209 protein-coding genes and 3 rRNA genes (2 of these 212 cut by a window edge) are annotated in these 227009 nt (G+C 71.8%); 117 read left to right on the top strand and 95 right to left on the bottom strand.

Features of this window, described 5'->3' with window-relative positions; all coding sequences use genetic code 11:
• The 5 genes in view from HD593_RS47045 to HD593_RS47025 are tightly spaced (at most 24 nt apart) and all read left to right on the top strand, a layout consistent with a single transcriptional unit that may run on beyond the window.
• Positions 1-1132, top strand: the 3' portion of a protein-coding gene (locus tag HD593_RS47045; protein WP_221525330.1) for a sensor histidine kinase. Its footprint begins 266 nt before the window's first position; the window shows 1132 of its 1398 coding nt (coding positions 267-1398); the start codon falls outside the window, past its left edge; it ends in the stop codon at positions 1130-1132.
• Between the two features lie 24 nt (positions 1133-1156).
• Positions 1157-1678 carry a hypothetical protein gene (locus tag HD593_RS47040; RefSeq protein WP_185109395.1) on the top strand — a complete coding sequence of 174 codons (522 nt, stop codon included), beginning with the start codon at positions 1157-1159 and terminating at the stop codon, positions 1676-1678.
• A complete protein-coding gene (locus HD593_RS64810) occupies positions 1675-2778 on the top strand; it encodes a peptidoglycan-binding protein (RefSeq protein ID WP_221525329.1) in 1104 nt (367 codons plus the stop codon). The genes HD593_RS47040 and HD593_RS64810 overlap by 4 nt, the downstream gene beginning before the upstream one ends.
• Positions 2778-3440 carry an ABC transporter ATP-binding protein gene (locus HD593_RS47030; RefSeq protein WP_185112555.1) on the top strand — a complete coding sequence of 221 codons (663 nt, stop codon included), beginning with the start codon at positions 2778-2780 and terminating at the stop codon, positions 3438-3440. The genes HD593_RS64810 and HD593_RS47030 overlap by 1 nt, the downstream gene beginning before the upstream one ends.
• Positions 3437-4633 (top strand): ABC transporter permease, encoded by a 1197-nt coding sequence (locus HD593_RS47025; protein ID WP_185109394.1) that lies wholly within the window; start codon positions 3437-3439, stop codon positions 4631-4633. Before HD593_RS47030 ends, HD593_RS47025 begins: the two co-directional genes overlap by 4 nt.
• Here HD593_RS47025 and HD593_RS47020 read toward each other — a convergent pair.
• Positions 4630-4770 (bottom strand): hypothetical protein, encoded by a 141-nt coding sequence (locus HD593_RS47020; RefSeq protein WP_185109393.1) that lies wholly within the window; start codon positions 4768-4770, stop codon positions 4630-4632. The genes HD593_RS47025 and HD593_RS47020 overlap by 4 nt on opposite strands.
• A 169-nt stretch (positions 4771-4939) precedes the next feature.
• Between HD593_RS47020 and HD593_RS47015 the strand changes: the two genes are divergently transcribed.
• Positions 4940-5794: a prenyltransferase/squalene oxidase repeat-containing protein gene (locus HD593_RS47015; RefSeq protein WP_185109392.1), complete on the top strand. Its 855-nt coding sequence runs from the start codon at positions 4940-4942 to the stop codon at positions 5792-5794.
• Between the two features lie 84 nt (positions 5795-5878).
• Positions 5879-6625 (top strand): DUF6597 domain-containing transcriptional factor, encoded by a 747-nt coding sequence (locus HD593_RS47010; protein ID WP_185109391.1) that lies wholly within the window; start codon positions 5879-5881, stop codon positions 6623-6625.
• A gap of 9 nt (positions 6626-6634) precedes the next feature.
• Here HD593_RS47010 and HD593_RS47005 read toward each other — a convergent pair whose 3' ends face one another.
• Positions 6635-7672: an AI-2E family transporter gene (locus HD593_RS47005; protein WP_312904238.1), complete on the bottom strand. Its 1038-nt coding sequence runs from the start codon at positions 7670-7672 to the stop codon at positions 6635-6637.
• Between the two features lie 451 nt (positions 7673-8123).
• Between HD593_RS47005 and HD593_RS47000 the strand changes: the two genes are divergently transcribed.
• The 4 genes from HD593_RS47000 to fxsT all read left to right on the top strand — a co-directional run bounded on the left by HD593_RS47000 (position 8124) and on the right by fxsT (position 17318).
• Positions 8124-9643: ribosomal RNA gene (locus HD593_RS47000) — 16S ribosomal RNA — on the top strand.
• A 289-nt stretch (positions 9644-9932) separates the two neighbouring features.
• Positions 9933-13037: ribosomal RNA gene (locus HD593_RS46995) — 23S ribosomal RNA — on the top strand.
• A gap of 132 nt (positions 13038-13169) precedes the next feature.
• Positions 13170-13286, top strand: a 5S ribosomal RNA gene (gene rrf / locus HD593_RS46990).
• Together the 16S, 23S and 5S rRNA genes form the textbook arrangement of a ribosomal RNA operon.
• Positions 13287-14354: 1068 nt before the next feature.
• Positions 14355-17318, top strand: coding sequence for an FxSxx-COOH system tetratricopeptide repeat protein (gene fxsT, locus HD593_RS46985; protein ID WP_185109390.1), 2964 nt, complete (start codon positions 14355-14357; stop codon positions 17316-17318).
• A gap of 19 nt (positions 17319-17337) precedes the next feature.
• Here fxsT and HD593_RS46980 read toward each other — a convergent pair whose 3' ends face one another.
• On the bottom strand, positions 17338-17967 hold the full coding sequence (locus HD593_RS46980) for a LysE family translocator (RefSeq protein WP_185109389.1): 630 nt from the start codon (positions 17965-17967) through the stop codon (positions 17338-17340).
• 98 nt (positions 17968-18065) lie between these two features.
• Between HD593_RS46980 and HD593_RS46975 the strand changes: the two genes are divergently transcribed.
• Positions 18066-18524, top strand: a complete 459-nt coding sequence (locus HD593_RS46975) for an Lrp/AsnC family transcriptional regulator (RefSeq protein WP_185109388.1) — start codon at positions 18066-18068, stop codon at positions 18522-18524.
• An 81-nt stretch (positions 18525-18605) separates the two neighbouring features.
• Here the strand turns inward: HD593_RS46975 and HD593_RS46970 are convergent, their stop codons facing one another.
• Complete coding sequence (locus HD593_RS46970; protein ID WP_185109387.1) at positions 18606-20075, bottom strand: phosphodiester glycosidase family protein; 1470 nt, start codon at positions 20073-20075, stop codon at positions 18606-18608.
• A gap of 261 nt (positions 20076-20336) precedes the next feature.
• Here HD593_RS46970 and trpS point away from each other — a divergent pair, with 261 nt between their 5' ends.
• Positions 20337-21299, top strand: a complete 963-nt coding sequence (gene trpS / locus HD593_RS46965; protein ID WP_185109386.1) for a tryptophan--tRNA ligase — start codon at positions 20337-20339, stop codon at positions 21297-21299.
• Between the two features lie 60 nt (positions 21300-21359).
• Here trpS and HD593_RS46960 read toward each other — a convergent pair whose 3' ends face one another.
• The 5 genes from HD593_RS46960 to HD593_RS46940 all read right to left on the bottom strand — a co-directional run bounded on the left by HD593_RS46960 (position 21360) and on the right by HD593_RS46940 (position 26840).
• The gene (locus HD593_RS46960; RefSeq protein WP_185109385.1) at positions 21360-22391 is read right to left on the bottom strand and encodes a methyltransferase; all 1032 of its coding nucleotides are present in this window, start codon (positions 22389-22391) and stop codon (positions 21360-21362) included.
• Positions 22392-22420: 29 nt separating this feature from the next.
• Positions 22421-22795, bottom strand: a complete 375-nt coding sequence (locus tag HD593_RS46955; RefSeq protein WP_185109384.1) for a cupin domain-containing protein — start codon at positions 22793-22795, stop codon at positions 22421-22423.
• Positions 22796-22813: 18 nt separating this feature from the next.
• Positions 22814-24430 carry a PucR family transcriptional regulator gene (locus HD593_RS46950; protein WP_185109383.1) on the bottom strand — a complete coding sequence of 539 codons (1617 nt, stop codon included), beginning with the start codon at positions 24428-24430 and terminating at the stop codon, positions 22814-22816.
• A gap of 66 nt (positions 24431-24496) precedes the next feature.
• Positions 24497-26125, bottom strand: coding sequence for an AMP-binding protein (locus HD593_RS46945; RefSeq protein WP_185109382.1), 1629 nt, complete (start codon positions 26123-26125; stop codon positions 24497-24499).
• A 13-nt stretch (positions 26126-26138) separates the two neighbouring features.
• Positions 26139-26840 (bottom strand): TetR/AcrR family transcriptional regulator, encoded by a 702-nt coding sequence (locus HD593_RS46940; protein ID WP_185109381.1) that lies wholly within the window; start codon positions 26838-26840, stop codon positions 26139-26141.
• 55 nt (positions 26841-26895) lie between these two features.
• Here HD593_RS46940 and HD593_RS46935 point away from each other — a divergent pair, with 55 nt between their 5' ends.
• The 4 genes from HD593_RS46935 to HD593_RS46920 all read left to right on the top strand — a co-directional run bounded on the left by HD593_RS46935 (position 26896) and on the right by HD593_RS46920 (position 32433).
• On the top strand, positions 26896-28344 hold the full coding sequence (locus tag HD593_RS46935) for an MFS transporter (RefSeq protein ID WP_185109380.1): 1449 nt from the start codon (positions 26896-26898) through the stop codon (positions 28342-28344).
• An 86-nt stretch (positions 28345-28430) separates the two neighbouring features.
• Positions 28431-29711 (top strand): aspartate aminotransferase family protein, encoded by a 1281-nt coding sequence (locus HD593_RS46930; protein ID WP_185109379.1) that lies wholly within the window; start codon positions 28431-28433, stop codon positions 29709-29711.
• The gene (locus HD593_RS46925) at positions 29708-31216 is read left to right on the top strand and encodes a CoA-acylating methylmalonate-semialdehyde dehydrogenase (RefSeq protein WP_185109378.1); all 1509 of its coding nucleotides are present in this window, start codon (positions 29708-29710) and stop codon (positions 31214-31216) included. The genes HD593_RS46930 and HD593_RS46925 overlap by 4 nt, the downstream gene beginning before the upstream one ends.
• Before the next feature lie 62 nt (positions 31217-31278).
• Positions 31279-32433 carry an extracellular solute-binding protein gene (locus HD593_RS46920; protein WP_185109377.1) on the top strand — a complete coding sequence of 385 codons (1155 nt, stop codon included), beginning with the start codon at positions 31279-31281 and terminating at the stop codon, positions 32431-32433.
• 141 nt (positions 32434-32574) lie between these two features.
• Here HD593_RS46920 and HD593_RS46915 read toward each other — a convergent pair whose 3' ends face one another.
• Complete coding sequence (locus HD593_RS46915) at positions 32575-32775, bottom strand: hypothetical protein (RefSeq protein WP_185109376.1); 201 nt, start codon at positions 32773-32775, stop codon at positions 32575-32577.
• 207 nt (positions 32776-32982) lie between these two features.
• Positions 32983-34311 carry a 4-aminobutyrate--2-oxoglutarate transaminase gene (gene gabT, locus HD593_RS46910; protein ID WP_185109375.1) on the bottom strand — a complete coding sequence of 443 codons (1329 nt, stop codon included), beginning with the start codon at positions 34309-34311 and terminating at the stop codon, positions 32983-32985.
• Positions 34312-34403: 92 nt separating this feature from the next.
• Between gabT and HD593_RS46905 the strand changes: the two genes are divergently transcribed.
• Entirely contained in the window at positions 34404-36044 is a 1641-nt protein-coding gene (locus HD593_RS46905; RefSeq protein ID WP_185109374.1) for a PucR family transcriptional regulator, read from the top strand.
• Here the strand turns inward: HD593_RS46905 and HD593_RS46900 are convergent.
• Positions 36010-36636 (bottom strand): TetR/AcrR family transcriptional regulator, encoded by a 627-nt coding sequence (locus tag HD593_RS46900; protein WP_185109373.1) that lies wholly within the window; start codon positions 36634-36636, stop codon positions 36010-36012. The two genes, HD593_RS46905 and HD593_RS46900, sit on opposite strands and share 35 nt — an antisense overlap.
• A 292-nt stretch (positions 36637-36928) precedes the next feature.
• Between HD593_RS46900 and HD593_RS46895 the strand changes: the two genes are divergently transcribed.
• Complete coding sequence (locus HD593_RS46895) at positions 36929-38356, top strand: aldehyde dehydrogenase family protein (protein WP_185109372.1); 1428 nt, start codon at positions 36929-36931, stop codon at positions 38354-38356.
• Positions 38357-38399: 43 nt separating this feature from the next.
• Here the strand turns inward: HD593_RS46895 and HD593_RS46890 are convergent, their stop codons facing one another.
• Together HD593_RS46890 and HD593_RS46885 are read right to left on the bottom strand one after the other, a co-directional pair.
• Positions 38400-39491 carry a trypsin-like serine peptidase gene (locus HD593_RS46890; protein ID WP_185109371.1) on the bottom strand — a complete coding sequence of 364 codons (1092 nt, stop codon included), beginning with the start codon at positions 39489-39491 and terminating at the stop codon, positions 38400-38402.
• A 55-nt stretch (positions 39492-39546) separates the two neighbouring features.
• Positions 39547-40467 (bottom strand): trypsin-like serine peptidase, encoded by a 921-nt coding sequence (locus tag HD593_RS46885; RefSeq protein ID WP_246547102.1) that lies wholly within the window; start codon positions 40465-40467, stop codon positions 39547-39549.
• Between the two features lie 225 nt (positions 40468-40692).
• On the opposite strand from HD593_RS46885, the gene dxr reads away from it, so the two are divergent.
• The gene (gene dxr / locus HD593_RS46880; RefSeq protein ID WP_185109369.1) at positions 40693-41892 is read left to right on the top strand and encodes a 1-deoxy-D-xylulose-5-phosphate reductoisomerase; all 1200 of its coding nucleotides are present in this window, start codon (positions 40693-40695) and stop codon (positions 41890-41892) included.
• A gap of 39 nt (positions 41893-41931) precedes the next feature.
• Positions 41932-43101 carry a flavodoxin-dependent (E)-4-hydroxy-3-methylbut-2-enyl-diphosphate synthase gene (gene ispG / locus HD593_RS46875; RefSeq protein WP_185109368.1) on the top strand — a complete coding sequence of 390 codons (1170 nt, stop codon included), beginning with the start codon at positions 41932-41934 and terminating at the stop codon, positions 43099-43101.
• A gap of 85 nt (positions 43102-43186) precedes the next feature.
• On the opposite strand, the gene HD593_RS62720 is transcribed toward ispG, so the two are convergent.
• Entirely contained in the window at positions 43187-45055 is a 1869-nt protein-coding gene (locus HD593_RS62720; protein WP_312904236.1) for a glucuronyl esterase domain-containing protein, read from the bottom strand.
• A 275-nt stretch (positions 45056-45330) separates the two neighbouring features.
• Between HD593_RS62720 and HD593_RS46865 the strand changes: the two genes are divergently transcribed.
• The 3 genes from HD593_RS46865 to HD593_RS46855 all read left to right on the top strand — a co-directional run bounded on the left by HD593_RS46865 (position 45331) and on the right by HD593_RS46855 (position 48661).
• Positions 45331-46914, top strand: coding sequence for an alpha/beta hydrolase (locus HD593_RS46865; protein ID WP_312904234.1), 1584 nt, complete (start codon positions 45331-45333; stop codon positions 46912-46914).
• A 72-nt stretch (positions 46915-46986) separates the two neighbouring features.
• Positions 46987-47829 (top strand): GNAT family N-acetyltransferase, encoded by an 843-nt coding sequence (locus tag HD593_RS46860; RefSeq protein ID WP_185112551.1) that lies wholly within the window; start codon positions 46987-46989, stop codon positions 47827-47829.
• A gap of 10 nt (positions 47830-47839) precedes the next feature.
• Positions 47840-48661 (top strand): NAD(P)H-binding protein, encoded by an 822-nt coding sequence (locus HD593_RS46855; RefSeq protein WP_185109367.1) that lies wholly within the window; start codon positions 47840-47842, stop codon positions 48659-48661.
• Positions 48662-48688: 27 nt separating this feature from the next.
• Here the strand turns inward: HD593_RS46855 and HD593_RS46850 are convergent, their stop codons facing one another.
• The 3 genes from HD593_RS46850 to HD593_RS46840 form a co-directional block, all read right to left on the bottom strand.
• A complete protein-coding gene (locus HD593_RS46850) occupies positions 48689-50371 on the bottom strand; it encodes a SpoIIE family protein phosphatase (protein WP_185109366.1) in 1683 nt (560 codons plus the stop codon).
• An 87-nt stretch (positions 50372-50458) separates the two neighbouring features.
• Positions 50459-50836, bottom strand: coding sequence for a DUF3037 domain-containing protein (locus tag HD593_RS46845; protein ID WP_185109365.1), 378 nt, complete (start codon positions 50834-50836; stop codon positions 50459-50461).
• Positions 50833-51636, bottom strand: a complete 804-nt coding sequence (locus HD593_RS46840) for a HipA family kinase (protein ID WP_221526535.1) — start codon at positions 51634-51636, stop codon at positions 50833-50835. Before HD593_RS46840 ends, HD593_RS46845 begins: the two co-directional genes overlap by 4 nt.
• 122 nt (positions 51637-51758) lie before the next feature.
• On the opposite strand from HD593_RS46840, the gene HD593_RS46835 reads away from it, so the two are divergent.
• The gene (locus HD593_RS46835; RefSeq protein ID WP_185109363.1) at positions 51759-52724 is read left to right on the top strand and encodes an ArsR/SmtB family transcription factor; all 966 of its coding nucleotides are present in this window, start codon (positions 51759-51761) and stop codon (positions 52722-52724) included.
• 190 nt (positions 52725-52914) lie between these two features.
• Here the strand turns inward: HD593_RS46835 and HD593_RS46830 are convergent, their stop codons facing one another.
• Together HD593_RS46830 and HD593_RS46825 are read right to left on the bottom strand one after the other, a co-directional pair.
• Positions 52915-53787, bottom strand: a complete 873-nt coding sequence (locus tag HD593_RS46830; protein WP_185109362.1) for a TIGR03619 family F420-dependent LLM class oxidoreductase — start codon at positions 53785-53787, stop codon at positions 52915-52917.
• Positions 53784-55031 carry an LLM class flavin-dependent oxidoreductase gene (locus tag HD593_RS46825; protein WP_185109361.1) on the bottom strand — a complete coding sequence of 416 codons (1248 nt, stop codon included), beginning with the start codon at positions 55029-55031 and terminating at the stop codon, positions 53784-53786. Before HD593_RS46825 ends, HD593_RS46830 begins: the two co-directional genes overlap by 4 nt.
• A gap of 89 nt (positions 55032-55120) precedes the next feature.
• Between HD593_RS46825 and HD593_RS46820 the strand changes: the two genes are divergently transcribed.
• The 7 genes from HD593_RS46820 (at position 55121) to HD593_RS46790 (ending at position 63409) form a co-directional block, all read left to right on the top strand.
• Positions 55121-55930 carry an LLM class F420-dependent oxidoreductase gene (locus HD593_RS46820; protein ID WP_185109360.1) on the top strand — a complete coding sequence of 270 codons (810 nt, stop codon included), beginning with the start codon at positions 55121-55123 and terminating at the stop codon, positions 55928-55930.
• A gap of 78 nt (positions 55931-56008) precedes the next feature.
• Positions 56009-57589: a serine/threonine-protein kinase gene (locus HD593_RS46815; protein ID WP_185109359.1), complete on the top strand. Its 1581-nt coding sequence runs from the start codon at positions 56009-56011 to the stop codon at positions 57587-57589.
• A 106-nt stretch (positions 57590-57695) separates the two neighbouring features.
• On the top strand, positions 57696-59789 hold the full coding sequence (locus HD593_RS46810; protein WP_185109358.1) for a protein kinase domain-containing protein: 2094 nt from the start codon (positions 57696-57698) through the stop codon (positions 59787-59789).
• Positions 59790-59840: 51 nt separating this feature from the next.
• The gene (locus tag HD593_RS46805) at positions 59841-60053 is read left to right on the top strand and encodes a DUF6203 family protein (RefSeq protein WP_185109357.1); all 213 of its coding nucleotides are present in this window, start codon (positions 59841-59843) and stop codon (positions 60051-60053) included.
• 38 nt (positions 60054-60091) lie between these two features.
• On the top strand, positions 60092-61036 hold the full coding sequence (locus HD593_RS46800) for an RNA polymerase sigma-70 factor (protein ID WP_185109356.1): 945 nt from the start codon (positions 60092-60094) through the stop codon (positions 61034-61036).
• Between the two features lie 105 nt (positions 61037-61141).
• The gene (locus tag HD593_RS46795) at positions 61142-62347 is read left to right on the top strand and encodes an NAD(P)/FAD-dependent oxidoreductase (protein WP_185109355.1); all 1206 of its coding nucleotides are present in this window, start codon (positions 61142-61144) and stop codon (positions 62345-62347) included.
• A gap of 57 nt (positions 62348-62404) precedes the next feature.
• Complete coding sequence (locus tag HD593_RS46790; RefSeq protein WP_185109354.1) at positions 62405-63409, top strand: zinc-dependent alcohol dehydrogenase family protein; 1005 nt, start codon at positions 62405-62407, stop codon at positions 63407-63409.
• A 4-nt stretch (positions 63410-63413) separates the two neighbouring features.
• Here the strand turns inward: HD593_RS46790 and HD593_RS46785 are convergent, their stop codons facing one another.
• A complete protein-coding gene (locus tag HD593_RS46785; RefSeq protein ID WP_185109353.1) occupies positions 63414-64448 on the bottom strand; it encodes a PucR family transcriptional regulator in 1035 nt (344 codons plus the stop codon).
• 96 nt (positions 64449-64544) lie between these two features.
• Between HD593_RS46785 and HD593_RS46780 the strand changes: the two genes are divergently transcribed.
• The 3 genes from HD593_RS46780 to HD593_RS46770 are packed head-to-tail and all read left to right on the top strand — an operon-like array spanning position 64545 to position 66875.
• The gene (locus HD593_RS46780) at positions 64545-65441 is read left to right on the top strand and encodes an alpha/beta hydrolase (protein WP_185109352.1); all 897 of its coding nucleotides are present in this window, start codon (positions 64545-64547) and stop codon (positions 65439-65441) included.
• 34 nt (positions 65442-65475) lie between these two features.
• Positions 65476-65910: a MerR family transcriptional regulator gene (locus tag HD593_RS46775; RefSeq protein WP_185109351.1), complete on the top strand. Its 435-nt coding sequence runs from the start codon at positions 65476-65478 to the stop codon at positions 65908-65910.
• Positions 65907-66875: an NAD-dependent epimerase/dehydratase family protein gene (locus HD593_RS46770; RefSeq protein ID WP_185109350.1), complete on the top strand. Its 969-nt coding sequence runs from the start codon at positions 65907-65909 to the stop codon at positions 66873-66875. The genes HD593_RS46775 and HD593_RS46770 overlap by 4 nt, the downstream gene beginning before the upstream one ends.
• Here the strand turns inward: HD593_RS46770 and HD593_RS46765 are convergent.
• From HD593_RS46765 to HD593_RS46755, 3 genes are all read right to left on the bottom strand, one after another.
• Complete coding sequence (locus tag HD593_RS46765; protein WP_185109349.1) at positions 66872-68857, bottom strand: hypothetical protein; 1986 nt, start codon at positions 68855-68857, stop codon at positions 66872-66874. The two genes, HD593_RS46770 and HD593_RS46765, sit on opposite strands and share 4 nt — an antisense overlap.
• A 75-nt stretch (positions 68858-68932) precedes the next feature.
• Entirely contained in the window at positions 68933-70159 is a 1227-nt protein-coding gene (locus HD593_RS46760) for a Gfo/Idh/MocA family protein (RefSeq protein ID WP_185109348.1), read from the bottom strand.
• Between the two features lie 31 nt (positions 70160-70190).
• The gene (locus HD593_RS46755; RefSeq protein ID WP_185109347.1) at positions 70191-70718 is read right to left on the bottom strand and encodes a TetR/AcrR family transcriptional regulator; all 528 of its coding nucleotides are present in this window, start codon (positions 70716-70718) and stop codon (positions 70191-70193) included.
• A gap of 99 nt (positions 70719-70817) precedes the next feature.
• Between HD593_RS46755 and HD593_RS46750 the strand changes: the two genes are divergently transcribed.
• A complete protein-coding gene (locus HD593_RS46750; protein ID WP_185109346.1) occupies positions 70818-73043 on the top strand; it encodes an MMPL family transporter in 2226 nt (741 codons plus the stop codon).
• On the opposite strand, the gene HD593_RS46745 is transcribed toward HD593_RS46750, so the two are convergent.
• The 4 genes from HD593_RS46745 to HD593_RS46730 all read right to left on the bottom strand — a co-directional run bounded on the left by HD593_RS46745 (position 73027) and on the right by HD593_RS46730 (position 75054).
• Positions 73027-73362, bottom strand: a complete 336-nt coding sequence (locus HD593_RS46745; protein ID WP_185109345.1) for a hypothetical protein — start codon at positions 73360-73362, stop codon at positions 73027-73029. The genes HD593_RS46750 and HD593_RS46745 overlap by 17 nt on opposite strands.
• Positions 73363-73413: 51 nt before the next feature.
• Positions 73414-73737 (bottom strand): hypothetical protein, encoded by a 324-nt coding sequence (locus tag HD593_RS46740; RefSeq protein ID WP_185109344.1) that lies wholly within the window; start codon positions 73735-73737, stop codon positions 73414-73416.
• 193 nt (positions 73738-73930) lie between these two features.
• The gene (locus HD593_RS46735) at positions 73931-74563 is read right to left on the bottom strand and encodes an ArsR/SmtB family transcription factor (protein ID WP_185109343.1); all 633 of its coding nucleotides are present in this window, start codon (positions 74561-74563) and stop codon (positions 73931-73933) included.
• Positions 74563-75054, bottom strand: coding sequence for a cupin domain-containing protein (locus HD593_RS46730; RefSeq protein WP_185109342.1), 492 nt, complete (start codon positions 75052-75054; stop codon positions 74563-74565). Before HD593_RS46730 ends, HD593_RS46735 begins: the two co-directional genes overlap by 1 nt.
• Before the next feature lie 53 nt (positions 75055-75107).
• Between HD593_RS46730 and HD593_RS46725 the strand changes: the two genes are divergently transcribed.
• Complete coding sequence (locus HD593_RS46725; RefSeq protein ID WP_185109341.1) at positions 75108-75428, top strand: hypothetical protein; 321 nt, start codon at positions 75108-75110, stop codon at positions 75426-75428.
• A gap of 107 nt (positions 75429-75535) precedes the next feature.
• On the opposite strand, the gene HD593_RS46720 is transcribed toward HD593_RS46725, so the two are convergent.
• Positions 75536-76108 carry a hypothetical protein gene (locus HD593_RS46720; protein ID WP_221525327.1) on the bottom strand — a complete coding sequence of 191 codons (573 nt, stop codon included), beginning with the start codon at positions 76106-76108 and terminating at the stop codon, positions 75536-75538.
• An 18-nt stretch (positions 76109-76126) separates the two neighbouring features.
• On the opposite strand from HD593_RS46720, the gene HD593_RS46715 reads away from it, so the two are divergent.
• Positions 76127-76567, top strand: coding sequence for a MarR family winged helix-turn-helix transcriptional regulator (locus HD593_RS46715; protein ID WP_185109340.1), 441 nt, complete (start codon positions 76127-76129; stop codon positions 76565-76567).
• Between the two features lie 129 nt (positions 76568-76696).
• Here the strand turns inward: HD593_RS46715 and HD593_RS46710 are convergent, their stop codons facing one another.
• Both HD593_RS46710 and HD593_RS46705 read right to left on the bottom strand, forming a co-directional pair.
• Entirely contained in the window at positions 76697-77608 is a 912-nt protein-coding gene (locus HD593_RS46710) for an LLM class flavin-dependent oxidoreductase (RefSeq protein ID WP_185109339.1), read from the bottom strand.
• A 93-nt stretch (positions 77609-77701) separates the two neighbouring features.
• Entirely contained in the window at positions 77702-78616 is a 915-nt protein-coding gene (locus HD593_RS46705; RefSeq protein WP_185109338.1) for a hypothetical protein, read from the bottom strand.
• A 451-nt stretch (positions 78617-79067) separates the two neighbouring features.
• On the opposite strand from HD593_RS46705, the gene HD593_RS46700 reads away from it, so the two are divergent.
• Entirely contained in the window at positions 79068-79403 is a 336-nt protein-coding gene (locus HD593_RS46700) for a helix-turn-helix domain-containing protein (RefSeq protein ID WP_185109337.1), read from the top strand.
• A gap of 292 nt (positions 79404-79695) precedes the next feature.
• Here the strand turns inward: HD593_RS46700 and HD593_RS46695 are convergent, their stop codons facing one another.
• Positions 79696-80784 (bottom strand): alcohol dehydrogenase catalytic domain-containing protein, encoded by a 1089-nt coding sequence (locus HD593_RS46695; RefSeq protein ID WP_185109336.1) that lies wholly within the window; start codon positions 80782-80784, stop codon positions 79696-79698.
• A 139-nt stretch (positions 80785-80923) separates the two neighbouring features.
• Between HD593_RS46695 and HD593_RS46690 the strand changes: the two genes are divergently transcribed.
• Genes HD593_RS46690 through HD593_RS46680 form a run of 3 tightly spaced genes read left to right on the top strand, consistent with a single transcriptional unit; the run spans position 80924 to position 85502 of the window.
• Entirely contained in the window at positions 80924-82171 is a 1248-nt protein-coding gene (locus HD593_RS46690; protein ID WP_185109335.1) for an ABC transporter substrate-binding protein, read from the top strand.
• Entirely contained in the window at positions 82168-84759 is a 2592-nt protein-coding gene (locus HD593_RS46685) for an ABC transporter permease subunit (protein ID WP_185109334.1), read from the top strand. The genes HD593_RS46690 and HD593_RS46685 overlap by 4 nt, the downstream gene beginning before the upstream one ends.
• A 2-nt stretch (positions 84760-84761) precedes the next feature.
• A complete protein-coding gene (locus tag HD593_RS46680; RefSeq protein WP_185112549.1) occupies positions 84762-85502 on the top strand; it encodes an ABC transporter ATP-binding protein in 741 nt (246 codons plus the stop codon).
• Here HD593_RS46680 and HD593_RS46675 read toward each other — a convergent pair.
• Entirely contained in the window at positions 85490-86218 is a 729-nt protein-coding gene (locus HD593_RS46675; RefSeq protein ID WP_185109333.1) for a dienelactone hydrolase family protein, read from the bottom strand. The two genes, HD593_RS46680 and HD593_RS46675, sit on opposite strands and share 13 nt — an antisense overlap.
• Positions 86219-86272: 54 nt before the next feature.
• Positions 86273-87130 carry a LysR family transcriptional regulator gene (locus tag HD593_RS46670; RefSeq protein WP_185109332.1) on the bottom strand — a complete coding sequence of 286 codons (858 nt, stop codon included), beginning with the start codon at positions 87128-87130 and terminating at the stop codon, positions 86273-86275.
• 72 nt (positions 87131-87202) lie between these two features.
• Here HD593_RS46670 and HD593_RS46665 point away from each other — a divergent pair, with 72 nt between their 5' ends.
• The gene (locus HD593_RS46665; protein ID WP_185109331.1) at positions 87203-87871 is read left to right on the top strand and encodes a type 1 glutamine amidotransferase domain-containing protein; all 669 of its coding nucleotides are present in this window, start codon (positions 87203-87205) and stop codon (positions 87869-87871) included.
• A 96-nt stretch (positions 87872-87967) separates the two neighbouring features.
• On the top strand, positions 87968-88927 hold the full coding sequence (locus HD593_RS46660; protein ID WP_185109330.1) for an alpha/beta hydrolase: 960 nt from the start codon (positions 87968-87970) through the stop codon (positions 88925-88927).
• Here HD593_RS46660 and HD593_RS46655 read toward each other — a convergent pair.
• Positions 88924-89991 (bottom strand): PucR family transcriptional regulator, encoded by a 1068-nt coding sequence (locus tag HD593_RS46655; RefSeq protein WP_185109329.1) that lies wholly within the window; start codon positions 89989-89991, stop codon positions 88924-88926. The genes HD593_RS46660 and HD593_RS46655 overlap by 4 nt on opposite strands.
• Before the next feature lie 55 nt (positions 89992-90046).
• Between HD593_RS46655 and HD593_RS46650 the strand changes: the two genes are divergently transcribed.
• Genes HD593_RS46650 through HD593_RS46640 form a run of 3 tightly spaced genes read left to right on the top strand, consistent with a single transcriptional unit; the run spans position 90047 to position 92900 of the window.
• Positions 90047-91141 carry an acyl-CoA dehydrogenase family protein gene (locus HD593_RS46650; RefSeq protein WP_185109328.1) on the top strand — a complete coding sequence of 365 codons (1095 nt, stop codon included), beginning with the start codon at positions 90047-90049 and terminating at the stop codon, positions 91139-91141.
• Positions 91138-92082: an acyl-CoA dehydrogenase family protein gene (locus HD593_RS46645; protein ID WP_185109327.1), complete on the top strand. Its 945-nt coding sequence runs from the start codon at positions 91138-91140 to the stop codon at positions 92080-92082. Before HD593_RS46650 ends, HD593_RS46645 begins: the two co-directional genes overlap by 4 nt.
• Complete coding sequence (locus HD593_RS46640; protein ID WP_185109326.1) at positions 92079-92900, top strand: TIGR03619 family F420-dependent LLM class oxidoreductase; 822 nt, start codon at positions 92079-92081, stop codon at positions 92898-92900. The genes HD593_RS46645 and HD593_RS46640 overlap by 4 nt, the downstream gene beginning before the upstream one ends.
• A 297-nt stretch (positions 92901-93197) precedes the next feature.
• Here HD593_RS46640 and HD593_RS62710 read toward each other — a convergent pair whose 3' ends face one another.
• From HD593_RS62710 to HD593_RS46605, 7 genes are all read right to left on the bottom strand, one after another.
• A complete protein-coding gene (locus HD593_RS62710; protein WP_246547095.1) occupies positions 93198-95129 on the bottom strand; it encodes a CHAP domain-containing protein in 1932 nt (643 codons plus the stop codon).
• A gap of 262 nt (positions 95130-95391) precedes the next feature.
• Positions 95392-96141: a glucose 1-dehydrogenase gene (locus HD593_RS46630; RefSeq protein ID WP_185109325.1), complete on the bottom strand. Its 750-nt coding sequence runs from the start codon at positions 96139-96141 to the stop codon at positions 95392-95394.
• Positions 96128-98326 (bottom strand): acetate--CoA ligase family protein, encoded by a 2199-nt coding sequence (locus HD593_RS46625; protein ID WP_312904231.1) that lies wholly within the window; start codon positions 98324-98326, stop codon positions 96128-96130. Before HD593_RS46625 ends, HD593_RS46630 begins: the two co-directional genes overlap by 14 nt.
• A gap of 8 nt (positions 98327-98334) precedes the next feature.
• Entirely contained in the window at positions 98335-99843 is a 1509-nt protein-coding gene (locus HD593_RS46620; protein ID WP_185109324.1) for a class I adenylate-forming enzyme family protein, read from the bottom strand.
• Positions 99844-99864: 21 nt separating this feature from the next.
• Positions 99865-100188 (bottom strand): VOC family protein, encoded by a 324-nt coding sequence (locus HD593_RS46615; RefSeq protein WP_312904229.1) that lies wholly within the window; start codon positions 100186-100188, stop codon positions 99865-99867.
• Positions 100185-100547 (bottom strand): Zn-ribbon domain-containing OB-fold protein, encoded by a 363-nt coding sequence (locus tag HD593_RS46610; protein ID WP_185109322.1) that lies wholly within the window; start codon positions 100545-100547, stop codon positions 100185-100187. Before HD593_RS46610 ends, HD593_RS46615 begins: the two co-directional genes overlap by 4 nt.
• Positions 100548-100612: 65 nt before the next feature.
• On the bottom strand, positions 100613-102520 hold the full coding sequence (locus HD593_RS46605; protein WP_185109321.1) for a serine/threonine-protein kinase: 1908 nt from the start codon (positions 102518-102520) through the stop codon (positions 100613-100615).
• Positions 102521-102682: 162 nt separating this feature from the next.
• Here HD593_RS46605 and HD593_RS46600 point away from each other — a divergent pair, with 162 nt between their 5' ends.
• Complete coding sequence (locus HD593_RS46600; protein WP_312904228.1) at positions 102683-103276, top strand: cysteine hydrolase family protein; 594 nt, start codon at positions 102683-102685, stop codon at positions 103274-103276.
• On the top strand, positions 103276-104007 hold the full coding sequence (locus tag HD593_RS46595; RefSeq protein WP_185112546.1) for an SDR family NAD(P)-dependent oxidoreductase: 732 nt from the start codon (positions 103276-103278) through the stop codon (positions 104005-104007). The genes HD593_RS46600 and HD593_RS46595 overlap by 1 nt, the downstream gene beginning before the upstream one ends.
• A gap of 12 nt (positions 104008-104019) precedes the next feature.
• On the opposite strand, the gene HD593_RS46590 is transcribed toward HD593_RS46595, so the two are convergent.
• The gene (locus HD593_RS46590; RefSeq protein ID WP_185109320.1) at positions 104020-105333 is read right to left on the bottom strand and encodes a serine hydrolase domain-containing protein; all 1314 of its coding nucleotides are present in this window, start codon (positions 105331-105333) and stop codon (positions 104020-104022) included.
• A gap of 30 nt (positions 105334-105363) precedes the next feature.
• Between HD593_RS46590 and HD593_RS46585 the strand changes: the two genes are divergently transcribed.
• On the top strand, positions 105364-106272 hold the full coding sequence (locus HD593_RS46585) for a cyclase family protein (protein ID WP_185109319.1): 909 nt from the start codon (positions 105364-105366) through the stop codon (positions 106270-106272).
• A gap of 85 nt (positions 106273-106357) precedes the next feature.
• Here HD593_RS46585 and HD593_RS46580 read toward each other — a convergent pair whose 3' ends face one another.
• Positions 106358-107497, bottom strand: a complete 1140-nt coding sequence (locus HD593_RS46580) for a cytochrome P450 (RefSeq protein WP_185109318.1) — start codon at positions 107495-107497, stop codon at positions 106358-106360.
• Positions 107498-107595: 98 nt separating this feature from the next.
• Here HD593_RS46580 and HD593_RS46575 point away from each other — a divergent pair, with 98 nt between their 5' ends.
• On the top strand, positions 107596-108189 hold the full coding sequence (locus tag HD593_RS46575) for a TetR/AcrR family transcriptional regulator (protein ID WP_185109317.1): 594 nt from the start codon (positions 107596-107598) through the stop codon (positions 108187-108189).
• 120 nt (positions 108190-108309) lie between these two features.
• On the opposite strand, the gene HD593_RS46570 is transcribed toward HD593_RS46575, so the two are convergent.
• Positions 108310-109794, bottom strand: coding sequence for an AMP-binding protein (locus HD593_RS46570; RefSeq protein ID WP_185109316.1), 1485 nt, complete (start codon positions 109792-109794; stop codon positions 108310-108312).
• 1 nt (position 109795) lies between these two features.
• Entirely contained in the window at positions 109796-110854 is a 1059-nt protein-coding gene (locus tag HD593_RS46565; protein ID WP_185109315.1) for an LLM class flavin-dependent oxidoreductase, read from the bottom strand.
• A gap of 97 nt (positions 110855-110951) precedes the next feature.
• On the opposite strand from HD593_RS46565, the gene cpt reads away from it, so the two are divergent.
• Entirely contained in the window at positions 110952-111482 is a 531-nt protein-coding gene (gene cpt, locus HD593_RS46560; RefSeq protein ID WP_312904226.1) for a chloramphenicol phosphotransferase CPT, read from the top strand.
• 3 nt (positions 111483-111485) lie between these two features.
• On the opposite strand, the gene HD593_RS46555 is transcribed toward cpt, so the two are convergent.
• A complete protein-coding gene (locus tag HD593_RS46555; protein WP_185109314.1) occupies positions 111486-112673 on the bottom strand; it encodes an MFS transporter in 1188 nt (395 codons plus the stop codon).
• A 74-nt stretch (positions 112674-112747) separates the two neighbouring features.
• Here HD593_RS46555 and HD593_RS46550 point away from each other — a divergent pair, with 74 nt between their 5' ends.
• On the top strand, positions 112748-113764 hold the full coding sequence (locus HD593_RS46550; protein WP_221525325.1) for an ROK family transcriptional regulator: 1017 nt from the start codon (positions 112748-112750) through the stop codon (positions 113762-113764).
• Between the two features lie 47 nt (positions 113765-113811).
• On the opposite strand, the gene HD593_RS46545 is transcribed toward HD593_RS46550, so the two are convergent.
• From HD593_RS46545 to HD593_RS46535, 3 genes are all read right to left on the bottom strand, one after another.
• A complete protein-coding gene (locus tag HD593_RS46545; protein WP_312904224.1) occupies positions 113812-114945 on the bottom strand; it encodes a M20 family metallopeptidase in 1134 nt (377 codons plus the stop codon).
• A gap of 132 nt (positions 114946-115077) precedes the next feature.
• Positions 115078-116499, bottom strand: a complete 1422-nt coding sequence (locus HD593_RS46540) for an ATP-binding protein (protein ID WP_185109312.1) — start codon at positions 116497-116499, stop codon at positions 115078-115080.
• Positions 116496-118145 (bottom strand): NAD(P)/FAD-dependent oxidoreductase, encoded by a 1650-nt coding sequence (locus tag HD593_RS46535; RefSeq protein WP_185109311.1) that lies wholly within the window; start codon positions 118143-118145, stop codon positions 116496-116498. Before HD593_RS46535 ends, HD593_RS46540 begins: the two co-directional genes overlap by 4 nt.
• An 85-nt stretch (positions 118146-118230) precedes the next feature.
• Here HD593_RS46535 and HD593_RS46530 point away from each other — a divergent pair, with 85 nt between their 5' ends.
• The gene (locus HD593_RS46530) at positions 118231-118803 is read left to right on the top strand and encodes a TetR/AcrR family transcriptional regulator (protein WP_185109310.1); all 573 of its coding nucleotides are present in this window, start codon (positions 118231-118233) and stop codon (positions 118801-118803) included.
• Here the strand turns inward: HD593_RS46530 and HD593_RS46525 are convergent.
• Together HD593_RS46525 and HD593_RS46520 are read right to left on the bottom strand one after the other, a co-directional pair.
• On the bottom strand, positions 118793-119554 hold the full coding sequence (locus HD593_RS46525) for an SDR family oxidoreductase (protein ID WP_185109309.1): 762 nt from the start codon (positions 119552-119554) through the stop codon (positions 118793-118795). The genes HD593_RS46530 and HD593_RS46525 overlap by 11 nt on opposite strands.
• Positions 119555-119577: 23 nt before the next feature.
• Positions 119578-120435, bottom strand: a complete 858-nt coding sequence (locus HD593_RS46520) for an RNA polymerase sigma-70 factor (protein WP_185112543.1) — start codon at positions 120433-120435, stop codon at positions 119578-119580.
• A 94-nt stretch (positions 120436-120529) separates the two neighbouring features.
• On the opposite strand from HD593_RS46520, the gene HD593_RS46515 reads away from it, so the two are divergent.
• A complete protein-coding gene (locus HD593_RS46515) occupies positions 120530-121204 on the top strand; it encodes a ThuA domain-containing protein (protein ID WP_185109308.1) in 675 nt (224 codons plus the stop codon).
• On the opposite strand, the gene HD593_RS46510 is transcribed toward HD593_RS46515, so the two are convergent.
• Entirely contained in the window at positions 121194-121604 is a 411-nt protein-coding gene (locus HD593_RS46510) for a TIGR03668 family PPOX class F420-dependent oxidoreductase (protein WP_185109307.1), read from the bottom strand. The two genes, HD593_RS46515 and HD593_RS46510, sit on opposite strands and share 11 nt — an antisense overlap.
• A 49-nt stretch (positions 121605-121653) precedes the next feature.
• Here HD593_RS46510 and HD593_RS46505 point away from each other — a divergent pair, with 49 nt between their 5' ends.
• Entirely contained in the window at positions 121654-122535 is an 882-nt protein-coding gene (locus HD593_RS46505) for a hypothetical protein (protein ID WP_185109306.1), read from the top strand.
• A gap of 15 nt (positions 122536-122550) precedes the next feature.
• Here HD593_RS46505 and HD593_RS46500 read toward each other — a convergent pair whose 3' ends face one another.
• Entirely contained in the window at positions 122551-123171 is a 621-nt protein-coding gene (locus HD593_RS46500) for a MerR family transcriptional regulator (protein WP_185109305.1), read from the bottom strand.
• 15 nt (positions 123172-123186) lie between these two features.
• Positions 123187-124035, bottom strand: coding sequence for a LysR family transcriptional regulator (locus HD593_RS46495; RefSeq protein WP_185109304.1), 849 nt, complete (start codon positions 124033-124035; stop codon positions 123187-123189).
• A 404-nt stretch (positions 124036-124439) separates the two neighbouring features.
• Here HD593_RS46495 and HD593_RS46490 point away from each other — a divergent pair, with 404 nt between their 5' ends.
• Positions 124440-125510 (top strand): thiolase C-terminal domain-containing protein, encoded by a 1071-nt coding sequence (locus HD593_RS46490; RefSeq protein WP_185109303.1) that lies wholly within the window; start codon positions 124440-124442, stop codon positions 125508-125510.
• 27 nt (positions 125511-125537) lie between these two features.
• Here HD593_RS46490 and HD593_RS46485 read toward each other — a convergent pair whose 3' ends face one another.
• Positions 125538-126584 carry an N-acetylglucosamine kinase gene (locus HD593_RS46485; RefSeq protein ID WP_185109302.1) on the bottom strand — a complete coding sequence of 349 codons (1047 nt, stop codon included), beginning with the start codon at positions 126582-126584 and terminating at the stop codon, positions 125538-125540.
• A 60-nt stretch (positions 126585-126644) separates the two neighbouring features.
• Between HD593_RS46485 and HD593_RS46480 the strand changes: the two genes are divergently transcribed.
• From HD593_RS46480 to HD593_RS46455, 6 genes are all read left to right on the top strand, one after another.
• Positions 126645-127514 (top strand): MurR/RpiR family transcriptional regulator, encoded by an 870-nt coding sequence (locus HD593_RS46480; RefSeq protein ID WP_312904222.1) that lies wholly within the window; start codon positions 126645-126647, stop codon positions 127512-127514.
• Positions 127511-128257, top strand: coding sequence for a sugar isomerase domain-containing protein (locus HD593_RS46475; protein WP_185109301.1), 747 nt, complete (start codon positions 127511-127513; stop codon positions 128255-128257). Before HD593_RS46480 ends, HD593_RS46475 begins: the two co-directional genes overlap by 4 nt.
• Before the next feature lie 135 nt (positions 128258-128392).
• Entirely contained in the window at positions 128393-129757 is a 1365-nt protein-coding gene (locus tag HD593_RS46470; protein WP_185109300.1) for a cellulose binding domain-containing protein, read from the top strand.
• Positions 129758-129816: 59 nt separating this feature from the next.
• A complete protein-coding gene (locus HD593_RS46465) occupies positions 129817-131073 on the top strand; it encodes an extracellular solute-binding protein (protein ID WP_185109299.1) in 1257 nt (418 codons plus the stop codon).
• Entirely contained in the window at positions 131073-131951 is an 879-nt protein-coding gene (locus tag HD593_RS46460; protein WP_185109298.1) for a carbohydrate ABC transporter permease, read from the top strand. Before HD593_RS46465 ends, HD593_RS46460 begins: the two co-directional genes overlap by 1 nt.
• Positions 131948-132766 carry a carbohydrate ABC transporter permease gene (locus tag HD593_RS46455; RefSeq protein ID WP_185109297.1) on the top strand — a complete coding sequence of 273 codons (819 nt, stop codon included), beginning with the start codon at positions 131948-131950 and terminating at the stop codon, positions 132764-132766. Before HD593_RS46460 ends, HD593_RS46455 begins: the two co-directional genes overlap by 4 nt.
• Positions 132767-132800: 34 nt before the next feature.
• Here the strand turns inward: HD593_RS46455 and HD593_RS46450 are convergent, their stop codons facing one another.
• Positions 132801-133277: a GntR family transcriptional regulator gene (locus HD593_RS46450; RefSeq protein WP_312904220.1), complete on the bottom strand. Its 477-nt coding sequence runs from the start codon at positions 133275-133277 to the stop codon at positions 132801-132803.
• Between the two features lie 124 nt (positions 133278-133401).
• Between HD593_RS46450 and HD593_RS46445 the strand changes: the two genes are divergently transcribed.
• Complete coding sequence (locus HD593_RS46445; protein ID WP_185109295.1) at positions 133402-134079, top strand: hypothetical protein; 678 nt, start codon at positions 133402-133404, stop codon at positions 134077-134079.
• On the opposite strand, the gene HD593_RS46440 is transcribed toward HD593_RS46445, so the two are convergent.
• Positions 134032-135015 (bottom strand): N-acetylglucosamine kinase, encoded by a 984-nt coding sequence (locus HD593_RS46440; protein WP_185109294.1) that lies wholly within the window; start codon positions 135013-135015, stop codon positions 134032-134034. The genes HD593_RS46445 and HD593_RS46440 overlap by 48 nt on opposite strands.
• Before the next feature lie 79 nt (positions 135016-135094).
• Between HD593_RS46440 and HD593_RS46435 the strand changes: the two genes are divergently transcribed.
• From HD593_RS46435 to HD593_RS46405, 7 genes are all read left to right on the top strand, one after another.
• Positions 135095-135967, top strand: a complete 873-nt coding sequence (locus HD593_RS46435) for a MurR/RpiR family transcriptional regulator (protein ID WP_185109293.1) — start codon at positions 135095-135097, stop codon at positions 135965-135967.
• A complete protein-coding gene (locus HD593_RS46430) occupies positions 135964-136698 on the top strand; it encodes a sugar isomerase domain-containing protein (protein WP_185109292.1) in 735 nt (244 codons plus the stop codon). The genes HD593_RS46435 and HD593_RS46430 overlap by 4 nt, the downstream gene beginning before the upstream one ends.
• Before the next feature lie 19 nt (positions 136699-136717).
• Complete coding sequence (ngcE, locus tag HD593_RS46425; protein ID WP_185109291.1) at positions 136718-138130, top strand: N-acetylglucosamine/diacetylchitobiose ABC transporter substrate-binding protein; 1413 nt, start codon at positions 136718-136720, stop codon at positions 138128-138130.
• Positions 138130-139041, top strand: coding sequence for a carbohydrate ABC transporter permease (locus HD593_RS46420; protein ID WP_185109290.1), 912 nt, complete (start codon positions 138130-138132; stop codon positions 139039-139041). The genes ngcE and HD593_RS46420 overlap by 1 nt, the downstream gene beginning before the upstream one ends.
• 12 nt (positions 139042-139053) lie before the next feature.
• Positions 139054-139968: a carbohydrate ABC transporter permease gene (locus HD593_RS46415; protein ID WP_185109289.1), complete on the top strand. Its 915-nt coding sequence runs from the start codon at positions 139054-139056 to the stop codon at positions 139966-139968.
• Positions 139969-140005: 37 nt separating this feature from the next.
• Positions 140006-140860, top strand: coding sequence for a phosphotransferase family protein (locus HD593_RS46410; protein WP_185109288.1), 855 nt, complete (start codon positions 140006-140008; stop codon positions 140858-140860).
• Between the two features lie 400 nt (positions 140861-141260).
• The gene (locus tag HD593_RS46405) at positions 141261-141497 is read left to right on the top strand and encodes a hypothetical protein (RefSeq protein WP_185109287.1); all 237 of its coding nucleotides are present in this window, start codon (positions 141261-141263) and stop codon (positions 141495-141497) included.
• A 31-nt stretch (positions 141498-141528) separates the two neighbouring features.
• On the opposite strand, the gene HD593_RS46400 is transcribed toward HD593_RS46405, so the two are convergent.
• Positions 141529-142278 (bottom strand): hemerythrin domain-containing protein, encoded by a 750-nt coding sequence (locus HD593_RS46400; RefSeq protein ID WP_185109286.1) that lies wholly within the window; start codon positions 142276-142278, stop codon positions 141529-141531.
• Positions 142279-142625: 347 nt separating this feature from the next.
• Between HD593_RS46400 and HD593_RS46395 the strand changes: the two genes are divergently transcribed.
• Entirely contained in the window at positions 142626-143180 is a 555-nt protein-coding gene (locus tag HD593_RS46395) for a GNAT family N-acetyltransferase (protein ID WP_185109285.1), read from the top strand.
• Here the strand turns inward: HD593_RS46395 and HD593_RS46390 are convergent.
• A complete protein-coding gene (locus HD593_RS46390) occupies positions 143171-143620 on the bottom strand; it encodes a nuclear transport factor 2 family protein (RefSeq protein WP_185109284.1) in 450 nt (149 codons plus the stop codon). The genes HD593_RS46395 and HD593_RS46390 overlap by 10 nt on opposite strands.
• 98 nt (positions 143621-143718) lie before the next feature.
• Here HD593_RS46390 and HD593_RS46385 point away from each other — a divergent pair, with 98 nt between their 5' ends.
• A complete protein-coding gene (locus HD593_RS46385; protein WP_312904217.1) occupies positions 143719-144174 on the top strand; it encodes a MarR family winged helix-turn-helix transcriptional regulator in 456 nt (151 codons plus the stop codon).
• Here the strand turns inward: HD593_RS46385 and metE are convergent.
• Positions 144168-146372 (bottom strand): 5-methyltetrahydropteroyltriglutamate--homocysteine S-methyltransferase, encoded by a 2205-nt coding sequence (gene metE, locus HD593_RS46380; RefSeq protein ID WP_185109283.1) that lies wholly within the window; start codon positions 146370-146372, stop codon positions 144168-144170. The two genes, HD593_RS46385 and metE, sit on opposite strands and share 7 nt — an antisense overlap.
• Before the next feature lie 84 nt (positions 146373-146456).
• Here metE and HD593_RS46375 point away from each other — a divergent pair, with 84 nt between their 5' ends.
• Positions 146457-147296 carry a LysR family transcriptional regulator gene (locus HD593_RS46375; protein WP_246549524.1) on the top strand — a complete coding sequence of 280 codons (840 nt, stop codon included), beginning with the start codon at positions 146457-146459 and terminating at the stop codon, positions 147294-147296.
• On the opposite strand, the gene HD593_RS46370 is transcribed toward HD593_RS46375, so the two are convergent.
• Together HD593_RS46370 and HD593_RS46365 are read right to left on the bottom strand one after the other, a co-directional pair.
• Positions 147289-147969, bottom strand: coding sequence for a DNA alkylation repair protein (locus HD593_RS46370; RefSeq protein ID WP_185109281.1), 681 nt, complete (start codon positions 147967-147969; stop codon positions 147289-147291). The genes HD593_RS46375 and HD593_RS46370 overlap by 8 nt on opposite strands.
• Positions 147966-148634, bottom strand: coding sequence for a TetR/AcrR family transcriptional regulator (locus tag HD593_RS46365; RefSeq protein ID WP_185109280.1), 669 nt, complete (start codon positions 148632-148634; stop codon positions 147966-147968). The genes HD593_RS46370 and HD593_RS46365 overlap by 4 nt, the downstream gene beginning before the upstream one ends.
• Before the next feature lie 97 nt (positions 148635-148731).
• On the opposite strand from HD593_RS46365, the gene HD593_RS46360 reads away from it, so the two are divergent.
• Genes HD593_RS46360 through HD593_RS46345 form a run of 4 tightly spaced genes read left to right on the top strand, consistent with a single transcriptional unit; the run spans position 148732 to position 153444 of the window.
• Positions 148732-149895: an acetyl-CoA C-acetyltransferase gene (locus tag HD593_RS46360; protein ID WP_185109279.1), complete on the top strand. Its 1164-nt coding sequence runs from the start codon at positions 148732-148734 to the stop codon at positions 149893-149895.
• A gap of 4 nt (positions 149896-149899) precedes the next feature.
• Complete coding sequence (locus tag HD593_RS46355) at positions 149900-151264, top strand: alkaline phosphatase D family protein (protein WP_185109278.1); 1365 nt, start codon at positions 149900-149902, stop codon at positions 151262-151264.
• Between the two features lie 26 nt (positions 151265-151290).
• Positions 151291-152769, top strand: a complete 1479-nt coding sequence (locus HD593_RS46350; protein ID WP_185109277.1) for a glycoside hydrolase family 3 protein — start codon at positions 151291-151293, stop codon at positions 152767-152769.
• A 3-nt stretch (positions 152770-152772) separates the two neighbouring features.
• A complete protein-coding gene (locus HD593_RS46345; RefSeq protein WP_185109276.1) occupies positions 152773-153444 on the top strand; it encodes a pentapeptide repeat-containing protein in 672 nt (223 codons plus the stop codon).
• On the opposite strand, the gene HD593_RS46340 is transcribed toward HD593_RS46345, so the two are convergent.
• The 4 genes from HD593_RS46340 to HD593_RS46325 are packed head-to-tail and all read right to left on the bottom strand — an operon-like array spanning position 153431 to position 156687.
• Positions 153431-154465, bottom strand: a complete 1035-nt coding sequence (locus HD593_RS46340; RefSeq protein ID WP_185109275.1) for an NAD(P)H-dependent flavin oxidoreductase — start codon at positions 154463-154465, stop codon at positions 153431-153433. The two genes, HD593_RS46345 and HD593_RS46340, sit on opposite strands and share 14 nt — an antisense overlap.
• Positions 154462-155184, bottom strand: coding sequence for a CoA-transferase subunit beta (locus tag HD593_RS46335; protein ID WP_185109274.1), 723 nt, complete (start codon positions 155182-155184; stop codon positions 154462-154464). The genes HD593_RS46340 and HD593_RS46335 overlap by 4 nt, the downstream gene beginning before the upstream one ends.
• Positions 155171-155932: a CoA transferase subunit A gene (locus tag HD593_RS46330; RefSeq protein WP_185109273.1), complete on the bottom strand. Its 762-nt coding sequence runs from the start codon at positions 155930-155932 to the stop codon at positions 155171-155173. The genes HD593_RS46335 and HD593_RS46330 overlap by 14 nt, the downstream gene beginning before the upstream one ends.
• A 26-nt stretch (positions 155933-155958) precedes the next feature.
• Positions 155959-156687: an enoyl-CoA hydratase family protein gene (locus HD593_RS46325; protein ID WP_185109272.1), complete on the bottom strand. Its 729-nt coding sequence runs from the start codon at positions 156685-156687 to the stop codon at positions 155959-155961.
• A 37-nt stretch (positions 156688-156724) separates the two neighbouring features.
• Between HD593_RS46325 and HD593_RS46320 the strand changes: the two genes are divergently transcribed.
• On the top strand, positions 156725-157606 hold the full coding sequence (locus HD593_RS46320) for an SDR family oxidoreductase (RefSeq protein ID WP_185109271.1): 882 nt from the start codon (positions 156725-156727) through the stop codon (positions 157604-157606).
• A gap of 46 nt (positions 157607-157652) precedes the next feature.
• On the opposite strand, the gene HD593_RS46315 is transcribed toward HD593_RS46320, so the two are convergent.
• Complete coding sequence (locus HD593_RS46315; RefSeq protein WP_185109270.1) at positions 157653-158306, bottom strand: NIPSNAP family protein; 654 nt, start codon at positions 158304-158306, stop codon at positions 157653-157655.
• Positions 158307-158523: 217 nt separating this feature from the next.
• Here HD593_RS46315 and HD593_RS46310 point away from each other — a divergent pair, with 217 nt between their 5' ends.
• The 3 genes from HD593_RS46310 to HD593_RS46300 all read left to right on the top strand — a co-directional run bounded on the left by HD593_RS46310 (position 158524) and on the right by HD593_RS46300 (position 160056).
• Complete coding sequence (locus tag HD593_RS46310) at positions 158524-158811, top strand: hypothetical protein (RefSeq protein WP_185109269.1); 288 nt, start codon at positions 158524-158526, stop codon at positions 158809-158811.
• Between the two features lie 41 nt (positions 158812-158852).
• Positions 158853-159110 carry a hypothetical protein gene (locus HD593_RS46305; protein WP_185109268.1) on the top strand — a complete coding sequence of 86 codons (258 nt, stop codon included), beginning with the start codon at positions 158853-158855 and terminating at the stop codon, positions 159108-159110.
• Between the two features lie 151 nt (positions 159111-159261).
• A complete protein-coding gene (locus HD593_RS46300; protein WP_221525321.1) occupies positions 159262-160056 on the top strand; it encodes an ATP-grasp domain-containing protein in 795 nt (264 codons plus the stop codon).
• A gap of 53 nt (positions 160057-160109) precedes the next feature.
• On the opposite strand, the gene HD593_RS46295 is transcribed toward HD593_RS46300, so the two are convergent.
• The 7 genes from HD593_RS46295 to HD593_RS46265 all read right to left on the bottom strand — a co-directional run bounded on the left by HD593_RS46295 (position 160110) and on the right by HD593_RS46265 (position 166411).
• On the bottom strand, positions 160110-160856 hold the full coding sequence (locus HD593_RS46295) for an SDR family oxidoreductase (protein ID WP_185109266.1): 747 nt from the start codon (positions 160854-160856) through the stop codon (positions 160110-160112).
• Positions 160857-160931: 75 nt separating this feature from the next.
• Positions 160932-162227: a DUF2252 domain-containing protein gene (locus HD593_RS46290; protein WP_185109265.1), complete on the bottom strand. Its 1296-nt coding sequence runs from the start codon at positions 162225-162227 to the stop codon at positions 160932-160934.
• Between the two features lie 63 nt (positions 162228-162290).
• The gene (locus HD593_RS46285; RefSeq protein WP_185109264.1) at positions 162291-163391 is read right to left on the bottom strand and encodes a L,D-transpeptidase; all 1101 of its coding nucleotides are present in this window, start codon (positions 163389-163391) and stop codon (positions 162291-162293) included.
• Between the two features lie 62 nt (positions 163392-163453).
• Positions 163454-163783, bottom strand: a complete 330-nt coding sequence (locus tag HD593_RS46280) for a PadR family transcriptional regulator (RefSeq protein WP_246547086.1) — start codon at positions 163781-163783, stop codon at positions 163454-163456.
• 32 nt (positions 163784-163815) lie between these two features.
• Entirely contained in the window at positions 163816-164589 is a 774-nt protein-coding gene (locus HD593_RS46275; protein ID WP_185109263.1) for an SDR family oxidoreductase, read from the bottom strand.
• A 93-nt stretch (positions 164590-164682) separates the two neighbouring features.
• Positions 164683-165810, bottom strand: coding sequence for an acyl-CoA dehydrogenase family protein (locus HD593_RS46270; protein ID WP_185109262.1), 1128 nt, complete (start codon positions 165808-165810; stop codon positions 164683-164685).
• Entirely contained in the window at positions 165797-166411 is a 615-nt protein-coding gene (locus HD593_RS46265; RefSeq protein ID WP_185109261.1) for a flavin reductase family protein, read from the bottom strand. Before HD593_RS46265 ends, HD593_RS46270 begins: the two co-directional genes overlap by 14 nt.
• Positions 166412-166551: 140 nt before the next feature.
• Here HD593_RS46265 and HD593_RS46260 point away from each other — a divergent pair, with 140 nt between their 5' ends.
• From HD593_RS46260 to HD593_RS46245, 4 genes are all read left to right on the top strand, one after another.
• A complete protein-coding gene (locus HD593_RS46260; protein WP_185109260.1) occupies positions 166552-167715 on the top strand; it encodes a thiolase C-terminal domain-containing protein in 1164 nt (387 codons plus the stop codon).
• Entirely contained in the window at positions 167715-168149 is a 435-nt protein-coding gene (locus HD593_RS46255; RefSeq protein ID WP_185109259.1) for a Zn-ribbon domain-containing OB-fold protein, read from the top strand. The genes HD593_RS46260 and HD593_RS46255 overlap by 1 nt, the downstream gene beginning before the upstream one ends.
• 821 nt (positions 168150-168970) lie before the next feature.
• Complete coding sequence (locus HD593_RS46250; protein WP_080042121.1) at positions 168971-169708, top strand: GntR family transcriptional regulator; 738 nt, start codon at positions 168971-168973, stop codon at positions 169706-169708.
• Between the two features lie 203 nt (positions 169709-169911).
• Positions 169912-170514, top strand: coding sequence for a GNAT family N-acetyltransferase (locus HD593_RS46245; RefSeq protein ID WP_185109257.1), 603 nt, complete (start codon positions 169912-169914; stop codon positions 170512-170514).
• 96 nt (positions 170515-170610) lie between these two features.
• Here HD593_RS46245 and HD593_RS60735 read toward each other — a convergent pair whose 3' ends face one another.
• Complete coding sequence (locus HD593_RS60735; protein WP_312904215.1) at positions 170611-171288, bottom strand: aldo/keto reductase; 678 nt, start codon at positions 171286-171288, stop codon at positions 170611-170613.
• A 13-nt stretch (positions 171289-171301) separates the two neighbouring features.
• On the opposite strand from HD593_RS60735, the gene HD593_RS60730 reads away from it, so the two are divergent.
• Both HD593_RS60730 and HD593_RS46235 read left to right on the top strand, forming a co-directional pair.
• Positions 171302-171859, top strand: a complete 558-nt coding sequence (locus HD593_RS60730) for a LysR substrate-binding domain-containing protein (RefSeq protein ID WP_221525320.1) — start codon at positions 171302-171304, stop codon at positions 171857-171859.
• A 149-nt stretch (positions 171860-172008) separates the two neighbouring features.
• On the top strand, positions 172009-174924 hold the full coding sequence (locus HD593_RS46235; RefSeq protein WP_221525319.1) for a peroxidase family protein: 2916 nt from the start codon (positions 172009-172011) through the stop codon (positions 174922-174924).
• 12 nt (positions 174925-174936) lie between these two features.
• On the opposite strand, the gene HD593_RS46230 is transcribed toward HD593_RS46235, so the two are convergent.
• The gene (locus tag HD593_RS46230) at positions 174937-176916 is read right to left on the bottom strand and encodes a trypsin-like serine peptidase (protein ID WP_185109255.1); all 1980 of its coding nucleotides are present in this window, start codon (positions 176914-176916) and stop codon (positions 174937-174939) included.
• Between the two features lie 252 nt (positions 176917-177168).
• On the opposite strand from HD593_RS46230, the gene HD593_RS63995 reads away from it, so the two are divergent.
• The 5 genes from HD593_RS63995 to HD593_RS46210 all read left to right on the top strand — a co-directional run bounded on the left by HD593_RS63995 (position 177169) and on the right by HD593_RS46210 (position 182951).
• Positions 177169-177291 (top strand): hypothetical protein, encoded by a 123-nt coding sequence (locus HD593_RS63995; RefSeq protein WP_281402509.1) that lies wholly within the window; start codon positions 177169-177171, stop codon positions 177289-177291.
• Positions 177278-178552 (top strand): YcaO-like family protein, encoded by a 1275-nt coding sequence (locus tag HD593_RS46225; RefSeq protein WP_185109254.1) that lies wholly within the window; start codon positions 177278-177280, stop codon positions 178550-178552. Before HD593_RS63995 ends, HD593_RS46225 begins: the two co-directional genes overlap by 14 nt.
• Positions 178553-178668: 116 nt before the next feature.
• On the top strand, positions 178669-180810 hold the full coding sequence (locus HD593_RS46220) for an NACHT domain-containing protein (RefSeq protein WP_185109253.1): 2142 nt from the start codon (positions 178669-178671) through the stop codon (positions 180808-180810).
• A 119-nt stretch (positions 180811-180929) separates the two neighbouring features.
• Entirely contained in the window at positions 180930-182147 is a 1218-nt protein-coding gene (locus tag HD593_RS46215) for a S8 family peptidase (RefSeq protein ID WP_185109252.1), read from the top strand.
• A gap of 123 nt (positions 182148-182270) precedes the next feature.
• Positions 182271-182951, top strand: a complete 681-nt coding sequence (locus HD593_RS46210; protein WP_185109251.1) for a copper homeostasis protein CutC — start codon at positions 182271-182273, stop codon at positions 182949-182951.
• Positions 182952-183006: 55 nt separating this feature from the next.
• Here the strand turns inward: HD593_RS46210 and HD593_RS46205 are convergent, their stop codons facing one another.
• Genes HD593_RS46205 through HD593_RS46180 form a run of 6 tightly spaced genes read right to left on the bottom strand, consistent with a single transcriptional unit; the run spans position 183007 to position 190321 of the window.
• The gene (locus HD593_RS46205) at positions 183007-184149 is read right to left on the bottom strand and encodes a DUF6986 family protein (RefSeq protein WP_185109250.1); all 1143 of its coding nucleotides are present in this window, start codon (positions 184147-184149) and stop codon (positions 183007-183009) included.
• Positions 184133-185434 (bottom strand): FAD-dependent oxidoreductase, encoded by a 1302-nt coding sequence (locus tag HD593_RS46200; protein ID WP_312904213.1) that lies wholly within the window; start codon positions 185432-185434, stop codon positions 184133-184135. The genes HD593_RS46205 and HD593_RS46200 overlap by 17 nt, the downstream gene beginning before the upstream one ends.
• A gap of 9 nt (positions 185435-185443) precedes the next feature.
• On the bottom strand, positions 185444-186625 hold the full coding sequence (locus tag HD593_RS46195; protein ID WP_185109249.1) for a class I adenylate-forming enzyme family protein: 1182 nt from the start codon (positions 186623-186625) through the stop codon (positions 185444-185446).
• Positions 186626-186667: 42 nt separating this feature from the next.
• On the bottom strand, positions 186668-188176 hold the full coding sequence (locus HD593_RS46190) for an AMP-binding protein (protein WP_246547082.1): 1509 nt from the start codon (positions 188174-188176) through the stop codon (positions 186668-186670).
• A gap of 13 nt (positions 188177-188189) precedes the next feature.
• Positions 188190-189251 carry a phenylacetate--CoA ligase family protein gene (locus HD593_RS46185; protein WP_185109248.1) on the bottom strand — a complete coding sequence of 354 codons (1062 nt, stop codon included), beginning with the start codon at positions 189249-189251 and terminating at the stop codon, positions 188190-188192.
• Positions 189251-190321: an LLM class flavin-dependent oxidoreductase gene (locus tag HD593_RS46180; RefSeq protein ID WP_185109247.1), complete on the bottom strand. Its 1071-nt coding sequence runs from the start codon at positions 190319-190321 to the stop codon at positions 189251-189253. Before HD593_RS46180 ends, HD593_RS46185 begins: the two co-directional genes overlap by 1 nt.
• Positions 190322-190414: 93 nt before the next feature.
• On the opposite strand from HD593_RS46180, the gene HD593_RS46175 reads away from it, so the two are divergent.
• Positions 190415-190897: a hypothetical protein gene (locus tag HD593_RS46175; protein ID WP_185109246.1), complete on the top strand. Its 483-nt coding sequence runs from the start codon at positions 190415-190417 to the stop codon at positions 190895-190897.
• Positions 190898-190985: 88 nt separating this feature from the next.
• Here HD593_RS46175 and HD593_RS46170 read toward each other — a convergent pair whose 3' ends face one another.
• Positions 190986-191936, bottom strand: coding sequence for an acyl-CoA dehydrogenase family protein (locus HD593_RS46170; RefSeq protein ID WP_312904211.1), 951 nt, complete (start codon positions 191934-191936; stop codon positions 190986-190988).
• Between the two features lie 135 nt (positions 191937-192071).
• On the opposite strand from HD593_RS46170, the gene HD593_RS46165 reads away from it, so the two are divergent.
• On the top strand, positions 192072-192743 hold the full coding sequence (locus tag HD593_RS46165; protein ID WP_185109244.1) for a hypothetical protein: 672 nt from the start codon (positions 192072-192074) through the stop codon (positions 192741-192743).
• Between the two features lie 139 nt (positions 192744-192882).
• The gene (locus HD593_RS46160; RefSeq protein WP_185109243.1) at positions 192883-194628 is read left to right on the top strand and encodes a proline--tRNA ligase; all 1746 of its coding nucleotides are present in this window, start codon (positions 192883-192885) and stop codon (positions 194626-194628) included.
• Positions 194629-194797: 169 nt separating this feature from the next.
• On the opposite strand, the gene HD593_RS46155 is transcribed toward HD593_RS46160, so the two are convergent.
• Positions 194798-195274 (bottom strand): ferritin-like domain-containing protein, encoded by a 477-nt coding sequence (locus tag HD593_RS46155; RefSeq protein ID WP_312904209.1) that lies wholly within the window; start codon positions 195272-195274, stop codon positions 194798-194800.
• A gap of 55 nt (positions 195275-195329) precedes the next feature.
• Positions 195330-195863, bottom strand: a complete 534-nt coding sequence (locus tag HD593_RS46150) for a hypothetical protein (RefSeq protein WP_185109242.1) — start codon at positions 195861-195863, stop codon at positions 195330-195332.
• Positions 195864-196096: 233 nt separating this feature from the next.
• Between HD593_RS46150 and rimP the strand changes: the two genes are divergently transcribed.
• The 8 genes from rimP (at position 196097) to truB (ending at position 204008) form a co-directional block, all read left to right on the top strand.
• Positions 196097-196582: a ribosome maturation factor RimP gene (rimP, locus tag HD593_RS46145; RefSeq protein WP_185109241.1), complete on the top strand. Its 486-nt coding sequence runs from the start codon at positions 196097-196099 to the stop codon at positions 196580-196582.
• 12 nt (positions 196583-196594) lie between these two features.
• Positions 196595-197599 (top strand): transcription termination factor NusA, encoded by a 1005-nt coding sequence (nusA, locus tag HD593_RS46140; protein ID WP_312904207.1) that lies wholly within the window; start codon positions 196595-196597, stop codon positions 197597-197599.
• A complete protein-coding gene (locus HD593_RS46135) occupies positions 197583-197894 on the top strand; it encodes a YlxR family protein (RefSeq protein ID WP_185109240.1) in 312 nt (103 codons plus the stop codon). The genes nusA and HD593_RS46135 overlap by 17 nt, the downstream gene beginning before the upstream one ends.
• Positions 197895-198006: 112 nt before the next feature.
• Complete coding sequence (gene infB, locus HD593_RS46130) at positions 198007-201183, top strand: translation initiation factor IF-2 (protein ID WP_185109239.1); 3177 nt, start codon at positions 198007-198009, stop codon at positions 201181-201183.
• 117 nt (positions 201184-201300) lie between these two features.
• The gene (locus HD593_RS46125; RefSeq protein ID WP_185109238.1) at positions 201301-201597 is read left to right on the top strand and encodes a DUF503 domain-containing protein; all 297 of its coding nucleotides are present in this window, start codon (positions 201301-201303) and stop codon (positions 201595-201597) included.
• Between the two features lie 42 nt (positions 201598-201639).
• Complete coding sequence (rbfA, locus tag HD593_RS46120) at positions 201640-202098, top strand: 30S ribosome-binding factor RbfA (protein ID WP_185109237.1); 459 nt, start codon at positions 201640-201642, stop codon at positions 202096-202098.
• The gene (locus HD593_RS46115; RefSeq protein WP_185109236.1) at positions 202095-203135 is read left to right on the top strand and encodes a DHH family phosphoesterase; all 1041 of its coding nucleotides are present in this window, start codon (positions 202095-202097) and stop codon (positions 203133-203135) included. Before rbfA ends, HD593_RS46115 begins: the two co-directional genes overlap by 4 nt.
• The gene (gene truB, locus HD593_RS46110) at positions 203136-204008 is read left to right on the top strand and encodes a tRNA pseudouridine(55) synthase TruB (RefSeq protein ID WP_185109235.1); all 873 of its coding nucleotides are present in this window, start codon (positions 203136-203138) and stop codon (positions 204006-204008) included. It abuts the gene before it with no gap.
• On the opposite strand, the gene HD593_RS46105 is transcribed toward truB, so the two are convergent.
• On the bottom strand, positions 204005-205024 hold the full coding sequence (locus HD593_RS46105; RefSeq protein WP_185109234.1) for a TRM11 family SAM-dependent methyltransferase: 1020 nt from the start codon (positions 205022-205024) through the stop codon (positions 204005-204007). The two genes, truB and HD593_RS46105, sit on opposite strands and share 4 nt — an antisense overlap.
• Positions 205025-205127: 103 nt before the next feature.
• Between HD593_RS46105 and HD593_RS46100 the strand changes: the two genes are divergently transcribed.
• Positions 205128-206054 (top strand): bifunctional riboflavin kinase/FAD synthetase, encoded by a 927-nt coding sequence (locus HD593_RS46100; RefSeq protein WP_185109233.1) that lies wholly within the window; start codon positions 205128-205130, stop codon positions 206052-206054.
• Between the two features lie 3 nt (positions 206055-206057).
• On the opposite strand, the gene HD593_RS46095 is transcribed toward HD593_RS46100, so the two are convergent.
• Complete coding sequence (locus HD593_RS46095) at positions 206058-206651, bottom strand: TetR/AcrR family transcriptional regulator (RefSeq protein ID WP_185109232.1); 594 nt, start codon at positions 206649-206651, stop codon at positions 206058-206060.
• Positions 206652-206731: 80 nt separating this feature from the next.
• Between HD593_RS46095 and HD593_RS46090 the strand changes: the two genes are divergently transcribed.
• The 11 genes from HD593_RS46090 to HD593_RS46035 all read left to right on the top strand — a co-directional run bounded on the left by HD593_RS46090 (position 206732) and on the right by HD593_RS46035 (position 220000).
• Positions 206732-207139: a VOC family protein gene (locus HD593_RS46090; protein WP_185109231.1), complete on the top strand. Its 408-nt coding sequence runs from the start codon at positions 206732-206734 to the stop codon at positions 207137-207139.
• Positions 207140-207297: 158 nt separating this feature from the next.
• Positions 207298-207567: a 30S ribosomal protein S15 gene (gene rpsO / locus HD593_RS46085; protein ID WP_090945762.1), complete on the top strand. Its 270-nt coding sequence runs from the start codon at positions 207298-207300 to the stop codon at positions 207565-207567.
• Between the two features lie 296 nt (positions 207568-207863).
• Entirely contained in the window at positions 207864-210197 is a 2334-nt protein-coding gene (locus HD593_RS46080) for a polyribonucleotide nucleotidyltransferase (protein WP_185109230.1), read from the top strand.
• Complete coding sequence (locus HD593_RS46075) at positions 210194-211504, top strand: M16 family metallopeptidase (RefSeq protein WP_185109229.1); 1311 nt, start codon at positions 210194-210196, stop codon at positions 211502-211504. The genes HD593_RS46080 and HD593_RS46075 overlap by 4 nt, the downstream gene beginning before the upstream one ends.
• A gap of 51 nt (positions 211505-211555) precedes the next feature.
• Positions 211556-212293 (top strand): 4-hydroxy-tetrahydrodipicolinate reductase, encoded by a 738-nt coding sequence (gene dapB / locus HD593_RS46070; RefSeq protein WP_185109228.1) that lies wholly within the window; start codon positions 211556-211558, stop codon positions 212291-212293.
• Between the two features lie 140 nt (positions 212294-212433).
• The gene (locus HD593_RS46065) at positions 212434-212913 is read left to right on the top strand and encodes a GNAT family N-acetyltransferase (RefSeq protein WP_185109227.1); all 480 of its coding nucleotides are present in this window, start codon (positions 212434-212436) and stop codon (positions 212911-212913) included.
• Positions 212914-213048: 135 nt separating this feature from the next.
• On the top strand, positions 213049-214662 hold the full coding sequence (locus tag HD593_RS46060; protein ID WP_185109226.1) for an ABC transporter substrate-binding protein: 1614 nt from the start codon (positions 213049-213051) through the stop codon (positions 214660-214662).
• Positions 214659-216554 carry an alpha/beta hydrolase family protein gene (locus HD593_RS46050; protein ID WP_246547080.1) on the top strand — a complete coding sequence of 632 codons (1896 nt, stop codon included), beginning with the start codon at positions 214659-214661 and terminating at the stop codon, positions 216552-216554. The genes HD593_RS46060 and HD593_RS46050 overlap by 4 nt, the downstream gene beginning before the upstream one ends.
• Positions 216551-217465 (top strand): ABC transporter permease, encoded by a 915-nt coding sequence (locus HD593_RS46045; protein WP_312904205.1) that lies wholly within the window; start codon positions 216551-216553, stop codon positions 217463-217465. The genes HD593_RS46050 and HD593_RS46045 overlap by 4 nt, the downstream gene beginning before the upstream one ends.
• On the top strand, positions 217462-218265 hold the full coding sequence (locus HD593_RS46040; protein ID WP_185109223.1) for an ABC transporter permease: 804 nt from the start codon (positions 217462-217464) through the stop codon (positions 218263-218265). The genes HD593_RS46045 and HD593_RS46040 overlap by 4 nt, the downstream gene beginning before the upstream one ends.
• Position 218266: 1 nt before the next feature.
• Positions 218267-220000 carry an ABC transporter ATP-binding protein gene (locus HD593_RS46035; protein WP_185109222.1) on the top strand — a complete coding sequence of 578 codons (1734 nt, stop codon included), beginning with the start codon at positions 218267-218269 and terminating at the stop codon, positions 219998-220000.
• A 6-nt stretch (positions 220001-220006) separates the two neighbouring features.
• Here the strand turns inward: HD593_RS46035 and HD593_RS46030 are convergent, their stop codons facing one another.
• The 7 genes from HD593_RS46030 to HD593_RS46000 all read right to left on the bottom strand — a co-directional run bounded on the left by HD593_RS46030 (position 220007) and on the right by HD593_RS46000 (position 226013).
• A complete protein-coding gene (locus HD593_RS46030; RefSeq protein WP_185109221.1) occupies positions 220007-220600 on the bottom strand; it encodes an XRE family transcriptional regulator in 594 nt (197 codons plus the stop codon).
• Positions 220601-220732: 132 nt separating this feature from the next.
• Complete coding sequence (locus tag HD593_RS46025; RefSeq protein WP_185109220.1) at positions 220733-221437, bottom strand: GAF and ANTAR domain-containing protein; 705 nt, start codon at positions 221435-221437, stop codon at positions 220733-220735.
• Positions 221438-221509: 72 nt separating this feature from the next.
• Positions 221510-222508, bottom strand: coding sequence for an adenosine deaminase (locus HD593_RS46020; protein WP_185109219.1), 999 nt, complete (start codon positions 222506-222508; stop codon positions 221510-221512).
• Between the two features lie 28 nt (positions 222509-222536).
• Entirely contained in the window at positions 222537-223412 is an 876-nt protein-coding gene (locus HD593_RS46015; protein WP_185109218.1) for a 1,4-dihydroxy-2-naphthoate polyprenyltransferase, read from the bottom strand.
• A gap of 15 nt (positions 223413-223427) precedes the next feature.
• Positions 223428-223916 carry a GNAT family N-acetyltransferase gene (locus HD593_RS46010; RefSeq protein WP_080042081.1) on the bottom strand — a complete coding sequence of 163 codons (489 nt, stop codon included), beginning with the start codon at positions 223914-223916 and terminating at the stop codon, positions 223428-223430.
• 164 nt (positions 223917-224080) lie between these two features.
• On the bottom strand, positions 224081-224602 hold the full coding sequence (locus HD593_RS46005; RefSeq protein WP_185109217.1) for a CGNR zinc finger domain-containing protein: 522 nt from the start codon (positions 224600-224602) through the stop codon (positions 224081-224083).
• Between the two features lie 10 nt (positions 224603-224612).
• Complete coding sequence (locus HD593_RS46000) at positions 224613-226013, bottom strand: aminotransferase-like domain-containing protein (RefSeq protein WP_185109216.1); 1401 nt, start codon at positions 226011-226013, stop codon at positions 224613-224615.
• Between the two features lie 346 nt (positions 226014-226359).
• Here HD593_RS46000 and HD593_RS45995 point away from each other — a divergent pair, with 346 nt between their 5' ends.
• A protein-coding gene (locus HD593_RS45995; protein WP_185109215.1) for a DMT family transporter crosses the window boundary here: on the top strand, positions 226360-227009 show its 5' portion. Its footprint extends 217 nt past the window's final position; only the first 650 of its 867 coding nucleotides appear in the window; its start codon is at positions 226360-226362; its stop codon lies off the right edge, out of view.

Genomic DNA, 227009 nt, shown 5'->3' with positions numbered 1-227009 from the left:
GCTGCAATCCAGCAGCTCCGCCGACGACGGCCAGCCGCGCCCCGTCATCGGCGAGATCGAGGTCGGCGTCAACTACACCGTGCCCGGCTCCAGCGGCCCCTCCTGGCGGATCCGCGCCGCCGCGCTGCCCGACGGCGACCTCCTGGTGTTCGCCCAGTCGCTCGCCGGGCTGGAGCAGACCCAGACCGCGGCCATCGCCATCGCCTTCGCCGTCAGCGCCGTGGTGCTGCTCCTGATCGGGCTGAGCGCCAACGCCGTCGTACGCCTCGGCCTGCGTCCCCTGACCAGGATGGAGGCCACGGCCGGGCACATCGCCCGCGGCGACTTCGCCCGCCGCGTGCTCGCCGCGGACCCGCGCACCGAGCCCGGCCGCCTGGCCGCCGCCATGAACGTCATGCTCGACCGCCTCCAGTCCGAGATCGCCGCCAGGACCGGCTCCGAGGCCCGCATGCGCAGCTTCCTCGCCGACGCCTCCCACGAGCTGCGCACCCCCCTGACCTCCGTACGCGGCTTCGCGGAGCTGCACCGCAGGGGTGGCGGCGACGCCGACGAGGCCATGCGCAGGATCGAGGACGAGGCCGCCAGGATGAGCGTCCTGGTCGACGACCTGCTCACGCTCGCCCAGCTCGACGAGGAACGCCCGCTGGACCGCCGGCCCGTGGACCTGCTGGAGGTCGCCGCCGACACCATCCGCGACGCCCGCGTCCGCGTGCCGGAACGCCAGGTCAGGCTGGCCGGGCTGGACGGCAGGCTCACCCCCGTCTCGGTCGTGGGCGACGAGGCCCGCCTGCGCCAGGTCGCCGCCAACCTCATCGGCAACGCGCTCTGCCACACCCCCGCCGAGGCGTCCATCACCGTCAAGGTCGGCAGCATCGGGCACCTGGGCGTGCTGGAGGTGGCCGACACCGGGCCCGGCGTGCCGCCCGAGCACGTGCCACGCCTGTTCGACCGTCTCTACCGGGTCGGCCAGGGCAGATCCAGGGCCGACGGCGGCGCCGGGCTCGGCCTGGCCATCGTCTCCGCGATCGTGCGCGCCCACGGCGGCCGCGTCGAGCTCGACACCGCGCCCGGCAGGGGCGCCGCGTTCCGCGTACTCCTACCTGGCTCCGAGGTGACTCCGAGCCCGCTCTGAACGGCGCTCGGCACATTCGGAGGCATGACACGGACACTCCTCGCCGCAGCCCTCCTCGCCGCCCTGGCGGCGGCCGGCTGCGGCAGCCAGCAGAGCGGCACCGGCGTCGCCTCGGTGACCGCCACGAGCGCGACGCCCACCTCCTCGCCCACCGCCACCGCCTCGGCCGACCCGCAGGAGCAGGGCAGGAAGTTCGCCCAGTGCATGCGCGAGCACGGCGTGCCCATGGAGGACCCGGGCCCGGACGGCAGCGGCGGCCTCGCCGTGATCGCCGAGAAGGGCGCCGACGGCAAGACGAAGAAGGCCATCGAGGCCTGCCGCCACCTGTCCCCGTTCAAGGACCGCAAGCAGAGCACGCCGGAGGACATCGAGCTGCTCCGCGAGTTCGCCAAGTGCATGCGGGAGAACGGCGTGAACATGCCCGACCCCAACCCCGACGGGACCTTCGGCGGCGGCGCGGGGTCGATCAAGCGCGACGACCCCGCGTTCCAGAAGGCCTTCGAGGCCTGCCGGGGCTCCTTCCCCAAGAGGGGAGCGGGCCAGTGACGAAGGTCGAGGAGGCCCCGCGCGCGCCAGGGCCCGCCCTGCGCGCCCTGCCGCCGCGACGGCGCGGCCCGATCCGGGCCCTGGCCTGGACGGGCGGCGCCGCGCTGCTCGCCGCCGCCGTCGCGGCCGCCGCCGTGGGCTTCGGCGGCGACAGCGCGGGCACCGCCGTCGCGGGCCGCACCCCTCCGGCCACCGCCCAGGTGACCCGCACGACGCTCACCGAGACCAAGACCGTGGACGGCACCCTCGGCTACGGCGACCCCCTCACGGTCAGCGCCAAGTCCCAGGGCACGATCACCTGGCTGCCCGCCGAGGGTTCCGTCATCACCAGGGGCCACGCCGTCTACAGCGTGGACGCCGACCGCCGCCCCCTCCTGTACGGCACCATGCCCCTGTACCGTGAGCTGCGCGACGGCGTCGAGGGCAAGGACGTCGAGCTGCTCGAACGCAACCTGGACAAGCTCGGCTACGACGGCTTCGACGTGGACGACGAGTTCACCTGGGCCACCAGGGAGGCGGTCGAGGACTGGCAGGAGGACCTCGGTCTCGACGTCACCGGCACCGTCCAGCCGGGCGACGTCGTCGTGGCCGACGGCCGCATCCGCGTCGCCGAGCTGCGCAAGGCACTCGGCGACACCGCCAGCGGGCCCGTGCTCGACACCACCGGCACCACCCGCGAGGTGCGCGTCGCCCTGGACGTCGCCGACGAGCACCTCGTCAGGAAGGGCATGCGGGCCACCGTCGAGCTGCCCGACGGCGCCACCGTGAAGGGCGAGGTCAAGAGCGTGGGCAAGGTCGCCACCGAGACGACCAGCGGCAACGACACCGTCACCACCGTCGAGGTGAAGGTGTCGGTGAGCGGGCTGAAGAAGCCGTACGACGCCGCCCCCGTGGACGTCACCATCGTCTCGGAACGGCGCGAGAACGTGCTGGCCGTACCCGTCGGAGCGCTGCTCGCCCTGGCCGAGGGCGGCTACGGCGTCCAGGTCGTGGAGGGCGCGTCCACCGGCTACGTCGCGGTCGAGGTGGGCATGTTCGCCGACGGCAAGGTCGAGGTCGAGGGCGTGCCGGAAGGCGCCACCGTGGCGGTGCCCAAGTGATCGCCGAACTGCTCGACGTCAGCAGGCACTACGGCGACGTGGCCGCGCTCCGCGGGGTCTCGCTGGGCATCGACCACAGCGAGCTCGTCGGCATCGTCGGCCCGTCCGGCTCCGGCAAGTCGACCATGCTCAACATGCTCGGCACCCTCGACCGGCCCTCCGGCGGCACCGTCCGCATCGCCGGGCACGACGTGCTCACGCTCACCGACCGGCAGCTCTCCGCCCTGCGCGCGAACGTCATCGGCTTCGTCTTCCAGCAGTTCCACCTGGCCGCCGGGGTGCCGGCGCTGGACAACGTGGCCGACGGCCTGCTGTACGCGGGCCCGTCGCTCCGCGAGCGGCGGTCACGCGCGTACGAGGCGCTGGAACGCGTCGGGCTCGGGCACCGGGCCGGCCACCGGCCGCACGAGCTGTCCGGCGGCGAGCGGCAGCGCGTCGCCATCGCCCGCGCCGTCGTCGGGAACCCGCGGCTGCTGCTGGCCGACGAGCCGACCGGCAACCTCGACTCCCGATCCGGGGCCGGGGTGATGGCGCTGCTGCGCGAGCTGAACGCGGCCGGCACCACCGTGGTCGTCATCACCCACGACCGCGACATCGCCGCCTCCCTGCCCCGCCAGGTCGAGATGCTCGACGGCCGCGTCCTGGACGGAGTACGCGCATGACCGTCCTCGTCCCCGCCCGGCTGCGCCCCCGCGACGTCATCAGGGTCGGCGGGGCGGGCCTGCGCGCCCGGCCGCTGCGCGTGTTCCTGTCGGCGCTCGGCATCGCCATCGGCATCGCCGCCATGCTCGGCGTCGTCGGCATCTCCGCCTCCAGCCAGGAGGACCTCAACCGCCAGCTCGCCGCGCTCGGCACCAACCTGCTCACCGTGTCACCCGGCAACACCCTGTTCGGCGAGGCGTCGCACCTGCCGGCCGAGGCCGAAGGCATGATCGGCCAGATCGCCCCCGTCACCGCCGTCACCGCGACCGGCACCACCAAGGCCAAGGTCTACCGCAACGACCACGTCCCCGAGGCCGAGACCGGCAGCATCTCCGTCACCGCCGCCCGCCTCGACCTGATCGAGGACGTCGGCGCCGGCCTCGCCTCCGGCACCTGGCTGAACGAGGCCACCCACGGCTACCCGGCCACCGTGCTCGGCACCAAGGCCGCCGACCGGCTCGGCGTCGTCCACGCGGGCCCCGACCAGCGGGTCTGGCTCGGCGGCCAGTGGTTCACCGTCGTCGGCGTGCTCGCCCCCGCCCCGCTCGCGCCCGAGCTCGACTCGGCCGCCCTGGTCGGCTGGCCCGCCGCGGAGGAACGGCTGGGCTTCGACGGGTACGCGACCACCATCTACGCCAGGGCCCAGGAGGCGCACGTCGTCGAGGTACGCGGCGTGCTCGCCGCCACCGCCAACCCCGAGCAGCCCAACGAGGTCGAGGTCTCCCGCCCCTCCGACGTGCTGGCCGCCAAGCAGGCCACCGACGCCACCCTGAACGCCCTCCTGCTCGGCCTCGGCGGCGTCGCGCTGCTGGTCGGCGGCGTGGGCGTGGCCAACACGATGGTGATCTCCGTACTGGAGCGCCGCGCGGAGATCGGCCTGCGCCGCTCCCTGGGAGCCACCCGCGGGCAGGTCCGCGTCCAGTTCCTCGCCGAGTCGCTGCTGCTGTCGGCCATCGGGGGCGTCGGCGGGGTGCTGCTCGGCATCGGCGTCACGGCCGCGTACGCGGGCATCCAGGGCTGGCCGGCGATCGTACCGGTCTGGGCCATGGTGGGCGGGGTGCTGGCCACGCTCGTCATCGGCGGCGTCGCCGGCTTCTACCCGGCGGTCCGCGCGGCCCGGATGTCCCCCACGGAGGCGCTGGCCGCGCCCTAGCCGGTGACCACGATGACGCGGACGAGGTGCCCGTGCGACTTGTAGATCCCCGGAGGGTCGCCGGGCATCACGCCCGTCACGCACTCGTACGTGTCGCCGCCCGCCTGCCGTACCAGGAAGGTCGGCTCCGCGATCACTCGCCCAGCACCCGCCAGCCGGGCACGGCGCGCAGGTGCGGCAGGAGACGCGCCTCGGGCTCGTCACCGACGCCGGCGCCGTTGCTCCACGCGTCCGATTGTTACAAGAGAACGGCGCGGGCAGGTGGATAGCTTCGAGGGCGACACCCCTAGCGGAAGGACCGCCGTCATGGACCTGCTCGACCGGGCCGAGCTGTACCTGCACCACCACGCGAGACTGATCGACAGGCTCCGCTTCGAGGCGCTGTTCAGGGGCGGCTCGCGCGCTCGCGTGCTGGAGGTGCTGAGCTGCTACCAGAACGAGGACGGCGGCTTCGGCAACGCGCTCGAACCCGACCTGCGCGGCCCCGGCAGCCAGCCCGAGCCGGTCGAGGTGGCGTTCTGGATCCTGGACGAGCTCGGCGCGTTCGACTCGCCGATCGTGCCGGCCGCCTGCAAGTACCTGTCCTCCATCACCACGGGGGACGGCGGCGTGCCGTTCGTGCTGCCGTCGGTGCGGGACACCCTGCGCGCGCCCTGGTGGGAGACCGAGGACGACCCGCCCGGCAGCCTCGTCCCCACCGCCTCCATCGCCGGCCTGCTGCACAAGCACGCCGTCACCCACCCCTGGCTGGACGCCGCCACCGACTTCTGCTGGTCGAAGCTGTCCGTGCCGGGGGAGCTGGAGCCGTACGCGGCTCGCGCGGCGGTGACGTTCCTGAACTGGGTGCCCGACAGGGAGCGCGCGGAGTCGGAGTTCGCGCGGCTGCGCGACGCCATCCTCGCCACCGTCACCTTCGACCTGAACGCCCCCGGACACGTGCACTTCCCGCTGGACTTCGCGCCGTACCCGCTGCGGCTGCCGCTGTTCACGCAGGACGTCCTGGACGCCGGACTCGACGGGCTCCTGGCCGCCCAGTCGCCCGACGGCGGCTGGAGCGGGAACTGGCTGATGTGGACGCCGCTGGTGGCGCACGAATGGGGCGGCTACGTCACCCTGCAGCACCTCAACACCCTGCGCGCCTACGGCCGCCTGCCCGCGTGAGGCGCTTCTCCTGCCGGAGGGCCTCCTGCCGGAGGGCCTTCTGCCGGAGGGCCTTCTGTCGGAGGGTTCGCGTACGTTGGAGACATGTACGTGGAACGGCCCCCGAGCGCCGGCCTGGCCGGCCGCCTGGCCTGCGGGTGGCATCGCGTCAGCGAGACCGCCTTCACCCAGCTCGTGGTGCCCGACGCGTGCGTCGACCTCATCTGGGGGCACGAGGGCCTGTACGTCGCCGGCCCTGACACGGGGCCGATGCCGGCGGCGATCGAGGCCGGGGAGACGCTGGCCGGGGTGCGGTTCAAGCCTGGCGGGGTGGGCGACTTCTTCGGCGTCCCGCTCCAGGAGCTGCGCGACCGGCGCGTGCCGCTGGCCGACCTGCCCGGCGGGCCCGCCCTCCTGACCGAGCTCACCGAGGCTGCCGGGGCCTGGCACGCCGCACCACCGGAAGGGGCGCCGTTCCACCGGCTGCGCGCCCACGTCGAGGCACGGCTGGAGGTCCTCCAGGCGACGGTCGGGAGCCGCCTGATGACCTCGGCGGCCGTCGACCCTGCCGCCGGAGCCGTCGCCACCGCGCTGAGCAGGGGCCGTTCGGTGGCGGAGGTGGCCTGGGACCTCGGCTACAGCGAGCGCCAGCTCCATCGCCGCAGCCTGCTCGCCTTCGGCTACGCGCCCAAGACCCTCCAGCGCATCGTCCGCTTCCAGCGGGCGATCCGGCTGGCCCGCGCGGGCACCCCGCTGGCGGAGGTGGCGGTCAGGGCCGGCTACGCCGACCAGGCCCACCTGGCCAACGACGTCAAGCGCCTCAGCGGCGTACGGATGAGCCGCCTGCTCTGACCCGCCTCATCAGCGGGGCAGCCGCCCCGACACCAGGGCCTGCACCCATTTCGCGCTCGGATCACTGTCGATCAGCAAGGCCCGCGTCAACAGGCTCAGCGGAATGGCCAGAATCGCGCCCAGCGGGCCCAGCACAAATGTCCAGACGATGAGCGAGATGAACGTCATGGTCGTCGAGAGCCCCACGGCGTCCCCGAGGAACTTCGGCAGAATGAACGACTGCGTCACGACATTGATGACGATATAGGCGACGATCACCAGCAGCATCGTCTGCACACCCCCGTCGAGCAGGGCGAGCATGGCCGGCGGCAACAGCGAGATGACGAACCCGACGTTCGGGATGTAGTTGGCGATGAGCGCGAGCACACCCCAGAGCAGCGGCAGCGGAACGTCCAGCAACGACAGCGCGACCATGTCGAGGATCGCGTTGATGAGCCCGAACACGGTCGAGACGATCAAATACCGCCGGGTTTTGTGGCCGAACGTGGCGAGTGCGGTCACCAATTGGGGCCGGCTGCCTTCCCCCGTGGTGAGAATGCGTGCCGTCATCGGCGCGTCCAGCGACATCGCCAGCAACAACACCACGATGAGAAACAGCGCGGACAGAATGCCGATCAAACTCCCGAGCAGGCTCTGCGCCAGCCCCAGCACCCGCCCCGGGTCGAACGCCTGCAGCCCCTTGTTGAGCACCTCGTTGCTGATCCCGTGCGCGGCCGCCCACCGCTCGGAGTCGGCGAGCAACTGCTCGAACTGGTCGTCGTACGTGGGCAGCAGGGTGACGAGCTGCGTGACCGAGATGGTCAGGATGCCGACCATGCCGAGCAGCACCAGAACGACGATGAGGAACGGCACGGCGACCTGCAGCCAGATCGGGACGCTCCTGGCCGCGAGCCAGTTGCGTACCGGGGAGACGGCGATGACGAGCACCAGCGCGAGCACCACGGGGCCGGCGATGGAGGCGACCTCGCGGACGCCGAAGAGCACCACCACTCCGGCGGCTATGCCCACCAGGATGATGAGCGCCCTGGGCACGGATTGATCTCGCACGCACCCGTTCTTACCCGGGTGCGCAGGGCGAACCGCCGATTTGACGGTTCCCGTAGGCGTACATAGAGTTCAGCAGTCCCACGGGGGCGGCTTGATCGCCGGCTCCACTCGGGGGCCACCTCCAGACTCCACCACCGCGGTGTGGCGTGCGCGTCCACTCGGATCGGCTGGTAAGTTAGAGGGGTTGTCTCCGAAAGGGGGCAGGGATTAATTCCCGCAGGTCGAGCAAGTCCGGTCAATTTGACAGGAACTTGAACGGCTGAAAGAATTAAGACCACAACGACGAAATGAACGCCTCCGAGCGGGGGCCGCGAGAGCGGGCCTGGTGAGGAAGTACGCGTCCGTTTCTTGAGAACTCAACAGTGTGTTAAAAGCCAGTGCATGATTTTCATGCAACACCTCGTCAAGAGATTTTCTTGATGGATTTTGCTCGGATGAATAATCCAGACATTGTTTGGAGAGTTTGATCCTGGCTCAGGACGAACGCTGGCGGCGTGCTTAACACATGCAAGTCGAGCGGAAAGGCCCTTCGGGGTACTCGAGCGGCGAACGGGTGAGTAACACGTGAGCAACCTGCCCCTGACTCTGGGATAAGCCCGGGAAACTGGGTCTAATACCGGATACGACCGCCTCCGGCATCGGGTGGTGGTGGAAAGTTTTTTCGGTTGGGGATGGGCTCGCGGCCTATCAGCTTGTTGGTGGGGTAGTGGCCTACCAAGGCGACGACGGGTAGCCGGCCTGAGAGGGCGACCGGCCACACTGGGACTGAGACACGGCCCAGACTCCTACGGGAGGCAGCAGTGGGGAATATTGCGCAATGGGCGGAAGCCTGACGCAGCGACGCCGCGTGGGGGATGACGGCCTTCGGGTTGTAAACCTCTTTCAGCAGGGACGAAGTTGACGTGTACCTGCAGAAGAAGCGCCGGCTAACTACGTGCCAGCAGCCGCGGTAATACGTAGGGCGCAAGCGTTGTCCGGAATTATTGGGCGTAAAGAGCTCGTAGGTGGCTGGTCGCGTCTGCCGTGAAAGCCCGCAGCTTAACTGCGGGTCTGCGGTGGATACGGGCCGGCTAGAGGTAGGTAGGGGCAAGTGGAATTCCTGGTGTAGCGGTGAAATGCGCAGATATCAGGAGGAACACCGGTGGCGAAGGCGGCTTGCTGGGCCTTACCTGACGCTGAGGAGCGAAAGCGTGGGGAGCGAACAGGATTAGATACCCTGGTAGTCCACGCTGTAAACGTTGGGCGCTAGGTGTGGGGATCTTCCACGATCTCCGTGCCGGAGCTAACGCATTAAGCGCCCCGCCTGGGGAGTACGGCCGCAAGGCTAAAACTCAAAGGAATTGACGGGGGCCCGCACAAGCGGCGGAGCATGTTGCTTAATTCGACGCAACGCGAAGAACCTTACCAAGGTTTGACATCACCCGGAAACCTGCAGAGATGTGGGCCTCTTCGGACTGGGTGACAGGTGGTGCATGGCTGTCGTCAGCTCGTGTCGTGAGATGTTGGGTTAAGTCCCGCAACGAGCGCAACCCTTGCTCCATGTTGCCAGCAGGCGCTTCGGCGTGCTGGGGACTCATGGGGGACTGCCGGGGTCAACTCGGAGGAAGGTGGGGATGACGTCAAGTCATCATGCCCCTTATGTCTTGGGCTGCAAACATGCTACAATGGCCGGTACAGAGGGTTGCGATACCGTGAGGTGGAGCGAATCCCTAAAAGCCGGTCTCAGTTCGGATTGGGGTCTGCAACTCGACCCCATGAAGTCGGAGTCGCTAGTAATCGCAGATCAGCAATGCTGCGGTGAATACGTTCCCGGGCCTTGTACACACCGCCCGTCACGTCACGAAAGTCGGCAACACCCGAAGCCCGTGGCCCAACCCGCAAGGGGGGGAGCGGTCGAAGGTGGGGCTGGCGATTGGGACGAAGTCGTAACAAGGTAGCCGTACCGGAAGGTGCGGCTGGATCACCTCCTTTCTAAGGAGCACTCTCACCCGTCACCGGCGCACGATCGGTGGGGTGACAGCTCACTAGTGGAGCACTGGCTATTCGGTGCAGCGTGGTTGCTGCCTGGTTAGTACCGCCCTTCGGGGAGTGGGAACGACAGGCCAGGAGCCGTGAAGCATCGGACACACTGTTGGGTCCTGAGGAAACGGGCAGCGCTCGTTTGACTCAGTACAGGGCCACTGAAGGGTCGCATCACGCGGTCTGGAGGTGGTTGCTGTTTGTTGTTTGAGATTTGCATAGTGGACGCGAGCATCTTTGTGGCCAAGTTTTTTAGGGCACACGGTGGATGCCTTGGCATCAGGAGCCGATGAAGGACGTGGGAGGCTGCGTTAAGCCTCGGGGAGTCGCCAACCAGACGTTGATCCGGGGATGTCCGAATGGGGAAACCTAGCACCAGTCATGTGGTGTTGCCTCCGCCTGAATGTATAGGGCGGTTGGTGGTAACGCGGGGAAGTGAAACATCTCAGTACCCGTAGGAAGAGAAAACAAGAGTGATTCCGTGAGTAGTGGTGAGCGAAAGCGGATGAGGCTAAACCGGGCGTGTGTGATAGCCGGCAGGCGTTGCATGTCCGGGGTCGTGGGACCTTCTGGGTCGATCTGCCGGTCGGCCAAGCAGTGATAAATCTGTCTGATAGTTGAAGCCTCTGGGAAGGGGCGCCGTAGACCGTGAGAGCCGGGTAGGCGAAATCGGATGGACTGCTGGAGGGGATCCCAAGTAGCACGGGGCCCGAGAAATCCTGTGTGAATCTGCCAGGACCACCTGGTAAGCCTAAATACTCCCTGATGACCGATAGTGCACGAGTACCGTGAGGGAAAGGTGAAAAGTGCCCCGGTGAGGGGTCGTGAAATAGTACCTGAAACCGTGTGCCTACAAGCCGTAGGAGCTTACATCAGCTTGCTGGTGTGTGATGTGACTGCGTGCCTTTTGAAGAATGAGCCTGCGAGTTATGGTGTGTGGCGAGGTTAACCCGTGTGGGGGAGCCGTAGCGAAAGCGAGTCTGAAGAGGGCGTTTGAGTCGCATGCTGTAGACCCGAAGCGGAGTGATCTACGCATGGGCAGGTTGAAGCTCAGGTAAGACTGGGTGGAGGACCGAACCCACCAGGGTTGAAAACCTGGGGGATGATCTGTGTGTAGGGGTGAAAGGCCAATCAAACTCCGTGATAGCTGGTTCTCCCCGAAATGCATTTAGGTGCAGCGTTGCGTGTTTCTTGCCGGAGGTAGAGCACTGGATGGCCGATGGGCCCGACAAGGTTACTGACGTCAGCCAAACTCCGAATGCCGGTAAGTGAGAGCGTGGCAGTGAGACTGCGGGCGATAAGGTTCGTAGTCGAGAGGGAAACAGCCCAGATCACCGACTAAGGCCCCTAAGCGTGTGCTAAGTGGGAAAGGATGTGGAGTCGCAGAGACAACCAGGAGGTTGGCTTAGAAGCAGCCACCCTTGAAAGAGTGCGTAATAGCTCACTGGTCAAGTGATTCTGCGCCGACAATGTAGCGGGGCTCAAGTACACCGCCGAAGTCGTGGCATTGATTCCTATGTGGAGTTGATGGGTAGGGGAGCGTCGTGCAGCCGGCGAAGCAGCAGAGTGATCTAGTTGTGGAGGCTGTGCGAGTGAGAATGCAGGCATGAGTAGCGAATCGAGGGTGAGAAACCCTCGCGCCGGATGACCAAGGGTTCCTGGGCCAGGCTAATCCGCCCAGGGTAAGTCGGGACCTAAGGCGAGGCCGACAGGCGTAGTCGATGGACAACGGGTTGATATTCCCGTACCCGCTTCAATGCGCCCATACTGAACCTCGTGATGCTAAGAGTCCTTAGCTCGCCTAAAGCCTTCGGGCTTGGGGTCAGAGTGAACGCTCGATCCGATCGGGTAGTAGGTAAGCGATGGGGTGACGCAGGAAGGTAGTCCAGCCCAGGCGATGGTTGTCCTGGGGTAAGCATGTAGGGAGTGCGGTAGGCAAATCCGCCGCGCGTTAATCCTGAGATGTGATGCCGAGCCGATTGTGGTGAAGTGGATGATCCTATGCTGCCGAGAAAAGCCTCTAGTGAGTGTTGTGGCGGCCCGTACCCTAAACCGACTCAGGTGGTCAGGTAGAGAATACTAAGGCGATCGGGTGAACTGTGGTTAAGGAACTCGGCAAATTGCCCCCGTAACTTCGGGAGAAGGGGGACCTCTGCTGGTGATGAGTCTTGCACTCGGAGCTGGTGGGGGTCGCAGTGGCCAGGGGGAAGCGACTGTTTACTAAAAACACAGGTCCGTGCGAAGTCGTAAGACGATGTATACGGACTGACGCCTGCCCGGTGCCGGAACGTTAAGGGGACCGCTTAGTCCAGTTTTCTGGGCGAAGGTGAGAACTTAAGCGCCGGTAAACGGCGGTGGTAACTATAACCATCCTAAGGTAGCGAAATTCCTTGTCGGGTAAGTTCCGACCTGCACGAATGGCGTAACGACTTCCCCGCTGTCTCAACCGCAGACCCGGCGAAATTGCACTACGAGTAAAGATGCTCGTTACGCGCAGCAGGACGGAAAGACCCCGGGACCTTCACTACAGCTTGACATTGGCGTTTGGAGCGTCTTGTGTAGGATAGGTGGGAGACTGGGAAGCTCGGACGCTAGTTCGGGTGGAGTCATTGGTGAAATACCACTCTGGTCGTTTTGAACGTCTAACTCTGGTCCGTGATCCGGATCGGGGACAGTGTCTGGTGGGTAGTTTAACTGGGGCGGTTGCCTCCCAAAGAGTAACGGAGGCGCCCAAAGGTTCCCTCAGCCTGGTTGGCAATCAGGTGTTGAGTGTAAGTGCACAAGGGAGCTTGACTGTGAGACTGACGGGTCGAGCAGGAGCGAAAGCTGGGACTAGTGATCCGGCATCGGCGTGTGGAAGCGGTGTCGCTCAACGGCTAAAAGGTACCCCGGGGATAACAGGCTGATCTTCCCCAAGAGTCCATATCGACGGGATGGTTTGGCACCTCGATGTCGGCTCGTCGCATCCTGGGGCTGGAGTAGGTCCCAAGGGTTGGGCTGTTCGCCCATTAAAGCGGTACGCGAGCTGGGTTTAGAACGTCGCGAGACAGTTCGGTCCCTATCCGCTGCGCGCGTAGGAGACTTGAAAGGGGCTGTCCCTAGTACGAGAGGACCGGGACGGACGAACCTCTGGTGTGCCAGTTGTACCGCCAGGTGCACGGCTGGTTGGCTACGTTCGGAAGGGATAACCGCTGAAAGCATCTAAGCGGGAAGCTCGCCTTGAGATGAGGTCTCCCACCCTGTGAGGGGGTAAGGCTCCCGGTAGACGACCGGGTTGATAGGCCGGAGGTGGAAGCGCGGTAACGTGTGGAGCTGACCGGTACTAATAGGCCGAGGACTTGACCACAAAGCATATTGCTTTGGTGTGTGCTGCGCTCTGTTACTCTTCGCCGGGTCCAGAGCTGCGCCACATCAAAGAAATTTCTTGCTCGCGTCCACTATGCAGTTCTGAGACAGCAAGCTGGCTGTTTCGCAGGGTTACGGCGGTTATGGCGGGAAGGAAACACCCGGTTACATTCCGAACCCGGAAGTTAAGCTTCTCTGCGCCGATGGTACTGCACTCGGGAGGGTGTGGGAGAGTAGGTCACCGCCGGACAATCTTTATATGAAAAGGGCCCCGACCAGCACTGGTCGGGGCCCTTTTCATTTCCCTGTGCATAGGGTGCTTTCCGGGCATGACGGAGTTCCGGTGGCGACCCTCAGAGGGCCGGGTCACTCTGGAAGAGTGACGGATTCTTCCTCTTCAGGACACGGATCCGGGCCGCCTCGGCGTAATCGCCGGCGCCCGAGTCTGCTCGTCTGGACGCTTACCCCGATTTCGCTCACTTTGGTGGCGGCGGGCGTGACCGACTATGTCGCTGACATGTATGGGATGCCTGGCTCGTTGTTAATGGTGCTGGGTGAGCAGGACAGCCTGATCAGTGTGTCCTTGGGGATGTTCGGTCTGTTCGTGGCGGCGGTGCTCGTCATGGTGCGGCACCGGATCGAAGCGAGGTCGTCGCCGCCGCGCGAGGGTTCGTTCGCCGGATGCGGCATGGGCCCTCCGATCGGCCCTGCGCCGGTGACCGGCGAGGAGGGGTCATCCGGAGCGACAGGTGACGCTCCGGCCGGCACCTCCGCCGTGACAGGCGACGCAGCACCGTCAGATTCGCCCGCCGCCCAGGCAGGTTCCCCCACTGCCCAGGCCGGCTCGTCTCCTGAGCGGACAGGGCCGCCTTCGGGACAGGCTGCTCCGTTCCTCGCGCAGGCCGATTCGCCTCCCGGGCCGGCTGGGAAGCCACCCGGACAGGCCGATTCGGCTCCCGGGCGGGCCGGGCCGCTTCCTGGGCAGCGCGATGCGCCTCCCCGGCAGGCTGGGCTGCCCCCCGGACAGCCCGACTCGCGCACTGCGCAGGCTGGCGCGCTTCCGGCGCAGGCGGGTCCGCTCCCTGGGCAGGCTGATTCGGCTGCGGGGCAGGCTGGCTCGCAGCCTGGGGTGGCTGGAGCACCGCCCGCGCAGGCTGGAGCGCCGGTTGGGCGGAGGCGTGGGTGGCGCAGGGCGCGGGGCGAGCCGATGGGGCGGGTCGAGGGCGCCGGACCGGTGGAGCGTTCCATTGAGGTGGGGGGTGACAACCGTGGGGTGGCGATGACCGGAGACAGGGCCACGGCGGTGAATGTCGGTCATGTGGATGTCGTCGGTGACGTGCGGTTGCCGCCCCGCCCTCAGGTCCCCACCCGCCCGGTGCAGCTCCCGCCCCGCCCTCCGCGCCTGCTCGGCAGGGACGAGATGGTGGCGGAACTGCGGGCACGCCTGGCCGGGGGCAGGAGCCAGCCGTGCGTGGTGGCGGTGCACGGGCTGGGCGGGGTCGGGAAGACCAGCCTGGCTCTGGAGTACGCGCATCGCCACCTGCATGACTACCAGCTCGTCTGGCAACTCCCAGCCGCCGACCCGGCCGTGCTGTCCGCCGCCTTCGCCCGGTTGGCGGCGCTGCTGGGGTTACGGGACACCGTGGACGCCGCCGACCCCGTCGATCAGGTGCATGCCGCGCTGGCGGCCCGTACCGAGCCCTGGTTGCTGATCTTCGACAACGCGCCGGAGGCTGATGCCCTGCGCCCTTTTCTACCTCCGGCGGGGCCGGGGCACGTGCTGATCACCAGCAGGTCCGGGAGCTGGCCGCGCGAGCAGGGGCTGGAGCTGCCGGTGCTGGAGCCGGAGCCGGCGGTGGCGCTGGTGTTGGCGCGGTCGGGGCAGGACGACGCCGCGGCGGCCTCTGCCGTGGTGGCCGAGCTGGGCGCGCTGCCGCTGGCGCTGGAGCAGGCGGCGGCGTTCATGTCCGAGACCGGGCTGGCCCTGGGCGAGTACCTCGACCTCCTCCACGACCAGCGGGCAGGGCTGCTCGCGCAGGGGCAGGCCTGGGGGTACGAGGAGCGGATCACCACGACGTGGCAGCTCGCGTTCAGGAACCTGGCGGGCACGAGCCGGCAGGCGATCGCGTTGCTGCGGGTGCTGGCCTGCTACTCGCACGAGGCCATCCCGTACCACCTGCTGCTGTCGCCGCTCGAAGGGCGTACGGCGCGGGAGCTGTTCGCCGAGGACGTGCAGCGGCAGCGGGCGTACGGGCGGCTGCCGGGCTCGCGGGTGCGGCTGGTACGGGAGTTCCGGCCCTGGATGAGCGCGGTGGCGGTGTTGCAGGAGCTGCCGCGCGACCCGCTCGCGATCAACACGGCCGTCGGCGCGCTGCGCGGCCACAGCCTGATCGGGCAGCCCGTGGAGGGTACGGTGCCGGTCCACCGCCTGGTCCAGGCCGTAACCCTCGACCAGCTCGCGCCGCACGAGCAGCAGCGCTGGCGGGACGCGGCGGCGGTGCTGCTGGAGTCGGTGCTGCCGGACGACCCCACCCGCGTCGCGGCCTGGCCCCGGTACGCGCTGCTCCTGCCGCACATCCTGGCCGCGCTGACCCCGATCTCGCCGGGCATGGACAAGACGGCGCAGTACCTGGGGGCGAGCGGCGACTACCGTACGGCCAGGTCGTTGTTCAGGGAGATCTGCGAGGCGCTGACCGCGAAGCTGGGGGCCGAGCACCCGTCCACGCTGACCGCCCGGCACGAGCTGGCGCGGTGGACGGGTGAGCTGGGGGACGCGGTGGCGGCGCGCAGGCAGTACACGGAGCTGCTGCCCATCCGGATGGGCCAGCTGGGCGCGGAGCACCCGATCACCCTGACCATCCGGCACGAGCTGGCGCGGTGGACGGGTGAGCTGGGCGATGCGGTGGCGGCGCGCAGGCAGTACGCGGAGCTGCTGCCGGTGAGCGAGCGGGTGCAGGGGCCCGAGCACCCGAACACGCTGACCATCCGGCACGAGCTGGCCCGATGGACGGGTGAGCTGGGGGACGCGGCGGCGGCCAGGGACATGTACGCCGACCTGGTGCCGATCAGGGAGCGGGTCCAGGGCCCCGACCACCCGGACACGCTGGCCGCCAGGGCGAACCTGGCGCAGTGGACGGGTCAGGCGGGGGATCCGGCGGCGGCCCGTGACCAGTACGCGGCGCTGCTGCCGATCCGCGAGCGGGTCCAGGGCCCGGAGCATCCGTCCGCGCTGATCAACCGGCACGAGCTGGCCCGCTGGACGGGCGAGCTGGGCGAGGCGGAGGCGGCCAGGGACCAGTACGCGGCCCTGCTCGTCGTGCGCGAGCGCGTGTCCGGGCCCGAGCATCCCGACACGCTGACGATCAGGCACGAGCTGGCTCGGTGGACGGGCGAGCTGGGGGACGCGGCGGCGGCCCGCGACCAGTACGCGGCGCTGCTGCCGCTCAGGGAACGCGTCCAGGGCCGCGATCACCCGGACACCCTGATGGCCAGGGCGAACCTGGCGCAGTGGACGGGGCAGGCGGGCGATCCGGCGGCGGCCCGCGACCACTACGCGGCTCTCCTGCCGATCAGGGAACGGGTTCTCGGGCCCCAGCACCCCGCCACCCTGATCACCCGCCACGAGCTGGCCCGCTGGACCGGCGAGCTCGGCGACGCCGTCTCGGCCCGCGACCAGTACGCCGAGCTGCTCATCCGCCGCGAGCACGCCTCCGGCGCCGATCACCCGGACACCCTGACCACCCGCCACAACCTGGCCTACTGGACGGGCCAGGCGGGTGACGCGGCGGCGGCCCGCGACCAGTGCGCGGCCCTGCTGCGCGTCAGGGAACGGGTCCTCGGCCCCGAGCATCCGGACACCCTGATCACCTGGCACAACCTGGCCTACTGGACGGGGGCGGCGGGTGACGGGGTGGCGGCCAGGGAGCAGTACGCGGGCCTGCTCGCCGTTCGGGAGCGGGTGCTCGGCCCGGAGCATCCCGACACGCTGACGATCAGGCACGAGCTGGCGCGGTGGATCGGCGAGCTGGGGGACCCGGTGGCGGCCAGGGACGCGTACGCGGCGCTGCTGCCACTCCGCGAGCGGGTCTCCGGGCCCGAGCACCCCGACACGCTGACCGCCCGCGCGAACCTGGCGTACTGGACGGGGCAGGCGGGGGATCCCGTGGCGGCGCGCGACCAGTACGCGGCCCTGCTGCCCATCAGGGAGCGGGTGCTCGGCCCCGGTCATCCGGCGACGCGCACGACCCGGGGCCAGCTCGCCTACTGGCGGGAGCGTGCCTAAGGGGGTGGCTGGGGCGGCCTTAGTGGGCGCCGAGGGTGGCGGCGGCGACCACGAGCAGCAGCGTGCCCGAGATCGCCGAGATCCGGCGGGCCGCCTTCGGGGTGCCGGTCAGCGCGGTGCTCGCCCGGGCCGTGGCGACCGCGACGAGGCCGTAGAGCAGGGCGCAGTTCACGACGTGCAGCAGGCCGAGCGCGGTGAGCTGGAACCCGAGCGGCACGCCCGTCCCGGTCGAGATGAACTGCGGCATCAGCGACAGGTAGAGCAGCAGGCCCTTCGGGTTGAGCAGGGCCGTGAGCGTGCTCTGCCGCAGCACCCTGCCGCGCGGCTCGGCGGACGGCGCGCCGAGCGGCCGGGTCTCGCGGGACCGCAGCGACAGCAACGTCCTGACGGCCAGGAAGACCAGGTACGCCGCTCCGGCGTAGCGCATCGCGGGCAGCGCGGCGGGTACGGCGCGGAGCGCGGCGGCCAGCCCCGCGGCTGCCAGGACGGTGTGCGCGGCGTACCCGCAGCAGATGCCCGCCACCGCCGTCAGCCCGGTCCTGCGGCCCTGGCCGAGGGAGCGGGCCAGCACGTACAGCATGTCCGGCCCCGGCGTGCAGATCAGCAGCAGATCCATGCCGAGGAACAGGATCAGCAGCTCGGTGTCCATGATGTATCTCCTCCTGCCCGCGACGGTAGCCGAGCAGGGGTGGCACACGATGGTGGATTCGTGCTGGCCGGATGGTGTGCGTGGCAGGATGTTGCGTCATGGATGCGATTGACCGCAGGATCCTCCAAGAGCTCCAGCGGGACGGGCGGCTGAGCAACACCGAGCTGGCCGACCGGGTGGGGCTGACGCCGTCGCCGTGCCTGCGGCGGGTGCGGCAGCTGGAGGAGAGCGGGGTGATCCGCGGGTATCGGGCGTTGCTCGACGGGGGCGCCGTGGGGCGGGGGTTCCAGGCGTTCGTGACCGTGGTGATGAGGTACGAGGATCACGACACGGTGGCCGAGTTCGAGCGGCGGGTGTCGGGGATGCCGGAGGTGGTGGAGGCGTACCGGCTGTTCGGGGATCCGGACTTCCTGCTCCGGGTGGCGGTGGCGGATCTGGCCGCGTACGAGAGGTTCTACTCCGAGACGCTGTCCGGATTGCCGGGGGTGGCGCAGGTGACGTCGCACCTGGCGATGAAGTCGGTGAAACCGGATGCCGGGCTGCCGGTCACGGGCTGAGCGGCGGGGACTCGCTGGAGTCCCCGCCGAAGCCGGGTTACCGGGGAAGCGGAGCCGGGTTACCGGGGATGCAGGGCCGGGTTACTGGGGAAGGACGAGCAGGGCGTCGCCGACCGCGCGCTCGGCGCCGTCCGACGGGCGGTTGACGACCTTGTTGCCGACGACCATGGCCGTGGAGCCGCCGCCGTCCAGGTTGATCGCCTGCGTGGCGCCCAGCCAGCGCATGAACTGGGCGGCCTCCACGAAGTTGGCCCCCACCGTCACCCCGGGCTGGCGCCCGTCGATGGTGGCCAGGATCAGGCTGCCGTTGCGCGTGGTGCCGAGGAGCGTGCGCGGGTGGCGGCGCAGGATCATGTTGATCGAGTCGTGCCCGTCCAGCTTGGCGGTGATCTTCACCTTGCCGTTGCGGACGAGGCCGACGCCGCCCGCGACCACGTTCAGCTCAGGGGTGAGCTGGAGCGCCCGCTTCGTCCGCAGGTCCACGAGCTTGGTGTCGATCTGAACCTTCCAGTCCTGCCAGGCGTGCTCGTTGAGCCAGTCGGCGGCCACGCCGTTGCCGTGCAGCACCCGCATGCCGGCGGTCACCGCGCCACCCGACGCGCGGAGCCCGACGACCTTGTTGGTCGCGTCGATGACGGCGTCGACGCCGCCGGTGGGCGTCTTGGCGCCGTACTCCTCCGTGTAGAGCACCAGCTCGTCCGTCGTGGTGGCCCGGTTGATGCCGTTGACCTCGACCCTCTCGCCGTCCTGGGAGATCGCGGTCACGGTCGACTTCAGCTCGGTGATCTTCGCGGTACGGCCCTTCAGCACGACCGCGGAGCGGCCGGGCACGGCCTCGCTGAGCAGCTTGCCGCCCACGACGGACGCGCCGAGGGGCTCGCCGCGCAGCGCCGGGGAGGTGTGGATGTTGAAGAAGCCGCCGTTGATCCCGAGCAGGGCCTTGCGGGCCTTGACCATCGAGGAGACGGTCTCCCGCTTGGCCACGCTGGCGCCGAGCGAGGCGGCGTACGTGCCGCGGAACGTCCTGACGTCGATCAGGGCGACCTTGACGTTCCACGGGCCGGTGGTCTTGGCCCCGTCGTCACCGAGGTAGTCGACCTTGACCTTCAGGCCCGCTTCCTTGAGCTTCTTGGCCATCGCGTCGGCCTTCTTCTTGTCCTTTAAGGACCACAGGCCGACGCGGACCATGTAGACGGTCTGGGAGGGGGCGTCGGCGACGGCCGGCCGGACGACCTCCTGCACGCTGGGCGTCTCACCGGCCGCCTCCACCTCCGCGGCCACCGCCTCGGCCGTCGAGAGCGACCCGGCGTCGCGGCCGTTGGGCATCAGGATGCTCACCGTGTAGCCGTCGGTGGAGGTGCCGGCCTTCACGTCGTACAGGTCGATGCCCTGCGCCACGGCGGTCATCGTCTTGGCCGGCACGGATCGCGCGCCCAGCGGGAACTTCGCCGACGGGAACCGCACCGACTGCTGCTCCGCTGTCGCGGGTAGCGCGGTGAGGGTGAGCGCCGCGGCTATGGCCAGGCCGCCGGCGAGGGTGCGTCGAGACATGAACTCTCCAGAGGGCGGAAAAGGGACCGCACCATAGTGGCGAGATCAAGGTCTCCGGGGCAGCCGAACGCGCCAAAGGAGTAAAGAGGTTACGGAATCGACACAAGAACCGGGTACCCTTTGAGCATGACTCGCTTCCGCATGTGGTGGCGGCCGGCAGACGGCCGCTGAATTCCCATGCGCGGGCCGTCCTCGAGACGGCCCCCGGAAGCGGAGGGTTCCTCTCCAGGACGGCGACGATCCTGAGAGGAGAGAGACCTGATGAACGACGTGGTGCTGACCGGTGACCGGCCGACGGGGCCGCTGCATCTGGGCCACTATTTCGGCTCGCTGGCCAACCGGGTCCTGCTGCAGGACCTCCATCCCATGTACGTGCTGATCGCCGACTACCAGGTGATCACCGACCGCGACGTGCCGGGCGAGATCCGGCGGCACACGACCGAGCTGCTGCTCGACTACCTGGCGGTCGGCGTCGACCCGGCCAAGGTGACGATCTTCCAGCACAGCGCGATCCCCGAGCTGAACCAGCTGCTGCTGCCGTTCCTGAGCCTGGTGTCGGTGTCCGAGCTGCGGCGCAACCCCACGGTGAAGGACGAGATCGCGCACAGCTCCCAGTCGGCCGTGAGCGGCCTGATGTTCACCTATCCGGTGCACCAGGCGGCCGACATCCTGTTCTGCAAGGGCACGCTGGTGCCCGTCGGCAGGGACCAGCTCCCGCACCTGGAGGTGGCGCGGCTGGTGGCGCGCCGCTTCAACGAGCGGTACGGCGAGGTGTTCCCGCTGCCCGAGGCCATGATGGGCGCCCAGCCGCTGCTGAGGGGGCTCGACGGCGGCAAGATGAGCAAGAGCCGCGGCAACGCGATCGCGCTCTCGGCGACCGAGGACGAGACCGCCGCCCTCATCCGCAAGGCCCGCACCGACGCGGAGCGGCTGATCACGTTCGACGAGGAGCGCAGGCCCGAGGTGGCCAACCTGCTCACGCTGGCCGGGCTGTGCCTGGATCGCCGGCCGGCCGAGCTGGCCGAGGAGATCGGCGACGGCGGCGCCGTCACGCTCAAGCGGGTGGTCACGGAGGCGGTCAACGAGTTCCTGCGGCCGATCAGGAAGCGCCGGGCCGAGCTGGATGAGGGCGACGTCAGGCGGATCCTGGCCGAGGGGAACGAGCGGGCCCGCGAGCGCGCGGTCCGCACGCTGGGGGAGGTGCAGGCCGCGATGGGGTTCTAGCGGCGTACACAGGCGTCGTGGCGTACACAGGCGTCGTGGCGTGCGCGGGCGTGGTGGGTGCTAAGGGTGCGCTGGTTTCCAGGCCACGGCCAGCTCCGTGGTGGGGGAGCCGAGCGGGCGGCGGTGGCGGATCCGGTGGAGGCCGGCCGCCCGCAGCAGGCCCGCCACCTCCTCCAGCCCGCGCACCCTGCCGCCCACCGCGACCAGGTAGTTCAGGTCCAGCAGGCGCAGCAGGGTGCGGCTGGCCCGGCCGGGCATGCGGCTGTCGCCGAACTGGTCGCCGACCACGAGCACGCCGCCCGGGTTGAGCGCCGCCGCCAGCCGCCGGAGCAGCAGGGCGGCCTCCTCGTCGCTCAGCCCGTGCACGATGTTGAACAGCAGCACGACGTCGTACCCGGTGCCCAGGTCGTCCTCCAGGAACGAGCCGGCCCGCGGCGTCAGCCGGGGGTGGGACGCGGCGGTTTCGAGCGCGTCCGGCAGGTCGATCACGGTGGCCCGCAGACGGGGGTGGCGGCGCAGCAGGGCCAGGCTGAACAGCCCGTGCCCGCCGCCCACGTCCAGCACGTGCCGGGCGCCGCGCGGCACGGGGACGGCGCGGGCCGTGGCAGGCGCCTGCCGGGCGGCCATCGCCGCCGTCCACGCGTGGAACGAGCGCGACAGCTCGGGATCGGCGGCCAGCGACGCGTAGAACGGCGTGGCGGGCGTGCCGTCGCGCACCGCCTTCTCCAGGCCGGGCCAGATCACGCAGGCCGTGCGCTCCCAGAAGGCCAGGCCGGGCAGCAGCGACGTGGGCGAGCCGGTGGTGAGCCAGCGCCGCGCGGTGCGCGTCAGGCGGTAGCGGCCGCGGCTGACCCGCAGGTAGCCGAGGCCGGCCAGGGCGCGTAACAACACGCCGGTCGCGTGGGGTTCGAGGTTGAGCGCGGCGGCCAGCTCGCCGCCGGTGGACGGGCGCTCCCGCAGGGCGTCGAAGATCCCCGTCCTGGCCGCCGCGACGAGCGCGTGCAGGCCCATGGCGCCGAAGTAGTCGAACATCGGAGGCACGATCGACAGCCGGTGGGCCGCGGCTTCGAGAGCGTTGTAGAAGAGGGGCACACTTGCGACGGTAGGTCGCGCGGGGCCGGCTAACGCGCCTGGTACACCTTGCGCAGCGTCTCGTGCACGATCCAGGTGGTCTTCGCGCCCTCGGCCAGCAGGCACACGTCGCCGGGCCCCACCTCGACGGTGGTGCCGCCCTCGACGGCGATCGTGGCGCGCCCCGACAGCACGACGAAGAGCTCGTCGCGTTCCACGTCCGTCACGACGCCCGGCGTGATCTCCCAGATGCCCCGGCCGCCGCCCAGCTCCAGGGAGGAGGTGACGGGATCGCCGGCGACGATCTGCGCGGGGTCGAGGTCGTCGGGGGTCAGCCGTACGTCGTGGACGGGCACGGAGAAGGCTCCCGCCGTGGCGAGCATCCGGCTGAGGTCGGCCACGTCGGGCACCAGCACATCAGACATATCGCCCATTCCAGCACATCAGCGGCTCTCCCGGCGGAAGGACTCCAGTGCCAGCAGCGCCACGTGCAGCGAGAGGCACGACTCGACGTCGTCCAGATCGGTGTCGAGGATGCGTTCGAGGCGGCGCAGGCGGTCGTAGAACGCGGGCCTGGACAGGTGGGCCTTCTGTGCCGCGACGGCCTTGTTGCGGCCCGAGTCCAGGTAGACGCGCAGGATCCGGGTCAGGTCGCCGCCGCGCTGCGCGTCGTGGGCCAGCAGCGGGCCCAGCTCCCGCTCGGCGAACGTCTGCAGCCGCGCGTCGTCGCGCAGCAGGTGGAGCAGGCCGCGCAGGCGCAGGTCGGGCAGCCGGTAGAAGGGCCGGCCGTCCGGCTGGCGGACCGCCACGTCCGCCACCTGCTCGGCTTCGAGGAAGCTGCGGCGTACGTCCCTGATCGACTCCACCACCGAGCCCGCCGCCAGCACGAACGCCGTGCCCGGCCCCCACAGCACGCGCAGCCGCTCGGCCAGCGAGGTGAGCGCGGGCTCCGCCTGGGTACGCGGCGGGAGCGGCAGCAGCACCCCCACCCGCTCCTGGTCGAGCGCGCCCACCAGGGCGGGCAGGCGGGCGTCGCGGCAGGCGGCGGCGGTCGCCTCGGCCAGCTCGCCGAGCTGCGCCTGCCCGTCGAGGGCCTGGTCGATGTGCTCGGTCGGCCTGATGACCACGCTGATCAGCTTGCGTCCGGTGAGCGGCACGCCCACCGCGCGGGCGCGGGCGGCGGCCTCGTCGGGGTCGGCGTAGGCGTGGGTCAGGATGCCGGTGATGATCGTGCCGTGCGCCTGGCGTTCGAGGGACTCCTGGTGGCGCTCCAGCAGGCGGCCCAGCGCCAGCGTGGTGGCGGCGCGCTCGGCCAGCACCAGGTCGCGCGGCGACGGCGCCGCGTCGCAGAGCAGGATGAGCCGCCCCCAGTCCTGCCCGCGCGCCCCGACCGTGGTCACCAGCCAGCCGGAGGCCGGGTCGTACGCGGTGCGCTCGGCCGGCGCCACCGTCCGCGACCTGGTCTCCCACCCCGCCAGCAGCGCCCCGGCGTCGCGCCCGGCGGACTCGGCGGCGAGCACCTGGTGCGCCAGGTTCTCCAGCAGTACGGGACGCCCCGACAGGCGTGCCACCTGGGCCAGCACCTCTGCCGGCGAGGCGCCCTCGACCGACAGCTCGGTGAAGACCTCATGCAACTGCTCCGAGGCCCGCAGCTCTTCGAGCTGGATGTCGATGATCCGCTCGTGCACCGACTCGGTGATCTGCACGAACGGCGTCTCGCGGGTCAGCACGATGACCGGGAACCCGTGCTCCTCGGCCGACTTGACCACGGCCCGCGGCAGCTCGCGGACGAACCTGCGGCCCAGCTCCACGATCAGCCCGGACGCCCCGACGGAGGACAGCTCGCCGATGTAGTCGGCGAGCTTCTCCGGGTCCTCGGGCAGGGCCACTCCCGTGGTGAGCACCAGCTCCCCGCCGCGCAGCAGGTGGGCGATGTCGGCGATCTCGCCCACGTGCACCCACCGCACCTTGGTGTCGAGCCGGTCGGCGCCCGCGACCACGCGCGGGCTGCCCCGGCGTACGGTCTCCAGGGCGAGGACGTCGGCGATGGTGGGCAACACGGGGCAGAGCCTAGCCGATCAGGCTGTAAGAACGGCCATGGGTCGATTTACACTTTGCACCCATTGTCATGGATTGAGGTCCTCCTCGCGGTACTCCTTGCGCGGCTCGCGTACGCGCAGCTCAACCCGGCGGATCTTGCCCGAGATGGTCTTGGGCAGCTCGTCAAACTCCAGCCGCCGCACCCGCTTGTACGGTGCCAGCTCCCTGCGGCAGTGCTCGAAGATCGACCGGGCCGTCTCCTCGCCCGGCTCGAACCCGGGGGCGAGCGTCACGTACGCCTTCGGCACGGCCAGGCGCACCGGGTCGGGCGCGGGCACCACGGCGGCCTCGGCGACGGCGGCGTGCTCCAGCAGCACGCTCTCCAGCTCGAACGGCGAGATGCGGTAGTCGGAGGCCTTGAAGACGTCGTCGGTCCTGCCCACGTAGGTGATGTACCCGTCGTCGTCGCGGGTGGCGACGTCGCCCGTGTGGTAGAAGCCGTCGCGCATGGCCTCCGTCGATCCACCGACATATCCGGACATGAGGCCGAGGGGGCGGCGGGCGTCCAGCGGCAGGCAGATCTCGCCGTCGTTCCCCTGCTCGCCCGTGATCGGGTCGATCAGCACCACGTCGTACCCGGGCAGCGGCAGCCCCATCGAGCCCGCCTTGACCGCCTCGCCCGGGGCGTTGCCGATCTGCGCCGTCGTCTCCGTCTGGCCGTAGCCGTCCCTGATCGTGATGCCCCACGCCTTGGCCACCTGGTCGATGATCTCGGGGTTCAGCGGCTCGCCGGCGGCCACGGCCGTACGCAGGGGCAGCTTCCACGCCGCCAGGTCCTCCTGGATGAGCATCCGCCACACGGTCGGCGGCGCGCAGAACGTGCTCACCCGCTCGTCGCGCAGCACCTCCAGCAGCGCGGGCGCGGAGAAGCGCCGGTAGTCGTGGACGAGCACGGTGGCCCCGGCGTTCCACGGGGCGAACACGTTGCTCCACGCGTGCTTGGCCCATCCGGGCGAGGACACGTTCAGGTGCACGTCGCCGGGCCGCACCCCGATCCAGAACATCGTCGACAGGTGCCCGGCCGGGTAGGAGGCGTGCGTGTGCTCGACCAGCTTCGGCTGCGAGGTGGTGCCGGAGGTGAAGTAGAGCAGCAGCGTGTCGCCCGCGCGGGTCTGCTCGTCGGGGGTGAACCGGTCGTGCGCGTGGTAGGCGTCGTGGTACGGCAACCAGTTGTAGGCGTCGCCCACGGCGATCTTCGTGTACTCGCCGGCCGGGAACTTGCCCGCGTCGGAGGCATTGGCGATGACGTGGGAGACGTGCCCGCGCTCGATCCGCTCCACGATGTCCTTGCCGGTCAGCAGCGTGGTCGCCGGGATGACGACCGCGCCCAGCTTCATCACGGCCAGCAGCGACTCCCACAGCTCGGCCTGGTTGCCCAGCATCAGCAGGACCCGGTCGCCCCGGCGCACCCCCTGCTCGTGCAGCCAGTTGGCGACCTGGCTCGAACGTTCGGACAACTCGGCGAAGGTGTAGGTGGCGCTGCTCTCGCCCACGATCTTGAGAGCGACGGCGTCGGGCGTCTCGGTGGCCAGCACGCCGTCGAACCAGTCGAGCGCCCAGTTGAACGCGCCCAGCTCGGGCCAGCGGAAGTCGCGGCGGGCGGTGGCGGCGTCGGCCCCGAGCAGGAAGTCACGGGCGGCACGGAAATCGCTCATGCCGTGGATCCTGCTACGTCGGCAGCCGCCGCTCAAGACCGTCGAGCACCGACACGAGCCCGAAGTCGAAGGCGACCTCCCGCACCACGCGCGGATCCTCCGTCTCGGTCATCTGATGGCTCTCCCGCATGTGCGGGTACCTCGCGGCGAGCCGGGCGACCGCCGACTTCATCTCCTCGGCGTCGTACTGCTCGGCGCCCGACTTGGCGTTCCAGGCGATCTCGGGGATCGTCATGCCGAAGATGTAGGCCGTCAGCGTGGCGATGGCGTAGTCGGTGTCCAGCCCGGTGAAGCCGGCCTGCTTGAACATCCTGCGCATCTCGTTGGCGACGTGCAGCGCGTTGGGGCCGAGGGCGGGCAGGCGGCCGATGAGGTCGGCCGACCACGGGTGGCTCAGGATCACCTGCCGCATGCTGTGGGCCAGGACGGAGGCGGCCTCCCGCCAGCCCACCTCGTCGGGGTCGGGGACCGTCATCTCGCCCCACACCTCGTCGTAGACCAGCTCCAGCAGCTCGTCCTTGGTGGCGACGTACCAGTACAGGCTGGTGGCGCCCGCGCTCAGCTTCGCGCCGAGCCTGCGCATGCTCAGCCCGGACAGCCCCTCCTCGTTGAGCAGCTCGACCGCGGCTCTGACGATCTCCTCCCGGGTGCGGCCGGGACTGGCGGCCTTGCGGGGTTCGCGCAGCCACACCGAGGAGAACGTCTTGCCTGTCATACCCCCAGGATAAATCCACTCGCACAGTGTTCGAGGGTTGTCGTACACTGTGCGAGTGACCTCGAACACTGTACGAGACCCCCGTCGATGGTGGATCCTCGCCGTCCTTTGCCTGGCGCTGCTGGTCCTCGGCATCGACAACACCGTGCTCAACCTGGCCATCCCCTCGCTGAACCAGGAGATGGGCGCGACGCCGTCCGACATCCAGTGGATCATCGACGCCTACGTGCTGGCCTTCGCCGGCCTGCTGCTCACCTCGGGCAGCCTGTCCGACAAGTACGGCCGCCGCCGCTTCCTGATCATCGGCCTGGTCTTCTTCGGCGGCGCGTCCCTGCTGGCCGTGCTCGTCACCGAGCCCTGGCAGCTCATCGCCGCCCGCGGCCTCATGGGCGTCGGCGGCGCGCTCGTCATGCCGTCCACGCTGTCGATCCTGATGACCGTGTTCGACGAGGAGGAGCGGCGCAAGGCGATGGCCGCGTGGAGCGCCGTGGCCCTGATCAGCCTGGTCTCGGGGCCGACCGTGGGCGGATTCCTGCTGGAGCACTACTGGTGGGGCTCGGTCTTCCTGCTGAACATCCCCATCGCCGCGGTCGCCGTCGTGGCCGCCGTCGTGCTCATGCCCGAGACACGCAGCGAGGGCAGGAAGATCGACCCGGTGGGCGTGGTGCTGTCGATCGTCGGCCTGACCGCGGCCGTCTACGTGATCATCGAGCGCGAGTGGAACATTCCCGTCATCGTGCTGGCCGTCGCCGCCCTCGTCGCCTTCGTGATCTGGGAGCGGCGCCAGGACGAGCCGATGCTGCCGCTCTTCCTGTTCGCCAACCGCAACTTCAGCGGCGCCTCCTTCTCGATCCTGCTCATGTCGTTCGGCGCCGGCGCCGTGATGCTGATCCTCACCCAGTACCTGCAGTTCGTGCTGGGGTACGGGGAGATGCAGGCCGGGCTGGCCATGCTGCCGTACGCCGTGGCCGCCGCGATCTTCAACGGCGTGGGCGCCGGCCTCGGCAAGAAGCTCAGCAACCGGGTGCTGGTGTTCGCGGGGCTGCTGCTGATGGCAGGCGGCTTCGTCGTCATGGCGCTGACCACCGGCTTCCTGCCCCTGGCCACCGGGCTGGTGATCATGGGGATGGGTGGCGGCCTGGCCGGTCCCGCCGCCTACACCTCCCTCATGGGGGCCATCCCCGTGGAGCGCGCCGGTGTCGGGTCCGCGCTCAACGACACCGTGCAGCAGGTCGGCATGGCGCTCAGCATCGCCGTGCTGGGCAGCGTGCTGGCCACCCGGTACACCTCCGAGATGCCCGGCTCCCTGCCCGCTCTGGCCAGGGAGTCGATCGGCGGCGCCCACACCCTGGGCTTCGCCGAGGCGGGCAACCAGGCGTTCACGTCGGCGATGCATCTGGGGTCGTGGGTGGGCGCCGCGTTCTGCGTGGCCGCCGCGCTGCTCGCCGTCACGGTGCTGCGCCCGGCCGCGCCCGTCGCCTCTCCCGAGCTCGCGAAGGTCTGACGCCTTCCACTGTGTAAACCAAGTCGCCTCCCCTCCGACATGTTGCGGGTAGGAGCCCTCCGTCTGGAAAAGGGATACTCGGTAACATGTCGGAGCTTCTCGCGCGCCACCGGGCAGTGATGCCGAACTGGCTGGCCCTCAACTACAACGACCCCATCGAGATCGTCAGCGGCAAGGGCAACCGCGTCATCGACGCTGACGGCAAGAGTTACCTCGACTTCTTCGCCGGGATCCTGACCAACATGATCGGGTACGACATCCCCGAGGTACGTGAGGCCGTCGAGCGCCAGCTCGCCACCGGTGTGGTCCACACCAGCACCGTCTACCTGCTGCGCGGCCAGATCGAGCTGGCCGAGAAGATCGCGCGCCTGTCCGGCATCCCCGACGCCAAGGTCTTCTTCACCAACTCCGGCACCGAGGCCAACGAGACCGCGCTGCTGCTGGCCACGTACGCGCGCAGGAGCGACCAGGTGCTGGCCATGCGCCAGAGCTACCACGGCCGCAGCTTCGGCGCGATCAGCGTCACCTCCAACCGGTCGTGGAAGAACAACTCGCTCTCCCCGCTCAACGTGCACTTCCTGCACGGCGCCGACCGGCACCTGACCCAGTTCAAGGGCCTGTCGGACGCCGACTACATCCGGGCCTGCGTGGACGACCTGCGCCACGTGCTGGCCACGTCCGTCTCCAACGACGTCGCGGCGCTGATCGCCGAGCCGATCCAGGGCGTGGGCGGCTTCACGATGGCCCCCGACGGGCTGTTCGCGGCGTACAAGGAGGTGCTGGACGAGCAGGGCATCCTGTTCATCTCGGACGAGGTGCAGACCGGCTGGGGCCGGACCGGCAGCGCGTTCTTCGGCATCGAGAACCACGGCGTCACCCCCGACATGATCACGTTCGCCAAGGGGCTCGGGAACGGCTTCGCGGTCGGCGGCATCGTCGCGCGCGGCGACCTCATGGACGCCCCGCACGCCGTCGGCCTGTCCACCTTCGGCGGCAACCCGATCTCCATGGCCGCCGCCAACGCCACCCTCGACTACGTGCTCGACCACAATCTCCAGGCCAACGCCGCGCGTACCGGCGAGATCATCATCGGCGGGCTCAAGGCCGCCGCCGAGCGGCTGCCCGTCGTCCAGGACGTGCGCGGCAAGGGCCTGATGTTCGCCGTCGAGCTGCAGAGCCCGGCCCAGGCCGCCCGCTTCATGGAGCTGACCAAGCAGGCGGGCCTGCTGGCGGGCAAGGGCGGCCTGTACGGCACCGCCATCCGCATGGCCCCGCCCCTCACGCTCACGGTGGACGAGGCCACCGAGGGCCTGGGCATCATCGTCACCGCCCTCGAAACGATCGACGCAGAGGCAGCAGCGCAGTGAAGTCCGTGAAGCACTGGATCAACGGAGCCCTCGCGGACGGCGACGCCGCCCGTACCGCGGAGCTCTTCAACCCCGCCACCGGCGCGGTGAGCGGCAGCGTCGCGCTGGCCTCCGCCGCCGACGTGGACGCCGCCGTGGCGGCGGCCGCCGCGGCCTACCCGGCCTGGCGGGACGCGTCGCTGACCAAGCGGGCCGGCGTGCTGTTCCGCTTCCGCGAGCTCATGTACGCCCACCGCGACGAGCTGGCCGCGCTGATCTCCGCCGAGCACGGCAAGGTGCACTCCGACGCGCTCGGCGAGGTGGCCCGCGGGCTGGAGGTCGTGGAGTTCGCCTGCGGCATCCCGCACCTGCTCAAGGGCGGTTACTCCGAAGGCGTCTCGACCCGCGTCGACTCCTACTCGATCAGGCAGCCGCTGGGCGTGGTCGCCGGGATCACGCCGTTCAACTTCCCGGCGATGGTGCCGATGTGGATGTACCCGGTGGCGATCGCGTGCGGGAACACGTTCGTGCTCAAGCCGTCGGAGCGGGACCCGTCGGCCTCGCTGCTCATGGCGCGGCTCTGGCAGGAGGCCGGGCTGCCCGACGGCGTGTTCAACGTCGTGCAGGGCGACAAGGTGAGCGTGGACCGGCTGCTGGAGCACCCCGACGTGCGCGCCGTGTCGTTCGTCGGCTCCACCCCCATCGCGAAGTACGTCTACGAGACCGGCACCGCGCACGGCAAGCGGGTCCAGGCGCTCGGCGGCGCCAAGAACCACATGCTGGTGCTGCCCGACGCCGATCTGGACCTGGTGGCCGACTCGGCCGTGTCGGCCGGGTTCGGCTCGGCGGGCGAGCGGTGCATGGCGATCTCCGTCGTGCTGGCCGTGGACCCGATCGGCGACGAGCTCGTCGAGAAGATCGTCGAGCGGGTCGGCCGGCTGACCGTCGGCCCCGGCGACGACCCCGGCTCCGAGATGGGGCCGCTGGTCACCGGTCCGCACCGCGACAAGGTGGCCTCCTACCTGGACCTGGGAGTCGAGGAGGGCGCCAAGCTGGTCGTGGACGGCCGCGAGACGCCCGTCCTGGGCGGCGGCAGGGCCGCGGACACGCCCGGCTTCTGGCTCGGCCCGACGGTGCTCGACCACGTGCCCGCCGGCTCCCGTACGCACACCGAGGAGATCTTCGGCCCCGTGCTGTCGATCGTCCGGGTCGGCTCGTACGAGGAGGGCCTGGGGGTGATCAACGGCGGCATGTACGGCAACGGCACCGCCATCTTCACCAACGACGGCGGCGCGGCCCGGCGCTTCCAGAACGAGGTCGAGGTCGGCATGGTGGGCATCAACGTGCCGATCCCGGTGCCGATGGCCTTCTACAGCTTCGGCGGCTGGAAGTCCTCCCTGTTCGGCGACACGCACGTGCACGGCACCGAGGGCGTGCACTTCTACACCCGCGGCAAGGTCGTCACCTCCCGCTGGCTGGACCCCTCGCACGGCGGCGTGAACCTGGGCTTCCCGACGAACGGGTAACCGCCGCCTCCCCTTGTCCTGTCACCGGTAAGCTCCGATCAGACAGGACAAGGGGGGACAACGTGAATCGTCGGCGCACGTACGCACTGGCGCTCGCCGCGGCGGTGCTGGCCACCGGCACGGCCGCGGCGGCGGACCCGGCGCCGTCGACGACCGCGACGACCAGGCCCTCCGCCAAGGCCACCCCCAATCCCACGCCCACCCCCACGCCGACGGCGACGCAGAGCGACGGCACGCTGCAGATCCTCACCTACCGGGGCTACGCCGAGTACGGCGGCGTCAGCCCCAAGGTCAACTGGGTGGGCAACTTCGAGAAGGAGACGGGCTGCCGCATCGCCCGGCTCGACACCGTGCAGACCGCCGAGGAGATGGCCGACAGGGTCACCCAGCGGCCGTACGACGTGATCACCGCCGGGCCCGTGCTGGCCGCCGACCTGATCGCGGCCAAGCAGGTGCAGCCCATCGACCCGGCCAAGGTCAGCGACTACGAGGACCTCGCCGAGGACTTCCGCGAGATGACCACGGTGTCGGGCAAGGCGTACGGGGTGCCGTACCTGTGGGCCTACCACGAGTTCGTCTACGACTCGGCCAGGGTCAGGGGCGGGGGGCTGGAGCAGCTGTTCTCCTCCGACCGGGCGGCGCTCAAGGACACCCCGCTGACGATCGCCGAGGCGGCGCTGGCCGAGGGGTCGGCCAAGGAGCCGTACGAGCTGAGCGAGGCCGAGCTCGGCGAGGCGATGGCGCTGCTGGAGCGCAACAAGGACCGCACCTACTGGCGGAACCCGGTCGACCTGGTCAGGGGCTTCGCCACCGGGTCGCTCGACTACGCGCAGGTCACCCCGTACTACCGGCTGCTCCTGCAGCAGGCCGGCCTGGCGGTCAAGCCCGTCTCGACGCCGAGAACGACCGGCTGGGTCGACTCGTGGATGCTGGGCGCGAACGTGCCCGACACCGCCTGCGCCTACCGGTGGCTCAACTGGGTGACGGCGGCCGGCGCGCAGCGCGACGCGGCGGCGTGGGCGGGCATGGCGCCGGCCAACTCCAAGGCGTGCAAGGGGCGGGCCAAGGCGATGTGCGAGGCGTACGGGGTGGGTGACGCCAAGCGGCTCGGCCGGGTGGTGTTCGCGACGCGGCCGCCCGGGGATTGCCGGGCAGAGGACGGGGAATGCACTGACTATCGTGTCTGGGCCGATCGGTGGAGCGAGCTCCTGAAGTGATCAGGCCCACGTGCCCGCCCATCCCCCCGCTGGGCGTGGCCCGCCAGAGGCGCCCCGGGCCTTCCCCCCGTCCCGGGGCGTCTCGCCGCCGCTCCGGTCGCGCGGCGGACGGCTGAACGGAGAACGGCCGGGCGGAGACGGCTAACGCGACGGGAAGGCCACCACGGTGGCCATGGGCGCGGGCAGGAGCGCCTCGGCGCAGTCGGCGCAGGCCAGCACGGCCGAGTCGTCGGGCAGGCGGCCCACGCGCACGCGCGGCCGCGGCCACCTCTTGTGGCAGACGACGCAGGCGTCGCCGTCGCGCTGGGCCCAGGTCAGGCCCTCAGGGTCGAACGTCAACATACTCCGCGCCGTTCTGGTCGGACCCCAGTTCATCACGCTCCCAGCTGCCATCGCCCCACCGTATGTCGGAACCGTTATAACCCTGACCGAGGCCGTGAGCGTCTAGCTGAGCGTCAAGTCAGGGTGAATTCTCTACCCGGATGAGGCCGTTTACACCACAAAAACGGGCATCCAGCCCAAGCTGGATGCCCGTTTCGTTGGTCTTCGTCAGAGCTCGGCGATCGCCTTCTCCAGGATGCCCAGCCCCTCCTCCAGCAGGTGCTCGGGGATCACCAGCGGGGGCAGGAAGCGCAGCACGTTGCCGTACGTGCCGGCCGTCAGGACCAGCAGGCCCTCCGCGTGGCAGCGCTTGACGACCTCCTGGACGGCGGTCGGGTTCGGCTCCTTGGTGCCGGGCTCGACCAGCTCGATCGCGATCATCGCGCCGCGTCCGCGCACGTCGCCGATCACGTCGAAGCGCTCCTTGAGCGCCTCCAGCCTGGGGAGCATGATCTCGCCGATGCGGCGGGCCCTGGCGACCAGGTCGTCCGCCTCGATCGTCTCCAGCACGCCCAGCGCGGCCTCGCAGGCGAGCGGGTTGCCGCCGTACGTGCCGCCGAGGCCGCCGACGTGCACCTTGTCCATGAGGTCCGCACGCCCCGTCACAGCCGCCAGCGGCAGGCCGCCCGCGATGCCCTTGGCGGTGGTGATGATGTCCGGCACGACGCCCTCGTCCTCGCAGGCGAACAGGGTGCCCGTCCGCGCGAAGCCCGTCTGCACCTCGTCGGCCACGAACACGATCCCGTTCGCCCGGCAGAACTCGGCGATCCGCGGCAGGAACCCCCTCGCGGGCACGATGAACCCGCCCTCGCCCGCGATCGGCTCGATCACCACGGCCGCCACGTTCTGCGCGCCGATCTGCTTGGTGATCAGGTCGATGGCCTGCTCGGCGGCCTCCTCCGCGCAGTTCTCCGGGCCGGTCGGCCAGCGGAACGGGTACGCCAGCGGAACCCGGTACACCTCCGGCGCGAACGGGCCGAACCCCTGCTTGTACGGCATGTTCTTGGCCGTCAGCGTCATCGTGAGCAGCGTGCGGCCGTGGTAACCGTGGTCGAACACCACCACGCCCTGGCGGCCGGTCGCGTGCCGGGCGATCTTGACGGCGTTCTCCACGGCCTCGGCGCCCGAGTTCACCAGGAACGTGCGCTTGTCGTGGTCGCCGGGCGTCAGCTCGTTGAGCTTCTCGCAGACCTCCACGTACGACTCGTACGGGGTGACCATGAAACAGGTGTGCGTGAAGTCCGCCACCTGCTTCTGGACGCGCTCGACGACCCTGGGGGCGGCGTTGCCCACGTTCGTCACGGCGATGCCCGAGCCGAAGTCGATCAGCGAGTTCCCGTCGGCGTCCTCCACCACGCCGCCGCCGGCGCGGGTGACGAAGACCGGCAGCGTGGTGCCGATGCCGGGCGGGACGGCCGCCTGCTTGCGGGCCAGCAACTCCTGGGACTTGGGGCCTGGGATCGCGGTCACGACGCGCCGCTCCTGGGGAATGCTCATGGCTCCGACGGTACGGCGGGCTCCCATCAGCTCCGATACGTCGATATGTCACACTGGGAGTGCTCGTCTTTGCCGGAATGGACAAATCGCTCATGCCGCCTTCGCTGCAGACCGTCGTGCGCCGCATGAACCTCCGGCCGGTCGCCGGGACCGGGCGGCCAGGGGTGCTGGACGCCGCCGTGCGCTGGGTCGCGGTCAGCGAGCTCGCCGATCCGACACCGTACCTCGAAGGCGGGGAGCTGCTGCTCACCACCGGCATGCGGATGGAAGGCGACCTGACAGGGTACGTGGCGCGCCTGGTGCGCCGGGGTGTCGCCGGGCTCGGATTCGGCGTCGGTGTCTCGCACGAGGAGGTGCCGCCCGCCCTCGCCTCGGCCGCGGAGTCCGCCGGGCTGCCGCTGCTGGAGGTGCCGCGCGAGACCCCGTTCATCGCGGTCGGCAAGGCGGTCAGCGAGCTGCTGGCGGCCGAGCAGTACGAGGAGATCAGCCGCGCCTTCGCCGCCCAGGGCCGGCTGACGCGGGCGGCGCTGCGGCCGGAGGGCATGCACGCCGTCATCGACCGGCTGGCCAGGGAAGTCGGCGGCTGGGCCGCCCTGCTGGACGAGTCCGGCGAGGTCCGCCACGCCACCCGCGGCGCCGGCCTCGGCGTGGTCACGGCCGAGCTCGCCCGGCGCCGCGGCCAGCCCGTGGAGACCGCGGGCGGCGGGGCGCAGGTGGGTGCGGCGCGGGCCGGTGGTGGTGAGCGGATGCCTGCCAGTCTGGCGTTGTCCGGGCCTGGCGAGCACGTCGTCGTGCAGCCGCTCGGTGGCGGGGCGCGGCCGCGCGGGTTCTTCGCCGTCGGCGCGCCGCACGCCTTCACCCCCGTCACCCACACGGTGATCAACGCGGCCGGGTCGCTGCTCACGCTGGCCATGGAGCAGGGCAGAACCCAGCTCGCCGCCGAACGCCGCCTCCGCACGGCGGTGCTGGAGCTGCTGCTGGCCGGGGAGGGGGAGCGGGCCCGCGCCGTGCTGGGAGCGCTGGGCGGCCGGCTGCCCGAGCCGCCGCTGGTCGTGCTGGCCGCGGGCGCCGAGGCGCTGGAGGCCCTGGAGGCGCGCGCTTTCGCCGCGCTGCTCAGCACCGGCCCCGGCGTCGCTGACGCCGGCTCCGGCGGCCTCGCCAACCCCGCCGGCTCCGGCGGCCTCGCCGGCCATACGGGCGCCACCGATCCCCGCACCGTCATCGCGATCGTGGCCGAGAGCGTGGCGGAGGAGGTGGCGCTGGGCGCGGAGGCGCCCGTGGGGTGCAGCCAGCCGTGTGACGCCGCCGGTCTCCGCAACGCTCTCGACCAGGCCGGCCGTGCCCTGGAGGCGGCCCGCGGCCGGGACGGGGCGGGGGACGCCGGCCGTGTCGTCAGGTTCGCCGAGCTGGCCGGGCAGGGCCTGCTCGGGCTGCTCGACCCCGCCGCCGCCCAGGCGTTCTCCGCCGCCGTCCTGGCCCCGCTGACCGCGTACGGCTCCCGGGCCGACCTCGTCGAGTCGCTGCGCGCGTACCTGGACAGCAACGGCCACTGGGACGCGGCGGCACAGCGGCTGGGCGTGCACCGCCACACGCTGCGCTACCGGATGAGACGCGTCGCCGAGCTGCTGGGCCGCGACCTCGACGAGCCGGGCACCCGCGCCGAGCTGTGGCTGGCCCTGGAGGCGGCCAGAAGAGGCGCTACTCCGGCTTCTCCACGAGGTAGCAGCAGATGATCGCCGTGGTCACCGCCTCGAACGTGCGCCCGTCGCGCAGGTGCCCGGCCCGCTCCAGGGAGATCGCCCCCTGCGCGGCCGCCCACAGCGCGTCGGCGATCTTGCGAGGCTGGGTGGGGATCAGGTAGCCGGCCGAGATGCAGTCGGCGATGACGCGGTCGAGGATGTTCAGCGCCGCGCGGGCCAGGGTCCTGGCGCGCTCGCTGGGCTCGAAGCCGGGGATCGCCCGCTCGAACATCAGGCTGTAGTAGCCGGGCTCCGACAGGCACGCCTGCCGGTACGCGGGGCCGAGCGCGTTGAGCTGCTCCAGCGGGTCGCGGCGCTGCGGCACCGCCTCCAGGAAACGCCTGAAGCGCTCGAATCCCTCCAGGTAGAGCGCCTCCGCCAGGCCCTCCCGGTTGCCGAACATCGTGTAGATCACGGTCGTCGTGCAGCCTGCCTCGGCGGCGATGCGGCGCATGGTGAGGCTGTCGGGCCCGTCGGTCCGCAGCAGGTTCACCGCGACGTCGAGGAGGTGGGAGCGCAGCTCGTCATGGCCGGCGCGCTCACCCATGAGGTAGGCGCCCTGTAGCCCCAGAGGCGCCGAGGTCATGCGACCTCCTTCGTGGCCAAGGAACTCTGCGTCCTTGTGACCTCACGCTGTTCGGTCACGGGGCCCACGCCTTTCTGAGTCGGGGGCCCACCGCGCTGGAGACCCGCACCCGATGACTTAGCCATAGCGGAGATCGCTCAAACCACTCCGCATGGTAAACATCCCGAATTGGGTCTACTTCTGTTACATCATGGGTATACAACGGGGCTTGTACTTAACGGTGAGCCCTCGTGGGGGTGTTGTGCATCGTGGTGTAAATCCCCGGTCCATGCCTTGGCATAACGTCGGAGACATGGACGTGCGTACCTTCTGGCTGGCCGGCCGCGCCGCGACCGGGGACACCGAGCTCACTGTCACCAACCCCCACGACGGCCGCGAGGTCGGCAGGCACTCCGTGCCGACCGACGCCCAGGTCGAGGAGGCCGTCGCGGCCGCCTCCGCGGTGGCCGCGCAGGCCGCCGCGCTGCCCGTCCACGTACGGGCCGAGGCCCTGGCCCACGTGTCGCGCCGGATCGCCGAGCGGGCCGACGAGATCGCCCACCTGATCACCGCCGAGAACGGCAAGCCCGTCATGTGGGCCCGCGGCGAGGTCGGGCGCGCGGTGGCCACGTTCCGCTTCGCCGCCGAGGAGGCCCGCCGCTGGTCCGGCGGCGTGCAGCGGCTCGACACCGAGCCCGCCGCGGCCGGGCGCCTGGCGTACGTCTCCCGCGTGCCCAAGGGCCCCGTCCTGGCGATCACCCCGTTCAACTTCCCGCTGAACCTGGTCGCTCACAAGGTCGCCCCCGCCATCGCCGTCGGCGCACCCGTCATCGTCAAGCCCGCGCCCGCCACGCCGCTGTCCTCGCTGCTGCTCGGCGAGATCCTGGCCGAGACGGACCTGCCCGAAGGCATGTTCTCGGTGCTGCCGATCGAGAACGACCGGGCCTCCGCGCTGGTCCAGGACCCGAGACTGCCCGTGGTGTCGTTCACCGGCTCCGCGCCCGTCGGCTACGCCATCGCCGACCAGGTGCCGCGCAAGCACGTGACGCTGGAGCTGGGCGGCAACGCGGCCGCCGTCGTGCTGGCCGACGCCGACCTCGACTGGGCGGCCCGGCGCATCGCCCTCTTCTCCAACTACCAGGCCGGGCAGAGCTGCATCGCCGTCCAGCGGGTGATCGTCGAGCGGCCCGTCTACGACGCGTTCGCGGAGCGCCTGCTGCCCGCCGTGGCCGCCCTCGTCACCGGCGACCCCGCCGACGAGAAGACCCAGGTGGGCCCCCTGGTCTCGGAGGCCGCCGCCGAGCGGGTCGAGCAGTGGGTCGGCGAAGCCGTCGCCGCCGGGGCGAAGGTGCTGGCGGGCGGCACCAGGCAGGGCGCCACCATCGCCCCGACGGTGCTGGCCGACGTCCCGCACGACGCCAAGGTGGCGCGCGAGGAGGTCTTCGGGCCCGTCATGATCCTCCAGGCCGCGGAGTCGATCGACGAGGCGTACGCCATGGTCAACGACTCGAAGTACGGACTGCAGGCCGGGGTGTTCACCCGCTCGCTGGACGCCGCCTTCCGGGCGAACCGGGAGCTGGAGGTGGGCGGTGTGATCATCGGCGACGTGCCCTCGTACCGGGCCGACCAGATGCCGTACGGCGGGGTCAAGGACTCGGGGATCGGCCGCGAGGGGCTGCACTCGGCGATGGAGGACTACACCTACGAGAAGGTCATGGTGCTGACCGGGCTGACGCTCTGAGAACCGCCGGGGCGCCCCGGTCCCGGACGGGGCGCCCGCCAGGTCAGGCGTGCTGGGCGGTGTCGAAGAGCGCCTTGACGGCGTCGCCGAAGTAGGGGCCGTACATCGTGCGCTGGTCGTCGCTGTACTTGAAGCTGCTCAGCGACGTGATCGTGCCCTTGCCGCTGGCCGTGTCGAACCCGGTCATCCACGGCCCGCCGCTCGCGCCCGCCGTCATGTCGCAGCCAAGGCCCTGGTCGCGGGTCTGGCCGTACGGGTCGTTCTTCAACCGGCCCGCGCAGTAGACCAGATGGTCCCCGTCGTACGGCGGGTCGGCCGGGTAGCCGAAGCCGAACGCCTGCCCGCCCCGCCCTCCGTTGAACGCGATCTTCTGCGTGCCCACCACGTCGGCCACGTGCCTGCCGTGCGAGGTGGCCAGGGCCACCATGCCGACGTCGTAGTTGTCGTCGCCGCTGCGCGACCAGGGGCCGGCGACGAACATGCGGCGGGCGGTGTACTGGCCGTACGGGCGCAGGCCGTTCGTGCCGTACCCGGGGACGAACGTCCAGTTCGCCGCCCACTCGCCGGCGCCGTCCTTGACGCAGTGGCCGGCGGTGACCACGACGTCCTTGTTGGCGCTGTTCACGGTGCTCGCCGAGCAGACGAAGTCGGCCCCCGCCACGGTCAGGAACACCCGGCCCGTGGTCCTGGCCACCTGGCCGCCGGTGATCCAGCGGGAGCCGATCGTGCTGGTGTCGGGCCTGGCCGCGGCCAGGTGGTGCGAGCCCATGAGCTTGCGCGGCAGCGCCAGGTCGGCCTTCCTGCCCGTTACCTCCGGGGTGGTGCGCACGCCCGCGCCGCCCGTGACGCCGCTCAGCAGGTCGCCGCCGCCGGTCACGTCCGTCACGATGTCGAGCAGGCCGATGGGCAGGGCCTTGGCCATGCGCTCGGGTGTCCAGTAGTCGAGCACGCGCCGGTGGTCCGCGGCGCTGCGGGCGGCGACGTGCTCGACGATGTCGCTCCGCTTGACCGTGTGCGCGGGCACGACGGCCGATGGGTCGGCCTGCTGGCGGGCGGGTGCCGCGCCGAGGAGCGCGGGGCCGATCAGCCCCGCGAGGAGCGGGGCCGCCGCAAGCAGGGGGGTGCTCAAGGTCATGGCCCCCGAGTGTGCACCACGAGATGTGTTCTTGTGACTACTTTCGGTAAATTGCTCAGAGTGCGCTGGCCGTTTGGGCTGATTGGTAGACGGCCTGCGCCTCGTTCCCGAAATAGGGGCCGAGCATCCAGTTGGGGGCGAAGCTGTATTTGAAGCTGTTCACCGAATTCAGGGTGCCGAGCCCGGTCTGCTCGGCGAAATTCAGCAGCCACGGGCCGCCGCTCGATCCGCCCGTCATGTTGCAGGTCAGGCCGAGGTCGTCGGTCCCGACGAAGTCGTCGAACGCCCTGCCGCTGCAGTAGATCAGCTTCGAGCCGTCGTAGGGGGCGAGCGCGGGGTAGCCGAAGGCGTACATCTGCCGGCGTCTGGGCTGGTTGAACGCCACGCCCTGGCCGCCGACGGCGTCCACCAGGGTCCTGCCGTCGAGCGGCGCGACCACGGCGGCGGCGACGTCGAAGTTGATGTCCTCCCTGGCGTTCCACTGGGGCGTGGTCAGCAACCGGGTCGCGGCCCAGGTGCCGAACGGGCGGCTGCCCCTGTCGTAGCCGGGCACGAACACCCAGTTCGTGTGGAAGGCGCCGCTCATCTTCACGCAGTGGCCGGCGGTCAGCACCACGCTCTTGTTGGCGCTGGTCACGGCGGTGCCGGAGCAGGAGGAGTTGCGGCCGGCCTGGGTGGTGAAGAAGATCCGGCCGGTCGTGCGCGCCACCGCGCCGCCGCCGGTCCACGCCTCACCCGGCGTCCTGGCCGCCTGCGGCTCACGGGCGAACGGGGCGCCCCGCTCCGGCTCACCCGCCGTCTCCGCCTTCGGGGCCGGGGCGTTCAGGGGCTGGGCGGACTCCATGCGGCTCTCGGTCCAGTACGTCAGCACCTGCCGCCGCTCGGCGGCCGTGTCGGCGGCGGCACGCTGGGCGGGCTTGGGGCGAAGCGCCTGGGCGTCGGCCGTGCCGATGGGGGCCAAGGTGACGGTGAGCATGGTGGTAGCGGAAATCAGGGCGAAGCGGCGGTGCATTACGAACCTCCCTAAACCGGACGGTGGGCTTGGAAGGTAGCCGTAGCAATATCCAGATTTCTCAAGATTTGCGCATTCCGATATGACGATATTCCGTCACAAATTCACTGCACTCTCGCCCGTCACATAAGGAGGGGAATTTCTGGACGACCGGTCCCGCGTGCCCGAGTGCGCCGCACAGCGGGGAGAATGGGACCCGTGCATGCAGAGACCCTCCGCTCCGTCGTCGTACTCGGCTCCACCGGCTCGATCGGCACCCAGGCCCTCGACGTCATCGCCGCCAACCCCGGCGGCTTCAAGGTCGCCGCGCTGGCGGCGGGCGGCGGCAGGGTCGAGTTGCTGGCCAGGCAGGCGGCGGAGTTCGCGGCCGAGGCGGTGGCGGTGGCCGACGCGTCGGCCGTACCGGCGCTGAAGGAGGCGCTGGCCGCGCACGGCGCCTCGCCCACCGTGCTGGGCGGCCCGGAAGGGGTCGCCGAGGTGGCCGGGTGGCAGTGCGACGTGGTGCTCAACGGCATCACCGGCGCGCTCGGCCTGACCTCCACGCTCGTCGCGCTGGAGGCGGGCAGGGCGCTCGCGCTGGCCAACAAGGAGTCCCTGATCATCGGCGGGCCGCTGGTCAAGCGGCTGGCCAGGCCGGGGCAGATCCTCCCGGTCGACTCCGAGCACTCGGCGGTGCTGCAGTGCCTGTGGGCCGCGGGGCCCGACGGCTACGACCCCTCGTGCGTCAAACAGCTCGTGATCACCGCCAGCGGCGGGCCGTTCAGGGGCATGAGGCGCGAGGAGATGGCCGGCGTCACGCCCGAGATGGCCCTGGCCCACCCCACCTGGTCCATGGGCCCGTACATCACGATCAACTCCGCGAACCTGGTCAACAAGGGTCTGGAGGTGATCGAGGCACATCTGCTCTACGACCTCGGCTTCGACCGCATCGAAGTCGTGGTGCACCCCCAGTCGATCATCCACAGCATGGTCGAGTACGTCGACGGCTCCACCATCGCCCAGGCCAGCCCGCCCGACATGCGGCTGCCGATCGCCCTGGCGCTCGGCCACCCCGGGCGCATTCCCGGCGCCGCCCGGCCCATCGACTGGACCAAGGCGCACACCTGGACGTTCGAGCCGCTCGACGACCTGGCGTTCCCCGCGGTCGCGCTGGCCAGGCACGTCGGCGGGCAGGGCGGCACCGCGCCCGCCGTCTACAACGCCGCCAACGAGGTGTGCCTCGACGCGTTCCTCGAGCGCGGGCTGCCGTTCCTGTCCATCGTCGACACCGTGGCCAAGGTCGTCGAGGAGCACCAGGTCACGCCCGCCGACACCGTTGAAGAGGTGCTGGCGGCCGACGCCTGGGCCCGGGCCCGTGCGGCCGAACTCACAGCCGGGCAGTCCCGCTAGCTACCTAAACTGGAAAGCGTCGTCACAGTAAGGGTTGAAATGTCTCCTGTAGCTCTCGGCATCCCGACGGTGCGTCCCAAGCCGCTCGCCGAACGCCGCCACTCCCGCCAGATCATGGTCGGCAGCGTGCCCGTGGGCGGCGACGCCCCCGTGTCGGTGCAGTCGATGACGACGACGGTGACCGCCGACGTCAACGCCACCTTGCAGCAGATCGCCGAGCTCACCGCGTCCGGCTGCCAGATCGTCCGGGTCGCCGTGCCGTCCCAGGACGACGCCGACGCGCTGCCCATCATCGCCAGGAAGTCGCAGATCCCGGTGATCGCCGACATCCACTTCCAGCCGAAGTACGTCTTCGCCGCCATCGACGCGGGCTGCGCGGCTGTCCGGGTCAACCCCGGAAATATCAAGAAATTTGACGATAAGGTCGGCGAAATCGCCCGCGCGGCCGCCGACGCCGGCACCCCGATCCGCATCGGCGTCAACGCCGGCTCCCTCGACAAGCGCCTGCTCGAGAAGTACGGCAAGGCCACCCCCGAGGCGCTGGTGGAGTCGGCGCTGTGGGAATGCTCCCTGTTCGAGGAGCACGGCTTCCGCGACATCAAGATCTCGGTCAAGCACAACGACCCGGTCGTGATGATCAACGCCTACCGCCAGCTCGCCGCCCAGTGCGACTACCCGCTCCACCTCGGCGTCACGGAGGCCGGCCCGGCCTTCCAGGGCACGATCAAGTCCGCCGTCGCCTTCGGCGCCCTGCTCGCCGAGGGCATCGGCGACACCATCCGCGTCTCCCTGTCGGCACCTCCGGTGGAGGAGGTCAAGGTCGGCGCCCAGATCCTGGAGTCGCTCGGCCTGCGCGAGCGCGGCCTGGAGATCGTCTCCTGCCCGTCGTGCGGCCGCGCCCAGGTGGACGTCTACACCCTGGCCGAGCAGGTCCAGGCGGGCCTGGAGGGCATGAAGGTGCCGCTGCGGGTGGCCGTCATGGGCTGCGTCGTCAACGGCCCCGGCGAGGCCCGCGAGGCCGACCTGGGGGTGGCGTCCGGGAACGGCAAGGGGCAGATCTTCGTCAAGGGCGAGGTCATCAAGACCGTCCCCGAGTCCCAGATCGTCGAGACGCTGATCGAAGAGGCGCTGCGGCTGGCCGAGGAGATGGGCGTCGAGGTCGACCTCGACGACGACACCTCCACCGGCCCGACGGTCACGGTCGGCTGAGGGTTGATTTGTACGGGTGTGGGCCTGTAGGCGGGCCCACACCCGATGATTCAGCGCGCCGGTGCGGCCTTGCGACCGGACAAGCTCAGGCGCAGGTGTAGCCGGACGGGACCGCCGTGTCGCCGTTCGGGCGGGTCACCTGGAAGCCGGCGCTGCTGTTGCCGGCGCCCGCCGCGATCGTGCCGTTGTGGGCGACGTTCCTGATGGTGACGGTCTGGCCGCTGCTGGTGACGGTGCCGTTCCAGGAGCCGGAGAGGGTGTGGCCGGCGGGGAGGGTGAAGGTGACCGTCCAGCCGCTGATGGCCGAGGTGCCGGTGTTGGTGATCGTGAGGGGCTGGATGACGTAGCCGGTCGACCACTGCGTCTGTACGGTGCCGGTGGCCGTGCAGGTGCCTGTGGAGGTGCCGGGCTGGGTGGTGATCTGGGCGGTGCCGGAGACCGGGGAGGGGTTGCCCGCGGCGTCGCGGGCTCTGACCTGGTAGCGGTACGTGGTGCTCGGGGCCAGGCCCGTGTCGGTGTACGAGGTGGTGGTCGAGGTGGCGACCTGGGTGAACGTGCCGCCCGTCGTGCCGGGGGCGCGGAGGATGTCGTAGCCCGTTACGCCGGTGTCGTCCGTCGAGGGTGTCCAGGTCAGGGTCGTGCCCGTGGAGGTGGTGGCCGAGGCGGTCAGGCCGGTGGGGGCCGTGGGGGGCGAGGTGTCGCCGCCGCCGTCGGTGAGGGCAGGCGTCGTCCAGTCGCGCCACTCGGCCAGGTTGCCGCTCTTGTTGGAGGCGATCCGCATCGAGCCGGTGTAGCTGCCGGTGTTCAGGAGGAACCGCTGGATGTTCTGCTGGAGCGGGGTGCGCCACTCCGACCTGGTGGCGCAGTGGGTGCCGTCCTGGACGGCCGACCAGTACGTGATGTTGCCGCCGGCGCCGAGTGCCCTGTAGACCTCCGCGCCGCCGAGGGCTCCGACGCTCGCGGATCTGGCGGCGAGCCAGTCGATGTGCGGGTTGTCCATGATGAACAGGCCGCGCGGCGCGATCATGCCCACGACCGAGTGCGTGTCCACCGGCAGCCTGCCCGGGCTGCCCGTGAAGGAGCCGAACGCGTCGCCGAGCCACGGCTGCTCGGAGTAGGCGCTGCTCAGCGGCTGGGCGCCGCTCTCGCCCGGGATCGAGCGGAACGCGGCCACCCCGCCGCTGCCGGACTCGATGGGCATGGTCAGCGCGATGCGCTGGTCGAAGGCGCCGACCACGAAGGCGCCCTTGCCGTACCGGGAGCAGCCGGTGACGCCGGTCGCGTCGGCCCGCAGGATGCTCCCGCCCGACTGCTCGATGACGTCGATGATGCGGCTCACGCCCCACGCCCAGGCGGCCAGGACGCCGGTGCCGCTGGAGGCGCCGTAGATGTTGTAGAAGGCGCCCTGCTTGCTGGTGCGCGGGGTGCCCTCCCTGCCGACCGCGAGGGGGTCGTAGCTGATGACGGCGGCGCCGGCCGCCTTGATCGTGGCGGTGTCGGCGCCGAGCCCGCCCAGGACGACGACGGCGGGGAAGGGGCCGGTGCCGCTCGGCAGGTCCACGCCGGCCGAGAAGCTGGCGGTCCTGCCGTTGTGCGAGACGTTCACGGTGATGCCGGTCCTGGAGACCGTCCCCGTCACGCTGGACGGCTTGGGCGGCTTCTCGCCGTAGACGAACTTCTCCGCCAGCCTCTTGATCTCCTGCCGCCTGCATCGCCAGTCGGCCCTGGTGGCGATGCGGGTGCCGTTCAGCTTGGTGAAGGGGTCGGGGAGCCTGGAGACGGTGGGTAACGAGCCCGCGTCGGGCAGGCCGGGCACGGCGCAGTCGGCGCCCTCGTCCTCGACTCCGGCCGCCGCGGCGGCCTCGTTGGGTGCGACCGTCATCGCTCCGGTGATCGAGAGTGTCGCCGCCACCGCCAGCGCGACGAACCTGGAGCGGGCCAAGCCGATGATCACAGGGCTCTCCCTTCCGAGTGGGGGTGCTGGCGATCAGTCTGGGAAGCTGGTCGAAATATGTCAATGAAGTCTCGAAATGTTTCGGCATGGCCGCTGCTCCCGGGGCTATGGCCTGGGATTATGCCGATCGCAGTTTCGGAGCTATCGGAAACTAGGTGAAACGTCACTCCGGGCCACGGTGAGATCACAGAACGGCAAGCATTTCCCCATACCCAGAGTCATCGGCCGGTCGCACGCGGGAGCATCGCAGGGCCTATGACAAGGAAGGGGGCCGGGTGAAGCGGGTAATGGGGGTTGTCGCCGGGCTGGTGGTGCTCGTCGCCGGGGTCGCGAACGCGGACGGGGCGGCGGTGGCCGGCAGGAAGGCGCCTGTGGTGTGGGGAGCCTGTCCCAAGGTGGCGGGGAAGACGGCCTCGGCCGCGCTCGAATGCGCCACCGTACGCGTGCCGCTCGACTACCGCCATCCCATGGGGCAGTCGATCAAGATCGCGCTCAACCGGATCAAGGCCAAGGTCTCCAGGGACGCGGGCCATCTGGGGACGCTGCTGGTCAACCCCGGAGGGCCGGGGGCGTCAGGGCGGAACCTGACCGAGTACGTCGCCACGTCACTGCCCGCCGACGTGGCCGAGCGGTACGACGTCGTCGGGTTCGACCCGCGCGGCGTCGGCGCCAGCGAGCCGTCCGTGCACTGCGTGGACCCCGACACGTACTACAAGGCCCCGCGGCCGGACGCGGTGCCGCACAACAGGGCCGAGGAGAAGGTGCTGCTCGCCAGGGCCGCCGAGTACGCCTCCAGCTGCGGCCAGCTCTGGTCCTGGCTGCTGCCGCACCTCACCACCGAGAACTCCGCCAGGGACATGGACACCGTCCGCGCCGCCCTCGGCGAGGAGAAGATCAGCTACCTCGGCTACTCGTACGGCACCTACCTCGGCGCCGTCTACGCCACCCTCTTCCCGAGCCGCGTCAAGCGCCTGGTCATGGACAGCAGCGTCGACCCCACGGGCGTCTGGTACGACTCGAACCTCAAGCAGGACCACGCCTTCGAACGCCGGCACCGCCAGTTCCTGGCCTGGACCGCCAAGCACCACGACGCCTACAAGCTGGGCGCCACGCTCAAGCAGACCTCGTTCGCCTACTACGCGATGCGCGACCGGCTGCGCGCGAAGCCGGCCGGGGGCGTCGTGGGGCCGAGCGAGCTCGACGACACCTTCACCGTGGCGGGTTACAGCGACAAGGTCTGGCCGCAGTTCGCCCAGGCCTGGTCCGCCTACGTCCGGCAGGGCGACGTGAAGGGGCTCACCGAGATCTACGCCAAGCACGGCAAGAACGACGCGGAGGACGAGAACGGCTACGCCATCTACCTCAGCGTCCAGTGCCGCGACGCCCGCTGGCCGCGCGAGTGGGACAGGTGGCGGGCCGACATGAAGGCGATGCACCGCGAGGCGCCGTTCCTGACCTGGCCGAACGCCTGGTTCAACGCCCCGTGCGCGTTCTGGCCGGTGCGGGGCGGCAAGCCGGTGGACGTGCGCTCCTCGCCGAAGCTGCCACCGTTCCTCATGCTGCAGTCCCGCCACGACGCGGCGACGCCGTACCAGGGCGCCCTGCAGATGGCCCGGCTCTTCCCCCGCTCCCGCATGGTGCTGGAGCGCGGCGGCAACCACGGGGTGTCGCTGGCGGGCAACAAGTGCCTGGACGGGCACCTGGCCGCGTACCTGCGGGACGGCACCCTGCCGCGCCGCGACACGACGTGCGCCGCGCCGCCCGAGCCGCGCCCGGCCGAGCGCATGACCTCGGCCAGCCCGCGACCCCCGGGTCTGCTGGGGATCCTGGGCGTGCTGGAGGGGCTGCCCGTGGGCTGACGTCAAGAAAGGGTTACCGGGGGCAGTGCCGGATGCCGTATTCGGTAACCCTTCGCGTAGTCTGACCATGTGATGCTGCGTACATCGGCGTCGCGCGTGCTCGATGACAACGACCGGGACGAGGTCCTCGCCCTCCTGGACTCCGATCCGGTCGCCAACGTCTTCGTGTCCTCTCGAGTGCGGGCCGTCGGACTCAATCCGGCGAGGCTCGGCGGGCAGATGTGGGGGTTCGGGCCGCGCGGTGGCCTCGTGTCACTCTGTTACGCCGGGGCCAACATGGTGCCGGTCAGCGCCGGCCCGGAGGCCGTGCACGCGTTCGCCGATCGCGCGCGCAAGCAGGGGCGGCGCTGCTCGTCCATCGTGGGGCCGGTCGACGCCGTCTCGCTGCTGTGGGAGCGGCTGGAGCCGTACTGGGGGCGGGCGCGGGCGATCCGCTGGGCCCAGCCCGTCATGGCGACCTCCAACAAGCCGCCCGTGTCAGCCGACCCCCTGGTACGGCGGGTGCGGCCCGACGAGTTCGACGTCCTGCTGCCGGCGTGCGTGGCGATGTTCACCGAGGAGGTCGGCGTCTCGCCGAACCTCGGTGACGGCGGCGCGCTCTACCGGACGCGGGTGGCCGAGCTGATCAGGATCGGGCGCTCGTACGCGCGGATCGACGACGGCCGGGTCGTGTTCAAGGCCGAGGTGGGGGCCGTCACGCCGCACGCCTGCCAGATCCAGGGCGTCTGGGTGGCCCCGGAGCTGCGCGGCAGGGGCTACGCGGTGGCGGGGATGGCCGCCGTGGTGGAGGCGGCGATGAGCTGCTTCGCGCCTGTCGTCTCGCTGTACGTCAACGACTACAACCACCCCGCCAGGGCGGTCTACCGGAAGGTGGGCTTCCGGGAGATCGACACCTTCATGTCCGTCTTGTTCTAGCATCCCGGGCATGATCCTTGTCACGGGTGCAACGGGGAACGCGGGCGGCGCGCTGGTGCGTACGCTGGCCGAGGCGGGCGAGCCGGTGCGGGCGCTGGTGCGGCGCGAGGTCGAGCTGCCCGCCGAGCTTGCTCTGGGCGATCTGAACGATCCCGCGTCAGTGGCGGGCGCCCTGGCCGGCGTGCGCGGGGTGTTCCTGATGGCCGGGTACGACCGGATGGACGAGACGCTGGCCGCCGTGGCGCGCGCCGGGGTCGAGCACGTGGTGCTGCTGTCGGCGAGCGCGGCGGAGGCCGCGGACCTGGACAATCCGATCTCCAGGTACCACGTGGAGTCCGAGGCGCTGGTACGGGAGTCCGGGGTGCCGTGGACGGTGCTGCGGCCGCGGACGTTCATGTCGAACACGTTCCGCTGGGCCGGGCAGCTCAGGTCGGGCGACGTCGTACGCGACTCCTGGCCCGGCGTCGCCGTCGCGACCGTCGATCCGCTCGACATCGCCGCCGTGGCCGCCGCGTCCCTGCTGGAGAAGGGGCACGACGGGCAGGTGTACGGGCTGACGGGCACGCGGGCGCTGCGGCCCGCCGACCGGGTGCGGATCCTGGGCGAGGCGCTGGGCAGGGAGCTGCGGTTCGAGGGGCTGACGGACGCCGAGGCCAGGGCCGAGATGCTGGACGGCGGGATGCCGGAGGCGTACGCGGAGGCGTTCCACGGCTTCTTCGCCCGCGGCGAGCTGGACGAGTCGGCCGTGCTGCCCACGGTCGAGCAGGTCACGGGCCGTCCGCCCCGCACGTTCGAGCAGTGGGCCCTGGCCAACGCCGGCGCCTTCCGCTAGCCGGGACACGCAGGACGAGCAGTTCCGCTAGCCGGGGACGCGCAGGGTCAGCAGGGCGACGTCGTCGTCGTTGTCGGCGGGGCGGACGCGGGTGAGCAGCCGGTCGCAGTAGGCGCTCAGCGGATGGCGGGTCAGCGCCGCCGCCTGCCGCCGCAGCCGGTCGAGGCCCTCGTCCAGGGGGCGGCTGGGCGACTCGATCAGCCCGTCGGTGTAGAGGAGCACGGTGGAGCGGGGCGGCAGCTCGGCGACGGCGTCCTCGCGGGGCGGTGCGAAGCCGGTGCCCAGCAGCAGGCCGCTCGCGTCCTCCAGGAAGCGGGTGCGCCCGTCGCTCTCGACCAGCAGCGGCGGCGGGTGCCCCGCGTTGGTCCAGCGGAACCGCCAGCCCCCGCCGGCGCGCTCGGCCCTGCCGAAGACGACGGTGGCCATCGTGGGCTCGGCCATGCGGGCCACCGCCTGGTCGAGCCGGTCCACGATCGCGCTGGGCGGCTCCTCCAGCTCGCCGGCGTAGGCCCGCAACATGTTGCAGACCTGCGCCATGCCGGACGCGGCGTCGAGGTCGTGACCCACCACGTCGCCGATGACCAGCCCGGCGGAGCCGTCGGACAGCACGAACGCGTCGTACCAGTCGCCGCCGACCTGCGAGGCGCGCGGCGCGGGCACGTAACAGGCGCCCATCTCCAGGCCGGGCACCGACGGCAGCCGGGGCAGCAGGTGGCGCTGCATGGTCTCGGCGACGCGGCGCTGCCGCTCGTACAGGCGGGCGTTGTCCAGCGCCAGCCCCGCCCGGCGGGCGATGTCCTCGACGAGCAGCAGGTCGTCGGGGGTGTACGGCTGACGCTGCGCCGAACGTCCCAGGGTCAGCGCGCCGACCACCTCGCGGACACCGCGGATCGGCGCGGTGCACGCCGACCGGATGCCGGTCGCCTTGAACAGCTCCCGCTGGACGGCGGCCAGCCGCGAATCGAGCGGCCCCTCGTAGTCCTTCGGGCCCACCAGCGCCGCGGCGACGCCGCGCAGCGCCCGCGCCAGCGGCATCGCGGACTCGCGCGGCAGCGGCGGCATCGGCCGCTCCAGGTCGTCGCGGTGCGCCAGGACCCCGTTCTCGTAGTGGACGACCGCGGCGCGGGACACCTCGCCCTCCTCGGTCAGCAGGTCCACCACCGCCCAGTCGGCCAGCAGCGGCACCACCAGGCGGACGAGCTGGCGCAGCGTCTCGCCCGCGTCCAGGCTCGCGGTGAGCGTCGTGGTCGTCTCCGCGAGCAGCGCCAGCCGGTCGAGCTGCGACATCGACGGGGCGGGACGCGCCCGCTGCCGCTCGCCGAGCCCGGCCGAGCCGATCTCGTGGAAGAGCACGAGAGCGCCCGTCCCGGCCTCGCCGACCTGGCACGGGGTGACCATCCAGGCGATCCGGACGAGCGAGCCGTCGCCCCGCTCCAGCCACACGTCCTCGCCGCGGGCGGTGTCGCTGGTGAGCAGCGGCTGCCTCATCACGCACCGGCTGCGCGGCAGCGGCTCCCCGCGCTCGCCCCGGTGCAGCAGGTCGTGGGCGTCGCGGCCGAGCAGCTCGTCCGCGCTGCGCCGCAGCAGCCGCTCGGCCTGCGGGTTGACCTCGACGATGCGCCCGCGGTCGTCCACCACGTACGTGCCCGCGCGGGCGAGATCCCCGAGCTGGAAGGCACGCGGCGCGGCAGACTCCGCGGTGTCCTCCATGGTCGGCCCTCCTTCCCCTCTCCGCTCCTTCTACCCAGCGTCGCCGCTGGTCAAGGGCCTCAAAGGGGACGAGCTTGGGCCGAGGGGCTAAACGCGGACGAGCTTGTCGAAAAGCCTGGCCAGCTCGGTGCCGGGGTCGGCGGTCAGCCCGGCGTGCACCGGCCCCGCCTGCACGATCGTGCTGCGCGGCGCCGTCAGCCAGCGGAACCGGCCGCCGAGCGACTCTCCCGCCAGCGGCCCGCAGTCCTGCCCGCAGGCCAGCTCGTACGCGGCCAGCGCCCTGCGGACCCCGTCGACGTCGGCCTCCGGATCCAGCGCGCGCAGCCGGCCCGCGTCGAGCTCGACCCGGGCGCACAGGAAGTCGCGCGGCTGGCAGTAGAGCAGCACGCCGGCGTTGATCAGCTCGCCCCGTTCGACCTTCGGCATCACGCGGATCACCGCGTACTCGTAGACGTCCCTGCTCACCGGCCGCCGCCTCCCCGCCAGAACTCGCCGACCGACCCCGGGCCCGACTTGCGGTCCTTGGCCTGCTGGAACTTCAGCCACTCGCGCGGCCCGTGCGCGCGCTGGAGCAGGTGCTCGACGTAGGCCGCGCGGACCTCGCCGGGGGAGCCGAAGCCCGGCTCGCCGTCCAGCCACGCGTCCGGCACCAGCGCCGTCACGGTCTCCAGCAGCTCCCGCGTGAGCCTCCCCGCCAGCTCCGCGCCCGCCGCCTCGACGTCGCCCGCGTACGGCGCGAGCACGTGATCGCCAGCGTCGAACGGCCGCTGCGGGTCGGCGGTGCGCCAGTTGTGGTGGAACCAGAGCGCGGCCCCGTGATCGATCAGCCACGTGTCGCGGTGCCAGATCAGCAGGTTCGGGTTGCGCCAGCTCCTGTCGATGTTGTGGATCAGCCCGTCGAACCACACCACCCGCGCCGCGAACAGCGGGTCCGCCACCCACGCCAGCGGCTCGAACCCGAGCGCCCCCGGCAGGAAGTCGACCGCCAGGTTGAGCCCGGTGCTGGCCTTGAGCAGGTCCTGGACCTCCTCGTCGGGCTCGCGGATGCCGAGCTGCGGGTCGAGGTCGATGAGCTTCAGCTCCGGAGTGTTGAACCCGAGGCGGCGGCCCAGCTCGGCGCAGATGATCTCGGCGACCAGCACCCGCCTGCCCTGGCCGGCCTCGCGGAACTTCACGACGTACGTGCCCAGGTCGTCGGCCTCGACGACGCCGGGCAGCGACCCGCCCTCCCGCAGCGGGGTGACGTAACGGGTCGCTGCGATCATTTCCAGCACGAGACGAGGCTATCGCCCCCGGCCACCTGCCCTGATCGGGACGAAGCGGGCACGGCTGTCGGATGGTGGCGCGCCACCGTAGAGTGGGCCCCGATGAGGGGATCGAGGGATCGATGCTCAGGATTCACTTCACCGGTGACGACTTACGGCGCACCCGGCTGGCGGAGACCGCCGACCCCTTCTGGGAGATGGTGTTCAGCAGGCACCGGCTCGCCGACCCCGCTCCGCCGGCGGCCCTGCGTCCCTGGCTGGAGGGGATCCGGCGCGAGGGGCATCTGCTGCACCGCTACGAGCGGGTGGTGGCGGCGCTGACGCCGTTCGGCCCCTACTTCCCCGACTTCATCACGCCCGTCGAAGGGCTGCAGGGGCTCGACGCCGGCCTGCAGGCGATCCTCGGCACCCCGCGCACGCGGCTGCGCCGCGAGATGGAGACGATGGCCCGCACGTCGCCGCTGCCCGGCTGGGGCCGGCGGCTGGCCGAGGGGGAGACGGCGACGCTGATGAACCTGGCGGCCACGCTCCGGTCGTACCACGCCATCGCGATCGAGCCCTACCGCGACACGATCGACTGCGCCGTCGCGGCGGAGGTGTCACGCAGGCGGCGCGACCTGGCGGAGGGCGGCGCCGACGGTCTGCTGCGCGGGCTGGCGCCGCTCATGCGCTGGCGGCCGCCGCTGCTGGAGGTCGACTACGACATCGACCGTGACCTGCACCTCGGCGGCCGCGGGCTGCTGCTGATCCCGTCGTACTTCTGCAGGCGCGTCCCCGTCGCCCTGGCGGACCCCGGCCTGCCGCCGACGCTGGTCTACCCGATCGACTGCCACTCCCACTGGCAGGCGAGCCGCACGGAGTCGCTGGTCGCCCTGCTCGGCGCGACCCGCGCCACCGTGCTGGCCGCCATCGACGGCGGCGCCACCACCACGCAGCTGGCCGAGCGGGTCGCGACCTCGCCCGCCTCCGTCAGCCGCCACACCCGCGTGCTGCGGGACGCCGGCCTGATCGAGACGCACCGCCACGGCACGGCCGTGCTGCACATGATGACCCCGCTGGGTCGGAACCTGCTGACGGCCGGCCGGTAGGGTGTCCACCCTTTGCGCCCACGTGCAAAGGCTGGCCGCGTCCCGGGGCCGGCCACGATACTGAACCCCTCGCTGCGGAGCCTTCCATACGTTCACGTATGGAAGGCTGAGCGGCGGTACGGGCGCATGCGGGCCCTACTGGGGCGGGCCCTCGGTGATCGGCACGACACGGCCATGACGGAGCCGGGGCTCACATCTTCCCGATGACCTCCTCGGCGAAGCGCTCCATGGCGGCGAGCTTGAGGTCGAGGGTGCCCTCGCCGTACCTCGACTTCTCCTCGGGGGTCGCCAGCCACCACGGGGCGGCCATCGTGCCCGTCACGCCCTTGGCCTCGAAGCGGCGGTACGTGTCCGCGTCGGGGAGCACCGCGAGCGGGGCGATGACCTCGAAGCCGTCCAGGGACCTGCCGTTGGCGTCGAGATGGCGGCGCAGGGCGTCCAGGACGTCGTCGAACTGCTCCTCGGTGTAGATGCGGTTGCCGATCCAGCCGTCGCCCAGCCTGGCCGCGCGGCGCAGGGCCGCCTCGCTGTCGCCGCCCACGAACACCGGGACCGGCCGGGCGGGGACGGGGCAGATCGACAGCGGCGGCAGGCCGTCGAGCGTGACGGTCTCGCCCGCCCACAACGAGCGCAGCACGGGCAACATCCCGTCCAGGCGGCGGCCGCGCGTGTGGAAGTCCTGCCCGGTGGCGACGAACTCCTCCTTGCACCAGCCCACCCCGACCCCGAACGTCACCCGGTCGCGTGACAGCACCGCCGCCGTGGAGACCTGCTTGGCCACGGTGAACAGGTCGCGGGCCGGGGCGATGTACACGTTCGGGGAGAAGCGCAGGGTGGTGGTGACGGCCGCCATCGCGCCGATCGTCACCCAGACGTCCGGCCAGTGCGTGCTCGCGTTCCAGCGGGGCCTGCCCGACTTCGAGTACGGGTACGGCGAGGCGAAGTCGGCGTAGAAGAGGTGGTCGGAGAGCGTGAGCGTGTCGAACCCGCACCGCTCGGCCGCCCGCGCGAGCTCCACGAACTGATCGGTGTCGGAGAACGAGGCCCCCAGCCAGAATTTCATCGGAACTCCGGGGCGACCTTGGTGGCGAACAGCTCCAGGTTGCGCTTGACCGTGTCGAGCGGCAGCACGCCCTGCTGGCCCTGCATGTACAGGCCGAACCACTCCAGGTCCGGCATGCGGTCGAGCATGCGCTGGATGCCGCGCTTGACGTCGTCGGGAGTGCCGAACAGGGCCATCTCGACGTCGTTCATGCGCTTGGCGTCGCCCTTCTCCGGGGAGATCGGCTTGTGCTTCTCGTCCTCCTTCTTGCGCAGCACCTCCAGGTAGCCGAACGGGCCGAAGAAGGCGGCGAAGTCCTTGGGGATGCTGCGGCCGAAGGTGTTGATGGCCTCCTCGGTGGTGTCGGCGATGCCGACGATCTTCAGGATGCCGGTGTGCTCGCCCAGCTTGTAGTGGCGGCCCTGCTTGGCGGACTCCTCCTGGTACAGCTTCGCCTTCTGGGCGTGGTCGTCCGGGTTGGGGGTGAACATCCACGGCATGATGTCCTCCTGGGCGGCCCTGATGACCGACCGGTCGGAGATCGTGAACGGTTGCCACAGCTCGGGGTGCGGGTTCTGGTACGGCCTGGGGCAGACGGAGACGGCCTTGATCGTGCCGTTCTCGTCCATCTCGTCCGGGGAGCCGAACGTGCGCGTCCACTCCTGGGCCGGCCAGCCCTCGATGCCCTCGTACGGGTAGGGCACCTGGTAGTCGAGCACGTCCGACTTGTAGCGGAGCGTCTCCTGCGTCCACGCCAGCTTCATGATCTTCAGCACCTCGCCGAAGACGTCGAAGTTGCGCGTGTCGGAGGCCGAGCCGTCGGAGCGGGCGGCGGCGGCGTGCCAGCGCTGGCCCAGGACGTTCATCCAGCGGTTCTGGTATCCCCGCGCCACGCCCAGGCGCAGCCGTCCCTTGCAGAACTGGTCGAGCAGCGCCACGTCCTCGGCGGCCCTGATCGGGTCCCAGGCGGGCAGCACGAGGCCGAGCGGCGCGAGCAGGATGCGCTCGGTCCTGGCGGCCAGGTCGGTGAGGAACATCAGCGGGTTGACCGAGAACTCCATGCCTTCGGAGTGGAAGTGGTGCTCGGTCATCATCAGCGCGTCGAACCCGATCTGGTCGGCGTGGACGGCTATCTCCCGTACCTCGTGCAGCAGCCTCTGGTACGACTCCGTGTCCCGCCCGATCGGGCGCTTGGCCCTGGCGTTCTCCTCGGCCGCGTAACCAGAGCCTGGAATTTGCGGATTCAGGAAGATAGAAAACTTCACCGTGGACCTCTTTCCGCGGGATGGTCTTCTGCAAGGTACTCTGGAAATCTTAACCGAGCAATCGCTTGGTTCGCTGTGGGGAGTGTCATATGAGGCTCGGCGTCACGATGTTCGCGACAGATCTGGCCATGCCGGTCCACGAGCTGGCCAGGGCAGCCGAGGAGCGCGGCTTCGACTCGCTGTACGTGCCCGAGCACACCCACATCCCCGTCTCGCGGCGCACCCCCTACCCCGGCGGGGGCGAGCTGCCCGAGGAGTACAGGCGCACGCTCGACCCCCTGGTCGCGCTCTCCTACGCGGCGGCGGTGACCGGCAACCTCCGGGTCGGGACCGGCATCCTGCTCGCCGCCCAGCGCGACCCCATCGTCACCGCCAAGGCGCTGGCGTCCCTGGACCACCTCTCCGGCGGGCGGCTGGTCGTCGGGGTCGGGTTCGGGTGGAACGTGGAGGAGATCGAGAACCACGGTGTCCCGTACGGGCGGCGCCGCGAGGTCGCCAGGCGGAACGTGCTGGCCATGCAGGCGCTGTGGCGGGACGAGGTGGCCGTCGTCGAAGGGGTGGAGCCGTCCTGGTCGTGGCCCAAGCCCCACCGGATGCCGCCCGTCTACCTGGGCGGGGCTCCGGGGCCGAAGCTGTTCGCGCAGGTGGCCGAGTACGCCGACGGGTGGATGCCGATCGGCGGGCACGGCATCAAGGCGGCGCTGCCGGCGTTGCGGGAGGCGTGCGAGAAGGCCGGCCGGCCGCAGGCCTGCGAGGTCATCCCCTTCGGCACCCGGCCCACCCGGGACAAGCTGGACTACTACGCCTCGCTCGGGATCACCCAGGTGGTGGCGACCCTGCCGAGCGGGCCCGCGGACGTGGTGCTGCCTCTGCTGGACGAGTACGCGGCACTGCTGTGACCGCCGGCCGTCATCGGGGAATGCCTACTGAGCGGGAGCGCCGCCCGCATCCCCGGCCGGGCGGCATAATGGGAGGATATGTCCGAGCTACGTGCCGATGATCCCCAGCAGTTGGGGGCGTACCGGCTGACACGCAGGCTCGGTCAAGGCGGCCAAGGCGTCGTCTACCTGGGCGAATCCCCGCAAGGACCGCAGGTCGCGGTCAAGCTGCTGCATGCCAGCCTGTCCGGGGATCCGGATGCCAGGCGGCGGTTCCTGGGGGAGGTCGAGGCGGTCAGGAAGGTCGCGGCGTTCTGCACCGCGCAGCTCCTGGACGCCGACCTCGACGGGGACCGGCCGTACCTGGTCAGCGAGTACGTCGACGGGCCCTCGCTGCGCGAGCTCGTGATCGAGGAGGGGCCCAGGCGGGGCGGCTCCCTCGAACGGCTGGCCATCGGCACCGCCACCGCCCTGGGGGCGATCCACCGGGCCGGGGTGGTGCATCGGGACTTCAAGCCGGGCAACGTGCTGCTCGGCATCGACGGGCCCCGGGTGATCGACTTCGGGGTGTCGCGGCTGATGGACACCGCCACCACCACGACCCACCTGCCCATGGGGACGCCCGCGTACATGGCTCCCGAGCGGATGAAGGGGGAGCCCGCCGGGCCGCCCGCCGACCTGTGGGCCTGGGGGCTGACCGTCGCCTACACGGCCACGGGGCGGCCCGCGTACACGGCCGACACCCATCAGGAGGTGCTGGCCCGCGTCCTGTACGGGAAGCCCGATCTCGGGTCGCTGAGCGGGCGGCTGCGGGAGATCGTGGAGGCCTGCCTGGCTCGCGAGCCGGGGGAGCGGCCGGACGCCGAGGAGGTGCTGCGGCTGCTGCTCGGGCAGGACGCCGTCGAGGGCGACGTGCTGTCCACCGGGGCGATGGCCGCCATCGGCGAGGCGACCCGCGGGACGGGCGGTCGCGCGCGCAGGCCGGGTGGCACGGGGTCGCTGAGTGCTGTCGTGGGGCTGGGCGCGGCCGAGGCCGAGCCCGGCGTGATCACCGATCCCGATCCGACGACGAGCTTCCCCGCGATCACCGCGCCGCTGATGGCGGCGCGCGCCGAGGCGAAGGCCCGCGAGCAAGCCGCCGCCTCCGAGCCGCCGGCCACCGCCACCGGCAGCTCCGACGCAGGCGCCCCTGCCGGTGCCGGCGGCGACTCTGGGGCGGGCGGTCCTGACGGCGGGGACGGGGATCGGACCAGGGCGCTCACCCCGGACGTGCGGCGGCGGGTTCGGCCCTGGCAGGTGGGCGTGGTGGCGGCGGGGGTGGCGATGGCCGTGGCCGGGTTCCTGCTCTGGATGCGCGGGACGGCCGCGCAGGGCCTGGAGGGCACGTGGACGGGCTCGGCCGAGCACTTCACCGCCGGCCGGGTCTTCGCCGTCGAGCTGCACCTGACCGGCGACACGGGCGGCGCGATGCGCTGGGGCGCCGACCTGCACTGCTCGGGCAGACTCGGCCGGACGGGCGGCGGCATGGTGTTCACCCTCGACCAGGTCCAGGGCGAGGAGTGCTATCCGGGGACGCTCCGGATGTTCCCCACCTCGGACACCAACCAGATGGCCATCAAGGTCACACGCCAGGGTGAGGACGAAGTGACGTATTCGGGCAAGGTCGCGCGTACGTCCTGACCGGCTGTGTCACGTTCAGGCGGCGATTGGCCTGAGCACCGTTGACTGTTCGCGGCCCGTTGCCTTCAGTAGAGAGCAGAACGGGTGGCGGCGAGGGGAGGCGCCCGTGCCGACGGCGCAGCCGCTCAGAACGGGGGACCCGCAGCGACTCGGGGAGTACGCGCTTTCCGGGCGCCTGGGTGAAGGCGGGCAGGGCGCCGTGTTCCTCGGTTCGAGGGGCGGGGAGACGTACGCGGTCAAGCTCCTGCACGGGCCCGTGGGGGACGAGCGGGCGGCGTTCCTGCGGGAGGTGGAGCTGGCCAAGCATGTGGCGAGGTTCTGCACGGCCCAGGTGATCGACGCCGGGTTCGACGAGGGACGGCCGTACATCGTGAGCGAGTACGTGGACGGCCCCTCGCTGGCCCGCGAGGTCGCGCTCACCGGCCCCCGGCAGGGCGGGGCGCTGGAGCGGCTGGCGGTGAGCACGGCGACGGCGCTCGCGGCCATCCACCGGGCGGGCATCGTGCACCGGGACTTCAAGCCGCAGAACGTGCTGCTCGGCTCCGACGGCCCCCGGGTGATCGACTTCGGCCTGGCCAAGGCGCTGGACGCGGCGGCCACGGTGAGCGGGCGCGGGGTGGGCACGCCCGCGTACATGGCGCCCGAGCAGATCACCGCCTCGGCGGTCACGGGGGCGGCCGACGTGTTCTCGTGGGGCGCGACGATGTGCTTCGCCGCGAACGCCACGGCGCCGTTCGGCCAGGACTCGGTGGCGCCGGTGCTGCACCGCATCCTCACCGCCCCGCCCGAGCTGGGACGGCTGGACGGGCGGCTGCGCACGCTGGTGGCGGCCTGCCTGGACAAGGACGCCCGCAACCGGCCGAGCAGCAGGGAGCTGCTGTTCGAGCTGCTGGGGGAGTCGGCCGAGGGGGTGCCGCCCGAGGTGCTCCGCTCGCCGCCGCCGCACATCCTGCGGGCGCCGCCGCCGCTGATCCCCGAGCAGCGCTCGCACCGGTCCGGCGACGAGCCGCCGGGCATGTGGTCCCCGATGGCCGAGCCGGAGGCGACCGGAGCGGCGGGCGACGCCTACCGCCTGCCGCCGCCGGTGTCCCGGCCCCCCGACGAGCACTTACCGGCCACTCCGGGCACCACCCCCCGGACGGGCGCCACTTCCCGGACAGGCACCGGTCCGGTGGCCGCGGAGGAAGGCCCGGTTCAGGGCCGAGACCGGCCGGGAGCGGCGGATGAGGGCCGGGGCCATGGGTGGCCGGGAGCGGCGGACGAGGGCCGGAGCCGGGGGTGGCCGAGAGCGGCCATCGCGGTCTGCGCGGCGCTGCTGGCGACCGCCGCCGTGCTGCTCATCGTGATCGTCCCCGCGGTGACCGGGAACGACTCCGAGATCCGCGTCCCCCAAGCAGGCGGCAACCCGCTGACCTCCCCACCCCCGTCCCCCTCCTCCCCGCCGACCCAGGACCCCCCGACGCGGAGCACCGAGCCCGAACAACGATCCCGTGGCCCCCAGGAGCAGCCGACCACGAACCCGCCGACGGCGGCCCGCCCGGCCACGGTGGCCGTCCCCGCCCTGGTCGGCCTGGACAAGGCCGCCGCCACCAGGGCACTCAAGCGAGCCGGACTCGCCGCGGGCGCCGTCACCGAGCGCGACGCCCCCCAGCGGATCGGCCAGGTCCTGACCGCCAGACCGGCCCCCGGCACGGTCGTGAACCAGGGCAGCAAGGTGTCACTCCAGGTGTCGGCGGGCCTGCCCGTGCCGGAGCTGGCCGGCATGCAACGCAAGGCCGCCCAGGCGGCTCTCACCGGCGCCGGGCTCAAGCCGGGCGCCGTCACCCGCTCCTGCTCCCAGCAGCCGAACGGCCAGGTGCTGGCCACCTCGCCGAAGGCGGGCAGCCGCGTCCAGGGCGGCACGCCGGTGGCGCTCACCGTGGCACGCAACGGCACCCCCGTCCCCTCGGTCGTCGGCCGGCCGCGCGAGGACGCCCGTTCCGCGCTCGCCGCCGCCGGCCTGTCCGTACAGGTGCGGGAGCAGGCGGTGGAGGACGAGTCCCGCGTCGGCACCGTCCTGGCGCAGAGCCTCGCGCCGGGGACCTGCGCCGGAGCCGCCGCGCAGATCACGATCACGGCGGGCGTGGCCGCGCAGTCCGGCCCCGACCCCGGCGAGTCGCCGCCCACCCAGACCCCCACCGGCCCCGTCGCGGGCGACTGACAGTCGTGCGGCGCAGGCGTGCGCCGCTCTTCCCCGGGCAGGGGCGAGCCCATGAAGAACCTGCTCAAGCTCCTGCTGGCCAAGCGCATGGCCGGAACACCGCTCGGTCTGGCCGCCCTGGTCCTCGGCTGGTTCCTGGCCCGCCGCAGGCGGCGCCGGCACGCGTACGAGACCGAGCAAGAGACCGAACGCGTCGGCCGTCGCTCCGGCGTCGCCCCGCCCGCCCGTGCCGGCAGCCGGTCGAGGGCCGCTTCGCGGAGGTAGGCGGAGCCGATCACCCGGGCGCCGCCTATGATCGGGCCATGCCCTTGACCGCGAACGACGTCGACCGGTTCGTCGCCTCCAGGCCGCGGCTGGAGGCCATCGCCTACCGCCTGCTCGGCTCCGCCGCGGAGGCCGAGGACGCCGTGCAGGAGACGTTCCTGCGCTGGCAGGCCGCCGACGCCGAGCGCATCGAGGTGCCCGAGGCGTGGCTGACGAAGGTGCTCACCAACCTGTGCCTCAACCAGCTCGACTCGGCGCGGGCGCGCCGCGAGACCTACGTGGGCCGGTGGCTGCCCGAGCCGCTGCTCGCCGGCGACCCGATGCTCGGGCCCGCCGACACCGCCGAGCAGCGCGAGTCGGTCTCGTACGCGGTCCTCACCCTGATGGAGCGCCTGTCGCCGAACGAGCGGGCGGTGTACGTGCTGCGGGAGGCGTTCGACTACCCGCACCGGGAGATCGCCGAGATCCTCGACATCACCGAGGCCGCCAGCCAGCAGATCTTCCACCGGGCCAGGAAGCACGTCGCCGACGGCAGGAGCCGCACCGAGATCGACGAGGCCGCCGCCCGGCGGATCGTCGAGGAGTTCCTGGCGGCCGCCACCAGCGGCCGTACCGAGCCGCTGGTGCGGCTGCTGACCGAGGACGCCATCGCGGTCGGCGACGGCGGCGGGAAGATCCCGGCCAGGGTCAAGGCGTTCGAGGGCGCCGTCGCGGTCGCCACGTTCCTGCGCGGCCTGTTCAAGCCCGCCGAGGCCAAGCGGGCCATGGTCGGCGGGCGGCCCGAGATCCACATCACGACCGCGAACGGCGACCCCGCCGTGGTGGCCGTGCTGGACGGCCGGGTCGTCGCCGTCATGTGCCTGGAGATCACCCCCGAGGGCGTCGCCGCGTGCCGCAACCAGGTCAACCCCGACAAGCTCGTCCGCGCGACGGCGCAGTGGGCGGCGGCCGAGCACGGGGAGCCCCTGTTCACCGCGTTGTGAGCGGGGTGCGACGCGCGGTGTGACGCGCTTCACGCCGAGATCCTGTCAGGAAACCGCGGGCCGCCCGGTTCAAGGGGCGAAACCGCGCAAGACAGGAGCGAGGAAATGCAGCACCGCATCGTCGTCCTCGGAGCCGGGTACACCGGAGCCTTCGCCGCCGGCCGCCTCGCCAGGCGGCTGCACCGCCAGGATGTCGCCATCACGCTGGTCAACGCCGAGCCCGACTTCGTGGAACGGGTCCGCATGCACCAGCTCGCGACCGGCCAGCGGCTCAAGCCGCGGCCGTTCAGCGAGATGTTCGCCGGCACGGGCGTCGAGCTTAAGCAGGCGAGGGTCACCGGCGTCGACGCCGACCGCAAGCTCGTCAGCGTCGTGGACGTGCACGGCGCGGACACGACCGAAGAGCTCCCCTACGACACGCTCGTCTACGCCCTCGGCAGCGCCTGGAACCCCCGGGGCGTCCCCGGGACCACCGAGCACGCCTACGAGATCGCGAGCCGCCCCGGAGCGACCCGCCTGCGCGAGCGCCTGGAGCACCTCGGCGCCGGGCAGACCGTGGTCGTCGTCGGCGGCGGCCTGACCGGGCTGGAGGCGGCGACCGAGATCGCCGAGACCCGCCCCGACCTCGACGTGGCCCTCGTCGCCCGCGACGCGCTCGGCGACTGGCTCGCCCCCAGGGGCCGCGCGCACCTGTGGAAGGTCGCCCGCAACCTCGGGATCACCGTGCACGAGCACACTGACGTCACGGCCGTCGGCGCCGACCACCTCACCACCGCCGACGGCCGGACCATCCCGGCGGCGGTCACCGTGTGGACGGCCGGCTTCGCGGTCCACCCGATCGCGGGCGGGACCACGCTGGAGCTCGGCGGCACCGGCCAGATCGTGGTGGACGACACGATGCGCTCGGTCTCGCACCCGGACGTGTACGCCATCGGCGACGCGGCCCAGGTCATGGGCCCGGGGAACAAGCCGCTGCGGATGTCGTGCGCCTCGGGCCTGCCCACCGCCTGGCAGGCCGCCGACTCGATCGCGGCCCGCCTGACCGGCGGGAAGCTCCCGCACGCGCCGCTGCGCTACTTCAACCAGTGCATCTCGCTGGGCCGCAAGGAAGGCCTGATCCAGTACGTGACCGCCGACGACCGCGCCGTGCCCGCGGCACTGACCGGCCGGCTGGCCGCCGTCTACAAGGAGGTGATCTGCAAGAGCGCCGCCTGGGGTGTCGCGAACCCGATGTTCGGGCTGCCGGCCCGCCGCCGCCGCGTCGTGCGGGAACCCGCCGCGGCCGGCTCCTCCGCCAGGGCGGTGGCGTAGAGCACGATTCCCTGCCGGGAATTGCCGGGTCTTCGCCCGCGTCCGGAGGATTGCGGCATGCGTACCTATCGATTGCGACGGCCGGAGATCGTGGCCGAGGAGGCGCCGGTGCCCGAGCCGGGCCCCGGCGAGGTGCTGGTCCGGGTGCACGCGGCCTCGCTCAACAAGCGCGACCTGCTCATCCTGGACGGCACCTACTCCCTGCCCGCCCGGCCCGGGGTGATCCCGGTGAGTGACGGGGCGGGGGAGGTGGTCGCCGCCGGGCCGGGGGTGACGAGGTTCCGGGTGGGGGATCGGGTGGTGGGGTCGTACTGGCCGCGCTGGCACGACGGCCGCCTGCGGCCCGAGCTGGTGGACCAGCCCGGGTGCACCTCGGACGGGATGCTGACCGAGTACGCGCTGCTCGGCGAGCAGGCGGCGGTCGCCGTGCCGGAGCACCTGAGCTGGGCCGAGGCGGCGACGCTGCCGTGCGCGGCGCTGACCGCGTGGACCTCGCTGACCGGCGGCGGGAAGCCGCTGCCCGGCCGGACGGTGGTGACGCTGGGCACGGGGAGCGTGTCGCTGTTCGCCGTGCAGCTCGCCCGGCTGCTGGGCTGCCAGGTGATCGTCACCACGTCCCGCGCGGGCAACGCCGACCGGCTCAAGGAGCTGGGCGCCGACCACGTGATCGACTACACCGCCACGCCGGACTGGAGCCGGCGGGTACGCGAGCTGACCGGCGGCCAGGGCGCCGACCTGGTGGTGGACACCGCCGGCCCGGCCACCATCGACCAGTCCGTACGGGCCGCCGCGCTCTACGGCGAGGTGGTCGTGCTCATCACCCGCGACGCCACCAGCGACCGCCTGGAGATCTTCCACGAGGCGTACGCCTCCAGCCTGGCCACGCTCCGCCGCGTCTTCGTGGGCCACCGGACGGACCTGGAGGACCTGTGCGCGGCAGTCTCCGCCCACGGGCTGCGGCCGGTGATCGACCGGGCCTTCACGGACGTCCAGGCCGCCTACCGCCACTTCCGGGAGGGCTCACCGTTCGGCAAGGTCGTCATCGAGCTCGGCCCCGCCTGAGCCGTCACGACTGCAGCAGCCGCCACGCGGTGAGGGCGAGCCTGGTCCTGGTCAGCCCGGAGGGCTCGGTCAGCTCGATGCCCAGGGTCCTGCCGATCTGTTCGAGCCGGCGGGCGACGCTGCTGTGGTGCAGGTGCAGCAGGTCGGCGGCGCGGCGCAGGGAGCCGGTGGCGCAGTAGACGTCGAGGGTCTCCAGGTCCTCAGGGCTGGCCGCCATGCGGGCGATCGCGGCCACGTCGGCGTTGTCCTGCGCGGCGTCCTGCGGGATCTCGGCCAGCAGCGCCAGCGCGCCCAGGTCGCCGTAGCGGATGACGGGCTCGCGCGGGGTGGTGAAGCGGAGGGCGGTGCGGGCCTGCCGCCAGGACCGGTCCGGACTCCCGGCGGTGCCGATGCCGGCGTGCACGCCTCCGGGGAAGCCGGCCCTGTCCACGGTGGTGGCCAGGATCACGCCGGTGTCGCCGAGCGGCGCGGCCTTCACCGGGCGGGCCGGGCAGATCAGGGCGCCGACCTGGTCGAGGGGCAGCGGCGAGCGTACGGCGACGACGCGGACGGGCAGGCCGGCGGCGAAGCCCAGCAGCCGCAGCGCCCGCGCCCTGGCGGCCTCGTCGGTGTCGGCGCTGATCACCAGCTCGACGAGGGCGGGGTCGGCCATGGTGGTGCGGGCCGGGCCGTACCTCTCGACGACGCCCGCGGCGGCGATCGCGAGCCGGTCCAGCAGCAGCTCGTCGAGGGGGCCCGCGGTGCCGGGGCGTTCCAGCCACACCGTGCCGATCTCCTCCTCGTCGAGCGTGATCGGCACCGTGGTGGACGCGGGCAGCGCCGGGCCGGACTCCCGCGTGCCGCTGGGCGTCATGCGGATCACCTGCGCCGTACCGTGGAGCCGGATGCCGGCCACGCACTCGGCCAGCACCGCGGAGGCGCGCGCCAGCGCCGGGAGATCCACCCGACGGCGCATCAGCGTGTCGTAGAACATGACGACCCGGATCGCGCCTTCGGACAGCCGATCCAGTTGCGACAGCCGTAAGGCCAGTGCCTCCATGACAACGAGCATATGCGCCGATCGGCGCACGATCCGGGGCGAAGGCCCGACAGATGTCGGGTGATCGGGAGGAGGCCCTCCGGCAGGATGGCCGGCATGGACTCCGAACTCGAAGCGTTCATCCCGCTGTTCCCGCCGGCCGACCTGACCGACCCCGTCGCCGCCCGCGCGGAGCTCGCCGCGCTGGCCGGCGCGGTGCCGGCGACCGGCGTCGAGGACCTGGTCGTCGAGGACCGCACGGTGCCGGGCGACCCCGGCGTGCCGGTACGGATCTACCGCCCGCGCCAGGCCCAGGGCGCCGTCATCTGGCTGCACGGCGGCGGGTACGTCATGGGCGACCTGGACACCGAGCACCCGTGGGCCACCAGGGCCGCGAACCTCTCCGGAGCGGTGGTGATCTCGGTCGCGTACCGCCTGGCGCCCGAACACCCCTTCCCCGCCGCCCTGGACGACGCCTACGCCGTTCTGACCTGGGCGAGCGAGCACGCGGCCGAGCTGGGCCTGGACCCGGACCGCATCGCCGTCGGCGGCCACAGCGCCGGCGCGGGGCTCGCGGCCGGGGTCGCGCTGCGGGCCCGCGACGAGCAGGGGCCGCAGATCCGCTTCCAGCTCCTGCACCAGCCCGGGCTCGACGACCGGCAGCAGACCTGGTCCCAGCGGAACTTCACCGCCACGCCCTGGATGACCCGCGACAAGTTCGCCACGTCGTGGCGGCACTACATGGGCTCGCGGACCGCCACCCCGTACGCCGCCCCGGCGCGGGCCGAGGACCTGTCCGGCCTGCCACCGGCCTACGTCGCCACCGCCGAGTTCGACCCGCTGCGCGACGAGGGCATCGAGTACGCGCTGCGGCTGCTGCAGGCCGGGGTGTCCGTCGAGCTGCACCAGTGGCCGGGCACGTTCCACGGCTCGCAGGCGATCGTGTCGGCCGAGGTGTCGCAGCGGCAGATCGAAGAACTCGCCGGAGCACTGCGCCGGGCACTCGCCGTTTGACTTCAAGCGCTTGAAGTATGTTCTCCTGACCAGCGTGACGACTTTCACCATTCAGGACGTCTCCCGGCGCAGCGGGCTGAGCGAGCCGACCCTGCGCTACTACGAGGACGTGGGGCTGATCGGCCCCATCGCCCGCGACGAACGCAGCGGTCACCGGCGGTACCGCACCGAGGACGTCAGCGAGATCGAGATCCTGGCCTGCCTGCGCGCCGTGGGCGTGGGCATCGAGGACATGCGCACGTACCAGGCCAATCGCAGCCGCGGGCGGGAGGCGGCGGCCGAGCAGCGCGACCTGCTGCTGCGGCACGCCGAGCGCGTCGAGGCCGAGATCGCCGCGCAGCAGGCGCGGCTGGTCTACCTGCGCGAGAAGGCGGCGCTGTGGGACGCCCGCGACCGCGGCGACGCCGCCGCGGAGGAGGCGGCGTGGCAGCGGATCATGGAGGCGGTCGTGGGATTGGAGCTGCTGTGACGAGCCCGGTACTGGTCACCGGCGGGTCAGGATACGTGGGCTCGCACCTGGTCGCCGCGCTGCTGCGGGAGGGCAGGCGGGTACGCGCCACCGTACGCTCGAAGGAGCGCGAGCCCGGCCTGCGAGAGGCGGTCCGCCGGGGCGGCGCCGACGACGCCGGGCTGGAGGTCGTCGCCGCGGACCTCATGTCCGGCGATGGCTGGCCGGCCGCCGTGGACGGCTGCGAGGAGGTGCACCACGTCGCCTCGCCGATCCCGATCGCCCAGCCCGAGGACCCCGACGAGCTGATCGTCCCCGCCCGCGAGGGCACGCGGCGGGTGCTGCGGGCCGCGCGTGACGCGGGCGCCCGGCGCGTCGTGCTCACCTCGTCGTTCGCCGCCGTCGGATACACCCCCAAGCCGGGCGCCGAATACACCGAGGACGACTGGACCGATCCCGGCACGCCGGGGCTGGCGCCCTACCCGCGCTCCAAGGCGATCGCCGAGCGGGCCGCGTGGGACCTGATGCGCGGCGGCGGTACCGAGCTGGCCGTGGTCAATCCGACGTTCATCCTCGGGCCGACGCTCACGACCGCGCTGGGCAGCTCCATGCAGTTCGTCAAGATGGGGATCGAGGGGGTGATGAGCGTCGTGCCCCGGCAGCGGTTCGGCATCGTCGACGTCCGCGACGTGGCCGACCTGCACCTGCGCGTCATGGCCGCGCCCGAGGCCGCGGGCAGGCGGTTCCTGGCCGTCTCCGACGGTCCCGCGTGGAGCTTCCTGGAGGTGGCCGAGGTGCTGCGCCGGCGGCTCGGCCCGCTCGCCGCGCGCGTACCGGAGCGGGAGGCGCCGGGAGAGGACCCGCCGCGGCCCGTCATCCACAACGACCGGGCCCGCGAGCTCGGCTGGCGGCCGCGTGCCGTCGAGACGACGATCGTGGAATCGGCCGGGAGCCTGCGGGAGCTCGGCCTGCTGAACGGCCTCTAGAGCCGGCGTTTCCTGCGCGCGGGCCGGGTGCCCGTGCCCGTGCCGGGGATGAGGCGCAAGGGGCGGTCGCGCAGGGGCTCCGCCACCAGCTCGCGCAGCTCCGCCAGGCCGGCCACGTCGTGGTGGCCCGAGTCCAGGATCGCCGCCGCCAGCTCGTACGCGCCGTGCCCCGCCATCGACCTGAGCTGCTCGACGAGGACCTGAGGGCCGCCGAGCTCCAGCAGGGTCAGGAAGTTCTCCGCGCCCAGCAGCAGGTGCTCCCGCTGGTCCAGCGTGCCCGGGTCCACCTCGCCCGCGTCCACCAGGAAGGTCAGGGCGGTGGGGGCGAGGACGGGGTCGTGGCGCAGGGTCCGGATCAGGGCCCAGCCCTGGGGGAGGGCCTCGGCGAGCACGGCGAGCATGGCGGCGGCCCGGGTGCGGAAGGGGCAGCCGCGGATCGCCCGCAGCAGCGTCTCCACGTCCTGGCCGGGGCGGGAGAGCCAGGCGTTCAGCTCGACGGCGGCCTCCCGGGGCGGGTAGTGCTGGGAGAGGACGCCGAGCAGCTCCGCCGCGGGAGCGGTGGCCAGCTCGCCGATCAGCGGGGCGTCGCGGCCCTGGGCCAGCAGGTGCTCGCGCACGGAGCGCAGGGCCAGCGGCGTGAGGCGGGCCAGCAGCAGGCCGGGCTCGGCCAGGCGGCGGCGCAGGCGTTCCACCGCGTCCGGCGGCAACGCCTGGTCGTCGTGGTCGAGGTCGCTGGAGTACAGCTCGTCCGCGGGGCCGCGGGTGAGCTCCACGGCGCCCAGGTCGGCCAGCACCTCCAGGGCCCGCTCCAGGTCGAGGGCGCTCTGGCGGCGCCAGAGGTCCTTGAGCGGCTCTGGCGTGCCGTCCATGACCAGGTACTCCTGGCAGGCCAGCCAGACCGTCTCCGCCAGGCGGGGCACGGGCAGGTCGTCCATGCCGTACAGGGTGTTGAGCACGTCGGGGAGCACCTCGTCGAAGCAGCGGCCGAGCACGGCGGCCTGGCCGCCCAACGCGATCGACCCGCCGAGGCCGGGAAGGGCCTCGAAGGCGCGCGCCCACAGCGCCGCCGGGTCGCGCAGCAGCGGGGCGGCCCTGGGCGCCTGGAGGAGGCGGCCCCTGACGGTGCGGACCAGGCCCAGCCGCTTCGCCCAGGCCAGCAGCAGGGCCAGCTGCGGCAGGTCGGCGGAGGTGCGGACCTGGAGTGACTTCTCGCCGGTGCCCAGGAGGACCGACAGCTCGCGGGCGTCGGCGAGCGTGAGGTTGCCCTGCCTGGTGAGGGGGCGGCCCACCTCGCCCGCCCAGCCGGCCAGCGCGCCGAGGCGCTGCACCGTCGTGCTGCCGGCGGCGGCCGCCGCCAGGTCCGCCGGCGCGGGCAGCTCGACGGGCGGCTGGAGGAAGCCGCGCTCCTCCTCCAGGTCCGGCTCCGTCCGGGTGAAGCGGGCTTCCAGGAGCTGGTTGAGCAGCTCCCGGTCGTAGCGGATGCGGCCGGCGTCGAGATCCAGCTTGAAGTCCCGCAGCGCGCCCGGCCCCGCGAGGTCGTTGCCGTGGTCGAGGGCCGTCTGGGCCCAGAACTTGGCCAGCCCCTGGAGGCGAGGGTCGTCCAGGGCCTCGCGGAAGTCGGGCAGGGCACGCGTGATGGCGTCGTCCGCCGCCGCCGGGGCGGCGCCCCGCGGGTCGCGCAGGCCGGCGGCGGCGAGGAAGTGCAGGAACGTGCGGAGGATCTCCGGCGCGATCTCCAGGATCTCCCTGGGGGTCACGACGTACTTCGGGACCCAGGCCAGCAGGTAGCGCCTGATCTGGGGCTCGTCCCAGTAGGCGAGGCGGCCGTCGCGGCTGTGGTGCCGGGCCTCGATGGCGGCGGCCAGCAGGAGCTCGTCGGCGGGGCGGCCGTGCTCGTCGGCCCAGCTGAGACAGCGCCTGATCAGGACGTTTCTGGTCGCCTCGTACTCCTCCGTCTCCTCGGGTTCGAACCACGTACGCAACCGCGGCTCCCCTCCGTCGATGAGGTGTCGCACCTCAGTATTCCGGGTGCCGTGCCGCTAATGGGGCTACTTGCGCTACTTCGCTGCTTCCAGGGAGACGGTCTCGCCCGTCAGCCGTGACCGCTCCGCGGCCCAGGCGATGAGGTGGCTGTGCAGGCTCTCGGCAGGCGAGGACAGGATCGGCGCGCGGTCCCGCGTGGCGACCGCCGTCAGGAACGCCTCCACCAGTGCTCCGTCACCGCCTCCGTGCCCGCCCCTGGCCGTGCCGTCCCCGCTCGGGCGGGTGTCGACGACGGAGGAGCGGCCGGTGACGAAGTCGTGGACGGTCAGGCGGTCGCCGTCGCCGTCGATGGAGCCGCGGGTGCCGAAGATCCGGGTCTGCCGGTGCAGCGCGGGCGTGAACGCCGTCATGGTGAACGACGCGGTCGTGCCGCCCTCGAACTCCAGGTTCACGACCTGGTGGTCGACCACGTCGTTGTCGCACGCGTACACGCACCTGCCGTACGGGCCGGTCCTGAGCGCCTCCAGAACCCCCGCCTCGGAGACGTCGTCCGTGAGCACGGACAGCGGCCAGGCGTGCTCGCCGGCGAGCGGCAGGTAGAGGCGCGTGGCCGAGTACGGGCAGCCGGGCTCGACGGAGCAGTCCAGGCAGCGGTCCGCGGCGCCCGCCGGGCGGTTCTCCGGCCGGAAGTGGTGCAGGCCGCCGAAGGAGGAGACGCGCCTGACCTGCCTGCCCGTGACGTGGACCAGCCAGTCGAGGTCGTGGCACGACTTGGCCAGCAGCATGAACGTGGACTCGTCGGCCCGCCGCCAGTTCCCCCGCACGTACGAGTGCGCCTGGTGCCACCACCCGACCGGCTCCAGGTGCTGGACGCTGACGATCTCGCCGATCCGCCCCGCGTCGAGCAGCGCCTTCAGGGCCCGCGTGTACGGCGTGTAGCGCAGCACGTGGCACACCGCGAACACCGCCCCGGACCGCTCGGCCGCCGCCACGATGGCACGGCAGTCGTCCTCGGAGACCGCCATCGGCTTCTCCAGCAGGACGTCGTAACCCAGCTCGGCGAAGCGCACCGCGGGCTCGGCGTGGTCGCGATCCTGCGTGGCGATGACCACCGCGTCCGCCTGCCGGGGCAGCGCGGCCAGCTCCCGCCAGTCCGCGTACGGCACGGCGTCCGGGAACCTGCCGCGCCGGCCGTCCAGCGGATCGGCCACCGCGACCACCCGGGCCCTGCCGGTCGCGGTGGCGTGGCGGCCGTAGGACGTCCCCCTCGAACCCGCCCCGACGACGGCGAGTGTCACCATCCGAGTCGCCTCCCCTTTCCATGTGCCGGCCTCAGAAGGCTCTGGCGAGCTCCAGCAGGACGTCACGGACCTGCTCCTCCGGCAGGTCCATCGTCTTGACCGCCCCCCACTGCAACGCGCCGAGCAGGGCCCAGCTCTTCAGCCTGATCTCGGGGGCCGGGTCGTCGCCGACCAGTTTGGCGTAGATCGTGTCCCTGAACGTCCTGATCTGGTCGCGCTCGGAGCCGGGCGCGGTCGTGGCGTCGTCCGCGGCCAGGTCCTCCATGAACAGCCGGATCACCGACCGGTAGCGCGCCGCGAACTCCACCAGCGCCTCGACGAACTCGGCCCGGCTCGCGTACGGCGCGTCGAGCAGCGCCAGCATGTCGCCCGCCACCGGGGACAGCAGCTCCAGCGCCAGCCGGTCCTTCGGATGGAAGTGGTAGGCGACCGCCGTCTTGGTCAGCCCGACGGCGGCGGCGATGTCGGACAGGGAGGTGGCCGCGTAGCCGCGCTCGGCGAACAGCTCCCGGGCGGCGGCCAGGATCCGGGTGCGGGTGTCGTCGGATGATGTGGTCATCGTCTCATTTCCCTGCGGGAGCGAGCCTTCCGGACAACTCCCGTTTTATCGTAAGTCCTGTACGACCGTACAGGACGGCCGTCGAGTGGGAGCTGAGCGATGACGCGGTTACTGGGACGGCTGGGCGGCTGGTGCGCGCGGCACGGTTGGATCGTGCTGGTCACCTGGGTGATCGCCGCCGCGGCCCTGATGGGCGGCAGCCTCGCCTTCCCCAGCCCCACGAACAGCGACGCCAGCATCCCCGGCACCGACGCCCAGCGCGCCCACGACCTCATGAAGGACGGCTTCGGCAGCGGCTACGCCGGCGGCGGCACGGTGCAGCTCCTCCTCTACTCCGCCGACGGCCCGCTCATCGAGGACGCGCGCAAGCAGGCCGTGGAGCGTGCCATGGACCGGCTGCGCACCATGCCGCACGTCACCAAGGTGGAGACCCCGTTCCGCGCCGGCGGCATCTCCTCCAACCTGCAGATCGGCCTCATCACCGTCCGCATGGAGGGCAACGACAGCGACAAGATCGCCCAGACCACCCAGGAGCTGTCGAAGGCCGCGGAGCCGGCCCGGGAGGCCGGGCTCGAAGTGGTGCCCGCCGACAGCTCGACCCCCGCCGACAAGGAGATCAAGACGGGGCCGAGCGAGATCATCGGCATCGTCTGCGCGCTGCTGGTGCTGGTGTTCGCGTTCGGCACGCTCGTCGCCGCGACCGTCCCCATCTTCGCCGCGCTGATCAGCGTGGCCTCGGGGCTCGGCATCATCGGGCTGCTCGGGTGGGTCGTGGACATGCCCAAGCAGGCCGGCATCATGGCCACGATGATCGGCCTCGGCGTCGGCATCGACTACGCGCTGTTCCTGCTCTCCCGCCACCGCCGCCTGCTCGCCGAGGGGGTGCCGGTGGTGGAGTCCGTACGCAGGACCGTGGCCAGCTCCGGCGGGGCTGTGGTGTTCGCTGGTGGCACCGTGATCATCGCGCTGAGCGCGCTGCTGCTGGCCGGGTTCCCGCTGCTGGCCACGCTCGGCTGGGTCACCGGCATCTCCGTCGTGGCCGCCGTGCTCACCTCGGTCACGCTCGTCCCCGCCCTGCTCGGGCTGCTCGGCCACCGCATCAACTCGCTCAAGGTCCCGCTCCTGCGCAGCGCCGGAGGCACCCACGCCGCCGGCTCCGGCTGGGCGGGACTCGGCGCGTGGGTGGCCCGCCGCCCGTGGCGGGTCCTCATCGGCAGCACCATCGTGCTCGGCGCCCTCGCCGCCCCCGCGCTGGCGCTCCAGCTCGGTCCCCTCGACGAGGGGTACGGCACCCAGGGCTCCGAGCCGCGGCGCGCGTACGAGCTGATGGCCACCGGGTTCGGCCCCGGCTTCAACGGCCCGCTCATCGTGGTCGCCGAACTGCCCGCCAAGGTGGCCGACACCGACGACCCCCTGGTGAAGGACCTCACCCGCGAGGTGGAGGACGTCGACGGCGTGAAGTTCGTGTCCGACCCCAAGCTCAACACCTCCGGCCGCTCGGTGCTCATCCAGGCCATCCCCGAGTACGCGCCCAGCGACGAACGCTCCGCCCAGGTCGTCAGGGACGTCCGGGCCATCTCCCTGCCCGGGGTGGACGTGCACGTCGGCGGCAAGGTCGCCGGCCTGACCGACGCCGGCGACCGCATGAACGAGCGCACCCCGCTCGTCATCGGCGTCGTGGTGCTGCTCAGCGCCCTGCTCCTGCTGCTGGCCTTCCGCGCGCCGGTCGTCGCGATCAAGGCGGCGGTGATGAACCTGGTGTCGCTGGGGGCGGCCTTCGGAGCGCTGGCCATGGTGTTCTCGATCGGGCTCGGCAGCGGGCTCGTGGGCATGGACCCGCCGGTCAACTCCTCGTTCGTGCAGACGATCTTCTTCTCGGTGCCCATCGAGAGCTACGTGCCGCTGATGCTGTTCGCGGTGCTGTTCGGGCTGTCGATGGACTACGAGGTGTTCCTGCTGACGGCGGTGCGGCAGTCGTACCTGAAGCACGGGGACAACGCGCGGGCGGTCGCCGAAGGGCTGGGCTCCACCGGGCGCGTCATCACCTCGGCCGCCCTGATCATGGTGGCGGTGTTCGTGGCGTTCATCGCCTATCCGGACGCCATGGTGAAGACGTTCGGGGTGGGGCTCGCCGTGGCCATCGCGGTGGACGCCACCATCATCCGCGGGTTCCTGGTGCCGGCCACGATGGTGCTGCTGGGGCGGCTCAACTGGTGGTGCCCGCGGTGGCTCGACCGGATCCTGCCCAACCTGTCGGTGGAGGGGCACGAGGAGGACGAGCCCGCGGAGGTGGAGCGCCGCGAGCCGGTCACGGCGGGGGTGTAGGGCCGAGCCGGGTGCAGTCCTGGAGGGTGACCTCCCCGGGCACGGCCGCCGTGCCGCCGCCCGTGCACCTGATCCTGAGTGGGACCAGGCGGGCGACGCCGACCGCCGCACCGGTGAAGCCGCCGTTGGTGACGGCGCCCAGCGAGGCCGCGCAGTCGCCGAACAGCACCGTGCGGCCCGGGTCGCCGCGGACGGAGTCGCAGGTGTAGGTGGGAACGAGGATCGGAGGCAGCACGCCCGAACCGGTCGCGCGGGCGGGAAGCGGGTCCGCGCCGGCCAGGGCGAGGGTGAGGGCGGCGGCGCTAACGAGGCGGATCAAGCGGGTGCCTCCATCGGTCACGGCGATGACGAGGTGCGGGCGAGGACTGCCTCAGTCGGGGTCGGCGAGGTTGCAGGCGGGGACCCAGCCGACGATGCCGGTGGTCGCGTTGGTGCCGTGGTGCCACAGCGTGCTCTCGAAGTGGTCGCAGCGGTAGAGCCCGTGCTCCTCCGACCGGTCCGACTCGAACCCCTGCCCCGCGTACCCGAGGCCGTTGCGGCCGGACCCTGCTCGGGGCTCGCTCCAGATGATCACGCCTTGCGCGCCGAAGTCGTACAGACGCCTGGCCTGCGCCTGCGTGGCCCCGGCGGGGACCAGGCCGCTCAGCGCGAGGAGCGCGAGCAGGCCGGCCGTGGTGGCTCGTGTGATGCGCACCGGGCCTCCTTCCATGAGTTCCATTGCTCACGGTAAGGGAGTGATCACTGAACGTGCCAGCAATTTTCGTCGTGCCGCGCTCTCACTCGCCCGTTTGTCTGGGCGGGCCGCTCTGCCGCCCGAGCGAGCAGCGGTGTCGCCCGGGGCGTCGTCACGTGGGCGTCGTCGCGTGGGCGTCGTCACCTGGGCGTCGTCACCTGGGCGCGGCGCGCCGCCAGCCGAGGAAGCCGCCGTCCAGCGGGCGCGCGTCGAAGCCGTGCTCGCGCAGCAGCCGCACCGCCTCGGGGGACACCACGCAGTACGGCCCGCCGCAGTACGCCACGATCCGCGCATCGGCGGGCAGCTCGCCCAGCCGGTCGCGCAGCTCCTCCATGGGCACCGAGATCGCCCCGGGCACGTGACCGGCGGCGTAGTCGGCCGCCGGTCGCACGTCCACGACGACCGTACCGGGATCCTCCAGCCGGGCGGCCAGCTCCTCGGCGGTCACCCCTTCGAAGCTGCCGAGCCGGGCCCGCACGGCGTCGCGGAGCTCGGCCAGCCGCCCGCCCGCGAACGCCTGGAACTCGCCGAGGAACCGTGACACCCCCTCGTCGGCCAGCCGGTAGTAGACCCGGGTGCCCTCCCGCCTGCTGGCCACCAGCTGTGCGGCGCGGAGCTGCTGGAGCTGGGCTGAGGTGTTCTTGAGCGGGATCCCGGCCGCCCGCGCCAGCTCCTCCACCGTGCGCTCGCGCTGGTCGAGCACGTCCAGCAGGCGCAGCCGCACCGGGCTGGCCAGCGCCTTGCCGACGCGGGCGAGCTGCGCGTAGATCGGCTCCTCCGGGAACATCAGACCATGTACTGGTCGTGCCGCAGGTAGACGTCGGTCCACTCCTCGGGGGTGAGCTGCCTGCCGCTCTCGGCGATCGCGGCCAGCTCCTCGAAGTACGACTCCCTCGGGGCGCCCGGGGTGAACAGGATGAGCATCGTGGCCGGCTCGCCCGACTCGTTGCGGAAGGCGTGCACGCCGCCCTCGGGCACGAACAGGAAGTCGCCCGGCTTGCCCTCGGCCCACTTCTCGCCGTTGAAGAGCCTGATGGTGCCGGACAGGACGTAGAACGACTCGGTCATGGTGCGGTGGAAGTGCGCACTGGGGCCGCCCGGCTTCGGGCCCATCTCCCAGCGGTACAGGCCGTAGGCGCCGTTGGTGGTGCCACCGGTGGCGAGGTAGTGGACCTGGGTGTTGGTGCCGATCGTGAGGTCCGGTGAGCGGTCGGCCAGGGCGAAGGTGCCGCTGTTCTCGCCGTGTTCGGCGAAGTAGCGGGGCTCGGGGTAGGACATGGTGGCTCCTTATCTAATATCCTAAGGAACCTTAGAATGAAGGGGAGCGGGATGTGAAGGGTGTAGGGCGGGGAAAGCGTGCTGTCGCCGCTTTATGCGCGCTCATGAGCTTGCCGGGATGCGGCACTTCCATCCGGTTGGAGGCCGACCCGGTTGCGGTGCGCGAAGCGAGCGCCGTTGGCACGGTCATGGCCCGCACCACACAAGAGTTGTTGTACGAGAACACGGTTCAAGTAATTCACGTGATGAAAGTCGATGTCGGGGAGGACAACTTCGCCGATGCCCTGAGTTCCGTGAGAAGGAAGGCGCTCAAGGACACCGTGGATGGAACCTACGCCTATCCGATGATTGAATTGATCAAAAGCAATCCCTGATGCAAGGAGCACTGGCGGCGGTCAGGTCATGCGTGGCCCCGGTCGGCGGGTCAATCGGGCGGCGCGGGAACTGCTGCGGCTCTGCGCTGTGCACCTGGGCGGGCACGTCAGGCCGGCGCTGGGATGGTCGGTGCCGCCGGGTGCCCAGGATCGTCCCGGTGGAAGATCGCCAGGAGGGCGAACCAGACCAGGATCATGATTCCGGCCGGGCGCAGGAACTCCTCGGCGAGCAGGGTGCCGACGAAGGAATAACCGGCGAGCCAGACGCCGGTGACGACGCCGACCACGCGGACCGGCCAGGAGCGGCTGACCAGGGAACTCGCCACGATCCAGACGCCGGCGAGGACGTGGCCGCCGAGCCGGACCGCCCAGGCCGTGTCGTATTCGACCGCGTTGATCATGAGGATGCCGGCGAGTACGTCGAGAACCACCCAGCCATAGCCCGCGGCTTTGGCCCAGGGTGCCGCCTCCAGGCGGGACACCAGGAAGAGGATCGAGAGGTGGAAGAAGACGCCCAGGTATTCTCCCCACGCCACGTCCGGGTCCGTGAAGAAGGCGATCACGGCAGGGAGGAACAGAACGAGCGGTAGGAGCGCCAGCAGGCGCAGGCCGGCGTAGTGCCGTCGAGCATCGAGCACAGGAGAAGTCCTTCGCATGAGCCGTATGGTCAGCTCGAACACTAGAAAGGTGGTGTTGATATGTCAACAGCTAGCCAGGGTGGGGCGACTGAGCTGTGGCTGCGATGGAAGCGCGCGCATGAGCTGGTCCGTGCCGCCGTCATCGCCGAGACCACTGCGGCGTCCGGCCTTTCCGAGGCGGAACTGAGCGTCTTGGTCTGCCTGCACGAGTCCGGCGGGAGCCTGCGGCAGAACGCCCTCGCCGCCGCCCTCGGCTGGGACCGGACGCGGCTGTCGCACCTGCTGACCCGGATGGCCGACCGCGACTACGTGGCCCGCGACAAGGTGCCGAATGGGGTGGAGGTCGCGCTGCGCCCGGAAGGCAGGAACGCGATCAATGCGACGTTGCCGACACTGGAGATGGCCACTCGCCGCCACCTGCTGGACCGGCTCGGCCCGGACGACGCCAGGACGCTCAAGGCCATCGCCGATCGCCTCCTGTCCGGCGATGCGGGCAACTGAGAGGTTCCCTTCTCTCTGGGATCAGGGCGAATGCTGACGTTGCGATCATGCTGCGACCAGTACTCCGTCGCCAGGAGAATGAGAAAGGCTCAAGGGCCTCGCTGAGGAGGGAGTGAAGCACCTCAAGGCTCAAGGGCCTTGCTGGAGCAGTGAGGGAAGCACCTCCCCGGCCAGCCGTTCGAGCTGTTCCGCCTCGTCGGACATCGTGTCCAGCAACACCAGGTCCGCGCCTGCCTCCAGCACCTCGCTCAGCCCCTGCGCGCACGCGTCGGGCGGCCCGCTGACGGCCATGTCCGCGTTGCCGTACATGCGGGACAGCGGCCCCTCGATCCGGCCGGTCGCGCCCACCGAGACGTAGACGCGCTTGGCGACCCGGAAGCTCGCCGGGTCGCGCCCGGCCCGCTCCAGCTCTGCCCTGAGCGTCCGCACCTGCCCGGCGAACGCGGCCGTCGTGGCCCCGCCCGCGCCCACGAAGCCGTCGCCGTGCCGGATCGCGCGCCTGATCGCGGCGGGCTGGTGCCCGCCCATCCAGACCGGCGGATGCGGTTTCTGGTACGCCTTCGGCTCCATGGCCGCCTCCACCTGGAAGAACCGCCCGTGGAAGGCCACCTTCGGCTCGCTCCAGCAGACCTTCATCAGCTCGATGCCCTCGGTGAAGCGCGTCACGAACCCCTCGGGGGAGACGCCGAAGGGCCCGAGCAGGTTCCGGGAGCCCAGCCCGAAGCCCACCTCCAGGCGTCCCCGGCTGAGCTGGTCGAGGGTGCTGAGGCTCTTGGCCAGGTGCAACGGGCTGTGCACGACGCTGACGAAGACCGCGCACCCGAGGCGCAGGCGCTCGGTACAGGCCGCGGCGTACGTCATGACCTCGATCGGGCCGAGCGTGGGGGCGGGGTTCAGCGTGCCCTCGCGCGTCCAGGCGCTGTGGAAGCCGAGCTCCTCGGCGCGGCGCAGGTAGGCGCGGAACGCGGCCGGGTCGAACGCGCCGTCGGAGATCTGCTGGGGGAGGGAGACGGCGAAACGGTCGGTCGTGATTTCTGTCATGCACCACGCATACCCAGCCACGGTGGCGCCGCCAGCTTCGCGCGCCCGTCCGAGGTGAATGCCGGTTGGGCTGAGGCCGACAACAGGCCCCGGTCAGGACCTGAAGAGATCGATGACGTCGTCCCCGTACGGGTCCCGCGCCTTCCCGCTGACGCGTGGCGCCTTGATGGAGGCGTTCACGTCCCAGCTGAACCGGGTGGCCACGGTCGCCGCCTGCAACGGGAACCCCTCGCCAGGCCGCCAGACCGCCTGCACCACGATGGGCTTGCCGGACATGTCGGTCGCGATCCCCCAGTGGATCGTGATCCCGCCGTACTTGGGGTTCAGCCGCCCGCCGAGCATGTGCCGGAAGGGCTTGGACACCTTGAACAGCCGGCTGAAGGTGATCGTGCCGCGGTAGCTCCAGGTCTTCTTGACGGCACGATCATCGGCATCGTGGACGGTCCCGCCCGCCTTGTTCATGGACGCGGAGGCGACCAGGGCCTTGAGCGTCCCGAGGTCGAAGGCGTCGATGATCTGGTCACCGTAGAGCGCCGCGCTGTGAGGTGCGCTGCCGAGCTTCATCCACGACTTGCCACCGTAGGCCGGCCCCGCGCCGTAGAGCACGCCACCGACACTGCGTACCCGATGCGACCCCGTCCCGACCTTGAGGAACTCGGCCGCCCGCGGGTCACCGCCCGCGGCATCGTCCCGCAGGAACTGCTGGCGGCAGTTGCCGAACGTCAGCATCCGCGTCATGTCGGCGGCGACGACTCCGCCCGGCCCCAGCCGCATCGTCCCTGTCATCCGCGGATCCTCGTCGCCTCCCTTGCAGTAGCCGCGCGGCATCTCGGCGTACCGGGGGTCGTACGGCCAGTCCGCCGCGGTGTACTGGAAGATCTTCGCCGCACGGCCCTCTGCCTGAAGGCGCTGCACGGCGGCGACCACGTCGACGGCCGCCGCGGCCTGGGCGGGCATCGGTACGGCTGCCAAGCCCAGCACGCCTGCCATCGTCAGTCTCCACTTCATGAGCGCTGATCATGTCACATGCACGCAAATCCCCCGCGCGCCGGTGATAGCCCCCCGAAGAGCGGTTTGGCCAGGGCTCGGTCCGGGCTCCAGACACGCGGCTCCCTTGCATGCCATGGCCAGTCCGCCAGGACGGCGGTCCCCGAAGATCAGGGCGTTCTCCTGGCGGAAGGCCGGTGTGCGGGAGACGCTTTCCGGCCATGGCGCCCACGTCGCCGCGGTGCCGTTCCACAGGTGATCCGGGAGCGGTACCTTGCTCAACGCGGCCGCATTAGCCGGCGCGCTCCAGCGTCTCCAGGGCACGGGCCGGCGTGTTCCTCCAGGTAAAGGATTCGCTGATCGGCGGGGACAAGTCCGGGGAATGGTCGGGCTGGTATCGACGGGCCATCCCCCGCGCCGAAGAGCTGTTCGCGAAGTACTTGGCCGAACGCGAGGCGGAGGAGAGAGACCGATGACGAACTTCCCCAAGTGGAGCGACATCCGCGCCGACATCGTGGCCACCTCCGGTGGCGAGGAGGCCGTGGCCGAGGCTCGGCGGCACAATCAGGCCTACATCGACGGCCACCGGCTGGCCGAACGGCGCAAGAGCCTGGGCCTGTCACAGACCGAGGTGGCCGACCTGATGGGAGTGACCAAGAGCCGGGTCTCCCAGATCGAACGCGGTGAGGTGTCCACCGTGGAGGCCATCGCCGGCTACGTGCAGGCTCTCGGCGGGCAGCTCCAGATCTCGGCCGTGTTCGGCGATGACCTTTACATCCTGCGCGGAACCGACACCCACGCCGCATAATTCGAACGCCATCTTCACGGCCTGATCACGCAATTCTTGGGGATATTTCCGCTGGGCGGCGCGGCTTGCCGCTTAGGGATTTTCCAATTGGATCGAGGCATTTCAAGTATGTGACCGTCATTCAAGCTCTGCGCTGTTGTATCAGGTCGCCGACGCTCTCGTAGCGCCGGGTTTACGCCTTCCATTAGCCGTCCTCGGCCTGGGCGGCCATCTCCTCGTCGAAAAGGCGGTAAATGGGCGAAGGGTGGGCGGGGTTGGAGGAACGCCCGAGCGATCAGCGAGGACCGCGCTTTCAGAAGGTGATGACGGTACGGGCCACCGTGCCCTGGCGGACGTGGTGCACGGCCTCGTTGAGCTGGTCGAGGGGAAGGCGTTCCGTGATCAGGGCGTCGAGGTCCAGGCGGCCGCGTACGTACTGGGCGGCCAGCATGGGGAGGTCGCGGCCGGGGGAGGAGTCGCCGCCCTGGGTGCCCATCAGGCGGCGGGAGGCGAACAGCAGGCCCGTGTCCAGGGTCATGGGGTGGCCCGCCGGCGGGCTGCCGACCATGACGGTGGTGCCGCCCGGCTGGGTGGAGGCGAAGGCCTGGGCCAGGACGCCGGGGGCGCCCGTGGCGTCGAAGGCGTAGTCCACGCCGCCCTTGACGAGGTCGGCGACCTGGTGGGGGAGGTCGGTGGCCAGGAGGGTGTGGGTGGCGCCGAGGCGTTCGGCCTGTTTGAGCTTCTGGTCGGCCACGTCGGCGGCGATGATCGTGGTCGCGCCCGCGAGCACCGCGCCCTGGATGACGTTGAGGCCGACGCCGCCGCAGCCCACCACGAGGACGGCGGCGCCCGGGGGGACCTGGGCGACGTTGAGGACGGCGCCGACGCCGGTGATGACGCCGCAGGCGAGGAGGCACATGGCGTCGAAGGGGAGGGATTTCGCGATTTTTACGCACATGGGTTCCGGGACCACGGCGTACTCGGCGAACGAGCCGATGCCGATGAAGCGGCGGACCTGCTCGCCGGACAGCGCGATGCGGGGGAGGCCGCCCATGATGGTGGGCAGGCGGCCGGGGTCCGAGCAGAGGTGGAAGCGGCCGGCGGTGCAGGAGCGGCAGCGGCCGCACGGGCCGTTCATGGCGATGATGACGTGGTCGCCGGGTTCGACCGCCGTGACGCCCGGGCCCGTCGACTCCACCACGCCGCTGCTCTCGTGGCCCAGGATGTAGGGCAGCTTGGCGACCACGGGGCTCTTGCCGTCGATGGCCTTGAGGTCGGAGCCGCACACGCCCGACGCCTTGATCTGCACGCGGACCTCGCCGGGCCCGGGATCGGCGATCTCGACCTCGCGGATCTCCATGGGGGCGTGGAACGCGGTGAGCACGGCGGCGCGCATCAGCATGCGACAAACGCTAGCCGGGCCCCCTGTGACAAACAAGCGGTTGCTAGGTAAATCCGATCACGCCCGTTGACGACCCTGGCGGGCGAATTTACGCTTCTGAACCAAGCGAGCGCTAGGCCAAGAATGCTGGGAGGCCGTCATGGTGCGGAGAACGTCGGCGGCGTTCGTGATCGCGGTGCTGGCCGCCGCCGGATGCGCGGCGCAGCAACAGCAGGGCGGTCAGCAGGGCCAGGGTACGGCGGCAGGCGTCACCGACACGACGATCAGGATCGGCGGCGTGCTGACCAAGACCAGCGCCAGCGGCTACTCCACCAAGGACGCCGAGATCGGCGCGAAGGCCAGGTTCGAGCGGGCCAACGCCGAGGGCGGCGTGCACGGGCGGAAGATCGAGTTCCTCGGCGCGGAGGACGACGGGCAGGACGCGGCCAAGGGCGACGCGGCGGCCAAGAAGCTGGTGCAGAAGGACCAGGTGTTCGCCCTCGTGCCGGTCCACGCCCCCAACTTCGGCGGCGCCGCGTTCCTGGAGCAGCAGGGCGTGCCGTGGTTCGGGTGGGCGACCGGGCCCCAGTGGTGCGGCACGAAGACGGGCTTCGGCTACAACGGCTGCCTGGCGCCCAAGCAGGGGGCGGGGTCGCAGACGTGGTGGGGCAGGCAGATGGCCGACCTGCTCGGCGGCTCCGACGGCAAGAGCGTCTACGTCCAGACCTCCGACTCCAGCGGCAGCAAGTACGGCGGCACCACCATCTCCCAGTCGTTCACCGCCGCCGGGTTCGAGCTGGCCGGCGTGAACTCCGGCCTGCCGGCCGCCGCCCCGCCACCCGACTGGCTGCCGTACGTGAACAAGATCATGACCTCGGACGACGGCGGCCCCCCTGACGTGGTCGTCTCCGTGATCGCCGGCACGAAGTTCAACGTCGGCCTGTACGCGGCGCTCAAGCGGGCCGGCTACCAGGGCGTGCTGACGGACGCCACCAGCTACGACGTCGCCATCCTCAAGGACCCGGCCAGCGCCCAGGCCCTGGAGGGCGTGGTCGCGGCGCCCATGTTCGAGCCGTTCGAGTCCACCGCCCCCGAGATCGCCAAGCTCAAGGCGGACGTCGAGAAGGTGGCCCCCGGCACCCAGCTCACCCAGCACCTGGCCATCGGCTACTGGGCCGCCGACATCTTCCTCGACATGCTGAACAAGACCGGCAAGGACCTGACCAGGGAGAAGTTCCTGGCCACGGGCAACGGCTCGTACCTGTACGAGAACGCCGGCTTCGGCAGGATCCAGTACCCGAAGGACCACAGCGAGCCGAACGGCTGCGGTGCCCTGGTCAAGCTGGAGGGCGGCGCCTTCCAGGTGGCCAAGAGCATGAAGTGCTTCGACAACGTGCCGCTCAAATGATCCTGGACTACGTGCTCAGCGGCCTGGTCACCGGGGCCGTCTTCGCGATCATGGGCTCGGGCCTGACGCTCTCGTACGCGGCCACGGGCGTGTTCAACTTCGCCCACGGCGCCATCGGGTTCCTGACGGCCCTGCTGTTCTACCAGCTCGGCCAGGCCGGCGTGCCCGCGTGGCTGTCGGCGCTGCTGGCGGTGGCGCTCTTCGCCCCGGCACTCGGCTACGTCCTGCACAAGGCCATGTTCAGGGGGCTCGCCCAGGCCGGGGAGACCGCGCAGATCGTGGCCACCATCGGGCTCACGATCGCGCTGCCCGCCCTCGGCCTGCTGGTCGTGGACCTGGCGGGGCTGCCCCCGGCGGACGCGACCGCGCTGCCGCGCGGCGTCGGGCCGCATCCGGCGCAGGCGTTCGACGTGCTCGGCGTGCGGCTGGACAGCGACCAGCTCATCACGTTCTGCTTCTCGGCGGTGGCGGCGGCCGGGCTGTGGGCGTTCATCCGGCACACCCCGTACGGCCTGCGCATGCGTGCCTCCGTGGACCGCCGGCGCCTGGCCACGCTGCGGGGCATCGACGTGGACGCCACCTCGGCGCTGGCCTGGATGCTCGGCTCGGGGCTGGCCGGCCTGGCCGGGGTGCTGGCCGTGTCGGTGCTCGGGCTGGACGCGACCGCGTACACGGTGCTGCTGTTCGCCTCGGCGACGGCGGCGGTGTTCGGGCGGCTGCGCTCGATCCCCTGGACGTTCGCGGCGGGCCTCGCGCTCGGCGTCGTGCAGAACCTGGTCGCCGGCTACACCGACTTCCTCGAAGAGGTGACGGGGCTGCGCACGGCGGTGCCGGTGATCCTGCTGTTCGCGGGGCTGGTATTGCTGAACAGGTCGCGGGAGCGGGTGGCGGGCAGCGCGGCCGAGGACGTGCCGCCGCCCGATCACCTGGCCGGGCTGCCGCCGTGGCGGCGCAGGCTGCCGTGGGCCCTCGGGGTGGCGGCGCTGGTGGTGTTCGCGTTCGCCGGGTCCGAGTACTACGTCGGCGTCGCGGCCCATGGGCTGGTGCTGGCGCTGATCTTCTGCTCGTTCGTGGTGGTGACCGGGATCGGCGGCATGGTGAACCTGGCCCAGGCCGCCTTCGCCGCGATGGCCGCGCTGACCTGCGGGTGGGCGTTCGCGTCCGGGCTGCCGTTCTTCGTGGCGATCGTGCTGGGCGTGCTGGCCGCCGCGGCCGTGGGCATGCTGGTGGCGCTGCCCGCGCTGCGGCTGGGCGGGCGGGTGCTGACGCTGGCCACGCTAGCCCTGGCGCTGCTCGCCGACCAGGTGCTGTTCCAGGTGGACGCGTTCAGCAACGGGACCATCGGGTGGGCGATCCCCGCGCTGGGGTTCGGGTTCGCCGACACCTCCGACGCGCGGGTGCGGGTGGTGGTGCTGCTCCTGCTGATCGGGGCGGTGGCGCTGCTCGTACGGAACCTGGAGCGGTCGGCCTCGGGACGGGCGATCCTGGCCGTACGGTCGGCACCGGCGGCGGCCACGACCTCGGGGCTGTCGGCGCCGCGCACGAAGATCACGCTGTTCGTGCTCGCGTCGGCCGTCGCCGGGCTCGGCGGGGTGCTGTTCGCGATCTCCAAGGGGTCGATCACGGCGACCGATCTGCCGGCGTTCTCCGGGTTCGTGTGGCTGGCCATCGTGGTGCTGCAGGGGGTGCGGCGCATCGGCGGGGCCGTGCTGGGCGGGCTCATCGCGGTCGCCGTGCCCGAGCTGCTGGCCACCTGGGACGTGTCCGCGCACGTCGGCGCCATCCTGTTCGGGCTCGGCGGCATGATCCTGGCCAAGCATCCCGACGGGGTGCTCACCCAGCTCGCCGAGCTGCGGCGGCGCCGCGAGCAGCCGCCCGAGCAGGAGACGCCGGTGGGCACGCGCGAGCCGGCGCTGTTCGCCATGGAGGGGGTCGTCGCCGGGTACGCCGACGTGACCGTGCTGCGCGGCGTGGACCTGCACGTCAACCCCGGCGAGGTCGTCGCGCTGCTCGGCGCGAACGGCGCGGGCAAGTCCACCACGTGCGCGGCGGCGGCCGGGGACCTGCCGGTGACCGGCGGCCGGATCCTGCTGGACGGCGAGGACGTCACCGCCTGGCCCGCCCACCGCAGGGCCCACGCCGGCATCCTGCTCGCCCCGGAGGGCAGGGGCGTCTTCCCCGGCCTCACCGTGGAGGAGAACCTGCGGACCTGGCTGCCGGACCCCCAGCCCGTCTACGAGCGGCTGCCGCACCTCGCCGAGCGCCGTACCGTGCTCGCCGGCGCCCTGTCCGGCGGCGAGCAGCAGCTCCTCACGCTCGCCCCCGCGCTGGTGCGCCCGCCGCGCGTGCTGATCGCCGACGAGCCGTCGCTCGGGCTGGCCCCGATGGTCGTGCGGCAGATCTTCGACGTCTTCGCCGAGCTGCGCGAGCGCGGGGTCGCGCTGCTGCTCGTCGAGGAGAAGGCCACCGAGGCGCTGGCGATCGCCGACCGGGTGGCGTTCATGCGGCTGGGCCGGGTCACCTGGTGCGGCCCGCGGGCCGAGGTCGACAGCGAGCGGCTGACCGCCGCCTACCTGGGAGTGCGGTGACCATGCTGGCCGTGGACGGCGTGTCGGTGGCGTTCGGCGGGGTCAGGGCGCTGGACGGGGTGACGTTCGAGGTCGGGCGCGGCCTCGTGTGCGGGGTGATCGGGCCGAACGGCGCCGGCAAGACCACACTGTTCGACGTGGTGTCGGGGCTGCGCAGGCCGGACGAGGGCCGGGTCCGCCTCGACGGCCGGGACGTGACGGGGATGCCGGCGGTCAGGCGGGCCAGGGCGGGGCTGCGCCGCACGTTCCAGCGCACCCAGGTCTTCGGCCGGCTCACCGTGGCCGCGAACGTGCTGGCCGCGCTCGACTGGCACGGCGGCGGAGGCGGGCTCGCCGCCGACCTGGTCGGCTGGCCGGCCCGGCGGCGGCTGGAGCGCGAGCGGCAGGAGCGGGTGGCCGAGGTGCTGGAGCTGTGCGGGCTCGCCGAGCTGCGCGACGCGTACGCCGCCGCGCTCCCCGTCGGCCGGCGGCGGCTCGTCGAGCTGGCCAGGGCCGTGGCCGACCGGCCCCGCGTGCTGCTGCTCGACGAGCCCACCTCGGGGCTCGACGCCGGGCAGACCGCCCGCCTGGGCGAGGTGGTCAGGGCGCTGGACACCACCGTGCTGCTGGTCGAGCACGACATGGGGTTCGTGATGGACACCTGCGACCGGATCGTCGTGCTGGACCTCGGCAAGGTCATCGCCACCGGCACGCCCGCCGAGATCCGGGAGGATCCGGTCGTCAGGGCCGCCTACCTGGGCTGAGCGTGCCGCTCGGTGAACGACAGGATGCGGCGCCAGGAGTCCTGGCAGGCGTCCGCCCAATCGGCGTAGCTCCGGTCGAAGAACGAGTGCGGCGCGCCCTCGTAGACGTGCTTCTCGTGTTCGGTGCCCACCCGGTCGAGCGCGGCCTCGTACGAGGCGAACTGCTCGGGCGTGGACGCCGTGTCGGCCCCGCCCAGCAGCAGGAGCAGCGGCGCGCCCGGCCCCGAATCCGGCTCGTCGATGAAGCGCAGCGCGCCGTAGAAGCCGATGCCGCCCGACAGGCCGTTGCCTCCGGCGGCCAGCCACCAGGACAGGGCGCCGCCCATGCAGAAGCCCGTCGTGAACACCGGGCCGCCGAGCGCCTCGGCCGCCGCCCGCGCGTCGGCCCGCACGCCCTCCAGGGTGAGCTGCTTGACGTGCGTCATGTAGTCGAAGTCGTCGCCGCGCTCGCCCAGGCCGGCGGTGCGGCCGAAGTAGTCGATCGCGATCGTACGGAACCCGGCCTCGGCGAAGCGCTGGGCCAGGTCACGGTAGAAGGGGTGCAGCCCGCGCACGTCAGGCAGGACGACCATGCTGCGGCCGTTCGGCTCGGCCGGCTCGGCCCGGTAGGCGAGGAGGCGGTTGCCGTCGGCGGCGGTCAGCTCGATCTGCTCGTGTGAGGCCACCTCGCCCTGAACGGGCGGTGCGGGCGGCCTGCTGTCGGTGGAATGGCACATGACCATCAGCCTGCCCCCATGCGCTCCCGGCTATCCGCCGGCCCCCCTGGGAGGCTAGAACGACCGCGCTGCGCGCAGCTCGCGTACCAGGTGCTCGCGTACGCGGGCCACGGCGGGCCTGGCCTGCGCGCCGGAGCGGACCGCGAGGTAGCCGGTGTTGATCGGCGCCTCCTCGGGCTCGGCCAGCGTCACGAGCGTGCCCGCCGCCAGGTCGCGCCGGCACAGGTACGCGGGCAGCACCGACACGCCCATCCCCGCGCGGACCGCGCTCAGCACGCCACGCAGGTCCGGCATGACGACCTGGGCGGCCATCGACGGGCGGCGGCCGTACACGGTCCGCCAGTAGCGGCGCACGATGGGCAGGTCCTCGGCGTAGGCGACCAGCGGCTCCGGTGACGGCCCCGCGCCGGGGGCGGCGACCAGCAGGAACTCCTCGTCGTACACCGGGTCGGCCTGCACGCCGCGCAGCCGGGGCCTGATCGTGGACAGCACGAGGTCCAGCCGCCCGGCGGCCAGGTCGTTCAGGAGGTCGTCGGACAGCCCCAGCGTGACGCGCAGCCGCAGCCCGTCCCGGACGAGCGGGGCCAGCATGGGCATGACCACCTCGCTCAGGAACTCGGCGGGCCCGCCCAGGTGCACGGCCTCGCCGGACGGCAGCTCCGAGGCCACCACCTCGTCCAGCGCGTCGAGCCCCGGCGCGACCCGGCGGGCCAGCTCGTCGGCGGCGGGCGTGGGCGCCACCCCGCGCGGCAGCCGGTCGAACAGCGGCCGGTCCAGCGTCGCCTCCAGCGTCTTGACCTGCGCGGTCACGGCGGGCTGCGACAGGCCGAGCGTCTGGGCGGCGGCGGTGATGGAGCCGGTCCTGTGGACGGCGAGGAAGGTACGCAGCAGATCCAGCGAGAGTGGCGACATATCACTATTCTGATGGCACAGGGCATATTTCGTTATTTGTTGCTGATGGCTCGCCGGAGGCATCCTTAACGCATGACCAAGCGCGTACTGATAGCTCTGACCAGCCATGACGACCTCGGAGGCGTGGAGCGGACCGGGTACTACGTGCCCGAGGCCGCCCACCCGTGGGAGATCTTCCACAAGGCCGGCTTCGACGTGGACGTCGCCAGCGTGCGGGGCGGCGAGCCGCCCCAGGACGGCTACGACCCCGCGGACCCCGCCCAGGCCGCCTTCGTCGCCTCGCCCGAGCAGCGCGACACCGCCCGGCTGGCCGACGTGGACGCCTCCCGCTACGACGCCGTGCTCTACGCCGGCGGCCACGGCACCATGTGGGACTTCCCCGACGACCCCGACGTGATCAGGATCGGGCGCGAGGTGTACGAGCGGGGCGGCGTCGTGGCGGCCGTCTGCCATGGCCCGTCGGCGCTGGTGAACCTGACGTTGTCCGACGGGTCGTACCTGGTGGCGGGCAAGCGGGTGGCGGCGTTCACCAACGCGGAGGAGGAGCTGCGCGGGGTGGCGGGCGTGGTGCCGTTCCTGCTGGCGGACGCCCTGGTCGCGCGCGGTGCCGAGCACGTGCCCGGCGGGAACTGGCAGGCTCAGGTCGTGGTGGACGGCCGCCTGGCCACCGGGCAGAACCCGGCCAGCGCCGCGCCCCTGGCCGAGCAGGTCGTCGAGCTGCTCGCCGAACGGCGGGCCTGAGGCGGGCAATGGCCGCCGGATGGCGGTTGTGCGCCGGGGGTACGGGCTCCGACCATCAAGGGGTAGCCCCACCGTCCCGTGGAAGGGAACCCCCTCATGGCCCACCCCAATCTCGATCCGGAGCTGCGCGCCGGGATCGACCAGTCCCCGATGCAGCCCGGCGACCTGTCCGCCCTCTTCGCTGACCTGCCCGGCGCGCGGGCACAGATCAACGCCATGCTGGCCGCCGCGCCCGCGCCGGACACCCGGATCTCGATCGAGAACCGCACGGTCCCGGGGCCCGAGGGGGCGCCCGACGTCCGGGTGCGGATCTACCGGCCGGAGGAGCCCGGCGAGAGCCGGCCGGCGCTCTACTGGATCCACGGCGGCGGCATGATCATGGGCCTGCCCGAAGGTGACGACGGGCCGATGATCGAGTACGTCGAGCGGCTCGGCGTGGTCGTCGTCTCCGTGGACTACCGCCTCGCGCCCGAGCACCCGCACCCGGCCCCCGTCGAGGACTGCTACGCCGGCCTGGTCTGGACCGCCAAGAACGCCGCCGAGCTGGGCATCGACGTGAGCAGGCTGGCCGTGGGCGGGGCCAGCGCGGGCGGCGGGCTGGCCGCCGCGACCGTGCTGCTGGCCAGGGACAGGGGCGGGCCCGAGGTGGCCTTCCAGCTCCTGGTCTGCCCGATGCTCGACGACCGCAACACCACGCCGTCCAGCCACGAGTTCACCGAGGCCGTGGTGTGGGACAGGCAGGCCAACCTCTTCGGCTGGACGGCGCTGCTCGGCGACCGGATCGGCACGGACGACGTGCCGGCGTACGCGGCTCCGGCCCGGGCCACCGACCTGTCGGGGCTGCCGCCGGCGTTCGTGGACGTGGGGGAGCTGGAGGTGTTCAGGGACGAGTGTGCCGACTACGCGTTGCGGCTGGCGCAGGCCGGGGTGTCGACCGAGTTCCACCTGTATCCGGGGGCCTTCCACGGGTTCGACATGATGGTGCCCGGTGCGGCGCTGAGCGTCAGGGCACGGCAGGCCCGTGAGGCGGCGCTCAAGCGGGCGTTCGGGCTCTAACCCGCGCGCTGGTTCGCCACCAGCCGGACGAGGGCCAGGGCCAGGTGGGCGCGCATACGGCCCGGCTGGTCGCCCAGCGAGAAGCCCAGCGCGGACTCCACGCGGGCGATGCGGGCGGCCAGCGAGCTGTGGTGCAGGTGGATCGCCTGGGCCGCGCCGCGGATCGAGCCGGCCAGGCACAGGGCCCGCACCGCGAGCAGCGACTCCTCGCCCAGCCGGGACATCGCCCGCACGTCGGGCAGGCCCGCGATCGCCTGCTCGGGCAGGTCGGCGAACAGGGCCAGCGCGCCCAGGTCCGACCAGCGCACCACCCGGTCGTGCGGGCCGGTGAACCGCAGCGCGGTGCGGGCGCCGGCCCACGACTCGGCCGCCCGCGCGCCGGGCACCTCGGGCCCGATGCCGACCCTGGACGCGCCGGGCGGCTCGGGGCCGGAGCCGGCCGCGGGCGTGCCGGGCGGCCGGGCGGCCGGGGTGGTGCTGACCAGGACGGCCTCCGCGTCGCCGATCGTGGCGGCGCGCACGTGGTGACCCATCGCCCGTAACCCCGCGACCGGCCCCTGATCGGGCAGCGCGACGGCCAGGGCCTGCAGCGGGGCGGCCGGGTCGAAGCCGAGCAGGCGCAGGGCGCGGGCCCGCTCGGTCTCCCCGGCCTCGGCCGACAGGGCCAGCTCGACCAGGGCCGGGTCCTTCGCCGTGTGTGCGAGGGCGGCGGCGCGTTCGAGGGTGACCTCGGCCGCGGCCGCGTACCGTTCGAGCACGATCTCGTCGAGCCCGTGCGCGGGCCCTTCGCGTTCCATCCAGACGGCGCCGAGGCCGGAGCTCAGCTCGCGTGCGGAGGCCGGGACGGCAGGCGTGTCGGACGAGCCGTCGGCGCGCACCCGGGTGCGCCGGCCGGTGGCGGCGTCGAACAGGCCGACCGGGCACTGCGTGAGCCGGGCGGTGGCCGTGAGCAGCACGGGCACGCTCACGTGATCGCGCACCAGCGAGTCGAAGTAGGCGATGACCCGCACCGCGCTCTCCGCGTCGGCGTCGAGCGTGGAGAGCCGCAGCAGCAGTCCCTGCACGACACCAAGACTACTGGCCTGGCCGCGATACCAAGCGTGCGCTAGGTTGGTAGATGTGGATCTCGACTTCTCCCCGGCCGAGCGGGCCTTCCGGCTTGAGGTTCGCGACTGGCTGGCCAGGCACAGGCCGCCGCCGCTCCCGTCCATGGACACCGCCGAGGGCTTCGCGGCGCACCGCGCCTGGGAGGCGGAGCTGGCGGCCGCGCGGCTGTCCGCCGTCTCCTGGCCCGAGGAGTACGGCGGGCGTGGCGCCTCCCTCATCGACTGGCTGATCTTCGAGGAGGAGTACTGGGCCGCCGGCTGCCCCGCCCGCGTCACCCAGAACGGCATCTTCCTGCTCGCCCCCTCCCTCATGCGGTACGGCACCCCCGAGCAGCGCGAACGCCACCTGCCCAGGATGGCCGGCGGCGACGACGTGTGGGCACAGGCCTGGTCCGAGCCCGAGGCGGGCAGCGACCTGGCCGCCCTGACCTCCCGCGCCGAGCCCTGCCCCGGCGGCTGGCGGCTGTACGGGCACAAGACGTGGAGCTCCCGGGCCGCCTTCGCCACGCACGGCTTCGGCCTCTTCCGCACCTCCGGGGCCCGGCACAAGGGGCTGACGTACTTCATGTTCCCCATGGCCGGCGTGGCCGTCCGCCCGATCGCGCAGCTCGACGGGCTGCCCGGCTTCGCCGAGCTGCGCTTCGACGGCGTGTTCACGCCGGACTCGATGGTGCTCGGCGAGGTGGGCGAGGGCTGGCGGATCGCGATGGCCACCACCTCCTCCGAGCGCGGCCTGACCCTGCGCAGCCCCGGCCGCTTCCTGGCCACCGCCGACCGGCTCGCCGAGCTGGCCCGCGACGCCGACCCCGCGCTCGCCGACCGGGCCGCCAGGTGCCGGATCGAGGCGGAGGCGTACCAGCTGCACACGTTCGGGACGGCGCGGCGGCTCATGGCGGGCGAGGAGCTCGGGCCCGCCGCCAGCATGGGGAAGATCTTCTGGTCCGAGCTCGACCTCCGCATGCACGCGCTGGCCCTGGACCTGCTGGGGGACCGCGCTGAGAGCTGGGTGGACGGGTTCCTGTTCTCGCTGGCCGGGCCCATCTACGCGGGCACGAACGAGATCCAGCGCAACATCGTCGCCGAGCGCGTCCTGGGGTTGCCGCGATGAACTTCGGCTTCAACGACGATCAGCTCGCCCTGGCGGCGACCGTGCGGGACGTGCTGCGTACGCACTGCCCGCCCGGCTCGCTCCGGTCGGAGCGGCGGCCCGCCTGGGAACAGCTCGCCGGGCTGGGCTTCTTCGGGCTGCTGCTGCCCGAGGCGGCCGACGGGCTGGGGCTCGCGCTGGTGGACGTGCTGCCCGCGCTGGAGGAGACCGGGCGCGCGTGCCTGCCCGGGCCGGTCGTCGAGACCGCGGTGGTGGCGCCGTACCTGCTGGCCGACGTGCCCAAGCTGGCCTCCGGCGCGGTGTGCGTCGGCGTGCTGCCGCCGGGGCAGGCGTACGCGGCCGACGCCGACCTGGCCGACCTGCTGATCGTGGTGCGGGACGGCGGCGCGCGGGTGATCCCCCGCCGGGACGTACGGCTCGCGCCCCGGCGCGGCGTGGACCCGTGCCGGCCGCTGTTCGAGGTGACCTTCTCGCGGTCCGAGCCGCTGCCCGTCCCCGTGGGGCCTGCCCTGGCGCGGGCCACGGTGGCCACCGCCGCACAGCTCGTCGGCCTCGCCAGGGAGCTGCTCTCGGTCACCGTCGGCTACGCCCGCGTGCGCACCCAGTTCGGCGCGCCGATCGGCTCCTTCCAGGCGGTCAAGCACCAGCTCGCCGACGTGGCCGTGGCGGTGGAGTTCGCGGCGCCGCTGGTGTACCGGGCGGCCCTGACCGTGGAGTCGGACAGCGGCGACCGGGACGCCAGCGCCGCCAAGGCAGCCGCCGGCGAGGTCGCCACGCTGGCCGCCAGGGTCGCGCTGCAGATCCACGGCGCCATCGGCTACACCGAGGAGCTGGACCTGCGGTTCTGGCTCGCCCGGGCCTGGTCGCTGTCCGCCGCGTACGGCACCACCGCCGCCCACCGCGAACGCCTGCGGACCGCGATCACCGGGAGGCGCCCGTGAAGTTCGGCGTTCCCCTCGGCCTGGTGCATCCCGCCGCCTGGAAGGACGTGGCGGTGGCGGCCGACGAGCTGGGCTTCGAGTCGGTGTGGCTGCCCGAGCACCTGGTCTTCGCCACCGACCTGTCCCTGGCCGTCTACCCGGGCACGTCGGACCCGGGGATCAAGCCGGGGACACCGCTGTTCGACGCGCCCGCGTACCTGTGCTGGCTGGCCGCCCTCACCACCCGCGTCCGGCTCGGCACGGCCGTGCAGCTCCTCGCGCTGCGCCACCCGTTCGTCTCGGCCCGCGCGTTCGCCACCCTCGACGTGGTCTCGTCGGGGCGGGCCATCTGCGGGGTCGGCGCGGGCTGGTACCGGGGGGAGTGGGAGGCGGCCGGAGTGCCGTTCGCGACCAGGGGCGCCCGGCTGGACGAGACGATCGAGGTGGTCCGGCGGCTCTGGAGCGAGCCACTGGTCGCCCATTCCGGGCGGTTCTACGCCTTCCCCGAGGTCGCCTTCGAGCCCAAACCGGTGCAGCGGCGGCTGCCCGTGCTCGCGGGCGGCGAGTCGGCCGCGGCGCTGCGCCGGGCGGCCACGTTGTGCGACGGGTGGATCAGCATGCCGCACACGATCGAGTCGATCAAACCACAGCTCGCCAGGCTCGGGGCCGGGGTGGCGGTGACCGCGCACGCGTACGGGCTGGCCTCGCCCGCCGAGGTGGACGACTGGGCGGCGCTCGGGGTGGAGCGGCTGATCGTCCGGCCGTGGACGCGCAGCAGGGACGCGGTGTCCCGGCTGGCGGCCTTCGCCGAGGAGTACGGCGTCGGAAGCACGCCGTAGACGTACGCCTGCCGGCACGCGTGTGTCACGCCGGCCGCCGGGATTCGGAACTCAGGCATGGACGCCAGCGCATGAGTGCGTCACTGTGAGTGGAAGGCCCTATCACTCTAGGCGACGGAGGTGTAGAAGTGACCCCAGGATGCGGCTCCTGCAACTGTGACGACGTGCTCAGCACGGCACGGCCCCCACGCTGGACGACCCTCCATACCGAATAGCAGGTCATCGGCCACCGTAGCCCGCGGCCCCATCGCCATCCACGAGGGTGCCGCGGGCTCACGTCGCGTTCCGATTTCCCGGTCAGGCTCGGTGGCGGCCTCCGCCGACCAGGTGGTGCTCGTCCTGCTGGTGCGTCCTGCGGTGGCGGCGGCCCCTGGGCAGGTGGTCGGTCGCGGGGTGCTCCTCGGCGAGGCCCGCGCGTCTGCGGCGGCCCCGGTAGGCGGCGAGGTCCGGGGAGTCGAGGAGGTCGCCGCCCCTGCGGCGCGGCGGGCTGAAGGCGTCGAACGTGCTGGTCGCGCCGGGGATGACGATGCGCTCGAACGGGCCGGTGTCCACGAAGCGCTGCAGCGGGCCCGTGTCGAGGACGACCTCCACCGAGCCCGTCGAGTCCGTGATGGTGATGCGCTCCAGCGGGCCGGTCTCGTCGGTGAAGGTGATGCGCTCCAGGGGTGCTGTGTGCTCGGTGAACGCGTAGCGGCTCTGGTCGAAGTCCGGCTCGTAGGGGTTGGTGTCGTAGGCGGGGGTGAACGAGCCGGTGCCGCGGCGGTGGTTCCCGGGGGCGTGGCGGCGCTCGGGGTGGCCCGCGGCGTGGCCCCCGGCGTGGTGGCCGCCGGTGTGGCGGTCGCCGGCGTGATGCCGGGGCGCGTCCGTGGCCAGGTTGAACGGCCTGGTCTCGAGCGACAGCTTGCGGTGCCGGGCGCCGCCTGAACGGGCCGCGTCCCTGGAGGTCGCGCGGTGGCGGACGTCCGAGGCGGTTACGGAGCTCAGGACGTCGGAGGCGGCGTCCGAGGTGCTGAGGGAGCGCAGGGCGGCCGACGTGGCGAGGCGGTCGGCGTTCTCCTGGAGCTCCACCGCGGTGAGGCGCTGCGCTGCCGCGGCGTCGGCGGTAGCCGTGACGGGTGCGGGTCCGCGGCGACGGCGGCGGCCCTTGGCGCGGGACGGGCGCGCCGGCTTGCCTGCTGTGGCCGGGCTCAGCCGCAGGCGGCGGGTCTTGGCCACGGCGAGCAGCGCGAGCGCGGCGATCAGGGCCGAGCCGATCAGCGTCGGGGAGTCGATGGCAGGCAACGGGCCGGTGGCGGAGGCGTCGCTGTGGGAGGGCAGCGGCTCGGCGGTGGCCGCCTCGGTGTCGGCCGTGGCGGGCTTGGCGTGCTTGCCCTTCTTGATCGCGCCGGGCGCGGGGGAGGCGGCGGCCTGCGGGTGCGAGCCGGAGCGGGGCGCCGTGGTCGTGGCGGTCGCGGAAGCGGAGTCGGAGGCCGGGGCGGAGTCGGAACGCCCGTTGGGAGTGGAGCGGGAGGTCTCGTTCCTGGGCTGGTCCTGGACGCGGCCCTGGGCCTCGCCCGGGGTCTGGCCCTCGACCTGCCCCTGGGACGGAGACTGCTCCCTGGTCGGGTCCTGAGACTGGATCCGGCCCGCGTCCAGGGGGGTCTGGGCGGAGCGTCCGGCCTCCGACCGGGGGATCATCGAGCTGAGCGACTCCTCGGGGACCTGGATCGTGCCAACCTCGGCGGCCTGCTCCTTGGCCTTCTTCTTCGCGGCCGCCGCGTCGAGCCGTTCCTTGATGCGTTCGGGGTAGCCGTACCCGACGACCTTGCTGGTGTCGCGTTCCTTGCGCTTGGCGACGCCGCCGTCGATGTTGCCCTCGATGGTGTGGATCGTGTTGCCCTCGACCCTCGTCACGATGCCGACGTGGTCGATGTTGTCGAGGTCGTTGGAGCCGCTCCAGTCGTAGAAGACGAACGCGCCGGGCTTGGGCGTCTTGCCCCACGCCCCCTGCTCCTTGAACCACTCCGCGTGCGCCACCGTCCAGGCGAACTGACCGATCCACTCCTCGTAGCCGAGCTTGTGCGCGGCCCACGAGAGGTACATGTCACACCATGGCGCCGAGCTGTAGTCGGCGTCGAACTCGACGTTCTTGCCGTACCAGTCGCCGAACTTGGTGTACGACCCGGACTTCTCCGAGTACCCGAGCTGGCTCTCGAGCAGTTCGATGTACTTCTGGATCTCTGGCGTCATGGAGGTATGGGGGCACCTTCCGGGCAAGACCGGGTTTATCCACGCAGCACTGGGTAAGGAGGGGAACCCGGGACTGGTGTGACAAAACCGGAGGCCTGTCGTCTTCCGTGCTGAGTGAGGTTATCAAGTCGTAACCGCAGATTGAGCACGCCCCCGGGAGGACGAGGCCTCTCCGGGTGTGGAAACCGCAGGTCAGTGATGTTGCCAGAAATGTCCGAGGCTAGGCGGTTTAACCGTAAAAGATCTACCTTGGGGTAAGGTGTCAGTATCCTGCGCCGGTCAGCAGGCCCCCGTCCACCGTGACCTCGCTGCCCGTGCAGTAGCTGGCCCGGTCCGAGGCCAGGAACGCCACCACGTGCGACACCTCCACGGGCTTGGCGAACCGCTTGATGACCATGGACTTCACGAACGCCTCCGCGTCCACCTCGGCCACGATGTCCGGGTCCAGCGCCATGGCGGTGTTGATCGCGCCGGGGTGCACCGAGTTCACCCGGATCTTGAACCTGGCCAGCTCCCGCGCCGCCGACTTCGTGATGCCGCGGATGCCGAACTTCGAGGCCGAGTACGCCGACAGACCCTCCGCGCCGACGTAGCCCTCGATGGAGGAGATGTTCACGATCGAGCCGCGACCGGCGGCCTTCATGGGCTCGATCACGGACTTGACGCCCAGCCAGGTGCCCTTCAGGTTCACGCTGATCACGCGGTCGAAGTCGTCAAGTGACATCTCACTGATGCGGCGAAATTTCAGGATCCCGGCGTTGTTGACCAGTACGTCGAGCTTGCCGTAGACCTCCACAGTCGTCCCCACGGCCCGCTCCCACTCCCCGGGGCTCGTCACGTCGTGCCGCAGGTACGTGGCGCCCGTCTCCTCCGCCAGCGCCTTGCCCTCCTCGTCCAGCACGTCCCCGAACACCACCCGCGCGCCCTCCTCCAGGAACAGGCGCACGTGCGCCGCCCCCATGCCCCGCGCCCCGCCCGTGATCAGCGCCACCTTGCCGTCAAGCAGCCCCATGCCGTCCTCCTGCCGCGACGGCCACGGCGGCCGCCTCCATGGTGCGGTAGACGGGGATCCCCGCCGCCGCCGCGATCCGACCGACCTCGTCCTCGACGCCCGCGGGGGCGCACTCGCCGTTCCTCGTGACCAGGGTGATCCGCACGCCGGGCCGCGCCGCCTGGGCCGCGGCGAGCGCGCGCGTGTAGTCGTACAGGGGCTCGGGGGCATTCCCGTACGTGAAGAAGGCCTGCACGTTCACATGCGCCACCACGTCCCGGTACGGGCCCGCGAGCACGTCGATCACGTCGGCCACGAGCCCGGCCCTGCCGAGCGGCCCCACGGGCACCTCGAGTGGATTACCCGTCGCCACCACCTCGAGCCCGCTCAGCGCGTCCAGGCGGTCGCTCGGCAGCGGATCGAGCCGCACGCCCGCCCGGTCGAACGCGTCCGCGGCCAGCACACTCGCACCCCCGCTCGGCCCCACCACCAGCACCTGCTCCCCGCCGCCGGCACCTGTCCCGTGCGCTCGCTCCCCGCCGCCGGTGCCCGTTCCGTGTGCTCGGTCCCCGCCCGGGCCGCGCGTTCCGTGTGCCTGGAAGTAGGCCAGCACCCCGATCAGGTCGTCCTGCCCGGACACCAGCGTCGCGCCGGTCTGCTCGGCCACCGCCTCCCAGATCCGCCGGTCGCTCACCAGGCCGCCGGTGTGCGAGGCCGCCGCCCGCCGCCCCTGCCCGCTGCGCCCGCCGGCCAGCAGCACCACGGGCTTGCCCGCTGTCCGCAGCGCCTCGTACAGCTCGCGGCCGTCCCTCGGATCCTCCAGGTACATCCCGATCGCCCGGGTCTCCGCGTCCCGCGCCAGCCAGCGCAGCAGCTCGGCGGGGGTGACGTCGGCCGCGTTCCCGACGGTGACGACCCGGCTGAACGCCAGCCCCCGCCGCTCCCCGACCTTGATCACCTCACCGGCCAGCCCGCCGCTCTGCGAGATCAGCGCGACCGTGCCCGCCGGGCCCATCCCGCCGCCGACGAACGTCTGGCGTCCCCTCGGGCAGTACACGCCCATGCAGTTGGGGCCGAGCAGCCGCGTCCCGGCCGCCCGCGCCGCCGCGACCAGCTCCCGCTCCAGGTCCTGCCGCCCGGCCTCGCCGAACCCGCCGCTCATCACCTGCGTGAACGGCACCCCGCGCGCCTCCCGCACCACCTCGGCACAGCGCTCGGCGGGCACGGCCACCAGGGCGTAGTCCACGTCGGCGTGCGCGAGCGAGGGTACGGCGGGCACCCCGCCCACCTCCGCCGCCGTGGGATGCACGGCCACCAGCGGCACGCCCGCGTCGCGGTAGAAGCCCAGGAACATGTTCCCGAAGTTCGGCCGGGACGTGGACGCCCCGACGACGGCCACGGCCTTCGGCTCGAAGAGCGGCAGAAAACCGCCCGCGCGGACCGCCGCCTCCGGTGCGAGGCCGGCCGCGCGGACCGCCGCCTCCGGCGGGAGGCTGGTCGCGCGGGTCGCCGTGGCCAGGGTGCGGTCCGCGGCTTCGGCCGGGAGGTAGCGGGCGTCGACCGCGATCGCTCCCGAAGGGCCCGCGATGACCGGGTTCAGCTCGAACTCGCCCAGCTCCAGCCGCTCCCACAACCCTCCGGCCCCGCCCACCGCCATGATGACCTTGACCACCGCGTCCACGTCCACCGGCGGCCCGCCGCGCCACCCGTCCAGCAGCGCGGCCCCGCGCAGGGACGCCAGCGCGCCCCGCACGTCCGCCTCCGTGACCGGGCAGAGCCGCAGCGCCGTGTCGCGCAACGCCTCCGTCCACACCCCGCCCAGCCCGGCAAGCAGCACCGGCCCGAACGCCGGATCCCGTACCAGCCCCACGATCAGCTCGACCCCGGCTCCGGCCTGCTCCTCCACCAGGAACCCGGCCACCAGGAATCCGGCGGGCTCCAGCCGGGCCCGCATCCCCGCCGCCGCGTCCCCGAGCTCCTCGTACGCCAGCCCCAGCACCACGCCCCCGGCCTCGGACTTGTGCGTCAGCCCCGGCCCGAACGCCTTCAGCACCAGCGGCCCGGCCAGCTCCCGGGCCGCCCCGAAGCCGTCCCCGCGCACCACGACCCCGCGCGGCACCGGCACCCCCGCCTCCGCGACCAGCGCCTTGACCTCGTGCTCGGACGGGCCGTCGGTCATGGCAGCCGGGTCCTCACGCGCGCTCACACCCCCGCTCACCCGAGCAGCTCGCGGATCTTCCTGCGCAGCAGCTTGCCGGGCCCGCCGGAGGCGTCCTGGGAGTGCGGCAGCTCGTCGGCCACCACGATGTGGTCGGGCCGTTGGTGCGCGGGCAGCAGGTCCGCCAGGGCCAGCGCCAGCTTGGAGGCGTCCAGCGAGTGCCCGGCCCTGGGCACCACGGCCAGCAGCACCTGCTGCTCCGCCGCCCCCTCGGGCAGCCCGACGGCGCCCGCCTCGGCCACCCCGTCCAGCGCGATGGCCGCCTCCTCGATCACGGACGGCTGCGTCCAGATCCCGCCCTTGAGTATCGAGTCCTCCCGCCGCCCGAGCACGCGCAGCACCCCGTCGGCGGAGAGGGTCCCGAGGTCGCCGCCCACGTACCACTCGCCGCGCAGCACCTCCGCCGTCCTGTCCGGCAGCCCGTCGTACTCGGCCATCCGGTGCGGCCCGGCCAGGTTGATCTCGCCGACCGCGTCGGCCACCGGTCGCCCCTGCGGGTCGGTGACGCGCACCGCGTTCCCCGTACGGGCCCGGCCCGAGGACCCCAGCGGGATCGAGCCGTCGTCCACCCGCCCCATGCACGTGTACGGCGCCTCGGTCTGCCCGTAGTACGAATACACGCCGGCCTGCGGCAGCCTGGCCTTGATCCGGTCCAGCATGGTCGCGGTCAGCGGCTCGCCGCCCAGCATGATCACCTGGATCGACGACAGATCCACGTCCTCGTGGTCGGGCGAGGCCAGCAGCGCCGAGTAGAACGAGGGGATCTGCGACAGGTGCGTGACCCGTTCGCGGGGCACGACCCGCAGGAAGTTCGCCGGACCCCAGTCCTGCTCCAGCACCAGCCGCATCCCGGCGTAGAGCGCGGGGCCGACGATGGCGGGGAAGCCGATGCCCCAGATGATCGCGCCCGTCCCGAACACCGAGTCCGGCCCGCGCGGCACGTCCAGCCAGATCTGCGCCGTGGCCAGCGACGACGCGTGCGTGTGCACGACGGCCTTGGGCAGCCCGGTCGTCCCGGAGGTGAAGTAGAGCGCCAGCGGGTCGTCGTGGAAGGCGCCCAGCGGCGGCTCCTCCTCGGCGGCTCCCTCCAGGTCCCGCACGTGGATCCAGGTGGTCACCTCCGGCAGCGACGGCCTGATCTGCTCGACCACCGCCTCCACGGTCGCGTCGTACACGAACGCCGTGCACCTCGCCGCCGCCACCACGTCACGCAGCGTCTCGACGGGCCAGTACGGGTTCAGCGCCGCCGTGACCGCCCCGATCTTGGCCTGCGCCAGGTACACCTCGGCCACCCGCAACGTCTCGTTCAGCAGCGCCGCCACCCGGCTGCCCGGCATGATCCCGGCGGCGAGCAGGGCGTGGGCGCGGCGGTTGACGTTCCTGTTGAGCTGGTCGTAGGTGAAGCTCTGCTCGCCGCAGTACGTCAGCGCCACCCGGCCGGGCGTGCGCAGCGCTCCGGCGGTCAGGATCGCGTGGCCGTAGTTGCCGTAGGGTGATCGGGCCATGGGGGCCTCCGTTGGGGCTGGTCAGAGGGGCGAATACAGCACGAAGAGGTTCCCCGATGGATCGCGCAGCACGGCCCGCGTCTCGTGCGGCCCCGCCTCGGGCGCCCGCACCACCTCGCCGCCGCGCGCCGTCAGCCGCTCCACGGCCGCGGTCACGTCGTCCACCTTGTACGACGGCGCGGCCGAGTCGGTGACCTGCTCGGCCGGGCCCGCGAGCGCCACCGTGACCCCGCCGCCGTCGAGCGCGGCGAACCGGTCACCGTCGCGGAACTTCACCGGCAGCCCGTAGAACGCGATCGCCTCATCCAGGTCGGCGACGGGGATCAGCACGTTGCCCAGCTTCACGCGGGCCTCCAATGGGGCAGGTCGTCCCGGAACGTCACCCGTACCGGCAGGCCGATGCGCACCTGTCCGGGCGGGCACCCCACCACGTGCCCGAACGCCCGCACCCCCTCCGGCAGGTCCACCCACGCCATCACGTACGGCTCGCGCCCCCGGTACCCGGGGGCGAACGAGCGGTGCACGACCGTGTAGGTGTGCACCAGGCCGTCGCCGGAGGCGGGCTCGAAGGCGAACTCGTGGCCGCCGCACCAGGGGCAGGCGGGCTCGGGGAGGTGGATGCGGCGGTCGCAGGCCGTACAGCGCTGGATGACCAGCTCGCCGCGCGCGCAGGCGGCCCGGTAGGGGGAGGTGTCACCGCTCATCGCTGCCAAGCTAGCGCACGCTTGGTTGCCCGACAAGGCCCCCGCTACCTGCCGCTCGTCGCCTGTCAGTCCGTCGCGGGTGGCTCGGGGGTGGCGGGGAGGAGTGGTGCGGCCGAAGGGGCGTCCGAGGAGGGCGGCGTTCCCTGGGGTGACGCGTCCGGGGAAGGCTGTGCGAGCGGGGCCTCCGAGAGCCGCGTGGCCGGGGCGTCCGAAGACAGGGCGGGGACGTCAGAGGGCTGGGCGGGGGCGTCCGATGGCCGGGCAGCCGGGACGTCAGAGGGCTGGGCGGCCGGGGCGTCCGATGGCCGTGCGGACGGGGTTTCGGAGGCCGGTGGAGGCGTGGCCGGGGACTCTGTGGGTGTGGGGGTGCCGGTGGCCGAGGCGGTGGGTGGCGGGGTCGGGGTGGCGGAGCGGGTCGTGGGGCAGGCGGGGCCGTTCACGGGTGCCTCGCTCACCTGCGGTCCGTTCGCCGCCGCGGGCTCCGTCATCACCAGGAGGCCGAGGTGCGCGCGCTCGCCGCACCCCGGCTGGGCGGGCGCGTACGAGACCGGGCTGGTGTAGGAGGTGCGCCCGCGCAGGGTGCGGGTCTCCCGCCGGACGGTCCTGGCGGCTCCGCCGTTCCCGTCCCGCCAGGTGTACGCGATCAGCAGGCGCACGGGCCCCGTGCCGTCCGTGGTGACGGAGATCGAGCCCGTGGTGCCGTTCCAGCCGAGGATGCCCGCCGCCCGTACGGCGGGGAGTGACACGGAGGTGCCGCCCTGAGGGGTGGGCGGGGGAGGCGTGGCGGTGCCGGGTGGAGGGGTGGTGGCGGCGCGGGTGGGCGGGGTGGGGGTCCGGGTCGTGGGGGCGGGCTCGGAGGAGGGGGGTGGGGTCTGCGGCTCGGTCTGGGACCGGGGTGGTGGCATGAGGATCGTGCCCGGTCCCGAGGGCAGGTGCCCGCCGGACAGCAGGATCGCGATCAGCGCGGCCACCACGGTCGCGCCCGCCACCCAGAGCTGCGGCGGCAGCCTGGGCACCCGCTCGCGCAGGCCGGCCGCGACCGAGGTGCGGCTGCCGGTCCTGGCCAGCGGGAAGCGCAGGGCTAGCAGCGTGGCCTGCTCCGCCAGGTGCCGCCGCCCGCGCTTCTCCCAGTCGGGGCCGTACCCGGCGACCGCGTCCTCCTCCAGCTCGGCCGCGAACTGCCTCGCCGAGGCGTACCTCTCCGCCGGATCCTTGGCCAGCCCCCGCCTGAGCAGGTCGCGCAGCGCGTCGGGCGCGATCTCCAGCGGTAAGGGCTCCTCGACGTGCTTGCGGCGCAGCGCGGGCACGTCCGGCGCGCCGCCCACTCCGCCTGTGCCGCCCACTCCGCCTGTGCCGCTCGCGCCGCCTGTGGCGGTCGCCCCGCCCTTTTCCGCCACGTACGGCGGCCGTCCCCTGACCGCCTCGAACAGCACGCACGCCGCCGCGTACAGATCGGCCGGCGGCCCGGCCGTGCCCAGCGTCCACAGCTCGGGCGACATGTACGGGGGGGTGCCGGCCGGCACGCCGGGCTCCTCGGCGTGCACCACGACGCCGAAGTCGCCCAGCTTGGTGGTGCCGTCGGCCTGCACCAGGATGTTGTCCGGCGTGACGTCCCGGTGCGGCACGCCCCGCTCGTGGGCGGCGGCCAGGGCCTGCAGCGTGCTCTTGAGCACGGCCAGCGCCGCCTCAGGGGTGACGTGGCCGTGCTCGGCCAGCAGCGTGCGCAGCGACACGCCGTCCACCAGCTCCATGACCAGGGCGGCCCTGGTGGGGGTCTCGACGTACTCGTACAGGCGCACCACGTCGGGGTGGTCGAGCTCGACGAGGTGCGGGGTGTCCGACCGGAAGCGGTCCATGAACTCGGCGTCCCGGCGCAGGGTGGCGTTCAGGTACTTGATCGCCACGTACGCGCCGGTCGACTGGTAGGTGGCGAGGAAGACGCGGCCGGTGCGGCCGGCGCCGAGCTGGCGCACTTCACGGTAACCAGGGACCAAGTCCTACCCCCATCAGGCAGCCGTCTTGAATTCGACGGTCTCACCCGGGGTTCCGGTTGTCACGAGCCGGGAGATTTCGTCCGGTGTTATGCTGAGCCGGATACCAAGCAAGCGCTCGGCTAAGAAGTGTGGAGGTCGCCGGTGGAGCGCGTGGCGGTGCTGGTCATGGAGATGCAGCGGGGCGTGGTCGGCGATCTGACGAAGTTTCCGGACCTGGTGGAGGCGTGCACCCGCCGCGACGTCACCGCCAACGCCACCCGCCTGCTCCAGGCGGCCCGGCAGGCCGGCCTGCCCGTGATCCACTGCACGGCCGCGTTCCGGGCCGACCGGGCCGGCTCCCACGCCGGCAACTGCCCGTTCATCGTCTCCCTGCTCAAGGACCCGCGGCACATGCTGGAGGGCACGCCCGCCACCGAGGTCCTGCCCGGGCTGCGCGAGGACACCGATCTGGAGAGCCGGCGCCACCACGGGTTCTCGCCGTTCACCGGCACCTCGCTCGACATGACGCTGCGCTCGCTGGGCGTGACGTCCGTCGTCGCGCTCGGCGTCTCCCTCAACCTGGGCATCCCCGGCCTGGCGCTGGAGGCGGTGAACCTGGGTTACCGGGTGACCGTCGTCACGGACGCGGTGGCGGGCATCCCCGAGGAGTACGCGCGTGCCGTTCTGAAGCACACGATCAGCCTGCTCGCCACCCGGGCCACCACCGCCGACCTGGTCGAGGCGTGGAAACGATGATGGACGGGCTGCGCCTGGACGGGCGCACGGCGGTGGTGACCGGGGGAGCGGGCGCGATCGGCGCGGCCATCGCCGCCGACCTGACCGCGCTCGGCGCCGAGGTCGTGATCGCCGACGTGGACGTGATCGCCGACGTGGACGTGATAAGGGCCGGGAACCGGGCGCTGCACGTGGACCTGGCCTCACCGGCTTCCGTGGCGGAGTTCGCGGGTGCGGTCGGCGAGGTGGACATCCTGGTGCACAACGCCGGGGTGGCGATCGTGGAGCCGTTCACCGAGAGCGATCCCGCGGGCTGGGACCTCATGTGGCAGGTCAACCTGCGCGGGCCGATGTTGCTGACCAAGCTGCTCCTGCCCGGCATGATGGCCAGGGGCTGGGGGCGGCTGGTGTTCGTCTCCTCCGACGGGGCCAGGGCCGGGTCCGGGGGCGAGGGGGCGTACGCGGCGACGAAGGCGGGGCTGTTCGGCCTGGCCAAGACGCTCGCCCGCGAGGCCGCCAGGGCGCACGTGACCTCCAACGTGGTCTGCCCGGGCCCCACCGACACGCCCATGCTCCGCCGGGTGTCCGAGGCGGAGCCGGGGCTGGTGGACAGGATCGCGCGGGCCATCCCGCTGCGCCGCCTCGGGACGCCCGCCGACGTCGCCGGTCTGGTCGCCTACCTGTGTACGGAACGCGCCGCGTACATCACCGGACAGACCCTGTCGGTGAGCGGCGGCGTGACCATGCACTGAACGGCCATGCGGTCACAACGAGTCGTAGACGGCCTGCAGCAGGCGGATCCCGCGCAGGTTGCCGGAGATCGCGTTGGCCATCCTGTTCATCACGTACCCGATGGCCAGGCCCCGCTCCGGGTCGCCGACCCCGATCGAGCCGCCGGCGCCCGAATGGCCGAACGCGCCCGGCGAGGGCACCACGAACGTCGCCGACGGCCGCATGAACCCGAGCCCGAACGAGGTGCCGAGGACGAGCACCCGGTCGGGGCCGTCCACCCGGGGCCGCAGCGCCTCCTGGAGGGTCCCGGGGCGCAGGATCTCGCCGGCGATCAGCGCGCGGTAGAACCCGGCCAGCCCTCTGGCCGTGGTGACCACCCCGGCCGCGGGCCAGCCCGCCCGGAGGATCACCGGGTTGTTCGCGCCGCCCTTGAGCAGGTTGATGGCGGGGTTGCCGAGTGCCCGGTTCATCAGGCTGCCCGGGTCGAAGGCCGCCCTGGCCATCTCGGCCAGCACGTTCGGCGCCCTCCCGGCCGCCGCCGCCCCGCCTCCCGTTCCTGTCGCCTCGCCTCCCGTTCCCACCTGCTCGTCTCCCGTTCCCGCCGGCCCGGGGGCGGCGGGCGCCGGTTCGGTGACGGCGGTGATGGTGGTGCCGGGGGTGGCGCTGGTGGCCGGGCCGGCGGGGGTGTCGGGGGTGGTGGCGGGCCGGTCGTTGCGGGGACGTTCGCCGGCCGTGAGCCGCGCCGCCCGCTCGATCACCGGATCCGGCGCCCCCACCCACAGCTCCAGCCCCAGCGGCCCGGCGATCTCGGCCGACACCAGCTCGCCCACCGACTTGCCCGTCACCCGCCTGACCACCTCCCCCACCAGGAACCCGTACGTCAGCGCGTGGTACCCGTGCGCCGACCCCGGCTCCCACAGCGGCCGCTGACCGGCGAGCCTGGCCGCGATGGCCGGCTGGTCCTCGAACTCCTCGACCGGCACGGGCTCCTCCAGCACCGGCAGCCCCGCCTGGTGGCTGAGCAGGTGCTCGACGGTGACCGCCCCCTTGCCCTGCGCCGCGAACTCGGGCCACACCTCGGCCACCGGCGCCGCGACGTCCACCAGCCCCCGCTCCACGAGCTGCAGCAGCACGGCGGCGGTGATCGCCTTGGTGCAGGAGTAGGCGAAGGCCGGCGTGTCCCGCTCCCACGGCCGTCCGGTGTGCCGGTCCGCGACGCCGTCCCACAGATCCACGACCAGCTCGCCGTCCAGGTGGACGGCGAAGGCCGCGCCCAGCTCCTCACCGTCGGCGAAATGCCGCTCGAACACCTCGCGAACGCGGGAGAACCGAGGATCGCAGTGCATCAGACCTCCGCAGAGAAAGGGAGCGCTTACTTGGTCACCGAGCCTAACAATTGGGGACGATTCGGCCCAGACGATCAGCGCGGCACCTTGAACCTGCTCACCCCGTCCGTCGTGCTCGACGCGCTGCGCAGCGCCGTCACCGGTGAGGTGCTCAGCCTGGCCATGCCGATCAGGGGCGCCACCTCCTCGCCCGCCCCCGGCACGGTCCCGCACCTGCCGGGCCGCCCGCTGCCGCAGCACTTCATGTCCGTGGACGGCGGCGACTACGCGGCCGGCGCCCGGCCGATCGGCGCGGGACTGCGGGTGGCCGACGACGCCCTGATCGTCACCCATCACGGCACCACCACGCACATGGACGCGCTGTGCCACATGTGGTCGGGCGACGAGCTCTACAACGGCCACCCGGCCGCCAGGGTCCGCTCGTACGGGGCCACCAGGTGCGGGATCGAGCACGTGGGCGGGGTGGTGGCCAGGGGCGTGCTGTACGACGTGCCGCGGCGGCTCGGCCTCGACCACCTGCCCGCCGGCCACCGCATCCCGGCCGCGCTGCTGGAGGAGATCGCCGTGCCGCGGCCCGGGGACGTGGCGGTCGTCCGTACGGGCTGGCCGGTGGTGTGGGAACGCTCGCGCGAGGAGTACTGGTCGGGCCAGCCGGGGCTGTCGGCGGAGGCGGGGCGGTGGCTGGCGGCGCACGACGTGGCCGCCGTGGCCTCGGACAACGCCGCCATCGGCGGGCTCGACGCGCGCGGGCTGGCCGAGGAGCCGGTCGAGGACGACCTGCACCTGCTGCTGCTCCACCGGCACGGCGTCCACCTGATCGAGATGCTCTGGCTGGAGGAGCTGGCTGCGGCGGGCCGCACGGAGTTCGTGTTCGTGGCGGCGCCGCTGCGGATCGAGGGCGGCACGGGGAGCCCGCTCACCCCGCTCGCCATCCTGTGACGCTCGCGCCGGGCCGGGCACCGCCGAGTTGCCTGGCGGTCAGTCCCAGACGACCGGCAGGCACGCAACACCGGGCTTCCGGCACTCAGTCCCAGGCGACCGGCAGGCATGCGACGCCGAACACCGCGCCGCCCTGCTTGAGCGGCACCTGCGCCGGCGGGACGGCCAGGCGCAGGCCGGGGAAGCGCTCGAACAGCGCGCCGTAGCCGATGCGCAGCTCGATCCTGGCGAGCTGCTGCCCCAGGCACTGGTGCATGCCGTGCCCGAACGACAGGTGCCTGCGGGCCTCCTCGCGACCCGGATCGAGCACGTCCGGCCGGTCGAACACGCCGGGATCCCGGTTGATCACCGGCAGGGACAGCGCGACGGTCTCGCCCTGCCTCACGAGCACGCCCGCCACCTCCACGTCCTGCTTCGCGGCCCTGCTGGGCGCGCCGTGCTGCACGATCGACAACCAGCGCAGCAGCTCCTCGACCGCGCCCTCCTCGTAGGGAGTCCCGGACTCCAGCAGCGCGAACACGCCGAGTGCCAGCATGTTCGCGGTCGTCTCGTGGCCCGCGACGAGCAGGATCATCGCCACGGTGATCAGCTCCTCGTCGGAGAGGTCGCCGGTCAGCCCGCTGATGAGGTCGTCGCCCGGTTCGGCGCGCTTGTGCCGTACCAGCTCGCCCAGGTAGGCCGCCAGGTCGGCGGTCGCGCCGTCCACGTCGCCGTCCGGCGCGACGAGCCGCAGGCTGCGCTCCTGGAAGAACTCGTGATCCTCGTACGGCACCCCCAGCAGCTCGCAGATGACCATCGACGGGATCGGCAGCGCGTAGGCGCTCACCAGGTCCACCGGCGGCCCCGCGGCGGCCATGGCGTCCAGGTGCTCGGCGGCGATGCGGGCGATGCGCGGCTCCAGCAGGCGCATCCGGCGCAGCGTGAACTGGCCGGTGAGCAGGCGGCGGTAACGCGTGTGCTCGGGCGGGTCCATGGCGCCGAAGAAGCCCGGGGGTGCGGGGCGTCCCGTCTCGCCGGGCGTGGTGAAGCGTACGGGGGCGTGCTTGAGCTCCCGGCGCGCGCTGAACCTGGGGTCGCCGAGCACGGTCCTGGCCGCCTCGGCCGTGGTGGCCAGCCAGCCGAGATGGCCGTCGGGGAACTCCAGCCTGCTCATCGCGGGCAGGCCGCGCAGCTCGGCGGGCGGGTCGAAGGGGCATCGCGGGTCGCGGTCCGTAGGAAGTCGCATGATTTTGAGAGTAGACTCTCAAAAGAGAGTTGTATAGCGATTCGCGGCGGACTCCTGAAAGTGGACGTGAGCCGCCGTAGCCCCGAGAATGCGGAGACATGAGTGATCGACCGGGCCTGCGCGAGCGGAAGAAGGCCAAGACGAGGGCGCTGATCCAGAAGGAGGCGCTGCGGCTGTTCCGCGAGCAGGGGTACGCGGCCACGACGGTCGAGCAGATCGCGGAGGCGGCGGAGGTGGCGCCCAGCACCGTCTTCCGCTACTTCGCGACCAAGGAGGACCTGGTGATCGTCGACCAGTTCCCGCCGTTCGTGGAGGCGCTCGACGAGGTGCCGCCCGACGTGCCGCCCGTGCGGGCCGTGCGGCTGGCCATGCGGGCCATGATCGAGGCCCAGACCTCGGAGGAGCGCGCCGACAGCCTGGAGCGGGAGGTGCTGATGCTCACGGTGCCCGAGCTGTGGGCGGCCAGCATCGACAACGTGACCGGCGTGGCCGCGACCCTGCGCGAGCGGCTCGCGGCTCGGGAGGGGCGTCCTGCGGACGATCCGGGGATCCGCAACGTCACGGGGGCGATCATGGGGGTCATGGTCGGGATCTGGGCCGACTGGGTGAAGGACCGCGACCTCGACGCCCCGGCCCTGCTCGACGAGGCCCTCGCCCACCTGGAAGCAGGCCTGCCCCTACCCCGCCCCTGACCGCCCAGCCCCGGGCCTCGCGCGTGCCCGGCCCCGCGCGTGCAGGCAGGCCGGGTGCGTCGCTCCGTGCGTTCCGGGTGCGGGTCCTGTGGCTCGGCCGGGCAGGTGTTGGGGACGGGGTCAGGTGCCTGGGTAGTTGCCGCCGCCGTGGGTGGCGTCCAGGGCGTCGTAGTCGGGGGTGAAGCCGCGCTTGGGGATGGTGTCCACGAACGCGACGTGCCGCGGCCGCTTGTACGCCGCCAGCAACCCCCTGACGTGCTCGACCAGCTCGTCCTCCGTGGCCCCGGCCGCGGGCTTCAGGGCGACGACGGCCTTGACCGCCTGGTGCCAGTCGGGGTCGGGGACGCCGATGACGGCGGCGTCGGCCACGGCGGGATGGGACTTGAGCGCCCGCTCCACCTCGGCCGGATAGATGTTCTCCGCTCCGGATTTGATCATCCGGAGCTTGGGGCCGATGAAGGTGATGGTGCCGTCCGGCTCGCGCCGGCCGAGGTCGCCGGTGTGGTGCCATCCGTACGCCGTCTTTTCCGCATTTAAGTCGGGCCGGGCGAAATATCCGGAAAAGAGGGTCTTGCCGCGAGCACAGATCTCCCCGGTCTCACCCACCGGCACCTCGCCGCCGTCCGGACCCAGGATCCGCACCTGCACCAGCGGCGACGGCCGCCCGGCGAACCCGGCCCCGCCCTCCGCCAGCCCCAGGAACGTGAGCATGCCACCCACCTCGGTCTGCCCGTACCCGCCCATCTTGGACCGGCACCAGGGCGAGTCGTCCACGGTGATCATGTCGTCCCACTCGGCGGAGTGGGCGACGAACCGCAGCGACGACAGGTCGTACTTGCCGCCCGCGTTCGCCTTGGCCACCGCGTCGATCATCCCGCCGAACAGGAACGCCTGCGTCACCCGCTCGGCGTCGACCAGCCGGCACACCTCCTCGGGGTCGAAGGCGGGGGTGAACACGTTCGTGCCGCCGATCTGCAGCGTGGCCAGGCAGAACATCATGGTGCCGACGTGGAAGAGGGGCCCGCTGTTGAGGAAGGTGAAGCCCGGCTCCATCTGGCGTACGACGAGCAGGGTCGTGGCGTGCGCGACCAGCGCGGCACTGCTGAGCAGGGCGGCGCTCGGGCGGCCGGCGAAGGCGGCGGTGTAGAGGGCCAGGACCGGCTCGGTGTCGGAGACCTGGGGGAAGTCCCGTCCGGGCGCCTCGGCGATCAGCCGCTCGTACTCCTCGCCCGCCTCGATCCACCCCGCGTCGCGCAGCGGCTCGGTGGTCTCGGAGCGCTCCCAGAAGACGGCCGCGGGGGTGAGGTCGGAGAGCACGAAGCGCAGCTCGTCCGCCGACTGCCGCCAGTTCGCCGGGCAGCAGATCGCGCCCAGCCTGGAGCAGGCGAGCAGCAGCTCCAGCACCGCGTACGCGTTCTGCCCCAGCCACAGCACCCGGTCGCCGGCGGACACCCCCAGCCGTTCCAGCGCCGCGGCCAGCCGGGTCACCCGCTCGTCCAGCTCGCGATAGGTGAGCCGCAGCTCCCCGTCCACCACCGCCGTCACCTGTGGGCGGCTGCGGGCGTGGTCGGCGAGCACGTCTGACAGGGACAGGCTGTGGATCATCTCAGTCTCCAAAGGCCGGCATGACTTCGGTCGCGAAGAAGCGCATGACCCGCTTCATGTCCTCCAGCGGCATCGGCCTGGTGCTGCCGAAGTCGCACAGGAGGTTGCCGAACCCGGCGTCCCTGAGCAGCGAGATCTGCTCGATCACCCGCGCCGGGTCCCCGATCACCTCGAGCTGCTCCCACCGGAAGTCGGCGGAGAGCGTGCCGCCCTTGAGGTAACGGTCCTGGTAGTACTCGAAGCCCTGGGCGGTCCTGCCGGTCCTGGGGTCGATGGGGGCGCTGCGCTCGTTGAAGATGCGCGAGCGGTCGAACGACGCCTCGAACCGCTCCTGGTCCGCGCGGGCCTGCTCCAGGGTGGGGGCGACGTACACGCTGCGGGCCACGACGAGGTCCGCCGGGGCCGCGTGCCCGGCCCGCGCGGCGGTCTCCCGCCACGTCTCGGCCGCCTGCACGACCTTCCTGAACGGCGCCGCCGGGTCGGCCAGGATGGGCAGGCCGCGCTCGGCGTACATGGTCACCGTCTCGGGCGAGACGGCCGCCACGTGCAGCGGCGGGTGCGGGCTCTGCAGCGGCCTGGGCACGAGCGACACCTCGGCGCCGGTCCGGTAGAACTTGCCCTCGTGCTGGTAGACCTCCTGCGTCCAGAGCCCGACGATCACCTCCAGCGCCTCGTTGAACCGGTCGCGCGCCTCCGCGAGGTCGATCCCGAACCCCTCGAACTCGAAGCTCTGGTACCCCCGCCCGATCCCCAGCTCCAGGCGCCCGCCCGACAGCACGTCGACCTGCGCGGCCTCCTCGGCGACGTGTACGGGGTTGTGCAGCGGCAGCACGACGATGCCCGTGCCGAGCCTGATCCTGGACGTCCTGGCGGCGGCGTGGGCCAGCATGGTGAACAGGTTGGGCACGACCCCGTAGTCCCTGAAGTGGTGCTCGGCCAGCCGCACCCCGTCGAACCCCAGCTCCTCGGCCAGCTCGATGAGCTCCAGGTGGTAGTCGTAGACGTCCTTGAAGCTCTGCCCGTCGAACCGGTGGAAGAGATGGAAGGTCGAGAACTTCATTCGGCAACCCCTCAGCAGGTAAACCAAGCGCTCGCTTGGGAGCGTATCAGCCGAAATGCTGTTTCGCACCACCCGGCGCAGCCCCTAACGTGGCGCTGTGACACAAGTGATCGTCCTGAACGGCGGCTCCAGCGCCGGAAAGTCGGCGTTGGCCAGAAGCCTGCAGGCCGTCCTGCCCGAGCCCTGGCTCAGCATCTCCATCGACGACCTGGTGGACGCGATGCCCGCCGCCATGCAGACCTCGGACGCCGGCATCGAGATCACCTCCGACGGCGAGGTGAACGTCGGGCCTGACTTCCGGAGGCTGCAGCACGCGTGGCGGGAAGGGGTCGCCACGATGGCCCGCGCGGGCGCGCCGGTCATCATCGACGACGTCTTCCTCGGCGGGCCGTCGTCCCAGCAGGAGTGGGAGAAGGCGCTGGCCGGCCTGGACGTCCTGTGGGTCGGCGTCAGGTGCGACGCCGCGGTCGCCGCCCGGCGCGAGCTGGCCCGGCGGGACCGGCCCCCGGGGATGGCCGAGCTGCAGGCCGAGGTGGCCCACCAGGGCGTGCGCTACGACGTGGAGGTGGACACCACGGACAAGGAGCCCCTGGAGGCCGCCCGGGTCGTCGCCGCGCACGTCCGGTAGGGCTCAGTCCAGCGTCCCCACGAGGCTGCCCTCGGCGGAGAGCCGCCGGGGCGCGCCGCCGGAGGGTCGTACGACGCGGGCGAGCAGCGTCATCGCCACCACCACCCCCGTGATCACCGTGAACGCGGCCGGATAGGACAGCGTGCCGGCCAGCCAGCCGGTGACCGGCGGGGCGACCATGCCCGACATGTACGTGATCGTGGCCACCCCCGTCACTCCCTCGGTCGCGTTCGTCCCCGCGTTGCCGGCGGCCGCCAGCACCAGCGGCATCACCACGGCCACCCCCAGCCCGATCAGGGCGAACCCGGCCATGCCGAGCGCGGGCGTGCGTGCCGTCACCACGGCGACGCCGCCGAGCGCCGCCACGATCCCGCCCACCCTGACGGTCGTCACGGGGCCGAGCAGCCGGATGACCCGGTCGCCCATCAGGCGGGTGCCCGCCATGCACAGCATGAGGACGGTGTAACCGGCGGCGGCCACGCCCGGACCGGCGTCGGTGACGTGCGTGAGGTAGACGGCGGCCCAGTTCGCGCTGGCGCCTTCGGCGAACACGGCGCAGAAGCCGACCAGGCCGAGCGGCAGGATCGCCCGCGAGGGCAGCGCGAAGCGCCGGGGCGCCGGAGCGTCCGGGGTCGCGCCGCCGGCCTCGCCGTCCCGGAGCAGGCCGCGCCCGGCCAGCCCGTGCACGACCAGCAGGACGGCGGCGGCCACACCGAGGTGGATCCGGGCGTCGACGCCGGCCTGCGCGGCCAGCGTGCCCACCCCGCCGGCCGCCAGGCTGCCCACGGCCCACATGCCGTGCAGCCCGGACATGATGGAGTGGCCGAGCCGCCGTTCGAGGACGACGGCGTGGGCGTTCATCGTGATGTCGGACATCCCCGCACCCACCCCCGACAGGAAGAACACGGCGAACAACCAGCCGGGCGACGGCGCGAGCGCGGGCAGCGCCAGGGTCACGCACCACACCGCCAGCAGGACGCGGGTGGCCGCCCGGCTGCCGAAGCGGTACGCCACACGCCCGGCCATGGGCATGCCGAGGAACGCGCCGATCGGCGGGCAGAGCAGCGCCAACCCCAGGGTGCCGGGGTCGAGGGCCAGGTGATCCTGGATCCAGGGGATGCGCGTGGACACGGTCCCGGCAATGGCGCCGTGCACGGCGAAAACAATAGCGATCGCACGATGATGGCTCATGGGTCGAGAAACTATCAGGCAGGCTTCCTGATGAAAAGAGGTTTTAGGCAGGCTCCCTGCTTATTATGGGAGCCATGAAGACCGCGACCCCCGCCATGGCCCGGGCCATCAACGACCGGCTGGCCCTCGACCTGCTGCTCGAACGCGGCCCCCTGAGCGCGCCCCAGCTCCGCGAGCTGACCGGGCTGTCCAGGCCCACCGTGTCCGACCTGATCGAGCGCCTCACGCAGAGCGGGCTTATCGAGGTCACGGGCGAGTCGGGCGAGGACCGGCGGGGGCCGAACGCGCGGGTGTACGGGCTGGTGGCGGGGCGCGCCCACGTGGCGGGGGTGGACCTGCGGCGCGAGACGATCTCCGTGGTGATCGCCGACATCACCGGGCGGGTGGTGGCCAGGACGAGCCGGGCGGTCACCGGCGACCTGGTGGACCTCGTCGCCGGCACGCTGGCCGAGGCCGCCGGTGACCGGGTGATCGACAACGTCGTGGTCGGCGCGCCCGGGCTGGTGACGCCGCGCGACGGCGAGCTGGTGACGGCCAACGACGTGCCTGGATGGCGGGCCGGGCTGGTGACGGCCTGGCGTGAGCGGCTCGGCTCGCCGCTGGTCCTGGAGAACGAGGTGAACCTGGCCGCCATCGCCGAGCTGCGCACCGGCGCCGCTCAGGGGGCCGAGGACTTCGTGCTGATGTGGGTGGGCGACGGCGTGGGAGCGGCCGTCGTGCTCGGCGGCCGGCTGCGCCGCGGGGCGTCGGGCGGCGCCGGTGAGGTCGGGTTCCTCCAGGTGGACGGCACCGCGTTCTGCAGCCTGGTGACCGAGAGCGTGGCGCGGGGGCTCGACCGCGCCGAGTTCGCCGCGCGGATCGCCCAGGGGGCCTTCGCGTTCGTCACGCTCCTGGACCCCGGGCTCGTCGTGCTGGGCGGCGAGGCCGGGCAGGCGGGCGGCGACGAGCTGGCCGCCGAGGTGGCCGCGCGCCTGCGGGAGCTGGCGCCGGCGCCGACCGAGGTGCGGGCCAGCACGGTGGAGGGCAACGCGGTGCTGCAGGGCGCGGTGCTGACGGCCCTGGACCTGGCACGCGACCACGTCTTCGGCTGAGACCTGAGGCCGAGGCTGGGGGTGAGAGCGCTCTCACCCGGCGTGGCTCACGCCAGGGCGGTGATCAGCCCCATCGTCAGCGCCGTCCGCTCCGGGATGTGCTCGATCACCACGTGCTCGTGCCGCGCGTGCGCCCCGTCGCCCACGGCGCCCAGGCCGTCCAGCACCGGCCGCCCCAGCGCCGAGACGAAGTTCCCGTCGCTCGCGCCGCCCACCGCCGCCTCGTCCACCAGCCAGCCGAAGCCGGCCGCCACCTTCTGGAGCTCCTTGAACAGCCGCTGGGAGGCGGGGTTCCTGACCATCGGGGGCCGGTTCCACTCCCCGGTGGCGGAGACCTTGACGCGCGGGTCCGAGGCGCGCAGGGCGGCGAAGACGTCGTCGATCCGCCCCATCTCCGCGGGGTCCGTGACGCGCACGTCCACGCCGCACGTGGCGCGCCCGGCGGTGACGTTGCGTCCGGTGCCGCCGCTGATCAGGCCGACGTTCACGGTGGTGCCGCGCTCGCGGGAGCCCGCCGCCGCCAGCGTGGTGACGATCTCGGCCAGCGCGTGGACGGCGCTGGCCCCCGCGTACGGATCCAGCCCCGCGTGCGCCTCCACCCCGGTCACGGTCACGTTGAACAGCCCCACGCCCTTGCGCGCCGTCTTCAGCGCCCCGTCCAGGGACGCCTCGAAGACCAGCGTCGCCAGCACGTCCTCGCTGGCCGCCTCGATGTGCTCGCGCGAGGCCGGACTGCCGATCTCCTCGTCGCCGTTGAACAGGAACCGCACGCCGGGATGCGGCAGCCCCAGCTCCCGCAGCCCGCGCAGCGCCCAGATGGACTGCACCAGCCCCGTCTTCATGTCGAACACGCCCGGCCCCGTCGCCTTGCCCTCCAGCACCGCGAACGGCCAGCCCGCCAGCGTGCCCGTCGGCCAGACCGTGTCGTAGTGGCCGAGCATGAGCACGGTCCCCGGCGCGGTGCCCCGGTAGTAGAGCTCCAGGACGTCGCCGTGGCCGCCGCCCTCGTGCAGGATCTCGTCGTCCGGGGTCCCCAGGTGCCCGACCGCCCGCGCGCGCAGCTCGCGCAGCCCTCTGACCAGCATGGCCTTGTCGTAGCTGTGGGTCTCCTGCTCCACCACGGCCCTGAGGTCGTCGAGCATGGCCGGCAGGGCCCGCCGGGCCCAGTCGGTGATCAACACGAGATTCCTTTCACGATGGCCGGTGGACGGGCACGCCTGCCGTCGTCCACACGCCCCCGTCGGAATTTCGGTCATCCATTACACGCGGTCAGGAGACGTCCTGACAAGACCGGGGCCGGTAACGATGCGCGATCAGCTCGTGGCCGAGGGCTCCCGCAGCGGCAGCCGTACCTCGAACCAGGTCTCGCCCGGCACCGAGCGCACCTTGATCTCGCCGCCGTGCCGGCCGGCCACGATCCGGTAGGAGATGTCCAGGCCGAGCCCCGTGCCCTCGCCCACGCTCTTGGTGGTGAAGAACGGCTCGAAGATGCGGTCCTTGATCGCCTCGGGCACGCCGGGGCCGGTGTCGCCGATCTCGACGATCGCCTCGTCCTCGTCGTACGCGGTGCGGATGGTCAGCGTGCCCTCCTGGCCCATCGCGTCGAGGGCGTTGTGGATGAGGTTCGTCCAGACCTGGTTGAGCTCGCCCGCGTAGCAGGGCAGCTCGGGCAGCGTGCGGTCGTAGTCGGTGACCACGCTGATGCCCGGCGGGATCTTGCCGCGGAAGATCGCCACCGTGCTGTCGAGCAGCTCGTGCACGTTCACCTGCTGGAACGGCGCGCGGTCCATCTGGGAGTACTGCTTGGCCGAGCGGATCAGCGTCGTGATGCGCTCGGTCGCCTCGGTCACCTCGTCGAGCATCTGCGAGATCTCGATGGCCTCGGCCAGCCAGTGCAGCGCCTTCGGCGTGTGCTCCGCGCCCACCTTGGCGCGGATCTTCTGCAGGTACGCGCTGGTGAAACCGGCGTTGACCAGCGCCGGGGCCAGCTCCCACGCGTCCTCGACGCCCACCTCCTCCAGCGCCTCGCCCAGCTCGTCCTCGGCGTCGGAGATCTCCAGCGGCGAGCGCTTCTCCGCCTGGCCCAGGTTGCTCGTGCACGCCTCCTGCGCCTCGATGAGCGCGCGCAGCTTGTCGGGCGGGATGCCGTCCTCGGCGAGCTGGGCGAGCTGGAAACGCGAGGTCTTGATCAGCGAGCGCAGCTCGCTCACCGCCCGCACGGCCGCCGCCGCCGGGTTGTTCAGCTCGTGCGTGAGCCCGGCCGTGATCGTGCCGAGCGCGGTCAGCCGCTGCCGCCGGTCGATGATCTCCCGCTGCATGCGCCCGCCGGACAGCAGCCCGTCGAGCAGGTGCATCGCCATCGGGAACCACTCGGCCACGATGTAGGCGAACTTCTTGGCGGGCAGCATGAACATCCGCGACGGCGCGGTGGCGCGCAGCGTGTGCTGGTAGGTCTGCGGCGCCCGGTCGCCGAGGTAGGCCGAGGTGGCGCCGCCGTAGACGCCGGGCTGCGACGTGCGGGGCATCGCGACGGTCCCCGCGGTGACCGTCTCGTTGATCATCTGGATCTCGCCCTCGAGCAGCACCGCGAAGCACTCGGCCGGCTCGCCCTGCCGGACGATGTCCTCGTCCTGCGCGTAGGTCTGCACCGCGCCGCTCATCGCGAGCTTGGTGAGCTGCTCGTCGGACAACCGCTCGAAGAGGAAGAGCTTGCGCAACTCGTCTATGTCGATCATTGCTTCTCCAGGTACCGATGCACGAGCGCGACGGCCATCGCGCCCTCCCCGACGGCGGATGCCACCCTCTTGATCGATTCGGCGCGCACGTCGCCCGCCGCCAGCACCCCCGGCACGTTCGTCTCCAGGAAGTACGGCTCGCGCCGCAGCGGCCAGTTGCGCGGCCGCCGCCCGCCCTGCACCAGGTCGGGCCCGGTCAGCACGAACCCGCGCGCGTCCCGCTCGATCGTCTCGCCCAGCCACGACGTGTACGGCTCGGCCCCGATGAACACGAACAACCACTGCGCGTCCACCGTGCGCTCCTCGCCCTTGGTGGACAAGGTCAGCCGCTCCAGGTGCCCGTCACCGCTCCCGGCGACGACCTGCGTGTCGACGTGCACCTCGATGTTGGGGATCGCGGCGATCTGCTCGATGAGGTAGTGAGACATGGATTTCTCCAAACCATCACTTCTCACCAACAAGTGGACCTTGCTCGCGAATCCCGACAGGTAGACGGCCGCCTGGCCCGCCGAGTTGGCCGCGCCCACGATGAACACCTCGGTGTCCTTGCACGCCGGTGCTTCGGTCAGCGCGGCGCCGTAGAAGACGCCGCGCCCCACGAACTCGTCCAGCCCCGGCGCCTCCAGCCTCCGGTAGGTGACGCCGGTGGCCAGGATCACCGCGTGCGCCGCGATCTCGCCGCCGTCCTTGAACCCGATCACCCGCGCCTGCCCGCGCGGCTCCAGGCTCGTCACCTTCCGCGCCGTCAGCAGCTCCGCCCCGAACTTCAGCGCCTGCCTGCGCGCCCGGTCGGCGAGCTGCTGGCCGGAGACGCCGTCGGGGAAGCCCAGGTAGTTCTCGATCCTGGAGCTCTGGCCCGCCTGCCCGCCCGAGGAGTACGCCTCGACCAGCACGGTGTTCAGCCCTTCAGAGGCGCCGTACACGGCGGCGCCGAGCCCGGCGGGGCCGCCGCCCACCACGATCAGGTCGTAGAAGTCGGTCGCCGGAGTCGTCGACAGCCCCACCGCCGTGGCCAGCGTCGCCTGGTCGGGCGACTCCAGCGTGGTGCCGTCGGACGTCACCACCAGCGGCAGGTGACACCCCTCGCCCGCCGCCTTCACCAGCTGCGCGCCCTCCGGGTCCTCCGCCAGCATCCACTGGTACGGCACGTGGTTGCGGGCCAGGAAGTCACGCACCCGGTACGACGGCGCCGACCACCGGTCGCCCACCACCCGCAGCTCGGCCCGCTCCACCCGGTCGGTACGCAACCAGGCGTCGAGCTGCCCGTCGATCACCGGATAGAACTTCTCCTCCGGCGGGTCCCACGGCTTGAGCAGGTAATGGTCCAGATCGACGACGTTGATCGCCTGGATCGCCGCGTCGGTGTCGGCGTAGGCGGTCAGCAGCACGCGGCGCGCGTACGGATACATGTCCATCGCGGCCTCGAGGAACTGCACGCCGTTCATCTGCGGCATCCGGTAGTCGGCCAGGATCGCCGCCACCTCGTCGCCGCGCAGCCGCATCTCGCGTACCGCGTCGATGCCGTCCCTGGCGGTCTCCGCGCGCACGATCCGGTATTCCTGCCCGTATCGGCGTCTCAGGTCGCGGGCGACCGCCCGCGAGACGCCCGGGTCATCATCCACCGTAACGATGACCGGCTTCTCCATGCCCCACGCCCTTCTTCAAGGTCTTCCTCCTCAGAGGATGTCATGTCCCCCCGTGTGAGTGGGCACGCGCTCATATCATGGGCGGATGGGCACACGCGACCGCATCATCGACGCGGCTGAGCAGGCGATTCACGAGTTCGGCATCGCGGGGGCCACCACCAAGCGCATCGCCCAGCGGGCCTCCTGCTCCGAGGCGCTGCTCTACAAGCACTTCGCGAACAAGGAGGAGCTCTTCCTCGCCGTGCTGCTGGAGCGCATGCCCGCGCTCGGCCCCGCCCTGGCGAAGCTGCGGCTCGGCGTGGGGCAGGGGGACCTCAGGGCCAACCTCGTCGAGTTCGCGGGCATGGCCCTGGAGTTCTACAGCAGGGCCATGGCCGTCGCCGGAGGCGTGCTGGGCGATCCGCCGCTCATGGCCGGGTTCAGGAGCATGCTGGCCAAGAACGACCTGGGCCCGCACCTGCCGGTGCAGGCGCTGGCCGAGATCCTGCGGGCGGAGCGGGAGGCGGGCCGGGTCGAGCCGGGCCTCGACCCGGGCGCCGCCGCGTCCCTGCTGATGGGCGCCTGCTTCCACCGGGCGAACCTGTCGCACTTCGTGGACCTGCCCGACGACGACGCCACCTGGGCCGCCTCGATCGTCGACACCCTGTTCAGGAGATGACGCGGCTCTCCCCGCCGTCCACCAGCAGCGAGACCCCGTTCACGAACGACGCCCGCTCGCTGGCCAGGAACGCCACCACGTCGCCCACCTCCTCCGGCCGCCCGATGCGGCCCACCGGCACGCTCTCGCCCCGCTCGCGCAGCGCCTCCTCGCTGCCCGACAGCTCGCGCAGCCGCTCGGTCTCGATGGGGCCCGGCATGACGTTGTTGACGCGTACGCCGTCGCGCCCCACCTCGCGGGCCAGCGTGCGCACGACGCCGGCGACCGCGGAGCGCATGGCGTTCGACAGCGCCAGGTTGTCCAGCGCCTCCCTGGCCGACCTGCTGGTGATCGTGACGATCCGGCCCCAGCCGCGCGAGCGCATCTCCGGCAGCACCGCGTGCACCAGGCGTACGGTGCCGAGCAGGTTGCGCTGGACGGCCACGTCCCAGTCGTCGAGCCCGACCGCGTCGAACCGGCCCGCCGGCGGCCCGCCCGCGTTCGCGACGAGGATGTCGACGGGCCCGAGCACGTCGCGCGTCTCCTCGGCCAGCCGCCGGGCGGCGGCCGGATCCTCCACGTCGGCCAGCACCGCGTGCACGACCTTGCCGAACTCCTGCAGCTCCACCACCGCGTCCGCGAGCTTCTCCGGGTCGCGGGCGCTGACGCACACGTCGCAGCCCTCCCGCGCCAGGCTCTTGGCGGCGGCGAGCCCGAGGCCCGCGCTGCCGCCGGTGACGAGTGCGACCTTGCCAGCGATGCCGAGATCCATAGGGGCGACTATAGATCGCCCGCTCAGGTCAGGTGCACGTGTGTCAGCTTGTCGGGGTTCAGCACGCCGTAGATCTCGCTGATGCGGCCGTCCCTGATGCCGATCATGACGAGCTGCTGGTGCCCGCCCACCTGGGTGGCGACGGCGGGCAGGCCGTTGACCTCGACCATTCGTACCTGCTTGTAGTCGTAGCGCGCGACCAGCGCGAGCAGGAACGAGGCCACCTTGGCCCGGCCGACGATCGGCCGCAGCGCCGCCCTGACCTTGCCGCCGCCGTCGTTGTAGGACACGACGTCCTCGTGCAGCAGCTCGGTGAGCGCGGCCAGGTCGCCGCCGCCGGCCGCCCGCATGAACGTCCTCAGCAGCTCCGCGTGCTCCTCGCTGGACGGGCGGAACCGGTCACGCCCCTCGGCCAGCCGTACGGAGGCCCGGTGGTGCAGCTGCCTGGCGTTCGCGACGGAGGAGCCGACGATCTCGGCGATCTCGTCGTACGGCAGCTCGAACGCCTCCCGCAGCACGAACACCGCCCGCTCCGGCGGCGAGAGCCGCTCCATCATGTGCAGCGTCGCGTACGAGACCGTGTCGCGCAGCTCCGCCGTGTCCAGCGGCCCCGCCTGCGCGGTCTCGACCGGCTCCGGCAGCCACGGCCCCGTGTAGGCCTCCCGCTTGACCCGCGCGGAGCGGAGCTGGTCGAGCGCCAGCCGCGAGACCACGGTCACCAGGAACGCCCGCGGCTCCCTGATCTCGGCGTGGTCGGTGGCCTGCCAGCGCAGCCAGGCCTCCTGCACCACGTCCTCGGCGTCCCACATGCTGCCGAGCAGGCGGTAGGCCAGCCCGAGCAGCATGGGCCTGTGCTCCTCGAAGTCGTCCACGACCGGCATCATGCCCTGTCCCAGGAGCGGGAGGCGCCCCGGGGGCCGCTGGTTTCCCGGCCAACGGGTAGAAAACCAGCGGTAAGCATGATGAGCTGGGCAAGTGGCGAGAAATCTAATCCTGTCAGGAGGCCTGTTCCATGACTTCGCCGCCACATCGGCCGCCCTCGCGGAGGTGCTGGCCGAGGTGGGGGTCGAGTCGGAGATCACCGAGGACATCGCGGGCGCGCTCAGCGAGCCGTCGGAGGTCCAGCTCATCACCGTCAACGCGCTGCGCTGGCAGATGGACCAGGACCGCTTCGCCGACCTGCGCGACGAGTGGGGCTTCGCCTTGCCGGCACAGGCCCGCACCACCCTCCTCGACCACCTCGACCGGGGCGGCGGGCTGCTGTGCATGCACTCGGCGTCGATCTGCTTCGACGACTGGCAGGGCTGGCCGCGCGTCCTGGGCGGCTGCTGGACCTGGCCCAAGTCCCACCACCCGCCGCTGGGCTGGACCGGCGTGCGGGTGCACGGCGAGCATCCGGTGGTCGACGGGCTGCGCGACTTCGACGTGGTGGACGAGGTCTACAGCGACCTCGACGTGCTGCCCGACGTCGAGCCGCTGGCCTCCTCGAACGGCCAGCCGCTGATCTGGGCGCGGCCGGTGCGGCGCGGCCGGGTCCTCTACGACGCGCTGGGCCACGACACCCGCTCCTACGACAACGAGATCCACCGGACGCTGCTGCAGCGGGCGGCGCTGTGGCTGCTCAAGCGGCCGGTCACGATCACGGAGTAGCGGCCCAGCCGCTCCACCTGGTCACCTCGACGAGGATGGCGGGGCCGGCGGGCCGGCGCTCGCGGTACTGCGCGTACCTGGCCACCAGCGCGTCGAGCGCCCGCTCGCGGTCGTCCCCCTGCTCCAGGACGACGGCCCGCCCGTCGGCCCGCACCCACCACAGCCGGGTCCAGTCGTCCTCGTAGTGGTCGGCGAGCACGCTCACGGCGGGGTTGGCCCTGATGTGGCTCAGCCGCCTGAGGTGGGTGGTGGTCTTCGGCTTGTGGTCCACCGCCGTCACGATCCTCGCGCCGAGCAGCGCGTACGTGATGGGCACCAGGCGCGGCGCGCCGTCGGGGCCGGCCCACGCCAGCCGGGCCACCTTCGCGGAGCGGAACCTCGCCTGCGCGTCGAACGCCATGTCCGGAACCTACAAGACCGGGAGGCGCCGATCTGGGCACGATGACCGCATGAACGTGAACCTTTCCCTGATCCCGGGCTTCCTGGCCGGGCACGGGCGTGTCCTCGACCGCCGCCGCTACGACCTGCTCACCGGGGCGGGCGACGCGGCCGGCGTGCTGGCGGCCCTGGAGGGATACCGCAACGCCGACGGCGGCTACGGCTGGGGGCTGGAGCCCGACCTGCGCTCGCCCGAGAGCCAGCCGGGTGCGGCGCTGCACGCCTTCGAGGCGTTCGAGGAGATCGGCCCGGTCACCTCGCCGCACGCCGCGGCGCTGTGCGACTGGCTGGACTCGGTGACGCTGCCCGACGGCGGGCTGCCGTTCTCGCTGCCGCTGACGCTCTCCACGGCGACCGCGCCCTGGTGGGCGGGCGGCGACGCGACCACCTCGTCCCTGCAGATCACCGCCGTCACCGCGGCCGCCGCCCACCGCGTGGCCGCCCACGACCCGGCCGTGGCCGCGCATCCGTGGCTGGAGAAGGCCACGCGTTACTGCCTCGGCACGATCCAGGCGCTGGAGGAGCCGCCGTCCGCGTACGTGCTGCTCTTCGCGGTGCACTTCCTCGACTCGGTGGACGACCCCCGTACGGCCGGCCTGCTCAAGCGGCTCGGCGGCCGCATCCCCGAGGACGGCCGGGTGCCCGTCGCCGGCGGCACCGAGAACGAGGCCCTGCGCCCGCTGGACTTCGCCCCGCTCCCCGGGCGGCCGGCCCGCGACCTGTTCGACCCCGAGGTGATCGCGGCCGACCTCGTCAGGCTGGCGGGGGAGCAGCAGGACGACGGCGGGTGGACCGTGGACTACGCGCGGATCTCACCGGCCGGGTCGCTGGAGTGGCGCGGCGCCGCCACGGTCAACGCCGTGCGGATCCTGCGGGCGAACGGCCTCGTCTGAAGTACCGGGCCGCGCTCAGCGGGCCAGGCGCTTGGCCGACTCCGACTCGTGGGCCATGCGGCGCAGCGTGTCGAGCGCCCTGCCGTACAGGACCGTGCCGAGGACCAGCGCCTCCACGGCGGCGTCGCGCGGGCCGTCGAACGGGATGCTGTCCATCTCCACCTCCGCCACCAGCTTCCGCGCCACCTCCACGTACGGCGCCAGGTCGACGGCCAGGCCGAGCTGGCGCATCCTGACCAGCGTCTGGGCCAGCTCGTCCCGGGTGGGGGCGTCGGGGTGCACGTCCCAGCCCAGGTCCGCGACGAGCGTGTCCACCTCGGCGCGGGCGGCCTGCCACTCCTCGCCGGGCTCGGGCTCGACGGCCGGGCTGAGCGCCCAGTGGGCGGTCCCCAGCATCTGGTGGACGGGCAGCGACTCGTCCTCGACGGCGGCCACGATCTTCTTGATCGAGGCCACGGAGAGCCGGCCCACGTCGAGCAGGGCCCGGATCAGGCGGAGCCTGCGCAGGTGCGTCTCGTCGTACTCGGCCCTGGTCGCTGCCGTCTGCTCGCCCTGGTGGAGCATGCCTTCACGGAGGTAGTACTTGATCGTGGGGATGGCCACCCCTGACCTGGCGCTGAGTTCGGAGATCCGCATCGTTAGATAATAATGCTATCCAGAACGTGCCAGATGCCGGGCCGCGCTCACCAGCTCGTGCACGTCGGCCTGGCGGTTCCACAGGAAGACCACCTCCAGCGGCGGCACGTCCTCCTTGATCGGGACGAACACCAGGGTGCCGGGCACCGTCGTGCCCTCGCGCACGCACAAAGCGTAACCCGTGCCCTCCTTCACCATGTTGACGACCAGGTCGTGGCCGGCCGCCGACGGGCCCAGGCGGGGGTGCAGGCGCTGGCGTACGAAGGCCTCCAGGAACCGGCGGGCCCCGGCCACGGCGTCGGACTCCGGCATGATCAGCGGCTCGCCCGCCAGGTCCGACAGCGACAGCGCCTCGTGCTGCGCCAGGTGGTGCTCCCGGTGCAGCAGCGCGCGCACCGGGAAACGCTGGATCAGCATGCGGCCCACCCCGCGCGGCAGCGAGCCGGGCGCGTACCCGAGCCCCGCCTGGAGGGCGCCGTCCGCGATCGAGACGATCTGCTCGGCCGTGCCCATGGGCGCCATGCGCAGGCGGCCGGTGTGGAGCTGGGAGAGCAGCCGGGCGGCGACGTCCGCCAGGCCGTCGGCCACGCCCAGGCGGGAGGTCTCGCCCGTGCACCTGGCGGCGGCCACGGCCCGCTCGAAGGCGTCGAGGGCGACGGTCGCCTGGGCCAGGAACGCCTCACCCGCCTCGGTCAGCGTCACCCCGCTCGACGAGCGGCTGAACAGCTCGACGCCGATCTCCTTCTCCAGCGCTCTGAGCTGCTCCGACAGCGTCGGCTGAGCGATGTGCAGCGACGCGGCGGCCCGGCGGAGGCTGCCTGCTCGTGCGATCGCCATCGCGTACCGGACATAGCGTAGATCCATCGCTCACCTCGGCGTAATGATGATGAGCTATCGGGAGATCACACCTCCGTATTACAAGAGGGGCTAGCTTCCGTGAAGATGTCCAGTCACCTATATGCACGGATATTTCCTGCTATTCGTGGTTCTGTGCAGGTCAGGCGGGTTGGGCGGCGATAAGCCGGGATGTGCGGCGAATGTCGCCGGGCGGGAAATGGCGTCATTGTGGCCGCCCGAAATTCGGTGAGGTGAGGGGGTGGTCCGGAGGTCGCGCCGCCGGCGGTGCCGGGATGTGCTGTCAGTGATCCCGAGGTGCGCTGCCGGTGATCCTGGGGTGCGCTGCTCAATGCCAAGCAAGCGCTTGCCTTGTCGCGTCGGCGGGGCTAGCGTGACGGGCGATCAGTCTGCGCTCGGGCGGGAGGAGGGTCATGCAGCCCTTCGCGGGGCGGGCGGCCGTGGCCGGGGTCGGGATGACGGCCCTGAGCAGGGAGTCGGGCCGCACCGAGCTGGACCTGGCGGCCGAGGCGTGCCGGGCCGCGTGCGCGGACGCCGGGATCGCGCCGCGCGAGGTGGACGCCGTCCTCAGCTACCACCTGAACGACTCCGCGCCCGTCGTCCAGGTCGCCAGGGCCCTCGGCATCGAACGGCTCGGCTGGCACAACGACATCGCGGGAGGCGGCACGCAGGCGGCCTCGATCCTGGGCGACGCCGCCATGCTCGTCCACTGCGGCCTGGCCCGCAACATCCTCGTCTACCGGGCGCTCAACGGCCGCTCCGGCAAGCGCATGAACACCGTCTCCACCGGCCCCCAGGAGCGCTACACGTACGGGCTGGCCGGCCCCATCCCGCTGTTCGCCCTGGCCGCCACCCGCTACCTGCACGAGACCGGGCTCACCGCCGAGCACCTGCACGCCGTCGTCGCCCAGTCCAGGCAGAACGCCAAGGCCAACCCCCGCGCCCTGCGCCGCGAGCCGCTCGAACTCGCCGACTACCTGTCCAGGCCGTACGTCTGCACCCCGCTGCGCACGGTCGACTGCTGCCAGGAGACCGACGGGGCGTGCGCCCTGCTGGTCAGCGGCGTGCTGGACGGGCCGCGCGTGCGGGCGGTGGTACGCGGAGGCGGGCCCGGCTGCTCGTCGATGGACCGCGCGGCCGATGTCACGGCGATCTTCTCGGCGTACGTGGCGCCCATGCTCTGGGAGGCGTCCGGCATGCGGCCGTCGGACGTGGACGTGGCGGTGCCGTACGACGCCTACTCGTGGCTGGTGCCCAGGCAGCTGGAGGACTTCGGGCTGGTGGCGCGGGGGGAGCTGGGGGCGTACCTGCTGGAGCGGCGGCACGCGTGGGTGAACCCGCACGGCGGGCTGCTGTCCGAGGGGTACGTGCACGGGCTGAACAACGTGGCCCAGGCCGTGCGGGAGCTGCGCTCGGCGGGTGAGGTGGCGCTGGTGACGGGGTTCGGCGGCAGCTACGGGAGCGCGGCCCTGCTCGTACGGTGACATCGGGTGAAATGCTGGTGGCCTCGGTTACGCCGTGCGCCGCGCGGCGGCGGGATGGACGAAGCGCTGATGGCGGGCCCGTGACTCGTCCGGGCCCAGGAACGGGCGCGCCGCCAACCAGGCCGCCGCCCCGGCCGCATCGCCCGCCGTGGCCACCTCGTGGGCGGTCCCGCTCGCCAGCAGCCTGATGACGGCCTCACGCACCGGCCCCTCGCTGGTGAGCACGCTCCCGGCCAGCACCACGGGCCCGGAGTCGTGCACGCTCCGCAAGGTCGCCACCAGCCGGGACGCGGCCTCGCGCACGACTTCCACCGCCATCGGATCACCCGCCGCGGCCGCCTGGCTGACCAGCGGCGCCAGCTCGGCGAGCGCGAGCGGCGGCCGCGCGTGCACCGCCGCCGCCAGCCGCGCCACCGGATCGGCGCCCGGCCCATCGGGCAGCAGGTGCCGCACGACAAGCGGCACCATCCCACCGCCCCCACCGGCCACGTCGCGTCCCGCCACAGGCGCATCGCCGCCCGCCGCGCCGGGTTCCATCACCACCCCTGCACCACCCGCCGTACCTTCGTCAGCGGTGGCGAGGGCGCGGATGGTGGCGCGGGCGGCGGCGCGGCCGAGCCAGAAGGCCGAGCCCTCGTCCCCGAGCTGCCACCCGAACCCGTCGGCGGTGGCGACAGCCCGATGGTCGATAATTTTTGCCGCGATCGCCCCCGTCCCCGAGATCAGCACGCTCCCGGACGCCACCGCCGTCCCGGCGGCGAAGGCGGTGACGTCGTCACCCACGGACGCGACCGGAACCCCGGGCAGCACCTTACGGAAGACCTGATCCGCCAGCGCCGCACACGCCTCCGGACTGCCCGCCACTCCCATCACCACGGCCTCCACCTGCCCCGGAGCGGCCCCATTCAGAGCAGCCCGCACGGCCGCCTCCAGGTTGGCGGCCGCCCGGTCACGGCCGAGCGACCCCGGGTTGCCCCCGCCCGCGCCCCCGCGCCGCAGCACCTCCCCCGCCATGGTGAACAGCGCCGCCCGCGACGACGTGCCGCCGGCATCGACACCCAGAACCAGTCGCATGTCAAAAATTATTGCCGAACAGCCTTGACGGCACCAGACTCTGAGCATAATTATCACCGCGTGGAACTCCTCAACCGCATCAGAGCCGACCAGCCCGACATGCCCGAGGCCCTGCGGAAGGTGGCCGACGCCATCCTCGAAGGCCCAGCGGAGGCAGCCCGGCTGACCATCGTCGACCTGGCCGAGCGGAGCAGGACGTCCACGGCCACCATCACCCGCTTCTGCCGCGCCCTGGGCTTCGCCGGCTACGCCGAGCTGCGCGTGGCCATCGCCACCGAGACGGGCCGGGTCGCCCAGCAGACCTGGGAGACCGACATCGGCCAGGAGATCCTGCCCGACGACAGCCTCGAACGGGTGCTCGGCGTCGTCTCCGGCAACGACATCCGCCTGATCCAGGAGACCCGCGACCAGCTCGACCTGGCCGTGGTGGAGAAGGTCGCGCAGGCGGTGGCGCGGGCGGGGCGGGTGCTGCTGTTCGGGGTGTCGAGCAGCGCCGCCGTGGCCAGCGAGATGGAGTACCGGCTGCAGCGGATGCGCGTACCGACCTGGAGCAGGTCCGACGCCCACAGCGCGCTCACCGACGCGGCGCTGCTCGGCCAGGGCGACGTGGCGATCGGGATCTCCCACAGCGGCAGGACCCGCGAGGTCATCGAGGTGCTGGCGGAGGCGGGCAGCCACGGCGCGATCACCGTCGCCGTCACCTCGCAGCCGAGGTCGCCGCTGGCCGAGGTGGCCGAGCTGGTCCTGACCACGGCCAGCAGGGCGACGAGCTTCCGGTCCGAGGGGTTCGCCGCGATCCACTCGCAGTTGCTGGTGCTCGACGTCGTGTACGTGTCGGTCGCCCAGCGCACCTACGAGCGTACGAAACAGGCCTTCGACGTCACCGTCCGGGCAGTGGCCGGACACCGTCTACCAGAAGGGGATGTATGACGATCGACCCGAGAGACTTCGCCGACCGTATCGCCCACCTCGTCCAGAAAATCCCGGACGACCCTGAGATCACCCGCGCCGCCGACCTGTTCACCAAGGCCCTGACCGCCGGCGGCGTCATCCAGGCGTTCGGCTCGGGCCACTCCGAGGCCGTCGCGATGGAGATCGCCGGGCGCGCGGGCGGCCTCGTCCCCACCAACCGCCTCGCCCTCAGGGACATCGTCCTGTACGGCGACGCGCCCCGCTCCGAGCTCGACCGCTACGACCTCGAACGCGACCCCGCCATCGCCCGCACCCTGCTCGACCTGGCCCCGGTCCAGCGGCACGACCTGTTCGTCATCATCTCCAACTCCGGCGTGAACGGCGTGGTCGTCGAGCTCGCCACCCTCGTCAAGGAGCGCGGTCACGACCTGATCGCGATCACTTCCCGCGCGCACGGTGAAGCCGCCGCGTCCCGCCACCCGTCGGGCCGCAAGCTCACCGACCTGGCCGACGTCGTCCTGGACAACCACGCCCCGTACGGCGACGCCGTCCTGCCCCTGCCCGGCGGAGGCGCGACCGGGGCCGTCTCCACGATCACCTCCGCGCTGCTGGCCCAGCTCGTGGTCACGCAGACAGTACGCAACCTGCTCGAAGCGGGCGAAGTGCCGCCCGTGTACCTCTCGGCCAACGTCCCCGAGGGCGACGAGCACAACCTCCGCCTGGAGGCCCGCTACGCGGGCCGCATCCGCCGCGGCGCCTGACCCCCTTCACGCCGCCCGACCCCTTCACAGCGCCCGACATGTTCACGGCGCCTGACCTCTTCACCAAGCACCACTGCTCTCTTCGGCATGCACACCATTCGGGGGCCCGCACAACCTGCAAGGAGAACCCCACTCATGTCCAGAAATTTCGGAAAACTCCTCGTCTCCTTAGCCCTCCCCGCCATCCTCGTCGCGGTGACCCTGATCGCCGCCCCGGCCAGCGCCGCCCAGGCCGTCCGCCTCCAGTACCGCACCAGCGCCCCCGGCGCCACCACCGCCCAGGCCGAGCCCTGGCTTCGCCTGTTCAACGACGGCACCACCACGATCCCGCTCAACCAGGTCAAGATCCGCTACTACCTCACGGGCACGGAGACGTACCGCTTCGCCTGCTCCTGGGCCGTCGTCGGCTGCGCCACGATCACGGGCAGGTTCGCCCCGCAGGAGGGCGGCAAGCAGTACCTGGAGGTCGGCTTCACCTCAGGCAGCCTGAGCCCGGGCCAGAACACCAGCGACATGCAGCTCCGCTTCTACCGCGCCGACTGGCAGACCTTCGCCCAGAGCGACGACTACTCCTACGGCGCGAACACCGCGTACACGAACTGGGACAAGGTCACCGTCTACGTGAACGGCCAGCTCGCCTGGGGCAACCCCACGGGCACCGACCCCGATCCCGACCCCGACCCCGACCCGACCGATCCTCCGGGCGGCGGCACCGGCGAGCTCTTCGACGACTTCACCTACTCCAGCTCGACCGACCCGCGCCTGGCCCAGCGCGGCTGGACCGTGCGCTCCAGCTCCGGCGGCCCCGGCGTGCCCGGCGCCACCTGGTCGCCCGGCGCCGTCTCGTTCCCCGGCGGCCTGCTGACGCTCGACTCCTCCACGAACGGCACCGCCGCCGGCACCGTCCAGACCGAGCTGTCCACCGCGAGCCGCAAGTTCCACGAGGGCACCTACGCGGCCCGCGTCCGCTTCAGCGACGCCCCCACCAGCGGCCCGGACGGCGAGCACGTGGTGCAGACGTTCTTCACCATCACCCCGCTCGCCTACAACCTGGACCCGAACTACGGCGAGCTCGACTTCGAGTACCTGCCGAACGGCGGCTGGGGCGAGCCGTCGAACATCCTGTACGCCACGAGCTGGGAGACCTACCAGGGCGAGCCGTGGCAGGCCGTCAACACCCACACCGAGGAGCGCACCAGCTTCGCCGGCTGGCACGACCTGGTCATCCAGGTCTCGGGCGGCCGGATCAAGTACTACGTGGACGGCCGCCTGTTCGCCGACCACGGTGACATCTACTACCCCGAGACGCCGATGTGGATCATGTTCAACCAGTGGTTCATCGATCTCCAGGGCGTGACCGGGACCCGTACGTACCGGCAGCAGGTCGACTACCTCTACCACAGCAAGAACGAGGTCGTCCCGCCCGCCACCGTGCTCAGCCGCGTCGCCGCGCTGCGTGCCGCCGGCACCGCGTTCAAGGACACCGTCCCCAACCCGTGACTGACCCCCGCGCCCGCCCGCGCGGGCGGGCGCGGGCACCCCCCGTGAAGAGGAATGCCATGAAACACCGCATCCTGGCCCTGGCGGCCGTGCTGGCACTGAGCGCGTGCGGCACCCCGGCCGAGGAGCCCAAGGCGAGCGGCCCCGCCGAGCCGACCAAGCTGACCGTCTGGATCATGGACGGCAGCGTCACCGAGGAGCTGCTGAAGAAGTTCGAGACCGAGTACGAGACGGCGCACCAGGGCATCGACCTCGACATCCAGATCCAGGCGTGGGACGGCATCGGCGAGCGCGTCACCGCGGCCCTGGCCAGCACCGACGCGCCCGACGTGATCGAGGTGGGCAACACCCAGGTCGCCCAGTACTCGGCCAGCGGCGGCGTGACCGACCTGACCGCCAAGGTGGGTGACCTGAAGGGCGCGGACTGGCTGCCGGGCCTCGCCCAGCCGGGGAACATCGACGGCAAGCAGTACGGGATCCCCTGGTACGCCGCCAACCGCGTGGTCGTCTACAACAAGGACCTGTTTGAGGCGGCAGGCATCTCGAAACCCCCCGCGACTCGCGACGAATGGCTGGAAATCACGGAAAAGCTCAACAAGGACGGTAATCAGGGCATCTACCTGACCGGCCAGACCTGGTACGCCCTGGCCGGCTTCATCTGGGACGAGGGCGGCGACCTGGCGGTCCAGGAGGGCGGCAAGTGGAAGGGCGCCCTCGACACGCCCCAGGCCCTGGCGGGCATGGACTTCTACAAGCAGCTCCAGGCCCTCGGCAAGGGCCCCAAGGACGCGGACGAGGCGAACCCGCCCCAGCACGAGGTGTTCGCGCAGGGCAAGGCCGCCCAGATCATCGCCGTCCCCGGCATCGCCGCCCGCGTCCTGGAGGTGGACGCGAAGCTCAAGGACAAGATGGGCTTCTTCCCCATCCCGGGCAAGACGGCCGACAAGCCGGGCACGGTGTTCACGGGCGGCTCCGACCTCATCATCCCGGCCGCGTCGCAGCGCCAGGAGGAGGCGTACGAGCTGGTCAAGGCCCTGGCCGGCGAGCAGTTCCAGACCGAGCTGGCCAAGGCCATGAGCTTCGTGCCGAACCGTACCTCGCTGGCGGGGGTGCTGTCGGGTGACGAGGGCACCGCGGCCATGGCCGAGGGCGCCGCCAACGGCCGCGCCACCCCGAACACCCCGAACTGGGCCGCCGTCGAGGCCACGTCCGTCATCAAGCAGTACATGACGGCCGTGCTCACCGGGGGCGATCCGGCGGCGGAGGCGCGCAAGGTCTCGGAGTCGATCACCGCCACCCTGAACAGCGGATCCTGATGCGGACCCGTTCCCCCTGGCCCTACCTGCTCATCGCACCCACGGTGGCAGGCGGGGCCTTCCTCCTGCTCTATCCGCTGCTGAAGGCGACGGTGATCTCGTTCCAGCACTTCCGCATGGGCGAGCTGATCAGAGGCGGGGCCGCGTTCGTCGGCCTGGAGAACTACGTCGAACTGCTGTCGGGCGAGGAGTTCTGGCAGGTACTGGCGCGCACCCTGGCCTGGACAGCGATCAACGTGGTGCTCATCGTGGGGCTGGCCACGGGGATCGCGCTGATGCTCCCGCGCCTGCGCCGCGGCCTGCGGCTGGCGCTGATGAGCGCCCTCGCCCTGGCCTGGGCCACGCCGATCATCGCGGCCACCACCATCTTCCAGTGGCTGTTCCAGTCGGAGCTGGGAGTGGTGAACTGGCTGCTGGTCACGCTCGGCTTCGACTCCTTCCGCGGCTACACCTGGTTCGCGGACGGCACGGCCACGTTCGCCGTACTCGTGATCCTCGTCGTGTGGCAGTCCGTCCCGTTCGCCGCGCTCACCCTGTACGCGGGCCTGACCACCATCCCCGTGGAGCTCTTCGAGTCGGCCAGGATAGACGGCGGCACCGGCTGGCAGGTGTTCTGGAAGGTCACGTTCCCCATGCTCAGACAGCTCTTCGCGCTCATCACCTCGCTGGAGGTGATCTGGGTGGCCAAGTGCTTCCCCCAGATCTGGGTGCTCAGCCAGGGCGGCCCCGGCGACGCCACGACCACCCTGCCGGTGTACGCGTTCAAGGTCGCCCGCGTCCTGCACCGCTACGACCTCGGCTCGGCGGTCGCCATGCTGACGGTCGTCCTGCTCGCCATCGCCCTGGTCGCCAACCTGCGCCGGATGGTGCGCTCATGAGACGACTCCTGCTGAACGCCTCGGCCGTGGCCGTCCTCATCGTGACGATCTTTCCGGTCTACTGGATGTTCCTGACCGCGTTCAAACCCACCCGCGACATCCAGTCGGACACCCCGACCTTCTGGCCCGCCAGCCCCACCCTCGACCACTTCGTGACCGCCGTGAACGCCCCGGGCTTCTGGACCTACTGGCTCAACAGCCTGCTCGTCACCGCAGGCGCGGTGCTGATCGCCCTGCTGGTGGCGCTGATGGCGGCCTTCGCCGTGGCCCGCATGCGGTGGCGGGGCCGGGGCGCGTTCGTGGTGGCGGTCTTCGCGGCGCAGATGGCCCCGTGGGAGGCGCTGCTGGTGCCGGTCTTCATCATCGCCCGCGACACGGACCTGCTGGACTCCCTGGCCATGCTGACCGGCGTCTACTTCATGATCACGCTGCCGTTCACCATCGTCACCCTGCGCGGCTTCCTCGCCGCGATCCCGCCGGAGCTGGAGGAGGCGGCCCAGGTGGACGGCTGCAGCCGCCTGGTGGCCTTCCGGCGCGTGGTCTTCCCGCTCCTGGCGCCGGGCCTGATGGCCACCTCCCTGTTCGGCTTCATCACGGCCTGGAACGAGTTCGCGTTCGTCAACGTGCTCATCATCAAGGACCAGGACAAGCGCACGCTGCCGGTGTGGCTGTCGTCGTTCAGGGACGTCTTCGGCACGGACTGGGGCGCCACCATGGCCGCCGCCAGCCTGTTCGCCCTGCCGGTGCTGCTGCTCTTCCTGTTCCTGCAGCGCCACGTCGGGACGGGGATGACGGCGGGGGCGGTCAAGGGCTGAATCCGGACGTATCGCTACAACTAGGTAAGCGGTCTCACGCCTGGGGCCATGACTCCTTGAGGGAGACGTAGCTGCCGCGCTGGGCGACGGTGTAGATCCAGCCCTGCTCCCGCAGCAGCGCCATGGCCCGGCGTACCGTCTCCCGTGCCACGCCGTACTGCTTCACCAGTGCGGTCTCGCCCGGTATGGGCCGTCGCGGAGGGTACTTGCCTGCCTTGATCTGTTCGGCGAGGTCTGTGGCGATCTGCTGGTAGAGCGGCACTTTGCGCCGCTGGCGCGGCCCGCCGGCCGACGGCCCGACGAAGGCGCCCTCCCCCTGAACGGTGTAGACCAGCCCCTCCTCGCGCAGCACGTGGACCGCCCGCCGCGCGGTGGTCCTGGCCACTCCGAACTCCTCCTGGATCTCCGCCTCGCTCGGTATCGGATGCCCCGCCGAGAGCCCGGCGACCCGATCCCGGAGGATGTCGGCGATCTGGAGGTAGATGTGGGTGTCCCCTTCGTAGTCGAGCACGTAAGAAACATAGGCCAAGGCGGGGCAAGAGCGCTCAAATGAAGACATCTAAACAGACGAATCGACCGCTGCACGAAGACAAGGCCAGACGACCAGTCATGAAGGACGCTTGTACGATCCCTCCATGCGCAGCGCGGACGACACGGTAGGCGGAGAAGACGTGCGCCGGGTGCTCGCCCTGGCCATCGACACCCTGAGGCGCGGGGATCCCCGGTTGTGGGACGCCAGGGCCGGCACGCTCGAATGGACGTGCTGGGAGACCTACGAGCACCTGGCCGACTGCCTGTTCACCTATGCCGCGAGGTTCGGGCTCGCCCAGCCTCCGGCGTCCTCGCTCCTGCCCTGGCGGGCGGGCAGCGACCGGGAGGACGGGCCGGTGAGGGTGCTCGCCGCCGACCGGTCCGCGGGCCCGGACGGCCTGCTGGCCATCGTGGAGGCGTGCGGTGGCCTGCTGGCGTCCGTGGAGCGCACCGCCGATCCGAACGCCGTCGCCCACCACGTCTTCGGGCCCGCCGAACCGGCGGGATTCGCCGCGATGGGCCTGGTCGAGACGCTCGTGCACACCCACGACGTCGCCCAAGGGCTGCGCCTGGAGTGGTCGCCGCCGGGTGACGCCTGCGCACGGGTGCTGAAGCGGCTCTTCCCGCACGTCACCGACGACGGGGACGCATGGGAGTCGCTGCTGTGGGCGACGGGGCGCATCGCGCTTCCCGGCCGCCCGCGCCTGACCGAGTGGCGCTGGTACAACGAGCGGTCAGGCGCAGGCGGTGAAGGCCGGATGCAGGGCCGTGGCCTCGGATGACGGCAGCAGGGGGCGGGCCGACAGCCAGGCCGCCGCGCCCGCCGCGTCCCGGGCCGTCGTGACCGTCTCGCCCGACAGCAGCTCCATCACGGCCTCCCGTACGGGGCCGTCGCTCGTCAGCACGCTGCCGGCGAGCACCACGGGCCCCGACACGTGCACCCGGCGCAGGGTCGCCACCAGGTGGTCGGCGGCCTCCTGCACGATCTTCACGGCCAGCGGGTCGCCCGCCTGGGCGGCCTCGCTGACCAGCGCGGACAGGGCGGCCAGCCGCATGTGGTCGGCCTGGGCCAGGCGGACGATGCGGGCGCCGGCGGCGCGCGGCGTGGCGGGCCGTTCGGTGCCGAGGAAGTGCCGCCCGACGAGGGTGAGGAGCAGGCCCTCGCCACCGGCGGGGGGCTCGGCGGGGAGCAGCTCCGCGACCGGCAGCCCCCGGTCCATGGCGTTGACCACGGCCTTGGCGGCCTGCCGGCCGATCCAGAAGCCGGAGCCCGTGTCGCCCAGCAGCCAGCCCATGGCGTCGGCGACCTGCGCCAGCTCGTAGCCCGCGATCCGGGCCGCGCCCGCGCCGGTGCCGGACAGCAGCAGCGACCCGTCGGGCTCGGCGGAGCCGGCGGCGTAGGCGATGGTCAGGTCGCCCTCGTACCGCGGCCCGTGCACGATCCCGTGCTCGGCCCAGATCCGCGCCAGCTCGGGCACCATCTCGGCGACGTCCCCCGCCATGCCGACCATCGACGCGGCCACCCGCGGCCCGCTGCCGGGCGGGAGGGCCGCCTTCACCGCGTCCCCGAGTGAGGCAGCGGCCTTGAGGAGCCCGTGGGCGGTCGGATTGGCCGCCCCGGCTCGCGCGTAGCCGACCCGGGTGCCGTCCAGCGCGTGGACGGCGACCCGCGTGGAGGTGGCGCCGGCGTCGACCCCGACCACTAGCGATTGCGTCACGGTCCGAGTCTGGGGGTTGACGCGACCAAGAAGCAAGAATAATTTTCGCCAGAAGACCGGGTATTCGGAAGGAATATTCGTGACTTCAGGAGCGCTCGCGCGCGTCGAAACAGAACTACCCGGCTTGCCGGAGGCCCTGCGCCGGGTCGGCGAGGTGATACTCGGAGACCCCGCCGAGGCCGCCAGGTCGACCATCATCGCGCTGGCCGAGCGGGCGGGCAGCTCGCCCGCCACCGTGACCAGGTTCTGCCGCGCCTTCGGGTTCTCCGGGTACGCCGAGCTGCGCGTGGCCCTGGCCACCGAGACGGGACGGGCGGCGCAGGCCGGCTGGGGCGCGGGCGTCGGGCACGAGATCGGCCCCGACGACCCGCTCGGCGCCGCCATCGAGGTCATGGCCGCCGCCGACACCAGGCTCATCCAGGACACCGCCGCCGGCCTCGACCCCGACGTCGTCGCCCAGGTGGCCGACGCGATCGTGGCCGCGCCCCGCGTCCTGCTGGTAGGGGTCTCCACCAGCGGGAACGTCGCGACCATGCTGGAAGGCCGGCTGCGCCGCATCGGCATCCCCGGCTGGAGCGCGGGCGACGCGCACGTGGCGCTGTCGGAGGCGGCGCTGCTGAAGGACGGCGACGTGGCCATCGGCATCAGCCACCGGGGACGTACGCGCGAGGTCATGGAGTCGCTGGCCGAGGCGGGCAGCCACGGCGCGCTCACCGTCGCCGTCACCTCCTTCGCCCGCTCGCCGCTCGCCGAGCTGGCCGACCTGGTGCTGACCACGGCGAGCAGGGAGACCACGTTCAGGCTCGGCGGGCTGGCCGCCGTGCATTCGCAGCTGTTCGTGCTGGACGCCGTGTACGTGGCGGTGGCGCAACGCACCTACGAGCGGACGAACGAGGCGTTCGAACGCACGATCAGCGCCGTGGAGAGCCATCGGGTGGAGAGGAGCCCATGACGTACGCAACCAAGGTCCTCGATCTGGCGCGCCAGGTCGCGGAGAGCCAGGCGGAGCCGGTGAGCCGGGCGGCCGCGCTGCTCGTCACGTCCATCAGGGCAGGCGGCGTGGTAAACGCTTTCGGTTCCGGACATTCCGAGGCCATCGCCATGGAGATCGCCGGGCGCGCGGGCGGCCTCGTCCCGAGCAACCGTCTGAGCCCCAGGGACCTCGTGCTGTACGGCGGGCAGCCGCCCAGCGTGCTCACCCCTGAGCTGGAGCGGGACCCCGCCGTGGCCCGGCAGATCTACGACCTGGCGCCGGTCGAGCCCGAGGACGTGTTCGTGCTGGTGTCCAGCTCCGGCGTGAACGGCACCGTCGTCGAGCTGGCCAGGCTCGTCAAGGACCGCGGCCACCCGCTGATCGCGATCACCTCGGTCCAGCACAGCACCCGCATGACCTCCCGCCACCCGTCGGGCGGCAAGCTGCTCGACCTGGCGGACGTCGTGCTCGACAACGGCGCGCCGTACGGGGACGCCATCCTCGACCTGCCCGGCGGCGGCAGCTACGGTGCGGTTTCCACGATCACCTCGGCGCTGCTGGCGCAACTGGTGGTCACCGAGGCGGTGGACGCGCTCGTCGCGCTCGGCGAGACGCCTCCCATCTACCTGTCGGTCAACGTGACCGGCGGCGACGAACACAACAAGGCCCTGGAGAGCCGCTACGCAGGGCGCATCAGACGCGGAAAATGAAAGGTCAGGAGTAGTCACCATGGCTCACACCCCCCATATCAGCAGGCGCGAACTCCTCCGCGGCGCGGCACTCGTGCCCGTCGCGGGCGCGCTGGCCGCCTGCGCCACGCCGGCGGCCCCGCCCGCGGCGTCGAGCTCGGCGGCCCCCGTCGCGACCAGCGCCGCCAACCCGTTCGGCGTGGACGCCAAGAAGCCGCTGGAGGTGTGGATCTTCGACGGCGGCTTCGGCCAGCAGTACGCCACCGACATCCACCAGCCGCTGTTCAAGAGCAAGTACGCCGGCATCGAGGTCAAGCACAACTCGACCAAGGAGATCACGAAGGTCCTCCAGCCGCGCTTCGCCGGCGGCAACCCGCCCGAGGTCATCGACAACTCCGGCGCCAACAAGATGGACTTCGGCGCCCTGGCTCAGGACGGGCAGCTCGCCGACCTGAGCCCCCTGCTTGACGCGCCCTCCTGGGACGACCCCAACGTCAAGGTGCGCGACACCATCGACCCGTCCGTCATCGAGATCGGCACCTACGACGGCAAGTTCAGCGTCGTGGGCTACGTCAACTACATCTACGGCATCTGGTACTCGCAGAAGGTCTTCAAGGACAACGGCTGGGAGATCCCCAAGACCTGGGACGCGTTCCTCGCCCTCTGCGAGACCATCAAGAAGTCCGGCAAGATGGCGCCCTTCACCTACGCCGGCAAGCACCCGCAGTACGCCTACGAGCCGCTGCTCACCATGGCCGCGAAGATCGGCGGCAAGGAGGTGCTCGTCAACATCGACAACCTCGAGGACGGCGCCTGGAAGCAGGAGGCCGTGAAGACCGCGGCCGAGAACATGGCCGAGATCGGCGCCAAGTACCTCCTCCAGGGCACCGCCGGCCTCGACCACGTGCAGACGCAGACCGCGCAGAACAAGTACCAGGTCGCCATGCTGCCCTGCGGGTCCTGGCTGGAGAACGAGCAGAAGTCCACCACCCCCGAGGGCTTCGACTACGCGATGTTCCCCATCCCGGACATCACGGGCTCCGACGCGCTGCCGTACACCACGCTGCACACCGCGCCGGGAGAGGAGTTCATGGTCTCCGCCAAGAGCGCCCACCCGCAGGCGGGCATGGAGTACCTGCGGGCCATGCTCTCCAAGAAGGCGGCCGGCGAGTTCAGCAAGCTGGTCAAGACGGTCACCGTGGTCAAGGGCGCCAGCGAGGGCCTGACGATCTCGTCCGGCGTGACCAGCGCCTCCTCGGCGGTCGCGGCGGCGGGCGCCAACACCGTCTACTACCGCGCCTTCGGCTGGTACGGCCCCCTCAACGACGAGGCCAAGGCCGCCACCGGCGAGCTCATGACCGGCGGCCTGACCCCTGACGCCTACCTCGAGCGCATGCAGAAGAAGGCCGACGAGATCAAGAACGACTCCTCGATCAAGAAGTACAAGCGCTGATGCTCTTCAACAGATATCGCCGTGGGCTGTTCATCGCCTCGTTCCTGGCAGCCCCGGTGATTCTCTACGCCATCTACGTCATCTCGCCGAACATCCAGGCCTTCTACATGGCGATGACGGACTGGCGCGGCGTGACCGCGACGCCCAACTTCATCGGCCTGGAGAACTTCCAGCGGGTGCTCGGGGACAGCGTCTTCTGGAAGGCCGTCACGCACAACCTCGGCCTCCTGATCCTGCTGCCGGCGATCACCATCGTCATCGCCCTGTTCTTCGCCTATCTCCTGAACCTGGGCGGCAGCAAGGGCGTGTCGGGCATCCGCGGGTCCACCTTCTACCGGGTGGTCTTCTTCTTCCCGCAGGTCCTGGCGGTCACGATCGTGGCGGTCCTGTTCCAGCAGGTGTTCCGGCCGGACGGCAGCGGCATGCTGAACGGGCCGCTGATGGCGCTGGGCATCGAACCGGTCGGCTTCCTGTCGAACTCGGGCATCGCGTTCTGGTCGGTGCTCGGCGTCCTCGTCTGGCAGGCCGTCGGCTTCTACGTCGTGCTCTTCTCGGCCGGCCTGGCGGGCATCCCGCGGGACGTGTTCGAGGCCGCGCAGATCGACGGGGCCAACCGGTTCACCCTGTTCTTCCGCATCACGCTCCCGCTGTTGTGGGACACCGTGCAGGTCGCCTGGGTCTACCTGGGCATCCTGGCCATGGACGCCTTCGCGATCGTCTGGGTGATGACCCTCCAGCAGGGCGGCCCCGACTGGTCGACCACGGTCATGGCGGCCGAGATCTACCGGAACGCCTTCGGGTACTTCCGCTTCGGATACGCCTCCGCCCTCGGCGTGGTGATGTTCCTCTTCACGGTGGGCTTCGCGATCCTTTCGCTGCGCCTGTCGCGGCGCGAACGAATCGAGTACTGAGAGATGGCAACGATGACCCCAGTGACGTCCGCAGGGGCGCCATCGAGGAGCGCCGCCCGCGACGAGCGGAAGCGGCGCCTCGGTCCGCTGGGTGTGCTGACGCACGTCACGCTGGTGATCTGGACCCTCCTGGTGATGGTGCCGATCGTCTGGACCTTCCTGGCCTCGGTCAAGAGCGAGGACGAGATCTTCGGCGCCGCGTGGTCGCTGCCGTCCACGCTGCACTGGGACAACTTCGCCAGGGCCTGGGAACAGGCGCGCATCGGCCAGTACATGCTCAACAGCGTCATCATCGTGTCGTTCAGCACGTTCGGCACGATGCTGATCGGCTCGATGGCGGCGTACGTGCTGGCGCGTTACCCCTTCCGGGGCAACCGCGTGATCTACATGCTGTTCGTCGCGGGCATGGCCTTCCCGTTCTTCCTGGCGCTGAGCCCGCTGTTCTTCGTGGTGCAGAACATGGGCTCGGTGCCGGTGATCGGGCCGTTCATCGGGCTGAACACGTACGCGGGGACGATCCTGGTCTACATCGCGTACTCGATGCCGTTCACGATCTTCTTCCTGTCGGCCTTCTTCCGTACGCTGCCGACGGGGGTCGCGGAGGCGGCGATGGTCGACGGGGCCTCGCACACCCGGGTGTTCTTCCAGATCATGTTGCCGATGGCCAAGCCGGGCATCATCAGCATCACCATCTTCAACATCCTGGGGCAGTGGAACCAGTACCAGAAGCCGCTGATCCTGCTGCAGGACCGCGAGAAATGGGTGCTCACCCAGGGCATCGCCGACATCTCCACCGCGGCCGGCTACGACGCCGACTGGGCGGCCCTGTTCGCCGCCCTGACCCTGGCCATCCTCCCGATGCTGGTCGTCTACACCGTCTTCCAGCGCCAGATCCAGTCAGGCCTCACCGCCGGTGCCCTGAAATAGCTCGCATGCCGGACATCTCCGGCTTAGGGTGCGGAGTGTGACTGGCGACATCCGCGCGTTGCTGGCCCGCCACCTGCCCGACTACCGGGTACGCTCCGTCAACCGGCTCGGCCACGGCCTCGACAACTTCGTGTACGAGGTCAACGACGAGCTGCTCGTACGGCGGAGCAGGGTGGCGGACCCCCAGGCCAACCGGCAGGAGGTCGCCCGCCTGGCGGCCGTCAGGGAACTGTCCCCGCTCCCCGTCCCCGAAGTGGTCTTCGCCGACGACGAGACCGGCACGATCGCGTACCGCAAACTCCCCGGCACCCCGCTCAACCAGCACCACAGCGCCGACCTGGACCCCTCCCGCCTCGCGGAACCACTCGGCGCCTTCCTCAGCGCCATCCACGGCGCCATCCCCGCCACCATGCGCGACCTCGCCCCCCTGGACGTCTACCCGGCACCCACGCTCCTCCGGGACGCCGAACTCGACTACCGGGACATCGAACGCCACGTCCCCGAACCCCAGCGCCCGCTCGTCGAACGCTTCCTCCGCGAACCCCCGCCCGCCGAGCCGCAGTCCCTCCGCTTCTGCCACAACGACCTCGGCGCGGAACACGTCCTCGTGGACGCGGACACCGGCACGATCACCGGCATCATCGACTGGACGGACGCCGCGATCACCGACCCCGCCCACGACTTCGCCCTCATCTATCGCGACCTCGGCCCCGACCTCCTCGACCTGACCCTGGCCCACTACGAGTTCCCGGTCACGAGCGAGGACCGTGCCAGGATCCGCTTCTACGCCCGGTGCGCGTTGATCGAGGACCTGGCGTACGGCCTGAGCACCGGCCCCCGCCACTACGCCGACGCCGCCCTCGCCCACCTGCCCTGGACCTTCACCACCTAAGCGCACCCGCCCGTCGCCCGTCGGGATGGTTGCCCGTCGCCGCCCGCCCCGAGCGGTCCTCGCTACGCTCGGGCTGTTTCTTGGTGCGCGCCTGCGGCACGCAAGGTCATCGCAAGCAGCGCTTCGCGCTCGGGGGCTCAGCCGCTTCTCCCAGTCGGGGCAAGCCCCGACCCCTGTAGGTCTTCGCTTCGCTCAGGCGCCCCATCGATGCGCAGGCTTCGCCCGCGCATCCCTCATCGTCGAGACGCCTGTGGAGGCAGAGCCGATCGCGAGGCCATGAGATGTGATCGCCGGAGAGGAGAAGGCCGGGATGCTGGGGAGGCCCTGTTCGTCCACGGGCAGGAACGTTCGGACGGAGAGGTCTTCCTCACCACACGGGGGGCATGCGATGCTCCCCGGCATGACGAAAGCCGACGACACGTCAGAGCCCGCACCGCGCTTGAACCTGCTCGACTTCTACACCGGCCGTTCGACGCTCCGGAACGTGGGGACCGTGGGCGTCGTCGCAGGACTGCTCCTTGCGGTGATCCAGCTGAACAGCGATCGGGATCCGCTGTGGGTGATGTTCTTCCTGGCCCTCGCCGCGATAGGCGCCCTGATCAGGATCGAGGCCGCGATCCGCGACGCCAGGCGTTGAGTAGCCGTCGCGGGCGGGCCGCGGGGGAGCGTCACACGCGTGGCGTGAACTGGTTCAGGTCGTAGATGCCGAGCGCCTTCTCGATGTCGGCCACCTGCCCGACGACGCCGGTGAAGCCTGCCGCGCCGAACCGGCGGTGCTCCTCGTCCTCGAAGGTCTCGGCCATCTCGGTGAACTCCTTGGGCGGGATGACCTCCCGCATGGCGGGGAAGACCACGGTGTCCTCGCGGGCCTCGTGCGGCTCGTACATGCGGATGAAGGCGGCCATGTCGGCGACCAGGCCGCTACGGGCCCGCGGCGGGGTGGGTTCGGCGGTGGCGTCCAGGATGCGGCCGGTCAGCACGCGTCCGCGCTGGTGCTGGCGGACCAGGACGGGGACGATGTCGGTCAGCTTGCCGGCCTTGACCAGGCGCGGGAAGACATACCGCTCTTCGAGCTGCTCGTGGTACTGCTCGATGAAGGTGCGGATGATGCCGGCCCCGGCGTGCAGGGGCTGGACGGGCACCTGCTCGCCGGCGTTGATCCGGCGGATCCCCTCCCGGTAGATCAGCAGGACGCGCTTGAGCACCCCGTGCTCGCGCATGAGGTCCTCGGGTGGCGTGACCGGCACCTCGTCGGCCTGCTCCGGGGAGGGGGTGGGCGTCGCGGCGCTGCTGGCCTGCCGGGTGGTGCCGCAGCCGGCCAGCATCGCTGAGCCGCAGGCCAGGGCGACGGGCAGGCCGAGCATCTCCCGGCGGCGCACGCTCGGCGTTTCGCGGTCGTCCCGTGTTTCGTCGCCCATCGTCGGCCTCCCGGATTCTCCCGACCAGTCACGATGCGGGCCGGTCGGACCGCATCACCACGAATGCCTGCCCGACCGCGAGTGATGGGATGCGATAGCGCAGGCAATGCTTGCCTCTGCTCGGCCGGCGGCCTCAACGGTCCGGGCGGGACCACGATGGTGCGGATCCCGTCGACCCTGATCAAGGATCGAGCGGTTGCGACATCGCGATCGGCGGCCCGGTCTGCCCGCCGAGGTGGCCGCGGCGGGGCTGATCGACGAGTACCGGGTCAGGGTCCATCCGGTGCTGGCCGGCGGCGGCGAAATTCGTTCGCGGAACCGGTGGCCGGTCTGCTTGGCTTCCTGTCATGGCATCGTCCGTCTGGGTGGGGGAGCGCGTCCGCCTGCGTGGCAGGGAGCCCGAGGACTGGGAGGCGTTCCACGCCTTCGACGAGGATTCCGAAGCCGTCAGGAACGGCTGGCGGCTGGAGCCGCCGAGGTCGGTGGCGCGGGCGAAGAAGGAGACGACCGAGGACGCCGAGAAGGAGTGGGATCTCGACGAGTTCTCCCTGGTCATCGTCACGAAGCAGGACGACGCGCCGGTGGGGTCGATCAACACGCACACCGTGGATCGGCTGCACGGCACCTTCTCCTACGGGATCGCCGTCGGCACCCCGCACCACCGCAAGGGGTACGCCAGCGAGGCGATCGTCCTGGTGCTGCGGTACATGTTCTACGAGCGCCGCTTCCAGAAGGCCGAGGCGTGGGTCTACAGCTCCAACGAGGCGTCCCTGGCGCTGCACCGGCGGCTGGGGTTCGTGGAGGAGGGCCGCCGGCGCAGGAGCCGCTACGCCAACGGCCGTTACGACGACGAGGTGCTCTTCGGGATGACGGTCGAGGAGTACACCGAGCGTTACGCCTGAGCGGCCAGGGGGTTCGTGCCGCGCGCCCACACCGGGGTGCCGTCGACGCGTGACAGGCGCCAGCCGGCGGGGAAGCGGGTGGCCTCGTAGTGGAAGCGCTCGCTGAGCGTGTAGCGGGGCTCGGGGGCGGGGCGGCCTTCCGGGGTGTCGCCGGGGGTGAAGGTCACGATCACGTCCGCTCGTACGGTGGCGTGGTCGCCGTCCACCTCCACCAGCGGGTTGTGGACGAAGTGCTGGACCCGTTCGGCGGTGGAGTGGTTGCGGGAGGCCTGGGCGATGACGGCGTCGCGGCCTGAGGCGAGGCCGCCGGGGGTGCGGACGCTGATGGCGGGCGAGAACACGGTCGTCAGGTCGGCGAAGCGGCCCTCGTCCATGCAGGCGTAGAGGCGGTAGATGAGCTGGGTGACGTCCGTGCGGTCGGTTTCCACGGTGGCGGGCATGAGGATCCCCTGAAGGTTGTTGGTTGCACCAATGTTGGTGTGACTAACGGTACAGGGAGATTGTGGGTCGCGCCAATGGAGTTGGTACCGTTGATCGGGTGGAGAGAGCCGAGGACCCGATCCCGCGCCGGTTGCAGGGCCTGCCGAGCCGGCTGATCAACCAGGTCGCGATGTCCGCCAACCGGCTCGTCGACCAGGCGTTCGCCGGGCCCGGGCTGCGCCGGTACCACTTCTCGCTGCTGGCCGCGCTGGAGGAGTTCGGGCCCGCCAGCCAGGCCGCGCTGGGGCGGCGTACCGGCATCGACCGCAGCGACATCGTGGCCACCGTGAACGAGCTGGCCGAGCGCGGGCTGGTCGAGCGCAGCCCCGACCCCGACGACCGCCGGCGCAACGTCATCACCGTCACGCCGGCGGGCGTCCGGCAGCTCGAAGTGCTCGACCGGCTGCTCGCCGGGGCGCAGGAGGAGCTGCTCGCGGCCCTGACCGGGGCCGAGCGCGAGCAGCTCATGGGCCTGCTCACCAGGGTCGCCGGCCGCCACACCGCCGCTCAGTGACGAAGGGCGGGGCGCAGGCGCCGCGCCGCCGTCACCACGTTCGCCAGTGACGCCTCGACCTCCTCGTACGTACGCGTCTTCAGCCCGCAGTCCGGGTTGACCCAGACCCGCTCCACCGGCAACTCCTCAAGGGCCCGCCGCAACAGCGACTCCACCTCCTCGGTGGACGGCACCCGGGGCGAGTGGATGTCGTACACGCCGGGCCCGAGCCCCCGCCCGAACGCCGAGACCGCACCCAGGATCCGGGCCCCCGAGCGGGCCGACTCGATGGTGGTGACGTCGGCGTCCAGGCCGTCGATGGCGGCGAGGATCTGGTCGGCGTCCGAGTAGCACAGATGGGTGTGGATCTGGGTGCGGTCGCTCGCCCCCGACGTGGCCCGCCGGTACGCCGCCACCGCCCACTCCAGGTACTCGGCCTGCGCGGACCGGCGCAGCGGCAGCAGCTCGCGCAGGGCGGGCTCGTCCACCTGGATGATCGACAGCCCGGCCGCCTCCAGGTCCCGCACCTCCTGCCTGATCGCGTCCGCCACCTGGAACACGACGTCCCGCAGCGGCAGGTCGTCGCGCACGAACGACCAGGCGACGATCGTGACCGGCCCGGTGAGCATGCCCTTGACCGGCCGGGACGTCAGCGACTGCGCGTACGCGGCCCACCGCACGGTGATCGGCGCGGGGCGGCCGACGTCGCCGTGCAGGATCGGCGGCCTGGTGCAGCGCGACCCGTACGACTGCACCCAGCCGTTCCTGGTGACCGCGAAGCCGTCGAGGTGCTCGGCGAAGTACTGCACCATGTCGTTGCGCTCGGGCTCCCCGTGGACGAGCACGTCGAGCCCGAGCCGCTCCTGGACCCGGATCACCCGCTCGATCTCCGCCTCGACCCGCCGTTCGTAGTCCGCCTGGGACAGCGTGCCCGCCGCCACCGCCGCGCGGGCCGCGCGCAGCTCGCCGGTCTGCGGGAACGAGCCGATGGTGGTGGTCGGCAGCGGCGGCAGCCGCAGGTGCCCGGCCTGCGCCGCGGCCCGGACGGCGTACGGCGAACGCTCCTCCGACGGCATCGGTGCCGACGGCAGCGCCACGGACGGCACGTCGTCGCCCCCGAACAGCGTGTCGCCACCCCCGAACAGTCCGTCGCCGGTCTCGAACAGCGCGCCGCCGGGGGCGCAGGCGGCGGCCAGCGCCACCACCTCGGCCACCTTCTCCTCCGCGAACGCCAGCCGCCCCCGCAGCTCCGGCTCCAGGCCGGTCTCGTCCGTCAGCGAGTAGGGCACGTGCAGCAGCGAGCACGACGTGCTCACGACGACCTGCGAGGCCCGTACCGAGCCCAGGGCGGCCAGCGCGCGCCCGGGGGAGGTCCGCCACACGTCCCGCCCCGACACCACGCCCGCCACCACGATCTTGCCCGTCAGGTCGGCCGCGGGCACGCCGCCCCGGACGAGGTCCAGCCCGATGGCCTCCACCGGCGTGCCGGCCAGCACCGGCAGCGACTCCCCGAGGTCGCCGAAGTACGAGGCCACGAACAGCCCGGGCCGCGAGGCCGCCGACCCCAGCCGCTCGTAGGCCGCCCGCACCGCGGCCAGCTCCTCGGGCGTCCGGTCGCCCACCAGCGCGGGCTCGTCGAGCTGCACCCACGCGACCCCCTCGGCGGCCAGCGCGGCCAGCAGCTCCTCGTAGCAGCCGAGCACCTCCTCCAGCCGCTCCAGCGCCGAGCCCAGCAGCAGGAACGTCACCGGCCCGACGACCACGGGCCGCGTCTCGAAGCCCAGCGCCCGCGCCTCCCGCACCTCGCCCAGCGGCTTGCTCGCGTCCAGCTCGAACACGGTCTCGGGCCCGATCTCCGGCACGAGGTAGTGGTAGTTCGTGTCGAACCACTTCGTCATCCGCAGCGGCGCCAGCCCCTCGGTGCCCCGGGCCATCGCGAAGTAGGGGTCCGCCGCGTCCCGGTAGCGCTCGGGCACCGCGCCGAGCAGCACGGCCGTGTCCAGCACCTGGTCGTAGAGGGAGAACGTGTTCGACGGCAGCCCGCCGAGCCCGAGCTCCGCCAGCCGGCGCCAGGTCCGTTCCCGCAGCCCGGCGCCTGCCCGGTCGAGGTCGGCGCGGGTCGAGCGCCCGCTCCAGTACGACTCCAGCGCCCGCTTCAGCTCGCGCCGCGGGCCGATGCGCGGGTATCCGAGCACGGTGGACGTGGGGAAGGAGGACATCTCTTCAGCTCCCTAGATCTGGATCAGGTCGCTGGCATCCTGCCTACCGTCCCGGAGGTGGTGCACCATGTATTGGTGCTGCTTATGCTCAGGGAGATCCACTGCTTCACCAGGGTCGCGGAACGGCTCAGCTTCTCGGCCGCCGCCGCCGACCTGGGCATGTCCCAGCCGGCCGTGAGCCAGGCCATCACCCGCCTCGAACGCGCCACCGGCTCCAGGCTCTTCGAGCGCTCCGCCCGCGAGGTGCGCCTCACGGCGGCGGGCAAGGCGCTGCTCGCGCACGCCGAGCAGGTGATCGAGTCGGTCGAGGCGTTCGGCGCTGAGGCGGCCCGGCTGGCCAGGCCGACCATTCACCTGGCTTATCCACCGCTCGTGGGCGTGCTGGCTGCGCGGATCGTCAGGCGGCTGGCGGGCCGCACTCCGGCGATCGGGGTGGAGCTGCGCGCGGCGGGCCGGAGCGCGGCGGCGCGGGCGCTGTCGGACGGGGAGGTGTCGGCGGCGATCCTGGCCACGCCGGCGCCCGCGCAGTTCGTCACGGCGGCCAGGTTCCACGTCACCGTCGATCATCTGGCCGTCCCCGCCGGGCACCGGCTGGAGCCGCGCGCCCGGGTGACGGCGGACGAGCTGGGCGGCCACGTGCTGCTCACCCCGGGCACCCGCCCCTGGCCGGGGCTGCCGGGCCGCTCCCGGCTGGTGGCCGACGACGACTTCGGCGCCGCGCTCGACCTGGTGGCGGCGGGCACCGGGCTGCTGCCCATCCCGCAGCTCCTGGCCAGGACCATCAGGCGCGACGACGTGCGGTTCGTGCCGCTGGAGGCGGGGGACCTGCGCATCACGTACGCGCTGGCGTGGTCGAGGGAACGGGTCACCCCGGAGCTGATGGCCCTGGTGCAGGCCGTGCAGGACGCCCTGTGGACTAGGTGAGGGGCAGGTTCTTCAGTGCCTCGCGGCGGCTGAGCCCCGAGATGCCCTTGGCCTTGACGTAGCGGACGACCTCGCCGGGGTTGGTCTTGGCGTATTCGCGTAACGCCCAGCCGATCGCCTTGCGGGCGAAGAAGTCGTTGTCGGACAGGCTCGGCTCGATGCACGCGTACAGCAGCGCGGTGTCCGTACGCGACTTGAACCGGTTCTGGCACAGGATCGCGGTGCGCCGCTTCCACAGGTCGCCGTCGTGCGCCCACTCCAGCATGAGCGGGCGCATCGAGTCGGGGTAGGCGGCCAGCAGCCCGCCGACGCGGTGCGTGGCGAGCTCGTCCACCAGGTCCCACCAGGCGCCCGAGACGATCATCTCCTCGTACATCGGCACCGTGTAGAGGGTCTGGAACTCGCGGTACAGGTGGTAGCCGGACAGCTCGATGGCGGCGTAGCGCTCCTCGCGGAACTCGGCCTCCCGCCACAGCGTCAGCACCGCCCGCCGCCACTCGGGCGCGCTCTCCAGCCGGTGCCCGGCGAAGACGCGGCGCAGCGCCGCGCGCCTGGGCACGGCCTGCACGCCGAGGAACGGCATGGCCGACTTCATGTAGGCCCGCATGGCCTCGGCCTTGCCCGGCTCGGCCGCCTCCTGCAGTGCCAGCCGCACCGCCTTGCCGAGGCTCATCCCTTTTGGGTGGTGCGCTCGCCCGTCGCGAGCCCGTCGAAGAGCACCGTGATGTAGTGCTCGGCCAGACCCGTGGTGTTGAGCCTGCCGCCGGGGCGGAACCAGCGCACCGCCACCCAGATCGTGTCGCGGATCATCCGGTAGGTGAGCTTCGGGTCGACGTCGGACCTGAACAGCCCGGCGGCCTGGCCGGCCTTGATCTGCGTGACCCAGATCTGCTCGACCTCGTCCTCGGCCTTGACGAGGTAGTTGAAGCGCTCGAACTGGCGCAGGTAGTTCCAGTCGTTCTGCATCACCGTGATCGCGGCGCGGTGCGGCTCCAGCGTGCCGAAGCCGATGCGGACCATCTCCGACAGCACCGTGCGGGCGTCGGCGCTGGTGTCGACGGCGGCGCGGTAGCGGGCGATCAGGTCGTCGAGGAAGGTGGACAGCACCTCGTCGACGATCGTCTCCTTGGAGTCGAAGTGGTGGTAGAGACTTCCGGAGAGGATGCCGGCCTCGTCGGCGATCTCGCGTACTGTCGTGGCTTGGAAGCCCTTGCGCGCGAAGAGCTCCGCGGCGAGCTTGACGAGGTGGTCACGGCGCTCGGACGCCGACCCCGACGAGGTCGTGCGCTGGCGCTTCGCCGGGGTGGTGGTCGTGCCGGAGTTCTTTCGCGTGGTCACGTACCCATTATGGGCCCTCAGACAATCGCTTGTTCGCCTAACTGCCCCTGCTCATACGGCATTCCCGTGTAGACCAAGCGCTTGCTACGATGCGTGGATGAGCGAGGCGTACATCGTCGGAGCCGTCCGCACTCCCGTCGGGCGCAGGAACGGCGGCCTGGCCGGAGCCCACCCCGCCGACCTCGGCGCGCACGTGCTCAAGGAGCTGATGTTCCGCGCCGGCGCCGACCCCTCCGCCGTCGAGGACGTGATCTTCGGCTGCGTGGACACGATCGGCCCGCAGGCCGGGGACGTCGCCCGTACCTGCTGGCTGGCCGCCGGGCTGCCGGAGGAGGTGCCCGGCGTGACGATCGACCGCCAGTGCGGCTCCTCGCAGCAGGCGCTGCACTTCGCCGCCCAGGCCGTGCTCTCCGGCACCAGCGACCTGGTCGTGGCCGGGGGAGTGCAGAACATGAGCATGATCCCGATCTCCTCGGCGATGCTCGCGGGCCGCCCGCTCGGCCACGACAGCCCCTTCTCCGGCTCCAAGGGCTGGACGGAGCGGTACGGAACCCAGGAGGTCTCCCAGTTCGCCGGCGCCGAGCTGATCGCCGCCCGGTGGGGCATCTCCCGCGAGGAGATGGAGGCGTACGCGTACGAGTCGCACCGCAGGGCGCTGCACGCCATCGACGCCGGGCGCTTCCGGCGCGAGATCGTCCCCTACGAGGGCGTCACCACCGACGAGGGCCCGCGCAGGGACACCACCCGCGAGAGGATGGCCGCGCTCAGGCCGCTCACCGACGGCGGCACCCTGACCGCCGCCCTGGCCTCCCAGATCTCCGACGGCGCCGCCGCCCTGCTCCTGGCCTCACCCCGCGCCGTACGCGAGCACGGCCTGACCCCGCGCGCCCGCGTGCACCACCTGTCGGTACGCGGCGACGACCCGATCATGATGCTCTCCGCCCCGATCCCGGCGACCGTGCACGCGCTCGGCATGACCGGCATGTCCATCGGCGACTTCGACGCCATCGAGATCAACGAGGCGTTCGCCCCCGTCGTGCTGGCCTGGATCAAGGAGACCGGCGCGGACCCGGCCAGGGTCAACCCGAACGGCGGCGCCATCGCGCTCGGCCACCCGCTCGGCGCGACCGGTGCCGTGCTGGCGGTCAAGCTGCTGCACGAGCTGGAGCGCACCGGCGGCAGGTACGGCCTGCAGACCATGTGCGAGGGCGGAGGACAGGCGAACGTCACCGTCATCGAGCGCCTGACTCCCGCACCATGAAGACATGGCGAACCCGTTCACCCTCGGCGTCGCCTCCGGCGAGCCGCTGCCCGACGGCGTGGTGCTCTGGACCCGATTAGCCACCGACCCCCTCGGCACCGACCCCCGGCGGCCCGGCGGCATGGCGCCCAGGGCAGTGGAGGTGAGCTGGCAGCTCGCCGAGGACGAGCGCTTCACGAAGGGCCTGCGCCAGGGCACCGCCCAGGCGCTGCCGGTCTGGGCGCACAGCGTGCACGTCAGGGTCGCCGGGCTCAAGGCGGGCACCGACTACTTCTACCGGTTCAAGACGGGCAGCCAGCAGAGCGCGGTGGGGCGCACCAGGACGGCCGACGATCCGGAGTCGGTGCGGCCCGTGCGGTTCGCGGTGGCCAACTGCCAGCGGTTCGAGCACGGCTTCTACACCGCCTACCGGCATCTCGCCGACGAGCGGCCCGACGTCGTCCTCCACGTGGGCGACTACATCTACGAGTCGCGCCAGTCGGCCCGCGTCGTGCGGGCGCTCGGGGCGCTGCCGGGCGAGACGAGCCGGCTGCACGAGTACCGCCAGCGCTACGCCCGCTACAAGACCGACCCCGACCTGCAGGCCGCGCACGCCGCCGCGCCCTGGGTGCCGACCTGGGACGACCACGAGGTGCTCGACAACTACCGGGGCCGGGGTGACGGGTCGGCGGCATTCCTGCGCCGCAGGGGAGCTGCGTACCAGGCGTACTACGAGAACCAGCCGATCAGGGTGCGGCCCCAGGACGGGAACCTGCAGATGTACCGCAGGCGCACGTACGGGACGGTGGCCGACTTCATGGTGCTGGACGTGCGGCAGTACCGCGACGCCGGCACCATGCTCGGCGCCGCGCAGGAGCAGTGGCTGCTCTCGCGCCTGGTGACCAGCCCGGTCAGGTGGCGGGTGCTGGTGCAGCCGCTGTTCTTCGCCCGCCGTTTCGTGCCCGGGCCCGCCCCGAACCTGCGCCCCGACTCCTGGGACGGCCACCCGGCGCAGCGCGGGCGCATCCTGGGGGTGAACGCCCCCGGGCTGGCCGTGTTCAGCGGGGACGTGCACAACGCCTGGGCGGGCGAGCTGAAGGCCGACTTCCTGGATCCTGGCTCGGCCACGGTCGGGGTCGAGTTCGTGAGCAGCGCGATCAGCAGCCTCCCCCCGGAGACCGACGGGCCCGCCGTGCTGGCGGCCAACCCGCACCTGAGGTTCTTCGACGACCGGCGGGGTTACCTGTCGTGCACGGCCGGGCCCGAGGAGCTGCGGGTGGCGTTCCGCGCCGTGGACTTCGTGGACCGCAAGGGGGCTCCGGTGCGTACGGTGGGGGAGTTCGTCACGAAGGGGAGCGGGCTGACATCAGAAAATGCCTCTAGCAAATAGGAAACTTTCCTATTAGATTTCGGGTCATGCCCATCAGCGGTGACCTGCTTCGCCTTGCCGACGCCGTGCTCTTCCCCGGCTTCCCCGGCCACACGCCTCCCGACTGGCTGCGCCGCCGGCTCGGCGACGGGCTGGCCGGCGTCGCGCTGTTCTCGCGCAACATCGCGAGCCCGGGCCAGGTGGCCGAGCTCACCGCGGCACTGCGCGCCGAGAACCCGTCGGTGCTGGTCGGGACCGACGAGGAGTCGGGCGAGGTCACCAGGCTGGAGGCGGCGACCGGCAGCAGCCGCCCCGGCGCGTACGCGCTGGGCGTCGTGGACGACGTGGCGCTCACCGAGTCGCTGGCCAGGGACCTCGGGGGCGACCTGGCGAGGGCCGGTATCACGATCGACTTCGCGCCCTCCGCCGACGTGAACTCCAACCCGGACAACCCGGTCATCGGTCTGCGCGCGTTCGGCGCCGACCCCCTGCTGGTCGCCCGGCACACCAGGGCGTTCGTGCGCGGGCTCCAGTCGGCCGGGGTGGCCGCCTGCGCCAAGCACTTCCCCGGGCACGGCGACACCGCCGTCGACTCCCACCACGGCGTGCCCGTCGTCGCCGAGAGCGGGATCGAGGACGCGCTGCACCCTTTCCGCGAGGCGATCGCCGAGGGGGTCAAGGTCATCATGACCGGGCACCTCCTCGTGCCGTCGTACGACGCCGAGCGGCCCGCCACGCTCAGCCCCAAGGTGCTGACCGGGCTGCTGCGGGAGGAGCTCGGGTTCGACGGGCTGATCATCACTGACGGCATCGAGATGGCCGCGGTGTCGGGGGCGTACGGCATCGGGGGCGCCTCCGCCCGCGCCATCGCCGCCGGCGCGGACGCGATCTGCGTCGGCGGCGAGCGTGCCGACGAGGCCACCGCCGCCGGGATCCGCGACGCGATCGCGGCGGCGGTGGCCGGAGGACTGCTGCCCGAGGAGCGCCTGGCCGACGCCGCTCGAAGGGTCCGCGAGCTGGCCTCATGGGCCACCTCCTCGGGCAGCCCGGCACCCGCCGACGGCCGGATCGGCCTGGCCGCGGCCCGCCGGGCGATCCGCGTCACCCGCCGCTCCACGGCGCCCGTCCTGCCCATCGAGGGGGCGCCGTACGTGGTGGAGCTGGTCCCGGTGATGAATCTGGCGATCGACAAGAACACCCCGTGGGGCGTCGGCGAGCCGCTCCGCCGCCTGCTCCCCGGCACCGAGGTCACCCGCCTGGCCGCCGGCGAGGCCACGGGACCGGAGCTGGAGCGCCTGCTCGGCGCTGCCGCCGGGCGGCCGCTCGTCGTGGTGGTCAGGGACGTGCACCGCTACGCCTGGCAGTCCGAGGCCCTGCGGCACCTGCTCAGCGCCCGCACGGACGCCGTGGTGGTGGAGATGGGCCTGCCCGCCCGCTCGGACCTGGGCGCCGTGCACCTCGCCACGTACGGGTCGGCCGGCGTCTGCGGCCAGGCGGCGGCGGAGGCGCTGACCGGTAGGCTCTAGCCCGTGAACTTCGACGGCGAGGACCTGTCCCGCAAAGCGCTGGGCGACCGGCTCCCGCCGGGGGAGACCCACGTGTTCCGCGAGTGCGACCTCACGGAGACCGACCTGTGGGGCGCCTCGCTGGCGGGCGCGCGCTTCGAGTCGTGCGTGCTGGAGCAGACCGACTTCCGCAAGGCCGACCTCGACGGGGCGGTGTTCACGGGCGGCGGCGGGATGCGCATGAGGTTCAACGACGCCGACCTCATCGACGCGACCTTCACGGACGTGGACCTGTCGTCGGCGCAGTTCGCGGGCGCGCTGCTGACGGACGTCTCCTTCACCGGCTGCCGCATGATCGGCGCCTCGCTCACCGGGTCGCGCGGCACCGGCTTCAAGCTGAGCCGCTCCAACCTGACGCTGGCCAACCTCGGCGGCTGCTCGCTACGCAGGGAGCACGTCGAGGGCGTGCGCTTCGACGACGCGGACCTGTCGGGCTGCGACTTCACCGAGGCCACGCTGAGCGACTGCCGGCTGCGCGGCACCCGGCTGCTGAACACGAAGTTCGCCAAGGCCGACCTGCGCGGGGCCGACCTGGGCGAGCCCGACGACGACAAGCTGCGCGCGTTCGCGGGCGCGGTCATCAACCAGGCCCAGGCCAACGCCATCCTCGCCGCCCGCGGCATCACCGTCCTGTGACGGGCAGGCGGGCCAGGGCCGCCTCGGCCTCCGCCATGACGCGCTCGATCAGCTCCTGGCAGGACGGCAGGTCGCCGAGCACGCCCACCACCTGGCCCGAGGCCATCACACCCAGGTCCACCCGCCCCTCCACCATGGCCGCCCGCAGCAGCACCGGCGTGTTCGCCGCCTGCAGCACCTGGGCCCAGGTCAGCTCCCGCCCGCGCCGCATCCGCCGCCCCTCGCGGAGCATCGAGCGCCACGACAGTCCCGACAGGCGCTTGAAACGGGCCCCGTTCACCACCGCCCTGACCAGCCGCGCGCGTTCCAGCGAGGCCACGAACGGCGTGCTCAGCACCCGGTGCGGCACGCCGTCCACGTTCCTGGTCACCACCGTCTCGCGGGCCGCCAGGTAGAACTTCTTCACCTCGTCCGGCACCGGGGAGTCGCTGGTCAGCAGGAAGCGGGTGCCCATGGCGATCCCGCAGGCCCCGTACGCCAGCGCCGCCACCAGCCCCCGGCCGTCGAAGAAACCGCCCGCCGCGACCACCGGGATGCCCACCGCGTCCACCACCTGCGGCAGCAGCAGCGTGGTCGCGACGGGACCGGTGTGCCCGCCGCCCTCGCCGCCCTGCACGATCACCGCGTCCGCGCCCCACCCGGCCACCTTCTCCGCGTGCCGCCGCGCCCCCACCGACGGGATCACCACGACCCCGGAGTCCTTGAGCCGGGCGATCAGCTCCCGGCGCGGCGCCATCGCGAACGACGCCACCCGGACGCCCTCGGCGACCAGCACCTCCACCCGCTCGGCGGCGTCGTCGGGGTCGGCCCGCAGGTTCACGCCGAACGGGGCGTCCGTGCGCTCCTTCACCCGCCGAATCGCCGCCCGCATCTCGGCCACGGACATGGTGGCCGCGCCGATCACGCCCAGCCCGCCCGCCTGCGAGGTGGCCGCCGCCAGCCGGGCGCCCGCGACGTAGCCCATGCCGGTCTGCACGATGGGGTACCGGCAGCCGACGAGCGAGGTCAGGGCGGTTCTCACGCCGCCACCTCGCGGTCGCGCAGGCGGTCGGGGTCGAGGCGGTCCAGGACCCGCAGCTCCTCGCCGGTCGGCTCCCGTGTCCGGGTGACATTTCCGGGAAGGCCGGTCAGCTCGAAGCCCGTGGCCGCCACCACGTCGTCCACGCTCACCCCGGGATGCACGGACACCAGCCGCATCGACCCGTCAGCCGTCCCGAAGTCCAGCACGGCCAGATCCGTCACCACCCGCCGCAGCTCGAACGCGCCCCGGTTGGTGCCGAGCCCGCTCACCATGTCCACCTGGGGGACGAACGTGCGCGTCGAATGCCGGGGGATCCAGTAGCTCGTCGGATCGCACCGGGTGTTCCCGGGCGCCCCGCGCACCCCCAGCAGCTGTGCCCTGGGCCGGGCCCAGTCGCCGATGCAGGAGATGTTCGTGTTGCCGTACCGGTCGATCTGGCTCGCGCCGAGCATGACGTGCCGGCGCCCGTTCAGCACCAGCCACAGGTGGTCGCGGAACGGCAGCCACCCCTCCACCACCTCGGGCGCCTGGCCGAGCGCCGGCACGTCGCCGGTGAGCAGGCAGACCCCGTCGTGCGTGAGCAGCTCGGGCTCGAACGTCAGGCGCGCCAGCCGCGCCGCCAGCACCGTGATCGCCCCGCCGATCCCCGCCGCCAGGATCTCCCCGTCGCCCCTGAACGCCTCCGCGCACGCCACCACACAGACGTCAGCCCTGCTCACGGAAGCCCTCCACGTACTGTCGCTGCGCCGCCTCGTCGCGCCCGTAGTCCGGCTCGCACGAGGTGAAGCCGGCGCCGCCCGGCGCCTCCACCACGCCCGCCACCATCGACCGGCTGATCAGCAACGACTGCACCGGCCCCTCCTTGAGCAGCTCCGCCGTGTCCACCAGCCGCTCGCACGAGACGTAGCAGCGCCCGGCCGCCTTCGCGTACAGGTCGTCGAAGTACGGATCCGGACCCAGGTACTGGGCGTTGCCCCGGGCGTCGGCCCGGTTGAGGTGCACCAGGGCCACGTCCATGGTCAGCGCGGGCACCGCCACCAGCTCCTCCCCGTCGCCGTAGGGCGAGCGGACCGTCCGCAGCTCGGGGTTGACCCGCAGCACGTCCGAGCCCAGCCCCGCCCGCGTCGGCAGGAACGGCAGCCGGTGCGCCGCGGCCAGCAGCCCGAACATGAACATGCCCTCGTCGTACTCGGTGAACTCGATCTCCCCCGCCTGCCTGGCCCGCCTGAACCCCGGCTCCAGGGGGATGGAGTCGAGCGTGACGAACGGGGCCACGACCCTGCGCACCTTCCCGGCCGCGCAGAGCACACCGACGTCGGGGCCGCCGTACGAGACGATCGTGAGGTCCCGGGCCGGGGCCTGGACGAGGGCCTCGACCAGGGCCATCGGCTTGCGGCGCGAGCCCCAGCCGCCGATCCCGACCGTCATCCCGCTCTCCACCGTGGCGGCCACCTGCCCGGCCGTCATCACCTTGCTCGTTCTCTGAAGGCCCGTCACCTGAAGCGCTCCCGGTGCTCGTCGCCGATGCCCATGAGGTTCAGCTCGAAGGTGAAGCCCTGCTCGAAGCGGTAGCTGCGGTGGACGTCGACCGGGTCGATGCCGTTGAGCGACTCCTTGGCGCGGCGGATCACGTACGGGTCCTTGGCCGCGATCTGCTCGGCCACCTGCATGGCGGTGTCCCGCAGCTTGTCGCGCGGCACCACCTCCAGCACCGAGCCGAACGCGTGCAGCTCGGCGGCGGTGACGTTCCTGCACGTGTAGACCATCGCCCGCACGAGGTGCCGCGGCACCAGCCGGGCCAGGTGCGTGGCCGCGCCCAGGGCGCCCCTGTCCACCTCGGGCAGCCCGAAGTAGGCGTCCTCGGCGGCCACCACGATGTCGGCGTTGCCCGCCAGCCCGATGCCGCCGCCCAGGCAGTGGCCGTGGACGGCCGCGATCACGGGGACGGCGCACTCGTACACGGCGGCGAAGGCCGCGTAACACGCCCGGTTGGCCCCGACGAGGGCGGTGAAGCCCTCGGTCTCGCGCATCTCCTTGATGTCCACCCCGGCGTTGAAGCCGCGTCCCTCGGCCCGCAGCACGACCACCCTGGTCGCGGGGTCGTCGCCGGCCGCCCGTACCGCCTCTGCCAGCTCCTGCCAGGCCCGCACCGGCAGCGCGTTCACCGGCGGAACGTCCACGACCACCTCGGCGATCGGCCCTTCCCGCACTGAGATGCCCAATGTACCTCCCTAACGCTTGCTTGGTACGGTAGCACCCGTGACCGTGACTTACGACTACGCGGGCAAGTCCGTCCTGGTGACGGGGGGCACGAGGGGCATCGGCGCCGGCATCGCCGCGGCCTTCCAGGCGGCGGGCGCCGACGTGACCATCTGCGCCCGCACCGCGCCCGAACGCACCGCGCCCGAACGCGCCGCGCCCGAACGCGCCGTGTCTGAACGCGCCGTGTCTGAACGCGCTGGGTCCGGACGTGCCGTGTCCGGACGTGCCGTGTCCGAACGTGCCGTGTCCGGACGTGCAGGGCCTGAACGCGCGGGACCTGAACAGGCGGGATCCGGCCGTCCCGGGTGCCGGTTCGTGCAGGCGGACGTGCGGGACCCTGAGCAGGTCGATCGGCTGATCGGCGGGTTCGGCCGGCTCGACGTGGTGGTCAACAACGCGGGCGGCTCCCCGCACGCCCCGCTGGACGGCACCTCGCCGCGCCTGCACGCCCGCGTCATCGAGCTCAACCTGACGGCTCCGCTGCTGGTCTCGCAGCGCGCCTACCCGCTGCTCGCCGCCTCGGGCGGGGCCGTCGTGATGATCGGGAGCGCGAGCGGCGCCCGGCCCTCGCCCGGCACGTCCGCGTACGGCGCCGCCAAGGCCGGCCTGCACCACCTGGCCCGCTGCCTGGCCGCCGAGTGGGCCCCGCTGGTACGGGTCAACACGGTCGTCGTCGGCCTGGCCGCCACCCAGGACGCCACCGACCACTACGGCGGCCGCACCGACCTCGACGGCCAGGCCATCCCGGCGGGTCGCATGGCCACGCCCGCCGACGTGGCCGCCGTGTGCCTGTGGCTGGCCGCACCGGGCTACGTGACGGGCGCCGAGGTGCGGGTGGACGGCGGCGGCGAGGTCCCGGCCTGGCGGCACCTGGTCTGAGCTCCCGACCGGCGTGCGGGTTCCCGACCGGCGTCGTGAGCTCGTGTCAGCGCAGGGACGAGCGGGCGGTGGGTCGCAGGCGCAGCCGCTCCGGGGGTGCGGTGAAGCGGGGCTCCAGCATGGGCAGCTTCACCTCGCGCTCCTCCTCCGGTGTCTCGAACCGGGCGAACCACACGAACACCTGCACGCCGGTCCGGACGGGCAGTCGCGGGAAGGTGTTCTCCGAGTGCTCGGTCTCCAGGCAGGCGACCGGCGTGACGCCGGCCTCCGCCAGCGCGGGCACGGCCTCACGGTGGAAGAGCTGGGCGAAGTCGTCCCCGTCCACGTGATGGACGGTGGCTACGTAGAGTGACGAAGGGCAGGTCTCGGCGGTGGCCGGCCGCTCCCAGGAGGGGAACTCCGGTCCCGCCGGGCGCAGCAGCAGCACGTCGTCGGAGTCGGTCATGGTGGCGTTGGCGGCGTCGCGGTTGGCGAGCCACACAGGGCCGCCGTAGAAGGCCTCCAGTGCCTGCTTCCTGCTGGTCATGTCGGGGAATGCGCGCAGCCAGGGGAACGTGTCGGGCTCGCCGACCTCGCGGAAGCTCCCGACGACGCGCATGCCGGTGGCCTCCTGCGACTCGATGAACTCCCGCTCGAACAGCGAGATGAGCGTGTCCCGCCGCCCGGGCCGCATGAGGTAGCGCCGCAGCTCGTAGATCATGCGGGCGAAGGTAGGGGCAGGTCACTGACATCCCCTGTCAGCGTATGGTCCGAACTATGTTCTGACTACGCAGTGCTACCGATTGACCACGAGAAGTTATATGCTCGCACTGACCTTGATCCCCTGAGGTCAAAGGAACGCCCAACAGGTGGCCGGCGCGTCTGGGCCCGGCGGCCGCCGTCCTGGGGGGCTTCCTCCCACTGGCGAAGGAGCAGAAGTGATCAGAAAGGTGTGCGCCGTCTCGGCCGTGCTGGCGGCGGTGGCCGGTGGCGCACTGCTTGCGGTTCCCGCTCACGCTGATGACGACTGGGCCGGTCCCCTGACCGGTGACACCTGGTCCGCCAACCGGAGTGGCAACAGCGATTCGTCCCAGTCAGGCAACAACTTCGGTGACGTCCTCGCCGGTAACCACGGCGAAGGTCGCTCGACCAACGTCAACAACGTCAACGGCTTCGCCACGACCGCCACCAACGGCGGGATCGCGGTGACGTACATCTTCTACTGACCGGCTGACGTCCGAGCTCAGCATTCGGAAAGGACATCGACATGATGAAGAAGCTCTGCATGACCGGCATCGTCGCCGCGGCGGCGAGCGTGACCCTGCTGTCGGCCCCCGCCCACGCCGACACCAACGCAGGTAACTCCAGCTCCAACCGCGACTCCTCGCAGTCGGGCAACAACTTCGGCAACGTCTTCAACGCCAACGTCAACGGCCATGGCGCGACCGGGATCAACAACGTCAACGGCAACACCGTGACGGGCACCAACGGCAGCGACGTGATCGTCGACGACGTGCACGACTGATGGGGGCCGGCTGATCGGGGCCGGCTGATCGGGCGGGCGCGCGGCGCCGCTGGACGCCTGAGCGCGGCGCGCCCGTGATCGCGTGCGAGCCGGGTCCGAAATGGCCCGGCTCGCGCCAGATTAATATCACTGCGTGACTATCTGCGCTTATGTGACTTTTGCGGATTTCGATACGGACGACGAGCGCGAGCCGGTGCTGGCCGCCTGGCGGGAGGCGGGCATCGAGGGGCGCGCCGAACGGTGGGACGACGCGACCGTCGACTGGAGCGCGTACGACGCCGTGGTCGTCCGTTCCGTCTGGGACTACATCCTCAGGCGGGAGGAGTTCCTCGCCTGGGCTCGCCGCGTGCAGGCCGTCACGAGGCTGCTGAACCCGTACGCCGTGCTCGAGTCCAACACCGACAAGACCTACCTGCGCGACCTGGGCGTGCCGATCGTGCCCACGCACTGGTCGTCGCGGGAGCTGCCGGACTGGCCGGAGTACGTCGTCAAGCCGTCCGTGTCCGGCGGCGCCCGTGACACCACCAGGACCGGCGACCGCGCCGAGGCCGCGCGCCTGGCGGCGGAGCTGGAGGCGGCGGGGCGCACGCCGATGGTGCAGCCGTACCTCGACATGGTCGAGTCGGAGGGCGAGACCTCGCTGCTGTACTTCAACGGCCGCTTCAGCCACGCCGTCCGCCGCAGCGCCATGCTGGCCACCGGCGCGACGGAGGCCGACAACGCGCGGGCCCGCCTGCGCACCCCAGCCCCGGACCAGGTCGAACTCGCCGAGAAGGTGCTCACCGCCATACCCCATGTCCTTCTCTACGCCAGGATCGACCTGGTCCGGCTTTCCGGCGGGCAGCCGGCGGTCATCGAGGTGGAGCTGACCGAGCCGTACCTCTTCCTGAACTACGAGCCGCAGGCGGCGGCCCGCTTCGCGACGGCGCTGCGCGAGCTGCTCTGACCAGGCTCTGACCAGCCCTGACCAGCTCTGGCCGGGCTCTGATCAGGCTCTGATCAGCAGGAGATGCCGCCGTCCACCGGGATGACCGTGCCGGTCAGGTACGCCCCCGCCCGCGACGACAGGTAGATCGCGGCCCCTGCCATGTCCTCGGGGCGGCCGATGCGGCCCAGGGGCACGTTGGAGGCGATGACCTCGCGGGTGGCGGGGTCGTCGAGCGCGAACGCCATCATCTTCGAGTCGAACGGCCCCGGGGCGATGGCGTTGACCGTGATGTGCTCCTTGGCCAGGCGCTTGGCCAGGTGCCGGGTGAGCATGTGCACGGCGGACTTCGTCGAGGAGTAGGCGAAGCTCTCCAGGGCGGGCACCTTGATGCCGTCGATCGAGCCCACGTTGATCACCCGGGCCGGGTCGTCCGCGGTGGCGGCCTGCCTCAGCCGCGGCAGGAACCGCTGGGTCAGGTAGAAGACGCCCTTGACGTTGATGTTCCAGAGCTTGTCGAAGGCGTGCTCGGGATATTCCTCCAGCGGCGCGCCCCAGGTGGCGCCCGCGTTGTTCACCAGCACGTGCAGGGGCCCGTCCACCGCCGACACCAGCCGCTCCAGCCCCTCGGGCGTGGACAGGTCGGCGGGTACGGCGAAGCAGCCCAGCTCGGCAGCCGTCTTCTCGACCTCGGCCGCCTTGCGGGCGGAGATGTAGACGGTCGCCCCCGCCTCCATGAACCCGGCGGCGATCATGCGCCCGATACCCCGCGACCCGCCGGTGACGACGACGGTCTTGCCTTCCACTGAGAACAGAGTCATGTTCTGGAAGCATGCCATACCGACCGGTCGGTTGCCAGGAGCCGTACCCCTGCCGGCCGGTTGGTTGCCGGGGAGTCAGACTCCCGGCAGCCGCCCGTTGCGGAACAGGTCCACGAACCGCTGGTGGTCGTCGCGGGCCTGCGCGCCGTACCGGTGGGCGAACTCCACCAGCGTCCCGACGAAACCGGCCCTGTCGTCGCCGATCACCGCCACGATCGCCTCCTCCGTCGAGAAGTCCACGAGATCGTGGCTGGACTCGTCGTCGGCCACCGAGTGCATGCGCGCCACCGCCCGCCCCAGGTCCTGGATGATCGAGCGCAGCTCGTCCGGCTCGTTGACGTCGTCCCAGTCCAGGTCGGCGGAGTACGGCGACACCTCGGCCACGAGCTGCCCCACCCCGTCCAGCACGGTGTAGCCCAGCCAGGGATCGGCGTAGGCCTGCAGCGCCCGCTGGCTCTCCGCCGTGCGGTGCCCCTGGTGCCGGAAGTAGGAGGCCACCCGCTCGTCGGTGACGTGCCGCGCCACCGCCGGCACCGCCGCCTGCTTCATGTAGAGGATGACGTCGTTCTCCAGCGCCTGCGAGCGTCCTTCGAGCAGCAGGTTGTACGACGGCAGCCCTGCCGACCCGATGCCCACCCCCTTGCGCAGCGCCACATCCTTGATCACGTGCTCGACGGGGCTGACCGTCACCGGCAGCGTGGTCAGGTAGTCGGCGAACGCGTCCAGCACCGACGTCCTGGTCGCCGCGTCCACCGGCTCGCGCCCCTCCATGAGCGCGAAGCGCCGGTCGTAGTCGTCGATCACGGTCTCGGCGTCCAGCAGCGCCACGCGCGTGCTGAGCCGGGCGCGCTGCAGCACCCGGTGCAGCACCCCGCTGGTGGTGCCGAGCGTGAGCGAGCCGATCGCGTCGTCCCCGCCCGCCGCGACGGCGCCCAGCTCCACCAGGTACGCGCCGGCGAAGTCGGTCACGAGCACGCTGATCGAGTCGTCCGACAGCGCCTTGGCGTACCCGAGCAGGGCCACGCTCGCCGCGAACCGCTTGAGGTCCCAGGTGTACGGGCCCACGTACGCCTCGTCGAAGTCGTTGACGTTGAAGACCAGCTCGCCGGAGGCGTTCATGTACGTGCCGAAGTTCTCCGCGTGCAGGTCGCCGTGGATCCAGACCCTGCTGGTCGGGCCGTCGAGGTAGGACTCGTCGGCGTACGTGTCCGCCAGGTCCGCGTAGAACAGGCAGGCGCTGCCCCGGTAGAAGGCGAACGGCGAGGCCGCCATCTTCCGGAACTTCCGCCTGAACGCCGCGGGGTCCCGCTTGATCGACTCGCCGAACTCCGTCATCAGGACATCGAGCAGGAAAGAGGAGCGTGTGCCCATGTTCCGGACACTAGATCCCGGATCCCCTGTCGCCTACCCCGATCTTTCCCTGACCCGGGCGAGTCAGGGTTGGAACGCGGGCCGCCTGGCAGGCAGGCCGCGCGCCCCCACCCAGGCGAGCGCGACGGACAGGCTCCACAGCAGCGCGCACTGGGCACAGACCGTCAGCCACGCCGGGCCGTCGGGGAGGTTGCCGAGCAGGGTCAGCCGCATCAGCAGCAGGAGCAGCCCGGCGGCCGACATCGCCAGCGCCTGCGGCGGCGCGCTCCGGCGGGTGAGCACGGCCACCGCGCCCGCGGCCCACACCGGGATCGCCGTGCCGAGATCGAGCCACAGGTAGAGCCAGTCGGCGTCGGGCAGCCGCAGCGCGACCAGCAGCCACGTGCAGCCCAGCACCGCCAGGCCCGCGGCCAGGGGCGACAGGGCCAGCGCCCATGAGCGGCGGCGCGGCGCGGCGTCGCCGTGGAAGCCCAGCAGCAGCGCGATCACCGGCACCGCCGTGAACACCAGGGTCGCCGGCTCCGACAGCGGCCGGTCCATCACCGGCCCGGCCAGGATCATCGGGATCAGCGTGTAGGCCAGCGCCGGGGCCGCGCCGACGACAGCCGTGATCTTGGCCGTCCTGACGTGGCCGCGCATGATCGCCAGGAACGCGACCGTCGAGCAGAGGTACGCGAGCGAGACGGCGACGGCCAGCAGCCGCTCGAAGGAGCCTGGCGCGCCCGCCAGGCCGGGCTGCACCTGGAAGACCAGCGTGCGCAGCAGCTCCACGCCCGTGTAGACGCCGCCCATGGCGTGGAAGGCCAGCCCGAGCAGGGCGAGCAGCCGCACGCTCTCGCCCCAGGCGAACAGGCGGGGGTCGGCGCCCGTGCCGCCGAACCGCAACCGCACCGCGAGCGCCAGCACGCTGGCGATCTCGCCCCACGCCGGTCGCGGGTTCAGCTCGTCGGACACGTCGCCGGACATCTCCATGAACGCGTCCACCATCTCCTCCTCGCGCTCGGCGCGGTAGGAGGCGGGCAGCAGGCGCAGCACGGCGCGATACCGCCGTTCGAGCAGGCTCACACGGCTCCCCGCGCCGCTCACCCGCAGGCTCGTGCGGCCCTCTTCGCCGGCCGTCGCCGGGCTCAAGCGGCTCCCCGCGCCGGCCGCCGGCGCGCTCATGCGGCCCTCTTCGCCGTTCGCCGGCAGACTCGCACGGCCTTCTTCGCCGTTCACTGGCAGGCTCACGCGGCGCCTCCCGCTGTTCTGGCGCGGAGGCGGGCGGTGGCGGTCTCGGCGGTGGCGGCCATCCTGGCGGCCTCGTCCCGCAGGGCGGCAGCGCCCTCGTCGGTCAGCCGGTAGTAGCGCCGCAGGCGCCCCTGCTGGGCCTCCTCCCGGTCGAGCGCCACCAGGCCGGCGGCGGAGAGCCGGTCGAGCACGCCGTAGAGGGTGCCGATCTTGAGCTGGACGCGCCCCGCCGACAGCCGATCGACCTCCTGGACGATCCCGTAGCCGTGCCGGGGCTCGTCCACCAGCGCGGTCAGCGCCAGGAACATGGGCTCCGTCATATTCATGAGCCCACGATATCCTGTCCCACAAGATATCGTCAGGGGTGCTGGGAGGAAACCGACACCACCTCGCCGGTCATGTACGAGGAGTAGTCGCCGGCCAGGAAGACGATCACGTTCGCCACCTCCCACGGCTCGGCCGACCGCCCGAACGCCTCCTTGGCCGCCAGCTCCGCCAGCAGCTCCTCGCTGGTCACCTTCGCCAGGAACGGATGCACGGCCAGCGACGGCGCCACCGCGTTGACCCGGATCCCGTGCTCGGCCACCTCCAGCGCCACGCACCTGGTCAGCGCCATCACCCCGGCCTTGGCCGCCGCGTAGTGCGCCTGCCCGCGCTGGGCCCGCCAGCCGACCACGGAGGCGTTGTTCACGATGACGCCGCGGCCCTGGGGGATCATGTGCCGCAGCGCCGCCCTGGTGCAGCGCATGGTGCCGTTCAGGGTGACGTCGATGACGGCGTGCCACTGCTCGTCCGTCATCTCGGCCAGCGGCGCCGTACCGCCGAGGCCGGCATTGTTGACGAGCACGTCCAGCCGGCCGTGCGCGTCCACCACCGCGTCGAACAGCGCCGTCACCTGTGCCTGCGACGTCACGTCGCACGGGACGGCGAGCGGTTTGACGCCGGTGAGCTCCGCCAGCGACTCGGCGGCGGCGGCCAGGCGGCGCTCGTGCCGGTCCGACAGGACGACCGTGGCGCCCTCCTCGGCGCAGCGCCTGGCCGTGGCGTAGCCGATGCCCGCCCCCGCCGCGGCCGTGACCAGCGTGACCTTTCCGTCGAGCAGCCCGTGGGCCTTCGGGTACGGCGGTGGCATCGGCGACTCCGATCTGCGAGGGTCGGCAAGGGTCCGCAGGAGGTCGGCGGGGGCTGGCGGGGTTCCGCCAGACGTCGGCCAAGGGCGGCGGGGTCAGCGGGGCAGGCCCAGGGTGCGTTCGGCGATGAGGTTGCGCTGGATCTCGCTGGAGCCGGCGTAGATGGTGTCGGCCCGGCTGAACAGGTAGAGCCGCTGCAGCTCGCCGAGCTCACCGTCCGCGCCCGCGACCAGCCCGGCCCTGCCCTGGACGGCCTGCGCCAGCTCGCCCAGCCTGCGGTGCCACTCCGACCAGTACAGCTTGGCGATCGACACCTCGGGCCCGGCCTCGGGGCGGAGCATGCGCAGCGCGTTCAGCCGCATGATCCGCAGCTCCAGCCACGAGCGGACGAGCCGGTCGCGGAGCACCGGGTCGTCGATCGCGCCGGTCCGCCTGGCCGTCTCGACGACCTCGGCGAGCTCCCGCCCGAACCCGATCTGCTGCCCGAGCGTGGACACGCCACGCTCGTACCCGAGCGTGGCCATGGCGACCCGCCACCCCTCGCCGGGGGCGCCGAGAAGGTTGCCCGCCGCGGTACGCGCGCCGTCGAAGAACACCTCGTTGAACTCCGAGGTCCCGGTGAGCTGCACGATCGGCCTGACCTCGACTCCCGGCTGCCGCATGGGGACCAGCAGGTACGACAGCCCGTGGTGCCGCCGCGAGCCCTCCTCGGTCCGGCACAACACGAAGCACCAGTCGGCCCACTGCGCGAGCGACGTCCACACCTTCTGGCCGGTGATCACCCAGTCGCCGCCGTCGAGCCTGGCCCTGGTCTGGACGTTCGCCAGGTCGGAGCCGGCCTCGGGCTCGGAGTAGCCCTGGCACCACAGCTCCTCGCCCCGCTGGATGGGCGGCAGGAAGCGCTCCTTCTGGGCGTCGGTGCCGTACTCCAGGATGGTCGGGCCGATGAGGCCCTCGCCGATGAGGCCCAGGCGGGCGGGGGCGCCGGCCCTGGCGTACTCCTCGTGGAAGGCGACCTGGTCGGCGATGGAGGCGGCGCGGCCGCCGTAGCGCCGCGGCCAGCCCAGGCAGGTCCAGCCGTGCTTGCCGAGGTGGCGCTCCCACGCCCGCCTCGGCTCGAAGCCCTCGTGCTCGCGCCCGGGGCCGCCCAGGCCCCTGGCGCCGGCGAACTCGCCGCCGAGGCTCTCCTCCAGCCAGGCCCGCGCCTCCTCACGAAGGCTCAACGAACCCCCCGTAGCCCCCGCGGAAGAACACCAGCGGGCCGCCCTCCGCGTGGGTGTCGAGCTGCAGCACCCTGGCCACCACGATCACGTGGTCGCCCGCCGGGTGCTCGGCCTCGACGGCGCAGTCGAGCCAGGCCAGCGCGCCTTCGAGCACCGGGTTGCCGCCGGGGGAGACCGTCCAGGTGAGGCCGGCGAACTTGTCGCCGCCCTTGGTCGCGAGCTGCGCGCACACGGCCTGCTGGTGCTCGGCCAGCACGTTCACGGTGAGCGCCTTCGCACCGCGCAGCCGCGGCCAGCTCGTGCTGGTGTAGGCGACGCAGAACGCCACGAGGGGCGGGTCGAGCGAGACGGAGGTGAAGGAGTTGGCGGCCAGGCCGCACGGCTGCCCGTCCATGGGGTCGACGGCCGTGATCGCCACCACGCCGGTGGCGAACCTGCCGAGCACCTGCCGGAAACGGCGGCTGTCGAGCTGGCCGTTCTGGCTGTGGTGCGAGTGCCCCGTCGGCATGGCGGCTCCGTTGCGAATCCTGCTGCGCTGGTGGGGCGCCGGAAGGCTGCGACAGCCGTCCGGCGTGATGAGCCGGGCAGCGTGTGTGCTCATGGTCCGCCTCCTCGGTGCGCCGACAGAAGTCATCTTACCAAGCGCTTGCTTGGACGCTAGGGGCAACCCGGAAGGGGTGTCAAGTCGCACTCCCTCACCTGCGTTGACAGGCTGGAAGGAGCCTGCCTACCGTGACGGGTGTGCCCAAGCGCTTGCTTGAATTCTCGGATCACACCGCCATCGCCGGGGTCGGCTACACGCCCTTCACCAAGGACTCCGGCGTCAGCACCCTGACGCTGGCCTGCCGTGCCGTGCTCGCCGCGCTGGAGGACGCCGGCCTGGCGCCTGACGACGTGGACGGCCTGGCCACCCACCGGGTCGGCGACTCGGCCCCGCCCACCCTGGTCGGCCCCGCCCTGGGGCTGGCGGACCTGTCCTGGCACCTCGACCAGTTCGGCGGCGGCAGCGTCTCCCACGCGGTCGTCGGGCAGGCCGCGCTCGCCGTGGCCGCCGGCCTGGCCGAGACCGTCGTCTGCTACCGGGCCATCAACGCGCGCTCGGAGTTCCGCATGGGCGGCACCGGGCGGGGCCTGCCCGCGAGTTTCGAAGTGCAGTACCAGGCCCCCTACGGGTACGTGGCACCGGCCCAGCAGTTCGCCATGTACGCCCGCGCCCACATGCTGCGCTACGGCACCAGGGCCGAGCACCTCGGCGCCCTGGCCGTCACCCAGCGGGCCAACGCCGCCAAGAACCCGCGCGCCCTCATGCGCACCCCCATCACCCTGGACGACTACCTGGCCAGCCGGTGGATCGCCGAGCCGTTCCGCCTCCTGGACTGCTGCCTGGAGACGGACGGGGCCTGCGCCGTGGTCGTCACCACCGCCGAGCGTGCCCGCTCGCTGCGCCGCCCCCCGGTCCTCGTCTCGGCCGCGGCGTGGGGCGGCGGCACCTCGCACCTGTCCTGCGACGACCCCACGGTGACGGCCGCCGCCGCCCTGGCCCCCCGCCTGTACGCCCAGGCGGGACTCGGGCCGGGGGACGTCGACGTGGCCGAGCTGTACGACTGCTTCACCTACTCGGTGATCGTGCAGCTCGAGGACTACGGCTTCTGCCCCAAGGGCGAGGGCGGCCCGTACGTGGCCTCCGGGGCCACCGCGCTGGACGGCGCGCTCCCGGTCAACACGCACGGGGGTTTCCTGTCGGAGGGGTACGTCCACGGGATCAACCACATCGCCGAGGCGGTCTCCCAGCTCAGAGGCGAGGCCGGGGACCGCCAGGTGCCGGGCGCCGAGGTGGCGCTCTCCACGGCGCAGCCCGGCTACGTCCTGCCCGCCACGTCCGCGCTGATCCTGAGGAGGGCGTGATGCCCGGCTACCGTCCCGAGCCCGACCGTGACTCGCGCGCGTGGTGGGAGCGGGTCGCCAGGCGGGAGTTCGCGGTGCAGGAGTGTGACGCCTGCGGCACTCTCCGGTTCCCGCCGCGGGCGTTCTGCGCGGCCTGCCGTACGGAGGGGTGGCGGTGGCGGGAGGTGGCGCCGGAGGGAGAGGTTGAGAGTTGGATCGTCAGCCGTCAGCCCTTCGTTCCGGGGCTCCGCGATCCATACCTAGTGGTAATGGTTCGTTTGAAGGCCGTTCCGGGCGGTCTGGTGTATGGGAACTGGCGCGCGGAGCGTCCGCCGGAGGCGGGGGAGCGGGTCCGCGGGGTGTTCACGCAGGTGGACGAGGAGTTGATCGTGCTCGACTGGATGCCGGAAAGTTGCATCGCCATCCGGTCCGGTGAAAATTCTCCCGCCGACTGACCTCGTCCGGGAAATTCGATTCGTACCGGTAAATCCCACCAGTCCCACCATCACGAAGCAGCCCCCAGGTCGGGCTCCGAGGGTCGATGATTGTGGCATCAGGTGTCGTCGAGGAGGACGACCCGGACTTGGTGGCAGACGTGAGCGGTACGGAATCGGCGGCGGGCGCGACCCGGAGGTCGCGCGGCCCGCCCGCGGGCAAAGAAGAAGCCCCCATCGGGAGATGGAGGCTGAAGGCGATGGCCGGTCCTCGGAGGAAAGCGCGTCCTGGCGGGCGTGGGGGACCCGCCAGGACGCGCTTCCTGCCCCGCGTGCGACGGCGCCAGGACTCCGGCGAGGGATGGAGTCCTAGACCGTTGACTCGCACACGGAGTCGATGGGGGAGCGCGAAGGTCCCTGTCGCCGGCGACGTGCGGCGATGCGTTGAGCTGCACCAACCGGGTCATCAACGCGATGCGTGACGGGGGCGCCACCCTCCTTGTTCCCGACTAAGGATCCGTCGTCGCACCACACGGTCAGCTCAGTCAGCACCGATGGCTCGGGCATGCCGTCGCCAATGCTCTGGTAGGTGTGGGTGAACCGCTGGCGAGTCAACGCGTAACGCAGTAAACGTGTTGCTTCGCGAGGGTCATGCCAGGGCAGGTATGGCGTACCCGTGCGGACCGGCAACACTGGCCTTCACCCCCTCACCGGCCTTTAGATGGATTTGTACCAACGAATGGATGATGGGCCGGTGGAGGCGGTTCGGTCAAGGGGTTGTGGCCTGCTAGAACCAGATCGTCTAAATTGTTGGAACAAAAGGGGTGAAAGTGGCAAGGTCGGTGCTGTATCAGCAGGTGGCTTCGGAGTTGCGACGAGCCATCTACTCGGGTGTCCTCGGCCCCGGGGCACAGCTGCCGACCGAGGCGCAGCTCATGGAAGACCATGGGGTGAGCAGGAACACGGTGAGGCTGGCCCTCGGCGAACTCGTCAACGAGGGTCTGGTAACGCGCACGCCGCGGCGCGGCACCGTGGTCAGGGACCGCAGACCGCTGCTGATCTATCCGCAGCGGGAGCTGGAGCCGCAACCCAGCGGGGAACTGCGCGAGGCGTTCGCCTACGCCGTCGGGCAGGAAGGCCGCGCACCCAGCCAGTACATCGAGGTGCTGACGGTGTCTCCCGTCGAGGAGATCGCCAGCAGGCTGGAGCTGGCCGATGGGGAATTGGCGGTGGTGAGACGCCGTCTGCGTTTCGTGGACGGGCAGCCGTACAACACCAACGATTCCTACTTCCCCCGCGACCTGGTCGCGGACTCCGAGATCGCCAGGCCTGGAGACATCGCGCGAGGGGCGAACCGGGTGCTGGAAGAGCTGGGCCATGCGCAGGTGCGCGTCGTGGACGACATCTGGGCGCGCATGCCCAACCAGGAGGAGGCCGAACGCCTCCAACTGGAGCTCGGTACACCAGTCATGGTGTACGTCCGAGTGGGGTACGACGGGGCGGACATGCCAGTGCGTGTCGCCGTGTCGGTTTTGCCAGCCGACAAACATCTGATCAGATACGAGCTCGATCGCCGCTGACGAGCTCGTGGGTGAAGGGGTGATCCCGCCGGCCGGGCGCAGCGAGAAATAGCCGCCTCGCTGGCCTGGGGGAGTCGTGCATACTCCCCTAAATCGCCATTTATCCATATATATCGGGTTGAGGCCCCATTTCGCCCCTATGCGACATTGCGTCATCACGCTATGCGCAGGCGCGGACACCCAACGCAACGAAGGGTACTACTATGCACACAAACACCCTCCTTCACCCGCTCTCACTCCGCAGAGCGGAACCCGCGGACCTTCCCGGCGTCCTCACGCTGCTCGCCGACACCGCCGAGTGGCTGTACACGCAGGGAGTGCGGCAATGGCCCCGTGGAGGGTTCGGCCCCGAGCGCATCGAGCCGCTGATCGAGGAGCGCGTGCTCTTCCTCCTGGACGACGAGCTCAGATACCTCGACCCCGACGAATCGGCCCCGCCGGTGGCCACCATCGCCATCGACGACCACGCGGACCCCGAGTTCTGGACTCTCGCCGACGACCCGGGGGCCGCGCTCTACATCCACAAGCTGGCCGTCGCCCGCCCCTGGTCGGGCTCCGGCCTCGGGGACGCCCTGCTCGACTGGGCCTGCGCCTCGGCCTTCTCGGCGGGCCTGCCCTGGGTCCGCCTCGACTGCGCCAAGGCCAACCCGCGGCTGCAGGGCTACTACCGCGATCGCGGCTTCCGTCACGTACGCACGGTGGACCTGCCGCACCGATCGTCGGGCGCGCTCTTCCAGCGCCCGTCGGAGGACGTGCAGACCACGGTCTTCCGTGACCTCACGGTCGCCGAGCTGATCAGCGCGTAACCCGTTCATGGTGAGGCCCGGCCCGATGGAGCCGGGCCTCGCCCCATGGGCGCCGGAACGGCGGGCCGGTCGCCCCGGTCCGTCCGGACTCGCCGCCTACCGCGACGCGGCCAGGCGGCCCAGGATGTCGTGCGGGAAGCCCGGATCGACGGCGCTGACCTCGTCCAGCCTCGCCCGCTGCCCGGTGTCGAGCTCGATCTCCAGGGCGCCCAGATTGTCCTTGAGCTGGGCGAGCGTCCTGGCGCCCACCAGGGAGGAGACGACGGCGGGGTTGAGCAGCGTCCAGGCCAGCGCGACGCGAGACGGCGTGGTGCCGGCTTCGGCGGCGAGCTCCTGCACCACCGCTGCGATCTTCAGCGCCCGTTCGGTGAGGAACCCGTTGCCCGCCGCGACCGCCTTGCGAGCGCCCATGCCGCCATCGGTCTCCAGGTCCGAGCGGCCGTACTTGCCGGTGAGCACCCCGCCCGCCAGGGGCGACCAGGGCAGGACCGCCAGTCCCATGGCCTCGGTCATGGGGATGAGCTCGCGCTCCACGGTCCGCTCGACCAGGCTGTACGGGATCTGCAGGGCGACCAGCGGTGACCAGCCCCGAAGCCGGGCGATCTCCTGCATGCGCGACACCTGCCACGCGGGGATGTCGGAGATGCCGACATACAGCACCTTCCCTGCGCGCACCAGGTCGTCCATCGCCCGCAGCACCTCCTCGACCGGCGTGCGCCCGTCCCAGATGTGCAGGGCCACGACGTGCGGGCCGGCGCTCGATCGGCTCGTCACCGCGTTCGAACGGGTGTGCCCTGACTGTGTCCTGTCGCTGCGGGAGGTGGCGGTGCTCGACGCGCACGAGCCGCTGCGGTCCGGCGAGATCGACGTGCTGGCGCACTGGCTGGTCGTGGGCTCACCGGGCTTCACGATCGGCCCGAGGATCACCCGCCGGCCCCGGGCACTGGCCGTGGCCGCCGGCCATCCGCTGGCCCGCGAACGCAGCGTGTCTGTCGAGGCGCTCGCCGACCACCTGGTGCCCAACTGGGCGGTGGGCGGCCTGGACGACCGGCTCCGGCAGGCGATCCTGCCGGTGCGCACCCCGTCAGGGCGCGTCCTGCGGACACACCCGGAGCCGGTCAGGACCGTGGCCGAGGCGGCCAGCCTCATCGCCCGGGGCAAGGTGGTGCATCCGACGGTGCAGATGCGGCACTTCGGGAACGATCAGGTGGTGCTCGTGCCGATTCACGACCTGCCGCCCATCCCGCTCGGGCTCGTCTGGCGCACGTCCCAGGAGAACGCCCGGATCCGCGCGCTCGCCCGGGTCGCCCGCGACCTCACCAGCGGCCGGCTCTCCCCGCGATAGCCGGACGATCCCGGACACGGCGGTCATCTCATGGGGAAGATGGCCGTTCTCCCAAGAATGGGCAGCGCTGGGGAAAGGGGCGCATTGTCCGCCCTGGCCAGGGGAATGCCGGACAAAGATCCCGCGGCCGCACTCTCGGGGGAGTTCACATGGCCAAGCAGCAGGAGCGCGTTGTCGCTGAGCCTCCGGTGATGCGCGAGCCCTCCACGACCGACCAGTACGAGCGTTACGCCGGGGGCTCCCCCGAGCGGGAACGGGTGATCCTGGAACGGCTCGCCCGCGACCTCATGCGCGTCCAGCTGAAGACCAGGGAACGCACCGGCGCCGCCGGGATCGACCGGACCTTCCACGCGAAGACGGTCCTCGGCGTCGAGAACGCCAGGCTCACGTTCCTCCCCTCACTGCCGGAGGACCTGCGGACCGGATTCGCCCAGCCCGGCGCCGAATACCCGGTCATCGTCCGCCTGTCGAACGCGAGCGGCGCCCACCGGCCCGACTCGGCCCCCGACCTGCGGGGCGCGGCCCTGCGGATCCAGGCAGGACCGGAGGAGACCCACGACCTCCTCCTGACCAACCATCCCGTCTCCCCCGCGAGGAACGCCCGCGAGTTCGTGGTGCTCGCGCAGGTCATGGCCGGCGCGGCCACCCCGTTGCGCAAGGCCGTCGCGCTGTACGTCAAGCTGCCGTGGGCACTCGGCCCGTCCACCGCCGCCCGCATCCGGCGCACCGTGCTCGCCGGAACCCGGCGCGAGGTACGCAGCCTCGCCCTGGAGACGTACTGGAGCCAGGGCGCCATCCTCTGGGGCGAGGCCGGCCCGGTCCGCTACCGGCTCCGGCCGGCCCCGGGGACCCCGGCGGCGCCCCCTCCGCCGCGAGAGGACGCCGACCACCTGTCGCACGAGCTCGCCGCCCGCCTGTCCAGGCAGGACCTCGCCTTCGAGCTGTGCGTGCAGCGCTACGAGGACGCCCGGCTCACACCCATCGAGGACGGCGCCGCCGACTGGCCGGACGCGGACGTGCCGGTCATCCCGGTGGCCACGCTGACGATCCCGCGCCAGGACCTCGGCACCGCGGACGCCCGCGCCGCCGAGACCCGCATCGACCGGCTCGCCTTCGACCCGTGGAACACCACCGACGCCTTCCGCCCCCTCGGCAACCTGAACCGGGCGCGCAAGGCCGCCTACGAGGCCGGCAGCGCCCACCGCCTCGGCCGCCGCTTCCTCACCCCCACGCCGAGACGCAACCTCGCCGTCGCCGCCCTGCTGCGCGGCGTGTTCGGCGTGCTCAACCGGTACGTCCCCTGGCACAGGCTGCCCACCTGGATCGGCCTGCTCAACGTGGCCACCATCCGGCAGGTGCTGCGCCGCGACAACCTGATCGACACCGAGGTACGGCAGGCCCCGCCCCAGCCCCACCCGGTGCCCCCGCCCCTGGACGAGGCCCTGCTCGTCAGGCGCACCTACGACGGCACCTACAACGACCTGTCCGACCCCGCCATGGGCGCGCTCGGCTCGCCCTTCGGCCGCAACCTCCGGCCCGTCTACCGGCCGGACCTGTTCGACGAGCCGAACCCGGTGGTCGTCAGCAGGGAACTGCTCCACCGCGACAGCTTCATCCCGGCACGGTCGCTGAACGTGATCGCCGCCGCCTGGATCCAGTTCCAGGTGCACGACTGGGTGGACCACAGGCGCTGCCCGCCCGGGGCGGCGAGCGTCGAGGTGCCGCTCCCGTACGGCATGACCTGGACCAACACCCCCGGCGGCGCGCCCGAGGGCGTGATGCGCTTCGCCGAGAACGACGACCTGCGCCCGGCCGGCGGCACGGGCCCGCCGATCCTGTCCGCCAACGCGGCCTCCCACTGGTGGGACGGCTCGGAGGTCTACGGCGGCGACGAGACCGTCGCCCGATCCCTGCGCGAGCCGGACGGCGGCGCGTCGCTGCGCCTGGAGGACGGCCACCTGGTGCCGGGACCGGACGGCATCCCGATCACCGGGTTCCGCAACAACTGGTGGCTCGGGCTCAGCGTCATGCACACGCTCTTCGCCCGCGAGCACAACGCCGTGTGCCGGGCCCTGCGGGCGGAGTACCCGAGCATGGACGAGGAGTCGGTCTACCACACGGCCAGGCTCGTCGTCTCCGCGCTCATCGCCAAGATCCACACCGTGGAGTGGACCCCCGCCATCCTCGCCACCGAGCTGATCGACATCGGGCTGACGGCCAACTGGCAGGGGCCGCCGAAGAACTGGCTGACCCAGCTCGGGCTGTGGCTGGCCGACGCGCACGCGCTCACCGGCATCCCGCGGACCCTGCCCGACCATCACGGCACGCTGTACTCGCTCACCGAGGACTTCGTCACCGTCTACCGCATGCACCCGCTGATCCCGGACGACTACCAGCTCGCCGACCACCGGAGCGGGCGGCACCTGGAGACCCTCGGCTTCACCGACGTGCAGGGCGCCGCCACCGAGCCGGTCATGCGCCGGACGGGCCTGGCGAACTCGCTCTACTCGCTCGGCATCGCCCATCCCGGGGCCATCACGCTGCGCAACTTCCCGCGCGCGCTGCAGGCGTTCGAGCGCGAGGGCGAGATCATCGACCTGTCCGTGGTCGACCTGGTCCGCACGCGCCGGCGTGCCGTGCCGCGCTACAACGACTTCCGCGCCGGCCTGCACCAGCCGCGCCTGCGGCGCTTCGAGGACCTCACCACCGACCCGGACAGCCTGGCCCGGCTGCGGGACGTCTACCGCTCGGTCGACGACATCGACACGATGGTCGGGCTCTTCGCCGAGAACCCGCCCGAGCGCTTCGGCTTCAGCGACACGGCGTTCCGGATCTTCATCCTCATGGCCAGCAGGCGGCTGCAGAGCGACAGGTTCCTCACCGTCGACTTCAGGCCCGAGATCTACACCCCGCTGGGGATGGACTGGGTCGCCCGCAACGGCATGACGAGCGTCGTCCTGCGGCACTGCCCCGAGCTGGCGGCCGTCCTGCCCCGGACCGCGAGCGCCTTCGCGCCCTGGCGCCCGGCCAGGCCGGAGGCGAACACCGGCATCGGGGACGGCTGAGAGGCGAGCCGATCACGGGCGCGCGCCTCCGTTCCACGCCGCCGCCAGGGCCGCCGGGTCCAGCGCGGCCCCGATCGGCTGGGCCACCTCGGGGTGGGCGAGGTACTCCTCGATGTCGTGGGCCTTGCCCACCGGGTTGGCGACGGCGACCTCGTCCGGGCCGCCGGTCCAGTGGCCGCCCAGCGGGCAGCCGATGGCCACCGGGTCCAGGGGGCACCAGGCGTTGAACCAGCGCGCCACCCGGCCGGGCCGGTGCGGCCCGCCGAGGAGCAGGCGCCGGTGCACGCCGTCGAGCCCGAGCGGGCTTCCGGCGGTGACCAGCAACTCGACCTCCACCGCCGGGCCGAGCCGGGTGAGCAGGTCCATGGCCACCACCGTGCCGAGGCTGTGGGCGACCAGCACCAGCCGGCCGGCGCGCGGCAAATCCTCCAGCACGCAGTCCAGTACGGTCTCGCGGACCTGCGGGTCGTCGAGGTAGGCGGCCACGTCGGCGAAGATCGCGGCGATGAGCAGCCGGTCCAGGTCGGTGGTGTCGGCGAGCCAGTTCAGGGCGCGGCGGACGGAGTCGCCCAGCCCTTCCATGCTCCCGGGCCGTGCCCCCGGCATGCCGGTCCGGCCCGCCGCCTCGACGACCAGCTGCTCGTACAGGCGCCCCGTGGAGCCCGGGCCCGGCGCCACGGCCTCCAGCGGCAGGAGTCGCCTGGCGTAGAAGGGGAACCACGCGTCGTCCGGGGTGATCGTGGCCAGCCCCGCCCGGGTGAGCCCGCCGTTCAGGCCGGCGGTCCAGTACCGGCGCAGCCGTTCGGGAGCCTGTTCCTCCTGGCCGCGGCCGTGCAGGTAGACCAGGTGCGTGGACCCGCCGAACGCGCCGGGGGCGGCGGGCAGGCCGGCGGGGAGCACGCCCCTTTCCATGACGGGCCCGTCCACCGGAGAGGCGGGCGGCGGGATGGTCACGGCCGCGAGGCCGGACTCGGGCCCCATCTCCGTCAGGTACGCCCGCCGGGCCTCGTCGAGGGGCAGGGCGGCCAGGTGCTTGAGGATGACGCTGATCCGCACGCCCTCGTTGGAGACCCAGTCGACGGCGTCGTCGCCGTCCCCCTCCCGCCAGGGCTGCCCGTCGCGGCGCAGGATACGCCCCTGGTCGTCCGTTCTGGGGACGCCGCTGTGGTGGAGCGCCGTGACCTCCCACTGGTCGTTGAACACCGGCGAGCCGGAGTTTCCCGGCTCGGTGTCGGTCTCGTAGTGGAGGAAGTCGTCCAGGCGCGCCTCCAGCCGGTTCTCGCGGATGGAGATCTCCTTCAACCGGCCGCTGGGATGACCGATGATGTTGACCGGCTCGCCGATGACGAGCTTGCCCGTCTGGACACTGAGCCGGTTCCAGCCGAACGTCTCCCCGGCCTGGTGGCCGTCGGCGCCGGGGCTCACGAGCACGAGGGCGAAGTCGAGGGCGGCGTCGGCGACGAAGAACGTGCCGGGGTCCAGGACGAACCGCCGGGAGAGCTCGGGGACGTTGTCCACGGTGACCTGGGCGTCGAACTCCACGATGACCGAGCCGGCCACCGTGACGTCGGGCAGCACGTGGTGGTTGGTGAGCAGCAGCCTGGGGGAGACCAGGAAGCCGGTGCCGATCGGGAGCTCGCGGCCGTTCTCGGCGACGGAGATGCGGGCGACCGTCCGCGCGGCCCGCGCCCCGCGGGGCAGGAAGCTCCACGACTGCAGGTCCTTGGCCACTCCGAGGATGCGCTCGTACATCTGGGGCTGGTCGAGGGCGTCGGGCCTGGTGGCCTCCAGCGCGGCCTCGACCGGGAGCCCGCTGCGCTGGATGAGGCGGGCGGTGCGGGCGGCCAGCATGTCGGGGGAGTCGGGGAACGCCTCGCCCTGCTCGCGCCTGCGCCAGGCCTCGTCGCGTTCGGAACCGCTCCAGCGGTACCGTTCGGCCGCGGCTCTGGTCTGCTGCGTCCTGCTTTCGCTGACTTCCGTGGATATATCCATAATAGTCCGCCGCTCCCGTATAAAAGCAGGCATCTCACTTTGAATGTGTGCGTCGGGTCACGTGACCGTCCAGGTGTCCAGCAGGTAATTGACCGCTTGTTGACCCATCTTTCGGGCTCCGGTGCCCGGGCTTCTCCATCGCCGGAAGTCAAGTCAGGTCATTAAAAATGTCATTGAGGTGGCTTATTTGTTCTTTTCTGGTCTTCTGGCGCGTTCTGGCTACCGTGAGAAGCGAGGAGAAAGGGGAGCCTCATGGGTAACGTCGTCGACTACGTATCGGTCGCGTCCCTGGACAGGCGGGGCCAGCACCTCACCGAGGCCGAGCTCGACCGGCTGGAGGAGCTGACGGCGGCGGCCGGGGATGGCGAGGAGTAGGACCGCCCGTCCCGCGCGCTGCCCGCTGGAGCGGGAGGTGCCGCTCGCCGAGGCCGGACGGCGCTCGGTGGCGGCACTCGCCGCGCTGGGCCTGCGGGCCGAGCTCGCCGACGTGGGCGGGGGGCGTGATCCGGCCGCCTGGTGGTGCGGGCTCGTGAGCCGGGCGGGCCCGGCGCCGGTCGCGTGCGGGATGGGCAAGGGCGACCCCGACGAGGCCCGGCTGGGCGCGCTCTTCGAGGCCATCGAGCATCACCTGACGGGACCCGCCGGATTCGACCCGGGCACCGTGGAGCCGGCCGCCCCCGTCGCGATCGCCGCGGGGCCGCTGCGCGCGGACGCCTGCGCGCCGCTGCTGGCCTCCATGCCCGGACGCCGGATGGCCTGCCGGCGATACCGCGCCCTCGCCGGCGGGGACGGCGTGCTCGTGCCGCTGTTCCTGTCCGCGCCCTGGTATCTGGAGGCCGGGGCCGCGCCGCTGCGCGAGCGGGCCGGCGACGACAGCGACTACGCCCACCTCATGCGTTACAGCTGCAACAGCGGCTCGGCCGTCGGCGTCACCGCCGCCGAGGCGCTGCTGCACGCGCTCAACGAGGCGATCGAGCGCGATGCCCTGTCCCTGCTGCTCGTACGGGCCTTTCTCGGCAGGCGCCGGTTCCGTCCCACGCTCATCGACCCGGGGACGCTGCCGCGCGACGCCGCCCGGGCGTACGCGGTGGCCGGGGAGCTGACCGGATCCCCGGTGCACCTGCTGGACATCACCAGCGACCTCGGGGTGCCCACCATGCTGGCGTACACGGCGCCCACCTCCCGCCATCCGCACCGGCGCGGCACGGGTACCTCGCTGAGCCCGGCGCACGCCGCCTGGCGTGCCCTCACCGAACTCGTCCAGACCACCCTGGGCGAGGAGCTGGACGGGGGTACCCGCCGCGATCCGGCCGCGCTGGACGCGCACCCCGCCCTGGCCGCCTGCGGGCGGTTCGAGCTCACCGGAGTCCTGGCACGGGCGCGGGTGGTGCCCTTCCCTGCCGCCGCGCCCGAGGCCGGAACGCCCGGCGCGCAGGTGCGGATCGTGTCGGCGGCACTGGCGGCGCGGGGCTTCACGGCCTACGCCCGGACGGTGCGCGCCCTGCCGGGTGGCGTGGTAGCCGTGCACGTGGTGGTTCCGGGCCTGGAGAGGTTCATGCTCGTCACGGACGGCAATCTCGTCGTTCCCGGGCGCAGGGGCGCGGAGGCCGCGAAGGGCTTTTCCTCCGTGAGGTGAAATTTCCGGATCGCTGCCGCATGATTGGCATTCCACCGGACGGCCTGGCCCGGTTTTGCCGCGGGCGTGCATGTGCCGACCCCTTTTCTGAGGGCCATTCCCCGCATAATGGATTTATGTCTGGACAATATTCGCAGCGAAAGTCGCGAGCCGTCGGGGCGTTCCTCTGGGGTGTCGTGCTCCTGGCCGTGGCCATCGCGCTCTTCATCGTCTCGAAGCGGCTGTCCGGTATTCAGGCCCTGGCCACGGGAACCGCCCAGATCGTGGCGTCGGTCACCAGCGTGATCTCGCTGGGGAACGCTCTGCAGCAGATCATGTCCTGGTGGCGCGACCACCGTGCGCCCGCGCGCGCTCCCACCTCCGCCGACATCGACACCGCCAAGGACATCCTCGCCGGCCTGGTGGCCGAGCAGTGGCGGGAGGAGACGGTCCTGCGCTCGCTGGGCGATCCTGAGCCCATGCCGCTGCCCTGGCGCTCGACCGAGCGGCGCGAGCTCGTCGACCGCCCCGGGATCATCGCCAAGGGCACCGTCGCCTTCCCCGGCCTGCCGATGCACATCGAGGACATGGCATCCAGGTTCCGGGCCCTGCCCTGCCGGCGGCTGGTCATCCTGGGAGGACCGGGAACCGGGAAGACGACCCTGGCCGTGCAGCTGCTCCTCGAACTGCTCCGCACCCGGGAGCCCGGCGAGCGCGTCCCCGTGCTGGTGTCGGCCTCCCGCTGGGACGAGCGGGTCCACCCGCGGTTGCAGGACTGGCTGGCCTCGTTCCTGGCGATGGACTATCCCGCGTTGCGCGCCGAGGCGCTCGGCCCCTGCATCCCCGAGGCGCTGGCGGCCCGCGGTGAGCTGCTGCCCGTCATCGACGGGCTGGACGAGCTGCCCGACCACGCCCGCACCGACATGCTGCGCGCGCTGAACCGCTCGATGTGCGAGAACGACCAGCTCATCCTCACCTGCCGCACGGAGCAGTTCGCCGAATCGGTGGACGAGCTCGGCGACGTCCTCACGGCGGCGGCGGTCATCGAGCCGCAGCCCATGGACGCCGTCGCCGCGGCCGACTACCTGGAGGCCTGCCTGCCGCCGGTCCCGCGTCCCGCCTGGTCACAGGTGCTGGAGTCGTTGCGCACGGGCGGCGCCCCGGCCCTGGCCAAGGTGACCTCGACGTCCCTGGGCCTGTGGCTGGTCCGCGTGACGTACATCGCCACCCGCGCGGATCCGTCGCCGCTCCTGGAGTACGGCCGGGGCAGCGCCGCCGAGTTGCACGACCACCTGTGCGACGAGCTCATCCCCGCCCTGGTGAGCACGCGCCCACCGGCTGACGGCCCGGCCCAGCCCTTCCGCCCGCAGCACGCGTGGACGCCTGAGCAGGTCGACCGCTGGCTGACGTACCTGTGCCGCGAACTGTCCGTGAGCGAGGTGGACACGCGGGACCTGGCGTGGTGGCACCTGGCCCGCCACACCCCGAACTGGTCGGTGCGATGGTGGAGCGGCATCGCCGTCGGGGGCGTGGTGTGCCTGGTCTACACCGTCATGGGCGGCGTCCCGTACGTCGGCGCGGGGCTCGGCGTGCTCGCCATGCTCCTGTTCGTGCTCGCGACCGGCGCCTGGTTCAGGGAGACGCCGGGGCACGCGGACTTCCGCCTGCGGGGCAAGCTCTTCGACCTGGTACGGGTGCTGCCCTCGGGGATCTTCGTCGGCATCCTGGGCGCGATCATCGGCTGGCTGTCGGGCACCCTGCTCCGGAACCAGGAGGCGGGCCTGGTGGCCGCGAGACAGGTCGGACTGCTGTCGGGTATCGGGTTCGTCGTCGTGCTCAGCCTGATCCGGTGGGTCGAGCGTCCGGCCACGGACGCCAGCGCGAGATCCCCGCGCTCGACCTGGCGGGCGGACCGCAACCTGACGGTGATCCGGATCGTCAGCGGGCTCGCCGTCGGGGTCATCGGCGCGCTCATCGTGTGGGGGCTCAAGCTCAGCCTCATCGCGATCATCGGGGGCGGGCTGGCGGGACTGCTGTTCGGGCTCCTGCTGGGCAGCCACCACGCCTGGCTGGCCTACAACCTGACCGTCCCCCGCCTGGCCACCAGGGGCAGCCTGCCGCTCAGGGCGATGGACTTCCTGGACGACGCGCATCGCCTGGGCCTGCTGCGTACGGAGGGGCCGTACTACCAGTTCCGGCACGTCGAGCTCCAGCAACACCTGGCCCGCGAGCTGGTCGCGAAGAAGCGCAGGCACCGGGAGCCCATACCGCTGCCTTGAACGGCGGGTGGCGGAAGGGCGCGCCCTGTTTTGCGGTATTTCAGCATGGCTTGGCAACCAGCGGAACCGGTCAGGGGCACAAGTTCCCGTGGGACGGTGTCGAGCGAAGGCGGAAAGCCATGGGTGAGAGATACAGCGTGTTGCGCGACCTGAGCGGCGTGCGCACGGCGAGTCCGCTGGAGTCGGCGCGGGCCGGCGGCCCGGTGCCGCCACTGGCGCTCGGCATCGGCAGCGAACCGCACGTGGAGGTGGTCGAGCTCAGCAAGCACGAGCTCCGGGAGATGTCACGCGACCCGGAGGTACGGGCGGTGGCTCCGGTCATGCCGACCATGCTCATCCAGCCGATCGAGGACGGAGCCGACGGCCGGGCCGAGTCCGAGGCGACCGCCGCCGCGGTCACGTGGGGCGTCAAGGCCGTGGGCGCCGACGTCTCGACACGGACGGGCGCCGACACGATCGTGGCCGTGCTCGACACCGGCATCGACGCCACCCATCCCGCCTTCGCCGGCGTGACCCTGATCCAGGAGGACTTCAGCGGCTCGGGCGTGGGCGACAAGCAGGGCCACGGCACGCACTGCGCGGGCACGATCTTCGGCCGGGCGGTGGAGGGGACGCGGATCGGCGTCGCTCCGGGGGTGACCCGGGCGGCGATCGGCAAGGTGCTCGCCGACGACGGGAGCGGCGACACCGAAGGGCTGCTGCGCGGCATGGAGTGGGCGCTGCACCAGGGCGCCCAGGTGATCTCGATGTCCCTCGGGTTCGACTTCCCCGGCATGGTGCAGCGGCTGGTGGACATGGGACGGCAGCCGAGGTTCGCCACGTCGCTCGCCCTGGAGGCGTACCGGGCGAACCTGCGGCTCTTCGACGCGCTCATGCGGATGGCGTCGGCCCGCGGGGCGGTCGGCCCCGGCACCGTCATCGTGGCAGCCGCCGGGAACGAGAGCGAGCGCCAGAACGGCCCGGACTTCGAGATCGCCGTGTCGCTGCCCGCCGCCGCGGAAGGCGTCATCGCGGTCGGCGCGCTGGGGCAGTCACCCACGGGCAACGGTCTCGTCATCGCGCCCTTCTCCAACACCTTCCCGCAGATCAGCGCCCCGGGGGTGGGTGTGGTCTCCGCCCGGAACGGGGGCGGGCTGCGCTCCTTGAGCGGCACGAGCATGGCCACGCCGCACGTCGCGGGCGTGGCGGCGCTGTGGTGGGAGGAAGTGATGAAGTCGCCGCTGCCGGCGACCGCGTCCACGGTCATCGCGCGGCTGCTCGCCTGCGCCACCGTCAGCCCGCTGGCCTCGGGAGTCGACGTCGCCGACCGGGGTGTGGGCCTGGTGCGGTCTCCGTAGCGGGCGGGGGAACACCGGCCTGCTCGTCCGTCCCTCCGGCCGCGTCCAGGCCGGAGGGCAGGAGTCCAAGGCTGAGGTCAACTCTCTGACACTAGTGCGCAAAGCGCCATATAACCTCTCCACATGACCGGATCCCTCCTTGAGGTGATCGCGCTCAACGTGCGCGACGCCGTGGCCGCCGAACAGGGCGGTGCCGACCGACTCGAGGTCGTGGCCGACATGGCGGCCGATGGGCTCACCCCGTCCCCGGAGACGGTCGCCGCGATCGCGGCCGAGTGCCCGCTGCCCCAGATGGTGATGCTGCGCTGCGACGCGAACTTCGCCGCCGACCCCGACGTCGTCGAGCGGCTCAGCCGCGACGCCAAGGCGCTCAAGCAGGCCGGGGCCGCCGGGTTCGTGTTCGGGTTCCTCGACGGCGCGGGAGTCGTGGATCTGACCGCCACCGAGGCGCTCATCCACGCGGTCTCGCCCCTGCCGTGGACGTTCCACCGTGCCGTCGACCACGCCGCCGACGTGCAGGCCGCCTGGCGGGCCGTGCGACTGCTGCCGAACCTGGCCACCGTGCTCACCTCCGGCGCGCCCACCGGCGTGGGGGACGGGCTGCCCGTGCTGAAGGCGCGCGCCGACGCGGGCGACGGCTCCATCGTGCTGGCCGGCGGCGGCCTGCGGCCCGCGCACGTGCCCGCCCTGCTCGACTACGGCATCCGCGCCTTCCACGTCGGCTCCGCCGTGCGGTCGAGCTGGTCGGACCCGGTCGAGTGGCGCCTGGTACGCCAGTGGCGTGCCCTGGTCGAACGCGACTGAACCACCTCTCGGTGGCGTGCCCTGGCCGAACGCGACCGAACCCGGCCGTCAGGGGTCAAGGCAGGGCGGCGTCCGCGCGGCGCAGGGCGGCCGCCAGGGTGCGGATCGTGGCGGGCTCGTCCATCACCCCGCCCCCGGCCGAGCGCCGCTCCTCCCAGGCCAGCACCCGCTCCCGGTAGGAGTCGTAGCGGGCCAGATGGAAGGCGTAGACGGTGGCGAACCGGCTCACCAGATGCGACGGATGCATGTCCCACCCCTGGTAGAAGCCATGCCGCAACGAGTGCCGGACCAGCTCGGCGTGCCGCCGCCACAACCCGTGCACATCGCCCGCACGGTCGGAGGCGGGCGAGGCGGCCAGCGACCCGTCCGACAGCTCCACCCCCGTCCCCGCGAACGCCGTCTGCATGACGTGCCGCGCGTGGTCGCAGGCCGGATGGTCGAGCCGCTGCTCGTGCGGCGGCAGCCCCAGCGCGGCCGTGTAGTCGAAGACCCCGAAGTGCGCCGCCGCCAGCCGCCCGCCCAGCGACTCGTTCAGCTCGCCACGCAGGAACGGCAGCGTCTGCGGCGCCTCCACCTGCATCTCGAACCGCAGCCGCACCCCGAGCTCCGCCTCCAGCTCCTCCAGCACGCCCGCGAACTGCCCGAGATAGGCCTCCATCAGCACCTTGGGAAAGGTCACCGTGAACCCGCCGGGCAGCTCGCCGACCCGCCCCACCACGCCGCTCACGAAGCCGTGCAGCGTGCGGATCGACCGCTCGGGATCCCCGTCGGCGAACGACTTCACCCGGGGACCCCACCGCCGGGGCAGCGCTCCGGCCGCGTGCATCGCGGCGACCGCCTCGACGGCCTGCGTCACGTGGCCGTCCTCGACGGAGCCTGGCCGCACGCCGTACCCGTCCTCGAAGTCGACGCGCAGGTCCTCGACCGGCTCGGTGGACAGCTTGCGCAGTAACATCTCGTGCACCACGGCGGCGAGCCCGGAGGGCACGCCGAAGACCTCGGCCACCTCGTCCGGGCCCGCCAGGTGCGCCTTGAGCAGCGACAACGCCCGGCCGCCCCACTCGGCGACCGTGCGGGCGGAGAAGCGGTCGGCCGGCACGTACACGGTGTGCACGGGCTGCCAGCCGGGGCGCGCCTCCGGGTAGCGGGCCTGCTGCAGCCGGTACGTCCCGGCGAAACCGTCAGGGACGCGAGGCACGGAGCATGGCCTCCAGACCGACGAGCTTGACGCGTTCGCCACGGTTGAGCGACCGGGCGAGCTCCGCCTCCGCCGCCTCGATGGCCAGCCACTCCTCGTACGTGATCGGCCGCACCCCGCGCCCGGCCAGCAGCGTGTCGATGCCCCTGGAGCCCACGCGCGCGCCCCCGTCGAGGTCGGCGAGCAGCGTGCGGACGGTTTCCGCGGCGTCGGACTTGTTGGTGCCGATCACGCCGGTGGGCCCGCGTTTGAGCCACCCTGCCACGTACTCGCGATCGCGCACCCGCCCCGCCTCGTTCGGCACGGTCATCGTGCGGTCCGAGAACGGCACCCCGGGCAGCGGGACGCTCTGGTAACCGACCGAGCGCAGCACCATGCCCACCGGCAGCGTCTCGAACTCGCCGGTGCCGACCACGCGCCCCTCCTCCGACAGCCGGGTGCGTTCGAGCTTGAGCCCCTCGACCCGCTCCGTGCCGAGGATCTCCACGGGCCGCAGCCAGAAGCGCACGTCGAGGCGGCGCGGGCGGCCCACCGGCTCGCGGTCCGCCCACCCCTGGAGGACCTTGATGTTGCCCTGCACCTGGCGCGGGAAGTCGCCGCCCAGCACGACGGCCTCGTCGGGGCGCACGCACACGTCGGCGTTGGCCAGCTCGCCCAGCTCGCGCAGCTCCTTGAGGGTGAACTTGGCGTGCTCGGGCCCGCGCCGCCCGACCATGTGGATGGCCTTCACCTCGCTCTCGCCGAGCCGCTGCAGCACCTCGTGGGGCACGTCGGTGGCGCGCAGCTCCTCGGCGGTCTTGGCCAGGACGCGGACGACGTCCACGGCGACGTTCCCGACCCCGATGACGGCGACCTCGGAGGTGTCGAGCGTGAACCGGGCGGGATCGACGTCGGGGTGCCCGCAGTACCAGTTCACGAAGTCGGTCGCGGCCACGCTGCCCGGCAGGTCCTCGCCCGGGATGCCGAGCTTCCTGTCGACCATCGCGCCCGTGCAGTAGACCACCGCGTCGTAGACGCCGAGCAGGTCCTCGACCGACACGTCGGAGCCGAGCGTGACGCCGCCGAGGAAGCGCACCTGGGGTAGCTCCAGCACCCTGCGCAGGTAGTTCGCGATGGACTTGATCGAGGTGTGGTCGGGCGCCACCCCGTACCGGACCAGCCCGTACGGGGTCGGCAGCCGTTCGATCACATCGACCTCGACCGGCTCCGCCGACTGCTTGACCAGTGCCTCGGCCGTGTAGATCCCGGCAGGGCCCGACCCGATGACCGCCACGTGCAACGTCACGCCGCCTCCCTATGCCGGTCTACGTGCGACACGTCCCACCAGACGCAACCGGCCAGTGTGATCGATGTATCCCCGGTCGCCGGTGCGGATGAACCCGTCCTTGGCGAATACCGCATGATCGGGGCTCCTGCCAACGTAACCGCTCATGACGGCATCCGAGCGGAGGAGCACCTCACCCTGGTCCTCGGCGGGCAGCATGCGGCCCTCCGCGTCCCTGATCGACACGTCCACGCCGGCGCGCGGCCTGCCCACGCTGAGCTCCGCGTCCTCGGGCGGGTCGTCGGGCCGGGTGCCGAGGCCCAGCCCGGCTTCTGTGCAGCTGTAACGGTTGCAGACAGGCACGCCGTACCTGGTGCGCAACGCCCTGATCAGCGCCGGTGTGGCGGGGGCGCCGCTGCACAGGATGAGCGCCAGCCCCGGCAGGTCCTCGCCCGCGGCCAGGATGCGCGACAGCTGGTACGGGTTCCCCTGCAGCACTCCGATCTTGTGCTCGCGCAGCACCCGCAGCACCGCGTCGGGCGTCCACTCGGGCACGACGTGGCAGGTCCGCCCGGTCTGCAGGAACACCGGCAGCCGGGTGGCGAACCCGAGCTGCCCCAGCGGGTACGGCACCAGCCTGGCGTCCCCCGTGCCCCACCGGAGCCCGGCCCCGTGGGCGCGGATGGCCTCCAGCTGGCGGTTGCCGAACACCACGCCCTTGGGCGGCCCCGTCCTGCCCGCGGTGAACGTGATCACGACGGGCCGCGCGGGGTCGGGCGGGAACGGCGGCGGGGGCGGCTCGGGCCTGCGCAGGCCGGTGAGCCGGACGGGGTCGTACACCTGCGGCGAGCGCCTGCCCCGATCGGTGGGCAGCGTCACCACGTCCAGCCCCGGCAGCGGCGGCAGCACGCTCGGCGCGGTGATCACCAGGGCGGGGTCCAGGCCGGCCAGCAGCCCCGGGCGCTCGACCCCGATGCCCGCGGTGACCGCGCCGATCTTGGCGGCGGCCACGTAGCAGATCACGAACTCGGGCCCGTCGGGCAGCGCCAGCACCACGACGTCGCCGATGCGGGTGCCGCGATGGGCGAGCCCGGCGGCGACCTGGTCGGAGAGCAGGTCGAGGTCGGCGAAGGACAGCAGGGCAGAGCCGGTGACCACGGCCGCGCGCCCCCCGAACCTACGTGCGGCCTCACCGGCGAGCAGGCGCAACATGGCGGCTCCCGGGCGAAAGGCGCGTACCTCCACGCTACTCCGCTACGCCGGGCGATGGCGCAGTGCCACCTTGTCCACCTTGCCGTTGGCGTTGGTCGGCAGAGCGTCCACCACGACGATCCGCCTGGGCACCTTGTAGCCGGACATGTTGGCGCGCGCCCACGCCGCCAGCTCCGCGGGATCGGCCGCCATCCCCGGCCGGGGCACGACGTAGGCCACCCCCGACTCGCCGGAGACCGGGTCGGGCACGCCCACGACGGCGGCCTGCGCCAGCGAGCCCTCCCGCAGCAGCAGCGACTCGACCTCGGCCGGGGAGACGTTGAACCCGTTGACGATGTACAGGTCCTTCTTGCGGTCCACGATGGCCAGGTTGCCCGCCTCGTCCAGCACGCCGACGTCGCCGGTGTGCAGCCAGCCGTCCCCGTCGATCACCTCGGCCGTGCGCGCCGGCTCGCCCCAGTAACCGCGCATCACACCGTAGCCGCGCTGCAGGATCTCGCCGCGCTCGCCGGCCGCGACCTGCTTGCCGTCGTCGTCCACCACCTTCACCTCGATGCCGGGCACGGGCCTGCCGGTGGTGTTCGCGATCACGTCGATGGGGTCGCCCGCCCTCGTCATGGAGACGACCGTGCCCTCCATGAGCCCGTACGCGTTGATCATCCGTTCCAGGCCGACCTGCTCGACCAGCCGCGTGATCAGGCCGGCCGGTACGGCGGCGGCCCCGCAGATGGCCACCCGCAGCGACGACACGTCCCAGGCTCCGCGGTCGAGCTCGTCCAGCAGCCGGTGGAACAGCGTGGGCGGCCCGGCCAGCACCGTGACCCGCTCCTCGGAGATCAGCGACATCAGCGCGTCCGGGGTGAAGACCGCGAGCGGGATCATCGTGGCCCGGCGCAGGACGCAGGCGACGAGCCCGGCGTTGAGCCCGAACCCGTGGCTGAACGGCGCGATCACCGGATACCGGTCGTGCTCGTCCAGCGTGACGATCTCCGACCAGTCCCAGTAGCCGCGCAGCACCTGGGAGTGGTCGATCATCACGCCCTTGGGCGTGCCGGTGGTGCCGGAGGTGGACATGATCTCGCACAGGTCGCCGGGCCGTACGGCCAGTGCCCGCTCCTCGGCCTCCCGTACGGGCACCTCCGCGGCGGCGGGCACCTCGGGGACGACGTGCCGCAGCCCGGGCAGCGGCGGCAGCAACCCGGCCAGGGAGTCCTGCGCGATCAGCACCCCCGCGCCCGTCTTCTCGATGAGCTGGGCGGCCTCGATGCCCTTGTAGCGGGGCGACAGCGGCACGATCGCCGCTCCCGCGTCCCAGATCCCGAACGCGTGGGTCACCCAGCGGGCCGAGTTCGCCCCCCAGATCGCCACCCGGTCACCCGGCCGCACGCCGAGCGCGACGAGGCCGCGGGCGACCCCGGACGCCGCCTCCCGCAGCTCCGCCAGCGTCAGCCGCGGGCCCGCGGGATCGGCGGCCACGAGCTGATCGGGATGCCGTTCGGCCTGGTCACGCAGCATGCGGGGGAGCGTCCCCCAGTCCGGCATCGATCCCATCGGCTGCCCCTTGTCAGGTGATGAGCGCTCTGTCCCTTCCGAGGTGGTGGCCGCGCAGGTCGTTCACGGTGCCGGGCGTCGGCGTCTCGGAGACCTCCTGGACGATCTCCACGGCGACCGACACGGGGGTCAGCGCCCGCACGGCCTGCTCGATCCGCCCCTTCCACATGGGGTTGCCGACCAGGCTCCGCCTGGCGAACGTGACCTTGAGCACCGCCGTGTCCAGCGTCCCCTGCCGGCTGATCGCCAGCTCCCACCCCGCCACGCCGTCGATCCGCGACAGCGCCTTCTCGATCCGCGGCAGCGCCAGCCACACGCCCCTGACCAGCACGTGCTCGCCCACCGTGTGGGCGGGCGCGGGGATCTCCCCCGCCTCCGCGATCCTGGCGACCAGCCCGGTCCTGAGCACGGCGTCGCCGAGCGACGAGTGCGCGGACGGCGTGACGACCAGCTCGGCCGGCCCGTCAGCCGTCGCGGGCACGTCCTTGTCCAGCGCCGCCAGCCCGAGCAGCCCGTCCGCGAGCGGCCTGAGCGGCTGCTCCTCGGCCTCGCGCCAGGCCAGCGCGCCACCGCCGAACGGGCTGGCCAGCACCTCCGTGACCGTGGCCCCGAACTCGCCCGCCAGGTGGGCGAGCGTGCGCTTGGATGCGATCTCGCCGGTCAGCACGATGGTCCTGAGCCCGAGGTCCAGCGGGTCCAGCAGGAACTCAAGATGCAGGCGGGCCAGCAGGTCCATCGCGCCCGTCGGGGTCGCGACCAGCGTGGTGGCCTTCAGCGTGCTCAGCGCGTGGTGCAGGCGCATCCGGCCGCGCGGGCCCACGCAGGCCGCCGCCCGCGCCACGTCCGCCGCCGCCGTCGCCCACAGCGCGCCGGCCGGTTCCGCGAGGGCCACCACGACGCGGTCGTGCTCGCCGACCCCCGACTCCCGCAGCGCCGCCGTCGTCAGCCGCGCCGCGGCCGTACGGTCCTCGGGGGACAGCGGGAAGACGCTGGACACGTCGGGGGAGACCAGCAGCAGCCCGGTGGCCGAGCCCGCGGCGGCCCCGAGGTCGTCCCGGGTCAGCCAGCGCGCCATCAACGCATCACGTCCTTCATGAACAGGGAGATCGACTCGCACACCCGCTCGTGCGCCAGGCCGCCCACCTGCGCCTGGATGATCAGGTCCGTCGCGCCCGCCTCGGTGATCCTGGCCAGGGCCTTGCGCGAGCCCTCCACGTCGTCCACGACGACCATCAGGTGCTCGCGGAGCGTGGCCATGGCCTCGTCGGGCGGCAGCCCGGCGGCGAGCTGCCCGAGCACGCGGTGGGTGGCGTGGCGGGCGTCGTAGTAGTCGGGCGGGGTGACGAGGTTGACCTGGCGGCGGATGTACCACAGGACCGGGTCGGCGGCGGTGGCGTTGGCCTCGTCGCGGGTGGGGGCGACGTACCAGGGGATCATGAGCGCGACGCGCCGGGTGGCGGGGTCGTGGCCGTGCTCGGCCAAACATTCCCGATATTTCGCGATGTCGGCGGCGACGTCGTCGATGCCCTTGAGCATGGTCATGCCGAGCAGGTTGTACCCGTGCCTGGCGGCGGCCAGATAGCCCTCCAGGGAGGTCGAGGCCACCCAGACCGGCGGGTGCGGCCGCTGGGCCGGGCGCGGGTAAACGGCCACGTCGGGGATCTCGAAGAACTCGTTCGACCGGCTGACCGGCTCGCCGTCGGCCTGCCAGATGGCCAGCGTGGCCTCCAGCGAGTCCTCCCAGATCTGCCGCGACTTCTCGAACGGCCGCTGGAACGCCTGGTACTCCAGCGGCGACGCACCACGTCCCGTGCCGAACTCGACCCGGCCGCCGCTCAGGACGTCGAGCGTGGCGACGCGCTCCGCCGTACGGATCGGGGACTGGAACGGCAGCAGCACCACCCCGAGCCCCAGGCGGATGCGCTCGGTGCGCTGCGAGATGGCGGCCAGGACCAGGTCGGGGGCGGAGGAGTGGGAGAAACCCCTGGTGAAGTGGTGCTCCACGAACCAGGCGGCCTCGCAGCCCAGCCGGTCGCCCAGGACGACCTGGTCGATCACGTTCTGGAACGCCTGCTGCTCGACCTCGCGGGTGCGACCGCGGACCTCCAGCTCATACCCCAGGCTGATCCGTAGGGACGACGTCATCGCGCCTCCGGCGAAGTAGGAACCAAGCGCTCGCTTGGTAGAGCGTATCAGCGGCAAAGACTTGCGGGAAGGGCGCGGCGGCGATCAGAGTGGATGCCTGTGAAGCGAAAGCACGCGTTGCGGCGGCCGAAGGCCGGCACGTCTCCGGACCAAGGCGGCGAACTCTCGCTCACCAGCGCCCGCCGGTACGAGGCGTTCGGCCGGGTGATGGCCGCGCTGGCCTCCGAGGCCGACTTCATCGAGTCGTGCCGGGACCTGACGTGGTGGCGCGGGGCCGACCACAGCTGGCACGTCGAGTGGCGTGACGGGCCGTACGCGTCGGAGGTGGCCTCCCTCCTGGCCGAGCAGGTCCGCGACCCCGACTACGACGGCCCCCTCGTCGCCCAGGCCGGTCCGGGCGACGGCGCCTCGGCGGTGCTCGACGTGATGGGCGTCCGCTTCGAACTGCGCGCGATCGACCCGATCGGCCGGGCCACCCTCCACGCCCGCCCGGGCTTCTGGCGCCTCGCCGAAGCCCTCGACACCACCCGCCGCACCAACACCCGCCACCCCTGGGAAGAACTCCTCGGCGGCTGACCCCCCTGCGCCTTACGTCGGCGCCGCCCGCGCCGGGCGTGGCCGCCAAGGGGCCCCCGGCCGAAGTGTGGTCGGTGTGGGGTGGGCCTCAGGCCGTTCCGAGGATGTGGGTGGCGAGCCGGGCGCGATGGGCCTGGGGTGGGCCGAAGAGTTGTGCGTCCGAGGTGGCGCGTTTGAAGTACCGGTGCGCGGGATGCTCCCAGGTGATCCCGATCCCCCCGTGCACCTGGATGTTCTCCCCGGCCACCACCAGATAGGCCTCCGTGCAGTACGCCCCCGCGACCGCCGCCGCCACCTCGTCCTCCGCCGCCGCCGAGGCTGCGGACCTGGCCGACTCCACGAGCAGCAGCAGATCCGCCAGCTTGTGCTTGATCGCCTGGAACGCCCCGATCGGCCGCCCGAACTGGTGCCGCCGCTTGGCGTGCTCCACCGCCATGTCCAGGCACCGCTGCGCCCCGCCCACCTGCTCGGCCGCCAGGGCCGCGATCCCGAGGTCCCGCACCCGGGCCCACCCGGCCCCGTCGCCCAGCCGCCGCACCGGGACGCCGTCGAAGTCGAGCCGCTGCAGCGGCCGGCTCTCGTCCATCGTCACGTACGCCGCCCGCCGCGAGGGCACGGCCTCCACCAGCGCCCCGCCGGCGTAGGCCAGCACCAGCTCCCCCTCCAGCGCGTACGGCACCACTCCCGTGAGCCGTTCCCCGTCGAGGCGCAGCTCCCCGTCACCCGGCAGCACCACGGTCGCGCTCACCCCGCCCGCCAGTGCCTCCAGCAGCTCGTCCGCCCCGCAGGACGTGGCCGCCTCGACCGCCATGACCGCCGACTGGAGGAAGGGATGGGGTGACAGGGCCCGCCCCAGCTCCTCCGCCACGGCAGCCATCTCGGCCGCCCCGCATCCCGCGCCGCCGTGCTTCCCGGGCACGAGCAGCCCGGCGATCCCCACGTCCCGCGCGAACTCCCGCCACGAGGCTCCGGGACGCCCGGCCAGATAGTCACGGACGGCGGCGCGGAGCTCATCGGCGAGTGCGGGTGCGAATGCCACGCCACTGATCATAACCAAGCGATTGCTTGTTTTAGTATGGACATGACCGAAATTTGCCTTTTTTGTACGGTCACATAATCTGGGTGTGGTCATCCCCAGACGATTCACGGGGAGGGGTTGACCAGGGAAATGGACATGAACAACACCACCATCGACTACGCCGACTTCGCCGAATACGACCGGCGTCAGCGCGCCATCGAACGCCATTTGGTCACGGCCTTCCTGGGAGGATTGGCCGTCGGCCTGACCGGCATGCTCATTTCCGCCAGCGGCCTCGCCTGGCTCGGCCAGGTCTACGACCCGTACGCCTATCTCGCCCTCGCGCTGACCGTCGGCGCCACCGCGTCCGGGTTCGGCTGGGCGCTGGTGACGACGTTCCTGGCGGCGGTGTCCACGCTGGTCTCCGCCCTGGGGGCGAGCGCGCTGACCGGCGACGACGCCTTCGACGTGATCGGCGGCAGCCCCACCGGGCTCAACTGGACGCTCGCCCTGCTCGTGGGCCTGGGCCTGCTGGCGTACGTCACCCGCAGGCAGGACGGCTGGGGCGACGTGGCGGCGGGCGCGGTCGGCGCGGCGCTGATCGCCGACGTGGTGGACCGGGCGACGCCCGGGTTCATCGACAGCGAGCAGTCGTTCTGGCCCGGGCCTGCGATGGTGGTCGGCCTGGCGTCCGTGGCCCTGGTGCTGGCGCTGCGCAGGAGCACGCGCGGGCGGCTGCGCGCGCTGGCGATGTCGGCGGTCTTCGCCGGACTGTTCACGGTCTGCCTGGGCGCCTTCGTCGCGGGCTGGATCCCCCTCGCCGTCTGAGGTCGCGCGCCGGATCCCGCTCGCCGTCCGTGTCCCAGCCGAAGCCCCGTCCGAGCCCGCCAGGATAAGCCCGAGCGCGGCGCTCCTCCGACTCGATAGCCTGTAGTCCTTCGCATCCAGGTTCGAGCAAGGAGTAGCCGTGTTGCTGCGCATGTCGTCGTTGTTTCTTCGCACCCTGCGGGACGACCCGGCAGACGCGGAAGTGCCGAGCCACAAGCTCCTCGTCCGCGCCGGCTACGTCCGCCGCGTCGCGCCCGGAATCTACTCCTGGCTGCCCCTCGGCAAAATGGTCCTGGAGAACGTCGCAAAGATCGTCCGCGCGGAAATGAACCGCATGGGCGGCCAGGAAGTGCTCTTCCCCGCCCTGCTGCCCCGCGAATACTACGAGGCGACTGGCCGCTGGACCGAATACGGCGACACCCTCTTCCGGCTGCAGGACCGCAAGGGCGCCGACTACCTCCTCGGCCCCACGCACGAGGAGCTCTTCACCGACATGGTCAAGGGCGAATACTCCTCCTACAAGGACTATCCGGTCACCCTTTACCAAATCCAGACCAAATACCGCGACGAGGCGCGGCCCAGGGCCGGCATCCTGCGGGGCCGCGAATTCCTGATGAAGGACTCCTACTCCTTCGACCTCGACGACGACGGCCTCAAGCGCTCCTACGAGCAGCACCGCGAGACCTACATCAGGACCTTCGACCGCCTCGGCATCAAGTACAAGATCGTGTTCGCGACGTCGGGCGCGATGGGCGGCTCCGCGTCGGAGGAGTTCCTGGCGCCCACGCCCACCGGCGAGGACACGTTCGTGGCCTGCCACTCCTGCGGATACGCGGCCAACGCCGAGGCCGTCGTCACGCCCGCCCCCGCCGCGCGTCCGACCGGCGACCTGCCCGCGCTGCAGGTGCTGGACACCCCCGACACCCCGACCATCGAGTCCCTGGTGTCGTACGTCAACGAGCACCACGGCCTGTCCGTCACCGCCGCCGACACGCTCAAGAACGTCGTCGTCAAGGTGACCACGCCCGGCTCCGACAAGGTCGAGACGCTGATCGTCGGCGTGCCCGGCGACCGCGAGGTCGACTTCAAGCGCCTGGAGGCGTCGCTGGCGCCCGGCGAGCCCGCCATCTTCGAGGCCGCCGACTTCGCCAAGCACCCCGGCCTGGTACGCGGCTACATCGGCCCGCAGATCCTGCGCGAGCTCGGTATCCGCTACCTCGTCGACCCCCGCGTCGTCACCGGCACGTCCTGGGTGACGGGCGCCAACGAGCCCGGCAAGCACGCCGCCAACGTGGTCGCGGGCCGCGACTTCACCCCCGACGGCACCATCGAGGCCGCCGAGGTTCGCGCCGGCGACCCCTGCCCCCGCTGCGGCGCCGAGCTGTCCATCGACCGGGGCATCGAGATCGGCCACATCTTCCAGCTCGGCCGCAAGTACGCCGACGCCGCCGGCCTCGACGCGCTCGGCCCCGACGGCAAGCCCATCCGCATCACCATGGGCTCCTACGGCATCGGCGTGTCCCGCGCGGTCGCCGTCATCGCCGAGCAGGCCCACGACCAGCTGGGCCTGGTGTGGCCGCGCGAGGTCGCGCCCGCCGACGTGCACATCGTCGGCACCGGCAAGGAGAACCAGGTGGAGGCAGCCCTGGAGCTGGGCGCCGAGCTGGAGTCCCGCGGCCTGCGGGTCCTGGTGGACGACCGGGCGCAGGTCTCGCCCGGTGTGAAGTTCAAGGACGCCGAGCTGCTCGGCCTGCCCACGATCGTGGTCGTCGGGCGCGGGCTGTCGCAGGGCGTCGTGGAGCTGCGCGACCGCGTCTCCGGCGAGAAGTCGGAGATCCCGCTCGCCGAGGCCGCCGACCGCATCATGGCCGCCGTCGAAGCCTGACCCCCAAGCCCTCCCTTCGCGGGAGTGCTCCCCAGGCCGGCCCCTGCCCATGCGGCGGGGCCGGCCTGGCATGGGCCGGGCGGGATCGGCTTGGGTATGGGCCGGACGGGCGTCGCCCGCCCGCTGAGGCGCGGCTCGGCGTCGGCCGCCCGCTGAGGCGCGGTGGACGTCAGCCGCCTGCCTGGCCGGCCGAGGGCGAGGGCGGCGGGGACGCCGCAGCGGCGGGCATCCCGGGGAACGCCGACGGCGGATCGGGCCGGAACGTGTACGACCGCCTCACAGCCTCCTGCATGGCCCGCGCCGCATGCTCCCGCAGCTTCGCGTCCCTCGCCGACACCAGCTCCAGGTAGGCCGCCGCCACCCCGTTCTCCAGCTGCACCGCCAGCTTGACGGCGAGCGTGGCGTTGGAGGGGAAGAACGGCAGCGCGTACGACGCGTCAGGCTCGGCCGGCCGACCGCCCCGCGCCGTGATGAGGGCGCGGAGCTGATCGCGATGCGCCCGGTGCGACTCGAACGCCTCGCTCATCCGCCGCCGCACCGTCCCCGACGTGCGCGCCGCCAGCAGCCCGTACGCGAACAGCGCCGCATGCTCGGCGGCCAGCGCCTTGCGCAGCTTCTCGATGTCGTCGGCGGAACTCACATGCACCTCACAAGCACCTCAGAGGGCCCCGAAGCGGCGGAACCGGCCTCGCGGGGGCGCCTCACAGCGACCTCGGAAGGGCGATGGCGTGGGCGGCCTCGCACGCGCCGATGCTGGCGATGAGCTGAGCCACCCCGGGCGAGACCCCGTCGAGCTGGCGCGGACGCTCCGCGGCGGCCTCCCGCTCGAGCTCCCGCAACCGGGACAGCGACACCTTGCCCGCGGACGGACCGGCCGACGGCGCCGCGGACCCGGTGGACGGGCCGGCCGACGGCGCCGCAGACCCGCCCGACGGCGCCGCGGAGCCGGCGGGCACGTGCTTGCGCAGCTCGTTCAGATGCGCCTGGTGGCGGTCGCGGAACGGCGCCAGCTTCTCGCCCCCGCCGGCGACCATCGACGAGTAGAGCGCGACCGTCCGTTCCTTCTCCGCGATGAGCTTCTTCAGCAGGACGGTCTCGGGCGAGTCGGAAGGGGGCGCGGCGGGCGGCTGCGGCGGCCCGGACGCGCTGCAGGCGGTCAGCGCGGCCGTCGCACTCGCCAGCAGGGCACCCCCGCCCGCCAGCAGGGCCCGGCGGGAGAGCTGACGCGCGCGCACGGACTCGAACCTCCAGGTGTCACCGGCCTCGTTGGGGCCTCGGTAGCATCGTACGGCCAGTGCCCGCGATCGCCGTCCGGCGACGCTCCGCCATTCGACCGTGACGAGTGGCGCTCTTTCCGTGCCCTCATACGGATAGGGTGTCAACTGTCGTCGCTGGCTGAGCGGCCAGACGGCGGGAGAGCCAGAGGCGAGGTCCGCCCGGCTGAGACATGACAATAGGGGAGGTCGATATGGGCAGCGCATCACCCCGCGACCACCTGATGAAGCTCCTGGAGCCCGTGGTCAGCGCGGAGGGCCTCGACCTGGAGGACATCACGGTCACCCAGGCAGGCAAGAGACGGCTGCTGCGCGTGATCGTCGATCGTGACGGCGGCGTGAGCCTCGACGACGTGGCCGACGTGAGCCAGGCCGTCTCCACGGCACTGGACGACGACGACGCGATGGGCCAGGCCGCGTACACGCTGGAGGTGTCCTCGCCGGGCGTCGATCGCCCGCTCACCGAGCCGCGCCACTGGCGCCGTGCGGCCAAGCGGCTGGTGAAGGCGGAGCTGAAGGACGGATCCGTGGTGGAGGGCCGCGTCACGGCCGCCGACGAGAACGGCGTCGACCTCGACGTCTCCGGCGCGCCGCGCAGGCTTGGTTACGAGGACCTGACCCGCGGAAGGGTTCAGGTGGAATTCCGCCGCATCGACGACGTCGACGGCGACGAAGGCTAAGGGGGAGCCGTCGTGGACATCGACATGAGCGTCCTGCGCAGCCTGGAGCGGGAGAAGGACATCTCCTTCGACCTGGTCGTCAAGGCGATCGAGGACGCGCTGCTGATCGCGTACTTCCGCACCGACGGCGCGGCCTCCAAGGCGCGGGCGGAGCTCGACCGCGGCAGCGGCCACGTGACGATCTGGGCGGCCGAGCTGGACGAGGAGGGCGAGGTCGTCAGGGAGTTCGACGACACGCCCAGCAACTTCAGCAGGATCGCCGCGACCACCGCCAAGCAGGTCATCCTGCAGCAGCTGCGCGACGCCGAGGACGAGATCAACTTCGGTGAGTTCGCCAGCCGCGAGGGCGAGCTGGTCTCCGGCGTGATCCAGCAGGGCAAGGACCCGCGCGTGGTGCTGGTCGACCTGGGCAAGATCGAGGCCGTGCTGCCGCACGCCGAGCAGGTGCCCGGCGAGGAGTACGTGCACGGTGAGCGCATCCGCGCCTACGTGGTGCAGGTGAAGAAGGGTCACAAGGGCCCCTCCGTCACCTTGTCGCGCACGCATCCCGGGCTGGTCAAGAAGCTCTTCGCGCTGGAGGTGCCGGAGATCGCCGACGGCACCGTGGAGATCGCGGCGGTGGCGCGCGAGGCGGGTCACCGCACGAAGATCGCCGTCAGGTCGCGCAAGCCGGGCGTGAACGCCAAGGGCGCGTGCATCGGGCCGATGGGCTCGCGGGTCCGCAACGTGATGACCGAGCTGCACGGCGAGAAGATCGACATCATCGACTGGTCGGAGGAGCCGGGCGAGTTCGTGGGGAATGCCCTGTCGCCCGCACGCGTTTCCAACGTCGAGGTTCTCGATCTCGAGGGTCGGGTCGCGCGGGTGACCGTGCCTGACTACCAGCTTTCGCTGGCCATCGGCAAAGAGGGACAGAACGCCCGGCTTGCCGCGAGGCTCACGGGATGGCGGATCGACATCCGGCCTGACACCCAAGCCGAGGACGCCGCCGGTTCCGTAGATGCGTCAACACGGTAAGCTGGAATATGGTGGCCAAGCGGTCCCACAGCGCACCTGTGTGGGCTGCAGGGCTCGCGAGGCTAAGTCCGAGCTGCTCCGTCTGGTGCAGGTCGAGGGCCAGGTGGTCCCTGACCTGCGAGGACGGCTCCCGGGGCGAGGTGCATCGCTGCATCCGTCCCTGAGCTGTCTGGAGCTTGCCGAGCGGCGCCGAGCGTTCCCGCGCGCGTTCCGCGTGCCGGGGCCGCTTGACAGCTCGCCCGTGCGAGCGCACCTGGAGGGAGACCAAGAAATGTCATGTAGGACGCCGAGTTGATGGGCGGAGTCAGATTGCTATGAGCGCCTGATGAGCACGCGGCGATGAAGACGTCAAGGTAGCGACGGTCCGGACGGCACAGCCAGCCTCCCGGGCCGAGTAAGGGAGTGCAGTGGCGAAGGTCCGGGTATACGAGCTCGCTAAGGAGTTCGGCGTAGAGAGCAAGGTCGTCATGGCCAAGCTCCAAGAGATGGGGGAGTTCGTCCGTTCGGCGTCCTCGACCATCGAAGCGCCGGTGGTCCGCAGGCTCACCGAAGCGCTGGGGGCATCCAAGGGTGGCCCCTCGAGGGGCGGCGGTCAGCCGTCCAACAAGCCGCAGGCACCAAGGCCTGCGCCCCGGCCGGCCGAAGGCCAGGCCGGTAACGGCGCCGGGCAGGCGCCTGTTCCAGCTCCGCCGCGACCGGGTCCGGGCCCCAAGCCTGGTCCGCGTCCCGGCCCGCAGGCCGGTCCGCAGGGCGGCGGTCAGCCGCGCCCGCCGGTTCCGATGCCGCACCAGCAGCCGCAGCAGCAGCCCGAGGCCGCGCGCGGTGAGACCTCTGGTGCCCCGCAGGCGCGTTTCGAGAGCGGTGCGCCCGCGCGTCCGACCCCGGGGCCGCGTCCCGGCCCGCAGGGCGGTGGCCCGCGTCCGGGTCCGGGTCCCAAGCCCGGTCCGCGTCCCGGCGGCCCCGGTGAGCGCGGCGGCGAGCGCGGTGGTGACCGTGCGGGCGACCGCGGCGGTGACCGTGGTTCCGCGCAGGCGCCGCGTCCCGGCGCGCCGGGTGGCGGCGGTCCGCGTCCCGGTCCCGGCCCGAGGCCGGGTCCCCGTGGCCCGCGTCCGGGCAACAACCCGTTCTCTTCCAACGCCAGCGGCATGGGCCAGTCCCGGCCGCCGCGTCCGGGTGGCAACCGCGAGGGCGGTGGCGGCCCCGGCCAGCGCGAGCGTCGTGACGGTCCGCCGCGCGACGGCGCGATGCCGCGTCCGCCGCAGGGCCGCGGTGGCGACAGGCCCACGCCTGGTCCGCGTCCCGGCCCGCCGCCCGGCGGACCGCGTCCGGGTCCCGGCGCAGGTGGCGGTGCGGGCGGTCCCCGTCCGGGTGGCCCGCGTCCCAACCCGATGATGATGCCGCAGGGTCGTCCTGCCGGCCCCGGCGGCGGTGGCCGTCCGGGTGGCGGTGGCGGCGGCGGTCGTCCCGGCGGTGGCGGCGGTGGCCGTCCCGGTGGTGGCGGCGGCGGTCGTCCCGGTGGTGGCGGCGGCGGGTTCGCCGGTCGTCCCGGCGGCGGTGGCGGTCCCGGCGGCCAGCGCACCGGCACCGGTGGTCCCGGTGGCGGCGGCGGTGGCTTCGGCGGCCGTCCCGGTGGCGGCGGTCGTGGCCGCGGCGGCGGCACCGCGGGAGCCTTCGGGCGTCCCGGCGGCCGTCCCGCGCGTGGCCGCAAGTCGAAGCGTCAGAGGCGCCAGGAGTTCGACAACATGTCGGCGCCGGCGATCGGCGGTGTGCAGGTCGCTCGCGGCAACGGCGCGACGATCCGCCTGCCGCGCGGCGCTTCGCTGTCCGACTTCGCCGACCGCATCGGCGCGAACCCCGCCTCGCTCGTGCAGATCATGCTGCACCTGGGCGAGATGGTGACCGCGACGCAGTCGGTCAACGAGGAGACGCTGCAGCTCCTGGGTGCCGAGCTCGACTACGACATCCAGGTCGTCAGCCCGGAGGAGGAGGACCGCGAGCTTCTCGAGGCCTTCGACATCGAGTTCGGCGAGGACGAGGGCGACGAGGCCGACCTGGCCGCGCGCCCGCCGGTCGTGACCGTCATGGGTCACGTCGACCACGGTAAGACCAAGCTGCTCGACGCCATCCGCAAGACCAACGTGGTGGCGCGCGAGGCGGGTGGCATCACCCAGCACATCGGCGCTTACCAGGTCGCCGCCACGCACGAGGGCGAAGACCGGAAGATCACCTTCATCGACACCCCGGGTCACGAGGCGTTCACCGCCATGCGTGCCCGAGGCGCCAAGTCCACCGACATCGCGGTGCTGGTGGTCGCGGCCGACGACGGTGTGAAGCCGCAGACGATCGAGGCCCTCAACCACGCCCAGGCGGCCGAGGTCCCGGTCGTGGTCGCGGTCAACAAGGTCGACAAGGAGGGCGCCGACCCGAACAAGGTCCGTGCCCAGCTCACCGAGTACGGCCTGGTGGCCGAGGAGTACGGCGGCTCGACCCTCTTCGTCGACATCTCGGCGAAGAACGGCACGGGCATCGACAACCTCCTCGAGGCCATCCTGCTGACCGCGGACGCCGAGCTCGACCTGCGCGCCAACCCGACGATGGACGCCCAGGGCATCGCGATCGAGGCGCACCTCGACCGTGGCCGCGGCCCCGTCGCGACCGTCCTGGTCCAGCGCGGCACGCTGCGCGTCGGCGACTCGATCGTGTGTGGCGAGGCCTTCGGCCGCGTCCGCGCGATGCTCGACGACAACGGCGAGCCGGTCGAGGAGGCCACGCCGTCGCGTCCGGTCCTGGTGATGGGTCTGACCGCGGTGCCGAGCGCCGGTGACAACTTCATCGTCGTCACCGACGACCGGATGGCCCGGCAGATCGCCCAGCAGCGCGCGGCGCGCAAGCGCAGCGCCGACATGGCGAAGTCGAGCCGTCGCCGCACCCTCGAGGAGCTGTTCAGCGACCTCGAGAAGGGCCGCGTCGACGAGCTCAAGCTCATCATCAAGGGTGACGTGTCCGGTTCGGTGGAGGCCCTGGAAGACGCCCTGCTCAAGATCGACGTCGGCGACGAGGTCAGGCTCCGTGTCCTGCACCGCGCGGTCGGCGCGATCACCGAGTACGACGTCAACCTGGCCGTCGCCGACGACAACGCGGTCATCATCGGCTTCAACGTCCGGCCTGAGCCCCGGGCGCGCGACCTGGCCGAGCGCGAGGGCGTCGACATCCGCTACTACTCGGTCATCTACCAGGCGATCGAGGAGATCGAAGCGGCGCTCAAGGGCATGCTCAAGCCCGAGTTCGAAGAGGTCCAGATGGGCACCGCCGAAGTCCGCGAGGTCTTCAAGGTGCCGAAGATCGGCAACGTCGCCGGTTCGCTGGTCCGCTCCGGCGTGATCGTCCGCAACAGCAAGGCCAGGCTCATCCGCGACGGCGTCGTCATCGCGGACAACCTGACCGTCTCGTCCCTGCGTCGCTTCAAGGATGACGCGACCGAGGTCCGCGAGGGCTTCGAGTGCGGTATCGGTGTCGGCTACAACGACATCCGGATCGACGACGTGATCGAGACGTTCGAGATGCGGGAGAAGCCGCGCGTGTGACGCGCGGCCGGGCGCCCGGCGGGACATCCGCCGGGCGCCTCTCGCACGCCCTGGCCTGGTTCCCACCGCAGCAGGCCGGGCGTGCTCACTCACCCAGCCAAGCGGTGGTTGCCAACGATGTATGTGGGTGCTCTGACCCTGGACATCCTGCTCGGCGACGTCAGATCGCTGAAGCAGAAGCGCTCTGTCGTACGGCCGCTGATCGCCGAGCTGCAGCGCCGTTATCCCAGCATCGCGGTGGCTGAGACCGGCCATCTCGATCTGCATCGCAGAGCGGAGGTCGGTGTGGCGGTGGTCTCCGCCTCCGCGGGTAACTGCAAGGAGGTGCTGGACGCCTGCGAGCGCATGGTGGCCTTCCGCCCCGAGATCGAGCTGCTGTCGGCCCGGCATCAGCTCTACAACGACGAAGATTGAACAACCGCACGGCCGAGCCGGTCGTGGATGAGGGGGGCAAACATGGTGGATGCCGCACGAGCGCGCAAGCTCGCCGACCGCATCCAGCAGATCGTCGCCGAGATGCTGGAGCGCCGGATCAAGGATCCGCGTCTGGGCTTCGTCACCGTGACCGACACGCGTGTCACCGCTGATCTGCGCGACGCGACGGTGTTCTACACGGTGTTCGGCTCCGAAGCCGAGCGGGCCGACAGCGCCGCCGCCCTCGAAAGCGCCAAGGGGATCATCCGCTCCGAGGTGGGCCGCCAGACCGGGGTGCGGTTCGCCCCGACGCTGACGTTCAAGCACGACCCGCTGCCTGACAACGCGCGCCACCTGGACGACCTGATCAACGCCGCCAGGGCGCGCGACGCCGAGGTGGCGCGGCGGGCCGAGACCGCCTCCTACGCCGGCGAGGCCGACCCCTACCGCAAGCCCGACGAGGAGGAGGACTCCGAGGTCGTCAGGGACGATCAGGCGTGACGCCCGACGTACGCGACAGGACCGACCGCCCGGCCAGCCTGGGGCGGCGGCCTGCGGACGGCTGCCCGATCCCCGAGGCCTCGTGGGATCGGGCGTTGCGGCTGATCGGCCGGCACGACGAGGTCGCGCTGGCCTGTCACGTGAACCCCGACGGCGACGCGCTCGGGTCGATGCTGGCCGTGGCGTTCGTGCTGCGCTCGATGGGCAAGCGCGTGGTGGCCTCGTTCGGCGACAGGCACTTCGCGGTGCCGCGGCTGCTGGGGTTCCTGCCCGGGCAGGAGATGCTGGTGCCGCCGGAGGAGTATCCGGCCGCGCCCGAGCTGATGATCGTGTTCGACTGCTCGACGTTCGAGCGGGTGGGGCTGCTGGGCGCCAACGCCGCCTCGGCGCGCGAGGTCATCGTGGTGGATCACCACCCGTCGAACACGGGGTTCGGCACGCTCGACCTGATCGACGCCAACGCGGCGGCCACGGCCATGCTGGCCGAGCAGCTCGTCTACCGGCTCGGCGGGCGGCTCGACCGCGACATCGCCATCTGCCTGTACGCGGGGCTGGTGACCGACACCGGGTCGTTCCGCTACTCCTCGACCACGCCCGCCGTGCACCAGATGGCGGCCCGGCTCGTGGCGACCGGGCTGCGTACCGACGAGATCGCCCGCGAGCTGTGGGACCGCTCGCCGTTCGGCTACCTCAAGGTGCTGGCGCACGCGCTGGAGCGGGTGACGCTGGAGGGCGGGCTGGTGTGGACGTACGTGTCGCGGGTCGACCGGGCCGCGTACGGGCTGCCGTACTCCGAGCTCGAAGGCATCATCGACATCGTCCGCCGCGCCGACGAGGCCGAGGTGGCGGTCGTGCTCAAGGAGGACGACCACGGCGACTGGCAGGTCTCGACCAGGTCCAAGGGCACCGTGGACGTGGCGGCCGTGTGCGCGGCCCTCGGCGGCGGCGGCCATCACAACGCCGCGGGCTACACCTCGTACGAGACCGTGGAGGAGACCATGGCCAAGTTCCGGCGCGAGCTGCGGAGGGTTTCCTAGATGGCCGAGAGCGGTCTGATCATCGTCGACAAGCCCGGCGAGTGGACCTCCCACGACGTGGTGGCCAAGATGCGGCGCATCGCGGGCACCCGCCGGGTGGGCCACGCGGGCACGCTCGACCCGATGGCGACGGGCGTGCTGGTGGTCGGCGTGGAGAAGGCGACCAGGCTGCTGGGGCACCTGATGTTGACCGAGAAGGTGTACGAGACCACGATCCGGCTCGGCGTGAGCACCAACACCGACGACGCCGAGGGCGAGGTCGTCGCCACCGCCCCGGCGGCCGGCGTCACGGAGGCCGAGATCCACAAGGGCGTCGAGGCGCTGACCGGCGAGATCATGCAGGTCCCGCCGCAGGTCAGCGCGATCAAGGTGAACGGCGAGCGGGCCTACAAGAAGGCCCGCGCGGGCGAGGAGGTCGCGCTGGTGGCCAGGCCGGTCACGGTGCGGCGGTTCGACGTGCTCGGCATCAGGGCCGACGGCGACGTCGTGGACGTGGACGCGGTCGTGACCTGCTCCAGCGGCACCTACATCCGGTCGCTGGCCCGTGACCTGGGCGCCGCGCTCGGCGTGGGCGGGCACCTGACCAGCCTGCGGCGCACCCGGGTGGGGCCGTACGACCTGTCGCTGGCCAGGAGCATCGACCAGCTCGCCGAGGAGTGCGTGATCCTGCCGATCGGGCAGGCCGTCGCCGCCGCGTTCCCGCGCAGGGACGTCACGGCCGAGGAGGCCCGCGTCATCGGGCACGGCGGGCGGCTGCCGTCGGCGGGGCTCGGCAAGGGGCCGATCGGCGTGTTCGGGCCTGAGGGCGAGCTGCTGGCGCTGGTGGAGGAGCAGGGCCGGGTGGCCAAGCCTCTCGCGGTGTTCGTGGGTTAGGCGGGCTTCCTGGCCACGATGATGTCGCGGACGATGGCCTGGTCCACCCAGTGCTCGAAGTCGGGGTAGTCCATGACCTGGAGGCCGGCGTCCGTGAGGATCCTGGCCAGCTCCTCGCTCTTGCCGCCGTAGGTGTTCCAGGCGATGCCCATGGCGCCGCCGGGGCGCAGCAGCTCGGCCCAGCCGGGCACGGCCCTGGCCAGCAGCTCCAGGGGGCTGCGCGACAGGCCGGCGCCGCCCTTGCTGCCGTGCTGGACGCCGTAGGGCGCGTCGGTGGCCAGGACGTCGAACGAGCGCGGCTTGAAGAACTCGCGGCTCTTGAGCGTGTCGGCGTTCACCACGGCCAGGTGCTGCACGTCCCCGGCCTTGACGGCCTCCTTCGACAGGCCGAACGTGACGTTGAGCCGCCGCCCGACCAGCGCCCGCTCGCGGCGCACCGGCACGGTCTCGGCCGTGTGCTTGAGGCGCTTGTTGCGCAGCCAGGTCTTGATGAAGCCGGTGTAGGCCTCGAAGTCCTTGCCGTCCACGTCCATGCCGTAGGCGTCGTAGCCGTACATGAGGGCCTGGTTGAGGGTGGTGCCGCGGCCGCACATCGGGTCGAACACCTGCAGCCCGTCGCCCAGCCCCTTGTCGCCCGCCAGCGCGGTGACGTTGAGCAGCAGCTTGGTGAAGTGCTCGTTGGTCTTGCCCGCGTACTTCTGGATCGTGATCAGATCGCTGCTCAGCCGGTCGCGCGAGTGCATGCCGAGGGGTCTGAGCAGGTCGCCTTCGAGGCCGAACACCGCGTATACGGATGACAGGTTCGACAGCAGGTGGATGTCGGGCTCGCTCAGCGGGCGCGCCGTCTCGAACGTCACGTACGGCACGCCGCCGATACGTGTCTCCTCGCTGCCCAGGACCTCCCCGTCGAGGGCCCGCGCGCTGAAGACGGCCAGCTCGGCGCGGGTCAGCCGGACGGAGCTCTCGCCGTAGACCCGGTTGAAGGCAGGCAGGATCAGAAGCGCGTAACGAGGCATGATGCCCGATGATAGTCCCCTCGATTGGAGGGAAGGCCGCCGCGCATGGCAGGCTTGTACGGGTTGATCCGGGACTAGCCAATGACGAGCGAATGACGAGCGAATGGGGCCTGGCGTGCAGGGTTCTGAGAGGTCTGTCGTCACCATCGGCGTGTACGACGGGGTCCACCGCGGGCACCAGCGGGTGGTCGAGCGCGCCGTGGCCGTCGCCCGTGAGCGGGGGCTGCGCAGCGTGGCCGTGACGTTCGAGCCGCATCCCGACGAGGTGGTGCGGCCGGGGTCGCATCCGTACCGGCTGGGCAGCGCGCGGCGCAGGAGCGAGCTGCTGGCGGGGCTCGGGGTGGACGAGGTCGACGTGGTGGAGTTCACGCTGGGGCTGTCGCGTACGACGCCGGAGGAGTTCGCGCACGGGGTGCTGGCCGAGCGGCTGAGGGCGGCGGTCGTGGTGGTGGGGGAGAACTTCGCGTTCGGGCAGGGCGCCAAGGGTGACGTGGAGACTTTGCGGACGCTGGGCGATATGTACGACTTCGAGGTGGAGGCCGTGCCCCTGCTCGACGGCGTCTCCTCGACCCTGATCCGGGAGCTGCTGGCCGAGGGCGACGCGGCGCGGGCCAGGGAGCTGCTCGGCCGTCCGCACCGGGTGGAGGGCGTGGTCGTGCGCGGCTACCAGCGCGGCCGCCAGCTCGGCTTCCCCACCGCGAACGTCGAGACGCCGCAGTACACCGCGATCCCTGCGGACGGCGTCTACGCGGGCTGGATGGAGTGCGTGCCGGTGGCGAACCTGCCCGCCGTGTACGCGGGGGAGCGGTGGCCGGCCGCGATCTCGGTCGGCACGAACCCGACGTTCGAGGGGGTGCCGCGGACGGTGGAGGCGTACGCGCTGGATCGGGATGATCTGGAGCTGTACGGGGTGCACGTGGCGGTGGAGTTCGCCGCGCGGCTGCGCGGCAACACGCGCTTCGACTCGATCGAGGCGCTGATCGACCAGATCCACGCCGACGTCGACGCGACCCGCCGCCTTACCGGCTGAGGCCTAGGCAGGCTCTCGATACCGAAGGCCGTCGATCAGGCGTGACAGCCACGCCAGCGTGTCCTCCAGGTCGGCCGGCCCTCCGGACTGGGCCAGCCACAGGGCCGCCTCGTTCATCGCGCCCGACAGCAGCCGGGCCAGGGGTTCCACCGGCCGCAACGGGATCGTGGCAGTGGACTGGACCTCCCGCAGCGCCTCCGACAGGTGGGCGGCCGAGGTGGCCTCGTCGATGGCCCGCCACTCGTCCCAGCCCAGCACCGCGGGGCCGTCGATCAGCATGATGCGCTGCACCTCGGGGTCGGCGCTCGCCTTCACGAACGCCGCGCAGCCGGCCTGCAGCCGGTGCCACGGCGTCTCCACAGCCTCCTCCGCCGCCGCGACCACCCGGGCTGCGACCTCCTGCTGAACCTGCTCCAGGACTGCGCGGAACAGGGCGGTCTTGCCATCGAAGTGGTGGTAGAGCGCCCCCTTGGTCACCCCCGCCTCGCGCACGATCTCCGCCAGGCCCACCCCCGCGTAACCCCTGGACGCGAACAACCGCCTGCTCGTCGCCACGAGCGTCTGCCTGGTGCGTTCCTTCTGCTCGGCCCTGTTCAACCCCGCGCCCCCTTTGACATACCGATGGTAGGCGAACTAGCCTACCTTTGCATACCAACGGTATGTGAAAGGACGAGTCCATGCGCCTGAGCAGCTTCTATCCGGTGATCTGCACCGCCAAGGTCGCCGAATCCAGGGACTTCTACGTGCGCCTGTTCGGCTTCGAGGCGACGTTCGAGGCCGACTGGTACGTGAGCCTGCGCCGCGGCCCCCACGAGCTGGCCCTGCTCGACCACACCCACCCCACCCTGCCCGCCGCCTACCGCAGACCGGTCACGGGTCTGCTGCTCAACGTCGAGGTGGACGATGTGGACGCCGAATGGGGCAGACTGGTGGAAGGCGAGGGGCTGGTCCCCGAGCTGGCCCTGCGCGACGAGGACTTCGGGCAGCGCCACTTCATCGTCGCCGACCCCAACGGCGTGCTGGTGGACGTCATCACGCCCATCGCGCCGTCCGGCGAGTTCGCGAGCGCCTACGTGTCCGCGTGAGTCCGCGCATTGGACATGGGGTGGTAACCTTGCATGTCGGCTCTGTAGCGGCGGCGCTGCGCGCTGCCCATGACGGCCTTCACGCGGCGACTGTAGGCACGCACGGTCGTTCGCGCTCCCATTTCCATTCGCGCGTGTCCGTAGATCGAAGGAGAGCCGTGTCCCTCGACACCGCTGCCAAGAAGACCATCATCAGCGAGTACGCGACGGCCGAAGGCGACACCGGGTCGCCCGAGGTGCAGATCGCGCTGCTCAGCAAGCGCATCAGCGAGCTGACCGAGCACCTGAAGACGCACAAGCACGACCACCACAGCCGTCGTGGTCTGCTGCTGCTCGTCGGGCGCCGGCGCCGCCTGCTGAAGTACCTGCAGAAGGTCGACATCCAGCGCTACCGTTCGCTCATCGAGCGGCTCGGCCTGCGCCGATAGCATGAAAGGGAGCGGCGTCCGCGCCGCTCCCTTCTCATATGGGGTAGGACCCCATACGGTCGGACGCGTGGCGGCGTGAAACGCCCCCGCGCCTGACGTAAAACTGAATATCCGAGACACACAGCCCCCGCGTCCGCTCAGCACCATGCGACCCGCGACGCCTGCGGGCCGGTCCTCGGTAGTGGCTTCCGGTAAGAACGCATTCGACCGGGCGCTTCGATCGAAGACCGGCGCTGCACCTAACGAGGGTGCCGGTGAGAAAAGGGCGCGGGAGACCGACCACAAGGAGGTCCCCCGTGGAGGGTGTCCACACTGCTGAAGCCGTCATAGACAACGGCTCATTCGGCACGCGCACGATCCGGTTCGAGACCGGTCGGCTCGCGCGCCAGGCGGCGGGTTCCGCCGTCGCCTATCTCGACAACGACACGATGGTGCTCTCGGCCACCACGGCCTCGAAGACGCCGAAGGACCAGTTCGACTTCTTCCCGCTGACGGTGGACGTCGAGGAGCGCATGTACGCCGCGGGACGCATCCCCGGCTCCTTCTTCCGGCGCGAGGGCCGTCCCTCCGAGGACGCCATCCTCACCTGCCGCCTGATCGACCGGCCGCTGCGCCCGTCGTTCGTCAAGGGCCTGCGCAACGAGATCCAGGTCGTCGCCACGGTCATGGCGCTCAACCCCGACCACCTCTACGACGTGGTCGCCATCAACGCCGCGTCGCTGTCCACCCAGCTCGCCGGGCTGCCCTTCTCCGGGCCGATCGGCGGCGTGCGGGTGGCGCTGATCGACGGCCAGTGGGTCGCCTTCCCGACGCACCCCGAGCTGGAGCGGGCCACGTTCGACATGGTCGTGGCGGGCCGCGTGCTCGGCGACGGCGATGTCGCGATCATGATGGTCGAGGCCGAGTCCACCAAGGACACGCTGAAGCTGGTCGCCGAGGGGGCCGTCGCGCCGACCGAGGAGACGGTGGCGCAGGGCCTGGAGGCCGCCAAGCCGTTCATCAAGGTGCTGTGCGAGGCGCAGTCGCGCATCGCGCGGGTCGCGGCGAAGGAGACGGCCGAGTACCCGGTCTTCCTGGAGTACCAGGACGACGTCTACGCCGCCGTCGAGGCCGCGATCAAGACCGAGCTGGCCGGCGCGCTGACCATCGCCGGCAAGCAGGAGCGCGAGAGCGAGCTGGAGAAGGTCAAGGCGCTGGCCGCCGAGAAGCTCCTGCCCGAGTTCGAGGGGCGCGAGAAGGAGATCGGCGCCGCGTTCCGCTCGGTCATGAAGAAGCTCATGCGCGAGCGGGTCATCAACGAGGGCATCCGCATCGACGGCCGCGGCACCAAGGACATCCGCGCCCTGTCGGCCGAGGTGCACGTGGTGCCCCGGGTGCACGGCTCGGCGCTGTTCGAGCGCGGCGAGACCCAGATCATGGGCATCACGACGCTGAACATGCTGCGCATGGAGCAGGTCATCGACACGCTCAACCCCGAGCGGACCAAGCGCTACATGCACAACTACAACTTCCCGCCCTACTCCACCGGTGAGACCGGCCGCGTGGGCTCGCCCAAGCGCCGCGAGATCGGTCACGGCGCGCTGGCCGAGCGGGCGCTGATCCCCGTGCTGCCCACGCGCGAGGAGTTCCCGTACGCGATCCGGCAGGTCTCCGAGGCCCTCGGCTCCAACGGCTCCACCTCGATGGGCTCGGTCTGCGCCTCCACGATGGCGCTGCTCGACGCCGGTGTGCCGCTCAAGGAGATGGTCGCGGGCATCGCGATGGGCCTGATCGGCGAGGGCGACACGTACGTCACCCTGACCGACATCCTCGGCGCCGAGGACGCCATGGGCGACATGGACTTCAAGGTCGCCGGCACCAAGGACGTCATCACCGCCCTGCAGCTCGACACCAAGCTCGACGGCATCCCCGCCAGCGTGCTGGCCGGCGCGCTCAAGCAGGCCAAGGGCGCCCGCCTGGCGATCCTCGACGTGATGCAGGAGGCCATCGACTCCCCGGCGGAGATGAACCCGACGGCGCCGCGCATCATCACGATCAAGGTCCCGGTCGACAAGATCGGCGAGGTCATCGGCCCGAAGGGCAAGATGATCAACCAGATCCAGGACGACACGGGCGCCGAGATCACCATCGAGGACGACGGCACGATCTACATCGGCGCCACCGACGGGCCCTCCGCCGAGGCCGCCCGCTCGGCGATCAACGCCATCGCCAACCCGCACATGCCGGAGGTCGGCGAGCGTTACCTGGGCACGGTCGTCAAGATCGCGGCCTTCGGCGCGTTCATCTCGCTCATGCCCGGCAAGGACGGCCTGCTGCACGTCTCCCAGATCCGCAAGCTGCACGGCGGCAAGCGCATCGAGAACGTCGAGGACGTCATGAGCGTCGGCGAGAAGATCCAGGTCGAGATCGCCGAGATCGACGGCCGCGGCAAGCTCTCGCTGGTGCCCGTCGAGGTCATCGAGAAGGAGGCCGCCGAGAAGGCCGCCGCCGGGGACGCGGCTCCGGCCGAGGCTCCCGAGCAGCCCGAGTCCGCGGCCCCCGCGGGCGAGGACAAGGCCGACCGGCCCCGCCGTACCCGTACCCGCGTGCGCACCCGCGGCTCCTCCGAGGGAGACGACCGGAACTCGTGACGACGACCACGCTGCACCCCGGCAAGGACGGAGCCGGGGTGGTAAGGCGCACCGTCCTCCCGGGTGGGCTGCGCGTGGTGACCGAGACCATGCCGACCGTGCGGAGCGTCGCGGTCGGCATGTGGGTCGGCATCGGCTCGCGTGACGAGGCCCCCGAGCACATGGGGGCCACCCATTTCCTCGAACACCTGCTGTTCAAGGGCACGCCCACGCGGGACGCGATGGAGATCTCCGCCTCCATCGAGGGCATCGGCGGTGAGATCAACGCCTTCACCGCCAAGGAGTACACCTGCTACTACGCGCGGGTCCTCGACGAGGACCTGCCGGTCGCGGTCGGCGTGCTCGCCGACGTCGTGACCAGCTCGCTGGTGACCGAGGACGACGTCGAGTCCGAGCGGGGCGTGATCCTCGAAGAGATCGCCATGCACGACGACGACCCGTCCGACGTGGTGCACGAGCAGTTCGCGGCCGCGCTCTACGGCGACTCGCCGATCGGCCGGCCCATCCTGGGGACGGTCGAATCGATCAACGCCCTCGGCCGGGAGCGGATCGCCGAGTACTACCACCGCTACTACCGGCCCCGCACCACGGTCGTGTCCGTCGCGGGCAACGTCCGGCACGAGGAGGTCGTCGAGCTGGTGACCAGGGCGTACGAGCGGGCGGGCGCGCTGGGCGGCCCCGCCGAGTTCGCGCCCCCGCGCACCAGCGGCCCCGGCGCCGACGCACGCTCCGGCGTCGCGGTGCTCGACCGGCCCACCGAGCAGGCCAACCTGGTGCTCGGCACGACCGGTCTGGCCCGTACGGACGATCGCAGGTTCGCGCTCGGCGTGCTCAACGCGGCGCTGGGCGGCGGCATGTCGTCCAGGCTCTTCCAGGAGATCAGGGAGAAGCGCGGCCTGGCGTACTCCGCCTACAGCTACACCTCGGCCTACGCCGACACCGGGCAGTTCGGCATCTACGTGGGCTGCCTGCCGTCGAAGATCGACGACGTGCTCAAGATCTGCCGGGACGAGGTGTCCAGGGTGGTGGCAGAAGGGCTGAGCGCCGACGAGATCATGCGGGGCAAGGGCCAGATGCGGGGCGGGCTCGTGCTCGGCCTGGAGGACACCGGCTCGCGCATGTCCCGCATCGGCAAGAACGAGCTGGTCTACGACGAGCTCATGTCGGTGGACGAGGTGCTGGCACGCATCGAGTCCGTCACGCTCGACGAGATCTCCGAGGTCGCGCGCGACGTGCTCAACCGGCCGCTCACGCTGGCCGTGATCGGGCCGTACGGCGACAAGGATTTCAGCGACGCCATCCGCTGAGTCGTGCCGCCGCCCGGGCCCGCCGGGGCGGCGGCACGATAGGCTCGGCCTGTGATCAGGGTAGGTGTGCTCGGCGCCCAGGGGCGCGTGGGCGTCGAGGTGTGCAAGGCGGTAGAGGCGGCCGGCGACATGGAGCTGGTGGCCGCGCTCGACAAGGACGACCCCATCGAGGGCCTGGAAGGCGCCGAGGTGGTGGTCGACTTCACCCATCCCGACGTGGTCATGGGCAACCTCGAATGGGCCATCGGCCACGGCATCCACCCCGTCGTGGGCACGACCGGGTTCGACGAGGGGCGCCTTGCGGCCGTACGCGGGTGGCTGGCCGGCAGTCCCGGCACCAACTGCCTGATCGCCCCCAACTTCGGGATCGCGGCCGTGCTCATGATGCACTTCGCGCAGCAGGCCGCGCGTTACTTCGAGTCCGTCGAGATCGTCGAGCTGCACCATCCCAACAAGGCCGACGCGCCGTCCGGCACCGCTCGCCGTACGGCGGAGCTGGTCTCGCAGGCCCGCGCCAAGGCGGGGCTCGGCGCCATGCCCGACGCGACCAGCACCGCGCTCGACGGCTCCCGCGGGGCCGACGTCGGCGGCGTGCACGTGCACGCGGTACGCCTGTCCGGGCTGATCGCGCACCAGGAGGTGCTGCTCGGCGGCGACGGCGAGATCCTCACGATCAGGCACGACACGATGAGCAGGTCGGCGTTCACCCCGGGCGTGTTGCTCGGCGTGCGCCGGGTGGGCGAGCTTCCTGGCCTCACGGTCGGCCTGGAGCCGCTGCTCGATCTCTGAAACCGCACACGACGTGCCCACACCCGTGGGGGCATGGGCACGTCGTGAGGAGAGGGCCCCGGCTCCGCACAGCCGGGCCTACGATCATCAACCCTAATAACGTGAGGCGGGATCCGCCCGGCACGTGAGATCGTGTCGCCATGGTGCGATGGGCCGAGAAGAGCGAGCTGCCGGCGCTGGTGGCGATCGAGCTTGCCGCCGATGGCCTGTTCGAACAGGTGGGCATCGTCTTCCCGCCGGGCACCACGCAGATCGAAGAGGTGCACGACCCCGCCGCGGTGCTGGTCGAGGGGGAGCCGCCGGCCGGGTTCGCGCTGGTCGGCCGGGTGGACGGCAACCTGCACCTGGAACAGCTCGCCGTCCGGCCGGACCGCATGCGGCAGGGGATCGGCGGGCGGCTGATGGCCGCCGTGCTCGACCACGCCGCCGCATCCGGGGCCCCCGCCGTGACGCTGACCACTTTCCGTGACGTCCCCTGGAACGCGCCGTGGTACGAGCGGCACGGGTTCTCGGTGCTGGCCGAGGAGGCGTGGGGGCCGGAGCTGCGGGCGCTCGTGCGGCAGGAGCGCGACCTGGGGATCGAGGTCGCCCCGCGCGTGGTCATGCATCGCACCCCGTGACAGGTATTCCCCCTTCGATGGGTGGGTTTGACCGGTGATGGAACCAGCGAATACTCTCATGTGCCAGTTGGATTACACCGGTAGACACTGCAGCTAGGCGGGTTGCCGGTCGGTGCGTGAAATGAGGATCCCCCGGTGGCCGAACTGCCCCTCTCCCGGCGTTCCCTCCTGCGGGCCGCCGCGCTCGTCGCGGCGCTCCCGGCGTTCGCGGCCGCCTGCGGCTCCGACGACCCCGCCGGGCAGGACAGCGGCGGCGGGAGCCTGGAGCTGCTGCGGGTCGCGCTGCCGTCCTCCATCGCGTCGCTCGACGCGGCCAAGGAGGCGGGCATCATGAACTACGTCGTCGCCCTCCTCGTCCAGGAGGCCCTGGTCGGGGTCGGCCAGGACGGCAGCCTCCAGCCGTCCCTGGCCGAGTCGTGGACCAGGAAGGACGCGACCACCTACGTCTACAGGCTCCGCTCCGGCGTGACCTTCTCCGACGGCGCCCCGCTGACCGCCGCGGACGTCGTCACCAGCCTGAACCTGCACGCCAAGAAGGGCTCGACCACCGCGTTCGCCTACGCCTACGCCAACGTCGACCGGATCGAGGCCACCGGCGACGCGGAGGTGACGATCACGCTCAAGGAGCCCGACGCGTCGTTCGCCTGGACGCCCTCGCCCGGCACGCTGCTCGTGACGAGCGAGAAGTTCCTGGAGGCCACCGGCGAGCGCATCGGTACGCCGGAGGGCAAGCTGCTGGGGACCGGGCCGTACAAGGTGGTGGAGTTCGCCCCCGACTCGCACGTCACGCTGGAGCGCAACGACACCTGGTGGGGCGGCAAGGCGCCGTTCCGGCAAATCAAGATCGACTTCATTCCCGAGGAGTCGACCCGGCTGCTGGCCATGCGCGGCGACTCCGTGGACGTCGCGCTGAACGTGCCCGCCGAGCAGCTCGACCAGTGGAAGTCCATCCCCGGCGTGCAGCTCATGACCGCGGGCGACCGGTCGCTGGTCACGCTCGCGTTCAACACGGCCAAGAAGCCGTGGGACGACGTCCACGTACGCAAGGCCGTCGCGCACGCCGTGGACCGCGACGGCATCGTCAAGAGCGTCCTGCGCGGGCACGGCAAGGTGGCCGCGACCATCCCCGACCCGGCGCAGTGGGGCGGCGTCCTCGACTCCGCCGCGGTCACCGACCTGTACTCGACCATCCCCCAGTACGGCTTCGACCTGGCCGAGGCCAAGGCCGAGCTGGCCCGGTCGGCCACGCCGCAGGGGTTCTCCGACGTGCTGACCTACCCCAGCAGCGGCCCCCAGCTCGGCCGCGCCGCCCTCACGCTGGCCGAGAACCTCAAGGGCCTCGGCATCACCCTGGAGGTCAAGGAGGTCCCGCTGGAGCAGTGGATCGCCGACCTGGGCAAGCACGAGGCGGGTATCTACCTGGGCTGGTACTTCGCCACCACCGGCGACCCCGCCGAGTACGCCCAGCAGCTCCTGCACGGCGGCGCCACCGGCGCGAACGGCACGAACATCGCCGAGTACGACAACGCCGAGGTCACCGGGCTGCTCGACCGGGCCAAGGCGAGCACCGACGACGCCGCCAGGGGCGAGCTGCTGGGCCAGGCCCTGGTCAAGGCGGCGGCCGACGTGCCGTACCAGCCGCTGTGGTGGGGCGAGGCGGCCACCGCGTTCGGCAAGGCCGTGACGGCCGACGGCTTCGGGCCCTACTTCTTCGTCGGCCCATGGGCCTCGAAGACGGCCCCCCGATGACGCCCGCTGACATGCCGATCGGCGTGCCCGCCGACGCGCCCGCCGGCCCTGCCCGCCCCGCGCCCGCCGACGCGCGCGATCCGCTGGACGTGCACGCCGCGCTGGCCGGGCTGCGTTACCCCGAGTCCGTCGCGCTGCACCCGGACGGCGACCGCGTCGCCTGCGTGATCGACGGCGTGGCGAACGTGGCCGCCCTGGACGGCACGCTGACGCCGCTCCCGGGCGGTGAGCACGCCCTGACCCGGTGGCTGCCCGACGGCCGCCTGCTGCTCGCGTCCGGACCGCACACGCTCCAGGTCCTGGACGCCGAGCTGCGCCCGGCCTGGCAGGCGGAGGTGGACGGCGAGATCGAGGACCTCGTCCCGGACGGCGGCACCGTGCTCGTCCGCCACGCCGACCCCGGCAGCGAACGCGACGGCAGCCACCTCGGCCTGCGCGTCCACGACCCGAGCGACCCCTTCGTCAGGACGCCGGGCGGCCGCCTGCGCCGCCTGTCCTGGCTGCAGATCGGTGACGACCGCCCGCGCGAGATCGTGCTGCCCGGCCTGACCGCCTGGGACGCCGACTGGCGCGACGGCCGCGCGCTGGCCGTCACCTCCGCCGACGAGACCCCCGCCGGCTACTACCGCCCCAGACTCGACCTCGCCGACGCTCGCACCGGCGAGGTCAGAACGCTCTACCACACCCCCTGGCAGCTCAGCCGCCCCAGGCTGGCACCGGGCGGCCGGGCCGCGGCCGTGGTCGAGGGCCTGTCCATCGTCTCGGGCCGCGTCATGCTCGCCGACCTGGTGACGGGCGACGTCCGCCCGATCCCGGACCTCGACGACGTCACCGACCTCGGCTGGCTGGACGATCGCACCCTGTGGTTCACCGGCTGGTCGGGCACCGGGGTGCACGGCGGCGTGATCGAGGACGGCCGCGTGGCCGGCCGGTGGACTGCCTGGGGCACGCTGGGCGGCCGCGACGGCCAGCCCTCGCTCTCCGTGTCGGGACGGCTCGCCGCGGCCACGTGGGAGACCGCCGAGCGCCCGCCCGAGCTGGCCGTGGCCTCGCTGGAGGGCGGCGACTGGCGCCAGATCACCACGCTCAACGCGGACCTGGCGCCGCTGGCCGTGCACCAGGAGGAGATCACCTGGTCGGGACATGACGGCCTGCCCGTCTCCGGCCTGCTCCTGCGCGCCGGCCCGGCCCGTACGGGACCGCTGGTCGTGATCGCGCACGGCGGCCCCACCTGGCTGTGGTCCAGCGCGTTCGCGCCCGCCGAGTCCAACCAGCTCGCCCTGCCGCTCGCGCACGCGGGCGCCACCGTGCTGCTGCCCAACCCGCGCGGCAGCAGCGGCCGCGGCCAGGCGTACGCGCGGGCCGTCATCGGCCTGGCCGGCGACGCGGACCTCACGGACGTCCTCAGGGGCGTGGACCACCTGGTCGCGTCCGGCGTGGCCGACGGGGAGAACGTGTCGATCATGGGACTGAGCTACGGCGGCTACCTGTCCGCCCAGGCCGTCACCCGCACCGGCCGGTTCCGCGCCGCCGTCGTCATGTCGGGCGTGAGCGACTGGCTGAGCTTCGCCACCGCCAGCAACCTGGCGGGCGGCTTCGACCCGCTCTACCACGCCGGCGCCGACCCCGCGACCCCCGAGGGCAGGGAGGCCCTGGCCGCCCGATCGCCGGTCTACCACGCCGCCCGGGCCGCCACGCCGACGCTCATCCTGCACGGCGACCAGGACAGGACCACCCCGCTCGGCCAGGCCGAGCAGCTCTACCGCGCCTGGTCGGCCGCGGGCGTACGCACCGAGCTGGTCGTCTACCCTCGGGAGGGGCACGAGCTGGTCGAGCCCGCGCACCGGGCCGACGCCGCACGGCGGGTGATCAGCTGGCTGGGGGTGACGTGAGGTTCCTGCTGCGCAGGCTCGCGGGCACCGCCGTCGTCGTGCTGCTGCTGTCGATCGGCGTGTTCTGCCTGCTGTACGTGGCCCCGGGATCCATCCAGCAGACCCTGCTCGGCACCCGCCCCGCCACCCCCGACACCATCGCCGCCATCCAGGCCCGCTACCACCTGAACGACCCCGTCGCCGTCCAGTACCTGCGCTGGCTCGGCGGCGTGCTCACCGGCGACCTGGGCACCTCGATCAGGACGGGCGCGCCCGTCGCCGACATGCTCGGCCGGCGACTGCCGCTCACGCTGGCCCTGGTCGGCTACGGCACGCTGCTGGCCGCGCTGGCCGGCCTGCCGCTCGGCGTGCTCGGGGCGCTGCGGCGCGGCCGGATCGCCGACCGGCTGGTGGTCACCGCGGGGGTGGTGGGGCTGAGCGCGCCGCCGTTCGCGGTGGGGCTGCTGCTGCTCGTGGTGTTCGCGCTGTGGCTCGGCTGGTTCCCCGTCTACGGCACCGGCGGGCTGTGGCACCTCACGCTGCCCGCCGCCGCGCTGGCGGCCGGGGCGGTGGGCATGCTCGTCAGGTTCAGCAGGGCCGCGCTGGTGCGGGAGCTGGAGCAGGACTACGTCGTCTTCGCCCGCGCCCGAGGGCTCGGCGGGCCGCTCGTGCTGTACTACGCCGCCCGCAACTCCCTGGTGCCCGTGCTCACCGCCACCGGGCTGGTCGTGACCGGGATGCTGGCGGGGACGGTGCTGGTGGAGGTCACGTTCGCGCTGCCGGGCATGGGGTCGCTGCTGGTGGACTCGGTGACCTTCAAGGACGTGCCCGTCGTGCAGGCCCTCGCGCTGCTCCTCACGCTGCTCATCGCCGCCGTCAACCTGCTGGTGGACGTCGGCTACTCGCTCGTCGACCCCCGGGTACGGCTATGAGACGGCCACCGTACGTCGCGCTGGCCGTGCTCGCGCTCGCCGGCGTGGCCGCGGCGTTCTCGCCCTGGCTGGTGCCCGGCGCCACCGCGCAGGACCTCATGACCGGCATCACCGGGCCGGGCCCCGGACACCCGCTGGGCACCGACGACCTGGGCCGCGACGTGCTGCAACTGCTGGTCGCCGGGGCGCGCACGGCCCTGCCGGGCGCGCTGGCCGTGGCCGCCGGTTCGATGCTGATCGGGAACCTGATCGGGCTGGCCGCCGGCTACTTCGGCGGCTGGGTGGACACCCTGGCCATGCGCTGGGCCGACCTGATGTTCTCGCTGCCCGCGCTGCTGGTCGCGATCGTCGTGGCGGGCGTGCTCGGCGGCGGGTACATGCTGGCCATCGCCGTGCTGGTGGTGCTGTTCGCGCCGACGGACACGCGGGCCGTGCGCGGCGCCGTGCTGGAGCAGCGCCACCGCCCCTACGTCGAGGCCGCCCTGCTCAAGAACCTCTCCTCCTGGCGGATCATGACCAGGCACATCTGGCCGAACGTGGCCTCCGTCAGCCTCGCCGGGGCGTTCGTGAACTTCGCGTACGCGCTGGTCTCGCTGGCGTCGCTGTCGTTCCTCGGCCTCGGCGTGCCCGCCGGGTCGCCCGACTGGGGGCGGACGCTGGCCGACAACCGTACGCAACTGCTGGCCAACCCGTGGGCCGTGATCGCCCCCGGCCTGGCCGTCATCGCCACCGCCGTCGCGCTCAACGTCGTGGGCGACTGGCTGCACGAGCGCGTCGAGCGGCGCGGAAGGGCACGCTGACATGCTGAGCGCGAACGGCCTGACCGTACGGCAGCCCGCCACCGGGCGCACCCTGCTGTCCGGCGTGTCCTTCGAGGCCGCGCCGGGGGAGTCGGTGGCCATCGTGGGCGAGTCGGGCTCCGGCAAGTCGCTGACCGTCCGGGCGCTGCTCGGGCTGCTGCCGTCCGGGCTGGAGTCGTCCGGCGAGGTGCGCATCGGCGGGCACCGCGTGGACGGCGACCCCCGGACGCTGCGGCGGCTGCGCGGCGGCACCGTGTCCCTGCTCATGCAGGATCCGTTCACGCTGCTCAACCCGCTGCGCAAGGCGGGCAGGCAGATCGCCGACGGCCTGCCGCCCGGCGCCGGCCGCGAGGCCGAGGTGACCAGGCTGCTGGCCGAGGTGGGGCTCGGGGCCGAGGTGGCGGGGCGGTACCCGTTCCAGCTCTCGGGCGGGATGCGGCAGCGCGTCGGGCTCGCGGCGGCGCTCGCGGCCGGGCCCCGGATCCTCGTCGCCGACGAGCCGACCACCGCGCTGGACGCCACCACCCAGCGGGATGTGCTGGCGCTCATCCGGCGGGTCCAGCGGGCGAGGGACATGACGTTCCTGCTGATCACGCACGATCTGCGGGTGGCGTTCTCGATGTGCGACCGGGTCGTCGTCATGTACGCCGGGCGGGTCGTGGAGGTCGGCACGGCGGCGGAGCTGCGGGCGGAGCCGCGGCACCCGTACACGCGGGCGCTGCTGGCCGCCGAGCCGCCCGCCGACCGGCGCCTGGCGGTGCTGCCCTCGGTGCCCGGGTCCGTGCCCGCGCACGACGCGGTGGCGGGGCGGTGCGGGTTCGCCGACCGGTGCGCGTACGCCGAGGCCCAGTGCCGCGCCGGCACCCCCGAGCTTCGTGGTGGCGGGAGGTTGTCGGCGTGCGTGCGTGCCGGCGAGCTGCCCGCCGCGCCGCCGGCGCCGCCGGCCGTCACCGCGCCCGTGCGGGCCTCCGCCGCCCCGGTGCTCGACGTGCGCGACCTGCGCAAGACCTACCGCGGCGCGACCGGGCCCGCGCTGGCCGGGGTCGGCCTGACCGTCGCCCCCGGCGAGATCGTGGCCGTCGTCGGCGAGTCGGGGTCCGGCAAGACCACGCTGGCCCGCTGCGTGACCGGGCTGGAACGGCCCGACTCCGGCACGATCCTGCTCGGCGGCGAGGACTGCTCCGACTACACCCGCATGTCCCGCCAGGCGGTACGCCGTGCCCGCCGTACCGTCCAGATGATCTTCCAGGACCCGTACTCGACCCTCAACCCCGCCCGCACCGTGCGCGCCACCCTCAAGGAGGCCCTGGAGGCCGACGGCCGCCCGCCGGACGTGGCGGGGCTGCTGGAGCTGGTGGGCCTCGACCCCGCGCTGGCAGCGATGCGGCCCGCGGGCCTGTCGGGCGGCGAGCGGCAGCGGGTCGCCATCGCCCGCGCCGTCGCGGGCGAGCCGAGGCTGCTGGTCTGCGACGAGCCCGTGTCGGCGCTGGACGTGTCGGTGCAGGCCCAGGTACTGACCCTGCTCGCCGGGCTGCGCGAGCGGCTGTCGATGGGCCTGCTGTTCATCACCCACGACCTGGCCGTGGTCCGGCAGCTCGCCGACCGGCTCTACGTGCTGCGGGCCGGGGAGTGCGTGGAGAGCGGCGAGGTGGCGCGCGTGCTCGACGACCCGTCCCACGCCTACACGCGCGAGCTGCTGGCCAGCGTCCCCGACGGCTCCCGGGCCTGGCCCTAGCCCGTCCTAGTCCTCGGAGAAGGAGATCAGCGTCAGCACCCGGCAGCCCGCCTCGCCGGTGACGTAGACGTGGTCCAGCTCGGCCGCGAACCGCACCGCGTCGCCCTCGCCCAGCCGCACCGCCCACGCCTCGGTCTCCACGCTCACCTGGCCCGCGACGACGTACGCGTGCTCGATCGAGCCCCGCCCGTGCGCGCTCTTGGCGCTGCGCGTCATCGGCGGCAGATCGCCCTCGGCCAGCTCGAACCGCCGCCGGTCGGCCGCCGCGAACAGGCTGCGCACCGTCGTGTCACCGGCCATCTCGGTGGCCCCCTCGCCCCGCCTGATCACCTCGGGCTCCAGCAGGTGGATCCTGGTCAGCTCGGCGAACGTGAGCTCCAGCGCGCCCGCCAGCCTGGTCAGCACCTCGATCGTCGGGTTGGCCACGCCGCGCTCGATCTGCGAGATGAGCGCCTTGCTCACCCCCGTCAGCTCGGCCAGCTCCCGCACGCTGTGGCCGCGCGCCAGCCGCGTACGCCGCAGGTTCCCGGCGATCGCCCCCCTGACCCCCGCGCCCGGCCCCGGGGTCACCGGCAGGACGGGGCTCTTCTCGTGCCGCACGTGGTCAGGTCCCTTCCTCGGGTCACTTCCTCCATGATGCCCGCTGCGGCCCCCACCAGGGCCGTCCACCCATTGAGACGCGGCAGCGCGGACGAGGCCCGCAGCGGCGTCCTGAGCCGGGCACAGGGGCCATTATGGCCTGCGGCTGGAGATGCGCTGCGGCGGTTCCTCGAAGCGGGAGCGCTGGGGTGGCCGGCCGCTCACCTTCTCCACGATCGAGGCCGCGAGCTGGTGCAGCTTGACGTTCCTGTCCTGGGAGACCTGCCGGAGTATCTCGAACGCCTCCCGCGCCGTGCACCGCCGCTGCGCCATGACGATGCCGAGCGCCTGATCGATGATCGCGCGGGTGTTGAGCGCCTCCTTGAGCTGCGCCGCGACCTCCCGCATGCGGGCCACGTCCAGCGCCGTACGGAACAGCACGGGAACGTGCGCGGCCGTGACGCGTAAGGCCACCCACGCCTCGTCGGGCAGCCCCGCGCTCCGGCCGGTGTAGACGGTGAGCACGCCGAGCAGCACGTCCTCGTACGCCAGCGGCTCGCAGTGCACCCCGCGGACCTCGGGAGCCCCCGCCGTGAACCGCGGCCACCGCGAGTCGGCGGCCAGATCGGAGACCGTCACCGACTTCCCGCTGTCGATCGCGTCGAGCACCGGCCCCTGCCCGGTGGCCTGCTGCAGCCCGTCGAGCAGCTCGGCCCGCGAATGCGAGCAGGCGGCGGTGTGGAGGTCGTCATCCCCGCACAGGGCGATGCTGACCATCGCGCAGTCGGGCATCGCCTGCCCGGCGATGGTGACACAGTCAGTGAGCGCCCGTTCGAACTCTTCGATGTCCGTCGGCATGCTCGGACGGTTCACCACGATCCCTCGCGATCGCTGCTCGGTTCTTCCTAGGCTAGCCGCTCGGCGACGCCGTCACGAGATGTAGGCGTCGATCTCGGCCAGATAGGCATCCTTGAGGGGCCTGGGCAGCCAGGTGATCTCGAAGGCGTTGCGCTGGAGCTGAGCCAGCTCCTCGCGACCGAGCTGCAGCGCCTCCTGCAGGGCGATGAGGTTCTCCTGCACGTAGCCGTCGAAGTAGGCCGGGTCGTCGGAGTTGATCGTCACCCGCACGCCCAGGTCCATCAGCTTGCGGATGCCCTCGGCCTTCATCGACTCGGTGACGAAGCCGTTGGAGATCGGGCAGCAGGTCAGCCCCGTGCCGCGGGCCAGCACCAGCTCGACCAGCCGCTGGTCCTCCAGGATGTTGACGCCGTGGTCGATCCGGTCGACGCCGATCTCCTCGACGGCCTGCCGGATGTGCTCGACCGCGTCGTCCTGGTCGACGTCGCAGTGCATGGTCAGCAGGTAACCCTCCTGCCTGGCCCGCTCGTAGACGGCCGCGAACTTGCGCGGCGGGTTGCCCTTCTCGTCGGAGTCGAGCCCGACGCCGGCGATCCACTCCTTGTACGGCAGCGACTCCAGCAGCGTCGCCATCGCGTACTCGGCCTGGAAGTCGCGCAGGAAGCACATGATGAGCTGGGCCCGCACCCCGAGCCGCGCGTGCGCGTCCATCAGCGCCCGCCGCAGCCCCCTGATCACCACGTCGAACGGCACCCCGCGCGAGGTGTGCGCCTGCGGGTCGAAGAAGATCTCCGCGTAGCGCACGTTCTGCTCGGCGGCCTTGGTCAGGTAGGCCGTGGCGAGGTCGTAGAAGTCGGGCTCGGTGCGCAGCACCTTCATGCCCTCGTAGTAGATCGTGAGGAACGAGGACAGGCTGTCGAAGGTGTAGGCGGCCCGCATCTCCGCCACGCTCGCGTACGGCAGCTCCAGGCCGTTGCGCGCGGCCAGCTCGAACTTGAGCTCGGGCTCCAGCGTGCCCTCGATGTGCAGGTGCAGCTCGCACTTGGGCAGACCGGCGATGAAATCCTTCACCGTCTCACCCTAGAAGAAGATCGCCGTTTCAGAAGATGATCGCGAGACCCACCGCGAAGAGCGTGCCGTAGGCCAGCTGCAGCTTGCCCGTCTGCTGCAGCACCGCGATCAGCGCCGGGCCCACGGCCTTGCCCAGCACCGCCCTGATGGGGGCGATCGCCAGCGGCGCGGCCAGCAGCACCAGCGCCGCCCACGGCGTGATCGGCACCATCGCCAGCGCCACCGCGAACGGCACCACCTGGCAGGCCACGTACAGCGTACGAGTGCGCTCGGCCCCCAGCAGCACCGCCAGCGTGCGCTTGCCCGCCTGCCCGTCCGTGCCGACGTCGCGCAGGTTGTTGACCACCAGCATCGAGCACGACAGCAGCCCCACCGGGATCGAGGCGAGCAGCGCCGCCCAGCTCAGCTGCTCCGTCTGGACGTACGCCGTGCCGACCACGGGGACGATCCCGAAGAAGACGAACACGGCGACCTCGCCCAGGCCGCGGTAACCGTACGGGCGCTTGCCGCCGGTGTAGAACCAGGCGGCCGCGATCGCCGCCGCGCCGACCAGCAGCACCCACCACGCCCGCGTGACCAGCACCAGGACCAGGCCGAGCACCGCGGCGAGCGCGAAGCAGGCCAGCGCCGCCGTCAGCACCTCGCGCGGCGTGGCCACGCGCGAGCCCACCAGCCGCATCGGGCCGACCCGCTGGTCGTCGGTGCCGCGGATGCCGTCGCTGTAGTCGTTGGCGTAGTTGACGCCGATCTGCAGCGACAGTGCCACGAGCAGCGCCAGGACCGCCCGCCACCACACGAAGCCGCCTTCGCCGATCGCCACGCCGGTGCCCACCATGACGGGCACGACGGCGTTGGGCAGCGTGCGCGGGCGGGCTCCGGCGATCCACTGGGCGGGAGTTGCCATGTTGTCGTTCTACCTCTAGCTGATGTCGGTCGTGAGCCTGATCATCCGGACCGGCCGGCCCATGTCGAGGACGCGCTCGGCCATGTCCTCGCCCCAGCCCGCCGACTCCAGGAAACCGAGCATCGCGTAGTTCTCCGCGAACACCCAGGTGACGATCTGGCGGAAGCCGTCCTCACGCATGTAGTCGACGGTGGCGTTGAGCAGGCGGCTCCCGTGGCCCCGGCGGACGAAGTCGGGGTCGACCAGCAGCGTCAGCATCTCGGCCACCCGGCCGGGGTCGAGATCGGGGTCCTCGGCGGGAGCGTGGGAGACGAGCCCGACCACGCGCTCCCCGCCGCGGGGTGTGACCAGGGCGGCGCTGCCGCCCGCGCCGAGAGCCGGAAAACCCTCGGTGTCGAGGATGGTCTCCACCGCCACCAGCACCCGGTGCATGGGGCTGGGCGGGGCGACGATCGCCTCGTCCCACTGGCGCAGCCACATCTTCTCGGCCGCCGCGCCAGTCATCTGCTCGAGTGGGCCCTCAGGGAGGAAATCCCGATAGCCGTAGCGCCAGGCGCGGATCTGACAATTCGCAACCTGGAGCACATCCTCGCGCCGGGCCGCCCGGACGCCTACGTCTGCCATCTCGGCCCGCTCCTTCGCCTGCCGTTCATGCCACAAGGCACGAGTTACACCGTATCGGTGTTTGAGCCTTGTAGAGGACGCGAACCCCGCTTCCTCGCCCGGTAAGCCCGCGTCTTGGTGCGGTTACCGCATACACGCATGGAACACCACGAGCGGGAACGGTTCTTCGACAGGTCGATGAACGCCCACTGACAGGTTCCCTCCGCGCACACCTTGAGCCGGTCCCACGACGCGCCCAGCGCCGCCGCCGCGATGCGCGCCAGGCCGCCGCGCACGCCGTCCTCGGCGGGGACCAGCTCGGGCCTGCCGCCACGTACCTCGACCCGCAGCGGCAGGTCCGGCAGATCCGGCAGGTCCGCGTGCTCGCGTCTGAGCGCGGCCCGCAGGCCCTCGCGCAGCGCGTGCGCGGTCTGAAGGTCGTCGTCGCCGGCGCGGTCGCGAGGACCGGCGAGGTCGCGCTCGCGCAGCCACACCGTCAGCTCGGCGGGGGAGGACAGCTCGTCCGCCTGGGTTTCTACATCGAACGTGTTCACGAAGTCTCGTACGAGCTCCGCGGGGTACGGCATGCCCGTCACTCTACTGGCCGATGATCGCCAGTGCCTCGGCGAGCCTGCGCACTCCCTCCCGGAGCTCCGCCAGATGGGCGGCGGCCATGTGCGTGAGCCTGATCCGCGGCCCGGGCGGCTCCGACGCGTAGTACAGCCGGCCGGGGCTGACCAGCACCCCGTTCCGCCGGGCGGTCTCCACCAGGGCGGCCTCGTCCACGCCGGCGGGCAGCCGTACCCACAGGTGCATCCCGCCGGCGGGCAGGAGGTGCGGCTCGGCGTCCGGCATGAGCTCGGCCAGGGCCGCCGCCAGCGCGTCGCGGCGGGTCGCGATCTCGGCGTGCACCGCCGCCAGATGCCGCCGCCACGCCGGCGAGCCCACGAACTCCAGCGCCGTCTCCTGCAGTGGCCGCGCCACGAAGAACGACTCCACGAGCTGGCCCGCCCGCAGCCGGTGCGCGGCCGGCCCTCTGGCGATCACGGCCGCCACCCGCATGCTCGGCGAAAGGATCTTCGTGAGCGAGACGATGTGCACCACGGTGCCGTGCCGGTCCATCGAGGCCAGCGACGGAGGCGGCTGCGGCGTCAGGTACCTGGCGAAATCATCCTCCACCACGAACGCCCCCGCCGCCCTGGCCACCTCCAGCACCTGCTCCCTGCGCTCAGGCGGCAGGGTGGCGCCCGTGGGGTTGTGCAGGGTGGGCTGGCAGCAGAACACCCGCGCCCCGGTGACCGCGAACGCCTCCGCCAGCAGCTCGGGACGTACGCCTTCGCGGTCCATGGGCACGGCCGTGGCCCGCAGCCCGGCCGCCTTGGCCGCCGCCAGCGCGCCCGGGTAGGTGGGCGTCTCGACCAGGATGGGCGTCCCCGGGGCCGCCAGCGCCCTGAACGCGTGCGTGAGCGCCGCCTGGCCGCCGCTCACGATCAGCGCGTCGGCCTCCGTCACGTCGCTGCCCGCCTGCGTCGCGAACCACCGCCGCAGCTCGCGCAGTCCCGTCAGCGGCGGCATGGCCCACGCGTCCGGCCTCCGTACGGCCCGCGCCGCGGCGGCCGCCAGCTGCTTGTCCGGGCGAAGGCCCGGCCGCAGGTACCCGCCGGTCAGCGGCACCACACCCTCGGGGGCTGGGGCCAGCAGCGCCGAGACGGGAGCTTCGTCCACCACCCGATCGCCCAGGGCCACGGTCTGCCAGGACAGGTCCGGGGCGTCCTGGGTGAAGGCCGACCGTTGGGTCACGAACGCGCCGCTGCCCGGCTTCGTGATCACCCTGCCTTCTGCCGTGAGCTGGCCGATGGCTCTGGAGATGGTGACGGGGCTGACGTTGTGGCGGCGCATGAGCTCGCGGCTGGAGGGGAGGCGGGCGCCTGGGCCGAGGCGGTCGGCCTCTTCGCGCAGTATCGCGGCTATCTGGGCGATACTGCTATCGTTGGTCATGAAAGGTAAGAATAGCGCTACTGGGGTCGGGGGAGTAGCGGTCCCGTCGAAAGCCGGCGACCAGCCCGAACGGCAGCTCCGTCCAGACCGTCACCCTGGCGCGCCGGCCGGCCATCACGACGACGCCGTTCGGGACGATGCTCTTGGCGACGCCGGCCTTCGCGGCGGCGCGCTTCGGGACGCCGACCTTCGCAATGGCGACCTTCGCGACCGCGACCCGTCTTCCGGCTCCCCGTCTTCTGGCGTCTTGTCTCCCGGCACCCTGTCTCCCGGTGGCGGGACACGGGATGACAGCGGGCGCGTGGCTCGCCACCGCGGACTTCTTCGGGAATGGCGCGACCGCGGAATGGGCGGCAGCGGCGGGACAGGCCTGGCCTTCCTCGGCGTGGTGGCGTTCTCCGGCTCCATCCCCGCCACCGTCTACGCCATCCAAGGCTTCGACCCGTGGCTGGTAGCGGTGGGCCGGGCCACCATCGCAGGCGCCATCGCGATGCTCTGCCTGAAAGCCGCCAGACACCCCCTCCTCCCACCCCGATCGGAATGGCCCACCTACGCCCTGATCGTCCTGGGCGTGGTCATCGGCTTCCCCGTCTTCAGCAGCCTCGCCCTGGCCCTGGGCGCCAGCGCCGCCCACTCCGCAGTGATCGTCGGCCTCCTCCCGGCCGCCACGGCCGTCTGCGCCGTCCTGCGAGCCTCGGAGCGCCCCCGCCCCCTCTTCTGGGCAGCCTGTACGGCAGGCGCCGCCGCCATCACCACCTTCACCCTCATCCAGCACCAGGGCAAACCCTCCTGGCCCGACCTGCTCCTCCTCGGCGCCCTCCTCTCGGCGGCGATCGGCTACACGGAGGGCGGCCGCCTCGCCAGGCACACCCCGGGCTGGCGGGTCATCTCCCACGCCCTCGTCCTCTCCCTCCCCCTAACGGTCCCCATCACGGCGTTCCTCGCCCTCACCACCCCGATCACCCTCACCGGCGAGGCCGTCGCGGGCTTCACGTA

This window comes from Nonomuraea rubra (genome assembly GCF_014207985.1).
GTDB classification, from domain to species: Bacteria; Actinomycetota; Actinomycetes; order Streptosporangiales; family Streptosporangiaceae; genus Nonomuraea; species Nonomuraea rubra.
Note: the sequence above shows the minus strand (reverse complement) of the source record. Positions and strands in the feature narration are given on the sequence as shown.

Excerpts from the sequence above, each read along its gene's own strand:
- HD593_RS47040 (WP_185109395.1), top strand. The coding sequence starts at position 1,157 with ATGACACGGACACTCCTCGCCGCAGCCCTCCTCGCCGCCCTGGCGGCG.
- HD593_RS47025 (WP_185109394.1), top strand. The coding sequence starts at position 3,437 with ATGACCGTCCTCGTCCCCGCCCGGCTGCGCCCCCGCGACGTCATCAGG.
- HD593_RS47015 (WP_185109392.1), top strand. The coding sequence starts at position 4,940 with ATGGACCTGCTCGACCGGGCCGAGCTGTACCTGCACCACCACGCGAGA.
- HD593_RS47010 (WP_185109391.1), top strand. The coding sequence starts at position 5,879 with ATGTACGTGGAACGGCCCCCGAGCGCCGGCCTGGCCGGCCGCCTGGCC.
- HD593_RS46980 (WP_185109389.1), bottom strand. The coding sequence starts at position 17,967 with ATGGACACCGAGCTGCTGATCCTGTTCCTCGGCATGGATCTGCTGCTG.
- HD593_RS46975 (WP_185109388.1), top strand. The coding sequence starts at position 18,066 with ATGGATGCGATTGACCGCAGGATCCTCCAAGAGCTCCAGCGGGACGGG.
- HD593_RS46970 (WP_185109387.1), bottom strand. The coding sequence starts at position 20,075 with ATGTCTCGACGCACCCTCGCCGGCGGCCTGGCCATAGCCGCGGCGCTC.
- trpS (WP_185109386.1), top strand. The coding sequence starts at position 20,337 with ATGAACGACGTGGTGCTGACCGGTGACCGGCCGACGGGGCCGCTGCAT.
- HD593_RS46955 (WP_185109384.1), bottom strand. The coding sequence starts at position 22,795 with ATGTCTGATGTGCTGGTGCCCGACGTGGCCGACCTCAGCCGGATGCTC.
- HD593_RS46945 (WP_185109382.1), bottom strand. The coding sequence starts at position 26,125 with ATGAGCGATTTCCGTGCCGCCCGTGACTTCCTGCTCGGGGCCGACGCC.
- HD593_RS46940 (WP_185109381.1), bottom strand. The coding sequence starts at position 26,840 with ATGACAGGCAAGACGTTCTCCTCGGTGTGGCTGCGCGAACCCCGCAAG.
- HD593_RS46930 (WP_185109379.1), top strand. The coding sequence starts at position 28,431 with ATGTCGGAGCTTCTCGCGCGCCACCGGGCAGTGATGCCGAACTGGCTG.
- HD593_RS46915 (WP_185109376.1), bottom strand. The coding sequence starts at position 32,775 with ATGTTGACGTTCGACCCTGAGGGCCTGACCTGGGCCCAGCGCGACGGC.
- gabT (WP_185109375.1), bottom strand. The coding sequence starts at position 34,311 with ATGAGCATTCCCCAGGAGCGGCGCGTCGTGACCGCGATCCCAGGCCCC.
- HD593_RS46905 (WP_185109374.1), top strand. The coding sequence starts at position 34,404 with ATGCCGCCTTCGCTGCAGACCGTCGTGCGCCGCATGAACCTCCGGCCG.
- HD593_RS46900 (WP_185109373.1), bottom strand. The coding sequence starts at position 36,636 with ATGACCTCGGCGCCTCTGGGGCTACAGGGCGCCTACCTCATGGGTGAG.
- HD593_RS46895 (WP_185109372.1), top strand. The coding sequence starts at position 36,929 with ATGGACGTGCGTACCTTCTGGCTGGCCGGCCGCGCCGCGACCGGGGAC.
- HD593_RS46890 (WP_185109371.1), bottom strand. The coding sequence starts at position 39,491 with ATGACCTTGAGCACCCCCCTGCTTGCGGCGGCCCCGCTCCTCGCGGGG.
- HD593_RS46885 (WP_246547102.1), bottom strand. The coding sequence starts at position 40,467 with ATGCTCACCGTCACCTTGGCCCCCATCGGCACGGCCGACGCCCAGGCG.
- dxr (WP_185109369.1), top strand. The coding sequence starts at position 40,693 with ATGGGACCCGTGCATGCAGAGACCCTCCGCTCCGTCGTCGTACTCGGC.
- ispG (WP_185109368.1), top strand. The coding sequence starts at position 41,932 with ATGTCTCCTGTAGCTCTCGGCATCCCGACGGTGCGTCCCAAGCCGCTC.
- HD593_RS46860 (WP_185112551.1), top strand. The coding sequence starts at position 46,987 with ATGCTGCGTACATCGGCGTCGCGCGTGCTCGATGACAACGACCGGGAC.
- HD593_RS46855 (WP_185109367.1), top strand. The coding sequence starts at position 47,840 with ATGATCCTTGTCACGGGTGCAACGGGGAACGCGGGCGGCGCGCTGGTG.
- HD593_RS46850 (WP_185109366.1), bottom strand. The coding sequence starts at position 50,371 with ATGGAGGACACCGCGGAGTCTGCCGCGCCGCGTGCCTTCCAGCTCGGG.
- HD593_RS46840 (WP_221526535.1), bottom strand. The coding sequence starts at position 51,636 with ATGATCGCAGCGACCCGTTACGTCACCCCGCTGCGGGAGGGCGGGTCG.
- HD593_RS46835 (WP_185109363.1), top strand. The coding sequence starts at position 51,759 with ATGCTCAGGATTCACTTCACCGGTGACGACTTACGGCGCACCCGGCTG.
- HD593_RS46830 (WP_185109362.1), bottom strand. The coding sequence starts at position 53,787 with ATGAAATTCTGGCTGGGGGCCTCGTTCTCCGACACCGATCAGTTCGTG.
- HD593_RS46820 (WP_185109360.1), top strand. The coding sequence starts at position 55,121 with ATGAGGCTCGGCGTCACGATGTTCGCGACAGATCTGGCCATGCCGGTC.
- HD593_RS46815 (WP_185109359.1), top strand. The coding sequence starts at position 56,009 with ATGTCCGAGCTACGTGCCGATGATCCCCAGCAGTTGGGGGCGTACCGG.
- HD593_RS46805 (WP_185109357.1), top strand. The coding sequence starts at position 59,841 with ATGAAGAACCTGCTCAAGCTCCTGCTGGCCAAGCGCATGGCCGGAACA.
- HD593_RS46800 (WP_185109356.1), top strand. The coding sequence starts at position 60,092 with ATGCCCTTGACCGCGAACGACGTCGACCGGTTCGTCGCCTCCAGGCCG.
- HD593_RS46795 (WP_185109355.1), top strand. The coding sequence starts at position 61,142 with ATGCAGCACCGCATCGTCGTCCTCGGAGCCGGGTACACCGGAGCCTTC.
- HD593_RS46790 (WP_185109354.1), top strand. The coding sequence starts at position 62,405 with ATGCGTACCTATCGATTGCGACGGCCGGAGATCGTGGCCGAGGAGGCG.
- HD593_RS46785 (WP_185109353.1), bottom strand. The coding sequence starts at position 64,448 with ATGGAGGCACTGGCCTTACGGCTGTCGCAACTGGATCGGCTGTCCGAA.
- HD593_RS46780 (WP_185109352.1), top strand. The coding sequence starts at position 64,545 with ATGGACTCCGAACTCGAAGCGTTCATCCCGCTGTTCCCGCCGGCCGAC.
- HD593_RS46760 (WP_185109348.1), bottom strand. The coding sequence starts at position 70,159 with ATGGTGACACTCGCCGTCGTCGGGGCGGGTTCGAGGGGGACGTCCTAC.
- HD593_RS46755 (WP_185109347.1), bottom strand. The coding sequence starts at position 70,718 with ATGACCACATCATCCGACGACACCCGCACCCGGATCCTGGCCGCCGCC.
- HD593_RS46750 (WP_185109346.1), top strand. The coding sequence starts at position 70,818 with ATGACGCGGTTACTGGGACGGCTGGGCGGCTGGTGCGCGCGGCACGGT.
- HD593_RS46735 (WP_185109343.1), bottom strand. The coding sequence starts at position 74,563 with ATGTTCCCGGAGGAGCCGATCTACGCGCAGCTCGCCCGCGTCGGCAAG.
- HD593_RS46730 (WP_185109342.1), bottom strand. The coding sequence starts at position 75,054 with ATGTCCTACCCCGAGCCCCGCTACTTCGCCGAACACGGCGAGAACAGC.
- HD593_RS46715 (WP_185109340.1), top strand. The coding sequence starts at position 76,127 with ATGTCAACAGCTAGCCAGGGTGGGGCGACTGAGCTGTGGCTGCGATGG.
- HD593_RS46710 (WP_185109339.1), bottom strand. The coding sequence starts at position 77,608 with ATGACAGAAATCACGACCGACCGTTTCGCCGTCTCCCTCCCCCAGCAG.
- HD593_RS46705 (WP_185109338.1), bottom strand. The coding sequence starts at position 78,616 with ATGAAGTGGAGACTGACGATGGCAGGCGTGCTGGGCTTGGCAGCCGTA.
- HD593_RS46700 (WP_185109337.1), top strand. The coding sequence starts at position 79,068 with ATGACGAACTTCCCCAAGTGGAGCGACATCCGCGCCGACATCGTGGCC.
- HD593_RS46695 (WP_185109336.1), bottom strand. The coding sequence starts at position 80,784 with ATGCTGATGCGCGCCGCCGTGCTCACCGCGTTCCACGCCCCCATGGAG.
- HD593_RS46690 (WP_185109335.1), top strand. The coding sequence starts at position 80,924 with ATGGTGCGGAGAACGTCGGCGGCGTTCGTGATCGCGGTGCTGGCCGCC.
- HD593_RS46685 (WP_185109334.1), top strand. The coding sequence starts at position 82,168 with ATGATCCTGGACTACGTGCTCAGCGGCCTGGTCACCGGGGCCGTCTTC.
- HD593_RS46680 (WP_185112549.1), top strand. The coding sequence starts at position 84,762 with ATGCTGGCCGTGGACGGCGTGTCGGTGGCGTTCGGCGGGGTCAGGGCG.
- HD593_RS46675 (WP_185109333.1), bottom strand. The coding sequence starts at position 86,218 with ATGTGCCATTCCACCGACAGCAGGCCGCCCGCACCGCCCGTTCAGGGC.
- HD593_RS46670 (WP_185109332.1), bottom strand. The coding sequence starts at position 87,130 with ATGTCGCCACTCTCGCTGGATCTGCTGCGTACCTTCCTCGCCGTCCAC.
- HD593_RS46665 (WP_185109331.1), top strand. The coding sequence starts at position 87,203 with ATGACCAAGCGCGTACTGATAGCTCTGACCAGCCATGACGACCTCGGA.
- HD593_RS46660 (WP_185109330.1), top strand. The coding sequence starts at position 87,968 with ATGGCCCACCCCAATCTCGATCCGGAGCTGCGCGCCGGGATCGACCAG.
- HD593_RS46645 (WP_185109327.1), top strand. The coding sequence starts at position 91,138 with ATGAACTTCGGCTTCAACGACGATCAGCTCGCCCTGGCGGCGACCGTG.
- HD593_RS62710 (WP_246547095.1), bottom strand. The coding sequence starts at position 95,129 with ATGACGCCAGAGATCCAGAAGTACATCGAACTGCTCGAGAGCCAGCTC.
- HD593_RS46630 (WP_185109325.1), bottom strand. The coding sequence starts at position 96,141 with ATGGGGCTGCTTGACGGCAAGGTGGCGCTGATCACGGGCGGGGCGCGG.
- HD593_RS46620 (WP_185109324.1), bottom strand. The coding sequence starts at position 99,843 with ATGGCCCGATCACCCTACGGCAACTACGGCCACGCGATCCTGACCGCC.
- HD593_RS46610 (WP_185109322.1), bottom strand. The coding sequence starts at position 100,547 with ATGAGCGGTGACACCTCCCCCTACCGGGCCGCCTGCGCGCGCGGCGAG.
- HD593_RS46595 (WP_185112546.1), top strand. The coding sequence starts at position 103,276 with ATGGACGGGCTGCGCCTGGACGGGCGCACGGCGGTGGTGACCGGGGGA.
- HD593_RS46590 (WP_185109320.1), bottom strand. The coding sequence starts at position 105,333 with ATGCACTGCGATCCTCGGTTCTCCCGCGTTCGCGAGGTGTTCGAGCGG.
- HD593_RS46580 (WP_185109318.1), bottom strand. The coding sequence starts at position 107,497 with ATGCGACTTCCTACGGACCGCGACCCGCGATGCCCCTTCGACCCGCCC.
- HD593_RS46575 (WP_185109317.1), top strand. The coding sequence starts at position 107,596 with ATGAGTGATCGACCGGGCCTGCGCGAGCGGAAGAAGGCCAAGACGAGG.
- HD593_RS46570 (WP_185109316.1), bottom strand. The coding sequence starts at position 109,794 with ATGATCCACAGCCTGTCCCTGTCAGACGTGCTCGCCGACCACGCCCGC.
- HD593_RS46565 (WP_185109315.1), bottom strand. The coding sequence starts at position 110,854 with ATGAAGTTCTCGACCTTCCATCTCTTCCACCGGTTCGACGGGCAGAGC.
- HD593_RS46555 (WP_185109314.1), bottom strand. The coding sequence starts at position 112,673 with ATGAGCCATCATCGTGCGATCGCTATTGTTTTCGCCGTGCACGGCGCC.
- HD593_RS46550 (WP_221525325.1), top strand. The coding sequence starts at position 112,748 with ATGAAGACCGCGACCCCCGCCATGGCCCGGGCCATCAACGACCGGCTG.
- HD593_RS46540 (WP_185109312.1), bottom strand. The coding sequence starts at position 116,499 with ATGATCGACATAGACGAGTTGCGCAAGCTCTTCCTCTTCGAGCGGTTG.
- HD593_RS46535 (WP_185109311.1), bottom strand. The coding sequence starts at position 118,145 with ATGGAGAAGCCGGTCATCGTTACGGTGGATGATGACCCGGGCGTCTCG.
- HD593_RS46530 (WP_185109310.1), top strand. The coding sequence starts at position 118,231 with ATGGGCACACGCGACCGCATCATCGACGCGGCTGAGCAGGCGATTCAC.
- HD593_RS46525 (WP_185109309.1), bottom strand. The coding sequence starts at position 119,554 with ATGGATCTCGGCATCGCTGGCAAGGTCGCACTCGTCACCGGCGGCAGC.
- HD593_RS46520 (WP_185112543.1), bottom strand. The coding sequence starts at position 120,435 with ATGCCGGTCGTGGACGACTTCGAGGAGCACAGGCCCATGCTGCTCGGG.
- HD593_RS46510 (WP_185109307.1), bottom strand. The coding sequence starts at position 121,604 with ATGGCGTTCGACGCGCAGGCGAGGTTCCGCTCCGCGAAGGTGGCCCGG.
- HD593_RS46505 (WP_185109306.1), top strand. The coding sequence starts at position 121,654 with ATGAACGTGAACCTTTCCCTGATCCCGGGCTTCCTGGCCGGGCACGGG.
- HD593_RS46500 (WP_185109305.1), bottom strand. The coding sequence starts at position 123,171 with ATGCGGATCTCCGAACTCAGCGCCAGGTCAGGGGTGGCCATCCCCACG.
- HD593_RS46495 (WP_185109304.1), bottom strand. The coding sequence starts at position 124,035 with ATGGATCTACGCTATGTCCGGTACGCGATGGCGATCGCACGAGCAGGC.
- HD593_RS46490 (WP_185109303.1), top strand. The coding sequence starts at position 124,440 with ATGCAGCCCTTCGCGGGGCGGGCGGCCGTGGCCGGGGTCGGGATGACG.
- HD593_RS46485 (WP_185109302.1), bottom strand. The coding sequence starts at position 126,584 with ATGCGACTGGTTCTGGGTGTCGATGCCGGCGGCACGTCGTCGCGGGCG.
- HD593_RS46475 (WP_185109301.1), top strand. The coding sequence starts at position 127,511 with ATGACGATCGACCCGAGAGACTTCGCCGACCGTATCGCCCACCTCGTC.
- HD593_RS46470 (WP_185109300.1), top strand. The coding sequence starts at position 128,393 with ATGTCCAGAAATTTCGGAAAACTCCTCGTCTCCTTAGCCCTCCCCGCC.
- HD593_RS46465 (WP_185109299.1), top strand. The coding sequence starts at position 129,817 with ATGAAACACCGCATCCTGGCCCTGGCGGCCGTGCTGGCACTGAGCGCG.
- HD593_RS46460 (WP_185109298.1), top strand. The coding sequence starts at position 131,073 with ATGCGGACCCGTTCCCCCTGGCCCTACCTGCTCATCGCACCCACGGTG.
- HD593_RS46455 (WP_185109297.1), top strand. The coding sequence starts at position 131,948 with ATGAGACGACTCCTGCTGAACGCCTCGGCCGTGGCCGTCCTCATCGTG.
- HD593_RS46445 (WP_185109295.1), top strand. The coding sequence starts at position 133,402 with ATGCGCAGCGCGGACGACACGGTAGGCGGAGAAGACGTGCGCCGGGTG.
- HD593_RS46430 (WP_185109292.1), top strand. The coding sequence starts at position 135,964 with ATGACGTACGCAACCAAGGTCCTCGATCTGGCGCGCCAGGTCGCGGAG.
- ngcE (WP_185109291.1), top strand. The coding sequence starts at position 136,718 with ATGGCTCACACCCCCCATATCAGCAGGCGCGAACTCCTCCGCGGCGCG.
- HD593_RS46420 (WP_185109290.1), top strand. The coding sequence starts at position 138,130 with ATGCTCTTCAACAGATATCGCCGTGGGCTGTTCATCGCCTCGTTCCTG.
- HD593_RS46415 (WP_185109289.1), top strand. The coding sequence starts at position 139,054 with ATGACCCCAGTGACGTCCGCAGGGGCGCCATCGAGGAGCGCCGCCCGC.
- HD593_RS46405 (WP_185109287.1), top strand. The coding sequence starts at position 141,261 with ATGACGAAAGCCGACGACACGTCAGAGCCCGCACCGCGCTTGAACCTG.
- HD593_RS46400 (WP_185109286.1), bottom strand. The coding sequence starts at position 142,278 with ATGGGCGACGAAACACGGGACGACCGCGAAACGCCGAGCGTGCGCCGC.
- HD593_RS46395 (WP_185109285.1), top strand. The coding sequence starts at position 142,626 with ATGGCATCGTCCGTCTGGGTGGGGGAGCGCGTCCGCCTGCGTGGCAGG.
- HD593_RS46390 (WP_185109284.1), bottom strand. The coding sequence starts at position 143,620 with ATGCCCGCCACCGTGGAAACCGACCGCACGGACGTCACCCAGCTCATC.
- metE (WP_185109283.1), bottom strand. The coding sequence starts at position 146,372 with ATGTCCTCCTTCCCCACGTCCACCGTGCTCGGATACCCGCGCATCGGC.
- HD593_RS46375 (WP_246549524.1), top strand. The coding sequence starts at position 146,457 with ATGCTCAGGGAGATCCACTGCTTCACCAGGGTCGCGGAACGGCTCAGC.
- HD593_RS46370 (WP_185109281.1), bottom strand. The coding sequence starts at position 147,969 with ATGAGCCTCGGCAAGGCGGTGCGGCTGGCACTGCAGGAGGCGGCCGAG.
- HD593_RS46360 (WP_185109279.1), top strand. The coding sequence starts at position 148,732 with ATGAGCGAGGCGTACATCGTCGGAGCCGTCCGCACTCCCGTCGGGCGC.
- HD593_RS46355 (WP_185109278.1), top strand. The coding sequence starts at position 149,900 with ATGGCGAACCCGTTCACCCTCGGCGTCGCCTCCGGCGAGCCGCTGCCC.
- HD593_RS46350 (WP_185109277.1), top strand. The coding sequence starts at position 151,291 with ATGCCCATCAGCGGTGACCTGCTTCGCCTTGCCGACGCCGTGCTCTTC.
- HD593_RS46330 (WP_185109273.1), bottom strand. The coding sequence starts at position 155,932 with ATGACGGCCGGGCAGGTGGCCGCCACGGTGGAGAGCGGGATGACGGTC.
- HD593_RS46315 (WP_185109270.1), bottom strand. The coding sequence starts at position 158,306 with ATGATCTACGAGCTGCGGCGCTACCTCATGCGGCCCGGGCGGCGGGAC.
- HD593_RS46305 (WP_185109268.1), top strand. The coding sequence starts at position 158,853 with ATGATGAAGAAGCTCTGCATGACCGGCATCGTCGCCGCGGCGGCGAGC.
- HD593_RS46295 (WP_185109266.1), bottom strand. The coding sequence starts at position 160,856 with ATGACTCTGTTCTCAGTGGAAGGCAAGACCGTCGTCGTCACCGGCGGG.
- HD593_RS46290 (WP_185109265.1), bottom strand. The coding sequence starts at position 162,227 with ATGGGCACACGCTCCTCTTTCCTGCTCGATGTCCTGATGACGGAGTTC.
- HD593_RS46285 (WP_185109264.1), bottom strand. The coding sequence starts at position 163,391 with ATGAGCGCGCCGGCGGCCGGCGCGGGGAGCCGCTTGAGCCCGGCGACG.
- HD593_RS46280 (WP_246547086.1), bottom strand. The coding sequence starts at position 163,783 with ATGAATATGACGGAGCCCATGTTCCTGGCGCTGACCGCGCTGGTGGAC.
- HD593_RS46275 (WP_185109263.1), bottom strand. The coding sequence starts at position 164,589 with ATGCCACCGCCGTACCCGAAGGCCCACGGGCTGCTCGACGGAAAGGTC.
- HD593_RS46265 (WP_185109261.1), bottom strand. The coding sequence starts at position 166,411 with ATGAGCACACACGCTGCCCGGCTCATCACGCCGGACGGCTGTCGCAGC.
- HD593_RS46255 (WP_185109259.1), top strand. The coding sequence starts at position 167,715 with ATGCCCGGCTACCGTCCCGAGCCCGACCGTGACTCGCGCGCGTGGTGG.
- HD593_RS46245 (WP_185109257.1), top strand. The coding sequence starts at position 169,912 with ATGCACACAAACACCCTCCTTCACCCGCTCTCACTCCGCAGAGCGGAA.
- HD593_RS46235 (WP_221525319.1), top strand. The coding sequence starts at position 172,009 with ATGGCCAAGCAGCAGGAGCGCGTTGTCGCTGAGCCTCCGGTGATGCGC.
- HD593_RS46230 (WP_185109255.1), bottom strand. The coding sequence starts at position 176,916 with ATGGATATATCCACGGAAGTCAGCGAAAGCAGGACGCAGCAGACCAGA.
- HD593_RS63995 (WP_281402509.1), top strand. The coding sequence starts at position 177,169 with ATGGGTAACGTCGTCGACTACGTATCGGTCGCGTCCCTGGACAGGCGG.
- HD593_RS46225 (WP_185109254.1), top strand. The coding sequence starts at position 177,278 with ATGGCGAGGAGTAGGACCGCCCGTCCCGCGCGCTGCCCGCTGGAGCGG.
- HD593_RS46220 (WP_185109253.1), top strand. The coding sequence starts at position 178,669 with ATGTCTGGACAATATTCGCAGCGAAAGTCGCGAGCCGTCGGGGCGTTC.
- HD593_RS46215 (WP_185109252.1), top strand. The coding sequence starts at position 180,930 with ATGGGTGAGAGATACAGCGTGTTGCGCGACCTGAGCGGCGTGCGCACG.
- HD593_RS46210 (WP_185109251.1), top strand. The coding sequence starts at position 182,271 with ATGACCGGATCCCTCCTTGAGGTGATCGCGCTCAACGTGCGCGACGCC.
- HD593_RS46195 (WP_185109249.1), bottom strand. The coding sequence starts at position 186,625 with ATGTTGCGCCTGCTCGCCGGTGAGGCCGCACGTAGGTTCGGGGGGCGC.
- HD593_RS46190 (WP_246547082.1), bottom strand. The coding sequence starts at position 188,176 with ATGGGATCGATGCCGGACTGGGGGACGCTCCCCCGCATGCTGCGTGAC.
- HD593_RS46185 (WP_185109248.1), bottom strand. The coding sequence starts at position 189,251 with ATGGCGCGCTGGCTGACCCGGGACGACCTCGGGGCCGCCGCGGGCTCG.
- HD593_RS46180 (WP_185109247.1), bottom strand. The coding sequence starts at position 190,321 with ATGACGTCGTCCCTACGGATCAGCCTGGGGTATGAGCTGGAGGTCCGC.
- HD593_RS46175 (WP_185109246.1), top strand. The coding sequence starts at position 190,415 with ATGCCTGTGAAGCGAAAGCACGCGTTGCGGCGGCCGAAGGCCGGCACG.
- HD593_RS46165 (WP_185109244.1), top strand. The coding sequence starts at position 192,072 with ATGAACAACACCACCATCGACTACGCCGACTTCGCCGAATACGACCGG.
- rimP (WP_185109241.1), top strand. The coding sequence starts at position 196,097 with ATGGGCAGCGCATCACCCCGCGACCACCTGATGAAGCTCCTGGAGCCC.
- HD593_RS46135 (WP_185109240.1), top strand. The coding sequence starts at position 197,583 with ATGCGTCAACACGGTAAGCTGGAATATGGTGGCCAAGCGGTCCCACAG.
- HD593_RS46125 (WP_185109238.1), top strand. The coding sequence starts at position 201,301 with ATGTATGTGGGTGCTCTGACCCTGGACATCCTGCTCGGCGACGTCAGA.
- rbfA (WP_185109237.1), top strand. The coding sequence starts at position 201,640 with ATGGTGGATGCCGCACGAGCGCGCAAGCTCGCCGACCGCATCCAGCAG.
- truB (WP_185109235.1), top strand. The coding sequence starts at position 203,136 with ATGGCCGAGAGCGGTCTGATCATCGTCGACAAGCCCGGCGAGTGGACC.
- HD593_RS46105 (WP_185109234.1), bottom strand. The coding sequence starts at position 205,024 with ATGCCTCGTTACGCGCTTCTGATCCTGCCTGCCTTCAACCGGGTCTAC.
- HD593_RS46100 (WP_185109233.1), top strand. The coding sequence starts at position 205,128 with ATGGGGCCTGGCGTGCAGGGTTCTGAGAGGTCTGTCGTCACCATCGGC.
- HD593_RS46090 (WP_185109231.1), top strand. The coding sequence starts at position 206,732 with ATGCGCCTGAGCAGCTTCTATCCGGTGATCTGCACCGCCAAGGTCGCC.
- HD593_RS46065 (WP_185109227.1), top strand. The coding sequence starts at position 212,434 with ATGGTGCGATGGGCCGAGAAGAGCGAGCTGCCGGCGCTGGTGGCGATC.
- HD593_RS46050 (WP_246547080.1), top strand. The coding sequence starts at position 214,659 with ATGACGCCCGCTGACATGCCGATCGGCGTGCCCGCCGACGCGCCCGCC.
- HD593_RS46040 (WP_185109223.1), top strand. The coding sequence starts at position 217,462 with ATGAGACGGCCACCGTACGTCGCGCTGGCCGTGCTCGCGCTCGCCGGC.
- HD593_RS46035 (WP_185109222.1), top strand. The coding sequence starts at position 218,267 with ATGCTGAGCGCGAACGGCCTGACCGTACGGCAGCCCGCCACCGGGCGC.
- HD593_RS46025 (WP_185109220.1), bottom strand. The coding sequence starts at position 221,437 with ATGCCGACGGACATCGAAGAGTTCGAACGGGCGCTCACTGACTGTGTC.
- HD593_RS46015 (WP_185109218.1), bottom strand. The coding sequence starts at position 223,412 with ATGGCAACTCCCGCCCAGTGGATCGCCGGAGCCCGCCCGCGCACGCTG.
- HD593_RS46010 (WP_080042081.1), bottom strand. The coding sequence starts at position 223,916 with ATGACTGGCGCGGCGGCCGAGAAGATGTGGCTGCGCCAGTGGGACGAG.
- HD593_RS46005 (WP_185109217.1), bottom strand. The coding sequence starts at position 224,602 with ATGCCGTACCCCGCGGAGCTCGTACGAGACTTCGTGAACACGTTCGAT.
- HD593_RS46000 (WP_185109216.1), bottom strand. The coding sequence starts at position 226,013 with ATGACCAACGATAGCAGTATCGCCCAGATAGCCGCGATACTGCGCGAA.